This is a genomic window from Pseudomonas sp. 32A, assembly GCF_052682255.1.
The window spans coordinates 1542304-1769401 of the sequence record NZ_JBQYLY010000001.1 but is presented as its reverse complement, the minus strand read 5'-3'; the positions used below and the strand labels follow the sequence as shown (position 1 = coordinate 1769401).

At 59.9% G+C, this 227098-nt stretch carries 202 protein-coding genes, 1 other RNA gene and 5 pseudogenes (2 of these 208 running past the window's edge); 90 read left to right on the top strand and 118 right to left on the bottom strand.

What is annotated here, in order from left to right:
* The 3 genes in view from ACUN0G_RS08095 to ACUN0G_RS08085 are tightly spaced (at most 14 nt apart) and all read right to left on the bottom strand, a layout consistent with a single transcriptional unit that may run on beyond the window.
* A protein-coding gene (locus ACUN0G_RS08095; RefSeq protein WP_445573082.1) for a 5'-nucleotidase crosses the window boundary here: on the bottom strand, positions 1-236 show its beginning. 682 nt of this gene lie to the left of the window's left edge; only the first 236 of its 918 coding nucleotides appear in the window; the start codon lies at positions 234-236; its stop codon lies beyond the left edge, outside the window.
* A gap of 14 nt (positions 237-250) precedes the next feature.
* A complete protein-coding gene (locus tag ACUN0G_RS08090; RefSeq protein ID WP_445573081.1) occupies positions 251-1216 on the bottom strand; it encodes a putative 2-dehydropantoate 2-reductase in 966 nt (321 codons plus the stop codon).
* A complete protein-coding gene (locus ACUN0G_RS08085; RefSeq protein ID WP_167662558.1) occupies positions 1213-1605 on the bottom strand; it encodes a thioredoxin in 393 nt (130 codons plus the stop codon). Before ACUN0G_RS08085 ends, ACUN0G_RS08090 begins: the two co-directional genes overlap by 4 nt.
* Between ACUN0G_RS08085 and ACUN0G_RS08080 the strand changes: the two genes are divergently transcribed.
* On the top strand, positions 1604-2038 hold the full coding sequence (locus tag ACUN0G_RS08080; protein WP_063032096.1) for a PilZ domain-containing protein: 435 nt from the start codon (positions 1604-1606) through the stop codon (positions 2036-2038). The genes ACUN0G_RS08085 and ACUN0G_RS08080 overlap by 2 nt on opposite strands.
* A gap of 133 nt (positions 2039-2171) precedes the next feature.
* Complete coding sequence (locus ACUN0G_RS08075; RefSeq protein WP_017477367.1) at positions 2172-3248, top strand: 3-deoxy-7-phosphoheptulonate synthase; 1077 nt, start codon at positions 2172-2174, stop codon at positions 3246-3248.
* 114 nt (positions 3249-3362) lie between these two features.
* Here ACUN0G_RS08075 and ACUN0G_RS08070 read toward each other — a convergent pair whose 3' ends face one another.
* The gene (locus ACUN0G_RS08070) at positions 3363-3644 is read right to left on the bottom strand and encodes a GNAT family N-acetyltransferase (RefSeq protein ID WP_003189869.1); all 282 of its coding nucleotides are present in this window, start codon (positions 3642-3644) and stop codon (positions 3363-3365) included.
* 626 nt (positions 3645-4270) lie between these two features.
* Here ACUN0G_RS08070 and oprI point away from each other — a divergent pair.
* A complete protein-coding gene (gene oprI / locus ACUN0G_RS08065; protein ID WP_003172710.1) occupies positions 4271-4522 on the top strand; it encodes an outer membrane lipoprotei OprI in 252 nt (83 codons plus the stop codon).
* Positions 4523-4654: 132 nt separating this feature from the next.
* Here oprI and ACUN0G_RS08060 read toward each other — a convergent pair whose 3' ends face one another.
* The 3 genes from ACUN0G_RS08060 to ACUN0G_RS08050 all read right to left on the bottom strand — a co-directional run bounded on the left by ACUN0G_RS08060 (position 4655) and on the right by ACUN0G_RS08050 (position 6653).
* Positions 4655-5623 carry a L,D-transpeptidase family protein gene (locus ACUN0G_RS08060; RefSeq protein ID WP_258344520.1) on the bottom strand — a complete coding sequence of 323 codons (969 nt, stop codon included), beginning with the start codon at positions 5621-5623 and terminating at the stop codon, positions 4655-4657.
* A 72-nt stretch (positions 5624-5695) separates the two neighbouring features.
* The gene (locus ACUN0G_RS08055; protein ID WP_003218723.1) at positions 5696-5989 is read right to left on the bottom strand and encodes a hypothetical protein; all 294 of its coding nucleotides are present in this window, start codon (positions 5987-5989) and stop codon (positions 5696-5698) included.
* Between the two features lie 58 nt (positions 5990-6047).
* Positions 6048-6653, bottom strand: coding sequence for an arylesterase (locus tag ACUN0G_RS08050; protein ID WP_445573080.1), 606 nt, complete (start codon positions 6651-6653; stop codon positions 6048-6050).
* A 10-nt stretch (positions 6654-6663) separates the two neighbouring features.
* Between ACUN0G_RS08050 and ACUN0G_RS08045 the strand changes: the two genes are divergently transcribed.
* Positions 6664-7347 carry an ABC transporter ATP-binding protein gene (locus ACUN0G_RS08045; RefSeq protein WP_010176179.1) on the top strand — a complete coding sequence of 228 codons (684 nt, stop codon included), beginning with the start codon at positions 6664-6666 and terminating at the stop codon, positions 7345-7347.
* Entirely contained in the window at positions 7347-9857 is a 2511-nt protein-coding gene (locus ACUN0G_RS08040) for an ABC transporter permease (protein ID WP_421524706.1), read from the top strand. Before ACUN0G_RS08045 ends, ACUN0G_RS08040 begins: the two co-directional genes overlap by 1 nt.
* 46 nt (positions 9858-9903) lie before the next feature.
* Here ACUN0G_RS08040 and greB read toward each other — a convergent pair whose 3' ends face one another.
* Positions 9904-10377 carry a transcription elongation factor GreB gene (gene greB / locus ACUN0G_RS08035; RefSeq protein ID WP_445573079.1) on the bottom strand — a complete coding sequence of 158 codons (474 nt, stop codon included), beginning with the start codon at positions 10375-10377 and terminating at the stop codon, positions 9904-9906.
* A gap of 149 nt (positions 10378-10526) precedes the next feature.
* On the bottom strand, positions 10527-11738 hold the full coding sequence (locus tag ACUN0G_RS08030) for a hypothetical protein (protein ID WP_445573078.1): 1212 nt from the start codon (positions 11736-11738) through the stop codon (positions 10527-10529).
* A gap of 317 nt (positions 11739-12055) precedes the next feature.
* Between ACUN0G_RS08030 and ACUN0G_RS08025 the strand changes: the two genes are divergently transcribed.
* The 3 genes from ACUN0G_RS08025 to ACUN0G_RS08015 are packed head-to-tail and all read left to right on the top strand — an operon-like array spanning position 12056 to position 15525.
* Positions 12056-12982 (top strand): ABC transporter ATP-binding protein, encoded by a 927-nt coding sequence (locus tag ACUN0G_RS08025; protein ID WP_445573077.1) that lies wholly within the window; start codon positions 12056-12058, stop codon positions 12980-12982.
* Positions 12979-13704: an ABC transporter permease gene (locus ACUN0G_RS08020; RefSeq protein WP_445573076.1), complete on the top strand. Its 726-nt coding sequence runs from the start codon at positions 12979-12981 to the stop codon at positions 13702-13704. Before ACUN0G_RS08025 ends, ACUN0G_RS08020 begins: the two co-directional genes overlap by 4 nt.
* A 15-nt stretch (positions 13705-13719) precedes the next feature.
* Entirely contained in the window at positions 13720-15525 is a 1806-nt protein-coding gene (locus ACUN0G_RS08015; protein WP_445573075.1) for a Gldg family protein, read from the top strand.
* 4 nt (positions 15526-15529) lie between these two features.
* Here ACUN0G_RS08015 and ACUN0G_RS08010 read toward each other — a convergent pair whose 3' ends face one another.
* From ACUN0G_RS08010 to ACUN0G_RS08000, 3 genes are all read right to left on the bottom strand, one after another.
* Positions 15530-15838, bottom strand: a complete 309-nt coding sequence (locus tag ACUN0G_RS08010) for a hypothetical protein (protein ID WP_003218736.1) — start codon at positions 15836-15838, stop codon at positions 15530-15532.
* Positions 15839-16091: 253 nt separating this feature from the next.
* Positions 16092-16526, bottom strand: a complete 435-nt coding sequence (locus ACUN0G_RS08005; protein ID WP_445573074.1) for a DoxX family protein — start codon at positions 16524-16526, stop codon at positions 16092-16094.
* A gap of 103 nt (positions 16527-16629) precedes the next feature.
* Complete coding sequence (locus tag ACUN0G_RS08000; protein WP_258344512.1) at positions 16630-18051, bottom strand: MltF family protein; 1422 nt, start codon at positions 18049-18051, stop codon at positions 16630-16632.
* 238 nt (positions 18052-18289) lie between these two features.
* Between ACUN0G_RS08000 and ACUN0G_RS07995 the strand changes: the two genes are divergently transcribed.
* The 3 genes and pseudogenes from ACUN0G_RS07995 to ACUN0G_RS07985 all read left to right on the top strand — a co-directional run.
* A complete protein-coding gene (locus ACUN0G_RS07995) occupies positions 18290-19096 on the top strand; it encodes a TatD family hydrolase (protein ID WP_258344511.1) in 807 nt (268 codons plus the stop codon).
* A gap of 96 nt (positions 19097-19192) precedes the next feature.
* Complete coding sequence (locus tag ACUN0G_RS07990) at positions 19193-20674, top strand: methyl-accepting chemotaxis protein (RefSeq protein WP_445573073.1); 1482 nt, start codon at positions 19193-19195, stop codon at positions 20672-20674.
* 107 nt (positions 20675-20781) lie between these two features.
* A pseudogene (locus ACUN0G_RS07985) lies at positions 20782-21039 on the top strand (terminase); the annotation flags it as partial.
* A 19-nt stretch (positions 21040-21058) separates the two neighbouring features.
* Here the strand turns inward: ACUN0G_RS07985 and ACUN0G_RS07980 are convergent.
* The 3 genes from ACUN0G_RS07980 to ACUN0G_RS07970 form a co-directional block, all read right to left on the bottom strand.
* A complete protein-coding gene (locus tag ACUN0G_RS07980) occupies positions 21059-21856 on the bottom strand; it encodes an acyl-CoA thioesterase (RefSeq protein WP_445573072.1) in 798 nt (265 codons plus the stop codon).
* Positions 21857-21957: 101 nt separating this feature from the next.
* The gene (locus ACUN0G_RS07975; RefSeq protein WP_445573071.1) at positions 21958-22722 is read right to left on the bottom strand and encodes a CHAD domain-containing protein; all 765 of its coding nucleotides are present in this window, start codon (positions 22720-22722) and stop codon (positions 21958-21960) included.
* An 80-nt stretch (positions 22723-22802) separates the two neighbouring features.
* Entirely contained in the window at positions 22803-23081 is a 279-nt protein-coding gene (locus tag ACUN0G_RS07970) for a hypothetical protein (RefSeq protein WP_003218744.1), read from the bottom strand.
* A 217-nt stretch (positions 23082-23298) separates the two neighbouring features.
* Here ACUN0G_RS07970 and ACUN0G_RS07965 point away from each other — a divergent pair, with 217 nt between their 5' ends.
* On the top strand, positions 23299-24336 hold the full coding sequence (locus ACUN0G_RS07965) for a patatin-like phospholipase family protein (RefSeq protein WP_076017318.1): 1038 nt from the start codon (positions 23299-23301) through the stop codon (positions 24334-24336).
* Positions 24337-24465: 129 nt separating this feature from the next.
* On the opposite strand, the gene ACUN0G_RS07960 is transcribed toward ACUN0G_RS07965, so the two are convergent.
* From ACUN0G_RS07960 to kdpF, 6 genes are all read right to left on the bottom strand, one after another.
* Positions 24466-25161 carry a response regulator gene (locus ACUN0G_RS07960; protein WP_445573070.1) on the bottom strand — a complete coding sequence of 232 codons (696 nt, stop codon included), beginning with the start codon at positions 25159-25161 and terminating at the stop codon, positions 24466-24468.
* Between the two features lie 144 nt (positions 25162-25305).
* Entirely contained in the window at positions 25306-27957 is a 2652-nt protein-coding gene (locus ACUN0G_RS07955) for a DUF4118 domain-containing protein (protein WP_445573069.1), read from the bottom strand.
* A 143-nt stretch (positions 27958-28100) separates the two neighbouring features.
* A complete protein-coding gene (gene kdpC / locus ACUN0G_RS07950) occupies positions 28101-28646 on the bottom strand; it encodes a potassium-transporting ATPase subunit KdpC (protein ID WP_258344499.1) in 546 nt (181 codons plus the stop codon).
* A 67-nt stretch (positions 28647-28713) separates the two neighbouring features.
* Entirely contained in the window at positions 28714-30771 is a 2058-nt protein-coding gene (kdpB, locus tag ACUN0G_RS07945; protein WP_258344498.1) for a potassium-transporting ATPase subunit KdpB, read from the bottom strand.
* A 24-nt stretch (positions 30772-30795) separates the two neighbouring features.
* Positions 30796-32493 (bottom strand): potassium-transporting ATPase subunit KdpA, encoded by a 1698-nt coding sequence (gene kdpA, locus ACUN0G_RS07940; RefSeq protein WP_445573068.1) that lies wholly within the window; start codon positions 32491-32493, stop codon positions 30796-30798.
* Between the two features lie 9 nt (positions 32494-32502).
* The gene (gene kdpF, locus ACUN0G_RS07935; RefSeq protein WP_003218754.1) at positions 32503-32592 is read right to left on the bottom strand and encodes a K(+)-transporting ATPase subunit F; all 90 of its coding nucleotides are present in this window, start codon (positions 32590-32592) and stop codon (positions 32503-32505) included.
* Positions 32593-32903: 311 nt separating this feature from the next.
* Between kdpF and eat the strand changes: the two genes are divergently transcribed.
* From eat to ACUN0G_RS07920, 3 genes are all read left to right on the top strand, one after another.
* Positions 32904-34268, top strand: coding sequence for an ethanolamine permease (gene eat / locus ACUN0G_RS07930; protein ID WP_445573067.1), 1365 nt, complete (start codon positions 32904-32906; stop codon positions 34266-34268).
* Between the two features lie 109 nt (positions 34269-34377).
* Positions 34378-34545, top strand: coding sequence for a DUF2897 family protein (locus ACUN0G_RS07925; protein ID WP_008437727.1), 168 nt, complete (start codon positions 34378-34380; stop codon positions 34543-34545).
* A gap of 99 nt (positions 34546-34644) precedes the next feature.
* Positions 34645-35223, top strand: a complete 579-nt coding sequence (locus tag ACUN0G_RS07920) for a TetR/AcrR family transcriptional regulator (RefSeq protein WP_445573066.1) — start codon at positions 34645-34647, stop codon at positions 35221-35223.
* 27 nt (positions 35224-35250) lie between these two features.
* Here the strand turns inward: ACUN0G_RS07920 and ACUN0G_RS07915 are convergent, their stop codons facing one another.
* From ACUN0G_RS07915 to mtnA, 25 genes are all read right to left on the bottom strand, one after another.
* On the bottom strand, positions 35251-35583 hold the full coding sequence (locus tag ACUN0G_RS07915; RefSeq protein WP_445573065.1) for a ComEA family DNA-binding protein: 333 nt from the start codon (positions 35581-35583) through the stop codon (positions 35251-35253).
* Positions 35584-35694: 111 nt separating this feature from the next.
* Complete coding sequence (locus ACUN0G_RS07910; protein WP_445575531.1) at positions 35695-37689, bottom strand: polysaccharide biosynthesis protein; 1995 nt, start codon at positions 37687-37689, stop codon at positions 35695-35697.
* A 96-nt stretch (positions 37690-37785) separates the two neighbouring features.
* Entirely contained in the window at positions 37786-38805 is a 1020-nt protein-coding gene (locus ACUN0G_RS07905; RefSeq protein ID WP_445573064.1) for an MraY family glycosyltransferase, read from the bottom strand.
* Positions 38802-39767, bottom strand: coding sequence for a UDP-glucose 4-epimerase family protein (locus ACUN0G_RS07900; RefSeq protein WP_445575530.1), 966 nt, complete (start codon positions 39765-39767; stop codon positions 38802-38804). The genes ACUN0G_RS07905 and ACUN0G_RS07900 overlap by 4 nt, the downstream gene beginning before the upstream one ends.
* A gap of 13 nt (positions 39768-39780) precedes the next feature.
* Positions 39781-40704, bottom strand: a complete 924-nt coding sequence (locus ACUN0G_RS07895) for a glycosyltransferase (protein ID WP_445573063.1) — start codon at positions 40702-40704, stop codon at positions 39781-39783.
* A complete protein-coding gene (locus ACUN0G_RS07890; RefSeq protein ID WP_445573062.1) occupies positions 40701-41288 on the bottom strand; it encodes an acyltransferase in 588 nt (195 codons plus the stop codon). Before ACUN0G_RS07890 ends, ACUN0G_RS07895 begins: the two co-directional genes overlap by 4 nt.
* Positions 41289-41303: 15 nt before the next feature.
* Positions 41304-42308: a glycosyltransferase family 2 protein gene (locus ACUN0G_RS07885; RefSeq protein WP_445573061.1), complete on the bottom strand. Its 1005-nt coding sequence runs from the start codon at positions 42306-42308 to the stop codon at positions 41304-41306.
* A 5-nt stretch (positions 42309-42313) separates the two neighbouring features.
* Positions 42314-43339, bottom strand: a complete 1026-nt coding sequence (locus tag ACUN0G_RS07880; RefSeq protein ID WP_445573060.1) for an EpsG family protein — start codon at positions 43337-43339, stop codon at positions 42314-42316.
* Positions 43340-43572: 233 nt separating this feature from the next.
* Positions 43573-44754 (bottom strand): glycosyltransferase family 2 protein, encoded by a 1182-nt coding sequence (locus tag ACUN0G_RS07875; RefSeq protein ID WP_445573059.1) that lies wholly within the window; start codon positions 44752-44754, stop codon positions 43573-43575.
* 5 nt (positions 44755-44759) lie between these two features.
* The gene (locus tag ACUN0G_RS07870; protein ID WP_445573058.1) at positions 44760-45767 is read right to left on the bottom strand and encodes a polysaccharide biosynthesis protein; all 1008 of its coding nucleotides are present in this window, start codon (positions 45765-45767) and stop codon (positions 44760-44762) included.
* A gap of 15 nt (positions 45768-45782) precedes the next feature.
* Entirely contained in the window at positions 45783-47147 is a 1365-nt protein-coding gene (locus ACUN0G_RS07865; RefSeq protein ID WP_445573057.1) for a lipopolysaccharide biosynthesis protein, read from the bottom strand.
* Positions 47144-48280: a DegT/DnrJ/EryC1/StrS family aminotransferase gene (locus ACUN0G_RS07860; RefSeq protein WP_445573056.1), complete on the bottom strand. Its 1137-nt coding sequence runs from the start codon at positions 48278-48280 to the stop codon at positions 47144-47146. The genes ACUN0G_RS07865 and ACUN0G_RS07860 overlap by 4 nt, the downstream gene beginning before the upstream one ends.
* A gap of 14 nt (positions 48281-48294) precedes the next feature.
* Entirely contained in the window at positions 48295-49398 is a 1104-nt protein-coding gene (locus tag ACUN0G_RS07855; RefSeq protein WP_445573055.1) for a DegT/DnrJ/EryC1/StrS family aminotransferase, read from the bottom strand.
* A 3-nt stretch (positions 49399-49401) separates the two neighbouring features.
* The gene (locus tag ACUN0G_RS07850; RefSeq protein WP_445573054.1) at positions 49402-50223 is read right to left on the bottom strand and encodes a GNAT family N-acetyltransferase; all 822 of its coding nucleotides are present in this window, start codon (positions 50221-50223) and stop codon (positions 49402-49404) included.
* Positions 50224-50548: 325 nt separating this feature from the next.
* On the bottom strand, positions 50549-51859 hold the full coding sequence (locus tag ACUN0G_RS07845) for a Wzz/FepE/Etk N-terminal domain-containing protein (protein WP_445573053.1): 1311 nt from the start codon (positions 51857-51859) through the stop codon (positions 50549-50551).
* Between the two features lie 427 nt (positions 51860-52286).
* Positions 52287-52529 carry a LapA family protein gene (locus ACUN0G_RS07840; protein WP_445573052.1) on the bottom strand — a complete coding sequence of 81 codons (243 nt, stop codon included), beginning with the start codon at positions 52527-52529 and terminating at the stop codon, positions 52287-52289.
* A 24-nt stretch (positions 52530-52553) separates the two neighbouring features.
* Positions 52554-52850, bottom strand: coding sequence for an integration host factor subunit beta (gene ihfB, locus ACUN0G_RS07835; RefSeq protein WP_003218804.1), 297 nt, complete (start codon positions 52848-52850; stop codon positions 52554-52556).
* A 339-nt stretch (positions 52851-53189) separates the two neighbouring features.
* Positions 53190-54884 carry a 30S ribosomal protein S1 gene (gene rpsA / locus ACUN0G_RS07830; RefSeq protein ID WP_003218806.1) on the bottom strand — a complete coding sequence of 565 codons (1695 nt, stop codon included), beginning with the start codon at positions 54882-54884 and terminating at the stop codon, positions 53190-53192.
* A 119-nt stretch (positions 54885-55003) separates the two neighbouring features.
* The gene (gene cmk, locus ACUN0G_RS07825; protein WP_003172653.1) at positions 55004-55693 is read right to left on the bottom strand and encodes a (d)CMP kinase; all 690 of its coding nucleotides are present in this window, start codon (positions 55691-55693) and stop codon (positions 55004-55006) included.
* Positions 55690-57900, bottom strand: coding sequence for a bifunctional prephenate dehydrogenase/3-phosphoshikimate 1-carboxyvinyltransferase (locus tag ACUN0G_RS07820; protein WP_445575529.1), 2211 nt, complete (start codon positions 57898-57900; stop codon positions 55690-55692). The genes cmk and ACUN0G_RS07820 overlap by 4 nt, the downstream gene beginning before the upstream one ends.
* Before the next feature lie 28 nt (positions 57901-57928).
* Entirely contained in the window at positions 57929-59041 is a 1113-nt protein-coding gene (hisC, locus tag ACUN0G_RS07815) for a histidinol-phosphate transaminase (RefSeq protein WP_445573051.1), read from the bottom strand.
* 9 nt (positions 59042-59050) lie between these two features.
* Positions 59051-60145, bottom strand: coding sequence for a prephenate dehydratase (gene pheA / locus ACUN0G_RS07810; protein ID WP_017477317.1), 1095 nt, complete (start codon positions 60143-60145; stop codon positions 59051-59053).
* Entirely contained in the window at positions 60145-61230 is a 1086-nt protein-coding gene (gene serC, locus ACUN0G_RS07805; protein ID WP_093200255.1) for a 3-phosphoserine/phosphohydroxythreonine transaminase, read from the bottom strand. The genes pheA and serC overlap by 1 nt, the downstream gene beginning before the upstream one ends.
* Positions 61231-61341: 111 nt before the next feature.
* Positions 61342-64005, bottom strand: coding sequence for a DNA gyrase subunit A (gene gyrA, locus ACUN0G_RS07800; protein WP_017477315.1), 2664 nt, complete (start codon positions 64003-64005; stop codon positions 61342-61344).
* Between the two features lie 301 nt (positions 64006-64306).
* Positions 64307-65383 carry an S-methyl-5-thioribose-1-phosphate isomerase gene (mtnA, locus tag ACUN0G_RS07795; protein ID WP_258344476.1) on the bottom strand — a complete coding sequence of 359 codons (1077 nt, stop codon included), beginning with the start codon at positions 65381-65383 and terminating at the stop codon, positions 64307-64309.
* Positions 65384-65491: 108 nt separating this feature from the next.
* On the opposite strand from mtnA, the pseudogene ACUN0G_RS07790 reads away from it, so the two are divergent.
* The 4 genes and pseudogenes from ACUN0G_RS07790 to ACUN0G_RS07775 all read left to right on the top strand — a co-directional run bounded on the left by ACUN0G_RS07790 (position 65492) and on the right by ACUN0G_RS07775 (position 69189).
* Positions 65492-66822, top strand: a pseudogene (locus tag ACUN0G_RS07790) (TRZ/ATZ family hydrolase).
* Between the two features lie 63 nt (positions 66823-66885).
* Positions 66886-67584: a bifunctional 2-polyprenyl-6-hydroxyphenol methylase/3-demethylubiquinol 3-O-methyltransferase UbiG gene (gene ubiG, locus ACUN0G_RS07785; protein ID WP_017477312.1), complete on the top strand. Its 699-nt coding sequence runs from the start codon at positions 66886-66888 to the stop codon at positions 67582-67584.
* A 4-nt stretch (positions 67585-67588) separates the two neighbouring features.
* Positions 67589-68260 (top strand): N-acetylmuramic acid 6-phosphate phosphatase MupP, encoded by a 672-nt coding sequence (gene mupP, locus ACUN0G_RS07780; RefSeq protein WP_063032175.1) that lies wholly within the window; start codon positions 67589-67591, stop codon positions 68258-68260.
* Positions 68261-68448: 188 nt separating this feature from the next.
* A complete protein-coding gene (locus ACUN0G_RS07775) occupies positions 68449-69189 on the top strand; it encodes a YciK family oxidoreductase (RefSeq protein ID WP_003218829.1) in 741 nt (246 codons plus the stop codon).
* A gap of 140 nt (positions 69190-69329) precedes the next feature.
* Here the strand turns inward: ACUN0G_RS07775 and ACUN0G_RS07770 are convergent, their stop codons facing one another.
* The 6 genes from ACUN0G_RS07770 to ACUN0G_RS07745 are packed head-to-tail and all read right to left on the bottom strand — an operon-like array spanning position 69330 to position 75509.
* A complete protein-coding gene (locus tag ACUN0G_RS07770; RefSeq protein ID WP_445573050.1) occupies positions 69330-70844 on the bottom strand; it encodes an ABC transporter substrate-binding protein in 1515 nt (504 codons plus the stop codon).
* Between the two features lie 51 nt (positions 70845-70895).
* The gene (locus ACUN0G_RS07765) at positions 70896-71867 is read right to left on the bottom strand and encodes an ABC transporter ATP-binding protein (protein WP_445573049.1); all 972 of its coding nucleotides are present in this window, start codon (positions 71865-71867) and stop codon (positions 70896-70898) included.
* Positions 71864-72820, bottom strand: coding sequence for an ABC transporter ATP-binding protein (locus ACUN0G_RS07760; protein WP_445573048.1), 957 nt, complete (start codon positions 72818-72820; stop codon positions 71864-71866). The genes ACUN0G_RS07765 and ACUN0G_RS07760 overlap by 4 nt, the downstream gene beginning before the upstream one ends.
* Complete coding sequence (locus ACUN0G_RS07755; RefSeq protein WP_445573047.1) at positions 72817-73674, bottom strand: ABC transporter permease; 858 nt, start codon at positions 73672-73674, stop codon at positions 72817-72819. The genes ACUN0G_RS07760 and ACUN0G_RS07755 overlap by 4 nt, the downstream gene beginning before the upstream one ends.
* On the bottom strand, positions 73671-74618 hold the full coding sequence (locus tag ACUN0G_RS07750) for an ABC transporter permease (protein WP_445573046.1): 948 nt from the start codon (positions 74616-74618) through the stop codon (positions 73671-73673). Before ACUN0G_RS07750 ends, ACUN0G_RS07755 begins: the two co-directional genes overlap by 4 nt.
* 3 nt (positions 74619-74621) lie before the next feature.
* Positions 74622-75509 (bottom strand): proline iminopeptidase-family hydrolase, encoded by an 888-nt coding sequence (locus tag ACUN0G_RS07745; RefSeq protein WP_017477306.1) that lies wholly within the window; start codon positions 75507-75509, stop codon positions 74622-74624.
* Between the two features lie 182 nt (positions 75510-75691).
* Between ACUN0G_RS07745 and ACUN0G_RS07740 the strand changes: the two genes are divergently transcribed.
* Entirely contained in the window at positions 75692-76456 is a 765-nt protein-coding gene (locus ACUN0G_RS07740; RefSeq protein ID WP_063032184.1) for a LuxR family transcriptional regulator, read from the top strand.
* Positions 76457-76550: 94 nt separating this feature from the next.
* A complete protein-coding gene (locus ACUN0G_RS07735) occupies positions 76551-77483 on the top strand; it encodes a proline iminopeptidase-family hydrolase (protein ID WP_445573045.1) in 933 nt (310 codons plus the stop codon).
* A gap of 113 nt (positions 77484-77596) precedes the next feature.
* Here ACUN0G_RS07735 and ACUN0G_RS07730 read toward each other — a convergent pair whose 3' ends face one another.
* The gene (locus ACUN0G_RS07730) at positions 77597-79108 is read right to left on the bottom strand and encodes a nucleobase:cation symporter-2 family protein (RefSeq protein WP_167662596.1); all 1512 of its coding nucleotides are present in this window, start codon (positions 79106-79108) and stop codon (positions 77597-77599) included.
* A gap of 172 nt (positions 79109-79280) precedes the next feature.
* Between ACUN0G_RS07730 and ACUN0G_RS07725 the strand changes: the two genes are divergently transcribed.
* Together ACUN0G_RS07725 and ACUN0G_RS07720 are read left to right on the top strand one after the other, a co-directional pair.
* Positions 79281-80231 (top strand): LysR family transcriptional regulator, encoded by a 951-nt coding sequence (locus ACUN0G_RS07725; protein WP_445573044.1) that lies wholly within the window; start codon positions 79281-79283, stop codon positions 80229-80231.
* 144 nt (positions 80232-80375) lie between these two features.
* On the top strand, positions 80376-81209 hold the full coding sequence (locus tag ACUN0G_RS07720; protein WP_023659076.1) for a hypothetical protein: 834 nt from the start codon (positions 80376-80378) through the stop codon (positions 81207-81209).
* Here ACUN0G_RS07720 and punC read toward each other — a convergent pair.
* Positions 81206-82399 carry a purine nucleoside transporter PunC gene (gene punC, locus ACUN0G_RS07715; protein ID WP_445573043.1) on the bottom strand — a complete coding sequence of 398 codons (1194 nt, stop codon included), beginning with the start codon at positions 82397-82399 and terminating at the stop codon, positions 81206-81208. The two genes, ACUN0G_RS07720 and punC, sit on opposite strands and share 4 nt — an antisense overlap.
* Positions 82400-82521: 122 nt before the next feature.
* Here punC and punR point away from each other — a divergent pair, with 122 nt between their 5' ends.
* Complete coding sequence (gene punR, locus ACUN0G_RS07710) at positions 82522-83448, top strand: DNA-binding transcriptional activator PunR (RefSeq protein WP_445573042.1); 927 nt, start codon at positions 82522-82524, stop codon at positions 83446-83448.
* Positions 83449-83555: 107 nt separating this feature from the next.
* On the opposite strand, the gene ACUN0G_RS07705 is transcribed toward punR, so the two are convergent.
* Positions 83556-84725 (bottom strand): aspartate aminotransferase family protein, encoded by a 1170-nt coding sequence (locus tag ACUN0G_RS07705; protein ID WP_445573041.1) that lies wholly within the window; start codon positions 84723-84725, stop codon positions 83556-83558.
* A gap of 103 nt (positions 84726-84828) precedes the next feature.
* On the opposite strand from ACUN0G_RS07705, the gene ACUN0G_RS07700 reads away from it, so the two are divergent.
* Entirely contained in the window at positions 84829-85734 is a 906-nt protein-coding gene (locus ACUN0G_RS07700; protein ID WP_421551550.1) for a LysR family transcriptional regulator, read from the top strand.
* Here ACUN0G_RS07700 and ACUN0G_RS07695 read toward each other — a convergent pair.
* Together ACUN0G_RS07695 and fabV are read right to left on the bottom strand one after the other, a co-directional pair.
* Complete coding sequence (locus ACUN0G_RS07695; protein WP_445573040.1) at positions 85731-86354, bottom strand: HAD family hydrolase; 624 nt, start codon at positions 86352-86354, stop codon at positions 85731-85733. The two genes, ACUN0G_RS07700 and ACUN0G_RS07695, sit on opposite strands and share 4 nt — an antisense overlap.
* Before the next feature lie 100 nt (positions 86355-86454).
* Entirely contained in the window at positions 86455-87648 is a 1194-nt protein-coding gene (gene fabV / locus ACUN0G_RS07690; protein ID WP_258344459.1) for an enoyl-ACP reductase FabV, read from the bottom strand.
* A 385-nt stretch (positions 87649-88033) separates the two neighbouring features.
* On the opposite strand from fabV, the gene ACUN0G_RS07685 reads away from it, so the two are divergent.
* Together ACUN0G_RS07685 and ppnN are read left to right on the top strand one after the other, a co-directional pair.
* Entirely contained in the window at positions 88034-88858 is an 825-nt protein-coding gene (locus tag ACUN0G_RS07685; RefSeq protein ID WP_445573039.1) for an aspartyl/asparaginyl beta-hydroxylase domain-containing protein, read from the top strand.
* A 147-nt stretch (positions 88859-89005) separates the two neighbouring features.
* Positions 89006-90379, top strand: a complete 1374-nt coding sequence (gene ppnN / locus ACUN0G_RS07680) for a nucleotide 5'-monophosphate nucleosidase PpnN (protein WP_003218868.1) — start codon at positions 89006-89008, stop codon at positions 90377-90379.
* A 1-nt stretch (position 90380) separates the two neighbouring features.
* On the opposite strand, the gene ACUN0G_RS07675 is transcribed toward ppnN, so the two are convergent.
* On the bottom strand, positions 90381-90773 hold the full coding sequence (locus tag ACUN0G_RS07675) for a RidA family protein (RefSeq protein WP_258344456.1): 393 nt from the start codon (positions 90771-90773) through the stop codon (positions 90381-90383).
* A gap of 217 nt (positions 90774-90990) precedes the next feature.
* Between ACUN0G_RS07675 and ACUN0G_RS07670 the strand changes: the two genes are divergently transcribed.
* A complete protein-coding gene (locus ACUN0G_RS07670) occupies positions 90991-91332 on the top strand; it encodes a hypothetical protein (RefSeq protein ID WP_063034030.1) in 342 nt (113 codons plus the stop codon).
* 15 nt (positions 91333-91347) lie between these two features.
* Here the strand turns inward: ACUN0G_RS07670 and ACUN0G_RS07665 are convergent, their stop codons facing one another.
* Positions 91348-91677 (bottom strand): YXWGXW repeat-containing protein, encoded by a 330-nt coding sequence (locus ACUN0G_RS07665; protein WP_219272469.1) that lies wholly within the window; start codon positions 91675-91677, stop codon positions 91348-91350.
* Between the two features lie 157 nt (positions 91678-91834).
* Positions 91835-92734: a DMT family transporter gene (locus tag ACUN0G_RS07660; RefSeq protein WP_445573038.1), complete on the bottom strand. Its 900-nt coding sequence runs from the start codon at positions 92732-92734 to the stop codon at positions 91835-91837.
* 97 nt (positions 92735-92831) lie between these two features.
* Between ACUN0G_RS07660 and ACUN0G_RS07655 the strand changes: the two genes are divergently transcribed.
* Complete coding sequence (locus ACUN0G_RS07655) at positions 92832-93680, top strand: LysR family transcriptional regulator (RefSeq protein ID WP_445573037.1); 849 nt, start codon at positions 92832-92834, stop codon at positions 93678-93680.
* Here the strand turns inward: ACUN0G_RS07655 and ACUN0G_RS07650 are convergent.
* On the bottom strand, positions 93677-94573 hold the full coding sequence (locus ACUN0G_RS07650) for a LysR family transcriptional regulator (RefSeq protein ID WP_445573036.1): 897 nt from the start codon (positions 94571-94573) through the stop codon (positions 93677-93679). The two genes, ACUN0G_RS07655 and ACUN0G_RS07650, sit on opposite strands and share 4 nt — an antisense overlap.
* A 97-nt stretch (positions 94574-94670) precedes the next feature.
* Here ACUN0G_RS07650 and ACUN0G_RS07645 point away from each other — a divergent pair, with 97 nt between their 5' ends.
* Entirely contained in the window at positions 94671-95324 is a 654-nt protein-coding gene (locus ACUN0G_RS07645; RefSeq protein ID WP_445573035.1) for an NADPH-dependent F420 reductase, read from the top strand.
* Between the two features lie 86 nt (positions 95325-95410).
* Here the strand turns inward: ACUN0G_RS07645 and mqo are convergent, their stop codons facing one another.
* Positions 95411-97057, bottom strand: coding sequence for a malate dehydrogenase (quinone) (gene mqo / locus ACUN0G_RS07640; protein ID WP_017477287.1), 1647 nt, complete (start codon positions 97055-97057; stop codon positions 95411-95413).
* Between the two features lie 277 nt (positions 97058-97334).
* Positions 97335-97961, bottom strand: coding sequence for a TetR/AcrR family transcriptional regulator (locus ACUN0G_RS07635; protein ID WP_445573034.1), 627 nt, complete (start codon positions 97959-97961; stop codon positions 97335-97337).
* Positions 97962-98070: 109 nt separating this feature from the next.
* Here ACUN0G_RS07635 and ACUN0G_RS07630 point away from each other — a divergent pair, with 109 nt between their 5' ends.
* The 3 genes from ACUN0G_RS07630 (at position 98071) to ACUN0G_RS07620 (ending at position 101338) form a co-directional block, all read left to right on the top strand.
* On the top strand, positions 98071-99147 hold the full coding sequence (locus ACUN0G_RS07630) for a sugar phosphate isomerase/epimerase family protein (RefSeq protein WP_445573033.1): 1077 nt from the start codon (positions 98071-98073) through the stop codon (positions 99145-99147).
* An 86-nt stretch (positions 99148-99233) separates the two neighbouring features.
* The gene (locus tag ACUN0G_RS07625) at positions 99234-100034 is read left to right on the top strand and encodes an alpha/beta fold hydrolase (protein WP_445575528.1); all 801 of its coding nucleotides are present in this window, start codon (positions 99234-99236) and stop codon (positions 100032-100034) included.
* A gap of 116 nt (positions 100035-100150) precedes the next feature.
* A complete protein-coding gene (locus tag ACUN0G_RS07620; RefSeq protein ID WP_445573032.1) occupies positions 100151-101338 on the top strand; it encodes an MFS transporter in 1188 nt (395 codons plus the stop codon).
* Positions 101339-101424: 86 nt separating this feature from the next.
* Here the strand turns inward: ACUN0G_RS07620 and ACUN0G_RS07615 are convergent, their stop codons facing one another.
* Positions 101425-101646: a hypothetical protein gene (locus tag ACUN0G_RS07615; protein WP_445573031.1), complete on the bottom strand. Its 222-nt coding sequence runs from the start codon at positions 101644-101646 to the stop codon at positions 101425-101427.
* Between the two features lie 225 nt (positions 101647-101871).
* Here ACUN0G_RS07615 and ACUN0G_RS07610 point away from each other — a divergent pair, with 225 nt between their 5' ends.
* From ACUN0G_RS07610 to tal, 3 genes are all read left to right on the top strand, one after another.
* Entirely contained in the window at positions 101872-102009 is a 138-nt protein-coding gene (locus ACUN0G_RS07610) for a hypothetical protein (protein WP_445573030.1), read from the top strand.
* Positions 102010-102115: 106 nt separating this feature from the next.
* Complete coding sequence (gene dusA / locus ACUN0G_RS07605) at positions 102116-103111, top strand: tRNA dihydrouridine(20/20a) synthase DusA (protein WP_445573029.1); 996 nt, start codon at positions 102116-102118, stop codon at positions 103109-103111.
* Positions 103112-103413: 302 nt separating this feature from the next.
* Positions 103414-104340 carry a transaldolase gene (tal, locus tag ACUN0G_RS07600; RefSeq protein WP_445573028.1) on the top strand — a complete coding sequence of 309 codons (927 nt, stop codon included), beginning with the start codon at positions 103414-103416 and terminating at the stop codon, positions 104338-104340.
* 199 nt (positions 104341-104539) lie between these two features.
* Here the strand turns inward: tal and rssC are convergent, their stop codons facing one another.
* The 3 genes from rssC to ACUN0G_RS07585 form a co-directional block, all read right to left on the bottom strand.
* Positions 104540-105022: an anti-sigma factor antagonist RssC gene (gene rssC, locus ACUN0G_RS07595; protein WP_003218919.1), complete on the bottom strand. Its 483-nt coding sequence runs from the start codon at positions 105020-105022 to the stop codon at positions 104540-104542.
* Positions 105022-106203 (bottom strand): two-component system response regulator RssB, encoded by a 1182-nt coding sequence (gene rssB / locus ACUN0G_RS07590; RefSeq protein WP_445573027.1) that lies wholly within the window; start codon positions 106201-106203, stop codon positions 105022-105024. Before rssB ends, rssC begins: the two co-directional genes overlap by 1 nt.
* 346 nt (positions 106204-106549) lie before the next feature.
* A complete protein-coding gene (locus tag ACUN0G_RS07585; protein ID WP_258344425.1) occupies positions 106550-107239 on the bottom strand; it encodes an MlaA family lipoprotein in 690 nt (229 codons plus the stop codon).
* A gap of 195 nt (positions 107240-107434) precedes the next feature.
* Here ACUN0G_RS07585 and ACUN0G_RS07580 point away from each other — a divergent pair, with 195 nt between their 5' ends.
* Both ACUN0G_RS07580 and ACUN0G_RS07575 read left to right on the top strand, forming a co-directional pair.
* Entirely contained in the window at positions 107435-108046 is a 612-nt protein-coding gene (locus ACUN0G_RS07580; protein ID WP_445573026.1) for an HAD family phosphatase, read from the top strand.
* 110 nt (positions 108047-108156) lie between these two features.
* A complete protein-coding gene (locus tag ACUN0G_RS07575) occupies positions 108157-108423 on the top strand; it encodes a DUF4404 family protein (protein ID WP_445573025.1) in 267 nt (88 codons plus the stop codon).
* A gap of 126 nt (positions 108424-108549) precedes the next feature.
* Here ACUN0G_RS07575 and queF read toward each other — a convergent pair whose 3' ends face one another.
* Together queF and copI are read right to left on the bottom strand one after the other, a co-directional pair.
* Positions 108550-109380, bottom strand: coding sequence for an NADPH-dependent 7-cyano-7-deazaguanine reductase QueF (gene queF / locus ACUN0G_RS07570; protein ID WP_445573024.1), 831 nt, complete (start codon positions 109378-109380; stop codon positions 108550-108552).
* A 57-nt stretch (positions 109381-109437) separates the two neighbouring features.
* A complete protein-coding gene (gene copI, locus ACUN0G_RS07565; RefSeq protein ID WP_445573023.1) occupies positions 109438-109962 on the bottom strand; it encodes a copper-resistant cuproprotein CopI in 525 nt (174 codons plus the stop codon).
* A 156-nt stretch (positions 109963-110118) separates the two neighbouring features.
* Here copI and ACUN0G_RS07560 point away from each other — a divergent pair, with 156 nt between their 5' ends.
* Together ACUN0G_RS07560 and ACUN0G_RS07555 are read left to right on the top strand one after the other, a co-directional pair.
* Positions 110119-110799, top strand: coding sequence for a heavy metal response regulator transcription factor (locus ACUN0G_RS07560; RefSeq protein WP_421523867.1), 681 nt, complete (start codon positions 110119-110121; stop codon positions 110797-110799).
* Positions 110799-112151: a heavy metal sensor histidine kinase gene (locus ACUN0G_RS07555; RefSeq protein WP_445573022.1), complete on the top strand. Its 1353-nt coding sequence runs from the start codon at positions 110799-110801 to the stop codon at positions 112149-112151. The genes ACUN0G_RS07560 and ACUN0G_RS07555 overlap by 1 nt, the downstream gene beginning before the upstream one ends.
* A gap of 115 nt (positions 112152-112266) precedes the next feature.
* On the opposite strand, the gene ACUN0G_RS07550 is transcribed toward ACUN0G_RS07555, so the two are convergent.
* Genes ACUN0G_RS07550 through ACUN0G_RS07540 form a run of 3 tightly spaced genes read right to left on the bottom strand, consistent with a single transcriptional unit; the run spans position 112267 to position 115511 of the window.
* On the bottom strand, positions 112267-113511 hold the full coding sequence (locus tag ACUN0G_RS07550) for a lipoprotein-releasing ABC transporter permease subunit (protein ID WP_258344419.1): 1245 nt from the start codon (positions 113509-113511) through the stop codon (positions 112267-112269).
* Between the two features lie 58 nt (positions 113512-113569).
* Positions 113570-114253: a lipoprotein-releasing ABC transporter ATP-binding protein LolD gene (lolD, locus tag ACUN0G_RS07545; RefSeq protein ID WP_445573021.1), complete on the bottom strand. Its 684-nt coding sequence runs from the start codon at positions 114251-114253 to the stop codon at positions 113570-113572.
* A gap of 7 nt (positions 114254-114260) precedes the next feature.
* Entirely contained in the window at positions 114261-115511 is a 1251-nt protein-coding gene (locus ACUN0G_RS07540) for a lipoprotein-releasing ABC transporter permease subunit (RefSeq protein WP_063032243.1), read from the bottom strand.
* Between the two features lie 94 nt (positions 115512-115605).
* Here ACUN0G_RS07540 and ACUN0G_RS07535 point away from each other — a divergent pair, with 94 nt between their 5' ends.
* Positions 115606-116190 carry a PilZ domain-containing protein gene (locus ACUN0G_RS07535; RefSeq protein ID WP_445573020.1) on the top strand — a complete coding sequence of 195 codons (585 nt, stop codon included), beginning with the start codon at positions 115606-115608 and terminating at the stop codon, positions 116188-116190.
* A gap of 66 nt (positions 116191-116256) precedes the next feature.
* Positions 116257-116979: a glycerophosphodiester phosphodiesterase gene (locus ACUN0G_RS07530; RefSeq protein WP_017477211.1), complete on the top strand. Its 723-nt coding sequence runs from the start codon at positions 116257-116259 to the stop codon at positions 116977-116979.
* A gap of 42 nt (positions 116980-117021) precedes the next feature.
* Here ACUN0G_RS07530 and sthA read toward each other — a convergent pair whose 3' ends face one another.
* Positions 117022-118416 carry a Si-specific NAD(P)(+) transhydrogenase gene (gene sthA / locus ACUN0G_RS07525; RefSeq protein WP_076017245.1) on the bottom strand — a complete coding sequence of 465 codons (1395 nt, stop codon included), beginning with the start codon at positions 118414-118416 and terminating at the stop codon, positions 117022-117024.
* Between the two features lie 235 nt (positions 118417-118651).
* Between sthA and ACUN0G_RS07520 the strand changes: the two genes are divergently transcribed.
* Entirely contained in the window at positions 118652-119194 is a 543-nt protein-coding gene (locus tag ACUN0G_RS07520) for a chalcone isomerase family protein (protein ID WP_421523864.1), read from the top strand.
* 286 nt (positions 119195-119480) lie between these two features.
* Complete coding sequence (locus ACUN0G_RS07515) at positions 119481-120779, top strand: MFS transporter (RefSeq protein WP_201122311.1); 1299 nt, start codon at positions 119481-119483, stop codon at positions 120777-120779.
* Positions 120780-120942: 163 nt separating this feature from the next.
* Here ACUN0G_RS07515 and ACUN0G_RS07510 read toward each other — a convergent pair whose 3' ends face one another.
* Complete coding sequence (locus ACUN0G_RS07510) at positions 120943-122406, bottom strand: glyceraldehyde-3-phosphate dehydrogenase (RefSeq protein ID WP_023659083.1); 1464 nt, start codon at positions 122404-122406, stop codon at positions 120943-120945.
* A 339-nt stretch (positions 122407-122745) separates the two neighbouring features.
* Between ACUN0G_RS07510 and mfd the strand changes: the two genes are divergently transcribed.
* Genes mfd through ACUN0G_RS07495 form a run of 3 tightly spaced genes read left to right on the top strand, consistent with a single transcriptional unit; the run spans position 122746 to position 129476 of the window.
* Entirely contained in the window at positions 122746-126195 is a 3450-nt protein-coding gene (gene mfd / locus ACUN0G_RS07505) for a transcription-repair coupling factor (protein WP_017477206.1), read from the top strand.
* A gap of 11 nt (positions 126196-126206) precedes the next feature.
* A complete protein-coding gene (locus ACUN0G_RS07500; RefSeq protein ID WP_167662621.1) occupies positions 126207-126776 on the top strand; it encodes a CsiV family protein in 570 nt (189 codons plus the stop codon).
* Between the two features lie 9 nt (positions 126777-126785).
* Positions 126786-129476, top strand: a complete 2691-nt coding sequence (locus tag ACUN0G_RS07495) for a DEAD/DEAH box helicase (protein WP_445573019.1) — start codon at positions 126786-126788, stop codon at positions 129474-129476.
* A gap of 93 nt (positions 129477-129569) precedes the next feature.
* Here ACUN0G_RS07495 and nagZ read toward each other — a convergent pair whose 3' ends face one another.
* Positions 129570-130580: a beta-N-acetylhexosaminidase gene (nagZ, locus tag ACUN0G_RS07490; RefSeq protein ID WP_003218962.1), complete on the bottom strand. Its 1011-nt coding sequence runs from the start codon at positions 130578-130580 to the stop codon at positions 129570-129572.
* A 170-nt stretch (positions 130581-130750) separates the two neighbouring features.
* Positions 130751-131458 carry a transcriptional regulator PsrA gene (psrA, locus tag ACUN0G_RS07485; protein WP_003218964.1) on the bottom strand — a complete coding sequence of 236 codons (708 nt, stop codon included), beginning with the start codon at positions 131456-131458 and terminating at the stop codon, positions 130751-130753.
* Positions 131459-131720: 262 nt separating this feature from the next.
* Here psrA and lexA point away from each other — a divergent pair, with 262 nt between their 5' ends.
* Entirely contained in the window at positions 131721-132329 is a 609-nt protein-coding gene (lexA, locus tag ACUN0G_RS07480; RefSeq protein ID WP_003172575.1) for a transcriptional repressor LexA, read from the top strand.
* 10 nt (positions 132330-132339) lie between these two features.
* On the top strand, positions 132340-132813 hold the full coding sequence (sulA, locus tag ACUN0G_RS07475) for an SOS-induced cell division inhibitor SulA (protein WP_258344405.1): 474 nt from the start codon (positions 132340-132342) through the stop codon (positions 132811-132813).
* Positions 132814-132924: 111 nt separating this feature from the next.
* On the opposite strand, the gene ACUN0G_RS07470 is transcribed toward sulA, so the two are convergent.
* The 8 genes and pseudogenes from ACUN0G_RS07470 to ACUN0G_RS07435 form a co-directional block, all read right to left on the bottom strand.
* Positions 132925-133158, bottom strand: a complete 234-nt coding sequence (locus tag ACUN0G_RS07470; protein WP_177084693.1) for a hypothetical protein — start codon at positions 133156-133158, stop codon at positions 132925-132927.
* A gap of 108 nt (positions 133159-133266) precedes the next feature.
* Positions 133267-133788 (bottom strand): DUF6586 family protein, encoded by a 522-nt coding sequence (locus ACUN0G_RS07465; protein WP_445573018.1) that lies wholly within the window; start codon positions 133786-133788, stop codon positions 133267-133269.
* Between the two features lie 40 nt (positions 133789-133828).
* Positions 133829-133906: pseudogene (locus tag ACUN0G_RS07460) on the bottom strand (outer membrane lipoprotein carrier protein LolA); the annotation flags it as partial.
* 47 nt (positions 133907-133953) lie between these two features.
* A pseudogene (topA, locus tag ACUN0G_RS07455) lies at positions 133954-136574 on the bottom strand (type I DNA topoisomerase).
* Positions 136575-136688: 114 nt separating this feature from the next.
* Entirely contained in the window at positions 136689-136925 is a 237-nt protein-coding gene (locus tag ACUN0G_RS07450; RefSeq protein ID WP_178964995.1) for a DUF1653 domain-containing protein, read from the bottom strand.
* 97 nt (positions 136926-137022) lie between these two features.
* Positions 137023-138198 carry an acetyl-CoA C-acyltransferase FadA gene (gene fadA / locus ACUN0G_RS07445; RefSeq protein ID WP_010176360.1) on the bottom strand — a complete coding sequence of 392 codons (1176 nt, stop codon included), beginning with the start codon at positions 138196-138198 and terminating at the stop codon, positions 137023-137025.
* A gap of 29 nt (positions 138199-138227) precedes the next feature.
* Positions 138228-140375 carry a fatty acid oxidation complex subunit alpha FadB gene (gene fadB / locus ACUN0G_RS07440; protein ID WP_063032264.1) on the bottom strand — a complete coding sequence of 716 codons (2148 nt, stop codon included), beginning with the start codon at positions 140373-140375 and terminating at the stop codon, positions 138228-138230.
* Between the two features lie 452 nt (positions 140376-140827).
* Complete coding sequence (locus ACUN0G_RS07435; protein ID WP_258344402.1) at positions 140828-141265, bottom strand: hypothetical protein; 438 nt, start codon at positions 141263-141265, stop codon at positions 140828-140830.
* Positions 141266-141369: 104 nt separating this feature from the next.
* Between ACUN0G_RS07435 and ACUN0G_RS07430 the strand changes: the two genes are divergently transcribed.
* On the top strand, positions 141370-141807 hold the full coding sequence (locus ACUN0G_RS07430) for a universal stress protein (protein ID WP_003218985.1): 438 nt from the start codon (positions 141370-141372) through the stop codon (positions 141805-141807).
* A 198-nt stretch (positions 141808-142005) separates the two neighbouring features.
* Here ACUN0G_RS07430 and ACUN0G_RS07425 read toward each other — a convergent pair whose 3' ends face one another.
* A complete protein-coding gene (locus ACUN0G_RS07425) occupies positions 142006-143925 on the bottom strand; it encodes an ATP-binding cassette domain-containing protein (RefSeq protein ID WP_421523861.1) in 1920 nt (639 codons plus the stop codon).
* Between the two features lie 212 nt (positions 143926-144137).
* Here ACUN0G_RS07425 and ACUN0G_RS07420 point away from each other — a divergent pair, with 212 nt between their 5' ends.
* Entirely contained in the window at positions 144138-146066 is a 1929-nt protein-coding gene (locus tag ACUN0G_RS07420; protein WP_421523860.1) for a transglycosylase SLT domain-containing protein, read from the top strand.
* Between the two features lie 63 nt (positions 146067-146129).
* Here ACUN0G_RS07420 and ACUN0G_RS07415 read toward each other — a convergent pair whose 3' ends face one another.
* A complete protein-coding gene (locus tag ACUN0G_RS07415; protein WP_445573017.1) occupies positions 146130-147899 on the bottom strand; it encodes an ABC transporter transmembrane domain-containing protein in 1770 nt (589 codons plus the stop codon).
* A 255-nt stretch (positions 147900-148154) separates the two neighbouring features.
* On the opposite strand from ACUN0G_RS07415, the gene ACUN0G_RS07410 reads away from it, so the two are divergent.
* On the top strand, positions 148155-148328 hold the full coding sequence (locus ACUN0G_RS07410; protein ID WP_010176367.1) for a PA1571 family protein: 174 nt from the start codon (positions 148155-148157) through the stop codon (positions 148326-148328).
* A 51-nt stretch (positions 148329-148379) separates the two neighbouring features.
* On the opposite strand, the gene pdxB is transcribed toward ACUN0G_RS07410, so the two are convergent.
* Complete coding sequence (gene pdxB / locus ACUN0G_RS07405; protein ID WP_445573016.1) at positions 148380-149522, bottom strand: 4-phosphoerythronate dehydrogenase PdxB; 1143 nt, start codon at positions 149520-149522, stop codon at positions 148380-148382.
* A 190-nt stretch (positions 149523-149712) separates the two neighbouring features.
* Here pdxB and ACUN0G_RS07400 point away from each other — a divergent pair, with 190 nt between their 5' ends.
* Positions 149713-151104: an MATE family efflux transporter gene (locus ACUN0G_RS07400; protein WP_445573015.1), complete on the top strand. Its 1392-nt coding sequence runs from the start codon at positions 149713-149715 to the stop codon at positions 151102-151104.
* Between the two features lie 90 nt (positions 151105-151194).
* Here ACUN0G_RS07400 and tusA read toward each other — a convergent pair whose 3' ends face one another.
* On the bottom strand, positions 151195-151446 hold the full coding sequence (gene tusA / locus ACUN0G_RS07395) for a sulfurtransferase TusA (protein WP_445573014.1): 252 nt from the start codon (positions 151444-151446) through the stop codon (positions 151195-151197).
* 106 nt (positions 151447-151552) lie between these two features.
* Complete coding sequence (rlmM, locus tag ACUN0G_RS07390; protein WP_076017226.1) at positions 151553-152626, bottom strand: 23S rRNA (cytidine(2498)-2'-O)-methyltransferase RlmM; 1074 nt, start codon at positions 152624-152626, stop codon at positions 151553-151555.
* 191 nt (positions 152627-152817) lie between these two features.
* Between rlmM and acnA the strand changes: the two genes are divergently transcribed.
* From acnA to ACUN0G_RS07375, 3 genes are all read left to right on the top strand, one after another.
* Positions 152818-155559 (top strand): aconitate hydratase AcnA, encoded by a 2742-nt coding sequence (acnA, locus tag ACUN0G_RS07385; RefSeq protein ID WP_445573013.1) that lies wholly within the window; start codon positions 152818-152820, stop codon positions 155557-155559.
* Between the two features lie 111 nt (positions 155560-155670).
* Positions 155671-156462: a CPBP family intramembrane glutamic endopeptidase gene (locus ACUN0G_RS07380; protein WP_258344388.1), complete on the top strand. Its 792-nt coding sequence runs from the start codon at positions 155671-155673 to the stop codon at positions 156460-156462.
* A gap of 84 nt (positions 156463-156546) precedes the next feature.
* Positions 156547-158112: a methyl-accepting chemotaxis protein gene (locus ACUN0G_RS07375; RefSeq protein WP_258344386.1), complete on the top strand. Its 1566-nt coding sequence runs from the start codon at positions 156547-156549 to the stop codon at positions 158110-158112.
* 81 nt (positions 158113-158193) lie between these two features.
* Here ACUN0G_RS07375 and ACUN0G_RS07370 read toward each other — a convergent pair whose 3' ends face one another.
* Positions 158194-158883: an alpha/beta family hydrolase gene (locus ACUN0G_RS07370; RefSeq protein ID WP_445573012.1), complete on the bottom strand. Its 690-nt coding sequence runs from the start codon at positions 158881-158883 to the stop codon at positions 158194-158196.
* Positions 158884-158962: 79 nt separating this feature from the next.
* On the opposite strand from ACUN0G_RS07370, the gene ccoN (ACUN0G_RS07365) reads away from it, so the two are divergent.
* From ccoN (ACUN0G_RS07365) to hemN, 16 genes are all read left to right on the top strand, one after another.
* Positions 158963-160387, top strand: coding sequence for a cytochrome-c oxidase, cbb3-type subunit I (gene ccoN, locus ACUN0G_RS07365; protein WP_258344382.1), 1425 nt, complete (start codon positions 158963-158965; stop codon positions 160385-160387).
* Between the two features lie 10 nt (positions 160388-160397).
* A complete protein-coding gene (gene ccoO / locus ACUN0G_RS07360) occupies positions 160398-161006 on the top strand; it encodes a cytochrome-c oxidase, cbb3-type subunit II (RefSeq protein WP_076017220.1) in 609 nt (202 codons plus the stop codon).
* Positions 161007-161009: 3 nt separating this feature from the next.
* Positions 161010-161216, top strand: a complete 207-nt coding sequence (locus ACUN0G_RS07355; RefSeq protein ID WP_445573011.1) for a cbb3-type cytochrome oxidase subunit 3 — start codon at positions 161010-161012, stop codon at positions 161214-161216.
* Positions 161213-162160, top strand: coding sequence for a cytochrome-c oxidase, cbb3-type subunit III (ccoP, locus tag ACUN0G_RS07350; RefSeq protein WP_258344379.1), 948 nt, complete (start codon positions 161213-161215; stop codon positions 162158-162160). Before ACUN0G_RS07355 ends, ccoP (ACUN0G_RS07350) begins: the two co-directional genes overlap by 4 nt.
* 472 nt (positions 162161-162632) lie before the next feature.
* A complete protein-coding gene (gene ccoN / locus ACUN0G_RS07345) occupies positions 162633-164075 on the top strand; it encodes a cytochrome-c oxidase, cbb3-type subunit I (RefSeq protein WP_177026881.1) in 1443 nt (480 codons plus the stop codon).
* Positions 164075-164683, top strand: a complete 609-nt coding sequence (ccoO, locus tag ACUN0G_RS07340) for a cytochrome-c oxidase, cbb3-type subunit II (protein WP_003193167.1) — start codon at positions 164075-164077, stop codon at positions 164681-164683. Before ccoN (ACUN0G_RS07345) ends, ccoO (ACUN0G_RS07340) begins: the two co-directional genes overlap by 1 nt.
* 5 nt (positions 164684-164688) lie before the next feature.
* Positions 164689-164874, top strand: a complete 186-nt coding sequence (locus tag ACUN0G_RS07335; protein ID WP_008437575.1) for a CcoQ/FixQ family Cbb3-type cytochrome c oxidase assembly chaperone — start codon at positions 164689-164691, stop codon at positions 164872-164874.
* Entirely contained in the window at positions 164871-165848 is a 978-nt protein-coding gene (ccoP, locus tag ACUN0G_RS07330) for a cytochrome-c oxidase, cbb3-type subunit III (RefSeq protein WP_076017217.1), read from the top strand. Before ACUN0G_RS07335 ends, ccoP (ACUN0G_RS07330) begins: the two co-directional genes overlap by 4 nt.
* Positions 165849-166018: 170 nt before the next feature.
* The gene (locus tag ACUN0G_RS07325) at positions 166019-166273 is read left to right on the top strand and encodes a type II toxin-antitoxin system Phd/YefM family antitoxin (protein WP_010176379.1); all 255 of its coding nucleotides are present in this window, start codon (positions 166019-166021) and stop codon (positions 166271-166273) included.
* Entirely contained in the window at positions 166273-166683 is a 411-nt protein-coding gene (locus ACUN0G_RS07320; RefSeq protein WP_421523851.1) for a type II toxin-antitoxin system VapC family toxin, read from the top strand. Before ACUN0G_RS07325 ends, ACUN0G_RS07320 begins: the two co-directional genes overlap by 1 nt.
* Positions 166684-166890: 207 nt before the next feature.
* On the top strand, positions 166891-168306 hold the full coding sequence (gene ccoG / locus ACUN0G_RS07315; protein ID WP_445573010.1) for a cytochrome c oxidase accessory protein CcoG: 1416 nt from the start codon (positions 166891-166893) through the stop codon (positions 168304-168306).
* Between the two features lie 16 nt (positions 168307-168322).
* Positions 168323-168862, top strand: a complete 540-nt coding sequence (locus ACUN0G_RS07310; RefSeq protein WP_010176382.1) for a FixH family protein — start codon at positions 168323-168325, stop codon at positions 168860-168862.
* A gap of 135 nt (positions 168863-168997) precedes the next feature.
* Positions 168998-171448 (top strand): heavy metal translocating P-type ATPase, encoded by a 2451-nt coding sequence (locus tag ACUN0G_RS07305; protein ID WP_445573009.1) that lies wholly within the window; start codon positions 168998-169000, stop codon positions 171446-171448.
* A gap of 22 nt (positions 171449-171470) precedes the next feature.
* Positions 171471-171689, top strand: coding sequence for a cbb3-type cytochrome oxidase assembly protein CcoS (ccoS, locus tag ACUN0G_RS07300; protein WP_201142793.1), 219 nt, complete (start codon positions 171471-171473; stop codon positions 171687-171689).
* The gene (locus ACUN0G_RS07295; RefSeq protein WP_445573008.1) at positions 171682-172365 is read left to right on the top strand and encodes a sulfite exporter TauE/SafE family protein; all 684 of its coding nucleotides are present in this window, start codon (positions 171682-171684) and stop codon (positions 172363-172365) included. Before ccoS ends, ACUN0G_RS07295 begins: the two co-directional genes overlap by 8 nt.
* 103 nt (positions 172366-172468) lie before the next feature.
* Positions 172469-173851: an oxygen-independent coproporphyrinogen III oxidase gene (gene hemN / locus ACUN0G_RS07290; protein WP_258344371.1), complete on the top strand. Its 1383-nt coding sequence runs from the start codon at positions 172469-172471 to the stop codon at positions 173849-173851.
* A gap of 7 nt (positions 173852-173858) precedes the next feature.
* On the opposite strand, the gene ACUN0G_RS07285 is transcribed toward hemN, so the two are convergent.
* On the bottom strand, positions 173859-174347 hold the full coding sequence (locus tag ACUN0G_RS07285; protein WP_445573007.1) for a hypothetical protein: 489 nt from the start codon (positions 174345-174347) through the stop codon (positions 173859-173861).
* A gap of 153 nt (positions 174348-174500) precedes the next feature.
* Between ACUN0G_RS07285 and fnr the strand changes: the two genes are divergently transcribed.
* Positions 174501-175235: a fumarate/nitrate reduction transcriptional regulator Fnr gene (gene fnr, locus ACUN0G_RS07280; protein WP_003219044.1), complete on the top strand. Its 735-nt coding sequence runs from the start codon at positions 174501-174503 to the stop codon at positions 175233-175235.
* Between the two features lie 80 nt (positions 175236-175315).
* Positions 175316-175864: an adenine phosphoribosyltransferase gene (locus tag ACUN0G_RS07275; protein ID WP_076017210.1), complete on the top strand. Its 549-nt coding sequence runs from the start codon at positions 175316-175318 to the stop codon at positions 175862-175864.
* Positions 175865-176010: 146 nt separating this feature from the next.
* Here the strand turns inward: ACUN0G_RS07275 and ACUN0G_RS07270 are convergent, their stop codons facing one another.
* From ACUN0G_RS07270 to dnaX, 5 genes are all read right to left on the bottom strand, one after another.
* Positions 176011-177159 (bottom strand): acyl-CoA dehydrogenase family protein, encoded by a 1149-nt coding sequence (locus tag ACUN0G_RS07270; RefSeq protein ID WP_421551521.1) that lies wholly within the window; start codon positions 177157-177159, stop codon positions 176011-176013.
* Positions 177160-177359: 200 nt separating this feature from the next.
* Complete coding sequence (gene recR / locus ACUN0G_RS07265) at positions 177360-177962, bottom strand: recombination mediator RecR (protein ID WP_003219049.1); 603 nt, start codon at positions 177960-177962, stop codon at positions 177360-177362.
* Positions 177963-178027: 65 nt separating this feature from the next.
* Positions 178028-179062 (bottom strand): NADP-dependent oxidoreductase, encoded by a 1035-nt coding sequence (locus ACUN0G_RS07260; RefSeq protein WP_258344367.1) that lies wholly within the window; start codon positions 179060-179062, stop codon positions 178028-178030.
* A 271-nt stretch (positions 179063-179333) separates the two neighbouring features.
* Positions 179334-179672 carry a YbaB/EbfC family nucleoid-associated protein gene (locus ACUN0G_RS07255; protein WP_003193199.1) on the bottom strand — a complete coding sequence of 113 codons (339 nt, stop codon included), beginning with the start codon at positions 179670-179672 and terminating at the stop codon, positions 179334-179336.
* Between the two features lie 43 nt (positions 179673-179715).
* Complete coding sequence (gene dnaX, locus ACUN0G_RS07250) at positions 179716-181770, bottom strand: DNA polymerase III subunit gamma/tau (RefSeq protein ID WP_445573006.1); 2055 nt, start codon at positions 181768-181770, stop codon at positions 179716-179718.
* Positions 181771-181903: 133 nt separating this feature from the next.
* On the opposite strand from dnaX, the gene ACUN0G_RS07245 reads away from it, so the two are divergent.
* On the top strand, positions 181904-182653 hold the full coding sequence (locus ACUN0G_RS07245) for a substrate-binding periplasmic protein (protein WP_445573005.1): 750 nt from the start codon (positions 181904-181906) through the stop codon (positions 182651-182653).
* A gap of 173 nt (positions 182654-182826) precedes the next feature.
* On the opposite strand, the gene ACUN0G_RS07240 is transcribed toward ACUN0G_RS07245, so the two are convergent.
* From ACUN0G_RS07240 to ACUN0G_RS07225, 4 genes and pseudogenes are all read right to left on the bottom strand, one after another.
* The gene (locus ACUN0G_RS07240) at positions 182827-184518 is read right to left on the bottom strand and encodes a putative bifunctional diguanylate cyclase/phosphodiesterase (protein ID WP_258344364.1); all 1692 of its coding nucleotides are present in this window, start codon (positions 184516-184518) and stop codon (positions 182827-182829) included.
* An 18-nt stretch (positions 184519-184536) separates the two neighbouring features.
* Positions 184537-185646 (bottom strand): methyl-accepting chemotaxis protein, encoded by a 1110-nt coding sequence (locus ACUN0G_RS07235; protein ID WP_445575527.1) that lies wholly within the window; start codon positions 185644-185646, stop codon positions 184537-184539.
* A gap of 174 nt (positions 185647-185820) precedes the next feature.
* Positions 185821-186102: pseudogene (locus ACUN0G_RS07230) on the bottom strand (PAS domain-containing protein); the annotation flags it as partial.
* Between the two features lies 1 nt (position 186103).
* Complete coding sequence (locus ACUN0G_RS07225; RefSeq protein ID WP_445573004.1) at positions 186104-186334, bottom strand: hypothetical protein; 231 nt, start codon at positions 186332-186334, stop codon at positions 186104-186106.
* Positions 186335-186562: 228 nt separating this feature from the next.
* Here ACUN0G_RS07225 and ACUN0G_RS07220 point away from each other — a divergent pair, with 228 nt between their 5' ends.
* Together ACUN0G_RS07220 and ACUN0G_RS07215 are read left to right on the top strand one after the other, a co-directional pair.
* Positions 186563-186877 (top strand): helix-turn-helix domain-containing protein, encoded by a 315-nt coding sequence (locus ACUN0G_RS07220; RefSeq protein ID WP_003219061.1) that lies wholly within the window; start codon positions 186563-186565, stop codon positions 186875-186877.
* A gap of 147 nt (positions 186878-187024) precedes the next feature.
* On the top strand, positions 187025-187396 hold the full coding sequence (locus ACUN0G_RS07215) for a VOC family protein (protein ID WP_258344362.1): 372 nt from the start codon (positions 187025-187027) through the stop codon (positions 187394-187396).
* On the opposite strand, the gene ACUN0G_RS07210 is transcribed toward ACUN0G_RS07215, so the two are convergent.
* Positions 187310-188278 carry a DMT family transporter gene (locus tag ACUN0G_RS07210; RefSeq protein ID WP_421523843.1) on the bottom strand — a complete coding sequence of 323 codons (969 nt, stop codon included), beginning with the start codon at positions 188276-188278 and terminating at the stop codon, positions 187310-187312. The two genes, ACUN0G_RS07215 and ACUN0G_RS07210, sit on opposite strands and share 87 nt — an antisense overlap.
* A 97-nt stretch (positions 188279-188375) precedes the next feature.
* Here ACUN0G_RS07210 and ACUN0G_RS07205 point away from each other — a divergent pair, with 97 nt between their 5' ends.
* Together ACUN0G_RS07205 and ACUN0G_RS07200 are read left to right on the top strand one after the other, a co-directional pair.
* The gene (locus tag ACUN0G_RS07205) at positions 188376-189239 is read left to right on the top strand and encodes a LysR family transcriptional regulator (RefSeq protein ID WP_076017202.1); all 864 of its coding nucleotides are present in this window, start codon (positions 188376-188378) and stop codon (positions 189237-189239) included.
* 61 nt (positions 189240-189300) lie between these two features.
* On the top strand, positions 189301-190212 hold the full coding sequence (locus ACUN0G_RS07200; RefSeq protein WP_445573003.1) for a DUF2167 domain-containing protein: 912 nt from the start codon (positions 189301-189303) through the stop codon (positions 190210-190212).
* Positions 190213-190328: 116 nt separating this feature from the next.
* On the opposite strand, the gene ACUN0G_RS07195 is transcribed toward ACUN0G_RS07200, so the two are convergent.
* From ACUN0G_RS07195 to ACUN0G_RS07160, 8 genes are all read right to left on the bottom strand, one after another.
* Complete coding sequence (locus ACUN0G_RS07195) at positions 190329-190940, bottom strand: hypothetical protein (RefSeq protein WP_445573002.1); 612 nt, start codon at positions 190938-190940, stop codon at positions 190329-190331.
* A gap of 1 nt (position 190941) precedes the next feature.
* Complete coding sequence (locus tag ACUN0G_RS07190; protein WP_445573001.1) at positions 190942-191988, bottom strand: N-acetylmuramidase family protein; 1047 nt, start codon at positions 191986-191988, stop codon at positions 190942-190944.
* 311 nt (positions 191989-192299) lie between these two features.
* Positions 192300-192396, bottom strand: an RNA gene (gene ffs, locus ACUN0G_RS07185) — signal recognition particle sRNA small type.
* A 208-nt stretch (positions 192397-192604) separates the two neighbouring features.
* Positions 192605-193768: a zinc-binding metallopeptidase family protein gene (locus ACUN0G_RS07180; RefSeq protein ID WP_445573000.1), complete on the bottom strand. Its 1164-nt coding sequence runs from the start codon at positions 193766-193768 to the stop codon at positions 192605-192607.
* 221 nt (positions 193769-193989) lie between these two features.
* On the bottom strand, positions 193990-196347 hold the full coding sequence (gene ligA, locus ACUN0G_RS07175; protein ID WP_421551514.1) for an NAD-dependent DNA ligase LigA: 2358 nt from the start codon (positions 196345-196347) through the stop codon (positions 193990-193992).
* 87 nt (positions 196348-196434) lie between these two features.
* Positions 196435-197286, bottom strand: coding sequence for a cell division protein ZipA (gene zipA / locus ACUN0G_RS07170; protein WP_076017196.1), 852 nt, complete (start codon positions 197284-197286; stop codon positions 196435-196437).
* A gap of 259 nt (positions 197287-197545) precedes the next feature.
* A complete protein-coding gene (gene smc, locus ACUN0G_RS07165; protein WP_445572999.1) occupies positions 197546-201034 on the bottom strand; it encodes a chromosome segregation protein SMC in 3489 nt (1162 codons plus the stop codon).
* A 2-nt stretch (positions 201035-201036) separates the two neighbouring features.
* Entirely contained in the window at positions 201037-201696 is a 660-nt protein-coding gene (locus ACUN0G_RS07160; protein WP_258344347.1) for a GntR family transcriptional regulator, read from the bottom strand.
* A 280-nt stretch (positions 201697-201976) separates the two neighbouring features.
* Between ACUN0G_RS07160 and xdhA the strand changes: the two genes are divergently transcribed.
* The 4 genes from xdhA to guaD all read left to right on the top strand — a co-directional run bounded on the left by xdhA (position 201977) and on the right by guaD (position 208095).
* Positions 201977-203425 (top strand): xanthine dehydrogenase small subunit, encoded by a 1449-nt coding sequence (gene xdhA / locus ACUN0G_RS07155; RefSeq protein WP_445572998.1) that lies wholly within the window; start codon positions 201977-201979, stop codon positions 203423-203425.
* On the top strand, positions 203418-205817 hold the full coding sequence (xdhB, locus tag ACUN0G_RS07150) for a xanthine dehydrogenase molybdopterin binding subunit (RefSeq protein WP_421551512.1): 2400 nt from the start codon (positions 203418-203420) through the stop codon (positions 205815-205817). The genes xdhA and xdhB overlap by 8 nt, the downstream gene beginning before the upstream one ends.
* Positions 205818-205940: 123 nt before the next feature.
* Positions 205941-206783: a xanthine dehydrogenase accessory protein XdhC gene (xdhC, locus tag ACUN0G_RS07145; protein ID WP_445572997.1), complete on the top strand. Its 843-nt coding sequence runs from the start codon at positions 205941-205943 to the stop codon at positions 206781-206783.
* Positions 206784-206790: 7 nt separating this feature from the next.
* Entirely contained in the window at positions 206791-208095 is a 1305-nt protein-coding gene (gene guaD, locus ACUN0G_RS07140) for a guanine deaminase (protein ID WP_445572996.1), read from the top strand.
* A gap of 123 nt (positions 208096-208218) precedes the next feature.
* Here the strand turns inward: guaD and ACUN0G_RS07135 are convergent, their stop codons facing one another.
* A complete protein-coding gene (locus tag ACUN0G_RS07135) occupies positions 208219-208983 on the bottom strand; it encodes a GntR family transcriptional regulator (RefSeq protein ID WP_017477154.1) in 765 nt (254 codons plus the stop codon).
* A 329-nt stretch (positions 208984-209312) separates the two neighbouring features.
* Between ACUN0G_RS07135 and ACUN0G_RS07130 the strand changes: the two genes are divergently transcribed.
* Positions 209313-210503 carry a benzoate/H(+) symporter BenE family transporter gene (locus ACUN0G_RS07130; protein WP_445572995.1) on the top strand — a complete coding sequence of 397 codons (1191 nt, stop codon included), beginning with the start codon at positions 209313-209315 and terminating at the stop codon, positions 210501-210503.
* A 54-nt stretch (positions 210504-210557) separates the two neighbouring features.
* On the opposite strand, the gene ACUN0G_RS07125 is transcribed toward ACUN0G_RS07130, so the two are convergent.
* Complete coding sequence (locus tag ACUN0G_RS07125) at positions 210558-210902, bottom strand: YggL family protein (RefSeq protein WP_003219101.1); 345 nt, start codon at positions 210900-210902, stop codon at positions 210558-210560.
* A gap of 236 nt (positions 210903-211138) precedes the next feature.
* Here ACUN0G_RS07125 and dacB point away from each other — a divergent pair, with 236 nt between their 5' ends.
* Positions 211139-212599, top strand: a complete 1461-nt coding sequence (gene dacB / locus ACUN0G_RS07120; RefSeq protein ID WP_445572994.1) for a D-alanyl-D-alanine carboxypeptidase/D-alanyl-D-alanine endopeptidase — start codon at positions 211139-211141, stop codon at positions 212597-212599.
* Between the two features lie 177 nt (positions 212600-212776).
* Here the strand turns inward: dacB and ACUN0G_RS07115 are convergent, their stop codons facing one another.
* Positions 212777-215176 (bottom strand): sensor domain-containing diguanylate cyclase, encoded by a 2400-nt coding sequence (locus ACUN0G_RS07115; RefSeq protein ID WP_445572993.1) that lies wholly within the window; start codon positions 215174-215176, stop codon positions 212777-212779.
* 140 nt (positions 215177-215316) lie between these two features.
* Positions 215317-217581 carry a bifunctional 23S rRNA (guanine(2069)-N(7))-methyltransferase RlmK/23S rRNA (guanine(2445)-N(2))-methyltransferase RlmL gene (rlmKL, locus tag ACUN0G_RS07110; RefSeq protein WP_063032336.1) on the bottom strand — a complete coding sequence of 755 codons (2265 nt, stop codon included), beginning with the start codon at positions 217579-217581 and terminating at the stop codon, positions 215317-215319.
* Positions 217582-218113: 532 nt separating this feature from the next.
* Between rlmKL and rmf the strand changes: the two genes are divergently transcribed.
* On the top strand, positions 218114-218329 hold the full coding sequence (gene rmf / locus ACUN0G_RS07105; RefSeq protein ID WP_002553055.1) for a ribosome modulation factor: 216 nt from the start codon (positions 218114-218116) through the stop codon (positions 218327-218329).
* 121 nt (positions 218330-218450) lie between these two features.
* On the opposite strand, the gene ACUN0G_RS07100 is transcribed toward rmf, so the two are convergent.
* The 4 genes from ACUN0G_RS07100 to sctC form a co-directional block, all read right to left on the bottom strand.
* Positions 218451-219476, bottom strand: a complete 1026-nt coding sequence (locus ACUN0G_RS07100) for a quinone-dependent dihydroorotate dehydrogenase (RefSeq protein WP_445572992.1) — start codon at positions 219474-219476, stop codon at positions 218451-218453.
* 86 nt (positions 219477-219562) lie between these two features.
* Positions 219563-220024, bottom strand: a complete 462-nt coding sequence (locus ACUN0G_RS07095) for a transglycosylase SLT domain-containing protein (RefSeq protein WP_445572991.1) — start codon at positions 220022-220024, stop codon at positions 219563-219565.
* Entirely contained in the window at positions 220021-220386 is a 366-nt protein-coding gene (locus ACUN0G_RS07090; protein WP_445572990.1) for a winged helix-turn-helix domain-containing protein, read from the bottom strand. The genes ACUN0G_RS07095 and ACUN0G_RS07090 overlap by 4 nt, the downstream gene beginning before the upstream one ends.
* 174 nt (positions 220387-220560) lie before the next feature.
* Positions 220561-222024 (bottom strand): type III secretion system outer membrane ring subunit SctC, encoded by a 1464-nt coding sequence (sctC, locus tag ACUN0G_RS07085; protein ID WP_445572989.1) that lies wholly within the window; start codon positions 222022-222024, stop codon positions 220561-220563.
* A 237-nt stretch (positions 222025-222261) separates the two neighbouring features.
* On the opposite strand from sctC, the gene ACUN0G_RS07080 reads away from it, so the two are divergent.
* Both ACUN0G_RS07080 and ACUN0G_RS07075 read left to right on the top strand, forming a co-directional pair.
* Complete coding sequence (locus ACUN0G_RS07080) at positions 222262-223461, top strand: CmpA/NrtA family ABC transporter substrate-binding protein (RefSeq protein WP_445572988.1); 1200 nt, start codon at positions 222262-222264, stop codon at positions 223459-223461.
* A gap of 12 nt (positions 223462-223473) precedes the next feature.
* A complete protein-coding gene (locus ACUN0G_RS07075; RefSeq protein WP_258348771.1) occupies positions 223474-224049 on the top strand; it encodes an ANTAR domain-containing response regulator in 576 nt (191 codons plus the stop codon).
* A 55-nt stretch (positions 224050-224104) separates the two neighbouring features.
* Here the strand turns inward: ACUN0G_RS07075 and ACUN0G_RS07070 are convergent, their stop codons facing one another.
* A complete protein-coding gene (locus ACUN0G_RS07070) occupies positions 224105-224566 on the bottom strand; it encodes a hypothetical protein (RefSeq protein ID WP_445572987.1) in 462 nt (153 codons plus the stop codon).
* 534 nt (positions 224567-225100) lie between these two features.
* Between ACUN0G_RS07070 and ACUN0G_RS07065 the strand changes: the two genes are divergently transcribed.
* Both ACUN0G_RS07065 and ACUN0G_RS07060 read left to right on the top strand, forming a co-directional pair.
* Positions 225101-226312, top strand: coding sequence for a nitrate/nitrite transporter (locus tag ACUN0G_RS07065; protein ID WP_093200446.1), 1212 nt, complete (start codon positions 225101-225103; stop codon positions 226310-226312).
* Positions 226312-227098, top strand: partial view of a protein kinase domain-containing protein gene (locus ACUN0G_RS07060; protein WP_445572986.1) — the 5' portion only. It continues 884 nt past the right edge of the window; the window shows 787 of its 1671 coding nt (coding positions 1-787); its start codon is at positions 226312-226314; its stop codon lies off the right edge, out of view. The genes ACUN0G_RS07065 and ACUN0G_RS07060 overlap by 1 nt, the downstream gene beginning before the upstream one ends.

Genomic DNA, 227098 nt, shown 5'->3' with positions numbered 1-227098 from the left:
CGCGACACCAGCACCACCTCGACCCGGGCACGGCCGAGGCTGGCGTTGAGGCTCAGGAGTTTCTTCACCAGCGGGAAGGCGTCGCCGGGCTCGAGGGTTTCATCCTCGTGGTCGATCTGGTACTTGCGATAGGTCTCGACCCCTTGGGCCAGGTAGACCTTGTGGCTTTCGCTCAGGTCGAACAGCGCCCGCGAGGAAATCGCCAGCACCAGTTTGTCGCCCAATCCCTTTGCCATGGTGTTCCCCCCAATCAGCGGTTATGCCGATCCATAAAACTCAAGGTCTGGTACAGCGCCTGCATTCTTGGCAATTCACAACCCGCCGCCTTCGCCGCCGCCAAGGGGCGTGCGTAAATCGCCGCCAGTTCCAGCGGGCGCTTGTGCACGTAATCGTGATACATGCTGGGCAGGTAGTCATCCATGCTTTCAGTCATGGTGAACATCTGCCCGGCGTAACTGGCGGGGATTTCATGCCCGCAGGCGTGGGCGCCCTGCACCACTTCGGCCATCAGCGCCTGGATCAGTTCGCGGCTGGATTCATCCGCCATCATCGCCGTGGTGCCGGTGCCGAACACGACGGAGAGACCGTTGTAAGGTACGTTCCACACCAGTTTATACCAGCGTGCCTGATGCACATTGGCCATGGCCTGGGAGTCGATACCGGCCTGGTGAAACAGCGCGGCGCCTTCTTCGACAATGGCCTGCCGATGAGTATCATCGTTGGCCGCGGGGCCACTGTGGTAACCCAGGTTGACCCGACCCAGCGCCTGATGCTCGACAATCCCGGGACCGGAACGGTGCACGCCGATGTAACACAGGCCACCCAGCAGGTGCAGCGACGGCGGCAGGTGTTCCCGCAGGCTGTCTTCGACATCGAGGCCGTTTTGCAGCAGCACGACCTTGGCGTCCGGGGCGGCAATCTGGGCGATGGTCGGGGCCAGCTCGACATTCCCCGTGGACTTGGTGCCCACCAGCAGCCAGTCGCACGGCGGCATGTCGGCGGCGCGGGCATAGGCCTGCACCGGGTGCAGGTGCAGGGTTCCGTGGAGGGTGCTGTTGAGTTGCAGGCCGCGCTCGCTGACCGCCGCGTACTCGCTGCGCAGCAGGAAATGCACATCGAAACCGGCACGCGCGAGCATCACACCGTAGAAGCCACCAATGGCCCCGGTGCCAATAATCCCGATCCGGGGCGACTGTGTTCTTTCAACTTCGGTCATGGCAATTCCTCTGGTATTCGTTTGAGCGCCTGCTGCACACCCTGAGTCAGGTCGCCGGCGGTCAGACGCGTCAGTGACGCTAATATTCCATGGAATTTCCCGTCGCACACCACAAACAACGCCGGCAGATGAAAGATTTCGTAGCGCTCTACCGCGCCGCCATTGTGGCCTGCGTCCACCCAACAGACCCGGTCCACGGGCAAATCCCAACCGGGCAGTTGCTGATGCAGGAAGCGGCAGCGCGAGCATCCGTCACCGGTGAACACCACCAGCGAGGTGCCGGGAAGCCCCAATAATTGCTGGTCGATATCCAGATCGGTAAGGTGCAGTTCTTTCACTATACTGCTGCCACCGCCGTCAACTGGACGGTGCTCGGAGTCCGTGTGCATGGGTCGTTTCTTTCCTCACCCTGATGATGTCGCTGTCGAATTAACCCAACGTCCCATTTCCGGCATTTCCCGCCAACGGCTGCACACTATCGGCCTGGGCGGCGTCGCATGCAATTACCCACGCGCCTGGCGCCAGGGCACCGCCATCGAGATGCGCATCCCGTCATTGGGCTTCACGGCCCGCTACCCGGGCTATGTAGCGTGGTGCCGCAAGGCTGAAAACGGCTACCGCGTCGGCATCACCTTTACCGACGAGCAAGCCTTGTTCGGGGCACGGATGGGCGAGCAAGTGTGCCAGATCCAACGTTACTGCCGCCTCCACGAAGGCGCCAGGCCAACACCCCGGCAGAGCGAAGCCCTGGCCCGGGAATGGGTCACCCGCCATGCCGGCGAGTTCTCCCATGAGGCTTTTGTGCAGCCAGCGCTGGATTAAAGCGGCCTTTGCCCATTGTCTCGCAGCCTTGTAACGCGCTAAGGTTCGGCTCCCCGCTGCACTTAAATCATGCTGTGCTCCGCCGCACGGGGTTCGCTGGCGGCCGGCACCCGTGACCCTGACGAGTAACACGATGGCTGATTTACCGATCAACGACCTTAACGTCGAATCCAACGAGACCCTGATCACGCCCGATCAGCTCAAGCGCGAAATCCCCCTGAGCGACGCTGCCCTGCAGACCGTCACCAAGGGCCGCGAAGTCATCCGTGAGATTCTCGACGGCACCGACCACCGCCTGTTCGTGGTCATCGGGCCGTGCTCGATCCATGACCTCAAGGCTGCCCACGAATACGCCGAGCGCCTGAAGGTGCTGGCGGCAGAAGTGTCCGACACCTTGTACCTGGTGATGCGCGTCTATTTCGAGAAGCCGCGCACCACCGTCGGCTGGAAAGGCTTGATCAACGACCCGTACCTGGACGACTCCTTCAAGATCCAGGATGGCCTGCACATCGGTCGTCAACTGCTGCTGGACCTCGCGGAAATGGGCCTGCCGACGGCAACCGAAGCCCTGGACCCGATTTCCCCGCAGTACCTGCAAGACCTGATCAGCTGGTCGGCGATTGGTGCACGTACCACCGAATCCCAGACTCACCGGGAAATGGCTTCCGGCCTGTCCTCGGCTGTGGGCTTCAAGAACGGCACCGACGGCGGCCTGACGGTGGCGATCAACGCCCTGCAGTCGGTGTCCAGCCCGCACCGTTTCCTGGGTATCAACCAGGAAGGTGGCGTGTCCATCGTCACCACCAAGGGCAACGCCTACGGTCACGTGGTACTGCGTGGCGGCAACGGCAAGCCCAACTATGATTCGGTCAGCGTGGCCCTGTGCGAACAGGCGCTGAACAAGGCGAAGATCAAGCCGAACATCATGGTCGATTGCAGCCACGCCAACTCCAACAAGGACCCGGCCCTGCAACCGCTGGTGATGGAGAACGTGGCCAACCAGATTCTGGAAGGCAACCAGTCGATCATCGGCCTGATGGTCGAAAGCCACCTGAACTGGGGCTGCCAGGCGATTCCAAAGGATCTGGCCGACCTGCAATACGGCGTGTCGATCACCGATGCCTGCATCGACTGGGCTGCCACCGAGACTACCTTGCGCAGCATGCATGCCAAGCTCAAGGACGTCTTGCCCAAGCGCCAACGCGGCTGAGCAAAGACTGCGGACACAAAAACGCCGGGCTAAACCCGGCGTTTTTTTTGATCGTTCCTACGCTTTGCGTGGGAATGCATCCTGGGATGCGCTGCGTCCCGCCCTACTCAATGCTCAAAGCTTTGCGGCATGGCGCTGGTGGCGCTCCATGTAGCGCTCCACATAGGAGCAGGACGGGATCACCGTATAGCCTGCCTCTTCGGCGAACTTCAACGCTTCCTCGGTGAGCGCGGCAGCAATGCCACGGCCTCGCAAAGCGTTGGGCACGAAGGTGCGATAGATATCCAGGGTCTGCTTCCCAAGGTCCATATAGGTCAGATAGGCACGATGACCGTCCACATTGGTCTCGAACTGATGACCAGCCTGGTCATGGTGGATGGACAACGCCTCGCTCATCACTACTCCTCGCGGGTCTTGGTTTCTGACCCCTACCTTACCGATGTTTTTCCGGCGAAGGAACATCTACGCCACCCGGTGCCGGTTTCGACAACGAGAAAAGCCACCAGTGCCTCGCACTAGCGCTCACAACCAACACAGGGAAATAGTAGGCGCCAATCGCACAATTGCTCAAGACGCGCTCGTCTTCCGTTGCGCTGGCGGACATAGAAAGGGCCAATCGAGCATCCTTAGGTCGATGGCCTGAACATTGCCGGCAGTTGAAGCTTGAGACGAACACGCGCTCTTAAAGTCACCTCAACATGCACAAAAGATACCGAACACCGAAAAGACAATCTGAACAATAGTGTCAGGGACGATATATAAAATGACTTATCTTTACATGGCTTAACACATGCCGGCCGGCCCTTTCAGGCTGGATCCAATCCTCGGCCGAGTGCAAGAATCTGGATATTTTTTATACAGACTCTCAAAAGATTAGCCAAAATAGATTGGCCGCGAGAATTTTTTTTGCTTCTTGCGCTACGTCAGTTTACTTACTACAAGTAATGGGTAGTATGTACGCCGGCTATTAGCTCACTCTGAGAGAGTAGTCATTTAATAGAAAGTCCTTGAAGGGGAACACGATGAACAACGTTCTGAAATTCTCTGCTCTGGCTCTGGCCGCAGTTCTGGCTACCGGTTGCAGCAGCGTCTCCAAAGAAACCGAAGCTCGTCTGACTGCAACTGAAGACGCAGCAGCTCGCTCCCAGGCTCGTGCAGACGAAGCCTATCGTAAAGCTGATGAAGCTCTGGCTGCTGCTCAAAAAGCACAACAGACTGCTGACGAAGCTAACGAGCGCGCTCTGCGCATGCTTGAAAAAGCAAGCCGCAAGTAATAATCCTTCGGGGTTGTTATCAAGCCGGTCCATTCTTGGATCGGCTTTTTTTTGCCCGCCATTTGGCTGGATTCCAGACAATAAAAAACCCGTCACCGCGCGAGGCGATAACGGGTTATGGATCGTGCAGGCTTATTGCTGCAGATCGACCGGCGTACTCGACACCATTGGCGCCCCGCCCGGCACACCAATTTCCGTCGGCAAACCGTCTTCGGCGGCAACCACGTCACGCACCTGGTCCCAGTTGACCCGCAGGTTGTTGGACAGGTCTTCACGCTTGAGCAAAGCGTTGATCACCGCGGTGTGCTTGTCGACTACCGACGGCGTGCCATCGTCGTTCAACGGCGTATGCGCTTCCAGGTAAACCTTGCCCCCGGCTGCGCCGAACTTGTAGGCGTCGTTGATAATCCGCACCGAGGTACCCACCGGCACCATGTCGGCCATTTCCAGCACGTTGTTGTTGAACATGCGGAAGCAACCGTGGCTGGTACGGGTACCGATGCCGAATTTCATGTTGGAGCCGTGGATCAGGTAGCCGGGCGTGCCCAGGGTGAACTTGAACGGCCCCAACGGGTTGTCCGGGCCAGCAGGCACCACGTTCGGCAACGGGTCGCCATTGGCGGCGTGTTCGGCCTTGATCGAGGCTGGCGGGGTCCAGGTCGGGTTCGGGATCTTGCCCGTGATCGTGGTGTGAGCCACCGGTGAACCCCAGCCTTCACGGCCAATCCCCAACGGGAACGTGTACACCACGTTCTGGCCCTTGGGGTAGTAATAGAGCCGGTATTCCGCCAGGTTGATCACGATGCCTTCACGGGGGCCGGGTGGCAGGATGAAGCGCGTCGGCAACACGATCTCGGTACCCGCCCCCGGCAACCAGGCATCGACGCCCGGGTTGGCCGCGACCATCTCCGAATAGCCCAGGTCGTAGGTGGTGCCCAGGTCAGCGAAGGTATCTTCGTACTTGGCTTTGATCACCTGGACCTGGCCAACGATATCTTCACCCGGTGGCGGCAAAGGCAACTGCAACGCTGCAGCGGAACCGGCCGCGCAGAGCGCAGCAAGAGACAGGCAGCAGGTGACGGCGGAAAGGCGCGACAACATCCGGGAATTCCTTCGCAGATCGACGGGTAGTAAAAAATGGATTGTACACGGCTGCCCGGCGGGCACCCATATTCAAAGTTCGAAGCGCAGCTCTGGCCAGATCGGCGGTGTGCCGCGCTTTTGCGACTCGAGGATCGCCCGGCACAGGGGGCACAAACGCTGGTCCTGAAAGATCGAGCGATCCACCGACGACCAGCGCGGCTGGGCGGGCAATAACGTACCGCAGAGGGTACGGTCAATCGACCCGCCCAACTCCAATTGACGCGTCACCAGATGCACCCGGACTTCCTGGCAGGCGAACAGATCCAGCTGTTCGTCAGGCTCGATCAGTTGGTAGGCAAACAGGGACCAGGCAGGACGCGACATCGGGGGCTCCAAATCGGGGGGGCGCCACCTTAGCCGAAAGACCGCTGCTAGAAAAGCGTCATAGCAGTGGTTTTAGCGTTGGCCAGACATTTTCCAGCAACTTGCCCTGCGCGCCAACCGCCGGGTGCAATTGGTCAGCCTGCATCAACTCGGGATGGCCGCCGACGCCTTCAAGGAAAAAGGGTACCAGCGGGACGCTTTTTTCCTTGGCCAGATCCCCGTAAACCTGCGCAAACGCGGTGGTGTATTTCGGGCCGTAGTTAGGCGGCAACTGCATGCCCAACAGCAGCACCTTGGCACCGCGAGCCTTGGACTGGTCGATCATCGATGCAAGATTTTGTTTCAATTGCGCAGGTGGCTGCCCACGCAGGCCGTCATTGCCGCCCAGCTCAATGATCACCAGGTCCGGCTTATGCTCTGCAAGCGCCGCCGGCAGCCGCGCCAGGCCTCCGGCACTGGTGTCACCGCTGATGGAGGCGTTGACCACTTTATCGTCGAAACCTTCGCTCTTGAGCCGTTGTCCCAACAACGCTACCCACCCTTTGCTGGTATCCAGTCCGAAACCGGCACTGATACTATCGCCAACGATCAGGACTGTACCCGCCGCTGCGTTCTGGGCCATGCACATCAAGGCCAGGCCAGCACTCAAAAACCACATTCGCATTGGATTCTCCATGGGCGCAAGCATTCTCACCGCGCGAAACCTTAGCAAAGTGGTTCCCAGCGCGGAAGGTGAACTGACTATCCTGCACGAACTGAGCCTGGAACTGAACAAGGGCGATAGCCTGGCTATCGTCGGCGCCTCCGGTTCCGGCAAATCCACCCTCCTCGGCCTGCTGGCCGGCCTCGACCTGCCGAGCAGTGGCGAAGTCACCCTCGCCGGCCAAGCCCTGAGTACCCTCGACGAAGACCAGCGTGCGCGCATCCGCGCCGAGCACGTGGGCTTTGTGTTCCAGTCCTTCCAGTTGCTCGACAGCCTCAATGCCCTGGAAAACGTGATGCTGCCCCTGGAACTGGACGGCCGCAAGGACGCCCGCGAACGTGCCAGGCACCTGCTGGAGCGCGTCGGCCTGGGCCAGCGCCTCACTCACTCGCCGCGCCAACTCTCGGGTGGCGAACAGCAACGGGTAGCGATTGCCCGGGCGTTTGCCGCCGAACCGGACGTGCTGTTTGCCGACGAACCCACCGGCAACCTCGACAGCCACACTGGCGAGCGTATCAGCGACCTGTTGTTCGAACTCAACAAAGAGAGCGGCACGACCCTGGTGCTGGTGACCCATGACGAGCGCCTGGCCCACCGCTGCCGCCGCCTGATCCGTCTTGAAGCCGGCCTGATGGTCGCGCCCCTGGAGCCTTGATGGCACGCTTGCCCTTGTTGCGCCTGTTCAGCCTTGCCCTTCGCCAGTTGCTGCGCGATGCCCGCGCCGGCGAATTGCGCGTGCTGTTTTTCGCCCTGCTGGTGGCCGTCGCCGCCAGCACCGCCATTGGCTACTTCGGTGCGCGCCTGAACGGCGCCATGATGTTGCGTGCCACGGAATTCCTCGCGGCCGACCTGGTGCTGGAAGGCAGCTCACCCGCCCGTACCGAGCAAATCCAGAGTGGTACCGAGCTGGGCTTGCAGCACGCCAGGGTCGTGGAGTTCTCCAGTGTTATTGCCACCGACAATGGCATCCAGCTCTCCAGCATCAAGGCGGTCAACGACGAGTACCCGTTGCGCGGCGAGCTGAAGAGCGCCGCAGAACCCTTCGCCGAGGAAACCGCCGGGGGTGGTCCCAAGCCCGGTGAAGCCTGGGTGGAAGCGCGACTGCTGACGGCACTGAACCTGAAAATCGGCGACAGCATCGACGTCGGCATGAAGACCCTGCGCCTGGCCCGCGTGCTGACCTACGAGCCGGACCGCGCCGGCAACTTCTATAGCCTGACGCCCAGGGTGATGATCAACCTGGCCGACCTCGACGCCACCGGCGTGGTGCAACCGGGGAGCCGTGTCAGCTATCGCGACCTGTGGCGCGCGCCCCAAGGCGGCACCGTACTGCAAACCTATCGCGACCTGGTCAAGCCCGGCCTGGCTGCCAACCAGCGGCTGCAGGATGCGCGCGACGGCAACCAGCAGATCGGCGGCGCCCTGGGCAAGGCCGAACGTTACTTGAACATGGCCAGCCTGGTGGCGGTGCTGCTCTCCGGCGTGGCCGTGGCGCTCTCGGCCAATCGCTTCGCCAGCCGACGCTTTGATGCCAGTGCCTTATTGCGCTGCCTCGGGCTGTCCCGGCGCGAGACCATGCTGCTGTTCAGCCTGCAATTGACCGTGCTGGGCCTGCTGGCCAGCCTGACCGGCGCCCTGCTCGGCTGGCTCGCACAATTGGGGTTGTTTGCGCTGTTGCATGACCTGCTGCCGGCGGACGTTCCACCCGGCGGGCTGTTGCCGGCGATTGCCGGGATTGGTACCGGGCTGGTCGCCCTCGCCGGTTTCGCCCTGCCGCCACTGGCCGCGCTGGGGCGCGTGCCACCGTTGCGGGTATTGCGGCGCGACCTGCTGCCGATCCCTTCCAGCACCTGGATGGTCTACGGTGCCGCGCTGTTCGCACTTGGCCTGATCATGTGGCGCTTGAGCCTCGACCTGGTACTGACCTTCGCCCTGCTGGGCGGCGGTGTGATTGCCGCACTGGTTCTCGGCGGTCTGCTCCTGCTCCTGTTGCAAAGCCTGCGACGCCTGCTGGCCCGTGCGTCCCTGCCTTGGCGCCTGGGGTTGGGCCAGTTGCTGCGTCATCCCTTGGCGGCGGCGGGCCAGTCCCTGGCATTCGGGCTGATCCTGTTGTCCATGGGCTTGATCGCGCTGCTGCGTGGCGAATTGCTCGACACCTGGCAAAACCAGTTGCCCAAGGACGCCCCCAACTATTTCGCGCTGAACATTCTGCCCGCCGACAAAGACACCTTCGGCGCACGCCTGCTGGAATTGCAGGCACAGTCTGCACCGCTGTATCCGGTAGTGCCGGGCCGATTGATCAGCATCAATGGCGCCCCGGTGCAGGAAATCGTCAGCAAGGACTCCAGCGGCGATCGTGCAGTACAGCGCGACTTGAGCCTGACCTGGGCCGCCGACCTGCCGCCAGGCAACACGCTGACGGCGGGTTCGTGGTGGACGGCGCAACCCACCGACGAGATTCCCGGCGTCTCGGTGGAGGCCAAGGTCGCTGACAGCCTGAAACTCAAGCTCAACGATCACCTGATCTTCACCGTCGGCGGAGAAAACCGTGAAGCGCGGGTTACCAGCCTGCGGGAGATCAACTGGGATAACTTCCAGCCGAACTTCTTCATGATCTTCCAGCCAGGCACCTTGAAGGACCTGCCTACCACCTACCTGACCAGCTTCTACCTGGCACCCGGTCATGACCAGCAGATCGTCGACCTGTCCCGGGCCTTCCCGGCCGTGACCATCCTGCAAGTGGAGGCGCTGCTTGAACAGCTGCGCAGCATCCTCGCCCAGGTCACCCTGGCGGTGGAGTATGTGCTGTTGTTTGTCCTGGCGGCGGGGATGGCGGTGTTGTTCTCCGGGCTCCAGGCAACCCTCGATGAGCGGATTCGCCAAGGTGCCCTGCTGCGGGCGCTGGGAGCAGAGCGCAAGTTACTGGTCAAGGCGCGGCGTATCGAGTTCGGACTGTTGGGCGCGGTCAGCGGCCTGTTGGCGGCGCTGGGTACGGAACTGGTGACACTGGTGCTGTATCGCTACGCGTTCGACCTGGTCTGGCACCCCCATCCGTGGCTATTGCTGCTGCCGGTGATCGGTGCGGTACTGATCGGCGGTGCCGGTGTGTTTGGCACTCGTCGCGCGCTGAATGCCAGCCCGTTGACGGTGCTGCGCGAGGGCTGAAAACGCAAATGGCCCGCACTCTATCAAGAGGGCGGGCCATCCGTTGTTACTTCACATATTCGATGGCGGTGATCCACCAGCACACTTCGCCACTCGGGGTCTGCACGAGTGCCTCGTCATCCACTTCTTTGCGCAGCAACGCACGCGCCATGGGTGAGTCGATGGAGATGTAGTCCATGCGTTCATAGATCTCATCGTAACCTACGATACGAAAGCGCTTGGTCTCGCCCTGTTCGTTTTCGATCTTCACCCAGGCGCCGAAGAACACCTTGCCTTCCTGCTCCGGCATGTACTCCACCACGCGCATGTCTTCCAGACGCTTGCGCAAATAGCGCACCCGGCGATCAATCTCCCGCAGCAGCTTCTTATTGTACTGGTAGTCGGCGTTTTCGCTCCGATCTCCCAGGGAAGCGGCCCACGTGACTTTACGGGTGGTATCAGGACGCTTTTCTCGCCACAGGTAATCAAGCTCCTTTTTCAGGGCTTCATGACCTTCTTTGGTAATCAGCTTGGTGCTCAAAAGCTCTACATCCCCTGGAAGTTTCCAATGTTCAGACCCGCTGCTGCATCCGGCACAACGCATTTAACGCCCGATGCCAGCGGTGGAGGTCGATGATAAATGAACAGAGGAAAGTAGCCAGACCTACCGATGGATTCTGCCCCTCAGCGTCAATCTGCATCTTGCCCAAGCTGCCGGCTTTCAGGCTGGCTGCGTCCGGTCTCAGCCAGCCGTGCAAGCGACTCGTCCAGGGTTTGAAGCGCGCCCCTCAGGTTTTCCCGCAGGACAGGCAACTGAACCAGTGCAGCCGTCAGTTGCTGCTCCTTGTGACTGACCAACCGTTCACGGTTCTGCACCTGGGCTTCCTCGCTCTCCAGGTAGCGTGCACGCTCGTCCATTCGACGCTGCTCTGCCTGGTTTAACACCGAGCACCCCGCCAGATGCTCCTCCCGGGCAGTCAGCGTGCGGGCCAACTGTTCCAGGGAAGCTTCTTTTTCGGCAACTTTCTCGGCACTCCGTTGAATCTCCTGCTCAAGCTCGAGCTTTTCCTGGCGCAGTTCGAGGCGTCGTTGCTCAAGTGCTTCCTCCTGCTTGAGCACGCTGAGCTTTTGCTGCGTCAACTCTTGCGCCACTCGGGAAAGATTGGCCAGCGTATCGTCCACCTCGAACAGGGAGGGCGTTTCCTGCCGGGCAGGCAGCGGCGCCTGGTGGGTGGGTTCAGGCTGTGGCGCTACCGGAGCCTGCGGAGGCACGACGACTACCGGCGCCTCGATGGGCGGCTCGATCAGTGGCTCGGTTATCTCGAACATATCCACGGGTGCCTGTGACACCGGTTCGGGCAACGGCGGCGGGGGCTCGGAAGCGTCCGCGGCCCTCGTAGGAGAAATCATCCTTGAGGAGAAACGAATCGAAGGGACAATCAACGAGTTGCTTTCGATGGCGGGCAAACCGGGCGTCGAGGTTCCCAGGGTAATGACCTTCATCACCAGGGATTTCTTGATCGTCAACGAATGATGATCTTCAGGCCTGGCGGCAGGCAGCTTGCAGCCTTTGAGGTCAACAAAATGATAAGGAATCTGAGCTTCGCCGGTGTTTGCGGACTTGGTACCGGATGCTGCGGCAAGCGTCAGTATTTGCTTGAAGACATGGGTCGCTATTTGCAGGTCTTCCTTGGAATCTATCGCGCCCAGAAAGTACCGATCGGACTTTTTGCGCAACGCTGCGATGTATACCCGTGAACTACCGGGTTCTGTCTCTTCATCCAGGCTATAGGCAAGGAAGTTCGAAGCGATCTGAGCCACTGCAAAACCACACAGCAGTGCGCCGTTGACCGGTGCATCATGCCCGGATTGTTCAAGAACAAGGGTACGTAGAAGCAGCATGACGTTCAGGCTCCATTTCAAATTGGCAGAACAAATACACGCCAAATAAACAACGACAGTAATTAAAACATCAAAAGCCTAACAATTGTTTCAGCGAGCCATCGCTTGACACGTAGGACTTATCTTATTCACGCGCTTCAACGTTTCCAAGGCTGCCTATTGAACGTACCATTTTTTAACAAAACGACCCTGGACACGCGCATAACAAAATATTTCAACTTTTGACTTTTCGAACATTCACAACCTGCCACTCATGCAGGTTATTCGAGGTCTCGGCTTAACCGAGCCTTGCCATAAACATTCAGTAGAAAAGCATAATGATCGAGATAACGAGCCTGACAAAAAGGATGGGCGGGAAAAACATCATCCACGACTTTTCATTCAATGCCCAACCTCAGGAATGCCTGGGATTGTTTGGAAATGACGGTGCGGGAAAAACAACTATCGTCAAAATGATAGCAGGCTCGATTCCCCCCTCTTCAGGCCATGTAAAAGTATTCGGTAACGATATTGTCCTCAATACACTCCAGGCGAAGAAAATCACCGGCTACCAGCCAGAACGATGCCTGAGCCATAGCGTAATGAGCGTAAAGGGCTTCCTCAGCTTTATTGCCGACATGCGCGGATTCCGCGGCGCGGAAAAACGCAAGATGATTGACCGCGCGGCCGCACGGCTTGAACTTTGCCGGATACTCAAATACTCCATCGAAACCCTCCCGGCAGGGTTGAAACGTAAAGTAGCCATCGCTCAGGCAATCCTGCATGAGCCCAGCCTGCTGTTGCTCGATGAGCCAACGGCAGGTCTGAATGCCGACCAGAAACACAAAGTCAGAATGCTCATCAAGTCGCTGACCGACGAAATGACGATCATTGTCGCGTCCCGCACGCCCGAAGCGTTGACCGGGATTTGTAATCGGGCACTGATCATCGCCGACGGTCAATTAGTGGCAGACACTTCCTTGTCCGAACTGCAGCGCAGTTCCCGGCATTACCAGGCAGTCACCCTTGCAGCCGACACGCCGCTGGACCTGCTGGCCCTGGCGGTATTACCCGGGGTTGCCGGCATCGAGGAAGACCGCGAGACGCCCGGCACAGTGACCGTACTCGCCATGCCGGGGCAAACCATTTACCCCCATATCAACGCACTGATCACCCAGCGCCGCTGGAAAATCAATACCCTGACCCTGGAGCCCGGACGCCTGGATGACGTTATCCATCACATGAGCCAGGAGGCTTCGGTTTGAAACTTCTACCGGTCATCATCAAGCGTCAACTGGCCAGTTACTTTTCCGCGCCCATCACTTACCTGAGCACTGCTGTTTTCCTGACCGCCGCCGCTGTATGTGGCTTCTATACAAGTCAGCTACTGGAACAAAACAGCGTTGACTTGCATGGCTTCTTCCAACTGCACCCATGGCTTTATTTGCTGTTGACCCCTGTGCTTTCCACACAACTTTGGGCGGATGAACACACTGCGGGCTCCATGGACTTCCTGAGCACCCTGCCCGTCACGGGTTTCGAGAGGGTGGTCGGGAAGTTTTTGGCGGCCTGGATTGTTTCTGGCGTTGCCTTGATATTGACCTTTCCCATCGTCATCACCGTCAATTACTTTGGAAACCCGGACAATGCCGTCATTGCATCCCAATACTTTGGAAGTTGGCTACTCGCCGGAAGTTATCTATCGGCGGGCAGTTTTATCTGCACACTGACACACCATCGCCTCATCATATTTACGGTCACCCTGTGTTTACTGCTGGTCGCCAGCGGATTGTCTTCCATTCTTGATGCCATTGAACATCAAGCGCCGATCTGGCTCATCGACCGCGTTACGTCACTCAGTCCTTCAACCCGCTTTGACGCCATGGACCAAGGGGTACTGGCGCTTCAAGACAGTTTGTACTTCATCAGCATCATCGTCACCTTTCTCGCCATGACGACCATTGCCCTGAACGTCAGAAACCGTTGAGAAGGACACGTCGCGATGAGAACGCCGTTAAGCGCCAGCCTCACAATCATCACTCTACTGTTACTCTTTCTTGCTTTTAACCTGGTGTGGGCACTGAAACTCCCAACTATACGGCTGGATTTTTCAGAACATAAAATCCATACATTATCCGAACCTGTACGGACACTGCTCGCCTCACTGGAGCGACCGGTTGACCTGTACTTTTTCAACTCAAGCAAACATCCAAAAAAATCCAATGCCGTGAAAAGCTACGCCAAGCGGGTCGAGTGGTTGCTCAAGGAGTATGAAAAAGCGGCAAAGGGCAAAATCAACCTGCACCTCATCGATCCCAAGCCTTTTTCGGAAGACGACTACAAAGCCAGGTTACTGGGGCTTGACGACCAACAAGGATTCTTCGGCCTTGTCGGTACCAGCACGGGTCATGCGCCACATAGCATCCAGGCATTCAGCCTGGACCGGGAGTCGCTGCTGGAATATGAGATCAGCCACCTGCTTCATAAAGTAATCCACCCGGAGCAACCGGTGATAGGCCTGATATCCACGCTGCCAATGGACGGCGAACGGGATGAGCAGAGCGGCGTGAATACGCCTCCCTGGCAGTCATTGCAGGCGCTGCGCCGCCAATTCAACCTTGTTAGCCTGGAGCCAGGCATCGAGAAAATTCCCGAACACATCAAAACCTTGATGGTGGTCCATCCCGGCAAACTGCCTGACCCTACTCTGTACGCAATCGATCAATTCGTATTGGGTGCAGGCAGGTTGATGATGTTTATCGACCCGCTTGCCGGGCTGGATACCAGCGTCGCAGCCCTGGAAAACGTCAGACTGGACGCATTGCTGACTGCCTGGGGCGTCCAGATGCACGCGAATAAGGTAATCGCCGATCATGACCACGCCACTTCAGTGATCATGACCACAGGCCAGCCTGCGGTGCGCCATCCTGCTGCACTGACTTTGCCGCGCCACGCGATGGCACAGGATGACATCAGCAGCTGGAAGCTCCACAGCGTCAATGTCTTGAGCAGCGGAGCGCTGGCCCCCGCCAAGAAGAGCCGCATGACCTTCACCCCGCTGCTGCAAAGCTCCGGGCAAGCGGCCTTGTTTGATGCTGAGCGCTTTGCCCTGCCGGCTCAGTTCGATTCGCTGATTTCCGAGGCTGCCGCCCGTGGTCAGCAACAGGTCATCGCCGCCCGCATTGAGGGGCCTGCCTACTCTGTCTTTCCTGATGGGATCAGCGGGCGTAAAGCCGGCTTGCAAAAGGCTGTGCACATCCATGTCGTGGTAGTCGCGGACACCGATCTGCTCAGCGATCGTGTGGCTGGAATGCTCCACGACAACCACGCGCCGAGTGGCCCCTCGTCAGATAACGCGATGTTTGTCTTGAACACCCTGGATAACCTGACCGGGCCTGACACCCTGATGAATGTTCGCCCCCGCACAGGTGGCGGTCGATCGCTGCAGGTGTTACAGGCAATGCGCGAAGACGCGGCACGGGCCTTCCAGGAAAAGTCCGCCGAACGAACGCAACGCCTGGACCAAACGGAAAAGGAATGGCAATTGCTGAACCCCCGGACGGCCTCGCCGGGCGCCCAAGTCGTAACTTCCAACGCATTGCTGCAAGCGCTCAACAGGGAACGCTTGCGACTGCCCATGGAAATTCAAGCGCTGAAGGTTCAGTCATACGCCGAGGTGCACGCCCTGGAGCGCAAAGTGAAACTGCTCAATATCCTGCCTGTGCCGCTGATACTGTGCCTGATTGCGTGGGGTATTTTCCTGCTGCGCCGCCGTCGCCTGCATCTGTCTCCTACGGCGTTTCACTGAGGGCTCAGCGCCGGGCTATCAGCCCTTGCCGGGCTATCCGGGTCAACTGGCGTATCACTTCGCCCGCGTCGCTGGCACTGGGGGCTTGAATAACGGCCAGGTCAAAGCTGTTGGACGCAAAGCGCGCAAGGGAATCGCCGTCTTCGACAAACTGGATCAAAAAGGCCGAAGGCCGCCCCGTGCGACGTGGCCAACCATCCAGATAACGCAGTAGCGTCGGCTGGTGCTTGCCGCCCAAGAGGATTTTCGGATTGCGTTGGGTAAGGTCCGCGGTGATCGGGGCCAGGCGTATAAGGGGGCGTAATGCATTCATCGTGTCGTGTCTCTGCCTCAAAAGTCTGCGGGCAGGTGAGAGGCAACACCGAACCAGCGCTTTAGCGGAATTTCGAAGCTGGCCCATGGCTCTGGCTTCTGTCGGGACTGTGATCAGTCACCGGTGGCGCCCCGCAATTAGCTGTTTAAATCGGCGCAAGCAACATCCTAGAGAAGCCTGTAGGGCGGTGTCAAGAATCCCGAGCAATGAAAAGGCCCGCACGGGGCGGGCCTTTAAACGGGTTTACGCGGTATCAGTGAGTGATGGCGCGGTCGGCAGACAATTTGCCAGCACCTTCCGACAAGACCGCCAGCGTACCGCCCAGCAACGCCAGGGCGAACTCGTAACCGTTGTTGGCCATGAACAAACCGTTGTGGATGTGCACCGAGAAAATCGCCACCAGGGAAATGATCGACAAGCCCAACGCCGCAGGCCGCGCCAGCAAGCCGATGATCAGCGCCAGCCCGGCGAAGAACTCGGTACCACCCGACAGCACCGCCATCAGGGTACCTGGGGCCAGGCCGATACTTTCCATCCACTGGGCAGTGCCCGCCAGGCCACCCCCGCCAAACCAGCCAAAGAGTTTCTGCGAACCGTGGGCGGCGAAGATGATCCCGACAAAAATCCGCAGGATGGTCAGGCCGTAGCCGGCGCGGGTGGAGAGGATGCGGGTGATCAATGGGCTCATGCTGATAATCCTTTTCGATGTAGGGGTTGGTTGGCCGCTATATTAATCAGTTTAGGCAATGATAAAAGCCGATAAAACGGCTAATAACCATCGATTTAATAGATTATTTCCGTGACGCAACTCGTGGCGCTGCCGGCTCCAACGACTCCCGTTCCCGATCGAACGCCAGGTAATACTTGTTCACGCTATTAACATAGCTGACGCCACCCATTCCCACCTGCTCCATGGCAATGCGCTCCACCTGGAAAAACCATTGGTTTGGGTTAAGCCCCCGCCGCCGCGCTTCGGCGCGCATGCCCTGCACCCGTTCCGGCCCCATGTTGTAGGCCGCCAGCACAAACGCCATGCGCTCGCGTTCGTTGAGCTTGGGGCTTGAGAAAAACTTGCGCCGGATCATCGCCAGGTACCGCGCGCCCGCCTGCACATTGCTGTCCAGGCTCTCGATGTTATTGACCCCAACCCGCTGCGCCGCCGATGGCGTGATCTGCATCAGCCCCGTAGGCCCGCCGCTGCTTCTGGCGCCGGGGTCGAGGGCGGACTCCTTGAACGCCAGCGCGGCCAGGTTCAGCCAATCCATGCCCTGCTCACGGGCATGCTTTTGCAGCACCGGGCGCAGTTTTTCCAGGCGTTGACGGTCGGCACGGGCCAGTGGATACCGCACTTGATACAGACGGCGGTAGATACGCTGAAAGGCTACGTCCTGATCGGACGGGGTGTGGTAGGTCTTGAGGAAACGATCAATGCTGGCCCGCAGCATCGAAGCATCCTGGCGTACAAACCAATACTCTTCGCCCGGCTCGCTGATGGCTACTTGCCGGTCAAACCGCAGCTTGGGCAGGATCTTCGCCCAGCGCTCGGCAATCGGTCGCTCGACAATGGTCAGGTGGAAAATCCCGGCCTGGACCATCTCCAGCACGTCTTCCACCGCCAGGCTGGGGTCGACCCATTCCACCTTCACCGGCGGCAGCTTGTGCAGGGCGAGCTTCTGGTTGACCTGATTGATCGCGTCCGATGCAGCGCTGCCGGTGGTCAAGGCGAGGGTGCGCCCGGACAATTGCTCAAGCTTGGTAAACCGCCGCTCACCCTTGAGCCCTACCAGCCACAACGGCACATCACTGGCAATCGGGTCGCTGGCGGCAATCTTGTGGGCGGCCTTCACATCAAGCAATTCGCCGGGGGCCACCAGGTCGCCCTCGCCACGGGCCAATGCGCCAATCAATTGATCCTTGGCTTTGGGAATAATCTTGAGGTTGATCTCTTCACCGTCACGGGCGTGACCGTTGAGGTATTGCTCGAAAGCGCGCAGGCGGTGGTACTCAACACCGATGGCCTGGCCCTGGACTTCACCGGAACTGTTGCGACTCTGGTTGACCAACACCCGCAAGGTGCGGCTGCTGCGGATCTGCGCGAGGTCCCGGACCTTGCCGGGCTTGGTGACTTCCAGCGGGCCGTCCAGACGCGCAACCGCCGCCATGGGCAGCAGTAACGTCAGGCACAACACCAGCAACGCCGAGGGTCGGATCATCCGCTCTCCGGAAGAAAGAATACTGCCCATTGCCTCGCGAAAAACGAGGCGTTGGGGGACAGAAACAGAGCGCCATGAGCGCAGGCTTTGGGCGCAAGGGTGGCACGGCAGATGGCGACAAACCAAACACGGTGTTACTTGCGACTTTCAAAGACAGCTTTAACTCGTTGTAGTTCTTGGTTTTTCTTATAAATCTACAGCTCTGATATGCTTTCCGACCGCAGGCGGAGGTAGCACCATGCAACTCATTGATATCGGCGTCAACCTGACCAACCCAAGTTTCGACGAAAAGCACCAGGCCGTTCTCGACCGCGCCTACGCCGCCGGGGTGAGCCAATTGGTACTCACCGGCACCAGTGTCGACGGCAGTGAACAGGCCCTGGAACTGTGCGAGCAACTGGACGAAAGCGGCCAACGCCTGTTCGCCACCGCCGGTATCCACCCCCACTCGGCCAGTGACTGGAATGCCGAAAGCGCCAAGCGCCTGCGCGGTCTGCTCAAGGAAAGCCGTGTGCGTGCGGTGGGTGAATGCGGGCTCGACTTCAACCGGGATTTCTCCCCGCGCCCCCAGCAGGAAAAAGTCCTCGAAGAACACCTGGCCCTGGCCGTGGAACTGAAACTCCCGGTTTTTCTCCATGAGCGTGATGCCAATCAACGCCTGCTGGAAATCCTGCGGGACTACCGCGATCACCTGTCGGCTGCCGTGGTGCACTGCTTCACCGGCGAGCAGCGTGCGTTGTTCAGCTACCTCGACCTGGACCTGCACATCGGCATTACCGGCTGGATCTGCGACGAGCGCCGTGGGACGCACCTGCATCCGCTGGTCAGGGAAATACCCCGGGGCCGTCTGATGCTGGAAAGCGATGCGCCCTACCTGCTGCCACGCACCTTGCGACCCAAGCCGAAAAACGGGCGCAACGAACCCGCCTATTTGCCGGAAGTCCTGCGGGAAGTCGCCTTGCACCGCGAAGAATCCGTGGAAGACCTGGCGCAACACAGCACCGCCTGCGCCCGGGCCTTTTTTGGATTGCCTGTGCCGGATTGACGCGGCTCATTGACCCATATCAAAACCCGGCGCCTCGATAGCGGCACAATAATGGCACCTTGCCAATGCTGTTTCCGCTATCAGAGAAAACCTTCCATGGGTGCCTGGCTTAGCAACATCTCACTGAAGTACAAATTCTGGGCCGTGAACGCGGTCGCCTTCATCACCACCCTGTTGCTGGTGCTGTACGCCGTGCAGCTCGAACAACAGGCCCGCAGCCAAGCCTCCCAGGCTTCGGCGCAAGCCCAGGCGCGCTTGCTCAGTGCCTGGCCCGCCGGCCAACCGCTGCCCAAGGGCGAGCACTTGCTGACCTATGCCAAGGGCAAAGCCCCACAAATGGGCGACGAGGATCTGTCAGCCCTGGCCGCCGCCAGTGGCTGGGTGGACTTCAATCACATGCCGTTGTTCGGCGACAACCCGCTGATGGGCGCCGAAGTGATCAGCCGCGCCGACGGCCAGCAGGTCGCCGTCCTGGCCTACGGACCCAGCTTGAGCCAAGTGTTCGAAGAACGTTTCGCCAACTACGCCGTGGCGGTGATGATTCTGATGCTGGCCATGCTCGGCGCCTCACAGCTGCTGATCCGCTTTCTGCTCAGCCAGCTCAACACCTTGAAAGACGTGATGCTGCACGTCGAAAAAACCGGCGACCTTTCGGCCCGCGTTCCCTTGGCCTGCAAGGACGAGGTCGGGCAGATGGCCAGTGCCTTTAACGCGATGCAGGCGGGGTATCAGCGAGTGGTCAACACCGTCGCGCGCACCGCCAAGCAACTGGACGACGGCGCCGCACGCCTGGCCAGCAGCATGAACGAGGTGCAACACGGCATGCTCGGCCAGCAAAGTGAAACCGACCAGGCCGCCACCGCGATCAACGAGATGACCGCCACCGTCTACCATATCGCCCAGCACGCCGGCGCCACCCGCGACCTGTCCCAGACTGCCGACACCCTCGCCGGCAGCGGCCAGGAAGTGGTCAGCCGGGTGCAGCGCTCGATTGCCGGGCTGTCTACCGGCGTGCAGCAGACCGCCGAAATGATCCAGAAGCTGGCCGAGGACAGCCAGAAAATCAACAGTGTGGTCGGGGTGATTCACAGCATCGCCGAACAGACCAACCTGCTGGCTCTCAACGCCGCCATCGAAGCGGCGCGTGCCGGCGAAATGGGTCGAGGGTTTGCCGTGGTCGCCGACGAAGTGCGCAACCTGGCCAAGCGGGTGCAGAGCTCCACTGATGAAATCACTCGTATGGTGTCCGCCCTGCAAGCCGGCACCCGGGACGCGGTGGATTTTATGCAGGAAAGCTCGTTCAAGGCCGACGACTGTGTGCAACAGGCGCAAGAGGCCGGGATCGCCCTCGCTGAAATCACCGGGGCCGTGGCGCAGATGCGCGAGAGCAATACGCAGATTGCCGTGGCGGCCGAACAGCAAAGCCATGTGGCCGAGGAAATGAATCGGGCCGTGGTGAGCATTCGTGACGTCACCGAGAACACCGTGCAACAAACCGTGGACTCGGCCACCACCAGCAATGAGCTGGCGACCCTGGCCGGTGAACTGAGCAAGGCCATCGGACAATTGAAGCTGTAAACCCGAAGGAATGGCTATGGCCTCCATAGCCATCCTTGATTCGCCGCCCCGCCCTGCCCGCCCTACACTCTGTTCAAGATGTTTCAACGGACAGAGGAATCACGATCATGGGCAAACGTCATCCAAATCTCCCCGCCTGGCAATGGCGCACCCACCCGCAGAATCATCAGCATGCAACCAATCAAGTGCTGCAACTGCTTGCGCTGCCACTGTTGGTGATCGGCTTTCTGTTGATGGTCTCCGGGGTGTTCAGCGAGAACCTGGCGAGCGTCGCTATCGGGGTTGTCGGCATTGTGGCCGCGCTGGCATTGCAGCATCACGGTCGCAGCCTGGAGGCACGCACCAGCGATGCCTCCAACGATCAACACCTGTTGGTCTGAGGGCTCAGGCGAACACCACCACCGACTGGCGACTGATAGCAATCAACTGCCCGTCAGGGCTCCACAGCTGCGCAGCCGCATGGCCGTAGCCGTCGCGGGCATGCTCGATGTGGACCCGGTATTGGCACCAGTCCAGGGTGCTGAGGGCTTGCAACGGCTGGACGAATTCGATGGTCCAGGTCAGGGTGCTGCCCGGTGCGGGTTGGGTCAGGTGCGGCAACACCGCAGGTGGCCACGCATCCACCAGCGCGAGGATATGCGCCTCGGTCAGCGGTTCTTCTTTCACATCGCCACGCAAGCGCACCCAGCCGCCCATCTCACGGGACTTATTGCCGGTGAATGGTAGGCCGCCGACGCTCCAGCGCATCGCCAGGTGCCGCATGAATTCCGGTGTCACCCCTTTGACGTAGGGCAGCTCCTGGCACTCATCCCAGTGTTTGAAGGTGGGCGCCGGTTCAGCGGCGACGTCGATCTGCGAGGGCCGCGACGCGCCGAAGCTGGCCTGCACCAGGGTCATCGTTTCACCGTTCTGCACCACACGGCCCAGCAACTGGCTGACGGCCTTGCCTTCGCGCAGCACTTCGACTTCGTAGCGGGCAGGCACATCCGGCGCCACCGGGCCGACAAAGGTAATCGCCAGCGAACGCAAAGGGCGATCCGCAGGGACCTGCGCTCGCAGGGCCTCGTACTCCAACGCCACGACCAGGCCGCCGAAAGTGGCACGGCCCTGTGCCCATTCGGCCGGGATCGAAACGTCCAGCGGATGGCTGCGGGCAGCGTCGAGCAAATCACTAAAGCGCATGGCGATCTCAACTTGAAGTAAGGATTGAGGGATCTTAACCACCCGGCCTGCGCCGCACAGCACCTATTCCAGCCAAAAGTCCGGACAGAAAGGCCGCACCATCACGCGAAGCAGTCAGCGCTCAACTTGTCCAGCACCCGATCCGCCTGCCCTTCCGCCTCGGCCATGGTGCGGTGCCAGCCGGTCACGCACGGCTGCAAATCAGGCTCGTGCCCGGCTTGCGCCAGCCATTGCCAGCAGTCGTGCCAATCGCCAAGGGCGCCTTGGGCTGCCTTGAGACGGGACACAGCTTTAGGCGGCAGCTTGTTCAGTTGGGGATAAGCCTCGGCGGCATAACGCACACGCTTGATCAACAGGCGCAGGCGATGACGGTCATGGTTGGGATCGCGCAGCGCCTCGCCGAGGTTTTTCCATTGCTTGGCCAGGCGTTTTTCAATGCGCGTGCTCAGGCCCTTGAGCAACTTCTGCCGTTGGGAGGCGCGGATAAAACGCGGGAATGCATCAAGGATCAGCAGCAGTTGCGCCAGCTCCGGCCCTTGCGCAACCGAGCGGTAGGTGGTCGGTTGCTGCCGCATACGCCGCTCAGCGGCCTCGTGATGGCCGTGCTGGTGGAGGTAGGCCGCCAACACTTCACGGTCGCGAAACGGTGTGGTCAGTTGGCCGACGGCACTGGCGGCCGCCTCGAGTTGCTCGACACCGGGCAACCCGCGCAATGGTCGCAACAGGCTGCGCAAGCGCCGCACTGTGGTGCGCAGATCATGCAGGGCCTCATCGTCCGTGACGGCGGCAAGGCGCGCCTGGCAGTTCAGTAACCCTACTTCCAGGCCAATGACCTGAGCGACTAGCTGATCGACCAAGGCTGACATCCTTTCCTCCTCAATGATTAAACCTTCGGGCTTGAGGCCGCCGACGCAGCCTCGTTGCACTCGACAGCTGCTACGCGGAGTTAGCGCCCTGCACGGGACTCACGAATGTAGAAGCGGGCCTTCTCGGCCTTGGTCGAACAGCCTTCAAAGGCTTCGAACTGCTGCTGGGTCTTGGCGCCAGTCAACAACGACAGAGCCTTGGAGTAACTCACGGTGCCGGCAAAACCTTCGGCCTTGGCCAGGTCCAGCTCATGCCACGCCGCGTCCAGTTGCGTGCCGCAGCTGTCGCGATAAGCGGTTTTCCCGGCACAACCGGCCAGGGCCAACACGATCACAGGCACACACATCCAGGCTTTCATCAAATGACACCTCAAGAAAAGAAAAAACAGTCACAGCTGTAGACGTTGCCTACACAGAAAAGTGCCTTATCCGACTGCCTGAATCCGCAGCTCCGATTGCCAGAGCATACCCGAGCAGGGTCGCCCGCTCGCGAAAATAATCGGTTGTGGCGGTGATGATTGAAGCGCGCCCCTTGATGGGTGCATTGTGGGCACCTGTTTTGCGAAGGATCAGGTCATGAACAAACGTGTTGCATTGGTGCTGGGCTCCGGTGGCGCCCGGGGCTACGCCCATATCGGCGTGATCGAGGAAATCGAAAAACGCGGCTATGACATCGCCTGCATTGCCGGCTGTTCCATGGGTGCGGTGGTGGGTGGGATCTATGCCGCGGGCAAGCTGGAAGCGTATCGAAACTGGATCGAAAGCCTCGACTACCTGGACGTGCTGCGCCTGGTCGATGTGAGCTTTCGCCTGGGGGCGATTCGTGGCGAGAAGGTGTTTGGGCAGATCCGCAAGATCGTCGGCGAGATCAATATCGAAGACCTGCGCATTCCCTACACCGCCGTGGCCACCGACCTGACCAACCAGCAGGAAATCTGGTTCCAGGAAGGCTGCCTGCACCAGGCCATGCGTGCTTCGGCGGCGATTCCCAGCCTGTTCACCCCGGTGATGCAGGGCAACCGCATGCTGGTGGACGGCGGCCTGCTGAACCCGTTGCCGATCGTGCCAGTGGTGTCCAGCCATTGCGACCTGATCATTGCGGTCAACCTCAACTCCACCAACCAGAAGCACTACACGCTTCCGGTGATCCAGCGTCCGCCGGCGTTCAGGAGCCGCTTCGATAACCTGGTGCGTTCACTGGGTTCGCACTTGCCGTTTCGGCGCAAGCAGGCCGAGCAGTTATTGATGCTGGAACAGGAAGCGCTGCTGGCCCAGGCTGCCGATATCAACCCGTGGCTGGACTCTGCCGAACCCGAGGCGCAACAACCGGCGGCGGCACCGGAAAAGGCCGGGGCGCCCAAGTCGGCGACCGGCTCGTTCATCATCGATAACGTGGGGCCCGCGTCGCTGCTGGATTTGATCAACCAGAGCTTCGAGGTGATGCAGACGTCATTGGCGCAGTACAAGATCGCCGGTTACCCGCCGGATATTCTGATCAACGTGCCGAAGCGGGTGTGCCGGTTTTTCGAGTTTTACAAAGCGCCGGAGTTGATCGCGCTGGGGCGGGAGATCGCCAGCGATACGCTGGATCGTTACGAGAGCGAGCAACACTGAAGTTTTATAAGCAGGGCTTTTGTGGCGAGGGAGCTTGCTCCCGCTGGAGTGCGAAGCGCTCCCAGGATTTTGGGGCTGCTGCGCAGCCCAGCGGGAGCAAGCTCCCTCGCCACAGGTTGAGCTAACGCTTCAGGCCTCGGTGTTCAACAACCGATAGCCCACCCCAGCCTCAGTCACGATAAACCGTGGCTGAGTCGGATCATCCGCCAGTTTCTGGCGCAGATGCCCCACCACAATCCGCAGGTAATGGCTGTCTTCGGTATGGGTCGGGCCCCAGATATCCTTGAGCAGTTGCTGCTGGGTGATCACCCGCCCGGGATGCCGCGCCAGTTGCGCCAGCACCGCGTATTCCTTGCGGGTCAGCGCCACTTCGACACCGTCCAGCAGCACCCGCCGATACGCCAGGTCTACCGTCAGCGGGCCAAACCGCAATGCCGCTTCCTGGGTCTCCCCCGTCGGCGCCTGACGCAACAAGGCCCGCACCCGCGCGAGAAACTCCTGGATGCCAAACGGCTTGGTCACGTAGTCGTTGGCGCCGTTGTCCAGCGCCTCGACCTTTTGCACTTCGCTGGCCCGCACCGACAGCACCAGCACCGGCACCGTGGACCACTCGCGAAACTCGCGCAGCACTTGCTGGCCGTCCATATCCGGCAGGCCGAGGTCGAGTACCAGCAGGTCCGGTTTACTCAAGGCGGCCTGGGCCAGGCCTTCGTTGCCGGTGCCGGCCTCGATCACTTTGTAGCCCTGGGAGGCCAGGCTGATACGCAAAAACTTGCGGATCTGCGGTTCGTCGTCAATGACCAAAATCGTCGCAGTCTGGCTCATGGTGTCCAATCAAAATCCGTGAAGAAACATTTCATTGTAGAAGCGAGCTTGCTCGCGAAAAAACCAAGGGCTGCGCGTTAACTCAGAACACCATCATCATCGTTAACAATCTTCGCGAGCAAGAGCCAAGCGCGCCCATCGATCCTACAGTTCGCTTTCCAGCCCAGGCTGGGTCTGCAATGGCAGGAATAAAGTGATGCAGGTACCGCGACCTTCGATGCCGTCGGCCACGCTGATATGCCCGCCGTGCGCACCGACCATGCCCTGACAGATCGCCAGGCCGAGCCCGGTGCCCTGCCCGCCACGATCACCTCTGGCGGCGGTGTAGAACATGTCGAAAATCTTCGCCCGCTCCTCCTCGGGAATACCCGGGCCTTCATCGGCGACCGCAAAGAACAATTGATTATCCTGCACGCCGGCACTGAGTTGCAGGCGGCCTTGAGGCGGTGAGAAGCGTGCAGCGTTTTCCAGTACGTTGACCAGCGCCTGCTCGATCAAGGCCGCATGCACATACAGCAACGGCAGTTCGGGCGGCACGTCAGTGGTCACTTGCAGCGGCGCCAGCACCGCACGCAAACGGCCAAGGGAACTGCCGACGATATCGCCGGGTGAGACCCAGTCCCGCGCCAGCTTCAGCGCACCGTGGCCCAGGCGAGTCATGTCCAGCAGGTTCTGGATGTAGCGATCCAGGCGCTCGGCCTCATCGCGGGTGCCTTCCAGCAACTCCCGGCGATCTTCCAGGGGAATCGCCTCGCCGAGGGCCAGCAGGCTGTCGATGCTGCCACGCATGGACGTCAGCGGTGTGCGCAAATCGTGAGACACGGAGGCCAGCAAGGCACTGCGCAATTGCTCGGTTTCACCGTGCAGGCGTGCCGCTTCCAGTTCCTGACCGAGCTGCGCACGGGCCAGGGCTTGAGCCAATGGCTGACTCAAGGCCGTGAGCAGGCGACGGCGTTGGCCGCTCAGCTCTAGCCCGGCTTTAGGGCTGACACCGAGCAGGCCCAACGGACCTTCTTCGCTGGACAACGGCCACCACCACCAGCGCCCGAACGGCAAGGTGCCGGTGCCCATGCCGGCCGGCTGATCGTGCTGCCAGGCCCAATCGGCGGCGGCGCGCTCGGCTTCGGTGAAAGTGATCGGGCCGCCGGTCTCGACCTTCCAGTCGCCCTGGCCGTCGCGGTTGAGCAGGCACAGTTGCAGGTCGCTCCAGCCTTCCAGGTGATGCGCGGCCGCACTGATCACCGCTTGGCGATCGGTGGCAGCGGTGAGCTTGCGGGACAAGTCGAGCAGCTCGGTGGTTTCTTCCTGGGTGTCACGCAACGCCTGCAACTGCCGACGCTGGCGGGCGGCCAGGTTGCCGGTGAGCGCGGCCATCAGCAGGAAGAACAACAGCGTCAGCACGTCCTCTTCACGCTGGATGGCGAAGGAGAAATTCGGCGGGATAAACAGAAAGTCGTAGCTCAGGAATGACAGCGCCGCACACGCCAACGCCGGGCCCAAGCTGCTACGCACCGCCACCAGCAATACGGCGGCGAGGAACACCAGCGAGATATTCGGCAACGGCAAGGCACTGGCGACACCCCATGCGACTGCGGCCGCGATCACGGTCGCCACCACCGCCAGGGCATAGTCAAACCACACCAGCCCACGCACATCCGGCAGGCGCGGAGGGGCCGGAACTTCGTCGCTGTCGAGGACGTTGATTTCCAGGCCCCGGGCATTGCGCAGCAGGCGTGCCGCCAAGCCGCCACCAAACAGATTGCGCCGCCAGCGCGGCCGGGACTGCCCCACCAGAATCAAGCTGGCGCGACGCTCGGCGGCGTGCTGGATCAGGGTCTTGGCCACCTCCCCCGCTCGCAGCAACACCACTTCACCGCCAAGACGCTCGGCCAGTTGCTGGGCGTTTTGCAAGCGCAGGCGCGATTGTTCATCCCGTACCCGGCCGTTATCCACATGCACCAGGCTCCACGGCAAATGCCGACGCTGGGCTACGCGGCTGGCATGACGCACCAGGCGTTCGGCCTGGGCATCGCCATCCACGCCCACCAACAACCGGCCACGCACGGCGGGCGCGGCCTGGCCCAGTTGGCGATAACCCTGGGCCAAATCATCGTCGACGTGGGCCGCAGCGGTTTGCATCGCCAGCTCGCGCAGGGCCATGAGGTTGGTCTGGGTGAAGAATGCATCGATGGCGGCGCGAGCCTGTTCCGGCACGTAGACTTTGCCGTCCCGCAGACGCTCCAGCAGCTCGCGGGATGGCAGGTCGATCAGCAGCAGTTCGTCGGCTTCCTGCAAGACCCAGTCGGGCAAGGTCTCGCGCACTTGTACGCCGGTGATGCCGCGCACCTGGTCGTTGAGGCTTTCCAGGTGCTGGACGTTGACCGTGGTGAAAACGTTGATGCCGGCGGCGAGCAATTCCTGAATGTCTTGCCAGCGTTTTTCGTGGCGGCTGCCGGGGGCGTTGCTGTGGGCCAGTTCGTCCACCAGCACCAGTTTGGGCTTGGCGGCGAGCAGGCCGTCGAGGTCCATTTCCTCCAGCATCACGCCGCGGTATTCGGAACGCAGCAGCGGTTGTTGTGGCAAGCCGCTGAGCAAGGCTTCGGTCTCGGCGCGGCCGTGGGTTTCCACCACGCCGGCAATCAGCCGCACGCCCTGGCGCAGCTGGGTGTGGGCGGCCTGGAGCATGGCGTAGGTCTTGCCCACGCCGGGCGCGGCGCCGAGGAAGACTTTGAGCCGGCCACGGCCGTCCCGGGGTAGATCGGCTAACAGGGCATCGGCGCGGCCGGAGTCGCTCATGCGGGCGGTCTTCCTTCAGGTGTTGATGTGGGTTTCTTGAGTCCGCCTTCGCGAGCAAGCCCGCTCCCACATTTGACCGCATTCCAAAGGTGAAACTCAGTCGAATGTGGGAGCGGGCTTGCTCGCGAAAGCGGCGCCACGGCTTACAGTTTTTCCAGGGCCATATTCAACGCCAGCACGTTCACCACCGGCGGCCCCACCAACGGGCTTTCGATGTGCTCGTCCATCAAACGCTCCAGGGTCGCCACCGGCAGATTACGTGCGGCAGCCACCCGGGCCAGTTGATAGGCAATCGCCTGTGGTGGCAAGTGTGGATCAAGACCGCTACCAGAGGTAGTCAGCATTGCTATCGGCACCGGCCCCTGACCGGGTACCAGCAGCTTGTTGGCGTCGTCAAATACGCGGGTAGCCAAGGCCGGGTTGCTTGGGCTGAGGTTGCTGGCGCTGCTGGAAACCGTCGCAAACGCACCGGCAGATGGCCGTGGGTGGAACCAGCCGTCACCGGTGAAATCCTGGGCGATCAGGCTCGAACCGCGAACCTTGCCGCTGGCATCGTGTACCAGGCTGCCGTTGGCTTGATCAGGGAACGCGACTTGCGCCACGCCAGTGACAACCAGGGGATAGGCCACGCCGGTGATCAGGGTCATCAACACCAGCAGGCTCAGGGCCGGGCGGATTATGTTGGACATTTCAAATTCCTCGATTCGGTTATTGCAACCTGCTGGCACCGGTTTGCCGGCGCCTGCAGGCATCGGGTCAAACCAGGTGCAGCGCGGTCAACAGCATGTCGATCGCCTTGATGCCCACGAACGGCACCAGAATCCCGCCCAGGCCGTAGATCAGCAGGTTGCGACGCAGCAACGCGGCCGCACTCGCCGCCTGAACGCGCACACCGCGCAGTGCCAACGGGATCAGTACCACGATGATCAGGGCGTTGAACACGATGGCCGAGAGGATCGCGCTCTGAGGGCTTTGCAGGTGCATCACGTTGAGCACGCCCAGTTGCGGGTAGATCGAGGCGAACAGCGCCGGCAGAATCGCGAAGTACTTGGCCACGTCGTTGGCGATAGAGAACGTCGTCAGCGCACCGCGGGTCACCAGCAATTCCTTGCCGATCTGCACCACGTCCAGCAGCTTGGTCGGGTCGCTGTCGAGGTCGACCATGTTGGCCGCTTCACGGGCAGCCTGGGTGCCGTCGTTCATCGCCATGCCGACGTCCGCCTGGGCCAGCGCCGGCGCGTCGTTGGCGCCGTCGCCGCACATCGCAACCAGGCGGCCGTCGTTCTGTTCGTGACGAATACGCGCCAGCTTTTTCTCTGGAGTCGCTTCGGCAAGCACGTCATCCACGCCGGCTTCAGCGGCAATCGCGGCGGCGGTCAGCGGGTTATCGCCGGTCACCATGACGGTGCGGATCCCCAGCTTGCGCAACTCGGCGAAACGTTCACGAATGCCGGGCTTGACCACGTCCTTGAGGTGAATCGCGCCAAGCAATTTGCCGTCGGCACACACCAGCAACGGCGTGCCGCCGCTCTGGGCAATCTTGTCGATTTCCCGGGACAGCGCCGGTTGCAGGTCGCGGCGTTGCAGGCCGATAAAGGCCAGCAGCGAATCCACGGCGCCTTTGCGGAACACACGGCCCTGGTAGTCGACGCCGGACAGGCGGGTTTCCGCGCTGAACGGGACGCTGGTCAGTTCATCGGTCGATGGCTCGGCTTGCGGGTGCTGGCCACGCAGGTACTCGACGATGGATTTACCTTCGGCCGTGTCGTCCGCCAGCGATGCCAGCAGCGCGCCTTCGGCCAGCTCCTTGCCGCTGACACCGGGCGCGGCGATCACGTTGGTGCAGCGACGGTTACCAAAGGTGATGGTGCCGGTTTTGTCCAGCAACAGCACGTGCACGTCCCCCGCTGCTTCCACCGCGCGACCGGATTTGGCGATCACGTTGAGGCGCACCAGGCGGTCCATACCGGCAATACCGATGGCCGACAACAGGCCGCCGATGGTGGTCGGAATCAGCGTGACCAACAGCGCCACCAGGAACACCAGCGGCAGGTTGCCATTGGCGAAGTGGGCGAACGGCTGCAGGGTCACCACCACCAGCAGGAAGATCAGCGTCAGGCCGATCAGCAGGATATCCAGCGCGACTTCGTTGGGGGTTTTCTGGCGTTTGGCGCCTTCCACCAGGGCGATCATGCGGTCCAGGGTCGACTCGCCCGGGTTGGCGGTGATGCGGATCATCAACCAGTCCGAAACCAGGCGGGTGTTGCCGGTGACGGCCGAGCGGTCGCCGCCGGACTCACGGATAACCGGAGCGGACTCGCCGGTGATCGCCGCTTCATTGACCGCAGCAATCCCTTCGATGACTTCGCCGTCACCCGGGATCATTTCCCCGGCGACCACACGCACCACATCACCTTTGCGCAGGCTGGTGGCCGGTACCACTTTGAAACTGCCGTCGGTTTCCTTGCGACGGGCGCTGAGGCCCTCGCTGCCCGCCTTGAGGCTGTCGGCACGGGCCTTGCCGCGACCTTCAGCCAAGGCTTCGGCGAAGTTGGCGAACAGCACGGTGAACCACAGCCACACGGCGATTTGCACAGCGACGTAGGTCGGTACGGCAACATCCGGCACGAAGCACAGGATGGTGGTGAGGATCGCGGTCAGTTCGACCACCAGCATCACCGGCGAACGTTGCAGCTGGCGCGGGTCGAGCTTGACGAAGGCCTGAACCAGCGCCGGGCGCCACAGGGCCGACATTGCGGTTTTGGCCGGCTCCTGGGTTTTCACGGGAGCCGCGTTTTTTGCAGGCAAGTTCATTTTCATATCCCCTAGGCTCTTCATTTAAAAAGCAGCCATGCTCAAATGTTCAGCGATAGGCCCAAGTGCCAGCGTCGGCAGGAAGGTCAGGCCGCCCACCAGCAAAATGGTCACGGTCAACAGGGTCACGAACAGCGGGCCGTGGGTCGGGAAGCTGTTCTGGCCAATCGGTGCGGTCTTCTTCATCGCCAGGCTGCCGGCCAGGGCCAGTACCGGGAGGATGTAGCCGAAGCGACCCAGCAACATCGACAGGCTCAACATCAGGTTGTGGAACGGGGTGTTGGCACTGAAGCCGCCGAACGCCGAACCGTTGTTGGCACTGGCCGAGGTGTAGGCGTACAGCAACTGGCTGAAACCGTGGGGGCCAGGGTTACTGATGGCACCGGCCGGGCCAGGCAGGCTGGCGGCGATGGCGCCCAGCACCAGGGTACCGACCGGCATCACCAGCAAGGTCACGACCAGCAACTGCACTTCCTTGGCCTGGAGTTTTTTGCCGAGGTATTCCGGTGTACGGCCAATCATCAAGCCGGCGAGGAATACCGCGATCAACACGTTAAGCAACATGCCGTACATGCCGGCACCGACGCCGCCGAAGATCACTTCGCCGACCATCATGTTGACCAGCGAGATCATCCCGCTCAGAGGGTTGAGGCTGTCTTGCATGCCGTTGACCGAACCGTTGGACGCGGCAGTGGTGGCCACCGACCACAACACGGTACCGGTGGTGCCGAAGCGCGCTTCTTTACCTTCCTGCGGCGCGGCCTGTTCAACCGCCGGGTTGTTCAGCGCCGGGTTGGGCTGGTACTCGGCCCACATCGCGGTAGCGCCGCCGATGATGAACAAGGCCAGCATGCAACCGAGGATCGCCCGGCTCTGACGCAGGTCTTTCACGTAGTGACCAAAAGTGAACACCAGCGCCACCGGAATCAGGATGATCGCACCCAATTCAAACAGGTTGGCCCAGGCGGTCGGGTCTTCAAATGGATGCGCCGAGTTGACCCCGAAGAAACCACCGCCGTTGGTGCCCAATTGCTTGATCGCAATCTGGCTGGCGGCCGGGCCCAGTGGGATCACCTGGTCGACGCCCTGCAGGGTCACAGCGTTCACGTAATGAGCGAAGGTTTGTGGCACACCCTGCCACACCAGGAACAACGCGAGCACCAGGCACGACGGCAACAGGCCGTAGAGGGTGGCGCGGGTCATGTCGACCCAGAAGTTGCCCAAGGTCTTGGTGGATTTGCGACCGATCCCACGGCACAACGCGACCAGGACGGCGAGACCGGTGGCCGCACTGACAAAGTTCTGCACGGTGAGGCCGGCCATCTGACTGAGGTAGCTCAGGGACGCTTCACCGCTGTAGGACTGCCAGTTGGTGTTGGTCATGAAACTGATGGCAGTGTTGAACGCCAGGGTCCATTCCTGACCCGGCAATTTCTGCGGGTTCAGCGGCAGATAGTCCTGGAACACAAGGATGCCGAACAGCAGCACGAAGCCAGCAAGGTTGAACGCCAGCAAGGCCAGCGCGTATTTCTGCCAGCTCTGTTCCTGGTCTGCATCGACACCCGAGAGGCGATAGCAAACGCGCTCGACCGGACCGAACACCGGCGTGAGCCAGGTTCGCTGCCCTTCCATTACCTTGTAGTAGAACCGCCCCAGGGCCGGTGCCGGAATCAGCACCAAGGCAAAGAAGGCGATGATCAGCCAATAGTCATAACTGTGCATAGCCTGCTCCTAGTTCCGATCCGCGCGTAACAGCGCAACCAGCAGATAAATGAACAGCGCCACAGCCAACAGCAGTGACACCCCGTCCAGAACGCTCATGGAAGTTTCTCCGTCGTGCGGCGACTGCCGCGTGTAGGAGGATTGTCCGCAGGAGTGGCGTAAAGGAACGAGAGCGACGGTATGGGTGGGGCGTAAAGACGGCGTAAAGAGTGGGTTTATGCGGGGTTTACGGGGGGATTTGTGAGCGTTTGCTGGAGGCCGCGCCCCTATCTGGTGCAGGCCGAGGGAACATTCAAACGCCAAACCGTCCCCTCGGCGACAGTTCGGCGCCTTTACGACATGGCATTGATGAATGGCATGTCCGCTGCAATGCCCTGAAACATTCCAAACCGTTCAGGGAGTGCTACACGATGAACACACAACTCAAACCTACCTTGGGCACCCTGCATTTGTGGGGCATCGCCGTCGGGCTGGTGATTTCCGGGGAATATTTCGGCTGGAGCTACGGCTGGGGCGTGGCAGGAACACTGGGCTTCCTGGTGACCTCATTGATGGTCGCTGCTATGTACACCTGCTTTATATTCAGTTTCACCGAACTGACCACTGCGATTCCCCACGCTGGCGGCCCGTTTGCCTACAGCCGCCGGGCATTTGGTGAGAAAGGCGGACTCATTGCCGGGTTGGCGACGCTGATTGAATTCGTGTTCGCCCCACCCGCTATCGCCCTGGCCATCGGTGCCTACTTGAATGTGCAGTTCCCGGCCCTTGATCCGAAACACGCGGCCGTCGGCGCCTACATTGTATTCATGGGCCTGAACATCCTCGGCGTGAAGCTGGCGGCGACCTTTGAACTGGTGGTATGCGTGCTTGCCGTCGCCGAGTTGCTGGTGTTCATGGGCGTAGTCGCCCCGGCGTTCAGCTTCAGCAACTTCGCCCTGAACGGCTGGGCCGGCTCCGACACCTTCGGCGCGCCGGCGATTGCCGGAATGTTCGCGGCGATACCCTTTGCCATCTGGTTCTTCCTCGCCATCGAAGGCGCCGCCATGGCCGCCGAAGAAGCGAAAGATCCCAAGCGCACCATTCCAAAAGCCTACATCAGCGGCATCCTCACCTTGGTAATCCTGGCGATGGGCGTGATGTTCTTTGCCGGCGGCGTCGGCGACTGGCGCACCCTGTCGAACATCAACGACCCGCTACCTCAAGCGATGAAAACCGTAGTCGGCGACAGCTCGGGCTGGCTGCACATGCTCGTGTGGATCGGCCTGTTCGGCCTGGTGGCCAGCTTCCACGGGATCATCCTCGGTTACTCCCGCCAATTCTTCGCCCTGGCACGCGCGGGCTACTTGCCCTCTTTCCTGGCCAAACTGTCGCGCTTTCAGACGCCCCACCGAGCAATCATTGCCGGCGGCATCGTCGGTATCGCCGCCATCTACAGCGATGGACTGATCAACCTGGGTGGCATGACCCTGACCGCAGCAATGATCACCATGGCCGTGTTCGGCGCCATCGTCATGTACATCATGAGCATGCTCAGCCTGTTCAAACTGCGTAAGACCGAGCCGCTGCTGGAACGCACCTTCCGCGCACCGGGTTATCCCATCGTACCGGGGATCGCGCTGGTACTGGCCGTGGTATGCCTGGTGGCGATGGCCTGGTTCAACGCGCTGATCGGCCTGATCTTCCTGGGCTTCATGGTGTTGGGGTTCGTGTACTTCCAACTGACCGCGCAAGACCGCGCCGATGCGCCGGCAGATGCGATGTTGACCGGGCTTTAAGGTTACCGGGGCAGAACGGGCCTCCAATGAACTACTAAGAAAGCCCGTAACTCAAAGCAGCTATTACCGTGGGGAAATCCCCACGGTTTGCTGCCTCAAGGAGAGCCCTATGCCGTGGTATGCCTGGTTGATATTAGTGGTCGCGATCGGTTCGATCGTCGGTGGTTTGCTGATGCTGCGAGACAGCGCCAACAAGGTTGAATTGACCGATGAACAACGCAAGCGCGTGGCAGAGCGAAATGCCCAAGCGGATGCCAAGGATGCGCAGGATCGTTGAGGCTGAAGCGGCTCCCCGTTGAGCCGCACAATTTTGTAAACACCCGCCTATGCCCCGCCAAGCTTGGTTAATATGGCCTGATGTTTCGGAGGCCTTCCCATGCGCTATTCACAAGACCACAAAGCCCAAACCCACCGGCGCATCATCAAGGAAGCCTCGGTACGCTTTCGCCGTGACGGCATTGGTGCGACCGGTTTGCAGCCACTGATGAAAGCGCTGAACCTGACGCATGGCGGGTTTTATGCGCACTTCAAGTCCAAGGATGAGTTGGTGGAGAAGGCGTTACAGGCGGCGGCTGCAGAGCTGGATGCGCATTGCGCAATGCTATTCAGCCAGGAACGGCCGCTGGAAGCGTTTATCGACAGCTACCTGTCGGAATGGCACCTGACCTCCCCGCATGAAGGATGCCCGCTGACGACGATGTCGTCGGAGATGGGGTTGCGCGGGCAGAACAGCCGCACGACGGATGAAGTGCTCAATGCGCGGCTCAAGCAGGTTGAAGCTGCCCTTGGGATTCCGAATGCCGGGGAGCAGAGCCTGGTGCTGATGTCGACGCTGGTGGGAGCGTTGGTGCTGGCAAGAAGCGTGGAGAGCACCGAGTTGGCGACAAGGATTCTTGATGGGGTGCGGGGGAGCTTGAAGGCGGAGGTTGTTGAGCAAAAGAAAGCCGGTCGATGACCGGCCTCCTCGCCTGTTTTCAGGTGCTTATTTCACCTCAAGCCTGTCGCGGTTCTTTTCCAGAAGCGCCTTGCCGATTCCCTTTACTTCCAGTAACTCATCTATCGCCGTGAAGGGGCCGTTGGTTTCACGGTACGCGATGATTGCCTTGGCTTTGGCTGCGCCGATGCCGAAGAGGTCGCGGCGCAGGGTTTCAGCGTCGGCGGAGTTGAGGCTGACTTTTGTGGATTGCTCGACCTTGGTCATTTGGGTGGTGATGGAGGTTGGGGTCTCGGGTTTGGTGGCGGGTGCGGCTGTGGTGGCTAGCGAGAGGCTGGTGAGGAAGGCGAAGATGAGGGATGAGAAATACGCTTTATGCATTGGTGACGCTCCATGAGATCGATAAGGGAAAAGCAGCTTTTCCGAAGCTGCTTTTCAAACTTAGGCGATGTTTGGGGAGAGTCAAAAATGGGTGAGTTACCGGGTGTGAACTCAGGGTTCCAGACGGCGTTGTTGGTAGATCCAGTCGACGATTTCGCTATCTGGGGCATAACCACTGACAGTTTCACGTAGAAGCTGGCGCACGCGGGTGTAGTCGTCCTGATCCACAGCAGCAAGCAGCTCGGTCAGCTTGACCTTGAGTACATCCCAATCCAAATGATCTTCATTGGCGCTCATGATCATCGGGTGTTGAGTCGCTACCACGTTGTCACCAATCAGCAACTCTTCGTAAAGCTTTTCGCCGGGGCGCAGGCCGGAGAACTCTATGGCGATATCGCCATGGGGATTCTTATCGGAGCGAATACTCAAGCCAGAGAGGTGAATCATCTTCTCTGCCAGCTCGACTATTTTCACCGGCTCGCCCATGTCCAGCACGAATACGTCACCACCCAGGCCCATTGAACCTGCCTGAATCACCAACTGCGCGGCTTCAGGGATGGTCATGAAATAACGTGTGATCTTCGGGTGGGTCACCGTGAGCGGGCCACCTGACTTGATCTGTTTGTGGAATAGCGGAATCACCGATCCCGATGAACCCAGCACATTGCCGAATCGCACCATGGTGAAACGGGTTTTGTTGACCCGTGAGATGTTCGACTTGTCACCGAACAATACCGGTGCCAACTCACGGCTAAGGGCTTGCAGGGTCAACTCGGCCAGGCGCTTGGTACTGCCCATCACATTGGTCGGGCGTACAGCCTTGTCGGTGGAGATCAGCACAAAGTTCGACACACCCCCCTGCAACGCCGCCTGTGCAGTGTTCAAGGTGCCGATGACATTGTTCAATACGCCTTCGGCGATGTTGTGCTCAACCATCGGTACATGCTTGTAGGCTGCGGCATGGTAGACAGTGTCCACGCGCCAGGTTTTCATTACATCCAGCAGTTTGGACTGATTGCGCACCGAGCCCAGGATCGGCAACAGCTTCACCGGCAGCGACTCACGATGGACACGCTGCTCCAGCTCCGAAAGGATGCTGTAGAGGTTGAACTCACTGTGCTCAAATAGCAGCAATGTGGTCGGACGCAAGGCCAGGATCTGCCGGCAGAGCTCGGAACCGATCGAACCACCCGCCCCGGTCACCAGGACGCTTTGCCCCTTGATACAGTGCTCCAGCAACTCGCCTTGCGCAGGCACCGCATCACGCCCAAGCAGGTCGGCGATATCGACTTCCTGGATGTCATCCACCTTGACCCGACCGCTGGCCAGATCCATGAACCCTGGAACACTGCGCACGTGAAGTGGAAAGCCCTCAAGGTAGCCGAGAATTTCCCGACGACGACCGCGATTGGAGGACGGGATGGCCAGCAATATTTCCTGAGCGCCAGTGATGTCTATCATCCGCTGGATGTGTTTGGGTTTAAAGACCTGCAAGCCAGAAATGACACGGTCTGAGATGCTGGTATCGTCGTCGATAAAAGCTACTGGACGCATCACACGTCCCATACGCAGAGCCGCGACCAACTGGTTGCCCGCGGCACCGGCGCCATAAATGGCAACCCGTGGCAGACCATCCTCACGATTCGTGAACGGCACGTGTTGAGCGGCAGCGAACCAGTCCCCGAGGAAGAACTGACGCATGCCCAAACGCAGCCCCCCCACCATGATCAGACTGAGCCACCAGTAATTAAAAATAATGGAACGCGGGACGACAGTCTGATGGTTGCCGTACCAGTACACCAACACACCCAGAATGAGGGAAGAAAGACTCACGGCCTTGATGATTGCTATCAACGCATCATTGCCAAAGTAACGCATCACTGCCCTGTACATCCCAAAACGGACAAACAAGGGAATGGCAACTATTGGCGCAGCGAGGAACAGCCACAGATGGGCCTTCAGAGGGTTGACCATCTCATCAAAGCCAAGCCTTACGACAAATGCCAGCCACAAGGCCGCCCACACGACAAATATGTCGGTAGACACCTGAATAAGCCGTTTCTTACGCCGCGGAAGGCCCAACAGAACCGTCCGTAACCTCCCCATAATCCCTTCGTTCACTCAGACTGCTCCCGCTATTTACTCGCCAACGCTCATTCTACGTTCCTTAGCGAATTTTTCCTGAAAAAAGTCGCAATACACTCAAAAGACCTTCTCAAGTGACCCCGCGTGAAACTTGATAGCCAATGCAACCAGCGGCAGATACGCCAATAATAGGCACACCAGGCCGTCCAGTTGTAACAATACAACCGCCGCAGCCCAAGGTAATAGCCAGAATAGGTTGATAGCCCCCACCGCCAAGGTTATCGGGCGATGCGTGCCAAACTGCCTGGATGCATACTGATAGGCGTGGCTACGATGGGCTTCGTAGACTTTATCACCACGCAGCAGCCGGCGGATCAATGTGTAAGTGGCATCGACGATAAAAACCCCTAACAGGATCAACCATGCCCAAAGCAGTTGCGATGAAGCCCACGCCGCCTGAATTGAAATAATTCCGAGGGCAATCCCAAGGAATCCGCTGCCTGCGTCACCCATGAAAATGCGGGCAGGGGGGAAATTCCAAAACAGGAAACCCGCTACAGCCATCGCGAGAATAAATGGCAACCAAATAAGGTGATCCAACCCGGCTAACCAGTAAAGCAGGCATACGCCTAGGCAGGTACAAATAGCCTCGACACTGGCAATGCCGTCAATCCCGTCCATGAAGTTATATAGATTGAGCATCCACACCAGATAAAACGCCGCCAGAACGTGCCCGATCCAGCCAAAGTCAACACTGAAGCCCATGATTTGAAGGGGCGGCAATCCGCCTAACCAGAAGAGCGCCCAGACCGCCGCGGCAAAATGTCCCAGCAAACGCCAACGTGCAGCAATATGACCATGATCGTCCATAAAGCCGACAATCGCGATCAGCGCACCTGCGCCGCCCAAACCGATAATGATCGCAGCCGGAACAAGTTGCGCATACCCCAGTACCAACAGGGAAAGCAGAAATGCCACCACAATCGCAACACCACCGCCGCGAGGCGTTGGCACCGAGTGTGAACTTCTGGCATTTGGAATATCTATGATGCTTCGAGACAATGCATAACGCCTCAATGCCCAAGTCAATCCGACCGACAATGCAAAAACGACGACAGAAAAATACCCATAGATCATCGTTTTTTAAGCTCCATATAATGTGACGCCGTGACCTTCAGCGCGGCGTCAACCGACAGCGGCGGTTGCCACTGCAACAGATTCCTGGTTTTCGAAATGTCGACCTGCAGCGACCCCAAGAGTCGCTGCGAAATCGCTTTTTTGCCCACCAACTTTGCGGCGCCCTGCAACATATAGCCGGGCATTGGGAAAAGATTGGCACGCTTATTCAATGCCTGTGCCATCTTCTTCAACAGACTGGCAGTTGATAAATCGTCACCATCACTGACCAGAAACGTTTGATTAGCCGCTTTTGGATGAGCAATACAGGTGACTATCAAATCCACCAGGTTATCCAGTGCCACCAGGCTCCGGCGGTTATCAATTGCGGCGAAGGGTAAAGGAATACCTTTGTCCATCCAACGCATCATACTCAAGAAGTTAGCCTTGACGCCCGGCCCATAGACCAGCACAGGGCGGATAATCACAACTTCCATACCGGTCTTCTCAGCCATTGCTCGCAATCCTTGTTCAGCCTCCATCTTGGAAACGCCGTATGGGTCGCGAGGGGATGGCACGTCGTCAGCAGTAAACGGTGAGCCCGGCTGAGTAGCCTCACCGTTTACTTTGATCGAGCTAATAAAAATAAAGCGCCTGACGCCGGCGGCCGCCGCTTGAGCTGCTAAGTGCAAGGTGCCCGAAACATTGACCTTGCGAAACTCTACAAGAGGGTCAGCAGAAGCATCGCTCATTACATGTACACGAGCAGCGCAATGCACAACCACCTCATGACCGGCTAACACGGGCGACCAGTTAAATGTATTATCCAGCGAATCGAACTTTACACGTTCAACACTAGCCGGGATTGATCCCAACGGTTGTCGAAGTGCGGCAGTGCAAGAAAAATTCAGAAAAGCCAATCGTTCTATTAATGCCCGACCCAAAAATCCAGAAGCGCCTGTCACAAATACCTTGGTCATCAACATAGCCCCCGCACTAGTAAATTCCAACAACGATAACCACCGCCAGAAGAACGCGATCTCGAAAACGTCGCCGGGTGCTGTTTATATTTTTTACAAGAAATGAAAAAGGCACTTCGCCACGGCGAACCAACGCGACAGGCAACTGTGGCAAATTGGCCGACAACAAGCTGGAAATCTTGGAAATTTCGTTTCGATACCATCCAGATCTCATCAAAGCCAGACGCGCGGCAAGCGCCTTGATCCCCTTATTTGCGCCCACCTGATTATTGCTATGTTGGCGATAGAGAATCTTGGAGGAAGGATCAATAAACCAGGCTATCTTGTTAGAACGGTACCACGCATAGGCTAACCAATCGTGCAAGGACACTTCATTCGCGACCGACCAGTTCTCCACAAGAAACGCTTTGAAACGGAGGGCTTGCGAAACGCTAAGCACGTAACTGCAACCAGGTCCCGCCGCCTCAAATACAAAATCATACTCGCGTTGTTTTTGGGACTTATCAAGAATCACTTGACGACCATCCGGCCAGAATGCTGTCACATTGCAGGAATAAGCTGAATATTCAGAGTTCGATAGCTTCTCGTGAGCAGTGGATAGCTTGTCATCAATCCAAATATCGTCCTGATCGGAAAATGAAATGTAATCAAAGTTGCTGAAGTCAACATCGCGAATCAGTCGAAAGAAATTCTTCGCAGCACCGCCAAATTTCATACCGTAAGGCAACAACCGAACGCGTTCATCTTGTTTGCTGAGTTCTTCAAACCACCCCTCGGTTCCGTCAGAAGAAACATCAACGCTGACGAAAAGTGTCACATCGACACCGTGCTGATTCAAAATGGAATCCACTTGCTCCTGCAACCACTGGGTGCCATTGTACGCAGCCAGCAACACCGCCACATGCGCACGCTTCGATGAACAACTGCTAACTACCGTCATACATCCACCCAAGCCGAGTTTTCAGCGTTATATACCTTTATCACTTTCGCTGGCGAGCCCACCACAATACTCATGGGTGGAACGTCGCGAGTAACAACAGACATTGCACCGACGATACTGCCTTTCCCAACCGTAACCCCTGGCAATACACACACAAACTCCCCCAACCAAACGTCATCTTCTATAACAACGGGCGCAGCAGCAATTTCGCGGGTAGCCGGGTTCTCGAAAGGCGAAGAATGCCTGCCACTTCCCTTATAGACCCCATGATTATGGTCGCTAATAAAGACTTTACTTGCAATCAGAACCCGATTGCCGATCGTTATTGATTGAACCGCACCGATATGCACATAGTCATTGATCTGTACATCATCGCCCACGCTTAGGCAAATTCCCGGTATTGTAGGGAATGCATCAATCCGACACCCCACGCCTGTCGTAAACTTTTTACCAATTGTCACATGACTACGGCCACGAATATAAAAAGGCCGCCTAACTATTCTCGCTGTTCGATAAAACAACTTTGTATAGATGAGGTCACCCAGCAGCTTTATCCCCCCCCAAACACCATAGACCTTTAGCACTTTAATAACCTTCTCTTAGTAAGGAGAGTATCCACAAAACTTTACCACCTTGGCCACTGCACGCAGCAATAGAGTTGATCGACCAAGCGCCAAAACCACCTTGTGTTTCTGCCCGAGTAACGCGTAAATCTCTGAACGCCTGGCACTCATGATCACCGGGAGCCTGCGGAGTTCAACGACAATGCGTGAATAGTCTACATAAGCTGGCACCCTAAACGCGGCAAGCACCAACGCATGAGCAACCTGCTTGGAGGCATGAGCGGAAAATAATGTTCCGTATTTTTCCCAAACGCCATTTTTCATCAAAAATTGCTTTTCCAGCTCTAACGTCTTTATCAGAGAGGCAAAGAAAACCTCGCCTACTGCACGACTGGTGCTGCCGTCTCTCACCAAGGCATGATAATAGACCTTGGAAACAAAGGCAGTGGTTGACGAGAAAAATGAGATCGCTCGCGAAAAATACATGTCTTCACAAGCTCTAACGGGCGGAAATTCAATACCGTGCGCGTTAATAAACGAACGCCGGTATACCTTATTGACAGGGCTGGACAGCACTGAGTCATCCAGCATGGCCGCGACAAAGATGGCTTCGCCCGACAACTCTGAATACTTGAAACTGTCAATTTTATGAACAATCTGGTTATTCTGATCGATAAAATCCAAACCATAACTAATAAAATCGAGTTGGTCTTCATCGATACGGCGAATCATATCAGAACAAAGGTTTTCATCTATCCAGTCGTCAGCATCCACAAAAACGATATACTCACCCGATGCGACGCTTACACCAAAATTGCGCGCCACACCCTGTCCACTGTTGACTTGAGTCAAAACCCTTACGTTATCGACACCGTCGAAATAACGCTCACAGACATTCAGGGAATTATCCGTCGAACCATCATCCACGATAATAATTTCTATAGGCTCATACGTCTGCGCCACCAAGCTTGCCAAGCAACGCTCAATATAATTTTCGACGTTATACATGGGCACAATAATGGAACATAATGATTGCGGCACTACACTTACTCCCAAAAAAACATATAGGGAACAAAAGGTGAAGCTCCCTCACCAACACTGTCCGAAAAGTTTTTCATCTTCAGTACAAAGGCAATAACTGCTACAGCAACAAGTGTAATTTTAGTGATATTGGAAAGCACAACACGCTGGCCAGATATTGATATTGCAAAATACAAAAACGTTCCAAAACTTATCAATTGCAAAAAGCGTAATCCGGCATAAGAATATTGCGCCAGGCCAAACATGAAAAAGGACAATCCCAATAGAACCAAACAAGCAGGCAAGGTATTCTTGCGAGTTCCAGGATCAAGCATCCATATAGACAACGAGCATGCCGTGACCGCTAATGTCGACAGGCCAGAAAAAATCGACGCGGTGTATATTTCAGAGTAACTTTGCAGCTTCGCCATAAAATACGGATAAGCAGCAGCAAACCCCGTTCCAAACAAAACGCCTGATCCGATTAATACCTTCCATTGCCTACTGTAAAGAACATAGAGTATAAGCCCCAGCACGCCTCCGGAACTCTGAATCAAACTTGCGACCACCACCCATACGATAAACTTTTTTACCTGGAACTCCCTTAAATATTGCTGTGCCCAAAAAACAATAGCAAAAGAAAGACCATACCGTATGCCGTTCATGACCATATCAAAGTAATAGGTCGGCATGATAAAAGCGCAAAAAATAAACAGTGACTGTTTTTTGTCCACCACCCCCAAAACCAAAAATAAAGTTGTAAACGCGCCTAACACAGCCAGTATTGCCCTTGGGTTATCTAAAACACTTGAGAGCAGCAGAATCAACCCTTCAAAAAAAGGCTCAAACGTGTGCGTATATTTCCCAGCTTCAATTATCTTCTGAATTTCCTGCAAGTAGACTGCAGTGTCGACTCCGACATCGCCCCTCAACAGGGCAAGCAAAATCATTGGCATCAAGCCAAAGATGACAAACGTACGAGGCCATCTTATTTGCCCACCCAGCGTACTTACACACGCAAAAAACAAGGTACTTAAAATGTAGAAGGCCATAAAACCTCACGTCGCGGCAAAATTAATTCATAAAAAGCTAAGGTTTGGACTAATAACATTCCACACACTCAAAGCACCTTCATAGCGCACGACAGGCGACAACAACCGACGCTCCACGTTTACACTGCACTCCTTAATCAAACATACCGACCACCCAGCCTTGGCAAAACTTCTCTGTCCAGCGCTAGAGTAATAGACATACCGATAACGCTTATTTAGACCGCCCTACTTTTTTAACGTGGAAGTTGTAGTCTGACGCCGTGTCCCTCAAGAAACTTTTGCAACGCCTTCTTTGCCGAATACGAAGTTGCTTCACCTTTCAAAATCGCTACTTCACTACCCACTGCTTTTCGGCCGCGTAGGCGACTGGCAATCCGCGAAACGACCCAAAGAAACTCGGACCAAACAGAACCGATCAATTGACCGACAATCTTGCCGTAGCCATCTAAAGAAGCCGATTTCCTTAAAGAGGCGAACGTCTCTTTATACGAGCCGGGGAAATACAAAAAGCATTTAACCAACAATCGACCAAAATTTGGCCGAATCCGAACCCGATCAGCCATCTCAACTTGCTCTATGGCCTTTAGAAGCGAGTAAGACCAGACAGTGGGCACAGAGTAGAATTCTGGAACGCGCTCATCCCAAACCAAATTCTTAAAAGGTGCAATATGCGCGTTATCTCTGAGCTTTCCGTAATGCCCGCCCGAACTGCTTTGCCCGGAAGTACTGACACCTGACGCACCTGGAACGATCACCGGGTAATCAATGAGAAAACAATTCGTTGACTCATTGGAAATAAGGTATGAACTATAGATATCGGGGCTGACCCCACCAAATAAATTACCGTACTTTGTTTTGATCCTGCGAGCCAAGTCCGCCGATATCATGCCGGCATACGCACGCGGCATGTCAAAAACGCCACCGCCGAAATTGTCAATGGCGTAGGTCATTGATGCTTTCAGGTCGTGGGAAGTCACTGCACCATTGAACGGCGTGATGTGTACCGTTCCAGAATACATGTCACCACGGGTTGAATGCTTGAAGTCATCCCAATAATACAGCGCAGGGAAACTGAACTTCAAAGAGTCAATATGCTTTTCTTTCGCCCACGCAGCAACTTGCATGACTTCATCGGAGACAAAATCATCATCTCCAATAAAAATCAGATATTCGCCATCGGCAGAGTCCAAGCCAAGATTAAAGTTATCTACCACACTTATGCCTTGTCCGGATCGTACCAACTTTAAACGGGATGCCGAGTACTCGCCCGCAAAATGACTGGAAATATCGTCTACAGGACTTGAGTCACACACGACTACCTGAATATCCTGTGAAATCTCCAGAATAGACCGGATAGATTGCACAGCATATTTGGCCCTGTTATGCGTTGGTATGATCACACTTAATAGAGTCATACCTATTAACCGATACTTTGCTTAATGTAAGCCAACGTCATCAGCAGTTCTTTAATTCTTTCAACGCTCAGTAGTTCTGTATTGTGAGAAGTGTAGTCGTCGATCGCATTTGCCTCAGGATGACCTTCAATAATAAATTTATCATAGTTAAGGTCACGGTTATCCGCAGGGATACGATAGTAACGGCCCATGTCCTTAGCTTTGGCCATCTCCTCACGAGACACCAACGACTCATAGAGCTTTTCACCATGGCGAGTGCCGATGATATTCACTGCGGCATCACTGGCAAACAACTCCTTCAGTGCAGTAGTCAGGTCACCGATAGTGCTCGCGGGCGCCTTCTGAACGAAAATATCGCCCTGTTCACCATGCTCAAATGCATGAAGTACAAGATCAACAGAGTCTTCCAGGCTCATCAAAAAACGAGTCATGTTTGGATCAGTCACGGTGAGCGGTACGCCGGCCTTGATCTTTTCAACGAAAAGAGGGATCACAGAACCACGGGACGCCATCACGTTCCCGTAGCGGGTGGCGCAAAAGACCGGGCCGCCTTCACGGACAGTCCGAGACTTAGCGATCAAAATCTTTTCGCCCATTGCTTTGGAAATACCCATTGCATTAATTGGGTACACTGCTTTATCCGTGCTGAGGAGAACAACGCGTTTAACATTATTATCAATCGCAGCATTCAGAACGTTTTCGGTCCCGGTAACGTTCGTCAGTACTGCTTCCATTGGATAAAATTCACACGAAGGTACCTGCTTCAGGGCTGCGGCGTGAAACACGTAGTCCACGCCTGCCATGGCACGGTTGATACTTTCATAATTCCGTACGTCACCAATATGGAACTTCACTTTAGGATTATTCAAAGCAATACGCATATCTTCTTGCTTCTTTTCGTCCCGACTAAATACGATGATCTCTTTGACATCAGTATTCAGAAACCGATTCAATACGGTATTACCAAACGAACCGGTACCGCCTGTAATCATTAAAACCTTGTTATCAAACATAGTACGACCCACCTATCAAATAAGTATATATAAAGCAGAACCAAAAACTGAAACAGATGCGAGAACCAGGATAAGCACAAACAATGCTGAGCGTATCGCGTACGGTCTTACAGCGGGCAGCCTGGACGCCCTGATCCAAGACAGCACTGTCGAAGCGGTATGGTATCCGGAGTAGATATAGCAAACCGCTTCAATATTTCTTCCTACTGCGGCTACCGTCGCGAGCACTAACGTAATAACAGTCAGCGACGCAGAAATCAGGGCCTGATAACGATAGTCTTTAGCATAAATCAACAAGCTATAGGGTATAAACCCAAACGCACCAATGGCTAAGCCTGGAAGCAGAATTGCAACATAAGTTGCAATTAGGGAGTTATTATCACTTGTACCAACCCAAAGATCGATAATAGGTGTACGAAACCACCACAAGATAAAGGTTGGCAATGCGGTAACGACAAATACAGATACCGCAAATCTGATCACTGTCTTATGTGCGGCATCCGCCTCTCCTCTCGCAGTCTCACGCAAGAAAATTGGCTGAAAATACTGACTAACCGGTCCCGCCAGAATAGAAATAGGCGTCATGCACAACAAGCTAGCCAAGTAGTAAGGCGCTACACTACTGGCGGATGCGAACATTGAGATGATCGGCTTATCCAACTGGGTGACTGCCGCACCCGCAGCGGAAAATAAAACTAGCGCTCCGCCCATTTTGGTGAGCGCTAGCGCGTCCTTCATCGTTGGACGTTTTAGTTCGAGAAGCACACCGCTCTTGCTGGAAAGTGCATTCACAATGAATAAACGTGAAAACCACCAATGGACGGCGGTGACAGCCAACTGTGTAACGATGAATGTTTCCAGCGTAGCCGACACATAATACAATGCAGCGGCAGTTACACATGCACGAAATACAACTCCGACGATTTGTATTGCACTACCTAACGTATAACTGCGGCGCGCAATCAAACTGCAATAGTATAAATTCTGCATGACGAGTAGCCAAAATAAAACTACTGCGCCTATGACGACTAACCAGGAAGCAGAATTGCCGATATAAAAAAACTTCAACGTTACCGCAAGCAGTAGCAAAACCGCGTAAAATCCGGACAGACTTAACTCAGCAGTTCGCAGTTGACCAATAATGGACCCATTGTCATCAGCGGAGGAAACAGAAATTTCTCGCCCTATCAGCGTGGACATTCCAAGGTCCATCATTACCAGAAGCGCTTGAAGCGATAGAATCACCGCTACTACCCCGAACTGCGCACTTCCCAGCAAACGGCTGTATAGCGGCAAAAAAAGGAAGGCCACGATCAAGCCGGAAGACCTTCCGACGTACAGCATTAACATTTTACCAACAATAGAGGTTCGCAAGTTCATGCGTTGTTATCAACTTTCATATCAACCACTTCTTTCAGAGCATTGGCAATATAGAGCACATCAGCCTCTTCCAACCACCACCCACACGGAATGCCAATAACATGGTCTTGTAAATAATCTGTATTGGGTAAGGGGCAGCGTTTACCATCAAACCCACTATAAATATCATTGCGCTGATGTACACCAGAGGCCATCACCCCGCGCTTTTTTAACTCACTGATTACGTGCTCTTTTTCTTCAACGAATACTAAAAGGACCCAATAGGCGGGTTTGTCTGATTCGCGTACGGGAACAGGCTTCAGACGCGGAATATCTGCTAGGAGCGTCTGCAGCAGGCCAGCATTCCTAAGAGTAATATTCCGCCTGGCCATAAGCGTTTCGAATTGCGCGCAGCCCAACGCAGAACAGAGATTATTTAGAGTTATCCCCCAGCCTATCTCAGGAATATCGGACAACGGGTTAATTTCCCCCGACGCAGCTCTGAAGTGATCAAAGTTGATACCAAAACGCCTTAAATGACGGGCCTTGGTCGCCATCAGCTCGCTGCGGCAGGCTAATGCTCCACCTTCAGTCGTATTGATCTGCCGATTAGGATAAAACGAGTAAATAGCAAAATCGCCGTTTGTGCCTACGGTAAGCCCATCTTGCTCCGCCAGAAGAGCATTATCGCAATCCTCTATGAGCACAAGATTGTATTTTTTGCATAAATCACTGATTTCTTTCGCGGGCCCTGGGTATCCCGCTACGTGATACAAAATCACGGCTTTGGTCTTATCAGTAATTTTCGATTCCAGATCCGCCAAGTCCACAATTACATTCCCAGGGGCCACATCGACCCAAACGGGGGTGGCTTTGATTTGGGCGATTGCTGAGTTGGTGGACAAACAAGCGAATGCAGTCGTGAGCACCTCGTCGCCTTGTGTCACCCCCGCCAGATGCAGAGCGAGAAACAGAGCACTCGTCATGTCTACTGTGGAGACTACGTAGGGCATCCCGACAATGCTCTTTAGGCCCGTCTCAAACTTTGCAACCCACTCTCCACCGGCGATTCTGCCAGAGCGCAGTATATCCAAAGCTACAGCCTCCATTTCGGGAAGACCGACCACACCGTACAGAGGCAATACCTTAGACATCGTGACTTCTCTCTTCAACCGCGCTTAAGAACGTCGACAATACGCTCACGATCCTCAACAGACACCCACCACCCACACGGAATATGGATCAAGCGCTTGTAAAAATCGTCAAGACCGGGCATAGCACCTGCGAAAGGCCTGAATACAGAATGAAAGTGATTTGGACGATGGAGCTTGGAAGCCATCACCCCGCTGGCAGCTAACAGCTTTTCAACTTCAGACGAATCATCCGATAGAAGTGTATACAACCAGTAAGCAGGGTTCACCGCTGACTGTACTGGGGCTGGACACAAACCTGGGATCTCTTTCAAGGCATCGTCAAAAAAACGCCCGTTGTCTTGGTGCTTTTTCAATAGAGGTGAAATTGTTTCAATCTGCTTTAAACCAATCACTGCAGCGACGTTGTGCATATTGTATTTATAACCAACAGTCGTGATATCAACTTCAGTGCGCGGCACACCTTTTGCCAAACCAAACCAACGGAGCTTACGGGCATCGCCCATTTGGCTAGGGTCTTTCATCATAAGCATACCGCCATCAATGGTGGTCATATGCTTAATCGCTTGAAAAGAAAAAATAGCGTAATCGCCGACTGTGCCGATCGGTAGCCCGTTATATTCAGCCCCCAACGCATGAGCGCAGTCTTCAATCAGCGAAAGGTTGTGACGGTCGGCAATTTCTCTCAGCTCTTTTAAACGGGCAGGATAGCCCGCGTAATGAACAACGCAGATGGCCTTCGTTTTGGAGGTCACAGCAGCTTCTACTGCATTGGGGCAAAGATTGCCCGTGTCACGTTCAACATCCGCAAATACTGGGGTCGCCCCCATCTGCAAAATAGTGGTGTTAGTTGGTTCAGCAGTCATGGAAGTCGTTATGACTTCGTCACCGGCTTTAACGCCCGACAAAATCATTGACAAGTGAAGTGCCGCAGTACCACTGCTGGTGGCCAAGACATTTTTCAGTTTGAACGTTTCGGCAAAAACGTCTTCAAACCGATAAACATACTCCCCCTCGGAAATCATGCCACTGTATAGCACCGACTCCAAGGCAGGCATCAGAATCTCGCGCTGCGGCATCGCAACTTTCACTAGAGGAATCGGTGAGTTTACATTTGACATTTTTCAGATCCGATCAAGAAATTTAATTTTGGGTAGTTCAACAGGAGCAGCGGAGCCTAAATATCTAACCATCCTAATGGCCGCTGGACTTAAATCAAATTCAAGGCCCTGTTCTTCCAACTCGGATATTAAAGAATCCTCTTCACCAACGTTGAGAGAACAGCGATCCGACATGGATGCCCTGATCAAATCGACAACATCTTTTTCCTTCCCAAACCAGTCCGCTATGCTCAGTCCTCCCCCCGCTACGAGCACGATGATTCCCGCGTTATCGCTTGAGATCATCAGCCCGCCGGTCGCAAAAGGAGGAAGGCCACGCTCAGCCTCGCCGGCATATGATGAGTCGGGCCAGTCGCGCGTCGTATACTCTAACCTGCTGCGTTGCTCTTGCATCACCTGAATATGGCCGAAGCGGTCTCGCTCATCGGTGATAAACCCTTGACCGGAATAAACCTCCGGCTTTTGCGTCCACAGGATCAATGCAGCCAGATTTTGGTGCTCGCCAAATTCTATGGCGCTGCTCATTAAGCTCGAAGCCAAGCCTTTTCCACGGGATTTTTCATCCACACAGACTAAACCTATGAGCCCAACAGAAACGCCTTTGCTGACATCCAGGGTTCTAATGACTAACGCAGCAATTGTCTCATCAGAGACTGATGAGTCCTTGATTTCGACACAAGAGACCTTTTCGACGCACGACATCCAAGGGAAATGGGTGAGCAGGTCGATTCCCCGCCCTCTGGAGGAAAAAAAAACCTCCCAAAACAGTCGACGAGCACTCTCCGGAACCCCCGAAGAAATAACTGGCTTGAACGTAGGGTCCATCCGATGTGACTCCATTTATTAAGGCGGCACAAGAAAAAATGACAAAATTCTGACTCGAGATTTTACCGTTTTTATCGTTGCTTCGCACTCAAAAGCCCCAGGGACAGGAAAGGCCACCCAGACTTCACTGTTGGTTGAGCGAGACGCTAGGCCTCTCACGCAAAAATCCAAGTGCATCGATTGCTCATAGGATGCTCTCCTATCTCCTGAGTTCCCACATGAAGGCAACGAAAACGCTCTCCTCCAGCCCCCTAAGGAAGAATAGAAAGCACTCGCAGGAGAACCTGGATCAGCCGTAAAGACGAGCATATAGCCGCCAAAGGAATCACTTAGCCTGGGGACTTTCCATCCTCATGGGAAGACTCACCACCGCTGGGCGACTGGCCGCCCAGCCACGCGCAAGCGCGATGACCCCACCGAGAAGCCCGCCCGCAATCAGGCCAAATAGAATGATCAGCATTTTTTTCGGTTTCACCGGCTGCAATGGCTCCAGGGCCTGCCGATCAATAACGACAAGTTTGAGATTGTCCAAGTTGACATTAAGGTTCTTCAACCGGACGATTTCGGCACGTAACGGTTCTATGCCCGCAAGAAAAATATCTTCATTTTTACGCTGATTCAGCACTTCAATTTGCCGATTTGACTTGAGCAATTGCAACTCTTTTGCTATTTGCGAGATACGGCCTTCAGTGAAATCGTCTGACTTGCGTGCCATCAACGCTGCGCGTTCAGCCTTCAGTGCATCCACCCCCATAAAGTAAAGGGGGATTTGCTGATTGTTTATTTCTGTTCGCATAACACTAACGTTCGAACCCGCCGAGTCACTCAAAGAGGTAGGCGTGGTGGGCTTAACAATTCCCAACGAACGCGCAATACCAATAGCCTCATCCAACTGGGCTACACGGTAAGTGCGCTGGGTCTTCAACTGCTCACGAAGGGCTTTTAGCTCATCCATCAACTGAGAACGACGCAAAACGTCAACCTCTTGCAAAGAAGCAATTTTGCTCTGCTTATCATTGAAATAACCTGAGCGTGCCGCCTCCAACTTGCCTTGCAGCTCGCTGAGTCGATTTCTCACAATCACATCAATGTCCGCGGCAACTTGCTTGCGCTCGACGGCAACGGCATAGGCTACAAAGCCATTAAGAATAGAAACACCATCAACGCCTTCAGGGTAATTCATCTCAAGTTTTAGAAATGAACTTAAGGCGTCGGTATTTTTTGTGTCCGATGAGGAAAGATTGATGGAGTTCCGATTAAACTCTTCGAAACTTTGCTCCAAGCTCCGCCCTGGACGTACAAAGGCCTTGAATAACTGTTGATTTTCACGAAAGAACCCGAGCCTTGTCTCATAAGACTCCAGCGAAGTTCCTACCTTTAAAAGCGCAGCACTGGGAGGAAGCGTATAAACCTCTGACCGGTTCAGCGCATCCAGCTCGTTGATCGCAACAGGGCGCAAGACGCTACTTACCTGATACACCGGAGTGGCCGTGAAGGCATAGATGCCAGCCAGCAAGCCAGTGCCAGCCGCCATGATCATGATGAGTTTTTTTTGCCGCCAAATCGCTTGAAATAGCGCGACGATATCGATTTCGTCGGACGGTGGTACGGGTGGAGCGCGGAAACTACTACTCACAACAAAGACCTGCCTTCAAAGAGAAACTGCTGGCTCGTTATGCAGACTTAATTGTGTGGGTTCTTTTATTCTGTTTATCTAGCCGCTAAGCCCCAGCGTCTCTGCCAAGTTTTTAGCGCACAATTGCCCGTTTCGAGAACTGATCTCAGTTTGCCAGCTATCCGACACATTACAAGTCTTGACATATCCGTAGGAATACTCCTACGACACTAGGGGGAAACCCTCACTAGCTTCGCTCGAGGAGAACAAAAAAGAGAAAAAATGTGAAAGGGCGAGACAACATTGAATGTAACATCCGCACAGCTTCCTACAGCGACCGCATCAACACGGCACCATGCATCGAGCGAGACTAAATTTAAATAAAATTATCTGACGAACGGTACCCAGTACTCTCATAGGCCTTTGCAAAGCAAGCTGGGAAACGCGACTAGACCCTTCCTGCGGCAACAGCCTTATGACGGCGATGGAGAAACAACGCCCCCAATAGCGGCCCGATCAACATTCCAACAATCAAAGCAACCACAATAAATACCGACGCCGGTGCCTGCCCAGTGGCAAATCCCAGGAATGAAAGGGACACGTTCTGCTGATTCTCCAGCACAAATGCCACCACCACCAAAGCAACAACCAATACAGCCACTACTGCCGCAACGCGCTTAACCCCACGCATAACCCTCTCCTACCCCAAAAACACTCAGACGCCTTCTTCCTCGTCTTCGTTCACCCGGTCACGCAATTCCTTGCCCGGCTTGAAGTGAGGCACGAACTTGCCATCGAGGCTGACGGATTGGCCAGTCTTCGGGTTACGCCCCACACGCGGCGCCCGGTAATGCAGCGAAAAGCTACCAAACCCACGAATCTCAATCCGATCGCCGGTAGCCAGACATTGGGACATCTGCTCAAGCATGGTCTTGATGGCCAACTCGACATCTTTGGATGAGAGCAGCCCTTGATGGGTGACAATTCGTTCGATCAACTCCGACTTCGTCATATTTTTCCCTTCTTTTTCAAGCAGCTAGGAAAAGCGCTTCAAAGGTTTTAGCATGACCGGAGGAATTTGAACAGCCCATGTATTGACTTATATTCAAAGACTTGGGGTGTAACTCGAAAAGCGTTGGCATTGCGCACTACGACAGCCAGCTCTCGCTCAGCCTCGCTGGAGCCACTTCAGCGCATTCACTGTCAGATACAGCCTACGAGGTCGAATAGACTGCCAGCGAGACGACAGCGCCTCAGCCGCTTAACGCCAAGGCGACGTTGCGCACGACACCAAATCCCAGGCACAAAAAAGGGCGACCGAAGTCGCCCTTTTTCTATGGTCTGACAGAACTTAGTTCTGTTTTTCCATTTGTGCACGCAGCAGGTCGCCCAGAGTGGTAGGACCAGCAGAAGGCTCAGAGGTCGCTGGCTTGTCGCGCAGGCTCTGGATGGCTTCTTTCTCTTCAGCATCGTCTTTCGACTTGATGGAGAGCTGGATTACGCGGCTCTTGCGGTCAACGCTGATGATCTTGGCTTCTACTTCTTCGCCTTCTTTCAGAACGTTGCGCGCGTCTTCAACGCGGTCACGGCTGATTTCGGAGGCTTTCAGAGTCGCTTCGATATCGTCGGCCAGAGTGATGATGGCGCCTTTAGCGTCAACTTCCTTCACGATGCCTTTAACGATTGCGCCTTTGTCGTTCTCTTGAACGTACTCGGAGAACGGATCGCTTTCCAGTTGCTTGATACCCAGGGAGATGCGCTCGCGCTCTGGGTCAACCGACAGGATAACGGTGTCCAGCTCGTCGCCCTTCTTGAAACGACGAACAGCTTCTTCGCCAACTTCGTTCCAGGAGATGTCGGACAGGTGAACCAGGCCGTCGATGCCGCCGTCCAGACCAATGAAGATACCGAAATCGGTGATCGACTTGATGGTGCCGGAGATTTTATCGCCCTTGTTGAACTGGCCAGAGAAATCTTCCCATGGGTTAGATTTGCACTGCTTGATGCCGAGGGAGATACGACGACGCTCTTCGTCGATGTCCAGAACCATAACTTCCACTTCGTCGCCGACTTGTACGACTTTCGAAGGGTGGATGTTTTTGTTGGTCCAGTCCATTTCGGAAACGTGTACCAGGCCTTCCACGCCTTCTTCCAGCTCTGCGAAGCAGCCGTAGTCGGTCAGGTTGGTAACACGCGCGGTGACGCGGGTGCTTTCTGGGTAACGAGCCTTGATAGCGACCCATGGATCTTCGCCCAGCTGCTTCAAGCCCAGGGAGACACGGTTGCGCTCACGATCGTACTTCAGAACCTTGACATCGATCTCGTCGCCAACGTTGACGATTTCCGATGGATGCTTGATACGCTTCCAAGCCATGTCGGTAATGTGCAGCAGGCCATCGACGCCACCCAGATCGACGAATGCGCCGTAATCGGTGAGGTTCTTGACGATACCTTTGACTTGTTGGCCTTCCTGCAGGGATTCCAGCAGAGCTTCACGCTCGGCGGAGTTCTCTGCTTCCAGGACGCTGCGACGGGAAACGACAACGTTGTTGCGCTTCTGGTCGAGCTTGATGACCTTGAATTCGAGTTCTTTGCCTTCCAGGTGCGTGGTGTCGCGCACAGGACGAACGTCGACCAAAGAACCTGGCAGGAACGCACGGATGCCGTTAACGTCGACAGTGAAGCCGCCTTTAACCTTACCGTTGATAACGCCCTTGACCACTTCTTCAGCTGCGAAGGCTGCTTCGAGAACAATCCAGCATTCAGCGCGCTTGGCTTTTTCACGGGACAGCTTGGTTTCACCGAAACCGTCTTCAACCGAGTCCAGAGCAACGTGAACTTCGTCACCGACATTGATAGTCAGGTCACCGGCATCGTTGTAGAACTGTTCCAGCGGGATCAGAGCTTCAGACTTCAGACCAGCGTGAACGGTTACCCAGCGAGCTTGGTAATCGATATCAACGATAACACCGGTGATGATGGAGCCTGCCTGAAGGTTCAGGGTTTTTAGGCTTTCTTCAAAGAGTTCCGCAAAGCTTTCGCTCATTTTAATTCCTGTTGATAAGGGCGAAGAATACGCCCATCTCCACACCCCAGACGGTGTGGGTCAGTTTCAATTAAAAGAAGCACCACAGGACTATGACTGGTCCCCTGCGGCCTTCTTGGTCACCCGGCGATATCGCGAATGGCGATTTCACTCAAGATGCGTTCCAGCACCTGCTCGATGGACAACTCCGTGGAATCCAGCTGTATGGCGTCAGCCGCCGGCTTGAGCGGGGCTACCGCACGCTGGGTATCACGCTCATCGCGTGCACGGATCTCATCTAGCAGACTCGACAGACTAACACCATCGACTTTGCCCTTCAACTGCAAGTAACGGCGGCGGGCCCGCTCCTCGGCACTGGCAGTCAGGAAAATCTTCAGCGGCGCCTCAGGAAACACCACCGTGCCCATGTCGCGGCCATCGGCCACCAGACCCGGCGGCTCCTGAAAAGCCCGCTGACGCTGCAGCAACGCGTCGCGCACCGCCGGCAATGCGGCGACCTGGGAAGCCCAGGAACCGACCTGCTCGTTACGCAGGTCATCGGTCACATCGTCCCCTTCCAGGATGATGCGCTGAGGATGACCTTCCGTCGCCCCGACGAACTGCACGTCGAGGTGCGCAGCCAGCAGCTTCAGCGATTCTTCGTTGGTCAGGTCGACGCCATGGTTGCGTGCGGCAAAGGCCAGCAAGCGGTACAGCGCCCCGGAGTCCAGCAGGCACCAGCCCAGGCGCTTGGCCAGGATGCCGGCGATCGTGCCTTTGCCCGAGCCACTTGGCCCGTCGATGGTAATCACCGGTGCTTTGATATTCACAATTGAGCCTCTTGGGCAACACGGATGCCGACTTGGGCACACAGTGTAAGAAAATTCGGAAAAGACGTAGCCACGTTGGCACAGTCATGGATACGAATCGGCGCAGCCGCTCGCAGGGAGGCCACGCTGAAGGCCATGGCAATCCGGTGATCACCATGGGCATGCACTTCGCCGCCGCCCATCACGCCACCGTCGATGATAATCCCATCAGGTGTCGGTTCACACTTCACGCCCAGGGCGAGCAGACCGTCGGCCATGACCTGGATCCGGTCGGACTCCTTGACCCGCAACTCCTGCGCCCCGCGCAATACCGTTCGGCCTTCGGCGCATGCCGCCGCCACGAACAGCACCGGAAATTCATCGATCGCCAGCGGAACCAACGCCTCGGGAATCTCGATCCCCTTCAAAGGCGCCGCGCGAACACGCAAATCAGCAACCGGCTCGCCACCTACTTCCCGCTGGTTTTCCAGGGTGATATCCGCGCCCATCAGCCGCAGGATATCGATCACCCCGGTACGGGTCGGATTGATGCCCACATGCTCAAGCAAAAGCTCGGAGCCTTCGGCAATCGACGCCGCCACCAGGAAGAACGCCGAAGAGGAAATATCCCCGGGCACTTCGATATGGGTTGCGGTCAGCGCGTGACCGGACTCGACCGAAGCCGTAGCGCCCGCCACCTCCACCGGATAACCAAACCCACGCAACATCCGCTCGGTATGGTCACGGGTCGGCGCCGGTTCGGTAATCGAGGTTTTACCCTCGGCGTACAACCCAGCCAGCAACAGGCAGGATTTAACCTGAGCACTGGCCATCGGCAATGCGTAGGTCAGCCCCTTAAGTGCCTGGCCACCGCGAATGGTCAGCGGCGGGCGCCCTTCCGGTCCGGTCTCGATTATCGCGCCCATTTCGCGCAATGGCTTGGCCACGCGATTCATCGGACGCTTGGACAGCGAGGCATCACCCGTCAACACACTGTCAAAGCTCTGAGCCGCCAGCAAACCGGACAACAGCCGCATGGAGGTGCCGGAGTTGCCGAGATAGATCGGACCCGGCGCCGACTTCAACCCATGCAGACCAACCCCGTGAATGGTGACGCGCCCATGGTGCGGCCCCTCAATCACTACGCCCATGTCGCGAAACGCCTGCAAGGTCGCCAGGGCATCTTCCCCCTCCAGGAAACCCTCTACCTCGGTGACACCGTCCGCCAGAGAGCCGAGCATGATCGAGCGATGGGAGATCGATTTATCCCCAGGCATTCGAATCTGCCCGCTCAAGCGACCACCGGGACTGCCGAGAAACACCAAGTCATCCGCGCTTGCAGCCGCATCCATATAAGCCCGACGCGCCAGAATCTTGCTGAAATGCTCCCGCGCCACCCGCGCACGAGTGAACACGCCCAACAACTGATGCCCGTCGCCCGCATCCACCGCGTCGCGCAAGGCGTCGAGGTCGCTGCGGAAGGTATCCAGAGTACGCAATACTGCATCGCGGTTAGCGAGGAAGATGTCGTGCCACATCACCGGGTCGCTACCGGCGATCCGGGTAAAATCACGGAAACCGCCGGCGGCGTAACGGAAAATCTCGAGGTTCTCGTTGCGCTTGGCCAACGAGTCCACCAGGCCAAACGCCAGCAAATGCGGCAGATGGCTGGTCGCCGCCAACACTTCATCGTGGCGCTCGACCTGCATATGCTCGACATCCGCCCCCAGCTCGCGCCAAAGCCGATCCACCACGGCCAATGCCGCAGGATCGGTTTCATCCAGCGGCGTCAGAATCACTTTATGACGACGGAACAGCTGCGCATTGGACGCCTCAACGCCGCTCTGCTCAGAACCGGCAATCGGATGCCCAGGCACAAACCGCGCAGGCATGCCACCAAAGGCCAACCGCGCCGCACGCACCACATTGCCCTTGGCACTGCCGACGTCGGTCAGGATCGCCTGACCCAGATCCATGCCGGCCAACAGCGCCAGCAACTTCTCCATGGCCAGGATCGGCACCGCCAACTGAATGACATCCGCACCCTGACAGGCAACGGCGAGGTCCGCCTCACAGCGATCCACCACGCCCAACTCCACCGCCAGCTTGCGCGACTGCGGGTCCAGGTCCACACCGACCACTTCGCCACACAGGCCGCTTTCCCGCAGGCCCTTGGCGAAGGAGCCGCCGATCAATCCCAGACCGACCACCACCAGGCGACCGATCATAGGCACAGCAGGTTGCAATGCAGTGACATCAACCACGAGCCAGAACCTTGGCCAGCGCCTCGAGGAAGCGGCTGTTTTCAGCAGGCAGACCGATGGTGATGCGCAGGTGGTTCGGCATGCCGTAATTGGCCACCGGACGCACGATCACGCCTTCACGCAACAGGCCCTGGAACACGGGAGCGGCCACTTGACCCAGGTCGACACAAATGAAGTTGCCCTTGGAGGGAATCCAGCCCAGGCCCAGCTCACGGAAGCCATCCTGCAACTGCAGCATGCCGCTTTCGTTGAGGCGACGACCTTCTTCCAGGTACTCAGCGTCCTGCACCGCGGCGCAAGCCGCCGCCAGCGCGAGGCTGTTGACGTTGAATGGCTGGCGAACGCGGTTCAGCACATCGGCCACCACCGGGGTGGACAGGCCATAGCCGACCCGCAGCGACGCCAGGCCGTAAGCCTTGGAGAACGTACGCGAGACCAGCAGGTTCGGATACGCCGCGAGGAAATCAAGGCCGTCCGGCAGGTCGCTGCCTTCGGCGTACTCGATGTAAGCCTCATCCAGCACCACCAGCACGTGCTCCGGTACGTCTTGCAGGAAATTGTCCAGCACTTCGGCGCTGAACCAGGTACCGGTCGGGTTGTTCGGGTTGGCGATAAATACGACGCGGGTCTGCTCGTTGATGGCCGCCAGCATAGCCGGCAGGTCATGCCCCCAATCCTTCGCAGGGATCACGCGAGCTTCAGCGCCCACGGCCTGGGTCACGATCGGATAGACCGCAAACGCATGCTCGCTGAACACGGCGTTCAGGCCCGGCGCCAGATAGGCACGCCCGACCAGCTCAAGAATGTCGTTGGAGCCATTACCCAAGGTCACCTGATTCAGCTCAACGCGGCATTTTTCCGCCAACAAGGACTTGAGCTCAAAACCATTCCCATCCGGATAACGCGTCAGCTCAGCCAGCGCATCACGAATCGCAGCCAATACCTTGGGGCTTGGGCCCATCGGGTTTTCGTTACTGGCCAGCTTTACGATCTTCGACGGATCAAGGTTCAACTCACGCGCCAGCTCGTCCACAGGCTTGCCCGGAACGTAAGGCGACAGTTGTTGCACGCCCGGCTGCGCCAGGGCGAGGAAGTTGCCACTCATGTTAAAGCCTCACAAAACCGCTTTCGGGTAAGAGCCCAGCACCTTGAGTGCCACGGCTTCCTGACTGATTTTCTCGAGCACACCCTTGACCAGTGGGTCGCGGTGATGGCCGACGAAGTCGATAAAGAACACATAAGTCCATTTACCGCTGCGCGAAGGACGCGTCTCGATTCGCGTCAGGTCAATCCCGTTGTCGTGGAACGGCACCAGCAGCTCATGCAGCGCGCCAGGCTTGTTGCTCATGGAGACGATGATCGACGTCTTGTCGTCGCCGGTCGGCGGCACTTCCTGGCTGCCGATCATCAGGAAGCGCGTGGAGTTATCCGGGCGGTCCTCGATTTTCTCGGCCAGGCGCGTCAGGCCATACAGGCCAGCGGCCATATCACCGGCAATCGCCGCCGAATTCCACTCACCCTTGACCCGCTTCGCCGCTTCGGCGTTGCTGGACACCGCCACACGCTCAACATTCGGGTAGTGCGCGTCCAGCCACTTGCGGCACTGGGCCAGGGACTGGGCGTGGGAATAGATGCGGCTGATGCTGTCGGTCTTGGTGCTTTCGCCCACCAACAGGTGGTGGTGGATACGCAGCTCAACTTCGCCGCAGATCACCATGTCGTGCTCAAGGAAGCTATCGAGGGTGTGGTTGACGGCACCTTCGGTAGAGTTTTCCACCGGCACCACGCCAAAATTCACCGCCCCGGCGGCCACTTCACGGAACACTTCGTCGATCGCAGCCATCGGCTTGCTGATCACCGCGTGGCCAAAGTGCTTCATCGCCGCGGCCTGGGTGAAGGTGCCTTCAGGGCCCAGGTAAGCCACTTTCAGCGGCTGTTCCAGCGCCAGGCACGAAGACATGATTTCACGGAACAACCGCGCCATCTCTTCGTTGCCCAACGGGCCCTTGTTGCGCTCCATCACGCGCTTGAGTACCTGGGCTTCACGCTCCGGCCGGTAGAACACCGGCACTTCGCCTTCAGCCAGGGACGCCATTTTCACCCGTGCAACTTCCTGGGCGCACCGCGCGCGCTCACTGATCAGCTCCAGGACTTTCTCGTCCAGGCTATCAATGCGTACGCGCAGGGCCTTGAGTTCTTGCTCAGACATTAGCCGTGTTCCTTTTCGAACTCTGCCATGTAAGCCACCAGCGCCTTGACGGCGTGGATATCGACAGCGTTATAGATGGAGGCGCGCATGCCACCTACCGAACGGTGGCCCTTGAGGTTCAACAGGCCGCGCTCGTCGGCGCCGGCCAGGAATGGCTTGTCCAGGCGGTCGTCAGCCAGACGGAACGGCACGTTCATCCACGAGCGATCGGTCAGGTTGATCGGGTTGCTGTACAGGCCACTACTGTCGATGAAGTCGTACAAGGTACGTTTCTTCTCTTCGTTGAGCTTGCCCATGGCAGCCACACCGCCCTGCTCTTTCAGCCATTCGAACACCAGGCCCGACAGGTACCAGGCGAAGGCCGGCGGGGTGTTGTACATCGAGCCGTTATCGGCCGCGACCTTGTAGTTGAGCATGGTCGGGCACAGCGAGCGCGCACGCCCCAGCAGGTCTTCACGGATGATGTTGACCAGGATGCCGCTCGGGCCGATGTTCTTCTGCGCACCGGCGTAGATCATGCCGTACTTGGACACATCGATAGGACGCGAAAGGATGTCCGACGACATGTCGCATACCAGCGGAACATCACCCACTTCCGGCACCCAGTCGAATTCCAGGCCGCCAATGGTTTCGTTCGCTACGTAGTGGACATAGGCCGCGTCTTTCGAGAGCTTCCACTCGTTCTGACCGGGGATGGCGAAGTAGTCGTAAGGCTTGGCAGTGCCCGCCACATTGACGTGACCGTAACGGGACGCCTCTTCAATAGCCTTCTGCCCCCAGATACCGGTATCGATATAGTCGGCAGTGCCACTTTCCGGCAGCAGGTTCAGCGGGATCTGAGCAAACTGCTGGCTCGCGCCACCCTGCAGGAACAACACTTTGTAGTCAGACGGGATGTCCAGCAAGTCGCGCATATCCTGCTCGGCCTTGGTGGCAATGGACACGAACTCATCGCTGCGATGGCTCATTTCCATCACGGAGAGGCCTTTTCCATGCCAGTCGAGGAGTTCACCCTGCGCGCGCTGCAGGACTGCTTCAGGAAGCGCCGCGGGACCGGCACAGAAGTTATAGGCTCTCTTGCTCACATCCAATCTCACTCTGATCTGGTGGGGTGGTGCAATAATTCGGGGTTTCAACATTTTCAAAAGGGACAAACAACAAGGGGGCGAATCTTCATCCGCCCCCTGTGTGTCCGCTTATTCCTGCGGTTCTTCTTCGTCTGCGGCAGCGTCGAGTGTTGGCTCGTCGACGCCGTCATCGGCATCGCCGATCACTTGCCCCTCGAGTGCAATCCCCTCTTCACCTTCCAGCTCTTCGCCTTCCACTTCCGATGGCTCCTGGACACGCTCGAGGCCGACCAGTTTTTCGTCCTTGGCCAGCTTGATTAAGGTCACGCCCTGGGTGTTACGCCCCAGGCTCGACACTTCATCAACCCGGGTACGCACCAGGGTGCCCTGGTCGGAAATCAGCATGATTTCCTCGCCGTCGAGCACCTGGACCGCGCCGACCAGACGGCCATTGCGGTCGTTGCTGACCATGGCGATAACGCCCTGGCCACCACGTTTGTACTCCGGGAACTCGCTGATAGCGGTGCGCTTGCCATAACCACGCTCGGAAGCAGTGAGGATCTCGCTGCCTTCTTCCGGGATCAGCATCGAAATCAGCTTCTGCCCTTCCGGCAGACGCATACCGCGCACACCGCGGGCGGTACGGCCCATGGCGCGAACGTCGGATTCCTTGAAGCGCGTGACCTTGCCGCCATCGGAGAACAGCATGACTTCACGCTCGCCGTCGGTGATGGCTGCGCTGATCAACACGTCGCCTTCGTCCAGTTCGAGGGCGATCAGGCCCACGCTGCGTTGACGGCTGAAGGATTCCAGCGGGGTCTTCTTCACGGTGCCCTTGGCGGTGGCCATGAAGATGAAGTGACCTTCGGTGTACTCGTCCACCGGCAGCATGGTGGTGATGTATTCATCACTGTCCAGCGGCAGCAGATTGACCAACGGACGACCACGGGCGGCGCGGGACGCTTCCGGGATTTCGTAGGTTTTCAGCCAGTACACCTTGCCCTTGCTGGAGAACAGCAGCAGCGTGGTGTGGCTGTTGGCGACCAGCAGGTGAGCGATGTAGTCCTCATCCTTGACGCCGGTAGCCGATTTGCCTTTACCGCCACGACGCTGAGCCTGGTACGCAGCCAACGGCTGGGTCTTGGCATAGCCACCGTGGGAGATGGTCACGACGCGATCTTCTTCCGGGATCATGTCACCCAGGGTCAGGTCGAGACGGGCATCGAGAATCTCGGTGCGGCGCACGTCGCCGTATTCGGCGCGGATCACTTCCAGTTCTTCGCGGATCACTTCCATCAGGCGCACGGCGCTGTTGAGGATGCGGATCAGCTCGCCGATCTGGTTGAGAATCTCCTGGTACTCGGCCAGCAGTTTCTCGTGTTCCAGGCCGGTCAGACGGTGCAGACGCAGTTCCAGGATGGCCTGGGCCTGTTCCGGGGACAGGAAATACTTGCCGTCGCGCAGGCCGTATTGTGGGTCCAGGGTCTCCGGACGGCACGAATCGGCACCGGCACGTTCAACCATCGCCACTACGGCGCTGGATTCCCAAGGCATCTTGATCAGGGCTTCTTTAGCTTCCGACGGGGTCGGCGAGGCCTTGATCAGGGCGATGACCGGGTCGATGTTCGACAACGCAACCGCCTGGCCTTCCAGGATGTGGCCGCGTTCACGGGCCTTGCGCAGTTCGAACACGGTACGGCGGGTCACCACTTCGCGGCGGTGACGCACGAAGGCTTCCAGCAGATCCTTGAGGTTCAGGATGCGCGGGCGGCCGTCGATCAGCGCAACCACGTTGATACCGAATACGCTTTGCAGCTGGGTCTGGGCGTAGAGGTTGTTGAGGATCACCTCAGGCACTTCGCCACGACGCAGCTCGATCACCACGCGCATACCGTCTTTGTCAGACTCGTCGCGCAGTTCGGTGATGCCTTCTAGTTTCTTCTCTTTAACCAGCTCGGCGATCTTCTCGATCAGACGCGCCTTGTTCAGCTGGTAAGGCAGTTCGGTGATGACGATCTGCTGACGGCCACCGACCTTGTCGATGTCTTCGATGATCGAGCGGGCGCGCATGTAAATGCGGCCACGACCGGTACGGTAGGCTTCGATGATGCCGGCACGACCGTTGATGATCGCGGCCGTCGGGAAGTCCGGGCCGGGGATGTACTGCATCAGCTCATCGACGGTCAGCTCGGGGTTGTCGATGAGGGCCAGGCAACCGTCGATCACTTCACCGAGGTTGTGTGGCGGGATGTTGGTGGCCATGCCCACGGCGATACCGCTGGAGCCGTTGACCAACAGGTTGGGAATACGGGTCGGCATGACCGCCGGGATCATTTCAGTGCCGTCGTAGTTCGGCACCCAGTCCACGGTTTCTTTGTGCAGGTCAGCCAGCAGCTCGTGCGCCAGCTTGGTCATGCGCACTTCGGTGTATCGCATGGCCGCAGCGTTGTCGCCGTCGACCGAACCGAAGTTGCCCTGGCCGTCTACCAGCAGGTAGCGCAGGGAAAACGGCTGGGCCATCCGAACGATGGTGTCGTACACCGCAGTGTCGCCGTGAGGGTGATACTTACCGATCACGTCACCGACAACACGGGCAGATTTCTTGTACGGCTTGTTCCAGTCGTTACCCAGCTCGCTCATCGCGAACAGCACACGCCTGTGCACGGGCTTCAAGCCATCGCGCGCATCAGGCAGTGCCCGACCGACAATTACGCTCATCGCGTAGTCGAGGTAGGACTGTTTCAGCTCGTCTTCGATATTGACCGGGAGGATTTCTTTGGCCAGTTCGCCCATGAGAAGCCTGATTCCTTTTTCGGGTGAAACCTCGTCACATCCTATGGGACGAACGAAGCTCGCCGCTGCTGGCATGATGCCTGGCAACGACTTACGACAAATCAACGAGTTATGACACGGATCTGCGCATTAAAGGTTACCCCTTGGGGTGACCCTGGAAACCGCCGGATGTTATCACAATCGCCGCCACGCACCTATCCCCCTGATGCGCATGGAGCATAGTAAGTTGACGGATGACAGGCTTGACGGCGACGAGAGGGGCTTAGAACTGAATCCAGGATGTTTTTGGGGGCGAATTGCCTTAATGCAGGCGTTTACGACACATCAATTGCGCCATCTTCGCCGTGTCCGGGCGTTCGACGATGCCTTTTTCCGTGACGATCACATCAATCAGGTCCGCCGGCGTTACATCAAACACCGGATTGAAGGCGTCTACATCGGCAGCGAAGCGGGTGCCGCCGACTTCCAGCAGCTCCCGGGCGTCGCGTTCTTCAAGCGGCACGTCATCACCACTGGCCGCCATCAGGTCGATGGTGGAACTGGCTGCCACCACCATGAAGCGCACGCCATGGTGCATGGCGCACACCGCCAGCTGATAGGTGCCGATCTTGCTGACCACATCGCCATTGGCCGCAATGCAGTCGGCACCGACGATCACCCAGGTCACGCCCTTGGTCTTGAGAATATGCGCACCCGCCGAATCGGCATTCACGGTGACGGGGATGCCCTCATTGGCCAACTCCCAGGCCGTCAGCCGCGAGCCTTGCAGCCAGGGCCGGGTTTCGTTGGCGTAGACCCGCTCCACCATGCCTTCCAGAAACGCCCCGCGAATCACGCCGAGGGCCGTACCTACGCCGCCCGTGGCCAGCGCCCCTGCGTTGCCATGGGTCAGGATCGCCTGGACGTTACCCTGGTGCTTGCGGATCAACTCAACACCCAGCTGCGCCATGGTCAGGTTGGCTTCGCGATCACTTTGGTGAATGGCCACCGCCTCGGCCTCCAGTACCGCCAGCGGGTCGGCGTGTTTCTTGAGGCGATCGAGGCAGTCGCGCATGCGCTTCATCGCCCAGAAAAGATTCGATGCCGTCGGACGGGAATCCGCCAGCAGCGCGTAGTCCTCTTCCCAGGCGGCCTGCCAGTCATCGCCCTCGGCGACGTGAGCACGGGCGGCCAGCACCAGGCCATACGCCGCACTGATGCCAATGGCCGGCGCACCGCGCACCACCATCGTGCGAATGGCCTCGGCCACCTCGGCAGCGCTGGTGCAGGCGACCCAGGTTTCTGCAGACGGCAAAATACGCTGATCGAGCAGGTACAGTGCGCCATCACGCCAGTCGATGGCCTTCACTTTCTCCGCAGCCAACAGTCGATCGCGCATCCCTCACCCCGCACTCATGAACAAAAGCCGCCGATTATAGCGATCCGCCAGCCAGGACGCTCGGGTATACTTCGCCGTTCTTTATAGATGCCTGGGAAACTGCCCTCGATGACACCGACTGCCGCCCCGCTCGACTTATTGCTGCTGCCCACCTGGCTGGTACCTGTCGAGCCTGCCGGCGTAGTGCTCAAGGAGCACGGCCTGGGCATTCGTGACGGACGCATTGCGTTTATCGGCCCACGCGCCGCGGCCCTGAAGCTCGCCGCGACTGAAGTGCGCGAACTGCCGGGCATGCTGCTCAGCCCCGGCCTGATCAACGCCCACGGCCACGCGGCCATGACGCTGTTTCGCGGCCTGGCCGACGACCTGCCGCTGATGACCTGGCTGGAAAACCACATCTGGCCCGCCGAGGCCAAGTGGGTCGACGAAGCCTTCGTGCGCGACGGCACCGACCTGGCGATCGCCGAGCAGATAAAAGGTGGCATCACGTGTTTCTCGGACATGTACTTCTTCCCGAAAGTCGCCAGCGAACGCGTGCACAACGCGGGCATCCGTGCGCAAATCGCCATCCCGATCCTGGATTTCCCGATTCCCGGTGCCGCTGACGCCGACGAGGCGATTCGCCAGGGCGTCGAGCTGTTCGGCGACCTCAAGCATCACCCACGGATCAAAATCACCTTCGGCCCCCACGCGCCGTACACCGTCAGCGATGAAAACCTGGAAAAAATCCGCATGATCGCCGAGGAGCTGGACGCCTCGATCCACATGCACGTGCATGAAACCGCCTTCGAAGTGCAGCAGTCCGTTGAACAGCGCGGTGAACGCCCGCTGGCACGACTGGGCCGCCTGGGCTTGCTGGGGCCGCGCTTCCAGGCCGTTCACATGACCCAAATCAGCGATGACGACCTGGCTTTACTGGTAGAAAGTAACACCAGCGTGATCCACTGCCCGGAATCCAACCTGAAACTGGCCAGCGGCTTCTGCCCGGTGGAACGCCTGTGGCAAGCCGGCGTCATGTGGCAGTAGGCACCGACGGTGCCGCCAGTAACAATGACCTCGACCTGCTGGGCGAAACCCGCACCGCCGCGTTGCTGGCCAAGGCCGTCGCCGGCTCGGCCACCGCCCTGGATGCCCACCGCGCCCTGCGCATGGCCACCCTCAACGGCGCCCGGGCCATGGGCCTGGAAAGTGAAATCGGCTCGCTGGAAGTCGGCAAGGCTGCGGATATCGTGGCCTTCGACCTGTCGGGCCTGGCGCAACAACCGATCTACGATCCGGTCTCACAGCTTATATATGCCACCGGACGCGATTGTGTGAAACACCTTTGGGTCGGCGGCAAGCAATTGCTCGACGACCGGCAACTGACCCGCCTGGATGAACAACAGGTGTGCGCCACGGCCATCGCCTGGGGCCAGCGCATCAGCGGACACAGCGAATAACGCCGGCCCTGGCAGCACATGCCAGGGCCAGCAAAACGTTTTATCAGATTTAGAGGATTCCCCATGAGCAACGTCGACCACGCTGAAATCGCCAAATTCGAAGCCCTCGCCCATCGCTGGTGGGACCGCGAAAGCGAGTTCAAACCTCTGCACGACATCAACCCGCTGCGGGTCAACTGGATTGACGAACGCGTCAACCTGGCCGGCAAGAAGGTGCTGGATGTGGGTTGCGGCGGCGGGATTCTCAGCGAATCCATGGCCCAGCGCGGCGCCACCGTGATGGGTATCGACATGGGCGAAGCGCCATTGGCCGTGGCCCAGTTGCATCAGCTGGAATCCGGCGTGAGCGTTGAATACCGCCAAATCACCGCCGAAGAGCTGGCCGAAGAGATGCCCGGGCAGTTCGACGTGGTCACCTGCCTGGAAATGCTCGAGCACGTGCCGGACCCATCCTCGGTGATCCGCGCCTGCTTCCGCATGGTCAAGCCCGGTGGCCAGGTGTTCTTTTCCACCATCAACCGCAATCCGAAGGCTTACCTGTTCGCGATTATCGGTGCCGAATACATCATGAAGCTGCTGCCTCGCGGCACCCATGACTTCAAGAAATTCATCCGCCCTTCCGAGCTGGGTGCCTGGAGCCGCCAGGCCGGGCTGACCGTCAAGGACATCATCGGCCTGACCTACAACCCGCTGACCAAGCACTACAAGCTGGCCAGCGACGTTGACGTCAACTACATGATCCAGACCCTGCGCGAGGAGTAAGCCTGTGAAGTTGCGAGCGGTTCTTTTCGACATGGACGGTACCCTGCTGGACACCGCGCCGGACTTTATCGCCATCTGCCAGGCCATGCGGGCTGACCGCGGCCTGGCACCGATGAACGACCAGCACATCCGCGATGAAATCTCCGGCGGCGCGCGGGCGATGGTTGCCGTGACCTTTTCCATGGACCCCGAGTCCCCAGGCTTTGAAGAGCTGCGCCAGGAATTCCTGGAGCGTTACCTCAAGGGCTGCGCGATTCACAGCAAGCTGTTCGAGGGCATGGAAGAGCTGCTGGTGGATATCGAGAAATCCAAGCTGATCTGGGGCGTGGTCACCAACAAGCCACTGCGCTTTGCCGAACCGATCATGCAGCAACTGGGCCTGGCGGAACGCTCGGCGCTGCTGATCTGCCCGGACCACGTGAAGAACAGCAAGCCGGACCCGGAGCCGTTGATCCTGGCGTGCAAGATGCTCGACCTGGACCCGGCCAGCGTGCTGTTTGTAGGTGATGACCTGCGGGACATCGAATCGGGCCGCGACGCCGGCACCCGCACCGCGGCGGTCACCTACGGCTATATCCACCCGGACGACAACCCACGCAACTGGGGTGCCGACGTGGTGGTGGATCACCCGCTGGAATTGCGCAAAGTGCTGGACAGCGCGCTGTGCAGCTGCTGATCGGGACTGCCTGAGGTTGATGCAACGTTGTGGCGAGGGAGCTTGCTCCCGTTGGGTTGCGAAGCAGCCCCGCTTTTCGCGACTGCTGCGCAGTCGAACGGGAGCAAGCGCCCTCGCCACAGAAGCCTTAGCCAGCCTTAGCCGCAATCAATCACATGGATTTTCTGTGAACTTTGTCGAGGTTGTTTATGTTTGATTACTCCGCACGTCCAGAACTGCTCAAGGGCCGGGTCATCCTGGTCACCGGCGCCGGTCGCGGAATCGGTGCCGCAGCGGCAAAGACCTATGCCGCCCACGGTGCCACCGTGCTGTTGCTGGGCAAGACCGAAGCCAACCTGGCCCAGGTGTATGACGAAATCGAAGCCGCTGGCCAGCCACAGCCGGTGGTGATCCCGTTCAACCTGGAGACCGCCCTGCCCCATCAATACGATGAGCTGGCAGCGATGATCGAAAAGGAATTCGGCCACCTCGACGGCCTGCTGCACAACGCCTCGATCATCGGCCCGCGCACACCCATCGAGCAGTTGTCCGGTGAGAATTTCATGCGGGTGATGCACGTGAACGTCAACGCGATGTTCATGCTGACCAGCACGCTATTACCGCTGCTCAAGCTGTCCCAGGATGCGTCGGTGGTGTTCACTTCCAGCAGCGTGGGCCGCAAGGGCCGGGCTTATTGGGGGGCGTACGGGGTGTCGAAGTTTGCCACCGAAGGCCTGATGCAAACCCTGGCGGACGAGCTGGACAACGTCGCACCGGTGCGTGCCAACAGCATCAACCCGGGCGCCACCCGCACCAGCATGCGGGCCCAGGCGTATCCAGGGGAGAACCCGACCGATAACCCGACACCGGAAGAAATCATGCCGGTGTACCTGTACCTGATGGGGCCGGACAGTACGGGCATCAATGGGCAGGCGTTTGACGCGCAGTAACTATCGGGAACACAGCAGAACCTAATGTGGGAGCGGGCTTGCTCGCGAAGGCGGTGGATCAGTCAATATCTCTGTTGACTGACACTCCGCCTTCGCGAGCAAGCCCGCTCCCACATTTGTATTGCGGTGTTCTCTAGAACTTAGTTCTTCACCACTTCCTCAAGGGTGAAGCGCCCCAGCGGGTTTTGCAGGAAGTTGCTCACGTTCTTGCGTGAGATGTTGATGTACGGGCTGTAGTACAGGTCGATCCAGTTCACATCCTGTTTCGCCATTTTCTGCAGGTCGACATACATCTGCTCACGCTTGACCGGATCCGCCTCGATCCGCGCGGCCGCCACCAGGTCCTTGACCTTGTCGTTCTTGTAGCGAGTCATGTAGTTCTGGTTGGTGTCGTGGCCCAGCACGAAGGTGGTCTTCTGGTCCGGGTCGAGGATGTCGTTGGTCCAGTACATCACCGAAATATCGTATTCGCCGTCCACCAGCATCTGCCAGCTTTGGGTCGGGTCGACCTTTTGCAGGTTGGCCGTCACGCCGACCTTGGCCAACTGATCCTTGATCATCACCGCAATCTGCTCGTCGGCTTCGTTGCCGGCATTGACCACATAGTTGAGCTTCAAGTCCTGGGCACCGGCCGCAGCCAGCAGATTCTTGGCTTCGGTCGGGTCATACGGGCGTTGCAGGTTGTTGGCGTAGTGGTACAGCGAGCCTTTGGGGATGTAGGAATAGGCCACGGTGCCTTGGCCGAAAGTGGCAGTTTTCACCAACGATTGTTTATCGATGGCCATGTCCAGCGCCTGACGCACTTCCGGCTTGGCCAGCAGGCCGTGGGCATGGTTGATCAACAGGTGATCTTCACGGGTCGACGGGTCGGAGTGGACCACCACGTTCTTGTCTTTTTTCAGCTCTTCAACCCGGGAAAACGGGACGAAGATCGCCGTGTCCAGTTCGTTGTTCTGCACCATGCGCATGCGCGTGTTGTCGTCGGTGACCGACACCCACTCCACGCCATCCAGGCTCACATTACTGGCCTGCCAGAAGTTCGGATTCTTCTTCAGGATCACCCGATCGCCCTTGCGCCACTCGTCCACGGTAAACGCGCCGGAGGTCACCGGGTTTTCCGAGTAGGCGTCTTCGCCCATCTTGGTCATGGCTTTTTCCGACAGGATCGACACCGTCGGCGAAGCCAGTTGCGAGAGGAAGGCGACCGCCGGGGTTTTCAAGGTCACGACCAGCGTCTGCGGATCAGCAGCCTTGGCGGTGTTGATCAGGCTGAACGGGTCGCTCCACAGCGAGGCCTTGTTGTCGCGAATGCGCAACAGGCTGAAGGCGGCGTCGTCAGCAGTGATCGGCGAGCCATCCGAGAACTTCGCGGCCCGCAGTTTGAAGGTGTACGTCAGGCCGTCCTTGGAAATGTCCCAGCTTTCGGCCAGCCCTGGTTCCATCTTGGTGCCCAGGTTGTCCACGCGCACCAGGGTGTCGTAGACGTTGGCGAATACCCAGGTGTCGCGGTTCTGCGCGCTTTTGATCGGGTCAAACGTGGTGCTGTCTTCGCGGCAACCGATGGTGAGCACGCCGGCCGCGTGGGCGATACCGGCGGTCAGCGACCACGCGGTGAGTGTGGCGGCGGCGAGCAACTTCAAGTGACGGGATTGCATGTCATAACTCCTTGTCTATAACGGCTGTTGTTCATGATCGGCAGGAAGGGTTCAAAGCAAAGGTTCTTCAAGCACGCAACTGTACCGATGCGTTTGCACAACGTGAGTCGGCGGCAATACCTCGGCACACACGGCTCGTGCATGTCGGCAACGCGGGTGAAAGGCGCAACCATCAGGCAGCTTCAGCGGGCTCGGCGGCTCGCCCGGCAACGGTTCGCTGGGCAACGGGCGGTACGGATCAATCTCCGGGATCGCCTGGATCAACGCTGCGGTGTAGGGATGGCGCGGCGTGGTGAACACCGCCTCCACCGGACCTTCCTCAACGATTTTCCCCAGGTACATCACTGCCACCCGGTCGCACAGGCGGCGGACGATGGCCAGGTCGTGGGCGATAAACAGGATCGCCAGGTTCATGCGCTGTTGCAGTTCCAGCAGCAGGTTGATGATCTGGCCCTGAATCGACACATCCAGGGCGGCCACGCATTCGTCGGCGATGATCAGCCGTGGCTCCACTGCCAGCGCCCGGGCGATGCCGACGCGCTGGCACTGGCCGCCGCTGAGAGAGCCGGGCTTGCGGCTGGCGAGTTCGGGGCGCAGGCCTACGAGGTCGAGTAATTCGTCGACCCGGCGTGGAATGTTTTCTGACGCCACCTTGCGCTGCACCCGCAGGACTTCGGCGATGGTTTCGCCGACGGTAAGACGCGGGTTCAGGGCCGCGTAGGGATCCTGGAAGATCATCGCCGTCTCGTGCCGCAAACGCGCGATGTCGACAGGCCCGGCGTGGGCCATGTCGATACCGTCGAACACCACCTGCCCGGCGCTGATGGGGTTGAGGTGCAGGATCGCTCGTCCGAGGGTGCTTTTACCGCTGCCGGACTCGCCCACCAAACCGAGTGTTTCGCCGGCCGCCAGGGTCAACGACACCCCATTGACCGCCCTCACCCACTGTTTATTCAGGCCAAACAGGCCACTGCCGGCGGCGGCAAAACGCACTTCAAGGTCATTCACCTGTAATAACGTCATGGGCGAACTCCCAGGGGATAGTGGCATGCAACCCGCACACCTTCCGGCAACAGCTCGGTGCACAAGGTGCCGACTTGCGGGCAACGCGGGTGGAACCGACAGCCCTTGGGCAAGGCATCGAGCAGCGGCGGCTGCCCGGCGATGGTGCGCAACAAGGCGTGGCCGCTGCTGGTGGCGGGCTGGCATTCGATCAGGCCGGCGGTGTACGGGTGTTGCGGGTGCGCCAGCAGCTCGTATTTGCTGCCGTGCTCGCACAGGCGCCCGGCGTACATCACGGCGATGGAGTCACAGGTTTGCGCCACCACGCCCAGGTCGTGGGTGATCATGATGATCGACAGGCCGCGCTGGTCCCGCAGGTCCAGCAGCAGTCGCAGAATCTGGGCCTGCACGGTCACGTCGAGGGCGGTGGTCGGCTCATCGGCGATCAGCACCTTTGGGTTGCAGCCCAAGGCCACGGCGATCATCGCCCGCTGGCGCATGCCGCCGGAAAACTCGTGAGGATAGTTGTCGATTCGCGCCTGGGGATCGGGAATACCAACCTGGCGCAGCACCTCGATAGCCTGCAAGCGCGCGTCTTTTTTCGACGCGCCCTGGTGCAGGCGGATGCCCTCGGCGATCTGCTCGCCAATGCGCATCAGCGGGTCGAGGTGGCTGCTGGGGTTCTGGAAAATCATCCCCAATTGCCCTCCACGAACCGCACGCATACCCGCGTCATCCAGTGCCAGAAGGTCCTTGCCCGCCAGGCGTACCGAACCGCCCTGCACCCGCAGGCTCGGGGACGGCAGCAAACGCATCAGCCCGCGACAGGCCATGGTCTTGCCCGAACCGCTTTCGCCCACCAGACCGAGGATTTCACCTTCGGCCAGGTCGAAGGACACCCGGTCCACCAGGGTCACATCGCGCCCGGTGTTGTTGGCGATCACACTCAGGTCCTGCACTTGCAGAAGACTCATGAGCGATCCCCCAGCACTTGCGCCACGCCATCGGCCAACAGGCTGAATCCCATGGCCAGGGTCACGATGGCCAGGCCCGGAAAGGTACAAATCCACCAGGCAGTGGTGATAAACGCCTGGCCTTCGGCAACCATGGTGCCCCACTCGGCGGTCGGCGGCTGTACGCCCAGGCCCAGGTAGCTGACGGCTGCACCGTTGAGCAGCACCAGCACCGCGTCAGACATCGAGAACACAATCGAGCCGAACATCGCGTTAGGCAACAAATGCCGAAACAGAATGCGCCCATGGCCAAAGCCCAGGCTTTTGGCGGCCAGGGCGAAGTCGCTCTCCTTGAGCACCAGGATCTGTGAGCGGATCAGCCGCGCGTAGGACACCCAGCCCACCAGCGCCATGGCGATATAGAAGCTTTTCAAGCCCGGGCCGAGAATGGCCATGATCGCCAGCATCAGCACCAGGAACGGAAAGGCGAGGATGACGTCGATCACCCGCATGCAGAAGCTGTCGAAACGCCCGCCGATATAACCGGACACCGCACCCACAAAGGTGCCGATCAGGAACGGAAAGATCACGCCGACCACCGCCAGTTGCAGGTCGATGCGCGCGCCCCAGATCACCCTCGAAAGAATGTCTCTACCGTAGTTGTCCGTGCCAAATGGATGGGCGAGGCTGGGGCCCAGCAAACTGATGTCGGTGTTTTGCGCAATTGGATCGAACGGTGCGACCCACGGGGCGAACAGCGCCAGCGCCAGCCATGTCAGCAGAATCAACAGTCCCCAGGCCGCCGTCAGCCGGCCATTGCGAAAACCAAAGCGCAGGCGCAAGCGCCACGGGGCAATCAATGGGCGGCCGCTCATTGCATCTTCACTCGTGGGTCCAGCGCGACCGTCACCACATCGGCAACAAAGTTGACCAGCACGGTGGCACAGGCCAGCACCATCGCCACGCCCTGCACCACCATGTAGTCGCGGGTGAAAATCCCGCGCACCAGCAACTGGCCGATACCGGGAATCGCGAACAGGCTTTCGATCACCACCGTGCCGCTGATCAGCCAGCCAATGTTCACCGCCAGCAGGTTGACCGCCGGCACCAGGGAGTTGGGCAGCACATGGCGACGAAACACCGCCGCCTCCGACAAACCGCGCGCCCGGGCGGCAGTCACGTGATCGGCCTGCAACTCCATCAGCATGCTCGCCCGCAGATTGCGCACCAGCACCGCCGACAGCGCCAGGGCGATGGTCAGGCACGGCAGAATCATGTGGTGCGCCTTGTCCAGCCAGGTACGCCCATACCCGGAGACCGGGAACAGGCCCCATTGCACGCTGAGCAACAGGATCAGCATCAGGCCCAGCCAGAACGCCGGCATGCCCAGGCCGACCGTGGTGAACAGCCGGATCAGGTTATCCGCCCAGCCGCCTTTATTACGTGCGGCCACGGTGGCCATCGGCACGGCGATCAACAGCGCCAGCAGCACGCTGCCGAGTACCAGGAACAGGGTCGGCTCGATACGGGTGACGATCAGTTTCAGCGCGTCGACCTTGTACAGCAGGGACTGGCCGAGGTCGCCCTTGAGCAGGTTTTTCAGGAAGTAGAAATATTGCAGCCACAGCGGCTGGTCGAGGCCGTACTGGGCGCGGATCTTCAGCAAGGCGTCCGGGGTGCTGCGCGAACCCAGCAGCGCCCGCGCCGGGTCGCCGGGAATCGAGCGCACCAATACAAAGGTGATCAGGCTGATGCCAAACAGCACCGGCAGCAATTGCAGCGGCCGGGACAGCACAAAACGGTAGCGCGCCAGGTTCATCCGTCAGCCTCGGTGACGAGCAAGGAAGTCCAGCAGCACCGGGAAGTAAGCCTGGGGCTCTTCGTAAAACGGCATATGGCTGCTGTTGGGGAACACGTGCAATTCAGCGTGCCTGGCCGCGCTTTTCATGCGCATGGCGCAGGCCGGGGTCAGCTCGTCGTGCTGGCCGGTGGTGATCAGTATCGGCATCTTGAACTCGGCCATCTCGGGGATGCGGTTCCAGTCCTTGAGGTTGCCGATGTAGAGGAATTCGTTGGGGCCCTGCATGGTTTCGTAGGGGCCCATGTTCCAGTCGCCGAGGGAGCGCTGGACCGGTGCCGGCCACTCGTCCAGGCGGCAGACGTGGCGGTAGTTGAGCAAGGTGATGGCGGCCTGGTACTGCGGATGGTCGAGGGTGCCCATGGCTTCGTGGCGTTGCATCATCGCCACGGTCTCGCTGCCAAGGGCGCCGCGCAGGCGCTCCAGTTCCAGGGACAGGTGCGGAATGTCGCCGACGGTGTTTTCCAGGATCAGGCTTTTCAGCGCGTCGGGGTAGTGAATGGCGTATTCGATGCCCAGCCATCCGCCCCAGGAATGTCCCAGCAGGTGCACGCGCCCCAGGCCCAAGGCCTGGCGCACCGTCTCGACTTCTTCGACATAACGGCTGATTTCCCACAGCGAAACATCGGTCGGTCTGGCTGATGCGCCGGTGCCAAGCTGGTCGAATGCAACCACTCGCAGGCCGTTGTCCTTGAGCCAGCCATGGGCGTCGCGCAAGTAGTCGCAAGGCAGCCCCGGGCCGCCATTGAGGCACAGCAGCACTTCATCGCCTTCGCCAAAGCTGTAGGCCACGAGGTTGTGGCCATCGACTTGCACGTTGTACTGCTGGTCGGGGGCAATTTCACGCCACATGCATACATTCCTTGTTGTGTGTCGGCCCTGGGGATAATGGCCGTTTAAAGGCCAACACTACCGAGGATGCCGCGCGTCCATAACCTGGTAATTCTTATAGGTTTGGTCTGGCAGTCCTTCGCCGGGGCGTGGCATTCTACTTGCAGCAAGACGAGATTCAAACGAATTCGGGAGCAGAACGGATGCTGGCCAGGTTAACTGCCTTTAATGACCGTCTCATCCCCGGCAGGAGCCTGGATGAGCAGATGGACAACACCCTCGTATTGGCCCAGGACCTGGGTTTTGATGCGCTGGTCTACGACTACACCCCCGTGCCCATTGACCATAATGGTGCACTGATCACCCCTTCTGTGCTGCAACTGCGCAATACGCCACCCGACTGGTACAGCTTGTGGTGCAGCTCCGGTTTTTATCAGATCGATCCGGTGCAACACCTCGCGCTGTCGACGGTTTCACCGTTTGTCTGGTCCTACGAGGCCAAGGCCGACACCGCGCTGCAAAAGATCATCGACCCCTGCCACGCCCCCGTTTCCAGCTACCTGCACGACCGGCAGATGACCTGCGGCGTCAGCGTGCCGATCCATTTGCCCCGTGGCGGCTTCGCCTCCCTGACCGGCCTGCGCACCGGCAAGGCCAGCACGGTGCTGGAGGATGCTCGCCAGACCCTGTCGGATTTCAACCTGATTACCCATGCCTTGCAGGAAGCGGCCTACCCGCTGTTCAGCAAGGAACTGCGCTCGTACCCGCACATCCGCCTGACCAAACGCGAGCGCGAATGCCTGAAATGGGCCGCCGACGGCCTGACCGCCGCCGAAATCGCCACGCAATTGAGCCGCTCCCTGGCCGTTGTCACCCTGCACCTGGCGTCGGCCATGCATAAGCTGGGGGCCAAGAACCGGGTACAAGCGGTCGTGCGCGCCACCCATTACCGCTTGCTGGAAGACTGATCCGAAGGCAAAACCTAGCTGTTTTGCTAGTTACTTAAACTTTCTGTGCCGACTATCGTGTGCCTGATCACTTTTTCTCAGGGCAGGGCACGAAATGGAATTCATCGACACCATCCGCGAGGGCTATGCGGCTTTTCGCGACTACCAGACCTGGTATCGGGTCACCGGCGACCTGGACAGCGGCCTCACGCCACTGGTTATCCTCCATGGCGGCCCGGGCTGCACCCATGATTATGTCGACGCCTACAAGGACGTGGCTGCCAGTGGCCACGCGGTCATTCACTACGACCAACTGGGCAACGGGCGCTCCACGCATCTGCCCGACAAAGACCCTTCCTTCTGGACCGTCAGCTTGTTCCTGGAAGAACTGGACAACCTGCTGGACCACCTGCAGATCAGCAACAACTACGCGATCCTGGGGCAATCCTGGGGCGGCATGCTCGGCAGCGAACACGCCATCCTGCAACCCAAGGGCCTGCGCGCGTTTATCCCGGCCAACTCGCCAACCTGCATGCGGACCTGGGTCGCCGAGGCCAACCGCCTGCGCAAGTTACTGCCTGAAGGCGTACACGAAACCCTGCTCAAGCACGAACAGGCCGGCACCTATCAAGACCCTGAGTACCTGGCGGCTTCGCGGATTTTCTATGACCAGCACGTGTGCCGGGTCAATCCATGGCCCGAAGAAGTCGCCCGCACCTTCGCCCAGGTGGATTCGGACCCGACGGTGTACCACGCCATGAGCGGGCCGACGGAATTCCATGTAATTGGCAGCTTGAAAGACTGGAACGTGATCGGCCGGCTGTCGAAGGTCAATGTGCCGACCCTGGTGATTTCCGGCCGGCATGACGAGGCCACGCCGCTGGTGGTCAAGCCGTTCCTGGATGAGATTGCCGACGTGCGCTGGGCACTGTTCGAAGACTCCAGCCATATGCCCCATGTTGAAGAACGACAGGCGTGCATGGGCACAGTGGTGCAGTTTTTGGATCAGGCCTGCTCTGTTCCCCACAAAGCACTCAAAACTGGCTAACCAACCGTAGCAGCTGTCGAGCCTTGGCGAGGCTGCGTAGCGGTGTGTCAGATACACCGCCAACGCAGCCTCGCCAAGGCTCGACAGCTGCTACGCAAAGATCGTCTGCTTCTTCAGACCTCGCTGGTCTGCGCCCTGCCCTGCACCACCGCTTTCTTCGGCACGTCTGCCAGCAACGGAATCTCCTTGCCCTCAGCATCAAACAACTTGCCGCCGCTGAAGTAATCCCCGTCCCGCAACGCCGCCACATCCTGGAAGCACAGGCTGCGCTCAGTCCCCGCAACAAACACCGACTGCTGATCCGAGTTGCCGGTGGTGAAGTGGTTGAACGCCAGGTTCAACAGGATCGCCATGATCGCCGACGAGCTGATCCCCGAATGGAAAATGGTCGCGAACCAGCTCGGGAAGTGATCGTAGAAGCTCGGTGCCGCAATCGGGATCATGCCAAAACCGATGGAAGTGGCGACGATGATCAGGTTCATGTTGTTGCGGTAATCCACCTTGGACAAGGTCCGAATACCACTGGCAGCCACGGTGCCGAACAGCACGATCCCGGCCCCGCCCAGCACTGAAGTCGGTACCGCCGCAATCACCCGGCCCATAAATGGCAGCAGGCCGAGGATCACCAGGAATATCCCGCCGGTGGCGACCACATAACGACTCTTGACCCCGGTCACCGCCACGAGCCCGACGTTCTGAGCGAACGCGCTCTGGGTGAACGAGCCGAAGATCGGCGCAAACATGCTCGACAGCATATCCGCGCGCAGGCCATTGCCGAGGCGCTTGGAGTCGACCTTGGTGTCGATGATTTCACCCACCGCGAGAATGTCCGCCGAGGTTTCCACCAGGGTCACCATGACCACGATGCACATGGAAATGATCGCCGCCAGATGGAAGGTTGGCATGCCGAAATGGAATGGCGTGGGAAAGCCGAACATCGGGCCCTGGGTCACGCTGGAAAAGTCAGCCATGCCGAGGAACACCGCAATCACCGTACCGATCACCATCGCCAGCAGGATCGACAGCCGCGAGATGGTCGCGCTGCCGATCTTGCTCAGCAGCAACACCAGCACCAGGGTCAGCGCCGCCAGGCCGATGTTCGGCATGCTGCCGAAATCCGCCGCGCGGCTGTTGCCGCCCATGGCCCAGCGGGCGGCGACGGGCATCAGGGTCAGGCCGATGGTGGTGATCACAATCCCGGTGACCAGCGGCGGGAAGAATTTGGTTATTCGCGAGAACACCGGGGTGATCAGCAAGCCGATCAAGGACGCGGCCATCACCGCCCCGAGTATCGCCGGGATGCCGCCCGCACCGTCGCTGCCGACGATCGCCACCATGGTCGCCACCCCGGCAAAGGACACGCCTTGCACCAGCGGCAACTGGCAGCCGAAGAACGGCAAACCCAGGGTTTGCAGGAGCGTGGCCAAGCCGCCGGCAAACAGCGAGGCGGCGATCAGCAGGCCGATATCGGCCGGGGACAACCCGGCCGCCTGGCCGACGATCAACGGTACGGCCACGATGCCGCCGTACATGGTGAGCACATGCTGCAGGCCGTAAGCCATGTTGGCCGCGACGCCGAGATTCTCGTCTTCTGGCCGCTGTGGTGACGCCTTCGGGATAGTCATGGTGAGGGGTTCTCTGTTTTTGTTGTGCACTCACTGTATGCAATAGAAAGATTGGATGTCCATAGAGTTGTATACAATCAGTTTCACAAAGAGACCGTCAACGGTGTTACAAAAATCCATTCAGCCGCCCTGCCCCGTGGCTCGAAGCACTGCGCACAAGGACTTGAAAAAAATGCTCAACCGCAAGCTGCGCATTCACGCCCCGGCGATTTACTACTTCGACATGGTTCGCCGTTGCCATTCGATCCGCGAAGCCGCACGCCGCCTGAATGTGGCGTCTTCGGCGGTGAACCGGCAGATCCTCAAGCTGGAAGACGAAGTGGGCGCGGCGCTGTTCGAGCGCCTCCCCGGCGGGCTGCGCCTGACGGCGGCCGGCGAGATCCTGACCCGTCACGTGAGTGTTCTGTTGCAGGATGTGGAGCGCGTGCGCGGCGAACTGGATGGCTTGAACGGCGTGCAGACCGGCCATGTGGAAATCGCCACGGTGGAAGGCGCCACCGTGGAACTGCTGCCCGCCGCCCTCAAGCGCATGCGTGAGCGCTACCCGAAAGTGACCGTTGGCGTCACGGTGCAAGGTTCGCAGTCGATTCCCGGCGCGGTGGTCAACGGCCAGGCTGACCTGGGGCTGGCCTTTGCCTTACCGCGCAGCAGCGAAACCATCCAGGTGTGTGTCGGCCATTTCCGCCTGGGTGCGCTGATGGCGCCGGGGCATCCATTGGCTGGCGAGGCCAGCGTGAGTTATGCACGTTGTTGCGAGCACGGGGTGATCCAGGCCAAGAGCGAACTCTCGGTTCATCACCTGATCGCGCCGCTGCACAAGCGTGCGGCGGCGGCGAACAAGCCGCTGCTGCAAAGCAACTCCATGGAACTGGCCCGGCAACTGGCGCGCCAGCAACTGGGCATCGCGTTCCAGACGCGCATCGGCGTGGAGGCTGATTTGGCCCGCGGCGAACTCTTGCACATCCCACTCAGCGACCAGGGCGGGATCTTCAGCGACCTCGGCTTATACGCCCGCAAAGACCGGGACTTGCCGATGGCGGTGCAAACCATGGCCCATCTGCTCAGTGAAGAAATCAACTTGCGCGAACATCAGGAAACGCCCTCGGCGCCACGTATTTCCTGATTCTCAGGCCAGCTTCAGTGCTGCCGTTTCGGCATCGGCCCAGGCGAGATTCTGTTCTTTGGAACCCACAACGGATGTGCCGATACTGCGCGCGGCGACCCTTGCGCGGTCGCCATGAGCCAAAACGCCAAAGGAATTAAAACAATGAAAAAGGCACTGCACGGCGCAACCGTATTACTCACCCTGTTCGGCGGCGGGGAGGCTGTCGCGCTGGAATGGATGAACAACAGCGTAGGATTTCGCTACGGGCAACAGTTCACCAATCCGAACAACCCGGATGAATTCAGCAAGCGCATCTACAGCTTCACCCACGCCAGCGGCTACCAGTACGGCAGCAACTACCTGAACCTCGATGTGTTCCTGTCCGACAGCCGCGACCCACGCAAGGGCACCGACCACGGCGGCAGCGAAGTGTATGCCGTGTACCGGCATCAACTGTATGCCTCACGGGTATTCGATGTACCGCTCGGCACCGGGGTGATCAAGGATTACGCGCTGACCTTCGGCTTTGATGCCAACCGCAACAATAACCTGGCCTCGGCGAAAAAACGCGCACTGGTGATTGGCCCGACCTTGAAGTTCAACACCGTCGGCGTGCTGGACCTGAGCCTGATGTACTACAAGGAAAGGAACCATTCCGGCATCCCCGGTGCGAAAGAACCCGACCACACCTTCGACGATACCTACATGCTCAACCTGACCTGGATGCGGCCTTTCGAGATCGGCAACCACGGGGCGAAGTTTCAGGGGTTTATCAATCACGTCGGGGAAAAGGGCGAGGACTTCCATGGCCGCGATACGGCGCCGGAAACCCTGATGCGCACCGCGCTGATGGTGGCGGTGCGCCCGGGAAAGAGCGTCAAGCCGAACCTGTATCTGGGGGTGGGTTACGAGTATTGGCATAACAAGTTCGGCGTGGACGGCGGCCGGGGCAGCCGCACATCAACGCCGACGGTGAACATGGAAGTGACGTTCTAGCGGGCGCGCACCAGGTCGGCATCCGCATCGTCAACCTTCGGCCGCGCCAGCCAGTAGCCCAACACGGCCAATGGCGCGGTCGCCAGCATCACGATCGCGGTGATCAACAGCGGCTGGTCGATCATCGACGATACGATCAGGCTCCCGAGAAAGCACAGGCCCAACTGCAAGGTGTTCTGCAAGGCGGCCGCTTTGCCGGAATTTTCTGCGAACGGCATCAGCGCATTCGCCACCACGATCGGATAGCTGGCGCCATTGACCAGCGCCATCAGGCAGAACGGAATCAGCAAGGTGGCGAGCGTCGGCACAGTCAAGGTCGCGACCAGGTACAACGCGACCATGCTGACGCAGTACGCCAGCAGCAACCACGGCAACAAGGTCTTGCCCTGGAACCGCTGCAACGCGCTGCGGCAACTGTAGCCACCAATCAGGAACGACAGCGTCGGCAGCACGTAGCTCAAGCCGATGTCATTGGGGCTGTAGCCCATGCCGCCGAGGATGAACGGCGAGGCGGTGAGCCAGGCGAAGAAGCTGGCCGAGCACGCGGCGAAGATCATCACATTGCCGGTGAACACCCGCGACTTGAGCAGTTGCCCATAGCCGAGCCGGGAAGGTTCGGCGTCGGTTGTCAGGCGTTTCGGCAGCGGCCGGAGAAACAACGTAGGCAGCAGCAGGAGCAGCGAGACCACCAACAACACACCGAAGATCGCCTGCCAGCCCCAGTGATTCAACATCAGCGCTCCCAGCAATGGCGCGAGGGCCGGCGACAGTGACATCAGCGGCATGATGCCGGCGAACACCCGATGGGCCTTGTCCGCCGGGTAGCGGTCGATCACCAGCGCCTGCCAACTGACAGCGGCGGAACACACGCCAATCGCCTGGACAAAACGCAAGGCCAACAGTTGCGGCGCGGTCTCGACCCAGAACATGCCCAGGCAACCGAGCACAAACAGGGAAAGACCGGTGAGCAGGACCGGCTTGCGCCCGAGCCGATCGGACAGCGGCCCCCACAGCAACTGCCCTACGGCAAAGCCGGCGAGGAAAATACTCAGGCTTGCGCCCACCGCGCCGGGGGAAATCTGCAGTTGCTCGCCCATGGCGCCAAACGCCGGCAAGTACATATCCATGGCCAGATAGCCGAGCATGCTCAGCCCCGCCAGGTACCAGGTGAATCCAAAAGAATTTTTCATTGAAGCCTTGTATAAACTGCCATCAAACTATTTGCTGACTGGCGCCTATTATGAAGCTGAGCATTTCCCTGTGAAGCGATAATAATTGAACACTCTTATCAATATTTTTGAAGGCAAATCCCATGTGGTCTGAATATTCCCTGGATGTGGTGGATGCGGTGGCCCGCCACGGCAGCTTCAGCGCCGCCGTCCAGGAACTGCACCGCGTGCCGTCGGCCATCAGCTACACGGTGCGGCAAATCGAAGAATGGCTGGCGGTGCCGCTGTTTGTCCGACGTCATCGGGACGTGGAGCTGACACCCGCCGGTAAATTGTTCGTCGACGAGACCCGGGGCGTCATGAAAAAAATGCTCGGCACCCGTCGACTGTGCCAGCAAGTGGCCAATGGCTGGAGTGGCCAGTTGAAGGTCGCGGTGGACTCCATCGTCAAACAGCAGCGCTGTCGGCAACTGGTGCTGGATTTCTATCGCCAGTTCCCGGAGGTGGAATTGCTGATGGAATACGAGGTGTACAACGGCGTGTGGGATGCCCTGGCCGACGACCGCACAGACATCGTGATCGGCGCCACCAGCGCGGTGCCGGTGGCCAGTCAATTCACGTTTCGCGACATGGGCCTGCTGAACTGGCTGTGCGTGGTCAGCAGCCGGCATCCGCTGGCGTCCATAGAGGGCCTGCTCAGCGATGACCAGTTACGGCCCTTCGCCTCCCTGTGCATGACCGACACCTCACGCAACCTGCCCAAGCGCGACACCTGGACCCTGGATAACCAGCGCCGGTTGGTGGTGCCGCACTGGGCTTCGGCGATTGATTGCCTGCGGGACGGCCTGTGCGTCGGCATGGCGCCGGCGCACCTGGTGCAGCCATGGATCGACCGCGGCGAACTGAGCGCCCTGCAACTGTCCCGGCCCTTCCCCGCCAGCCCGTCGTGCGTGGCGTGGGCGCAGAACAAACTGTCGCCGGCCATGGCGTGGTTGCTGGATTACCTGGGGGACACCGAGACCCTCAACCAGGAATGGCTGAACGGCCCCGTAGCAGCTGTCGAGCACTAGCGAGGCTGCGTCGGCAGCACCACCGTCTTCGAGGTTGATCCGAGACCGAGGTGGGGCCGACGCAGCCTCGCTGGGGCTCGACAGCTGCTACGGGGGGGCGGGGAGATCTAGTCCAGGAGCCGGGAAAGTGCGCGCACGATCATTTCCACTTCCTTGGCATCGAGGGTCAGCGGCGGCAGCAGGCGAATGATCTTGCCCCGCGTGACGTTGATCAGCAGGCCGTGCTCTTGCGCCGCGCGCTGGGCCAAGTCGCGGTGAGGCGCTGCCAGTTCGATGCCGATCATCAGCCCTTGCCCGCGAATCGCCAGCACCCGGGGATGCTCACTCAATTCCACCCGCAGGCGCGCCAGCAGCCGCTCGCCCTGTTGCGCCGCGTTGTCCAGCAGGCCTTGTTCTTCGATAATTTCCAGCACTGTACAACCCACGCGGCAGGCCAGCGGGTTGCCGCCAAAGGTGCTGCCGTGGCTGCCGGGGGTGAACAACTGGGCAACGGAGGCCCGGGCCAGGCACGCGCCAATCGGCACGCCGTTGCCCAGGCCTTTGGCCAAAGTCATCACGTCCGGCACGATGCCTTCATGCTGGAAGGCAAACCAGCGACCGGTGCGGCCAATCCCCGTCTGGATCTCATCAAGCATCAACAACCAGCCCTGCCGGGTGCAGTGCTCGCGCAAGGCTTTCAGATAACCCGACGGCGCGACTTGCACGCCGCTTTCACCCTGGATCGGCTCCAGTAGCACCGCGACAATCCGCGCACCAAACTTCTGGGTCACGGCTTCCAGCGCTTTCAAGTCTCCGAAGCCGACCTTGATAAAATCCCCTGGCAATTGTTGAAACCCGAGCCGCACGGAAGGCCCGTCACTGGCGGACATGGTACCCAGGGTGCGCCCGTGAAAGGCATTCTCCATCACCACCACCAGCGGCTGTTCGATGCCCTTTTTCCAACCATGCAACCGGGCCAGCTTCAGTGCCGTCTCGTTGGCTTCGGCACCGGAGTTGTTGAAGAACGCCTGGTCCAGCCCGGAAAGTTGGGTCAGTCGTTGGGCCAGCCGCTGCTGCCAGTCGATGCTGTAGAGGTTGGAGGTGTGCAGCAGCAAGCCGGCCTGTTCACTGATGGCCGTTACCAGGCGCGGGTGGGAGTGACCGACATTGGTCACCGCCACACCCGCCACGGCGTCCAGGTATTCGCGACCCTGCTGGTCCCACAGGCGCGTGCCAAGGCCACGGGTAAAGCTCAGGGGCAACGGTTGATAAGTGGTCATCAGGCAGGCGGCGGTCATGGCATCAGGCTCCAGTGCATCGTAGTGATGGCGCCAGTATCGTTAGCCACCCGAGCTGGATAAACTGCGCAACACTGCGATCACTTTAAATCAGGGCTTGATAATGGATCTGTTCCAGGCGATGACGGTGTACGTGAAAGTGGTGGAAGCCGGCAGCATGACGGCGGCGGCGCAGGCGTGCGGCATGTCCACCACCATGGTCGGCAATCACCTGCGCGCGCTGGAACAACGCCTGGGCGTCAGCCTGCTCAAGCGCACCACGCGCAAACAAAGCCTGACCGAGTTTGGCGGGATTTATTACCAGCGTTGCCTGGAGGTGCTGGGCCTGGTGGCCGACTCCGAGCAGATGGCGGAACAAGCCAATAGCGATGTGCCCAAGGGCCTGCTGCGGATCACCGCACCACCGGCTTTTGGCACCGAGCGCCTGGCACCCGCACTCAGCGAATTTTCCCAGCGCTATCCACAGATCAAACTGTACGTGGTGCTGAGCAACCAGCGGATGGACATGGTCGACAGCGGCTTCGACGTGGCCATCCGCTTGGGCGACCTGGACGCTCCAAGCCTGATTGCGCGCCCCATGCAGGATTACACCATCACCCTCTGCGCCTCTGCGGAGTACCTGGCGCGCCGTGGCACACCTCAACGCCCCGATGATCTGCAGCACCATGACTGCCTGGCGTTCGCCTACCCGGCGACCGACGATTGGCGCGACGCCGACAAGTTGTGGCGAATGCGCGGTGCAGAGGGCGAAGTGGAAATTCCGGTTTCCGGCTCATTGACCATCAACAGTTCGCAGGCCTTGCGCCAGGCTGCCCTGGAAGGCATGGGCATCGTGATGTTGCCTGACGCCCTGGTCGAGCCCGACCTGCGGGCCGGGAAACTGGTGGCATTACTGACGGACTACCAACTGCCCAGCCGGCCAATGCACGTGCTCTACGCCCAGGACCGCTATCGCCTGCCCAAGCTGCGGGCCTTTGTGGATTTCGTCATGGAGAAGTGGGCGCGCTAGAGGCTCACCCCCAGTTCGATCAAGCGCTCACGGGTCTGCGCGGCAGATACGTGGTGAATTCCCTGCCAACCAAGCGCAGTGGCCGCCTCGATATTGCCGGCTACGTCGTCAATAAACACCACTTCACCCGGCTGGATATCCGGCAGATGGGCACGCACCTGAGCCAGGCTGGCGTGGTAGATCGCGGGATCGGGCTTGATCAGTTTGATTTCGCCGGACACCACGATGTCGCGAAAATACTGCAGGAACGGGTAGTTGGCCCGGGCATAGGGAAAGGTTTCGGCGGACCAGTTGGTGAGGCCGAACAGCGGCATCTTCGCCTCATGCAAGGCTTCGAGGATCGCCACACCCTCCGGCAATGCGCCCCGCAGCATCTCGTGCCAGCGGTCGTAATACGCCTGGATCAAGGGTTCGTGCTGCGGATGCTCGGTAATCAGCGTGCGGGTCGCCTCGGCCAGGCTGCGCCCGGCGTCCTGCTCGGTGTTCCAGGCCTGGGTGCAGACCGTGTCCAGGAACTGCTGCCGCTCATGGTCGTCGGCAATCAGCTGGCGGTAGAGATGATGCGGGTTCCAGTCGAACAGGACACCGCCGAAATCAAAAACGACTGCACGAATCGTCATGAAGATCCTCCGTTAGCGTAGGTGTGATAACGGCCGCAGTCTGGCATGACGCGCATAAAAAAGCGGCCCCTGGAGGCCGCTTTCTCATTACCCGAAGCGCTTAAGCCTGAACCAGGCCCTTGATCTTCACGGTCGGATTGACGTCAGCGTCGTAGTCCACGCCGTCGATCTCGAAACCGAACAGGCGCAGGAACTCCGCCTTGTAGCCGGCAAAATCGCTGATCTCGTTGACGTTGTCATCGGAGACCTGATTCCACAGGGCCGCTACCGCGTCCTGAACCTTCGGCTCAAGTTCCGCGAGGTCGGCACGCAGGCGGCCATCGGCGTCGAGCTTGGGCTCTTTGCCATACAGGCTGTCCTTGAACAGGCCGTAGACCTGCTCGATGCACCCTTCGTGGGTGCCCTGCTCTTTCATCACTTTAAACAGCAGCGACAGGTACAGCGGCATGATCGGAATCGCCGAACTGGCCTGGGTCACCACGGCCTTGAGTACCGACACGCGGGCGTCGCCCTTCAGTGCAGCCAGGTTTTCGCGCAGGGTCAGGACTTTCTTGTCGAGGTCCTTCTTGGCTTCGCCGATGGAACCGTTCCAGTAGATATCCTGGGTCAGCTTCTCGCCGAGGTAGGTGAACGCGGTGGTCTTGGCGCCTTCGGCCAACACGTCGGCGTCACGCAGGGCGTCGATCCACAGCTGCCAGTCTTCGCCGCCCATGACCTTCACGGTGCCGTCGATTTCTTCCTGGGTAGCCGGCTCAAGGGTGGTGTCGACCACGATGCCCTTGTCGGTGTTGATGCCGCGCAGGGTCACGGCCTTGCCGATCGGTTTCAGGGTGGAGTTGTGCACCACGCCTTGCGGGTCGGTACGGCGTGGCGCAGCCAGGCTGTAGACCACCAGGTCGATCTTGCCCAGGTCTTTCTTGATGGTTTCGATGGTCAGGCGCTTGATCTCGTCGGAGAACGCATCGCCGTTGATGCTCTTGGCATACAGGCCTTTTTCCAGCGCAAACTTCTCGAAGGCGGCGCTGTTGTACCAGCCGGCAGAGCTGAGCTTGCCTTCTTCGCCTTCTTTCTCAAAAAACACGCCCAGGGTGTCGGCGCCGCAGCCAAAGGCAGCGCTGATGCGCGCGGCCAGGCCGTAGCCGGTGGAAGCCCCGAGGACCAGCACCTTTTTCGGGCCGCCTTCAATGGCACCGTGTTCGGTCACGTAGTCGATCTGCTCTTTGACATTCGCTTCACAGCCAACCGGGTGAGCGGTCACACAGATAAAGCCACGAACCCGCGGTTTGATGATCATAAAATTTCTGCCTCTTCCAAGGTGCCGAAGGCCAATGGTGGCCATTACAGCGTCAATCGTACCGGTCTATGACGCCCGGAAAACCGAAGCGTCACGATAGTCGCAAATCTTCTGTTCACAAAATGCTATCCGCAACACCGCCGACCTGGCCATCCGCCGAGGTATTTTAGGGGAACAACGGTAAAAATCTGTGCAGCGACTTCACAAATTTCCAGCATTTAAAACGCCACGTGAGGGCGATAACACCCTATCATGACCATATTATTTCGATATGTTTCAGCCTGGGCATGATGCCCCACGGGTTGACTGATTCCTTTGCCTGGCCTGCCAGTCAATCGCGGACGGTTTTGAAGCAATCGAAAACCGCCCGATGGAGCCCGGTTTCATGAGTAAGAGCGTCATCCGCAAACGCCTGGTATCCGCCGCTTGGGTCCTTGGCGTATTGCTGTTCATTTATTGCTTCCCGAAGACCACTCTGGTTTTTCTGCTGCTGGTGGTTTTCTGTGGGCTGTATGACTTCCTGCGCAATGGCCTGTACGACGGTGAGACCATCAAGAAGTATTTCATCGGCAACGGGCGCAATACCTGGCTGCTGGCACCGTTCAACACGCTGTTCGATTTGTTGAGCCAGCGTAATCGCCACGTTTATAAAATGAACGACCTGCCGCCGGCCTGGCGCGAAGACCTGCAAAAGGTGATCGACGACGCCATGGCCAACAAGGACGAGATCATCCAGTACCTGGATGAGCGCATGGCCGAGAAAAAACGCGGCATGCTGTTTTTCCAATGGTACGGCCGTCCGATCGAGACCACCCTGGATATCCCGCAACTGCGGGAAAAACTGCCCTACGTGAAAACCATCGGCGTGTCGGTGTTCAACGAAAACCGTTCAACCTCGTTTCACTTCGGCCCGCTGCGCATGATGTTCCGCGTGCTCTACAACATGGCACCGGCGCCCCATCACGACGGCGTGTACATCCAGGTCGGCAAGCACAAGCACTACTGGCACGATGACCCGCTGTTTATCTTCGACGACACGCTGATGCACGCTTCCTTCAACAAGAACGATGCCAAGCGCTACTGCCTGTTCATCGATATCGTGCGGCCAACCCTGATACCGTCCTTGCTTAACGGCCTGATCGCGGCTTTTGCCGGAGCCGTCTTTACCTTGCGGCGGTTTTTCTACAAAAACTGGAAGCTGATTCAGTAACTTCTGCGGCATGATGGTGCGCGACGGTGTTTGCGCTCGGCTCCAGTGCCGGGGAAAATGCCAGTCCAATGCGACCGAACACGGCGCGCACTATCCTCAAGCCACTGGCCATGCATGGTCCGGTGGCCGTGCTTTCAGGGAATCAGAATGCCCCAAAGACAAGTCATCAATGCCTCCGTAAGCCCTAAAGGCAGCCTTGAAACGCTGTCGCAACGTGAAGTCCAGCAACTGAGCGAAGCCGGTACCGGCAGCATCTATACCCTCTTCCGTCAATGCGCCCTGGCCATCCTCAACACCGGCGCGCACATCGACAACGCCAAGACCATCCTCGACGCTTATAAAGACTTCGAAGTGCGCATCCACCAGCAGGACCGCGGCGTGCGCCTGGAACTGCTGAACGCTCCGGCCGACGCTTTCGTCGATGGCGAAATGATCGCCAGTACCCGGGAAATGCTGTTCAGCGCCCTGCGCGACATCGTCTACACCGAAAACGAATTGGACAGCCAGCGCATCGACCTGAGCAGCTCCCAGGGCATCACCGACTACGTGTTCCACCTGCTGCGCAACGCCCGTACCCTGCGCCCGGGCGTCGAGCCGAAGATCGTGGTGTGCTGGGGCGGGCACTCGATCAATACCGAAGAATACAAATACACCAAGAAGGTCGGCCACGAGCTGGGCCTGCGCAGCCTCGACGTGTGCACCGGCTGCGGCCCCGGCGTGATGAAAGGCCCGATGAAGGGCGCGACCATTTCCCACGCCAAGCAACGCATTACCGGCGGGCGCTACCTGGGCCTGACCGAGCCCGGGATCATCGCCGCCGAGGCGCCGAACCCGATCGTGAATGAGCTGGTGATTTTGCCGGACATCGAAAAGCGCCTGGAAGCCTTCGTGCGCGTCGGCCACGGCATCATCATCTTCCCGGGGGGCGCCGGCACTGCCGAAGAGTTCCTGTACCTGCTGGGCATCCTGATGCACCCGGACAACCGCGATGTGCCGTTCCCGGTGATCCTTACCGGGCCGAAACACGCCGCGCCGTACCTGCAACAGCTGCACGCGTTTGTCGGCGCAACCCTCGGCGAAGCGGCACAAGCCCACTACCAGATCATCATCGACGACCCGGCTGAAGTGGCACGGCAGATGACCGTCGGCTTGAAAGCGGTCAAACAGTTCCGCCGCGAGCGCAACGACGCGTTCCACTTCAACTGGCTGCTGAAGATCGACGAAGGCTTCCAGCGCCCGTTCGACCCGACCCACGCCAACATGGCCAGCCTGCAACTGAGCCACGCCCTGCCGCCCCACGAACTGGCGGCCAACCTGCGCCGGGCGTTCTCCGGGATCGTGGCGGGCAACGTCAAGGACAAGGGCATCCGCCTGATCGAGCAGAACGGGCCGTATGAGATTCATGGCGACCCGGCAATCATGAAGCCGCTGGACGAGTTGCTGAAGGCGTTTGTGGAACAGCACCGGATGAAACTGCCGGGCGGTGCGGCGTATGTACCGTGCTACCGCGTGGTGCAGTGAGTCAGCGCTGAACCGCTACGCACTTGATCTCCAGCAGCAAGCCTGGATTGGCCAGTTCTGATACGCCAATGACCGTCCAGGCGCACAACCCTCGCGGGAACAGGCGGTTTTTCACTTCACGGAAAACCGCCATGTGTTCGCTCAGGTTCACGTGGTAGGTGGTCATGTCGACCACGTCTTCGAAGGTACACCCGCCCTCCTCCAATACCAGCCGCAGGCTCTCCCAGGCTGCGATGAACTGCGCCTCGGGATCGGTGATGACTTCCAGGTTTTCCGTGCGGCCGACCTGCCCTGCGCAGTACAGGGTCTTGCCGACTTTTACGGCCGGGACGTAGCCGGCGCGTTCGACGATGGGGTGCATGGAGGCGGGGATGATGAGGTGGCGGTCGGTCATATGTTGTATCTCTTTGAGCAGCAGTATTCGATGCCGGGAAGAAAGCGGTTGGGCTATCTTTTTACTGCCTGGCGCTACTCAGTGCATCCAAAAGTTTGCCCAAGGCACCTGGTCAATGAACAACAAACCTATGGCCTATCCACGTCATATGCATGACGACTGACCCAAATCTGGAAGAACCAACGTGCGCAAACTTCCGCTACTTTTCCTGACGCTGATGCCCTCCCTCGCCCTCGCCGAAGCTATCACCTGGCCCGACCTGCCCGACACCTGCTTCGTCAGCGGCCGATCCGCTACCAGCCAGGATGTGGACACCGGTTGTGCGGCGTTTCTGATCAATGTGAAGGGCAAGGCGGCAGGCACGCCGATCAAGCTGGATATCCCGCAGTACGCCATGCATGTCGACGAAGGCACCGGCAAGGAAACACCAGTGATCCTCATCCAGGCGGAAGAGAATGGCGATGTTAAAGCTGTAGGTTACAAGGAGCTTGGCACCGGCCAGTTGGGCGCGGCGCTGCTCAGGGAAGTTCGGCTTCTGGGTACGAAGAAGCCGATTTAAGCCATTGGAAATCGGTCAGCGAACCCAACCGCCGCCTTGCCAGTGATAGCCGTCATTGCGCTGTACCCAGTGCGGATGCACATAGCGATAGCCCGGGCGCTCCGGCTCCCAGTGACCATGCACCGCCACATAGCGCCCACCTTCCCAACGCCAGTAGCCACGCGACCACACATAACCTGGCCGCCCTTCGGGCTCAACCTCAATGACCTGCACCGGCGGCGGTTGCGGCGCGACGACTTCTACATATTCACGCTGCACCGGTCGTCGATCATGCACGACCCGCTCCTCTACACACCCGGAAGCCGCGACGACCAGAGCCGCCAATGCCGCATAACGTAACAACATACAGAATCCTCGGGCGTCACCGCCCAGCGTTTACACCAGAAAAAATGCCCCCTTGTTCCAGCCGCGCTCCTGCTTGGCTATAAGACTTTTTAACAGGTGCAAACTGTCAGCTTGCTGAACCCACGGGCGGACGGCAGGTAAAGAAAAACTGACCTTTTCAGGATGTACACGCTGCGACCGGTTGCTTCAAACGCACCAAAATCAGCCCCGCCACCACCACCGCGATTCCTACATACGTCGATGCATAAATCACATCGCCAAACATCAGTGCAGCCCACACCAGTGTCACCGGTGGTTCCAGGTACACCAATGCCGCCACATGGGTGGCGGTCATGACCCGCAGCAACATCCACAAACTCAGGTACGCCACAAAGGTTGAAAACACCGTCAGCCAAATGATGGAAACCCACACACCGGGAGCCCGGGGAATGCTCAGCGTGTCTGTGTACAGCACTGCCGCCGCAAATCCGATCAAGGTCAGCAATGACTGAATAAACAGCGCCAGGCTGAGGTTACCGGACTCAATCTGAGCCGACCGGCGTTCGTACAGCGTGGCCACGGTCAGACCGAGCGCCGACACCAGGGGCAGTAAATACATGACCAACCCGACTTCGACCCCGCTGTTGCGGTACTGACCCGCGATCACAATCGACACGCCGGTAAAACCGATCATCAACCCCAGCCATTGCCAGCCACCACTGCGCTCGGCCACGCTGCCCGATGACAGCGCTGCCGTCATCAACGGCTGCAATGCCGCGATGATCGCCGCTATCCCCGGCGGCAAGCCGTTCTGGATCGCCACGTAGACACAGGTCAAATACAGAAACTGCGAGAGGAAACCAATCACCACGTGATGGCGGACCTGCGCCCAGGAAATTTTCAGCAGCCGCACGTTCAAAAACAGCGCCAGGCACAACGACACCAGTAAAAAACGCCAGAACAGCACATTGAAAATGCCGTCACTCTGGGTTGCCAACTTCGCGCCGATAAAGCCCGAACTCCAAGACAGCACGAACACCATCTGTAACAGCAGCAGCCCTAAGGTCGATCGTTTCATTGAGCCTCCGGTTCGCTTGATTGACCGAAAGGCTAAGTGCCGCGCATGATTCTGTATATTTGAATAAGCTGCACCACTAATCCTGAAAAGTGAAACCATGAGCAAACAACTGAACATTGATCTATTGCGTACCTTCCACGCCGTTGCCCGCTTTCAGCGATTCAACGAAGCGGCCAATCACGTGCACCGCAGTGCTTCGACGGTGACCACGCAAATCAAAAAGCTCGAAGATCAGGTCGGCCAACGCCTGTTCAGCCGCAGCAACCAAGGGGTTGAGCTGACCATGTACGGCAAGAAACTTTTGGGCGAAACCGCCGAGTTTCTCAAGAGCCACGACCGCTTGCTGGCCTCGCTCACGCCGCAACGCATGCAGGGCAAAATCCGCCTGGGTCTACCTGATTCATATGCCCCGGACTTCATGCAGGACTTTCTGCCCCGCCTGGTCGCCGACAACCCACTGTTGGAGCTGGAGGTAGAAGCGCGCTCGAGTGGCGAACTGCTGACGTTGTTCAGCAGCAAGCAGTTGGACCTGGCCCTGATTGTCAGCGCCCAGCCCTTGGAGCAAGGCGAGCGCCTGGGGGAAATCCAGCCGCTATGGGTCGCCGCCGAACACTTCAGCTATCCACCGCAGGCGCCGCTGCCGATTGCCGTGCAACTCTCGGGTTGCCCCTATCGCGCCGCAGCGATTCGGGCTTTGAAAGAGCACGGCACTTACTATCGGGTGCTGCTGGAAAGCGCGAGTTCGCCGGCCGTTGAAGCCTGCATCCGCAGTGGCATGGCGGTGGGGTTGGTGGAAGAGAGCCGGATGGGTAAAGGATTGACGCGCCAGATTGCTGGAGTTGAACTGCCGCCGCTGCCGCTGCATCACCTGTACCTGCTTGGCGACAGCAGCAACCTGTTGGCACTGCACCTGTATGAGCAGGTCAAAGCCGGCTTCAGCGTCTAGGGCGGGCCGAAACGCAGCAGCACCGCATCGACAAATCGCCGCAGCTTGGCGGTGCGCTGGCGGTTCGCCGTGTAGAGCAAATGCATCTGCCGGCTTGGCGCTTCAAACTCTGGCAGCAAGCGCACCAGTTCGCCACGCTTCAGGGCCGAGCGTAAAAAATCTTCTGGCCCCAGGACAATCCCAAAACCATCCAGCGCCGCAGTCATCAACGCCCGGCTTTCATTCACATGCAGGCGGCTGGCGACCTGGGCCTTGTGCAGGATGGAGTCTTGGTAGAACGACCATTCGCGATCAGCCGGGCGTGACCAGTAGGCGTATCCCAGGCACTCGTGGTGTTCAAGGTCTGCGGGCGTGAGTGGCGTGCCTCGCTCGGCCAGGTACTTCGGCGACGCGCAGACCACCAGGCGGTAAGGCTGCAGCGGCCTGGCGGTAAGGCTGCTGTTCGCCAGCGGGCCGATGCGAATCGCCACCTCGTAGCCCTCCTCCACCAGGTCGACAAATCGGTCGGTCAGGTGCAGGTCGATTTCGACCTCGGGGTTGTCCCGTAAAAATTCGGTCACCAGTGGCATCAGGCTGTAAGAGCCAAAGGTCACGGGCGCGCTGACCTTGAGCTTGCCCCGTGGCGTGTCGTTCATGATCTGCGCGAGGGAGTCCGCCGCCTCTGCTTCCGTCAGGATATGTTTGCAACGCTCGTAGTACGCGCTTCCCAGTTCCGTCAGGCTTTGCCGGCGCGTGGTGCGGTTGAGCAAGCGTGCGCCCAGGCGCTGCTCCAGGGCCGCCACATGCTTGGCCACCATCTGTGGCGACATTTCCAGGCGCTCGGCGGCCCGGGCGTAGGACCCCAGCTCGGCAGCCATCACAAAGGCACTCATGCTTGAAAGGCGATCCATCATTCACCACTCCCAGTAACAACACTCAGACCAGAACGGCCATTTATCCTCATCCAGTAGCCAATCATCATAACGGCTCCCTCAACCAAGGAGCACCGACATGAAAATTGGCATCATCGGAGCAGGCTTTATCGGACGCGCTGTTGCGCAATTGGCGTTGGCCGCCGGCCATGAAGTGATGTTGAGCAACTCCCGTGGCCCGCAGTCCATGAGCAGCGTGCTGAGTGGCATTCGTGGGGTTCAAGTGGGCACCGCGCAAGAGGCGGCGCAATTTGGCGAATTAGTGCTGCTGGCCATCCCGTTCGAGCATTACCGCAGCGTGCCGGCGCAGTGGCTGGAAGGCAAAACCGTGATGGATGCCAACAACTACTACCCGAATCGCGACGGCCATATTCCCGTGCTCGACCGTTTCGAAACCACCACCAGCCGGTTGGTGGCCGAGCACCTGTCGCAGTCGAAGGTGGTGAAAGTGTTCAATGCCATCCTGGCGCCGGACCTGACCCAGGACGCCCGCACCCGCGGTGCGCCGGACCGGCGTGCGCTCCCGGTCGCAGCGGACGACCCGGCAGCCAAGGCGCAAGTCATCGCCCTGCTGGACGAGATCGGCTTCGACGCCGTAGATGCCGGTGGGCTGGATGAGAGCTGGCGGTTTGAACGCGCCAAGCCGGCGTACTGCATACCTCTGGATAAAGCGGGACTGAAGGCAGCGTTGGCAGCTGCAGAGCGCCAGGTCGAGTTGCCCGCGCGCTGGTAACACCTGCAAAAAGCCCGCTGACCGTTACCGGTTCAGCGGGCTTTTTTTACATCGGGTTGATCCTGAATCAGGACCTCGCCAACGTCTTACAAAGCGATGTCAGAAGCTGGCTTGCTCGGCTCAGCCGCAGGCTTGGCAGCCTCGGTGGCTTTTGGAGCAGTCAGTTGCGGAATCGCTGGCGGAGGCGTCAGCTGCAGAATGTTGGCGGTGTAAGCCCATTCTTTAGCCACAGCTTCCGGGCTGTCGTTCAGCTTGGTGCCGTAGCTAGGCACGATCTGGTGCAGCTTTTCCTGCCAGGCCGGGGAAGCAACCTGTTCCTTGAACACTTTCTGCAGCACGGTCAGCATGATCGGAGCCGCGGTGGATGCGCCTGGCGATGCACCCAACAGGCCTGCAATGGTGTTGTCAGCCGAGCTGACCACTTCGGTACCGAGTTTCAGGACGCCGCCCTGCTCTTCGTCACGCTTGATGATCTGCACACGCTGACCGGCTTGCCACAGGCGCCAGTCTTCTTTCTTGGCGTTCGGGAAGTACTCTTGCAGCGCCTTGAAGCGGTCGTCATCCGACAGCATCAGTTGGCCGGCGAGGTACTCGACCAGTGGGTATTCGCGGATACCGACTTTGGTCATTGGCCAGATGTTGTGGGTGGTGGTGCTGGTCAGCAGGTCCAGGTACGAGCCTTCTTTCAGGAACTTGGTCGAGAAGGTCGCGAATGGGCCAAACAGAATCACGCGCTTGCCATCCAGCACGCGGGTGTCCAGGTGCGGAACCGACATCGGCGGTGCGCCAACCGAAGCTTTACCGTAGGCCTTGGCCAGGTGCTGCTCGGCAATCGTTGCGTTATCGGTCACCAGGAACGAACCGCCAACAGGGAAGCCCGCGTATTCCTTGGCTTCAGGAATGCCCGACTTCTGCAGCAGGTGCAGTGCACCGCCGCCCGCGCCGATGAACACGAACTTGGCGTCGGTTTCAGTCTTGGTGCCGTCTTTCAGGTTCTTGTAGCTGACGCGCCACGAACCGTCGGCGTTCTTGGTGATGTCCTGCACTTCGCTCGACAGTTTCAGGTCGAACTTCGGCGTGGTTTGCAGGTGAGCGACGAACTGGCGGGTGATCTCGCCGAAGTTCACGTCCGTACCGATCGGGGTCCAGGTGGCCGCGATTTTCTGGTTCGGGTCACGCCCTTCCATCATCAGCGGGACCCACTTCTTGATCTGAACCGGGTCTTCGGAGTACTGCATGCCGGCGAACAGCGGGCTCGCTTGCAGCGCCTCGTAACGCTTCTTCAGGAACTTGATGTTGTCATCGCCCCACACGAAGCTCATGTGCGGAGTGGAGTTGATGAACGAACGCGGATTCTTCAGGACGCCCTGCTGAACCTGCCAGGACCAGAACTGACGGGAGATCTGGAACGCTTCGTTGATCTCGACCGCTTTCGGGATTTCAACGTTGCCGTTCTTGTCTTCCGGGGTGTAGTTCAGCTCAGCCAAAGCCGAGTGACCGGTACCGGCGTTGTTCCAGCCGTTGGAGCTTTCTTCGGCCACGCCATCGAGGCGCTCGACCATCTCCATCGACCAATCCGGTTGCAGCTCATTGAGCCACACACCCAGGGTTGCACTCATGATGCCGCCGCCGATCAGCAGCACATCGACTTTCTTTGCCTCTTCCGCGTGAACGGAAGTGATCCCCATCGACAAAGCCAGCCCCAGCAGGGCAGTGTTTACTTTTTTAAACATCAGTAGCACCTATGATAAAACGCCATCCGCCCCACCGCCCCTGATCATGGGCAACCCTCAATCACGCTGCGCCAGGCAACGCACCGCGGGGTTTGCACATTCATTCGGGGACCGCAGGGTGGGCACACAAGGCCGACGTATCGACCTCACTTTTATGTCCCTTCTGCGCTGACTTCTTATCATTATTGGCTTCAGCTACCTGGGCGACAGCCAACCGCCGGGACGTATACGGATGTACGTACCCGATAGAGACTAGACCAAGATGGCGCGCAGAATATCACGCTCGGACGAGAACGGGCGTCTGTTCTAGACTCGGTGGTTCTGCGGGCAGCAGGCTTAACGCCAGGTCGACCGACTGACGCAGGCGATCGACAGGCACACCATCCCGCGCCTGAATCGAAATACCGTGCAGGAAGGTCGCATAAAAATCGCCCATGGCCTGCACATCTGCGTCCTCGCCAAGCTCCTGGCAGGCCTTGGCTTGCTGCAGCCTGGCGATGATTGAATCGGTGCGTTGCCTGCGGTGTTCACGCAACCATTGCTGAATATCGTCGCCGTCCGGGCTGGTACTGGTTGCGGCACTGACGACCAGACAACCATTGGGCCGACCGGGTTGCGTGTAGGTGGTGATGGCATCGTCCAACATACGCCTGATCGCCTCTCTCACACCCGTTATCTGCAGTGCACGGCCAGCAAAACCTCCTTCATCTTGTTCATACAAGGCCACGGCCTCGCGGAACAACGCTTCTTTACTGCCAAAAGCGGCATAGATCCTCGCCGAGGCAATCCCCAGGGCCGCGACCAACGCAGACATGCTCGTGCCCTCGTAACCTTGCTCCCAGAATAGCCACATGGCGCGTTCCAGAGCGGCTTCCCTATCAAATTCGCGCGGACGTCCGGCCATTAATCAGTTACCTGTCGGTGTAATTTCGTCACTTTAACGCATATCGGGTTGACGTTAACAAACCTGCGCCCCTATTCTTTGTCGACCGACAAACAATTGGAGCATTTCGATGCGTACTCTTAAAGGCCCCAGCTTGCATCTGGCGCAATTCAGCCATGACGAACCGCCGTTCAACAGCCTGGACAGCATCGCTGGGTGGGCCAAAGCGAAGGGATTCAAAGCGCTGCAGATTCCCGCATGGGATACCCGCTTCTTCGACGTAGAACTGGCAGCCCGCAGCCAGAGCTACTGCGATGAGATCAATGACAAGCTCGCTGGCTACGGTTTGCAGGTCAGCGAACTGACCAGCCACATCTTCGGCCAGTTGGTCGCCGTGCATCCTGCCTACGACGCGATGTGGGACGCGTCCATCCCTGCGCCTTTGCGGGGTAACCCCAAGGCACGCACGGCGTGGGCCATCGAACGCATGCAGATGAGCATCATCGCCTCCCAACGGCTGGGGCTCGCAGACCTGGGCACGTTTTCCGGCTCTCTTGCCTGGCCCTATTTATTCCCCTTCCCCCAACGCCCGGAAGGGCTGATCGACGCGGCATTCGACGAGTTGGCCCGACGCTGGCGACCACTTTTGGATTTGGCTGAAGAAAACGGCGTCAACCTGTGCTACGAAATCCACCCCAGTGAGGACCTGCACGACGGCACCAGCTTCGAGCGTTTCTATGAGCGCGTAGGTCAGCATTCGCGCTGCAAAATCCTGTTCGACCCTAGCCACTTTGTCCTGCAGCAGTTGGATTACCTGAGCTACCTGGACATTTACCAATCTTTCATCCGCATGTTTCACGTCAAGGATGCCGAGTTCAACGCCACTGGCCGCCAAGGCATCTACGGCGGCTACAGCCCATGGGCCGAGCGCGCTGGACGCTTCCGCTCACTGGGGGATGGGCAGGTGGATTTCAAAGGCATCTTTTCCAAGCTTGCCCAATACGATTACCCAGGCTGGGCGACGCTGGAATGGGAGTGCTGCCTGAAAAACCAGGAGGACGGCGCTCGGGAAGGCGTTGATTTCATCAACCGCCACATCATCGGCGTCACCGAGCGCATCTTCGACGACTTCGCCGGAGCACCGGTAAACCCGCAGCAAATCCAGGCCATGCTCGGCCTGACTCAACCGCTTGAGGCACGCCCATGAACGCAGCGAAGGCTACATCCCTGAGTACCGCCGACGGGTTCACTCATCATTACGTGCGGGTTGATGGCAGGAAGCTCCACTGCGTGATGGCAGGCAGCGGCGCCCCCGTGTTGCTGATACCGGGCTGGCCACAAACCTGGTACGCCTTCCGACATGTCATGCAAGCCTTGGCTGATAAGGGCTTCAAGGCTATCGCCGTGGACCCGCCAGGACTGGGCAATTCAGATCAGCCTGAAAAGGGCTACGACACCGGCAATATTGCCGGTGTACTGCACCGGGCCTTGCTGGCGCTTGATATCACGCGTTACCACGTCGTGGGGCACGACGTCGGGATGTGGGTGGGTTATGCGCTGGCAAGTGACCAGCCACAGGCCGTGCGTACCCTCACCCTCACCGAAGCCGTCATACCTGGCCTTGCCCCACCGCCCCCGATATTCGTCGCACCGCAACAGAACATCTTTCTCTGGCACTTTCTATTCAATCAAGTCCAGGACCTGCCCGAAGCGCTGATTACCGGGCGTGAAGAAACCTACCTCAACTTCATGTTTGATCGTTGGGCCTTTCACCGCGATGCCGTCGCCTCCGACGTCTACATCCGCGCCTATTCATCCCCTGGTGGGCTGCGCGCAGGGTTTGATTATTACCGCGCGATTCCCGAAACCATCCGACAAAACCAATGCCGAGCAACTCGCCTTTTGGAAATGCCGGTGTTAGCCATCGGCGCCGAACACGCCACCAACGACGCTCCGCTGCTGACGCTGGAGGGGCGCGCATCTGACCTGCGCGGGGCGATCATTGCTGACTGCGGGCATTTCGTGATGGAAGAAGCGCCGCAAGTGTTTTGCGGGCATTTGCTGGACTTCCTGGAGGAGCACACCTCGGGATGAAGGCTTTCGCCAAAGAGATGGAACGCTCGCGCAAAAGGGCGTTCTAGACACCCTAGCCGCTGCTTGCGTAGCATCGGCGGCTCTCCACCGTGTCATCCATCCAAACAGAGCGATCCATGTCTATCCACCAAACACCCGGGCACGTGTTGCCCGCGCGCAGCGCCGCCAAAATGGAAGCTGCCATGGCCGTGGGCGCGTTCGCTATCGGCACCGGCGAATTCGCCATCATGGGCCTGATGCCCGACATCGCCCACAACCTCAACCTCAGCGAGCCGCAAGTGGGCCACGCCATCAGCGCCTACGCGTTGGGTGTGATGGTCGGCGCCCCGCTGCTGGCGATCCTCGGCGCCAAGTTGCTGCGCAAACACATGCTCCTGCTGCTGATGGGACTGTATGCCCTCGGCAACCTGGCCACGGCCTTTACCCCGACCTTCGGCTCGCTGGTGGCTTTCCGCTTTATCAGCGGCCTGCCCCACGGCGCCTACTTCGGCATCGCCGCGGTGGTCGCCTCCAGCATGGTGCCCAACGACAAACGTGCAGGCGCCGTCGCGCGAGTGATGATGGGCCTGACCCTGGCCATGCTGCTCGGCAACCCCATCGCCACCTTCCTCGGTCAACACCTGGGCTGGCGCTCGGCGTTTGCACTGGTCAGCGCCATCGCCCTGTGCACCATCGCGCTGGTCTGGCAATTCGTACCGGATCGCCATGACGAACCCCGCAGCGATCCACGCAAAGAACTGCGCGCCTTCACCAAACCGCAGGTATGGATGGCGCTGTCGATTGGCGCTATTGGGTTTGCCGGGATGTTCTGCGTGTTCAGCTACCTGGCGCCGACCATGCTCGAAGTGACCAAAGTCTCGCCGCAGTGGATTCCCTTCGGTCTGGCCGCGTTTGGCGTCGGCGGCATCATCGGAAACATCGCCGGCGGCAAGCTGTTCGATCGCCTGCAATTTCGCGCAGTGGGCTGGATTATGGTGTGGTCGATGGCCGTGCTGATTTTCTTCACCTTCGCCGCGAGTTCGCTGTGGGGCGTACTGCTGGGTATTGGCCTGGTCGGCACCATGATCGCCATGGCCGCGCCGCTGCAAATCCGCTTGATGGACATTGCGCATGAGGCACCGAGCCTGGCGGCGGCGTCCAACCACGCGGCGTTTAACCTGGCGAACGCGCTGGGGCCGTGGCTGGGTGGGATGGCGATTACGGCGGGATATGGGTGGACTAGCACGGGCTACATTGGCGCGGCTACGGCGCTGGTGGGCCTGGGCATCTACCTGATCGCCCGACGTATGAAAGGCGGTCACTAAGCCCTCCCACGATCCAATGTGGGAGCGGGCTTGCTCGCGAAAGCGGTGGGTCAGTCACTGAGTAAATGACTGCCCCACCCGCTCAGTCAGTCATCATGCATCAACCCCGAACCATATTCCCCGTAACTGCTCCCAAGCGCACTGCCCCCAAAATTCATCTTGGCGGCCTTGCTGGGGCTATGGTCCCCAAACGCCTGGCATCCCCCTGAAAAACAAGGGTCGCTACTCACGTCCGACGACCCCGTCGAACAAGCGGCCAACAGCAACGTGCCAGCGATCATCAAGACTTTGACGAGATAGGAGATCATTTTTCAGTTCCCTTTGGGCTATGGGCTGAGCGTAGGCCTCAATGCCGGTGGGAATTATGAAACTTTGCCGTGGGACAGGATCGGTTCAGGTTGATATCGTTTTGGCGACGAATTATCCCGGCACATATTCTGATTGGCGATATCAACAGTTAGCCCCTACATATTAAAGCCGACCAGGCATCAATTCAGATGAACCTGCGGCCTACGTAGAGGGAAGCTCAAGTAATGGCTAAAGACGAAAAAACCAGTGAAAGCGTCGCTTCAAAAGCAGCCAAGCTGCTGGCGGATCCCACCACTCCGCCGGATGTGAAATCTGTGGCGGCTTCGGCGCTGACTCAGACGCCCGACAAAAAGAAGAAATAAGCTGAAAACCGTGCCAGGGTGGCTGGAGCTCTGGCACTGGCCACCACGGCACCACGCCCATTCCTGTTAAACTGTCCGCCCTTCGCCTTATCCATCTCAGATCCTAATGTCCTCACCTATAGCACCAACGCCATCGTTCTCCCGTCGCTTCTCCGTTGCTCCGATGATGGACTGGACGGACAGACACTGCCGCTTCTTCCTGCGCCTCCTCTCCCAAAACGCCCTCCTCTACACCGAGATGGTCACCACCGGCGCAATCCTCCACGGCGACCACGAACGCTTCCTGCGCCATAACGAGGCGGAGCACCCACTCGCCCTGCAGTTGGGCGGTAGTGTCCCCGCCGACCTGGCCGCCTGCGCCCGCATGGCCCAGGACGCCGGTTACGACGAGGTGAACCTCAATGTCGGCTGCCCCAGCGACCGGGTGCAAAACAACATGATCGGCGCGATCCTGATGGCACACCCTGCGCTGGTGGCGGATTGCGTAAAGGCGATGCAGGACGCGGTCTCAATCCCGGTAACGGTAAAGCACCGCATCGGCATCAACGGCCGGGACAGTTACGCCGAGCTGTGCGATTTCGTCGGCCAGGTGAAGGACGCGGGCTGCACCAGTTTCACCGTGCATGCGCGAATCGCCATTCTGGAAGGGCTGTCACCCAAGGAAAATCGGGATATCCCGCCATTGCGCTACGACGTTGCCGCCCAGTTGAAGCAAGATTTCCCTGAACTGGAGATCATCCTCAACGGCGGCATCAAGACCCTCGAACAGTGTCAGGAACATCTACAGACGTTCGACGGCGTGATGCTGGGCCGCGAGGCTTATCACAATCCGTATTTGCTGGCCGAGGTGGATCAGCAGCTGTTTGGCAGCACTGCACCTGTGATCACCCGCGCCGAGGCGTTGGCGCAGTTGCGTCCTTATATAGCCGAACACCTGGCGACAGGCGGCTCAATGCACCACATCACGCGCCACGTGCTGGGGCTGGGGACGGGTTTTCCGGGGGCGCGGAAGTTTCGGCAGTTGTTGTCGGTGGATATTCATAAGGCCAGTGATCCGTTGGCGTTGCTGGATAAGGCCGGGGAGTTGCTGGAGGGGCGGTGAGTTGGGTGTCAGTGGGTTTATTGGGTGGCTGACACGACGCCTTCGCGAGCAAGCCCGCTCCAACATTTGGATGGGGGGACGTCAGGAAGATGGGGGAAGGCTGCTCCCACCGTTTGACCGGGTGGTCATCGGGCAGTTGGGTTGAACCTGCCGGCTGTTTTGGCCTCCTATTCAGCATTGGCCGGTGATTCAAACGGCTGTTTTCAGGTTGTTGCCCTCGCAAACGATCGAATGCATTTGCGCCCTTGAGCGGCTGTCAGCGCTCGGGTAATGTCATCAGACCCACAGGACAGAGCACGCCCATGACTTCCAAGCTGGAACAACTCAAGCAATTCACCACTGTAGTAGCCGATACCGGCGATTTTTCTACCCTCGCCAAGCTCAAGCCGCAAGATGCCACTACTAACCCTTCCCTGCTGCTCAAGGCCGCGTCGATCCCAGGCTATGCCAAGCTGCTGGATGAGAGCGTTGCCGACTGCAACGGCGACGTAGGCCTGGCGAGCGACCGTTTTGCGGTAGCCGTCGGCCAGGAAATCCTGAAAGTGGTGCCGGGCCGTATTTCCACCGAGGTGGATGCCCGTCTGTCGTTCGACACTGACGCTGTACTCAAGCGTGCGCATCGCCTGATCGACCTGTACGACAAGGCTGGCGTTGGCCGCGACCGTGTGCTGATCAAGATCGCGTCCACCTGGGAAGGCATCCGCGCCGCCGAGCAGCTGGAAAAGGAAGGCATCCAGACCAACCTGACGCTGCTGTTCTCTTTCGCTCAGGCCGTGGCTTGCGCTGAAGCCGGCGTGTTCCTGATTTCGCCGTTCGTAGGCCGTATCTACGACTGGTACAAGAAGGCCAACGGCAACGACTACACCGGTTCCGAGGATCCGGGCGTGCAGTCGGTGACGCGCATCTACAACTACTACAAGGCCAATGACTACAAGACCGTGGTAATGGGTGCGAGCTTCCGTAACCTGAGCCAGATCGAAGAGTTGGCCGGTTGCGACCGCCTGACCATCAGCCCGGACTTGCTGGAAAAACTGGCTGCCGACAATGGCAAGCTGGAGCGCAAGCTGGCGCCAGGCCATGCCGGTGAGGCGCGTGTGCACCTGACCGAAGCGCAGTTCCGTTGGGAATCCAACGAAGACGCGATGGCTACCGAGAAGCTGGCCGAGGGCATTCGTCAGTTCGCCCGCGACCAGGAAAAACTCGAAGCGCTGTTGGCCGCCAAGCTCTAAAAACGGCGGCAACAAAAAGGGCGGCACCTGTGAGGGTGCCGCCCTTTTTTTGTATTAGCCGATTTCGAGCCGAACTCAGTTAAAAATGTGGGAGGGGGCTTGCTCCCGAATACAGGGCGTCAGTCGCTACATTCACTACTGACCCGCCGCTTTCGGGAGCAAGCCCCCTCCCACACTTTGACAGTGTTTCATCTGGAAATTAGTGCCGCTCCAGCGCATTCACCAGGTCGTGAAACGCCTCGCGGTTGGAGTCGTTCAAGCCCATCAGGATCTTGTGGGCTTCCAGCACCTTGACCCGTACCACTTCCTCGGACTGGTCCTGGGACGGCAGGTCGGTCAGGCATTCCGGGCACGGGATCGGGCGGTCAACGATGTTGAACACTTGATCGAAGCCCATGGACTGCAACAGACGGGTGATGTCTTCGTGGGTGGTGACGACAGTCGGCAGCAGTCCGACCTTCTGCCGAGACAGAATGGACAACTTGGCCAACAGCCCAAGGGTGGTGCTATCGATGCTGCGGGTTTCGGTCAGATCGATCACGATCGCCGAGAAATTCAAGGCTGTGAAAATCCGCTCAATCGTCGCATCCAGCGCCGAACACAAGGTCAGGCGCACTTCACCGACAAACTTCAGGACAAACGTCCCGTCTTGCTCGGCGAATTGGATTCTTCCGGTACTCATCAAAGATTCCTGCTCAACACCAATAGGGCGATATCATCCGGCATCTCCCCTAGCGTGGCCAATCCAAAAACCTGCCGCAGGCCATCCAGGCTGCCGCCCGCCGACCTAACCCGTTGGGGTAAGGCGGCTTCTTTCTCTTTGAGTGTAGGCTCTGACAAAAGGTCCAGGATACCGTCGGACATCAGCGTCAGGCTGAACGTCGGCGGCAATTCCAGGATGTGGTCTTCGTAGGTGGCTTCATTGAACAAGCCAACCGGCAAACCACGCCCTTCCAGGTAGCGCACACTGTCTGGAGTGTATAAAACCGGCAATGGCAGGTGACCGCCAATGCTGTAGGTCAAAAGACCTGTTTCTTCATCAATCACGCCGCCGACCATCGTCACGTGCTTGCCCAGCTTGCAGCTGATCAGGCCCCGGTTGATGTGGCCCAGCACTTGCGAAGGGGTGAACTCCGGCAAGGTGCCATTGCGCTTGGATTCGAACAACAGCCGTGTGGTCATGAACTTCAACAGCACGGTCACGAACGCCGAGGAGGCGCCGTGGCCGGAAACGTCGGCCAGGTAGAACGCGACACGCCGCTCATCAACGCGGAAGTAGTCGACGAAATCACCCGACAGGTACAGCGACGGGATGATCTGGTGGGCGAACTTGAACTCGTCGATGCTCCACGGGCTCACCGGCAGCATGTTCATCTGCACCTGGCGACCGGCGTTCTGGTCCTCCTGGAGCAGGTTCAGGCTGGCTTCGAGTTCGCGGTTGGCGGTTTCGAGCTTTTCACGGTAACGCTGGTTTTCCAGCAGCAACCGTGCACGATCCAGGGCACGGCGTACCGAGTGCTCCAGTACGGCCAAATCTTCCAGGGGCTTGATCAGGTAGTCGGCGGCGCCTAGGCGCAGGGCCTCGACGGCATCATTCATCACACCGGCACCGGACACAACAATCACCGGCGTCTGCGGGGAAAGGTCAGTCACCTGGCGGATCAGCTCGAGGCCGCCCACTTGCGGCATGCGCAGGTCGCAGATCACAAGGTCGGGCTTGTCGCGCTCGAATACCTGGAGACCCTGGAGGCCGTTGCTGGCCTGCAGGACGCTGAAGCCACTGTCTTCCAAATAGGCCGCGAGACTCGCGCGCACTACTTCGTCGTCATCGATTATCAGCAGCGTGGCACTGGTTTTCTGCATGTGGGCAAACGGCGCCAGAATTAGGTTGGCGTAGGCAGCTCGACAATGGCCGGGCGTACTACTGGATTCGCTTTCTAGCCTCTCTGTCCTACAAAGTGCAGGGATATTGCCCATGCACAAAGGTAAAGCAGAGGTGCCCTTCTAAGGCGCAGACGGTACTCCCATCCGCCAGGGGTTTCAAGCTCACGGCGATGGTCGCCGGGCGTCTTTACATCGCAAATCACCGGTAGTTATAAGAACGCATAAAACCGCGACTTAAAGTAAGCACGTAACCCACGGATAAACCTTGAATGCCGCCCACAAAAAAGGCGACCCGAGGGCCGCCTTCCTGATTCAAGCCTGAAGCTTAAAAATCGTCTACAACCTTGCCATCCTTGACCTTGAACTCGCGGTTCTGCAGGTAAGCATTGCGGATGAAGGTGTATTTGTCGCCGCTGATCAGCTTCTCGGAGGACAGCAGGCTGGCACGCGTGTCGACGATATTCAGGCCGAAGGTGCTGTTGCGCCAGCCGATATCGTTCATGTAGCGGTATGGCTGGGTGTAGCTGTCCACGTATTTGGACGGCGCGTCACGCAGGGTGCTTGGGCCCAGCAGTGGCAGCATCACGTAAGGACCGCTGTCGACGCCCCAGTGGCCGAGAGTCTGGCCGAAGTCTTCATCGTTGCGTTGCAGCCCCATTTTGGTGCCGACATCAATGAAACCCAGCACGCCGAACGTGGTGTTCATCAGCAGGCGGGCCGTGTCGACGCCAGCCGCGTGCGGCTTGAGTTGCAGCACGTCGTTGGCAAAGTTGCCGACGTCGCCGATGTTGCGGAAGAAGTTGTGCACGCCGTCCTGCACGAACTGCGGGGTCACGAACTGATAGCCTTGGGCCAAAGGCTTGAGGGCATAGGTGTCAACGGTGTCGTTGAAGGTGAAGATCGGGCGGTTGATGCTTTCCCATGGATCGTCTTCCGAGGCCGCCTGGGCCACGAAAGGCACCAGCAAAATACTGGCACATACGGATAGCTGAGCTAGACATTGGCTCCAGCGCATAGCTTGAACTCCTTGAATGGTCTGTCATGGGCGCTATGCCCTGAATGAGGCCGTCAGTATATGACGGAAGTGTCAGATTAGGCAGCCTTGCAGAAATGTCATTCAACAAATGCACAAAATTCCTACAATTGCTGAGGGTGTAACTTGCTTGTCATCCGCGTTCGATAGCGTTACTGCTATTTCAGGGACGTCGAAATGCCACACGCCGAAGTTGTTACTGCCAGCGCCCCGTCCTTGACGGCCGTACTGTTCGGGCTGAGTGGCTGTCTGGTAGATTTTGGTTCCCAGGCCCGTGCCGACTCCGCGCCTTCAAGCGATGCGCATGCCACTGTCGGCGCCCTGAAGATCCTGCGCAGCCTCGAAGAACAGCGCGTCTCTTGCGCATGGCTGGACGAGCTACCCCTTTCGGTTTCCACACCTCTGGCTGCCGGGCTGCCTCGCTGGATCAAGGCCACCAAGCCCTCCTCCACCCGCTGGCCCGCGCCCCACGCCTGCTGGCAGGCACTGATGGAGCTAAATATCGAGCGCCTGGAAGGCTGCGTCCTGGTCAGTGGCGAACCGCGCCTGCTGCAATCGGGGCTCAACGCCGGCCTGTGGACCATCGGCCTGGCGTCCTGCGGCTCGCTGTGCGGGCTTTCCCCGGAGCAATGGCAGGCGCTCAGCGAGAAGGAACGCGAGCATAAGCGCGCCAAAGCCACCGTCGCGCTCTATGGCCTGGGCGTGCATTCGGTAATCGACCACCTTGGCGAACTGCACACCTGCCTGGCCGACATCAGCCTGCGCCAGCTCAAGGGCGAGAAGCCCTGATCGAGATCATGCACAGTCGGCGCCAGTGGATTAATCTACAGGTCAGCCCATAGACCTTTCCCGGCGTGCCGCGGTCTATGCCAGTGCCTATCGATAAAAGGAAGAACGCCATGCCTGCCCGCGAACAACTGCAAGAACAGGTCAAAATTCTGCGCGAGCAATTGGATCAGAATCCAGAAATGCCCCAAGAAAAGCGCGAAGAGCTGCGAGATTTGATTGCTGAACTGGAAGTTCAGGAGCCACTGGAAGGTGCCATTCAGGATCCAAGCATCGCCGACGGTGTGAACCTGGCGGTAGAACGCTTCGAAATCGACCACCCAGGTATTGCCATGACCCTGCGCAGCATTGTGCAAACCCTGGGTAATATCGGGATTTAATAGCCGGACACCTATCAAATGTGGGAGCGGGCTTGCTCGCGAATGCGGTCCGTCAGCTGATACATAAGCTGGCTGATACACCGCTTTCGCGAGCAAGCCCGCTCCCACATTTGTTTTGTGTGAAGGCTACTGACGAGCCAGGCGCAGGTTTTGGAACTGCTGCTCTTCAGTACTGCGATACGGGTTGATATCCAGCCCGCCGCGACGCACATACCGCGCATACACCGTCAGTTTCTCCGGCTTGAGCAAGCGCTGCAGATCGAGAAAGATCCGCTCCACGCACTGCTCATGGAAGTCCGAATGCTGGCGGAAGCTCACCAGGTATTCCAGCAGGCTGGCATGATCCAGCGCCGCGCCCCGGTACTCCACCGCCACACTGCCCCAGTCAGGCTGACTGGTCACCGGGCAGTTGGACTTGAGCAGATGGCTGTGGACGCTCTCCTCCACCACGCGCGAATCGTCGCAGCGCAGCAGCTCAGGGCGCGGGTGCTCGTAGTTGCTGACGGTAATGTCCAGGTCATCAATGCACATACCCGGCAACGCGACCACGCCTTCAGCTTCAACCTCGCCCAGGCTGCGGATACGCACGCCAACCGGCTTGCCGGCAGCGGCACTCAGGTCGGTGCGCAAGGTGGCCTCAAGGCTTTGCACATCGACAAACGCGGTCTGGTTCAGCGAATTGAGGTACAGCTTGAACGACTTCGACTCGATGATGTTCGGCGAGTCGGCCGGGATACTGAATTCACCGATGGCCACCACGGGCTTGCCGGAGGGCAGCAGCCAGGACAGTTCGAAGCAGTTCCAGAAATCCACGCCTCTATACGGCAGGGTCTCGGCGCTCAGGCCCAACTCGGCCCACTTGGCGGCGCGAGGGATCGGGAACAGCAACGACGGGGTGTAGGTGGAGATGTATTCACTGGACTTGCCCAGCGGCGAATGTTCGGCTGCGGGATGCATGGCGGAAACCTGGCTAAATAAACGCGGCTATTCTACCCGCCTTTGCACCCCAGTTGCTTACTGGCTGACCGTCAGCTTGCCGACCATGCCCGCCTGATAGTGGCCGGGGATGTTGCAGGCAAACTCCAGGCCGGTGGCTTGAGTGAAGGTCCAGGTCAGTTCGGCAGTCTTGCCCGGTTCTACCAACACACTGTTGGGGTCGTCGTGTTTCATGCCGCCCATGTCGCCGTGGCCCATCGCACTGTGGTCCATTTTGCCCATGCCGGTGGCCGTCAGCATGCCGCTGGCCTGCATCTTGAGCATTTCTTGCTGATGCGCGGCGTGCATCGCTGCGTCGCCAATATTGAACTCGTGGAGCAACTGGCCTTTGTTGACCAGCACAAAGCGCACGGTCTCACCGGCTTTTACATCAATAGCCTTGGGCGAAAAGGAAATGTCCTGCAGTACCACTTCCACGGTGCGCGTGGCCTTGGCAGCCGGTGCAGCCTCACCGAAAGCGAAGGTTTCAGCCGGGGATGCCAGCACCGGAAGACTCAGCGTCATCAGGCAGCCAGCCAACAGCCAGGATTTACGCAAAAACATGGTCACACTCCAAAGGTTCGGAATCAGTCTGTGGGACACTTTACGAACGCGCCGCTGCCAGCCAGCTGACGGCCAGATTACAACTTTGTCAGCTTGAGCCTGCCGCCGGACCTGCGCTGTATAAAGTCTGTGTTCCCGTAAAACCATGAGCCGCCCATGAAACTGCTGATCGTCGAAGACCAACCGAAAACCGGCCACTACCTGCGCCAGGGCCTGGCCGAGGCCGGGTTCAACACCGAACTGGTGGCCGACGGCACCACCGGCCAGCACCTGGCGCTGACCGGTGACTACGACCTGTTGATCCTCGATGTGATGCTGCCAGGTCGCGATGGCTGGCAGATCCTCCAGGCTGTACGCAACGCTGGGCTCGACATGCCGGTACTGTTCCTTACCGCGCGAGATGCCGTGGAAGACAGGGTGCATGGCCTGGAACTGGGCGCCGACGATTACCTGGTCAAGCCCTTCGCCTTCTCCGAACTGCTGGCCCGGGTGCGCAGCCTGTTGCGCCGTGGCAGCAGCCCGCCTCAGGAAACCAGCCTGCAACTGGCCGACCTGCGCATGGACCTGATCCGCCGCCGGGTAGAACGCGACGGCCAACGCATCGACCTCACGGCCAAGGAGTTTTCCCTGCTGGAACTGCTGCTGCGCCGCCAGGGCGAAGTACTGCCCAAGTCGCTGATTGCCTCTCAGGTGTGGGACATGAACTTCGACAGCGACACCAACATCATCGAAGTCGCGATCCGCCGCCTGCGCCTGAAGGTCGACGATAACTTCCCCAACAAGTTAATCCATACCGTGCGCGGCATGGGCTATGTGCTTGAGGAGCGGTTCGGTTGATGAAACGGATTTCCCTGGCCAGCCGCCTGGCACTGCTATTTGCTGGCTGTACCGCCGTGGTTTCATTGCTGGCTGGCGTGCTGTTCAACCATGCCAGCGAGGCGCACTTTATCGAGTTGGACCAGCAACTGCTCGACGGCAAGCTGATAGCGCTGCGCAGCACATTGCAAGGTGCCGACACGCCCGAACGATTTGCCTTACGAGAAACAAAGCTGCGAGAGGAACTCAATCGCCAGCCCGACCTGGCCCTGCGCATCGCCGCCGGCGATCAGCGTTGGTTCGACGGCGCCCCCGGCGTCGCCTTGCCCCAGGGACCTGGCCTGCACAGCGTGCAGAACGCCGGCACCGATTACCGCGTGTACAACGCGCCGCTGATTCCTGGAAACGCTGACTCGCCACGACTAACGCTGATGCTCGACATCACCCACCACCAACATTTCCTGCAACGCATGCAGCATCTGATCTGGTTGACCGTCGGCCTTTCCGCCCTGGCCACTGCCCTGCTCGGCGCCTGGGCCGCCCGTAGCGGGTTGCGGCCACTGCGGCGCATGAGCGAAGTCGCCAGCGGCGTGTCTGCCCACTCCCTGACCCAGCGCTTGCCCCAGGAACAAATGCCCGTCGAACTGGCGGAACTGGCCCAGTCCTTCAACGCGATGCTCGGGCGCCTGGACGATGCCTTCCAGCGACTCTCGGCATTCTCTGCCGACATCGCCCATGAACTGCGCACGCCACTGTCGAATTTGCTGACACAGACTCAGGTCATCCTCACGCAGCCCCGGGCGCTCGAAGACTACCGCGAGGCCCTGCACAGCAACCTCGAGGAGCTGCAGTGGATGGCCCAGTTGGTCAACGACATGTTGTACCTGGCCAAGGCGGACCATGGACTGCTGGCGCCCAAGCGCGAAACCCTGGTGCTGGCGAACGAAGTGGATGCATTGCTGGAATTTTTCGCGCCGCTGGCGGAGGACGTCCAGGTGCGGTTGATTCGGGAAGGTGCCGCCAACACTTCAGGTGACCGCAGCATGTTGCGCCGGGCGATTTCCAATCTGCTGGATAACGCGTTGCGGTTCACCCCGCCGGGAGGCGACGTCAGTGTGCGGATTGTCGAGGGTATGCAAGGCGTGACGTTGAGCGTGGAAAACACCGGGGAAGGTATTCCAGAGGCGTTGTTGCCAAGGTTGTTTGACCGGTTTTATCGGGCAGATCCGGCGCGCCATGAAGGGAGCAGCGAGCATGCGGGGCTGGGGCTGGCGATTACCCAGTCGATTGTGCGAGCCCATGGAGGGCGGATTTTCTGTGAGTCGGGGGCGGGGTGGACGCGGTTTGTGATGGAGTTGCCGCGGGAGTATTGATGCAAGCTGCACCGGCCTCATCGCGGGCAAGCCCGGCTCCCACATTAGACTGAGTTGTCCTGGCGAACGCGGTCAAATGTGGGAGCTGGCTTGCCTGCGATAGCGATCTTAAGAGTTATGAATACCTGAGGGCATGCGCCGGCTCAATCTTCGCCGCCCGATACGCCGGATAAATCGTCGCCAAAAAGCTCAACACAAACCCTGCCGAGCAAATCAGCAACACATCCCCGCCCTGCAATTCCGAAGGCAGGTTGCTGACGAAATACACGTCCGAACTGAAGATGTGCTGCCCGGTGACCCGCTCCAGCCAACCCACCAGTTCACTGACGTTCAGCGCGGCAATCACGCCGAGAATGCCGCCGATCAAGGTACCGACGATCCCGATTACCGTGCCCTGCACCATGAAGATCGCCATGATCTGCCGTGGCGTGGCGCCAATGGTGCGCAGGATTGCAATGTCGGCGCCCTTGTCGTTCACCACCATGATCAAGGTCGCGATGATGTTGAACGCCGCCACCGCGACGATCATCAGCAACAGCAGGCCGATCATGGTCTTTTCCATCTTCATCGCGCTGAACAGGCTGCCCTGGGTGTGGGTCCAGTCGTCGGCCTTGTAGTCGGCGCCGAGGCTGGCGGCGATATCCGCCGAGACCTTGGGCGCGGCATACAAGTCTTTCACCGCCAGGCGCACGCTTTGCACCTGGTTCGGCTCCCAATGCTGAATCTCGGCGGCGTCGGCCATGTGGATCAAGGCCATGGAGCCATCCAGCTCAGCGCCTACCTTGAACACACCGACCACGTTCAACCGCTGCATGCGCGGGGTGATACCACCGGGCGCGCTGCTGATTTCCGGCACGATCAGGGTCAGCTTGTCGCCGACGTTCAGGCGGAAACGCCGGGCGGTGATCTCACCGATGACCACACCGAACTCGCCCGGTTTAAGGTCTTCAAGATGACCCTGAACGATATGCTGGGCCACAATCGACACCTTGCCTTCCTGGGCCGGGTCGACGCCGCTGATCTCGATCGGCTGCATCGCGCCTTTGTAGGAAAGCATGCCGTCCATCTGCGTGAACGGTACCGCAGCCGTGACTTCAGGATTCTTCATCGCGGCATCCGCCACCGGCTTCCAGTCGCTGATCGGCTTCACGCCAACGATGGTCGCGTGGGGCACCATGCCAAGGATGCGTGAACTCATTTCCCGCTGGAAACCGTTCATTACCGACAACACCACGATCATCGCCAGCACGCCCAGGGCGAGGCCGATCATCGAGGTCATCGAGATAAACGAAACAAAACGGTTGCGGCGCTTGGCGCGGGTATAGCGCGTGCCGATGAAAATCGATAACGGTCTGAACATTCGCGGGCACCGTTGAAAAAATAGAAAACCCGGCGCCGGGCGCCGGGCTTGAAACAGGTCAGATGGCGACCAGATGACCTTCCTGCAGGTGCAGCACACGGTCCATCTGGCGGGCCATGCTCATGTCATGGGTCACCACCAGGAACGCGGTGCGCATCTGGGTGCTCAGTTCCAGCATCAAGTCCTTGATGCCCTGGGCGGTGTGGGAGTCGAGGTTGCCGGTGGGCTCGTCGAGCATCACCAGGCCCGGGTTGTTGACCAGGGCACGGGCAATCGCCACACGCTGGCGCTCGCCGCCGGACAACTCAGCCGGTTTGTGCTCCAGGCGATGGCCCAGGCCGACCCGCTCCAGCAACGCCTTGGCACGCTGGCGCGCCTCGGGAATCGCGGTCTTGCCGATCAACAGCGGCATGCAGACGTTTTCCAGGGCGGTGAACTCGGGCAGCAAGTGGTGGAACTGGTACACAAAACCCAGCGAACGGTTGCGCAACTGGCCACGGGCCTTCTCGCCCAGGGCCGACAATTCTTCGCCAGCCAGCCAGACGCTGCCCTGGGACGGCGTATCAAGGCCGCCCAACAGGTTCAGCAAGGTACTTTTACCGGAACCGGAACTGCCGACGATCGCCACGCGCTCGCCCGGGTGCAGTTCCAGTTGCAGGTTGGACAGCACCACCACGGATTCCGGGCCTTCCTCGTAGGATTTGCCCAGGTTGCGGCAGCTCAGGATTGCTTTTTCAATCATGCCCGATTCACTCATAACGTAAAGCCTGCGCCGGCTGGGTACGTGCCGCGCGCCAGGCTGGATACAGGGTGGCAAGGAAACTCAGGACCAACGCGGCGGCGCCGACCATCAGCACGTCCTGGCTCTGCACCTGGGACGGCAAGTAGTCGATGAAGTAAACGTCGGAGTTCAAGAATTTGTGGCCGATCAACACTTCCAGCCCGGCGATGGCGGCACTCACGTTCAGCGCGGCGAGAATCCCCACCGCCGTACCGATCAAGGTACCGACCACGCCGATCACCGTGCCCTGGACCATGAAGATCGCCATGATCTGCCCCGGCGTGGCGCCAAGGGTGCGCAGGATCGCGATATCGCCCTTCTTGTCATTCACCACCATCACCAGCGTGGAAATGATGTTGAAGGCGGCGACGGCGACGATCAGCAGCAACAGCAGGCCGATCATGGCTTTTTCCATGCGGATGGCCTGGTACAGGTTGCCGTGGGTGCGGGTCCAGTCGCGGGCGTAGTACTGGTTTTCACCCAGGTGCTGGGCGATTTCCCACGAGGTACGCGGCGCGTCGAACAGGTCGTTGAACTTGAGGCGCAGGCCCTGCACTTGATCCGGCTTCCAGCGATGCAGGCGGGCCAGGTCGGTCAGGTTGGTGAGGCCCAGGTAGCCGTCGATCTCACCGGCGCCGACATGGAAGATGCCGACCACGGTAAAGCGCTTCATACGCGGAAACATGCCGGCCGGGGTCACGGTGACTTCCGGCGCGACGAAGGTCAGCTTGTCGCCGATGCCCACGCCGAGCTTGGCCGCAGCCTTGTCGCCGATAGCGATGCCAAAGCTGCCGGGCGACAAGTCGTCCAGTTTGCCCTGTTGCATGAAGTTATCGATGATCGAGACGTTGCGTTCCTGCGCCGGGTCGATGGCATTGAGCAGGACTTTCTGCACCTTGCCGTCGTTGGTCAACAGGCCCTGCATCTGGGTGAAGGGCGCAACCGCCAGCACTTTGGGGTTCTGCTTGACCTTGGCGGCCAGGCTTTGCCAGTCGCTGATGGGCTCACCCGACTCGATGGTCGCGTGGGGCACCATGCCCAGCACGCGGGTGCGCATCTCATGATCGAAGCCGTTCATCACCGACAGCACCACGATCATCACGACAACGCCAAGGGCGAGCCCGATCATCGAGGTCAAGGAAATGAACGACACAAAATGATTGCGACGTTTTGCACGGGTATAACGCGTGCCAATAAATACGAAGAGAGGTCTGAACATGTCGGGGCTTGTTCGGAGGAAAAGAAGACGTCCTTGTGGCGGGGTCAGGTAAGCAGCTTTACACTCAGACCATCACCGCTGCCTTGGGTTCGCCATGTCGACATTAGATGAAGAAGATCGCCGCGAATACTACCGTATCGAGGACATGATCGCACTGGAAATTACCCCGCTGTCGGGCCCGGAAGCGCTGAGCAAGGAAGTGTTGCTGGATGATTCGCCGCTGTTCAATCTGCTCAGCGAGTTGCACCTGAGTGAATTCGAATCCCAGCACCTGCTGCGCCAGATCGGCGAACGGGACCGAACCCTGGCCGCCTTCCTCAAAGTGCAGAACAAACGCATGGATTTGCTCAGCCAGATCATGGCGCAAAGCCTACTGGGCGAGATCGGTACGCCGCAACCCGTGGTCATCTCCGAAGGCGGCATCGAGTTCCTGAACCCCACGGCGATCCAGCCCGACAGCCACCTGGCGGTCAAGCTGGTGCTGATGCCGCAAGCCCTCGGCCTGTTGCTGCGGGCCAAGGTCACCCATTGCGACGCCAAGCCCGGCGGCTTCGAAATAGGCACGGAATTCGAAGCCATGACCGATGCCCAACGCCAGTTGCTGGCGCGCTATATCCTGCAGAAACAGGCCCAGGAACGGCGTCTGGCGCGGGAAAAAAGCGACGAATCCGACACCTGAATACGAACACTGAATGGCGCGTCGCGTCATCCATCCAGCCAGCAATCCTGGCGTAAAGGAGCAACTGTGACCCTGATTTATGGCCACCGCGGTGCCAAAGGCGAAGCACCGGAAAACACCCTGACCAGCTTCCAGGAATGCCTCAAGCACGGCGTGCGCCGTTGCGAACTGGATTTGCACCTGTCCATGGACGGCGAGCTGATGGTCATTCACGACCCGACGCTCAAGCGCACCACCGACCGGCGCGGCAAGGTCGTCGAGTATTCGGCCGCCGACCTGGTGAAGATGGACGCGCGCAAAGGCGGCCCGGGCTGGGTCAACCCCTGCCCGATCCCACGCCTGGAAGAGTTGTTCGAAAAATGCGATTTCGACCACTGGCAACTGGAAGTCAAAAGCGCATCGCGCACCCGCGCGGCAACCACCGTGCTGGCGATCCGGGAAATGGCTCAGCGTTTCGGGCTGATGGACAAGGTCACCGTGACCTCAAGCTCGCGGGAAGTGTTGAAAGCAGCGCTGGACCTCACTCCGGACCTGTCCCGCGGACTGGTAGCCGAATACGCCTGGCTCGACCCGTTGAAGGTCGCGGCCAACTATGGCTGTGAGATTCTGGCGTTGAACTGGACGTTGTGCACCCCTGAACGTCTGGAAAAAGCCCAGCGCCAGGGTTTGCACGTGTCCGTGTGGACGGTCAACGAACCCGCGCTGATGCGCAGGCTCGCCGACTTCGGCGTAGATAGCCTGATTACAGACTTTCCCGGTTTGGCCACTGCCACCCTCGGGAATTACTGAAATCGGTCTCCCCGGCCGGCTCAGGCCACCGGCCGGAGCCGCTCAAAAAAGCCGGTTGAGGCCGTCGTAGGCCGCTACCCGATAGGCTTCAGCCATGGTCGGGTAGTTGAACGTGGTGTTGACGAAATACTTGAGGGTATTTTGCTCACCCGGCTGGTTCATGATCGCCTGGCCGATGTGCACGATCTCCGACGCTTGATAGCCGAAGCAATGCACGCCGAGCACTTCCAGCGTCTCGCGGTGGAACAGAATCTTCAGCATGCCCTGGGGCTCACCGGCGATCTGCGCACGCGCCATGCTCTTGAAGAACGCCTTGCCGACTTCATAAGGCACCTTGGCCTTGGTCAGTTCATGCTCGTTCTTGCCGATGGAGCTGATCTCGGGAATCGTGTAGATCCCGGTCGGCACGTCGTTGACGTAGCGCCAGCTGCCGTTGTCGACAATGCTGCCAGCGGCCGAGCGGCCCTGGTCATGGGCGGCACTGGCCAGGCTTGGCCAGCCGATCACGTCACCGGCACCGTAGATGTTGGTCACGCAGGTGCGGTAGTTCTCGTCGACTTCGATCTGGCCACGGCTGTTGACCTTCACACCGATGTTTTCCATGCCCAGCTTGTCGGTGTTGCCGGTACGGCCGTTGCACCACAGCAAGGCGTCGGCCTTGATCTTCTTGCCGGATTTCAGGTGCAGGATCACGCCGTTGTCCAGGCCTTCGACCCGCTCGTACTCTTCGTTGTGGCGCACAGTGATGTTGTTGTTGCTGAAGTGGTAACTCAACGCCTGGGAAATTTCCGAGTCGAGGAAGCTCAGCAACTGGTCGCGGTTATCCACCAGCTCGACCAATACACCCAGGCCGCTGAAGATCGAGGCGTATTCACAGCCGATCACGCCGGCGCCATAGATGATCAGTTTGCGCGGGGTATGACCCAGGCTGAGGATGGTGTCGCTATCGTAGATACGCGGGTGGTGGAAATCGATATCCGCCGGGCGATACGGACGCGACCCGGTGGCAATGATGATGTGCTTGGCTACCAGCTTCTCGACCACGCCGTTGGCGCAGACCACTTCGACGGTTTGCTCGTCGGCGAAGCTGCCGGTGCCGAAGAACAGGTCGACGCGGTTACGGGCATAGAAGCCGGTACGCGATGCAACCTGCTTGGAAATGACTTTTTCAGCGCTCTTGAGCACGTCCGGGAACGAGAACCAGCGCGGCTCACCAATGGCCCGGAACATCGGGTTGGTGTTGAACTGCATGATCTGGCGCACCGAGTGACGCAAGGCCTTGGACGGGATGGTACCCAGGTGGGTGCAGTTACCGCCGACCTGGCGACGGCTATCGACCATCGCCACCTTGCGCCCTGCTTTGGCGGCGTTCATCGCCGCACCTTCTCCAGCTGGGCCGGAACCCAGTACCACTACGTCGTAGTTGTAGACAGCCATGCGTACTCCTCAGAACAGGCCAGGACGCACGGTTGGGCGCCTGGCTAAATCATGCCGCGGCCAGCGGTCATGAAGGATCAATGTGGCTCAAGTGTGTGAGCCGGGGCACAGTCTATAGAAGGCTCAACGCCGCGCACATTAACCCTTGGTCGCGTCGTAGGCCAGTTTTGCCTTTACTACACAGCGTTCGTTATTGAATTAACCTGTAGGCACGCACCTTTCAGGACGGGCCATTATGCGACATGTGATTGTTTGTTTATTGCTGATGTTTTCGGTCCCCGTGCTAGCGAATGAGGCTGAGCGTCTCAAACAAGCCGATTTTCCGGCGCAATCTCATCAACTGGTGCTGAAAAACCAGGCCGTCCTGACCTATCTGTGGGCAGATGTGTATGCAGCCGCACTGTTCGCCCAAGCTGACTTGAGCGCCAAACAGGCCCTGGACCGGCAAAAAGACCTGCGCCTGGAGCTGTATTACTTTCGCGATATCGACCGCAACGATGTCATCAAGGCCGCCACCGCCACCCTTGAACGCCAGCAAACGCCCGCCGCCCTCGCCCGCCTGAAACCTGAACTGGAGCAATTGCACAAAAGCTTTCGCGACATCCGCAGCGGCGACCGTTACGCGCTGGACTTCCAGCCTCAGCGCGGCCTGAACCTGGAAATCAACGGCAGCGTGGTATTCAGCAGCCACAATGACGAATTGGCCAAGGCTTACCTGGGAATCTGGCTGGCACCAAAAGGCTTGTCCGACAGCCTGCGAAACACCCTCCTCAACTGATCGCAAAAACCCTGTGGGGGCTGGCTTGCTCGCGAGTGCGGTGTATCAGCGGCTCATCAGCTGACTGACACACCGTTTTCGCGAGCAAGCCCGCTCCCACATTGGATTTTCATCACCCGGAGGCCTGCGGCAATTTGCCAGCTTGCTATCGGTTTTTTGTTGCCTGTGGTGGCTTATACACATATCGTTACAAAACTGTTCAGCGCCAGCCTCGTGCCAGAGCTTCAACAGCAAGGACGGTTGCGACCAGGGATTACTAACAAGATAGCCAAAATGAGTGCATGACATGTCCACTACAACGGGCAAGGGCAAGGCGATCTTTCGCGTTGTCAGCGGTAACTTCCTTGAGATGTTCGACTTCATGGTCTACGGCTTTTACGCCACGGCCATTGCCAAGACATTTTTCCCCACCGACAGCGCTTTCGCGTCCCTGATGCTGTCCCTGGCGACTTTTGGTGCGGGGTTCCTGATGCGTCCGCTGGGCGCGATTTTCCTCGGTGCCTACATTGACCGTCACGGCCGTAAAAAGGGCCTGGTCATCACCCTGGCGCTGATGGCCGCCGGCACCATCCTGATTGCCTGCGTTCCCGGGTACGCGACCTTGGGCGTCGCGGCGCCGTTGCTGGTGCTGTTCGGCCGCTTGTTGCAAGGTTTCTCCGCCGGTGTCGAACTGGGCGGCGTATCGGTGTACCTGGCGGAAATCGCCACTCCAGGCCGCAAAGGCTTCTTCGTCAGCTGGCAGTCCGCCAGCCAGCAAGCCGCCGTGGTATTCGCCGGTCTGTTGGGTGTGGGCCTGAACCACTGGCTCAGCCCGGAAGAAATGGGTGACTGGGGCTGGCGCGTGCCGTTCCTGATCGGCTGCCTGATCGTGCCGGTGATCTTCGTGATTCGTCGCTCCCTGGAAGAAACCCCGGAATTCCAGGCGCGTAAACACCGCCCTACCCTGCAGGAAATCGTCCGTTCGATCGGCCAGAACTTCGGCATCGTGATCGCCGGCATGGCGCTGGTGGTGATGACCACCGTGTCGTTCTACCTGATCACCGCCTACACCCCGACCTTCGGCAAGGCCGAATTGCACCTGTCGGATTTCGACGCGTTGCTGGTAACCGTGTGCGTCGGCATCTCCAACTTCATCTGGCTGCCGGTGATGGGTGCGGTGTCCGACAAGATCGGGCGTAAACCCTTGCTGCTGGGGGCGACTATTCTGGCGATCCTCACCGCTTATCCAGCGCTGTCCTGGCTGGTGGCCAACCCAAGCTTCAGCCATCTGTTGATCGTGCTGCTCTGGCTGTCGTTCCTGTATGGCTCGTACAACGGCGCGATGGTTGTAGCACTGACCGAAATCATGCCGGTAGAAGTGCGCACCACCGGTTTCTCCCTGGCCTACAGCCTGGCGACGGCGACCTTTGGCGGCTTTACTCCGGCGGCCTGCACCTACCTGATCCACGTGCTGGACAACAAGGCGGCACCGGGCATCTGGCTGAGCGGCGCGGCAGTGCTGGGCTTGATCGCCACATTGATCCTGTTCAAGGGCAACCGGCATGAACTGCGTACCGCGCAGGCTTCGATAGTCGGCGGCGCTTGATAGGCCGCTTTCGCGAGCAAGCCCGCTCCCACATTTGAAATGTATTCACAAATCAAAATGTGGGAGCTGGCTTGCCTGCGATGAGGCCGGTGCAAGCAACTCAAAAACAACAGACATAAAAAAGCCCCGAACCAGTCGGGGCTTTTTCATTTACCGCTGATGCTTAGCGCGGGAATGCTGGCGGGTTAACCCCGGCCATGTCTTCCATCACACGAACCACCTGGCAGCTGTAACCGAACTCGTTGTCGTACCAGACGTACAGAACAACGCGGTTATCCTGGGTAATGGTCGCTTCAGCGTCCACCACACCGGCGTGGCGCGAACCAACGAAGTCGGTGGACACCACTTCCTGCGAGTTGACGAAGTCGATTTGCTTATGCAGATCGGAGTGCAGCGCCATGTAGCGCAGGTACTCGTTCATCTCTTCACGGGTGGCGGCTTTCTCAAGGTTCAGGTTGAGAATGGCCATCGACACGTTCGGCGTCGGCACACGGATCGCGTTACCGGTCAGCTTGCCGGCCAACTCAGGCAGGGCCTTGGCAGCAGCGGTGGCAGCACCGGTCTCGGTGATTACCATGTTCAGCGCGGCGCTACGGCCACGGCGATCGCCCTTGTGGAAGTTGTCGATCAGGTTCTGGTCGTTGGTGTACGAGTGAACCGTTTCAACGTGACCGTTAACGATGCCGAACTTGTCGTTCACGGCTTTCAGCACCGGCACGATGGCGTTGGTGGTGCAGGAAGCGGCGGACACGATCTTGTCGTCAGCGGTGATTTCACCGTGGTTGATGCCGTGCACGATGTTCTTCAGCTTGCCCTTGCCAGGCGCCGTCAGGACAACGCGGTCGATACCCGGGCACGCCAGGTGCTGGCCCAGGCCCTCGGCATCACGCCACACACCGGTGTTGTCCACCAGCAGTGCGTCCTTGATGCCGTACTGGGTGTAATCCACCTCAGACGGGTTCTTCGCGTAGATCACCTGGATCAGGTTACCGTTGGCGGTGATGGTGTTGTTTTCTTCGTCGATGACGATGGTGCCGTTGAACGGACCGTGTACCGAGTCGCGACGCAGCAGGCTGGCGCGTTTGGTCAGGTCGTTTTCTGCACCTTTACGCACCACGATGGCACGCAGACGCAGGCCGTCGCCGCCACCGGTTTTTTCGATCAGGATGCGCGCCAGCAGGCGGCCGATACGACCGAAGCCGTACAGCACAACGTCGGTGCCTTTGCGGGCAGCAGCGTTTTGCTGGCCAACCACGTCGGCCATTTCTTCACGCACGAACTGCTCGGCGGTACGGCCAGCGCCTTCCTTGCGGAATTTGTAGGCCAGCTTGCCCAGGTCTACCGAGGCCGCGCCGAGCTTGAGCTCGCTCATGGCTTTAAGCAGGGGGAATGTTTCGTGGACGGAGAGTTCGCTGTCGTCGGCGGAACGATGGCGAGCAAAGCGATGAGCCTTGAGAATCGCGATGACTGATTGGTTGATCAGGCTGCGGCCATAGATCGAGCTCACCACGTTGTTATTGCGGTAGAGCTGACCGATAAGCGGAATCATCGCTTCAGCGAGTGCTTCACGGTCGATCCATTCACCAAGACACTGGTCGGGCTTCTGAGTCACGGGAACCTTCCACATGTAGGGGCAGAAAAAAGGGGCTACATTATGCCGCCCGACTGCCCTCGGAGCAATGCGCGACCCGCAACAAAACCCCTTGCAAAAAAATATCGCCCCGCTGGAGCCCAGTAAATACGTGGCTTCCAGCGCACCCCCTTCTGGGCCATTGTGACAAAGTGTCCGTAACCCTCCGAAACATACACCGATTTCGGCACTACATAATGAGTCAAAAGGCACCTTTGTTTGTCTTAGCCACTACATTTCCTACAAACCGTAATAGGCTCAGTCAGCAACTGACAGGCGGCACTCCGGGCCGTTACAATTACCGACTTTGTCGCAACGCTTGGAGCTCAACCTTCCGTGCCCGTTCTGCGTCTACCGCTTCTCCCTGCCGCGGCAGGTAAACAGCACTGGGGCAATCTGCCCGGTGCCGCCCTCAGCCTGGCCATTGCCGAGGCTGCCAGCGCTGCCAAGCGCTTTACCCTGCTGCTCACCGCCGACAGCCAAAGTGCCGAGCGGCTGGAACAGGAGCTGAGTTTCTTCGCCCCCGATTTGCCGGTATTGCATTTTCCGGACTGGGAAACCCTGCCCTACGATCTGTTCTCGCCGCACCAGGACATTATTTCCCAGCGCATCGCCAGCCTGTACCGCTTGCCGGAACTGGCCCACGGCGTGCTGGTGGTGCCGATCACCACGGCCCTGCATCGCCTGGCGCCGACCAAGTTTCTGCTGGGCAGCAGCCTGGTGCTGGATATCGGCCAGAAGCTCGACGTGGAACAGATGCGCACCCGGCTTGAGGCCAGTGGCTATCGCTGCGTCGACACGGTGTACGAGCACGGTGAGTTCGCGGTGCGTGGCGCGCTGATCGACCTGTTCCCGATGGGCAGCAAACTGCCTTACCGGATCGACCTGTTCGACGACGAAATCGAAACCCTGCGTACTTTCGATCCGGAAAACCAGCGCTCCATCGACAAGGTCGACTCGGTCAAGCTGCTGCCGGCCCGGGAGTTTCCGCTGCAAAAAGATGCGGTCACGCGCTTCAAGGCGCGTTTCCGCGAGCGCTTTGACGTGGACTTCCGCCGCTGCCCGATCTTCCAGGACTTGAGCAGCGGGATTACCCCCGCCGGTATCGAGTACTACCTGCCGCTGTTCTTCGACGAAACCTCGACCCTCTTCGATTACCTGCCCCAGGACACCCAAGTGTTCTCGCTGCCGGGCATCGAACAGGCGGCGGAGAACTTCTGGAATGACGTACGCAACCGTTATGAAGAACGCCGCGTCGACCCGTCCCGTCCTTTATTACCACCGGCCGAACTGTTCCTGCCGGTGGAAGACTGCTTTGCCCGCCTGAAAAACTGGCCGCGCGTAGTCGCCAGCCAACAGGACGTGGACGCCGGCGCCGGCCGCGAGCGCTTCCCAGCGCAAGCACTGCCGAACCTGGCGATTGAAGCCAAGGCCAACCAGCCACTGGAAGCGCTGTCGAATTTCCTCGGTGACTTTCCCGGCCGCGTGCTGTTTACCGCCGAGTCCGCCGGGCGCCGCGAGGTGCTGCTGGAGTTGCTGGAACGCCTGAAGCTGCGGCCGAAAACCGTCGATAGCTGGCCGGACTTTGTCGCGAGCAAGGATCGCCTGGCGATCACCATCGCGCCGCTGGACGAAGGCTTGCTGCTGGACGACCCGGCCCTGGCACTGATTGCCGAGAGCCCGCTGTTCGGTCAGCGGGTGATGCAGCGTCGCCGTCGCGAAAAACGCGCCGACGCCAACAATGATGCAGTGATCAAGAACCTCACCGAACTGCGCGAAGGCGCGCCGGTGGTGCATATCGACCACGGTGTGGGCCGTTACCTGGGCCTGCAGACCCTGGAGATCGATAACCAGGTGGCTGAATTCCTCACCATGGAATACGCCGAGGGCGCCAAGCTCTACGTGCCCGTGGCCAACCTGCACCTGATCGCCCGCTACACCGGCAGCGACGACGCCCTCGCGCCGTTGCACCGCCTCGGCTCCGAGACCTGGCAGAAAGCCAAGCGCAAGGCCGCCGAACAGGTACGCGACGTGGCTGCCGAGCTGCTCGATATCTATGCCCGCCGCGCCGCCCGTGAAGGTTATGCCTTTGCCGACCCGAAAGCCGACTACGCCACCTTCAGCGCGGGCTTCGCCTTCGAAGAAACCCCGGACCAGCAAACCACCATCGACGCCGTGCGCGCCGACATGCTGGCGCCCAAGCCGATGGACCGCCTGGTGTGCGGCGACGTGGGCTTCGGCAAGACCGAAGTGGCGATGCGCGCGGCCTTTATCGCGGTGCATGGTGGCCGCCAAGTGGCGATCCTCGTGCCGACCACCCTGCTCGCGCAGCAGCACTACAACAGCTTCCGCGACCGCTTTGCCGACTGGCCGGTGACCGTGGAAGTGATGAGCCGCTTCAAGTCGGCCAAGGAAGTGAACGCAGCCATCGCCGACCTGGCAGAAGGCAAGATCGACATTGTCATCGGCACTCACAAGCTGCTGTCGGATGACGTGAAGATCAAGAACCTCGGGCTGGTGATCATCGACGAAGAACACCGCTTCGGTGTTCGTCAGAAGGAACAGCTCAAGGCCCTGCGCAGTGAAGTCGACATCCTGACCCTCACCGCCACGCCGATCCCGCGCACGCTGAACATGGCAGTGTCGGGCATGCGTGACCTGTCGATCATCGCCACGCCGCCGGCGCGGCGTTTGTCGGTGCGCACCTTCGTCATGGAGCAGAACAAAAGCACGGTCAAGGAAGCCCTGCTGCGTGAGTTGCTGCGTGGCGGCCAGGTGTACTACCTGCACAACGATGTGAAAACCATCGAGAAATGCGCCGCCGACCTCGCCGAACTGGTACCGGAAGCGCGGATCGCCATCGGCCACGGGCAGATGCGCGAACGCGAACTCGAACAGGTGATGAGCGACTTCTACCACAAGCGCTTCAACGTGCTGATCGCCTCGACCATCATCGAGACCGGCATCGACGTGCCGAGCGCCAACACCATCATCATCGAGCGCGCCGACAAGTTCGGCCTGGCCCAGCTGCACCAGCTGCGCGGCCGGGTTGGGCGCAGTCACCACCAGGCGTACGCCTATTTGCTGACGCCGCCGCGCCAGCAGATCACTTCCGACGCCGAGAAGCGCCTGGAAGCGATAGCCAACACCCAGGACCTTGGCGCCGGCTTTGTGCTGGCCACCAACGACCTGGAAATCCGTGGTGCCGGTGAACTGCTGGGGGATGGCCAGAGCGGGCAGATCCAGGCCGTGGGTTTCACCCTTTACATGGAAATGCTCGAGCGGGCAGTAAAAGCCATCCGCAAGGGCGAGCAACCGAACCTCGACCAACCGCTGGGTGGCGGCCCGGAAATCAACCTGCGCTTGCCGGCATTGATTCCCGAAGACTACCTGCCGGATGTACATGCGCGGCTGATCCTGTACAAGCGCATCGCCTCGGCCACCGACGAAGACGGTCTCAAGGACCTGCAAGTGGAGATGATCGACCGTTTCGGCCTGTTGCCGGAACCGACCAAGAACCTGGTACGCCTGACCCTGCTCAAATTGCAGGCCGAGCAACTGGGCATCAAGAAGGTCGACGCCGGGCCGCAAGGTGGGCGTATCGAGTTCGAAGCGCAGACGCCGGTGGACCCACTGGTGCTGATCAAGCTGATTCAGGGCCAGCCCAATCGCTACAAGTTCGAAGGGGCTACGCTGTTCAAATTCATGGTGCCGATGGAACGCGCCGAAGAACGCTTTAATACACTGGAGGCGCTGTTTGAGCGCCTCATCCCGAAATCTGCTTGAAGGACGCCCCAATGCGCCTGTTCCGCATTTTGAGCTTGTTGTTGGTGGTCGTTGCGCCTTCGGCGTTTGCCGACAGCCCGTACCTGGTGGAGATGATCCTGGTGCGCCAGAACGCCGAGCCGGTGATCAATAGTCGTGCGGCGCCGGAAGACTGGGACGCGGGCGCCCCTCGCCTGCCGGCCGACAAAATGAGCCCGCCGCGGCTGGGCAACATCGTCGACAAGCTCAGTGCCGACAATAACTACACCGTGTTGCTGCACCGGGCCTGGGATCAGAACCTCGGTGAACAACCGGTGAAGCTGGCCATCAGCGACGGCCAGGAACAGTTCGGCCAGTTCCCCATCGAAGGTACCCTGAGCCTGCAGCTCGGGCGCTTTACCGATATCGACGCCGACTTCTGGGTCAACCAGTTCGACGCCAACGGCAGTGTCATTGCCAGCGAACACCTCAGCCAGCAAGACGTGCGCACCAAGAACAACCAGCTCAACTACCTGGACGGCGGCCACCTCGCCCTGCTGATCAAGATCACTTCGCTGACCGCCAAGCCGCCCAGCGCACCACCGCCCGACGTCCAGGACTGATCCAGCACCATGCCCCTGACGTCGTCGTTGACCAAACCCCTGGCCCCTTCGTGGGCCAATCGCTTTAAAGAGCAAAGCCTTGAGCGCGGCCGACGCTACGCCCTGGAAAACCGTGTGCGCATCGTCGAGTCCGGCGACAGCACCATCATTGCCAGTTGCGAAGGCTCGGGCGGCAACGTCTACCGCCAGACCATCTCGCTGCGCGAATCCGCCAAGGGCACGTTGATCCTGGTGGACAACCGCTGCACCTGCCCCGTGCACACCAACTGCAAACACATCGCGGCGGTGCTGCTCAAGGTCCAGGAAACCCTGGCCTACCCGGCGGCGGCCCAGGATGCCGAGTTGCTGGAGAAGCTCCAGGCGGTGCTGGATAACCGCGTGGTATTGCCGCAAGTGGTGATGGAAGACGTACAACCGGTGCCGCGCCTATGGCTGGCGAGTATCGAATTCAGCGCCTTCGAACCGCGCAACGGCAAGATGCAGCGTTATATCCAGCACCGCGCGGCGTTGTCCTTCAACTATCTGGGCAACTACGTCAGCGGCCAGAAGAACGCCGACATTATCGTGCGTCAGGAACAGCAGAGCCTGCGGATCAAGCGCCACCCCGAGGTAGAGCAGCAGTTCCGCGAACAACTGCGCCTGCTGGGCTTCAAGATCGCCACGCGCCAGAGCAAGGCCCTGCCGGAAAGCGCCGGTGAGCTGTTCGAGATGGTCAACGACAGCGCGTGGCTGAACTTCACCCTGAATGCCTCGCCGAACCTGCGCGCCCAGGGCTGGGAACTACAGATCGATGAAGATTTCGGCTTCGACCTGAGCGCCGTCGACGACTGGTACGCCAGCGTCGACGAAGTGCCGGAGCGTGACTGGTTCGACCTGGAACTGGGGATCATCGTCAACGGCGAACGCCTGAGTCTGCTGCCGATCCTGCTGAACCTGATGCGCTCCCACACCGAGATCCTCAACCCGGAAAAACTCGCCCGGCGCCGCGATGACGAACTGATCCTGGTGAACATTCCCGGCCTGCCCAACGGCCACGGCCCGCTGCAAGTGGCACTGCCTTACGGCCGGCTGAAACCGGTGCTGGCGACCCTGGGCGAGTTCTATCTGCAAGAGCCCGGCACCACCGCACTGCGCCTGGCCAAGGCCGATGCCATTCGCCTGAACCCGCTGGAAGACTTGCCGCTGCAATGGGAAGGCGGCGAAAAGATCCGCAACTTCGCCCAGCGATTGCGGGACATCAAGGATTTCAGCTGCGAGGCGCCTGAAGGCTTGAACGCGACGTTGCGACCTTACCAACTGGAAGGCCTGAGCTGGATGCAGTCGCTGCGCCAGCTCGACGTCGGCGGGATTCTTGCGGACGACATGGGCCTGGGCAAAACCCTGCAAACCCTGGCGCATATTCTCAGCGAGAAAATCGCCGGGCGCCTCGACCGGCCGTGCATGGTGGTGATGCCCACCAGCCTGATCCCGAACTGGCTCGACGAAGCGGCACACTTCACACCGCAGCTCAAAGTATTGGCGTTGTACGGCGCCGGGCGTAAGAAACATTTCCCTCAGTTGCAGGACTACGACCTGCTGCTGACCACCTACGCCCTGCTGCCCAAGGACATCGAGCAACTGGCTGCCCTACCCTTGCACGTGCTGATCCTCGACGAAGCGCAGTACATCAAGAACCCCAACAGCAAGGCCGCCCAAGCGGCCCGCGAGCTGAACGCCCGCCAACGCCTGTGCCTCAGCGGTACACCGCTGGAAAACCACTTGGGCGAGCTGTGGTCGCTGTTCCACTTCCTGCTGCCAGGCTGGTTGGGAGATGTGAAGAGCTTCAACCGCGATTACCGCGTGCCAATCGAAAAACGCGGCAGCGATGTGCGATTGCAGCACCTTAATGGTCGGATCAAGCCGTTCCTGTTGCGCCGTACCAAGGAGCAGGTGGCGACGGAGTTGCCGCCCAAGACCGAGATCATTCATTGGGTCGACCTCAACGAAGCCCAGCGCGACGTGTACGAGACCATGCGCCTGGCGATGGACAAGAAAGTCCGCGACGAGATCACCCGCAAAGGCGTGGCCCGCAGCCAGATCATCATCCTGGAAGCGCTGCTCAAGTTGCGCCAAGTGTGCTGTGATTTACGCCTGGTCAATGATGCGACATTGCCGGCGAAGGGCAGCAGCTCGGGCAAGCTCGACAGCTTGATGGAGATGCTCGAAGAGTTGTTTGCCGAAGGCCGCAGGATTTTGCTGTTTTCCCAGTTCACCTCGATGCTGAGCCTGATCGAAGCAGAGCTGAAGAAACGTGGCGTTGCCTATGCGCTGTTGACCGGGCAAACCCGGGATCGGCGCACGCCGGTGAAAGACTTCCAGAGCGGCAAGCTGCAGATATTCCTGATCAGCCTGAAGGCCGGTGGCGTCGGGCTTAACCTGACGGAAGCCGACACGGTGATTCACTACGACCCGTGGTGGAACCCGGCCACGGAAAACCAGGCGACCGACCGTGCGTATCGTATTGGCCAGGAGAAGCCGGTGTTCGTCTACAAGATGATTGCCCGGGGCACCGTGGAAGAGAAGATCCAGCATTTGCAGAAGGAAAAGTCTGATCTGGCGGCGGGCGTTCTGGATGGGCGGACGACGGGGGATTGGAAGCTGGGGAATGAGGATATCGAGGCGTTGTTTGCGCCGTTGCCGCACAAGCAGGAAAAGCGCTGACATTAAGATCGCCATCGCGGGCAAGCCCGCTCCCACATTTGGAATGCATTTCCCTGTGGGAGCTGGCTCGCCTGCGATGGACGCGACGCGGTCTTAATCAATCAATTGAGCATCTCGCAGCGCACCCAACGCCGCCAGCCAACGCGGATCCTGCTTGTACTCGGTCGAAGCCACCGCTTGGCCCCGCATCCGCGCGATACGCGCCGATGGTGTGACCTTCATGCGCTGGGCAGCACTCAGGGCCAATTCAGCGGCCGCGCGGTCGTTGCACACCAACCCCATGTCGCAACCGGCAGTCAACGCAGCCTCGATACGGCTCGCAGCATCACCGACCACATGGGCACCCGCCATCGACAGGTCGTCACTGAAGATCACCCCGTCGAACTGCAACTCACCGCGCAGGATGTCCTGCAGCCAGCGCCGGGAAAAGCCGGCTGGTTGCGCGTCGACCTGTGGATAAATCACGTGGGCCGGCATGACGGCCGCCAACTGCTTGCTCAGGCGTGCGAAAGGCACCAGGTCATTGGCGCGAATCTGCTCCAGGCTGCGCTCGTCATTGGGAATGGCGACGTGGGAATCGGCTTCAGCCCAGCCGTGACCGGGGAAGTGTTTGCCGGTGGCCGCCATGCCGGCGCTGTTCATCCCGCGGATAAAGGCACCGGCAAGCACGGCGGCACGCTCGGGGTCGCCTTCGAATGCGCGCGTGCCCACGACTGCGCTGCGCTGGTAATCGAGGTCCAGCACCGGCGCGAAGCTCAGGTCCAGGCCGACTGCCAGCACTTCTGTCGCCATGATCCAGCCGCACTGCTCGGCCAGTTGCTCGGCATTCGGGTTGTCGGCCAAGGCGCGCATCGCCGGCAGGCGGACGAACCCCTGGCGCAAGCGCTGAACGCGGCCGCCTTCCTGATCGACCGCCAGCAGCAGGTCCGGGCGCACGGCGCGAATCGCGGCGCTCAACTCACGCACCTGGCGCGGGTGCTCGATGTTGCGCGCAAAAATGATCAGGCCGCCCACCTCGGGCTGGCGCAACAAGTGGCGATCTTCAGCCGTCAGCCAGGTACCGGCGACGTCCACCATCAAAGAGCCTTGCAGGGCTTGGGTCATAAAGCTTCCTTAAATAACGCGCGCAGCCCGGAGCCCTCACGAGATCGCATCGCCAGGATTGAACCTGGAAACGGACGCTCAGCGGGAGCAACGGGCTGTGGGTAAATAGCTGAAATCGGCATGGGCGGCTAGCTTAGCGGATGCAAGCGGCCGCGCACACCCGGACGGGGTTAAACCTTGGCCGGTACCGGTACCGACTTGCTGCGGGGACGCAACTGGGCGGCGGCCATGGCCTGGTCGGTAACGCCGGTTTCGGCACGCATGCCGGCAGCGAGAAACGGCACCATCAGGCGCATCACCTGCTCGATGGAGGTGTTCACGCCAAAGTCGGTCTCGGCAATCGCACGCAGGGCCTTGATCCCGGACATGCTGAACGCCGCGGCACCGAGCATGAAGTGCACGCGCCAGAACAGCTCGATCGGCGGAATACGCGGTGCGGCTTCGTTGACCAGCAACATATAGCGGCGGAACACCTTGCCGTACATGTCTTCCAGGTAGCGACGCAGGTGACCCTGGCTCTGGCTGAATGCCAGGCCCAACAGGCGCATGAAGATCGACAGGTCGTTGCCGCTGCGAGGCTGGACCACCAGGGCTTGTTCTACGAGGATTTCCAGCAGGTCTTCCAGGCTTGGCTTGTTTTCAGGCTTGGCCTGGCGACGCTCCAGCTCACGGTCGAGGCTGATACAGAAAGGCCCCAGGAACCGAGAGAACACGGCCTGGATCAGCGCCTTCTTGGAGCCGAAGTGATAGTTCACTGCTGCCAGGTTGACCCCGGCCTTGCTGGTGATCAGCCGCAATGAGGTTTCAGCAAATCCTTTTTCCGCGAACAACTGCTCGGCAGCATCGAGAATGCGTTCAACGGTTTCCGACTGGGCCATGGCTACTCCGCCTGACAAACACTTGTTTGAAACATACGTTTCAAGCTGTGTCTTGTCAAGCCTGCAGGTCGCTTTGCGGCTGGTCGGTCACCGATTTCATGGCCATTTAATCACATTCGCCAAGGTCTGTAGGCAGTGCTGTTTACAGCCTGTAGGACGTATGACAAACGACCGTCCAGCGGAGTGACTGAAAACGGTGATTGCCAAGCGCAGTCCACTGTATATAATCCCAGTCACTGTATAAAAAGACAGAGCGATCAACATGCTAAAACTGACGCCACGCCAAGCTGAGATTCTGGCTTTTATCAAGCGCTGCCTCGATGACAACGGCTACCCGCCGACCCGAGCGGAAATTGCGCTGGAACTGGGATTCAAGTCGCCCAACGCTGCTGAAGAACACCTCAAGGCCCTCGCCCGCAAAGGTGCGATCGAGATGACCCCGGGTGCCTCACGGGGCATTCGTATCCCTGGCTTCGAAGCCAAGGCCGACGAGTCGACACTGCCGATTATCGGGCGGGTCGCAGCCGGTGCGCCGATCCTGGCGCAACAGCACGTCGAGGAATCCTGCAATATCAACCCGACGTTCTTCCATCCCCGTGCCGACTACCTGTTGCGAGTCCACGGCATGAGCATGAAGGACGTGGGTATTTTCGACGGCGACCTGCTGGCCGTCCATACCACACGTGAAGCCCGCAATGGCCAGATCGTCGTCGCCCGTATTGGCGATGAAGTGACGGTCAAACGCTTCAAGCGCGAAGGCAGCAAGGTCTGGCTACTGGCCGAGAACCCTGAGTTTGCGCCGATTGAAGTGAACCTGAAGGATCAGGACCTGGTGATTGAAGGCTTGAGCGTCGGCGTTATTCGCCGCTAACGGAGGCATCATGCAGTTCCTACAGACCCCACAACACACTCAGCTGTCGCTGTTTGAGGCCTTTATGGCCCAGCCCCTTGCGCCCATCCTCAAGGAAACGGTCGAAGCGCCCTGGAGCGCCGAACCTGAGGCGTTCAGTGAACTGTCGTTGCGCGGTGCTGCCGGGAGCTGCCTGAGCCTGCTGGCGCCGATCCTTCGCGAATTGAGCGAGGAACAGGATGCACGCTGGCTGACGCTGATCGCCCCACCGTCCAGCCTGACCCAGGCCTGGCTGCGGGACGCAGGCCTGAACCGCGAACGCATTCTGTTGCTGCAACCCCGCGGAGCCCAAAGTGCCCAGCAGTTGACCTGCGAAGCCTTGCGCCTGGGCCGTAGCCATACGGTGGTCAGTTGGCTGAACCCACTGACCACAGCGGCCAGGCAACAACTGATCAGCGCCGCACGTACGGGCGATGCACAGAGCTTGAACATTCGGTTGGGATAAAACGATGCGCGGATAATTGACGGTTATCAGTGTCCGCCATGACGCAAGGCTTCTTCAGGATTGAGAAGCCGATCTGCACGATTGAACCTTACAAAAAGCCGACAAACGGACTCAGTGAAGAATCCGCGAACCGTCTTCTTTCTCCGGCTCGCCTTCAGCCAGGCGCCCTGCCATTTGCACACCGACGCTCAGCATGGCTTTTGCCACTTCCACGTGCTGGCCTTGCAGGAACGCTTTTGCGTCTTCGGAAAAATCCAAAATAACCAGAGAACCCTCGTCCTCAGCCCGGCGCAGCTCGATTCGGCCGTCGGGCAATTCAACAATTTCCAGAAAGGACGTTGGCATAAAAGTCTGTTCTCCACGAAAGGCCGGCATTATATCAGTCATCAGCGCGGCCTCGCTCAGGATCTGGACAGCTTTCTTTACGGCTTGATGAATGGTGCCCGACTTAACTCAGCACTCGTTCAATCCATCCCGAAACCGAATGGCCAGTTTCTTCAACTCCTGCCTCCAGCTTTCCAGCTCCTCTCGGCTTAATGGCTCAGGCCCTTCATCGTCCAGGCTCACGGCCACGATCAGCGGCTGGGTCACATCGCCTTTGGGGGTGTGTTTCACCCGTGGAGGCTGAAACATATCGGCGTGGGCTACCAGCAATCGGGCCAGCCAGCTGTCCGGGCTCTGCGCCATCTCAACCAACTCGGCCAACTCAGGGATGGCCATGGTCTCCAGCACGTCACGGTTGATGATCATCTCTGCACGCGGTGAGCCGGCCTGAGGCAAGCGATAGAACCCGGCAATTTCATGGCACAAGCCAAGCAAGGCGCCATAGAGGTGGAACAGCGCCGCTTCACGCCCGGCCTGTACCAGCGCGATAGCGTTCATCTCCTTTCCTTCCTCGGCACGGCCAAGGGCTTCCAGGGACAAACCCGCGAAGTAAATTTTCTGGTTGGTACGGGTATAGAGTTCGTTGGCCATGAAGGCAGTCTCCACAACGAATAAGGCGTGATGCTGGCTGTGTAGGAGCGAGCTTGCTCGCGAAAAACCTGAGAGCACCGTGGGGTGTCAGGTTTCCCGCGTTATCGTTAACGACCATCGCGAGCGAGCTCGCTCCTACATAGAGCCATAGCCTTCACAGGCGAATCAAGCGCCCTGGCGCTTGTCCTCGACCTTCCACTTGCCACCGTCGTAGAACGCCTTCCAGCCGGTAGGCTTGCCTTCCACTTCGGTCTGCACGTACTGCTCCTTGGTCTTGCGGCTGTAGCGGATTACGGACGGGCGACCGTCCGGGTCCTTCTTCGGCGCTTCACAGAGGAAGTGGTACTTCGGATCGATCTCGTCCTTGTGGGGCACGATCTCGATCACCAGCGGAGCACGGGTTTCGCGGTTTTTCGGGAACTGGCTGGCAGCCAGGAACAGCCCCGAAGCGCCATCACGCAGGATGTAGGTGTCGTTGACCTTCTCGCACTTGAGTTCAGGCATCTTCACCGGGTCCATCTTCGGCGGCGCCGCGTCACCACTTTTCAGCAGTTTGCGGGTGTTCTTGCACGTCGGGTTGGTGCAACCGAAGAACTTGCCGAAACGGCCGTCTTGAGCTGCATCTCGCTGCCGCACTTGTCGCATTCCAGGCTCGGACCTTCGTAGCCCTTGATGCGGTAAGTGCCTTCTTCGATCTCATAGCCGTTGCAATCCGGGTTGTTACCGCAGATGTGCAGCTTGTGCTTCTCGTCCAGCAGGTAGGCGTCCATCGCCGTGCTGCAGATCGGGCAACGGTGCTTGCCACGCAATACCAGCGACTCGGACTCACCCTCGTCATCGGCCGCGATTTCATCGCCTGGCACCAGGTTGACGGTGGCCTTGCAGCGCTCTTTTGGCGGCAGACTGTAACCCGAGCAACCGAGGAACACACCGGTGGACGCCGTACGAATCTGCATCGGGCGACCGCAGGTGAGGCACGGAATGTCCGTCATCACCGGCTGATTGGCACGCATGCCGTTCTCGGCACTTTCAGCCACTTCGAGTTTCTTCTTGAAGTCGCCGTAGAACTCGTCGAGCACGTTTTTCCAGTCGCGTTCGCCCTGGGCCACGTCATCGAGGTTCTCTTCCATGCCGGCGGTGAAGCCGTAGTCCATCAGGTTGGAGAAGCTCTCGGACAGACGCTCGGTGACGATGTCGCCCATCTTTTCCGAGTAGAAGCGACGGTTGTGCAAGGCGACGTAGCCGCGGTCCTGGATGGTGGAAATGATCGCCGCATAGGTCGAAGGACGACCGATACCGCGTTTTTCCATCTCCTTGACCAGGCTGGCTTCCGAATAACGCGCCGGCGGCTTGGTGAAGTGCTGGGACGGGTCGAGCTTGATCAGCTTCAACACATCGCCCTGAGCCATGTCCGGCAGCACATCGTCGTCGCCCGGCTTGGCGATTTGCGGCATTACGCGGGTATAACCGTCGAACTTGAGGATACGGCCCTTGGCACGCAGCTCGAAGTCACCAGCACCCACGCTGACAGTCGTCGACAGGTATTGCGCCGGCAGCATCTGGCAGGCCAGGAACTGGCGCCAGATCAGCTCATAGAGGCGCTCAGCGTCGCGCTCCATGCCGCTCAGCTTGCTTGGCTCGGTGTTGGCGTCGGAGGGACGAATCGCTTCGTGAGCCTCTTGTGCGCCTTCCTTGCTGCTATAGACGTTCGGCTTCTCCGGCAGGTACTTCTTGCCGAACTCGCTTTCAATATAAGTGCGCGCCATCGCCACCGCGTCTTGCGACAGGTTGGTGGAGTCGGTACGCATATACGTGATGTAGCCCGCTTCATACAGACGCTGGGCCATCATCATGGTCTTCTTCACCCCGAAGCCCAGGCGGTTGCTCGCAGCCTGTTGCAGGGTGGACGTGATGAACGGCGCCGACGGTTTGCTGCTGGTGGGCTTGTCTTCACGTTTGACGATGCTGTAGCTGGAAGCCTTGAGCTTCTCCAGCGCGGCCATGGCCTGGGCTTCGTTGAGCGGCTTGAAGGCCTCGCCTTTCTCGCGGGCCACTTCAAAGCGCACGTTGTTGCCCTTGGCGGTGCCCAGGTCAGCGTGCACTTCCCAGTATTCTTCGGGGTTGAACGCACGAATCTCGCGTTCACGCTCCACCACCAGCTTTACCGCAACCGATTGCACACGGCCGGCGGACAGGCCACGGGCGATCTTCGCCCACAGCAGCGGCGAGACCATGTAACCCACGACGCGGTCGAGGAAGCGACGGGCCTGCTGGGCATTGACGCGGTCAATGTCCAGTTCGCCCGGCTTGGAGAAGGCTTCCTGGATCGCCTTCTTGGTAATTTCGTTGAACACCACGCGCTTGTAGCGGCTGTCGTCACCACCGATGGCTTCCCGCAGGTGCCAGGCAATAGCCTCCCCTTCGCGGTCCAAGTCGGTTGCGAGATAGATGGTGTCAGCATCTTTGGCGAGCCGGCGCAGCTCTTCGATGACCTTTTCCTTGCCCGGGAGGATCTCGTACTTGGCTTTCCAGCCATGATCGGGATCGACACCCATGCGCGAGACCAGCTGCTTGCGCGCTTTCTCTTTAGGCGTGAGCACCGGACCTTCGCCCGCAGCCGCCTTGCCGCGCTTGGCGGCAGGCTCCTTGCTGGCGCTAGCCGAACCGCTGGTGGGCAGGTCTCGGATATGGCCGATACTCGACTTCACCACGTACTCGTTACCCAAGTACTTGTTGATGGTCTTGGCCTTAGCCGGGGATTCCACAATGACCAGCGATTTGCCCATGGATCGGAAAATTCCTGAATTCGAGAAGTGAAAGGCGGTTGGCGCCTGACGCGGCAACGCTATATATAGTGGCAACAAGGTGAGGTCAAGCGCAGCATTCTGCGCGGCCTGCCTTTATTGCGCGGAAAAAAGGCTGGCTTCGGCCTGGATCAAAGCAAAGCGCGGGACCTGTTCGCCGTCAACTTCGACGGTCTCCAGGAACATGCTCAAGGGACGCACCCAAAAGCCGTAATCGCCATACAGTGCTTGGTAAAACACCACTTCCTCTTCGGTCTCGGAATGCCGCGCCACATTAAAAACGCGGTACTGCGGACCTTTATAATGTTGGTAGAGCCCTGGTTCGACTTTCATGCTCTGGCCCTCTTACAAAATTTGTTAAAAAAAAATATAAAAAATTCCAAAAAACAAAAACCGGGGCACTGGGCCCCGGCTTCCGTCAACGAAACGTTTAGATACGTTCGAAGACGGTGGAGATGCCTTGGCCGAGGCCAATGCACATGGTCGCAACCCCAAGGTTGCCGCCATTTTGCTTCATCACGTTCAGCAACGTGCCGGAGATACGAGCGCCGGAACACCCAAACGGGTGACCCAAGGCAATCGCGCCGCCGTGCAGGTTAACCTTCTCGTTCATCTTGTCGAGTACTTTCAAATCTTTCAGCACTGGCAGGGCCTGTGCGGCGAAAGCTTCGTTGAGCTCGAAGAAGTCGATGTCGGAGATAGTCAGGCCTGCGCGCTTCAATGCTTTTTGTGTGGCCGGTACTGGACCATAGCCCATGATTGCCGGGTCCACACCTGCGACTGCCATCGAACGGATCACGGCCATCGGCTGGATGCCCAGGTCCTGGGCTCGCTGGGCCGACATCACGATCATGCACGAAGCACCGTCAGTGATCTGCGACGAAGTACCGGCTGTCACGGTGCCGCCCTTTGGATTGAAGGCCGGCTTCAAGGCCGCCAGGCTTTCCAGGGTGGTGTCCGGACGAATGGTTTCGTCGTAGTCGAACAGTTTCAGGAAACCGTTCTCGTCGTAGCCGTTCATCGGGATGATTTCATCCTTGAACTTGCCTTCCAGGGTGGCCTTGTGGGCCAACTGGTGGGAACGCAGGCCGAATGCATCCTGGGCTTCGCGAGTAATGCCGTGCATTTTGCCGAGCATTTCAGCGGTGAGACCCATCATGCCCGAGGCTTTCGCCGCGTACAGGGACATGTGCGGGTTCGGATCGACACCGTGCATCATGCTGACGTGGCCCATGTGCTCCACGCCGCCGACCACGAACACATCACCGTTACCGGTCATGATCGCTTGGGCAGCGGTGTGCAGCGCGCTCATGGACGAGCCACACAGGCGGCTGACGGTCTGGCCGGCAGCGGTGTGCGGGATCTGCGTCATCAAGGAAGCCATGCGGGCGATGTTCCAGCCCTGCTCCAGGGTCTGGTTGACGCAGCCCCAGATCACGTCTTCGACTTCGTTGGGGTCGACCTTGACGTTGCGTTCCAGCAATTTGCTGATCAGGTGCGCCGACATGTCTTCAGCGCGGGTGTTGCGGTGCATGCCGCCCTTGGAGCGGCCCATCGGCGTACGACCGAAGTCGACAATCACGACGTCTCTTGGATTCAAGCTCATAAATATTCTCGCTCTAGTCGTCTGGGCACTTAACCGAAGAAGCTCTGGCCGTTCTTGGCCATCTCACGCAGCTTCGCAGTCGGGTGGTACAGCGGGCCCAGATCAGCGTATTGATCAGCCAGGGCAACGAACTCGGCCACACCGATGGAATCGATGTAACGCAGCGCACCACCACGGAATGGAGGGAAACCAATACCGTAGACCAGGCCCATGTCGGCCTCGGCTGCGGTTTCAACGATGCCGTCTTCCAGGCAGCGTACGGTTTCCAGGCACAGGGCGATCATCATCCAGTTGACGATGTCCTCGTCGGACACTTCACGCTGTTCGTAGATGACCGGCGCGAGTACTTCGTGAACCGACGGGTCGGCCACTTTCTTCTGCTTGCCCTTCTTGTCGGTCTCGTAAGCGTAGAAACCCTTGCCGTTCTTCTGGCCCAGGCGCTTGGCTTCGTAGAGCGCGTCGATCGCCGAGCGGCGGTCGTCTTTCATACGATCCGGGAAGCCTTCAGCCATCACGTCACGACCGTGGTGGCCGGTGTCGATGCCGACCACGTCCATCAGGTACGCCGGGCCCATTGGCCAGCCGAATTTTTCCATGACTTTGTCGATGCGCACGAAGTCCACACCGGCGCTGACCAGCTTGGCGAAGCCGCCGAAGTACGGGAACAGCACGCGGTTGACCAGGAAGCCCGGGCAATCGTTGACGACGATCGGGTTCTTGCCCATTTTCTTGGCGTAGGCAACGGTGGTGGCAACGGCCAGTTCGCTGGACTTCTCGCCACGGATCACTTCCACCAGCGGCATCATGTGCACCGGGTTGAAGAAGTGCATGCCGACGAAGTTTTCCGGACGCTTGAGGGCCTTGGCCAGCAAGGTGATGGAAATGGTCGAGGTGTTGGAAGCCAGGATGGTGTCTTCTTTAACCTGGGCTTCAACTTCAGCCAGTACCGCCTGCTTGACCTTCGGGTTCTCGACAACCGCTTCGACCACCAGGTCGACGTGGCCGAAATCGCCGTAGGACAGCGTAGGACGAATACCGTTAAGCACTTCAGCCATTTTCGCTGCAGTCATGCGGCCTTTATCAACGCGACCCACCAGCAGTTTCGCGGCTTCTGCCAGACCCTGCTCGATACCGTGCTCGTTGATGTCTTTCATCAGGATCGGCGTGCCTTTGGACGCCGACTGATAGGCGATACCGCCGCCCATGATACCGGCGCCGAGTACGGCAGCCTGTTTCACATCGCGGGCGATTTCGTCGTAGGCCTTGGCCTTTTTCTTCAGTTCCTGGTCGTTCAGGAACAGACCGATCAAGCTCTGCGCCGCAGAGGTCTTGGCCAGTTTGACGAAACCAGCGGCTTCGATCTCCAGGGCCTTGTCGCGACCGAAGTTCGCGGCCTTCTGGATGGTCTTGATCGCTTCAACCGGCGCCGGGTAGTTCGGGCCGGCCTGGCCAGCCACGAAACCTTTGGCGGTTTCGAACGACATCATTTGTTCGATGGCGTTGAGCTTGAGTTTTTCGAGCTTTGGCTGACGCTTGGCCTTGTAGTCAAATTCGCCGCTGATGGCGCCTTTGATCAGGTTCAGTGCGGCTTCTGCCAGCTTGTCGGGAGCCACCACAGCATCCACGGCGCCGACTTTCAGCGCATCTTCAGCACGGTTTTCCTTGCCGGCGGCAATCCACTCGATGGCGTTGTCGGCACCGATGATGCGCGGCAGGCGCACGGTACCGCCGAAGCCTGGGTAGATGCCCAGCTTCACTTCCGGCAGGCCGATTTTTGCGGTGGCCGACATCACGCGGAAGTCGGCGGCCAGGCACATTTCCAGACCGCCGCCCAAGGCGATGCCATTGATCGCGGCAACGGTCGGCACGTTGAGGTCTTCGAAATCGCTGAAAATCTTGTTGGCTTCGAGGTTGCCAGCCACAAGCTCGGCATCGGGCAGCTTGAAGTTGTCGACGAATTCGGTGATGTCAGCGCCGACGATGAACACGTCCTTGCCGCTGGAGACGATCACGCCCTTGACCGATGCATCTGCTTTGATGGTGTCTACGGCCTGACGCAATTCATTCAGGGTTAGACGGTTGAACTTGTTGACGGACTCACCCTTGAGGTCGAATTTCAATTCGACGATGCCACTTTCAAGAGCCTTAACCGTGATGGCTTTACCTTCGTAAATCATCAACTGATCTCCACGATATGGAAGCTGAACAGTACACGTCGGACGCAGGATTCAGCGTAGACACTGACGTTACCGTCGATGCTAACGCCAAGTTGCCAGGCACACCCGCCAACGCGATAGTCGGGATTCTGTACGAACGGTCTGAAAGACAAACGCTCAATTCATACGCCCGTTTGATTTGGGTACGTCACCTTCAGCCAAATCCGACGAATTGTCAATCGCTCGAAAGGGCCGCAAAAACGCGACTTTTCAGTCATTTCAGAACCCGGGGCAGCCGGCATCGCCCCGCCAATGTTTAATCATTCGCGAAATCAATAATGTGAATTTTGATTTAAAGGGCTGTACAGGACGAAATATGCGGCTAGGCTAGCGGCACGTAAAACGAATTACCGGCCTGCCTGGCCAACTCCAGCCCGATGATACTTTCGGGCTTTTTAATGCCCGCAGGAATCTCAGGCCAGCGCCTTGAGCACCGCGTCAATGTCCTGCAACACGCTCAACTCGCCCTTCTCGCCCCAGTACAGGGTGATCATTTGCTTGTCGGCTTCGACTTTGTAGACGTTCGCAGGCAGCGTCGCAAAATGCGGCAACAACTTTTCATCAACGCAGGTTTCCTGCCACTGATTGACCCACACACCCGGTTCCAACTGCCAGTAACTCCAGGTCACCCGCTTGTTACCACGTCGTGGCCGGTGATACTGCGCACACGGGCTGGGCGGCTCGTGCTTGAGCCAGTGCGGCCATTCCTGAGGTGTCAGTTGCATGGTCAAACCAATGCGCCGTGCCTCCATGCGTAACGCCATGCGCCCGCTTGAATGGCGCGAAGGACGCAGCCACGCCAGGGGGCTTAAAACCAGCGCAAGGATTGACACCACTATCCAGACCGTCATATGTGTACTCCCGAATTTCTTGAAGAGCGGATTTGACCTGACGCAACCCCATCCGCTTGAAACCAGCCATACTGAACTTATCGCTTTCCTTTGGAGAAACCCTCATGCCCTACGAACATATTCTGGTCGCCGTGGACCTGACCGAAGAATGCGACCCCGTGATCAAGCGGGCCGTAGGCCTTGCAGGTGACTCGGTGAAACTGTCCCTGGTGCATATCGTCGAACCGATGGCCATGGCCTTTGGTGGCGACGTGCCGATGGACCTTTCCCAGCTGCAACAGCAGCAGTTCGACCAGGCCAAGGAGCGTCTTGATCGTCTGATCAACAAGTACCCTGCCCTGAAAAAAGACCAGAGCCACCTGACCTACGGCCAGCCGCGCCAGGAAATCCACCACCTGGCCAAGGAACAAGGTTGCGACCTGATCGTGGTCGGCAGCCACGGCCGTCACGGCCTGGCCTTGCTGCTGGGCTCCACCGCCAATGACGTGCTGCACGGCGCACCTTGCGATGTGCTGGCAGTGAAACTGGTAAAGAGCTCGTAAGACCAACGGCAATCTAATGTGGGAGCGGGCTTGTGTGTGAGCGGGCTTGCTCGCGAAAGCAGTGGATCAGTCGACAAATATATGGACTGACACACCGCATTCGCGAGCAAGCCCGCTCCCACATTTGAACCGCGTTTCATACAAAAAACCCGGTGCTCATACAAATGAGCGCCGGGTTTTTTATTGCGCTTGAATCACTCAGGCATCCAGCTCGGCCCAGCGCTCAACCAGGGCTTCCAGCTCGCTGTTCAACTGTTCGAGGGACGCAATCACCTTGGCGGTTTCGGCAGCAGGACGCAGATAGAAACCCGCGTCAGCCATTTCAGCTTCAACGGCAGCGATCTGCTGTTCCTTGGCATCGATATCACCCGGCAGTGCTTCCAGCTCACGTTGCAGCTTGTAGCTGAGCTTCTTCTTGGCGGCGGGCGCTTCTTGCGCTGGAGCAGGAGCGGCAGCAGCCGGAGCTACCACGGCCGACGTCAGGTCAGCCTTGCCGGATTTGCTCTCGGTCACGCCCAGCAGGCGCGGCGAGCCGCCCTGACGCAGCCAGTCCTGATAACCACCGACGTATTCACGTACCTTGCCTTCACCTTCGAAGACCAGGGTGCTGGTGACCACGTTGTCGAGGAATGCCCGGTCGTGACTGACCATCAGCACGGTGCCGTTGAAGGTCAGCAAGACCTCTTCCAGCAGTTCCAGGGTTTCAACGTCGAGGTCGTTGGTCGGTTCGTCGAGCACCAGCAGGTTGGCTGGCTTGCTGAACAGCTTGGCCAGCAGCAGACGCGCACGCTCACCACCAGACAAGGCTTTCACCGGTGTACGTGCACGCTGCGGGCTGAACAGGAAGTCGCCCAGGTAGCTCAACACGTGGCGGCTCTGGCCGTCGATGTCGATAAAATCGCGACCTTCGGCGACGTTGTCGATCACGGTTTTTTCCAGGTCCAACTGGTGGCGCAACTGGTCGAAGTAGGCCACGTCGATGCGGGTGCCCTCTTCCACGGTGCCGCTGGTCGGTTGCAAGCCGTTGAGCATCAGCTTGAGCAAGGTGGTCTTGCCGGTACCGTTGGCGCCGAGCAGGCCGATACGGTCGCCGCGCTGCAGGACCATGGAAAAGTCCTTGATCAGGAACGGGCCGTCCGGGTGATGGAAGCTGACGTTTTCCAGGACCATCACTTGCTTGCCGGACTTGTCGGCGGTATCCAGCTGAATGTTGGCCTTGCCGGTGCGCTCGCGACGCTCGCTGCGCTCAACGCGCAAGGCTTTCAGGGCGCGTACGCGGCCTTCGTTACGGGTGCGGCGGGCCTTGATACCCTGGCGGATCCAGACTTCTTCCTGAGCCAGCTTTTTGTCAAACAGCGCATTGGCGGTTTCTTCGGCGGACAGTGCAGCTTCTTTATGCACCAGGAAGCTGGCGTAGTCGCCATTCCAGTCGATCAGGCCGCCACGATCCAGTTCGAGGATGCGTGTGGCGAGGTTTTGCAGGAAAGAACGATCGTGCGTGATGAACAGCACGGCGCCCTGGAAATCCTTGAGGGCTTCTTCAAGCCAGGCGATTGCGCCAATGTCCAGGTGGTTGGTCGGTTCGTCGAGCAGCAGCAGGTCCGGTTCGGAAACCAGGGCCTGGGCCAGCAGGACGCGGCGACGCCAGCCGCCGGACAATTCGGCGAGGGTCTTGTCGGCCGGCAGCTGCAGGCGGCTCAGGGTGCTGTCGACCAATTGCTGCAAGCGCCAGCCGTCGCGGGCTTCGAGGTCTTGCTGGACGTGCATCAACTTGTCCAGGTCTTCTTCGGTGACGCAGTTCTGTGCCAGGTGATGGTATTCGGCGAGCAGTGCGCCCACGCCATCGAGGCCTTCGGCAACCACGTCGAACACTGTCCGTCCGTCGGCCACCGGCAATTCTTGCGGCAATTCGCCAATCTTGAGGCCCGGGGCGCGCCAGACAGAGCCGTCATCGGGCTTCTGGTCGCCTTTTACCAGCTTCATCATGCTGGACTTGCCGGTGCCGTTGCGGCCGATGATGCACACCCGCTCACCACGGGCGATCTGCCAGGACACCTTGTCCAACAACGGCATAGCGCCGAAAGCAAGGGACACATCGCTGAATTTGAGCAGGGTCATACGCTTCTCCAAAAACTGGGCGCGCATTCTACCTGACTTAGGGCGCGAGGCGGCCGGCATTTTCGCCGTTGACATGTTCTGTCGGACATTTCAGATGAACTTGAACGAAGCGACCGGCAAAGCTTTCACCGGCTGCGGGCAAAAGGCTAAGCTAGGGGCAATCAGTGTCGGCGACGTCGGCACTAGTCCAGATTCCTCTGCACGGACGTCTCATGCGCAGTCGCCTTTTCAGCTTTTTATCTTGTCTGCTTCTTTCTGCCACCGCCGTTCAATCCGCCCAGGCCGTGGACCTCACCACCCAACGTCAATATTACGATGAAGCCAAACGAGCCCTCGCCAAAGGCGACAGCGGCCCGTATTTCCAGTACAGCCAGGCCCTGGCCGACTACCCGTTGACGCCATACCTGGCCTACGACGAACTGACCGCGCGCCTGAAAACCGCGAGCAACGAGGAAATCGAACAATTCCTCGCCAAGAACGGCGACCTGCCCCAGGCCAACTGGATGAAGCTTCGCTGGTTACGCTGGCTGGCCGACCGTGGCGACTGGCAAACCTTTGAAAAGTACTACGACGCCAAACTCAATTTCGTCGAACTGGACTGCCTGCACGGCCAGTTCCAGCTGACCCATAACCAAAAAGCCGAAGGTTATAAAACCACCGAGAAGCTGTGGCTGACCGGTAAATCCCAGCCTGCTGCCTGTGATGCCACCTTTGGCCAGTGGGCCGCCGACGGCCAACTGACCGAACAGAAAATCTGGGACCGCGCCAAACTCGCCGCCGAAGCCCGCAACTACCCGCTGGCCAACAGCCTGGTAAAAACCCTGCCGACCCTCGGCGCCCAAGGCCGCCTGATGGTGGACGTGGCGCAAAAACCCGACATGCTCAGCGACCCGTCGCGCTTCCTGCCGGCCAACGAGGCCATGTCCGACGCCGTCGGCCTGGGCCTTCGCCGCCTTGCGCGCCAGGACCCGGACAAGGCCATGGCCCTGCTCGACGGTTATGCCAGCAGCATGCACTTCTCTCGTGACGAAAAAGTGTCGATCGCCCGGGAAATCGGCCTGACCCTCGCGCGCCGCTACGACCCCCGCGCCCTCGACGTGATGACCAAATACGATCCGGAACTGCGGGACAACACCGTCTCCGAATGGCGCCTGCGCCTGCTGTTGCGCCTGGCCCGTTGGGAAGACGCCTACCAGTTGACCCGCAAGCTGCCCCAGGATCTGGCCACCACCAACCGCTGGCGCTACTGGCAGGCCCGCAGCCTGGAACTGGCAGAGCCGAAAAACCCGCAAGCCCTGGTGATGTACAAGGGCCTGGCCAAGGAACGTGACTTTTACGGCTTCCTGGCAGCGGATCGCTCGCAGTCGCCGTACCAACTGAACAACAAGCCGCTGCTGATGAGCCAGGCGCTGATGAACAAGGTGCGTAACACCCCGGGCGTACGCCGCGCCCTGGAGTTCTACGCCCGCGGCCAGATCGTTGATGGCCGTCGCGAGTGGTACCACGTCAGCCGGCACTTCAACCGCGACGAGATGGTCGCCCAGGCCAAGCTGGCCTACGACATGAAGTGGTACTTCCCGGCGATCCGCACCATCAGCCAGGCCCAGTACTGGGACGACCTGGATATCCGCTTCCCGATGGCCCACCGCGACACCCTGGTGCGTGAAGCCAAGGTCCGTGGCGTGCATTCAAGCTGGGTGTTTGCGATCACCCGCCAGGAAAGCGCCTTCATGGACGACGCCCGCTCCGGCGTCGGCGCCACCGGCCTGATGCAACTGATGCCCGGCACCGCCAAAGAGACCGCACGCAAATTCAGTATCCCGCTGGCCTCGCAACAGCAGGTGCTCGACCCGGACAAAAACATCCAGCTCGGCGCGGCGTACCTGAGCCAGGTTCATGCCCAGTTCAACGGCAACCGCGTGCTCGCCACCGCCGCCTACAACGCCGGCCCAGGCCGTGTGCGCCAATGGCTGCGCGGCGCCGATCACCTGAGTTTCGATGTGTGGGTGGAAAGCATCCCGTTCGACGAAACCCGTCAGTACGTGCAGAACGTGCTGTCTTATTCGGTGATCTACGGGCAGAAGCTCAATGCGCCACAGCCGCTGGTGGATTGGCATGAGCGGTATTTTGATGATCAGTAAGTAACGCTGCCCCATAAAAAATGCCCGCATTGAGAGATGCGGGCATTTTTTATGGGCGCTGAATCAGTGGGCGTTGGATTCACCATCACTGAACTGCAACGCCGCCAGCCGTGCATACAGCGGATTGCTGGCGATCAGTTGCTGATGCGTCCCCACCGCCACCAGCTTGCCCTGGTCCATCACGGCAATCCGGTCCGCGTTCTTCACCGTGGCCAACCGGTGGGCGATCACCAGGGTGGTACGCCCTTCCATCAACTGTGGCAGCGCTTGCTGGATCAGGTGTTCGCTCTGGGCATCCAGTGCGCTGGTGGCTTCGTCCAGCAGCAGGATGGGTGCGTCCACCAGCAGCGCCCGGGCGATGGCCAGGCGTTGACGCTGGCCGCCGGAAAGGCCCATGCCGCCATCGCCCAGGTGGGTCTGGTAGCCGTCGGGCATTTGCAGGATGAAATCGTGGGCGTGGGCGATGCGCGCCGCTTCTTCGACCTGGCCAAAGGTGGCCGACGGATTGCCGTAGCGGATGTTCTCTTCGACCGTACCAAAGAACAGCGCCGGGCTCTGGGACACCAGGGCGAAACAGCGGCGCAGGTCCAGCGGGTCCAGCTCGGTCAGCGGCTGACCTTCAAGCAGGATGCGGCCTTGCTGAGGATCGTAGAAACGCAGCAGCAGATCGAAGATCGTCGATTTTCCCGCGCCCGACGGGCCGACCAGGGCCAGGGTTTCACCGGCATTGATGCTCAGGCTCAAGCCGTCGATGGCAAAACGATCCGGGCGCGACGGATAGGAGAAGCGCAGATCCTGGATTTCCAGGCGGCCGCTGACCCGCTCCGGCAGCTTGATCACGTTTGCCTCGGGCGCCTTGATCTCATTACTCGATTGCAGCAATTCCCCAATCCGCTCTGCCGCACCGGCCGCCCGCTGCAACTCACCCAACACTTCACTCAAAGTGCCGACGGCACTGCCGACGATCAGGCTGTAGAACACGAACGCAGCCAGTTCACCACCGGAAATCCGCCCGCTGATCACGTCCATGCCGCCGACCCAGAGCATCACGCCCACCGCGCCCAGTACCAGCATGATCACCAGGGTAATCAGCCACGAACGCTGCAGGATGCGTTTGCGCGCGGTGGTGAATGCCTCTTCCACCGTCACCGCAAAGCGCCGCTCGTCCTGCACCTGGTGGTTGTAGGCCTGCACCGTCTTGATCTGGCCGAGGGTCTCGGACACATAGCTGCCCACGTCGGCGATGCGGTCCTGACTCAGGCGCGACAGGCTGCGCACCCGGCGGCCGAAGATCAAGATCGGCGCCAGCACCAGTGGCAACGCTATTACCACGATGCTGGTGAGTTTGGGGTTGGTGACGAACAACAGCACGATCCCGCCGATCACCATCAGGGCGTTGCGCAGGAACAGCGACAGCGAGGAGCCGATCACCGATTGCAGCAAGGTGGTGTCGGTGGTCAACCGGGACTGGATTTCCGAACTGCGGTTGTTTTCATAGAAGCCCGGGTGCAGGTAGATCAAATGGTTGAACACCTGCCGCCGGATGTCGGCCACCACCCGCTCGCCGATCCACGACACCAGGTAAAACCGCGTAAAGGTGCCCACCGCGAGGCCCAGTACCAGAATCATGAACAGGCCGATGGACTGGTTGAGCAGGTGCGGCGACTGGGTCATGAAGCCCTGGTCCACCAGCAGGCGAATACCCTGCCCCATGGACAAGGTGATGCCAGCGGTGACGATTAACGCCAACAAGGCCCCCAGGGCCTGCCAGCGGTAGGGAGCGACGAAGCGGCTGGCCAGGCGAATCGCGCGGCGTTGACGGGCTGAGAGCATGGAGGGTTTCACCTGAGGGTGGGAGACGGGAACCTACAGAGCTACATGGGGGGAACTTGAGCGAATCACAATGAGTCAGGTTAATTATGCTTACCGAACCTAGGCCCTAGAGGCTATCGGTCTAAGGCCCGGCTGGAAATTTGTATCGGTTTCTGCTGGACTGGGCATTCGATCTGCTGACCGTGAAAGGAGTTGTAACAACGCGGTCACGCGGTGATTTTAAAATAGGTACACAACCTGATGAGGAGACAGGCCATGTCCTTGCAAAACAGCAGCAATGCCAAGATTGAAGTGATCCGCCAGCCGCAGCAGTTGCCTTGCTCGTACATCGACGCTCAAGGCCGCGAAGTGCAAATCACCGAAGAGATGATCCAGAGCGCCTGCGCCGAACTGGAACAGAAATTGGTCAAGCCTGCCAAGCGAGGCTGAATCGCCCACGCTCTTTTAAACCCGGCCTTGATGGCCGGGTTTTTTATGCCTTCAGATTGGCTGCGCGCCCAATGCCGACACGATGTTAGACAAGGCCGCAGAGTCGCCGTTGATTCGCACCTTCAAACCCTCAATTTCGCGCCGCGGCGGGTAGTGCTTGCGCAGTTGGTCGAACGCCTTGCGCTGCTCATCCACGGTACCTACAAGGCTGCGGCGAAAATCCGCGTCATCACGGCGCGGGTCGTACACCCCACGGCACAGGGCCGCCAGCGCCCAGGCCGGGTCGGTATTGGCGTTGAGGGTGACCTCGGCCAACCAAGGCTCCGGCAGCAAGTCGTTGAGTTGAATCGTCGCCTCCTGACCAAGATACCGGCACAGCGCCTGGTAGATCTGCGCGGTGCCGCGCTGCCTGCCGTCCAGGCTGTAGCCGGCGATATGCGGGGTGGCCAGCACACACAAGTCGGCCAGGTCGACGTCCACCTGGGGCTCGCCTTCCCACACATCCAGCACCGCCTGCAGGTCTTCGCGCTCCAGCAGCACGTCCCTGAGGGCGGCATTGTCCACCACCGGGCCGCGGCTGGCGTTGATCAGCCAGGCGCCGGGCTTGAGTTGGTTGAGGCGCTCGCGATCGAACAAGTGCCAGGTAGACCCGTTGCCGGATTTGTTCAGCGGCGTATGCAAGCTGATCACATCACACTGCTCGACAATCTGCTGCAGGCTGACGTAGTCACCGTCCTCGGCGATCTGCCGGGGCGGGTCGCACACCAGCACCTTCCAGCCCAACGCCTTGAGCACCTTGACCAGGCGCCCGCCGACTTCACCGGCGCCCACCACGCCATAGGTGCGTTGGGCCAGGTCGGCGCCTTCGATCTCGGCCAGGGTCAGCAGGCTGCCCAGCACATAGTCGACCACGCCACGGGCGTTGCAGCCAGGAGCGCTGGACCACTGGATGCCGGCGCGCTGGAAGTAATCAAGGTCGAGGTGATCAGTGCCGATGGTGCAGGTGCCGACAAACCGCACCGGCGTGCCTTCGAGCAAGGCACGGGTGACGTTGGTCACCGAACGCACCAGCAGCACATCGGCCTGTTCGATAGTCGCGCGGTCGATGGACCGGCCTGGAACCCGGCGAATCTCGCCGAATCCTTGGAAGAATGCATCGAGCAGCGGGATATTTTCGTCGGCAACAATCAGCATGGCAGGCTCCTTTCGCGGATCAGCAGTGTACAGCGGTTTTCCTTGTGGTGAGGGAGCAAGCTCCCTCACCACACAACGCAACATTTGCGCTGGGATGTGTTTACAAATCCACAACACAGGTTTTTTCCTGACCAACACGTCAAAGCGTAGAATGCGCCGTCCTGCGCTTCCCCTTATCGGACATCTGTACGTGAACACTGCCACCACCGCCCTCTCCCGCCCCGCCCGCGTCAGCCTTGAAGTGCGCAACCTGCTGGCCCTGGCCCTGCCGATCATGATCGGGCAACTGGCGACCACCGCCATGGGCTTTGTCGATGCCGTGATGGCTGGGCGTGTGAGTTCCCGGGACCTGGCGGCGGTCGCCCTGGGCAACTCCATCTGGATCCCGGTGTACCTGCTGATGACCGGCACGCTGCTGGCCACCACGCCGAAAGTCGCCCAACGCTTTGGCGCCGGCACCCACGGCGAAATCGGCCCGCTGGTGCGCCAGTCGATGTGGCTGGCGCTGGTGGTGGGGATTACCGCGCTGCTGTTGCTGATCAGCGCCGAACCGATCCTGCATGTGATGAAGGTCGATCCCGAGCTGATCAAGCCGTGCATGGGCTACCTGCACGGCATCGCCTCGGGCATGCCGGCCATTGCGCTGTATTACGTGTTGCGCTGCTTCAGCGACGGCCTGGGCCGAACGCGGCCGAGCATGGTCATGGGCCTGTGCGGGCTGGCGCTGAATATTCCGCTGAACTATGTGTTTATCTACGGCCACTTCGGCGTGCCGGCCATGGGCGGCATCGGTTGTGGCTGGGCCACGGCGATCGTGATGTGGGTGATGATGCTCGGCCTGGCCGCCTGGACCCGCTGGGCGCCGGTGTATCAGAGCAGCGAGCTGTTCAAGCGCTTTGACTGGCCGCAATGGCCGGTGATCAAGCGCGTGCTGAGCATTGGTTTGCCGATCGGGATCGCGGTGTTTGCCGAGTCGAGCATCTTCGCGGTGATCGCGCTGCTGATCGGCAGCCTCGGCGCCACCGTGGTAGCCGGGCACCAGATCGCGCTGAACTTCAGCTCGCTGGTGTTCATGATCCCCTACTCCCTGAGCATGGCCGTCACCGTGCGCGTCGGTCAGGCCCTGGGCCGTGGCGAACCTCGTGAGGCGCGCTTCGCGGCAGGTGTCGGCATGGGCACGGCGCTGGTGTATGCCTGCCTGTCCTGCAGCCTGATGCTGCTGTTTCGCGAACAGATCGCCACCCTCTACACCCAGGACCCGCTGGTGATCCAGGTGGCGGCGATGCTGATTGTGTTTGCGGCGCTGTTTCAGTTCTCGGACGCGATCCAGGTCACGGCCGCCGGCGCGTTGCGCGGTTACCAGGACACACGGGTGACCATGGTGCTGACGCTCTTTGCGTATTGGGGTGTGGGCTTGCCGGTGGGCTACGCGCTGGGGCTGACCGAGTGGCTGGGCCAGGCGCGCGGCCCGAGCGGCTTGTGGCAGGGGCTGATCGTGGGCCTGAGCTGTGCGGCGGCGATGCTGGTGATCCGCCTGATGCGCAGTGCACGCAAGCGGATTCGCCACGAAAAAAAACTGTAGGAGCGAGCTTGCTCGCGAAAAACCCTGGAGCGCCGCGTTAAGCCTGGCAGCCCGCGTTATCGTTAACGACCTTCGCGAGCAAGCTCGCGCCTACAGGGACTTCTTGCGGATCCAGTACAGGTAAGTGCCCGCGTGTTCCTGCTGGCCCACCAGTTCATGGTCGAGAAACACGCAGAACTTGGGGATATCGCGACGGGTCGACGGATCGGTCGCGATCACCTTGAGCAAGCCGCCGGGTGCCAGGTCGCGGATGTGCTGGTGCAGCATCATCACCGGTTCGGGGCAGTTGAGGCCGGTGGCATCGAGGGTGGCGTCGATGGGTAAATCAGGGGTCGGGCTCATGGTTTACTCCTAAACAGGCCGGCATTTTAGCGGTAATGCGGGGCGCCAGGTAGTCAGCGGCGCCCTCAAGGTTTTCGCGAGCGAGCTCGCTCCTACAGGAGGCGGGTTACCGGGACTTTGGCTTCTTCACATCCAGCCGACGTAGATGGCAGGTCACTTCTTCACGGTCGTGGTACAGCTGCTTGCAGCCAATCTCCACCCGAATGCCCCGCTCCTTGAAGCCTTCCGCGATGCGTTCAAGCAGGCGCTTCACTTCGGCATAACGCTGCTTCATCGGCAACTTCAGGTTGACCACCGCCTCGCGGCAATGCCCCTCGCCGATCCAGGTTTCCAGCAGGGCCGCATTGCGCGCCGGTTTCTCGACGATGTCGCACACCATCCAGTCCACCGGCTGCTTGGGCGTGTAGATGAAGCCGTCGGCCATCAAGTGCTGCACCAGGCCGGTGTCCATCAGGCTTTCGGCCATCGGGCCGTTGTCGATGGCGGTCACCAGCATGCCACGGTTGACCAGTTGCCAGGTCCAGCCACCAGGCGCTGCGCCGAGGTCGACACCGGTCATGTCGCTGTGCAGGCGCTCGTCCCACTGATCACGGGGGATAAAGTGGTGCCAGGCTTCTTCCAGCTTCAAGGTCGAGCGGCTTGGCGCGTCCCGCGGGAATTTCAGGCGCGGAATGCCCATCGGCCACATCGCCGAGTTGTTCGACTCGGCCAGGCCCATGAACACTTCGCGGCCACTTTTGAAGGTCAGCAACAGGCGCGGCTTGCTGGCGTCTTCCACCAGCTTGCCGGCAGCCATCAGCGCCTTGCGCAGGTGCACTTCGAATTTCTTGCAGAAGTTCGACAGCTCCTTGCCATCGTTGGTGTCGACCATTTCCAGCCACAGGCTGCCGCACACCGGGAAATCCCGCAGGTGCGCGAGGATCACGCTGATGCGGTCGGTTTCCGGCAAATCGATGAACACCCCGCGCGCCCACTGCCTTGGGAAGATCAGCTCGGCAAAGCGTTGGCCGCGCATCAGGCGCTGGGCGCCGTCTTCTTCAGTGCACACAAATTCGGCGCAGGCGCTGCCGGTCTTGGCCTTGGCATAGCCCGAAACGTTCAGGCGAGCGGCGTGTTCCGCGATCTCGGAACAGACTTCGCCTTCAAAACCCGGGCGGCAGTGCATAAAAAGGGTGTTCATCAACTCTCCTGGATCACGGGCTTGCTATAGCGCAATGCCTGTCATGAAAACGCGCGCATGATAGCCGAGTTCGGAACCTTGGACTTATTGATAGAGTCCAGTAATTAGCCAGCTACTTAAAACAGGGCTAATTTAGAAGCTCTGTTCGTCCCGTCAGGTCCGTAGCCGTGCGGACCATAAGGAGTCATGTAATGTCATCCCTTGATAGCCTGAGAACCCTTAAAACCTTACAGATTGACGACAAGACCTATCACTACTTCAGCCTGCCCGAAGCCGCCAAGAGCCTGGGTGATCTGGATAAACTGCCAATGTCCCTCAAGGTGCTGCTGGAAAACCTGCTGCGCTGGGAGGACGAAAAGACCGTCACCGGCGCCGACCTCAAGGCCATTGCCGCCTGGCTCAAGGAGCGCCGCTCCGACCGCGAGATCCAATACCGCCCCGCCCGTGTGCTGATGCAGGACTTTACCGGCGTGCCCGCCGTGGTCGACCTGGCCGCCATGCGCGCTGCCGTGGCCAAGGCCGGCGGTGACCCGCAACGCATCAACCCGCTGTCACCGGTGGATTTGGTGATCGACCACTCGGTGATGGTCGACAAGTTCGCCACCACCGGCGCCTTTCAAGAAAACGTCGACATCGAAATGCAGCGCAACGGCGAACGCTACGCCTTCCTGCGCTGGGGCCAGAGCGCCTTCGACAACTTCAGCGTGGTACCGCCAGGCACCGGCATCTGCCACCAGGTCAACCTGGAATACCTCGGCCGCACCGTGTGGACCAAGGATGAAGACGGCCGCACCTACGCCTTCCCCGACACATTGGTAGGCACCGACTCCCACACCACCATGATCAACGGCCTTGGCGTACTGGGCTGGGGCGTGGGCGGGATCGAAGCAGAGGCCGCGATGCTCGGGCAGCCGGTGTCGATGCTGATCCCGGAAGTGATCGGCTTCAAGCTCACCGGCAAGCTGAAAGAAGGCATCACCGCCACCGACCTGGTGCTGACCGTCACCCAGATGTTGCGTAAAAAAGGCGTGGTCGGGAAATTCGTCGAATTCTATGGTGATGGCCTGGCTGACCTGCCCCTGGCAGACCGTGCCACCATCGCCAACATGGCCCCGGAGTACGGCGCCACTTGCGGCTTCTTCCCGGTGGATGACGTGACTCTGGACTACCTGCGCCTGTCGGGCCGTCCTACCGAAACCGTCAAACTGGTAGAGGCGTACACCAAGGCCCAGGGCCTGTGGCGCAACGCCGGTCAAGAGCCCATCTTCACTGACAGCCTGGCGCTGGACATGGGCAGCGTCGAAGCCAGCCTCGCGGGGCCAAAACGCCCGCAAGACCGTGTTTCCCTGCCGAACGTCGGCCAAGCCTTCAGCGACTTCCTCGACCTGCAATTCAAACCCACCAACAAGGAAGAAGGCCGCCTGGAAAGCGAAGGCGGCGGCGGTGTTGCGGTGGGCAACGCCGACCTGATCGGTGAAGCCGACTACGACTTCGAAGGCCAGACCTACCGCCTGAAGAACGGCGCGGTGGTAATCGCGGCGATTACCTCCTGCACCAACACCTCCAACCCCAGCGTGATGATGGCGGCGGGCCTGGTGGCGAAAAAGGCGGTAGAGAAAGGATTGAAGAGCAAGCCCTGGGTGAAAACGTCCCTGGCACCCGGCTCCAAGGTGGTCACCGACTACTACAAAGCGGCGGGGCTGACCCAATACCTCGACAAGCTGGGGTTCGACCTGGTGGGTTATGGCTGCACCACCTGCATCGGCAACTCCGGGCCGCTGCCCGAGCCGATCGAAAAAGCCATCCAGAAAGCCGACCTGGCGGTAGCCTCGGTGCTTTCAGGCAACCGTAACTTCGAAGGTCGGGTGCACCCATTGGTGAAAACCAACTGGCTGGCCTCCCCGCCCCTCGTCGTGGCCTACGCCTTGGCCGGCACCGTGCGCATGGACATCAGCAGCGAACCACTGGGCACCGGCTCTGACGGTAAACCGGTGTACCTGCGGGACATCTGGCCCAGCAGCAAGGAAATTGCCGACGCCGTCGCCCAAGTCAGCACCGGGATGTTCCACAAGGAATACGCCGAGGTGTTTGCCGGCGACGAACAGTGGCAAGCCATTGAAGTGCCGCAGGCCGCGACCTACGTGTGGCAGAAAGATTCCACCTACATCCAGCATCCACCCTTCTTCGACGACATTGGCGGCCCGCTGCCGGTGATCGAAGACGTCAAGGGCGCCAACGTGCTGGCACTGTTGGGGGATTCGGTGACCACCGACCACATCTCCCCCGCCGGTAACATCAAGACCGACAGCCCGGCCGGCAAATACCTGCGCGAGCAAGGTGTCGAACCGCGGGACTTCAACTCCTACGGCTCGCGTCGCGGCAACCACGAAGTGATGATGCGCGGCACCTTCGCCAACATCCGCATCCGCAACGAAATGCTCGGCGGTGAGGAAGGCGGCAACACGATCTACATCCCTACCGGCGAGAAAATGCCGATCTACGACGCGGCCATGAAGTACCAGGCCTCGGGTACTCCGCTGGTGGTGATCGCCGGTCAGGAGTACGGCACCGGCTCAAGCCGTGACTGGGCCGCCAAGGGCACCAACCTGTTGGGGGTCAAGGCGGTGATCGCCGAGAGCTTCGAGCGGATTCACCGCTCCAACCTGGTGGGCATGGGCGTGCTGCCGCTGCAGTTCAAGCTGGACCAGAACCGCAAGGCACTCAAGCTGACCGGCAAGGAGAAGATCGACATCCTCGGGCTGACCCACGCCGAGATCGAGCCGCGCATGAACCTGACGCTGGTGATCACCCGTGAAGACGGCAGCAGCGAGAAGGTCGAAGTGCTGTGCCGCATCGATACGCTGAATGAGGTGGAATACTTCAAGGCGGGCGGGATCCTGCACTACGTGTTGCGGCAGCTGATTGCCTCGTAACTGACACGAGCTACACAAAACACCGCCTTCCCAGGCGGTGTTTTCATTTTTACCGTCGGTGACGCTCGTTATACTGCCGCCCTCAGATTTCGATAGTCACAAGGATTCCCCATGCTTGCTCTGCCATGGCTGTACCTGGCGCTTCTTTCCATCGGCTATGTACTCGCCTTGAGCTACGGGCAATTGGGCTTGATGGCGGCGTTGTCCGTCGCCATGTTGCTGTTGGCCGGGTTTGCCGTGCGCCAGCAGCGAAATCCTTGGGTGCGCTATCTCGGCCACGGCCTGTTTATCGTGCTGGCGCTGGGGCTGGCGATGCATTGGCTGCCGGGCTTCTACAACGGTCGCGGGATCGCCCCACAGCGCTTTACCGCCGACGCCGTGCCGTTTTCGATGTACCTGAACCAGGACAAACCACTGATCGGCTTCTGGCTACTGCTCGCCTGCCCGTGGATTGTGGCGCGCCGGTCATTGCGCTTGTCGATCTATGCCACGGCGCTGGCATTGACCCTGACGGCGATTGCCGCACTGGGCGGTGCTGCGTTGCTGGGCGTCATCAGTTGGGCGCCGAAGTGGCCGGAACAGGCGTGGCTGTGGGTGTTGAACAACCTGCTGCTGGTAACCCTGGTGGAGGAAGCGCTGTTTCGCGGTTACATCCAGGGCGGCCTGAGCCGGCGCTTCAAGCAGTTGCCCTATGGTGAAAACCTCGCGCTGTTGCTGGCCGCGCTGTTGTTCGGCCTGGTCCACCTGGGCGCAGGCTGGCAGTGGACCCTGCTGGCGACCATCGCCGGCCTGGGCTACGGCCTGGCGTATCGCTTTGGTGGGCTGGGCGCGGCGATCGTCACGCACTTCGGCTTGAACCTGCTGCATTTCGGGTTGTTTACCTATCCGATGCTGGCGGGCTGAGGCTGAGCCGATTGTTGCAAAAATAAGTTAAATAAAACCCCGTAGCGGCCGACAACCCATCAAAGCCTTGCGGATTGAACAATCATGCGTAATAACCAACCCGTTACCCAGCGCGAACGTACCTTCCCCGCTCAGCAACGGTTGATCTCCACCACGGATGCCAAAGGCGTGATCACCTACTGCAACGACGCCTTTGTCGAGATCAGTGGGTTTTCCCATGACGAACTGTTGCGTGCCCCGCACAATCTGGTTCGTCATCCGGATGTGCCGGCGGCAGTGTTCGCACATATGTGGTCGACGCTCAAACAAGGCTTGCCATGGATGGGCATCGTCAAGAACCGCTGCAAGAGCGGTGATCACTATTGGGTCAACGCCTATGTGACACCGGTCTTCGATGGCAACCAGGTGATCGGCTACGAGTCGGTGCGGGTCAAGCCCACCGCCGAGCAGATCCGCCGTGCCGAGGCGCTTTACCAGCGTATCAACCAGGGCAAGCCGGCCATCCCGCGCCGCGACAAGTGGCTGCCGGTGTTGCAGGACTGGCTGCCGTTTATCCTGGTCAGCCAACTGAGCTTCCTGATCGGTGTGTGGCTCGACTCCCATTGGGGCTTTGCCCTGGCCGCCGCACTGTCAGTGCCGCTGGGCCTGTTGGGCCTGAGCTGGCAACAGCGCGGGCTCAAGCGTTTGCTGCGCCTGGCCGAGCAGACCACGTCCGACCCGCTGATTGCACAGATGTACACCGACAGCCGCGGCGCCCAGGCGCGTCTGGAGATGTCGATTCTCAGCCAGGAGGCGCGCCTGAAGACGTGTCTTACCCGTTTGCAGGACACGGCTGAACACCTCAACGCCCAGGCGGCGCAGTCCAATACCCTGGCGCATAACAGCTCCAGCGGTCTTGAACGCCAACGCGTGGAAACCGAACAGGTGGCCACCGCGGTCAACCAGATGGCCGCGACGACTCAGGAAGTCGCCAGCCATGTGCAACGCACCGCCGATGCCACCCAGGAAGCCAATCGCCTGACCGGGCGCGGCCGTGATATCGCCGGCGAAACCCGCGAGGCGATTCAGCGCCTGTCGGTGGCGGTCGGGGAAACCGGTGTGACCGTGACCCAACTGGCCAAGGACAGCGATGAGATCGGCGGCGTGGTGGATGTGATCAAAGGCATCGCCGACCAGACCAACCTGCTGGCGCTGAACGCGGCCATCGAAGCGGCCCGTGCCGGCGAGATGGGCCGGGGCTTTGCGGTGGTGGCGGATGAAGTGCGGCAATTGGCCCAGCGTACCAGCGAGTCCACCGGGCAGATTCACGCGCTGATCGCCAAGCTGCAACAGACCGCCAATGCCGCTGTACAGACCATGGACGCCGGGCATCGCCAGGCGGAGGAAGGTGTGGCGCGGGTGATGGAGGCGGACCAGGCGCTGATCGGGATCAGTGAAGCGGTAGCGCATATCACCGACATGACGGCGCAGATTGCGGCGGCGACCGAGGAGCAGAGCTCGGTGGCGGAAGAGATCAGCCGTAATATCAGCACCATTGCACTGTTGGCGGATCAGACGTCGGAACAAGCGTTGAACTCGGCGCAGTTGAGTGAAGAGCTGACGCATACCGCCAATACTCAGTATTCGCTGGTAGAACGCTTTAACCGGTAAACCGCTTTCGCGAGCAAGCCCGCTCCCACATTTGGAATGCATTTCAAATGTGGGAGCGGGCTTGCTCGCGAAAGGGCCCTATCAGGCGCCGAGAAACCCGGCCACCTTCACCGCCGCAGCCTCCAGATGCTGCTCATGACTAAACCCCGAAGCCTTCAACGGCTTCAAATCATGATCCCCCGCCACCAGCCACATCACCTCGATACTCGGCGACAACACATACCCTTCCACCGCCGCCCGGTTGCCCAGCGCATCCCGCTCGCCCTGCACAATCAACGTCGGCGTCTTCAGCCCGGCCAGATGCTCGGTCCGGGGTTTCTCCGGCTTGCCCACCGCATAAAACGGATAACCCAGGCACACCAGCGCATCCGCGCCCAATTCATCCGCCAGTAAACTGGCCATCCGCCCGCCCATGGACTTGCCGCCCACCGCCAGTTTCCCAGCGACATGACGTCGCACCTCGGCATACACCTCACGCCAGCACTCCAGCAGTTTCGGGGCTGGATTGGGTGGGCGTTTGCCCCCGTCCACACGGCGCTGGGCCATGTAGGGAAACTCGAAGCGCAACACGTTCACGCCATGCCCGGCAAGGCGTGCAGCCATGTCGTTCATGAAGCCCGAGTCCATCGGCGCACCCGCGCCGTGGGCCAGGATCAACGTCGCGGGCGTACCCGCGATAGACCCTGTGGCGACATCCCACAACCAGCCGCGTTCCCGCACACACTGCGCCCATTGATCCCCGTCAATACTGGCCTTGTGCTCTTTGCCCATGCTTGCCTCGCTTTTTAGTCTGCCTATAACTCCAGCCCAAGTGCCGCATTTGCTTGGGTTGAACCGTGGATGGGGAACCATGAACACTACTTTAAGTACCGCCTATAACTACAAGGTGGTCCGCCAATTCGCCATTATGACGGTGGTGTGGGGCATCGTCGGCATGGGGCTCGGGGTTTTTCTCGCTGCCCAGTTGGTATGGCCCGAACTCAACTTCAATTTGCCCTGGACCAGTTTCGGCCGTTTGCGCCCGCTGCACACCAACGCGGTGATCTTTGCCTTCGGCGGTTGCGCGCTGTTTGCCAGCTCTTTCTACTCAGTGCAACGCACCTGCCAGACCCAGCTGTTCGCCCCCAGGATCGCGCAGTTCTGCTTCTGGGGCTGGCAGCTGGTCATCGTGCTGGCCGCAATCACCTTGCCGCTGGGCTACACCAGCTCCAAGGAATACGCCGAGCTGGAATGGCCGATCGACATCCTGATCACCATCGTCTGGGTGGCCTACGCCGTTGTGTTCTTTGGCACGGTGATGAAGCGCAACACCAAGCACATCTACGTCGGTAACTGGTTCTTCGGTGCGTTCATCATCACCGTGGCCATTCTGCACATCGTCAACAACCTGGAAATCCCGGTCAGCCTGACCAAGTCCTACTCGCTGTACGGCGGTGCGACGGATGCCATGGTGCAGTGGTGGTATGGGCATAACGCGGTAGGCTTTTTCCTCACCGCCGGCTTCCTGGGGATGATGTACTACTTCGTGCCGAAACAGGCCGAACGCCCGGTGTATTCCTATCGCTTGTCCATCGTGCACTTCTGGGCACTGATCACCCTGTACATCTGGGCCGGCCCGCACCACTTGCACTACACCGCGCTGCCGGACTGGGCACAGTCCCTGGGCATGGTGATGTCGCTGGTGCTGCTGGCGCCAAGCTGGGGCGGGATGATCAACGGCATGATGACCTTGTCGGGCGCCTGGCATAAGTTGCGCAGCGACCCGATCCTGCGCTTCCTTGTCGTGTCTCTCGCGTTCTACGGCATGTCGACCTTCGAAGGGCCGATGATGGCCATCAAGACGGTCAACGCCCTCTCCCACTACACCGACTGGACCATCGGCCACGTTCATGCCGGCGCCCTCGGTTGGGTAGCGATGATCTCCATTGGCGCGCTGTACCACATGATCCCGAAAATCTTCGGTCGCGAGCAGATGTACAGCCTCGGCCTGATCAACGCGCACTTCTGGCTGGCCACCATCGGCACCGTGCTCTACATCGCTTCGATGTGGGTCAACGGCATTGCCCAGGGCCTGATGTGGCGTGCGGTCAACGAAGACGGCACCTTGACCTACTCCTTCGTCGAAACCCTGGTGGCCAGCCACCCAGGCTTCATCGTGCGGCTGGTGGGCGGGGCGATCTTCCTCAGCGGCATGTTCCTGATGGCTTACAACACTTGGCGCACCGTGCGTTCGGCACAACCCGCCGAAGTCGCCGCTGCGGCGCAGATGGCCTGAGGAGTCGATGATGAAACACGAAACCATTGAAAAGAACGTCGGCCTGTTGATGCTGCTGATGGTGCTCGCCGTGAGCATCGGCGGCCTGACCCAGATCGTGCCGTTGTTCTTCCAGGACGTGACCAACAAGCCGGTGGAAGGCATGAAGCCCTACACCGCGCTGCAACTGGAAGGCCGCGACATCTACATCCGCGAAGGTTGCGTTCAGTGCCACTCGCAGATGATCCGCCCGTTCCGCGCCGAAACCGAGCGTTACGGCCACTACTCGGTGGCCGGTGAAAGTGTGTGGGATCACCCGTTCCTGTGGGGCTCCAAGCGTACCGGGCCGGACCTGGCCCGCGTCGGCGCGCGTTACTCGGACGACTGGCACCGCGCGCACTTGTACAACCCGCGCAACGTGGTGCCGGAATCGAAGATGCCAGCATACCCATGGCTGGTCACCGCTGCGGTGGACAGCAGCCACACCGAGACCAAGCTCAAAGTGATGCGCACCCTCGGCGTGCCGTACACCGACGATGACATCGCCGGCGCCGTGGCCTCCCTCAAGGGCAAGACCGAGATGGACGCGCTGGTTTCGTACCTGCAAGTGCTCGGCACTGCCATCAAGAGCAAGAGGTGAGCCATGGGATTTGATTTCGATGCTGGAACCATCCGCGGGCTTGGCACGCTGGTCGTGGCCATCGCCTTCATCGGCTTGTCGCTGTGGGTGTTCAACTCCCGGCGCAATTCGGAGTTCGCCGAAGCCTGCCTGCTGCCGTTTGCCGATGAACCGATACCGCCAACCCCCGACGCTCAAGAAGAGCCTGCAACAAGGAGCAACCGGCCATGACTACCTTCTGGAGTACATGGATCTGTGTACTGACCCTCGGCAGCCTCATCGGGCTGACCTGGCTGTTGATCGGCACCCGCAAGGGCGAGACCAAGGGCAGCGTGGACCAGACCATGGGCCACGCCTTCGACGGGATCGAGGAGTACGACAACCCGCTGCCGCAATGGTGGTTCATGCTGTTCGCCGGCACCCTGGTGTTTGCCGTCGGCTACCTGATCCTCTACCCGGGCCTGGGCAACTGGAAGGGCGTGCTGCCGGGCTATGAAGACGGCTGGACCCAGACCAAGGAATGGGACAAGGAGATGGCCAAGGCCGACGCCAAGTTCGGGCCGATCTTCGCCAAATTCGCAGCCATGCCCGTGGAAGAAGTGGCCAAGGACCCGCAGGCGCTGAAAATGGGCGGTCGCCTGTTTGCCTCCAACTGCGCGGTGTGCCACGGCTCGGACGCCAAGGGCGCCTACGGTTTCCCGAACCTGGCGGACAACATCTGGCGCTGGGGCGGTTCAGCCGACGCAATCAAGATGACCATCATGAATGGCCGTCATGCAGCGATGCCGGCCTGGGGTGAAGTGCTGGGTGAAGACGGGGTGAAAAACGTCGCAGCCTACGTGCGCCATGAACTGGCGGGCCTGCCGTTGCCGGCGGACAGCACCGCTGATGTCGCTGCGGGCCAAGCGGCGTTCAGCACCACCTGTGTCGCCTGCCACGGTCCGCAAGGTCATGGTGTGGAAGCCATGGGTGCGCCGAACCTGACGCAACCCAGCGGCTTTATCTACGGCACCAGCCTGGCGCAGTTGCAGCAGACCATTCGCCACGGCCGCCAAGGCCAGATGCCGGCGCAGGAAGTGCTGCAAGGCAATGACAAGGTGCATTTGCTCGCGGCCTACGTCTATAGCCTGTCCCATAACGCCGATGGCGCAACGCCTGACAGCCAACCCGAGTAATCGCGCACTACCCAAAAGCCGCGCCTGATTCAGGCGCGGCTTTTTTGCGACCCATTGTCGCACCCTTCCGATCAGCGACTTTCCCCTCCTGCCATTCGGGTCTACGCTTGTTGCACAGTGGACTGGCATTGGCCGGTCGACGGCCGACTTGCACTCGATGGGTTGAAACATTTCTGCTCGATGACAGGCGCAAAGGCTGGTACTTACCGGCTGTCGTGCCACTGACCACTCGTCACCCGAGCTGCTTGTTTACACACACTCAGTTACAAGTACCTTCGACCCGTTTAAAATCCTGTCCAAGTCGTCAACTTTTAACCCTGAATTTTGTCCTTACGCCAAACATGGAAAGGGCGCAGAATCTGGTTTGGAACGCATTGACGCAGGTCACCTTGCGTTGCAATGGAATCTTGCTTTCTCCATACTTGCGACCGATTTTTATCCTATAAAAAAACCTAAACCGTGGAACCTTAGAATGAGCACAGCAATCAGTCCGACTGCTTATAACTATAAGGTAGTCCGCCAGTTCGCCATCATGACGGTGGTCTGGGGGATCCTTGGCATGGGGCTCGGTGTCTTCATCGCCTCGCAACTGGTTTGGCCAGAGTTGAATTTTGGCCTGCCATGGACGACGTTTGGACGCCTGCGCCCGCTGCACACCAACCTGGTGATTTTCGCCTTCGGTGGATGTGCACTGTTTGCCACTTCTTACTACGTCGTGCAGCGAACCTGCCAAACGCGACTGATTTCCGATGCATTGGCTGCCTTTACCTTCTGGGGCTGGCAAGCGGTCATCGTTGGCGCGATCATCACCCTGCCGCTGGGCTACACCACCACCAAGGAATACGCCGAGCTGGAATGGCCGATCGCCATTTTGCTGGCGATTGTCTGGGTGACCTACGCGGTGGTGTTCTTCGGCACCATCGTCAAGCGCAAGACCAAGCACATCTACGTCGGCAACTGGTTCTACGGGGCGTTTATCCTGGTGACGGCGATGCTGCACATCGTCAACCATGCTTCCTTGCCGGTGAGCTTCTTCAAGTCCTACTCGGCCTACGCCGGGGCGACGGACGCAATGATCCAGTGGTGGTACGGCCACAACGCCGTAGGCTTCTTCCTCACCACCGGCTTCCTGGGGATGATGTACTACTTCGTGCCGAAACAGGCCGAGCGTCCGATCTACTCCTATCGCCTGTCCATCGTGCATTTCTGGGCGCTGATCACCCTGTACATCTGGGCCGGTCCGCACCACCTGCACTACACCGCGTTGCCGGACTGGGCCCAGTCCCTGGGCATGGCGATGTCGATCATCCTGCTGGCCCCCAGCTGGGGCGGCATGATCAACGGCATGATGACCCTGTCGGGTGCCTGGCATAAATTGCGCACTGACCCGATCCTGCGGTTCCTCGTGGTCTCCCTGGCGTTCTACGGCATGTCGACCTTCGAAGGCCCGATGATGGCCATCAAGACCGTCAACTCGCTGTCCCACTACACCGACTGGACCATCGGCCACGTACACGCCGGCGCTCTCGGTTGGGTAGCGATGATTTCCATCGGTGCGCTGTACCACATGATCCCGAAACTGTTCGGCCGTGCGCAGATGCACAGCGTCAGCCTGATCAACACGCACTTCTGGCTGGCCACCATCGGTACCGTGCTCTACATCGCCTCGATGTGGGTCAACGGCATCACCCAGGGCCTGATGTGGCGTGCGATCAACGACGACGGCACCCTTACTTACTCCTTCGTCGAAGGGCTGCAAGCCAGCCATCCGGGTTACATCGTGCGCGCCCTCGGCGGTGCGATCTTTGCCAGCGGCATGTTCTTCATGGCCTACAACGTCTGGCGCACCGTGCGTGCCTCCGACCCTAAAGAAGCCGAAGCCGCCAGCCAGATCGCCGTTGTGGGAGCTCACTGATGAAGCATGAAGTAGTCGAGAAGAATATCGGCCTGCTGGCCTTCTTCATGGTCATCGCCGTGAGTATCGGCGGCCTGACCCAGATCGTTCCGCTGTTTTTCCAGGACGTGACCAACAAGCCGGTGGAAGGCATGAAGCCGCGCACCGCCCTTGAACTGGAAGGCCGCGACGTCTACATCGCCAACGGCTGTGTCGGCTGCCACTCGCAGATGATCCGTCCGTTCCGCGCCGAAACCGAACGCTACGGCCACTACTCGGTAGCCGGTGAAAGCGTGTGGGACCACCCGTTCCTGTGGGGTTCCAAGCGTACCGGCCCGGACCTGGCCCGGGTCGGCGGTCGTTACTCCGATGACTGGCAACGTGCGCACTTGTACAACCCGCGCAACGTCGTGCCCGAGTCGAAAATGCCGGCGTACCCGTTCCTGGTCGAAAACAAACTCGACGGCAAGGACACCGCCAAGAAGATGGAAGTCTTGCGCACCCTCGGCGTGCCCTACACCGACGAAGACATCGCCGGCGCGGCAGCTGCCGTGAAGGGCAAGACCGAAATGGACGCACTGGTGGCCTACTTGCAAGGCCTTGGCACCATCATCAAAAGCAAACGGTGATCGAGATGGATATCGGGATGATTCGAGGCCTGGGCACCGTTGTCGTGATGGTGGCCTTTATCGGCCTGGCCTTGTGGGTGTTCAGCCCCAAGCGCAAGTCGGAGTTTGAAGACGCGACGTTGCTGCCCTTCGCGGATGATCCCGAAGCCATCAAGCACGTCGTAGAAGCGTCTAGGAGTAACAAAGAATGACTACGTTCTGGAGTCTGTACGTCACAGTCCTCAGTCTGGGTACCATTTTCGCCCTGACCTGGCTGCTGCTGTCGACCCGCAAGGGCCAGCGCGCCGAGCAAACCGATGAAACCGTTGGCCACTCGTTCGACGGCATCGAGGAGTACGACAACCCGCTGCCGAAATGGTGGTTCATGCTGTTTGTCGGCACCATCATCTTCGCCCTCGGTTACCTGGCGCTGTACCCTGGCCTGGGCAACTGGAAAGGCCTGCTGCCGGGCTACAACTACCTCGACAACGACAAGCAAACCCCCTTCGCCAACGGCCAGACCGGCTGGACCGGCGTGCACGAATGGGAAAAGGAAATGGCCAAGTCGGACGCCCGGTTCGGGCCGATCTTCGCCAAGTTCGCTGCCATGCCGATTGAAGAAGTGGCCAAGGACCCGCAAGCCTTGAAGATGGGTGGCCGCCTGTTCGCCTCCAACTGCTCGGTGTGTCACGGTTCCGACGCCAAGGGCGCGTATGGCTTCCCCAACCTGACCGACGCCGACTGGCGCTGGGGCGGTGAGCCGGCCACCATCAAGGAAACCATCATGAAAGGCCGCCACGCGGTGATGCCGGCCTGGGCCGAAGTCATTGGCGAGCAAGGCGTGGCCGACGTGGCCGGCTTTGTGGTGACCAACCTCGATGGCCGCAAACTGCCGGAAGGCGCCAAGGCGGACGTGGCCAACGGCGAGAAACTCTTCGCCGCCAACTGCGTGGCGTGCCACGGTCCCGCCGGTAAAGGTACCCCCGCCATGGGCGCACCTGACCTGACCCACCCGGGCGCGTTCATCTACGGCTCGAGCTTCGCGCAACTGCAGCAGACCATCCGTTATGGCCGTCAGGGCCAGATGCCTGCGCAGGAGCAGTTGCAGGGGAACGACAAGGTGCATTTGCTGGCGGCGTATGTTTACAGCCTGTCCCATGGGGACAAGCCGGCGGACGCCGAGTAAGGCAAAACGGTTTAAAAAACGGCCCCGCCAGCGAAAGTTGGCGGGGCCGTTTTGATTTCAATGCAAAAAATCCGACGCCACCTAGCAACGTATCTACATTTTGAGATTGATCAAGCAAAACAGCAGTAGTAACGTATCTACATTCGCACCCCATGAGGAGGCTAGCCCCCATGACCATCACCACGATTTCCAGCCGTGAATTCAATCAAGACACAAGCGGTGCCAAAAAAGCTGCCCGCCAAGGCCCGGTTTTTATCACTGATCGGGGCAAGCCTGCCCATGTACTGCTAAGCATTGAGGACTACCAAAAACTGACAGGCCTCAATGCCGACATCGTTGACCTGTTGGTGATGCCAGAAGCGGCAGATATCGAGTTCGAAACCGAACGCGCCGTGATCATTCATCGACCCGTGGACTTCTCTTGATGTATCTACTCGACACCAATGTCATCTCAGAACTGCGCAAACCCCAGGCCGATGCCAACGTCATCGCCTGGGCCAAAAGTGTCATCGCACCACGGATGTATATTTCAGCCATTACCTTGAAGGAACTGGAAACAGGGGTCCTGCGAATGGAGCGGCGCGATCCCGCTCAGGGTAAGGTTTTGCGCACATGGCTCAAGCGTCATGTAATGCCGGCGTTTGATGCCAGAATCCTGCCGATTGATGCAGCCGTTGCCCTGCGCTGTGCCAGCTTGCATGTGCCAGACCAAGCAAACGAATGTGACTCGCTGATCGCGGCGACGGCGCTGGTCCATGGGCTGACAGTGGTCACCCGCAACATCAGTGACTTTCAATCCAGCGGCGTCGCGCTGATCAATCCATGGGACGAATGACCGGTAAGGCTGCAAAAACCGTCCATACTTCACAAGTCAATTGATCCAGATCACGTACACCATCAATTGATTTCCCCCAACGCGACCAAAGGTCGCACCCGTCAAAGGGTATCTGGGGCGTATCATTAGGCCACTGCAACACCCCTATTTTGACCCCGGTTGGCACGTACTGGCCGAGGCAAATCTCCACTGCCGTGGGATGCAATGATGAGCAACCAGATTCCGGTACATGACGTTACCCCGCCTGCCAAAAAATCAAGCAACACTGTCGATCTCTACGCATCACGGGAGAAAATCTACACCCGCGCCTTCACCGGTTTGTTCCGCAATTTGCGGATGCTCGGTGGCGCCGGTTTGTTCCTGCTCTACTTCGGCACCGTGTGGCTGAACTGGGGTGGCCACCAGGCCGTGTGGTGGAACCTGCCGGAGCGTAAGTTCTTCATTTTTGGCGCGACCTTCTGGCCCCAGGATTTCATCCTGCTGTCAGGCATCCTGATCGTCGCGGCGTTTGGCCTGTTCTTCATCACCGTGTATGCCGGCCGCGTCTGGTGCGGCTACACCTGCCCGCAAAGCGTGTGGACCTGGGTCTTCATGTGGTGCGAAAAAGTCACCGAAGGCGACCGCAACCAGCGCATCAAGCTGGACAAGGCGCCGATGAGCGCCAACAAGTTCTTGCGCAAATTCAGCAAGCACAGCCTGTGGCTGATCATCGGCTTCGTCACCGGCATGACCTTCGTCGGCTACTTTTCGCCGATCCGTGAACTGGTGTTCGACTTCTTCACCGGCCAGGCCGATGGCTGGTCGTATTTCTGGGTAGGTTTCTTCACCCTTGCCACCTACGGAAACGCCGGTTGGCTGCGCGAGCAAGTGTGCATCTACATGTGCCCATATGCGCGCTTCCAGAGTGTGATGTTCGACAAGGACACCCTGATTGTTTCCTACGACCCACGCCGTGGCGAAACCCGGGGCCCGCGCAAAAAAGGTATCGACTACAAGGCCGAGGGCCTGGGGGATTGCATCGATTGCACGATGTGCGTGCAGGTGTGCCCCACCGGCATCGACATCCGTGACGGCCTGCAGATCGAATGCATCGGCTGCGCGGCCTGTATCGACGCCTGCGACAACATCATGGACAAGATGGAATACCCCCGCGGCCTGATCAGCTACACCACCGAGCACAACCTGTCGGGACAGAAAACCCATAAGCTGCGCCCGCGCCTGATCGGTTATGCCCTGGTGCTGCTGGCGATGATGGGCCTGTTGGCGGGCGCATTCTTCATGCGTTCGCTGGTGGGTTTCGACGTCAGCAAGGACCGTGTGCTGTACCGCGAAAACGCCGAAGGCCGGATCGAAAACGTCTACAGCCTGAAGATCATGAACAAGGACCAGCGCGACCACACTTACGTGCTGGAAGCCGCAGGCCTGCCGGACCTGAAGCTGCAAGGCCGGCGCGAGATCAAGGTGGCTGCCGGGGAAATCTTCAGCATGCCGGTGGAGCTGTCGAGCGCGCCGGAACAACTGCCGTCGAGCACCAACGAGGTGAAATTCATCCTCAAGGATGCCGATGACGACAGCGTCCACATTGAAGCCAAGAGCCGATTCATCGGCCCACAAATTCGCTAAACAAGAGAGCCGAACAATGCCCGCAGCAACTGCCGCAAGCCCCTGGTACAAGCACCTCTGGCCCTGGATCATCATTGGGATCCTGGCCTGCTCGGTGACGCTGACCTTGTCCATGGTGACCATCGCGGTGAACAACCCCGACAACCTGGTCAACGACAACTACTACGAGGCCGGCAAAGGCATCAACCGCTCACTGGACCGCGAGTTACTGGCCCAGACCCTGCAACTGCGCGCCAAGGTGCACCTGGACGAGCTGACCGGCGAAGTCGAGTTGCACCTGACCGGTAACAGCGGGCCCGGCACTCTGGAACTGAACCTGATTTCGCCGACCCAGCCGGAGAAGGATCGCAAGATCATCCTGACCCGCAGCGACAGCGAGCCTGGCCGCTACATCGGCCAGGTGACCGACAAGGTCGAAGGCCGCCGCTTCGTCGAATTGCTGGGTGTGGAAGGCGACAGGACCTGGCGCATGTTTGAAGAAGAACAGGTCAGCCATGACAAGGACTTGCTGCTGGGTGACGAACCGCTGCAGGGTGCTGAAGACCTGAAAAAATAGAGCGGCACCTGTTTGATCGTTCCCACGCTCTGCGTGGGCATGCATTCCGTGACGCTGTGCGTCACAAGAGCGGACGCGGAGCGTCCAACGAAACGTTCCCACGCAGAGCATGGGAACGATCATCGGAACTGAGCCATGACCACCCCAATCCCCTGCTACCACTGCGCCCTGCCCGTGCCGCCCGGCAGGCGGTTCACTGCGGTGATCCTCGGCGAGTCCCGCGAGCTGTGTTGCCCGGGCTGCCAGGCGGTGGCCGAGGCGATTGTCGCCGGTGGCCTGGAAAGCTATTACCAGCACCGCAGCGAAGCCTCGGCCAACCCCGAGGCGCTGCCGGTGCAACTGGTGGACGAGCTGGCGCTGTATGACCGTGCGGATGTGCAAAAGCCCTTCGTGCGCCACGACGGTGATCTGTCGGAAGCCACCCTGTTGATGGAAGGCATCAGTTGCGCCGCCTGTGGCTGGCTGATCGAAAAACACCTGCGCAACCTGCCCGCCGTGGCCGAAGCGCGGCTGAACCTGTCCAACCACCGCCTGCACGTGCGTTGGGCGGATGGGCAGCTGCCACTGAGCCAACTGCTCGGCGAGTTGCGCCATATCGGCTACGCCGCCCACCCGTACCAAGCTGATCGCGCCGCCGAACAACTGGCCAGCGAAAACCGCCTGGCGCTGCGTCAATTGGGCGTGGCCGGACTGCTGTGGTTCCAGGCGATGATGGCGACGATGGCCACCTGGCCGGAATTCAATATCGACCTGAGCCCGGAGCTGCACGTAATCCTGCGCTGGGTCGCGATGTTTCTTACAACGCCCATCGTCTTCTACAGCTGCGCGCCGTTCTTCAAAGGTGCGATGCGCGACCTGCGCACCCGCCACCTGACCATGGATGTCTCGGTATCGCTGGCAATCGGCGGTGCGTACCTGGCCGGGATCTGGACCGCCATCACCGGCACCGGCGAACTGTATTTCGATGCCGTCGGCATGTTTGCCCTGTTCCTGTTGGCCGGACGCTACCTGGAGCGCCGCGCCCGGGAACGTACGGCGGCAGCGACCGCGCAGTTGGTGAACCTGTTGCCGGCTTCGTGCCTGCGCATGAGTGCCGATGGGCAAAGTGAACGGATCCTGCTCAGCGAACTGGCCTTGGGCGACCGGGTGCTGGTGCATCCGGGCGCGGTGCTGCCGGCAGATGGCATCATCCTCGACGGCCAGTCGAGCATCGACGAATCCCTGCTGACCGGCGAGTACCTGCCGCAGCCGCGCCAGGTCGGCGATGCGGTGACCGCCGGCACCCTCAACGTCGAAGGCGCGCTGACCGTCGAAGTCCGCGCCCTGGGCCACGACACGCGCCTGTCGGCCATCGTGCGCCTGCTGGAACGGGCCCAGGCGGAAAAACCCCGGCTGGCGGAAATCGCCGACCGCGCCGCCCAATGGTTCCTGTTGTGTTCGTTGATCGCCGCTGCTGTGATCGGCCTGGTGTGGTGGGAGCTGGATGCGTCACGGGCGTTCTGGATTGTCCTGGCGATGCTGGTTGCAACCTGCCCTTGTGCCCTGTCCCTGGCGACGCCAACCGCCCTGACGGCAGCCACCGGCACCCTGCACAAACTCGGCCTGTTGTTGACCCGGGGCCACGTGCTGGAAGGCCTGAACCAGATCGACACAGTGATTTTCGACAAGACCGGCACCCTCACCGAAGGCCGTCTGGCCTTGCGTGCCATCCGTCCGTTGAGCGTGCTGGGCAGCGATGAATGCCTGAGCCTTGCCGCCGCGCTGGAGCAACGCTCGGAACACCCGATTGCCCGCGCATTCGGCCGCGCCCCCCTGGCGGCAGATGAGGTGCTCAGCACACCGGGACTGGGGCTGGAAGGCATTGTCGGTAAACGCCGGTTGCGCATTGGCCAGCCGGGTTTTGTCTGCGAATTGAGCGGCTGCGCCCTTCCCGCCTCGCCAACGGAAGCCGGGCAATGGTTACTGCTGGGGGACACCGACGGCGCCCTGGCCTGGTTTGTCCTGGATGATCGCCTGCGCAGTGACGCCCCCGCCTTGCTCGCCGCCTGCAAGGCCCGCGGCTGGCGCACCTTACTGCTATCGGGCGACAGCTCGCCAATGGTCGCCAGCGTCGCCCTTGAGCTGGGCATCGATGAGGCCCACGGCGGCCTGCGCCCTGACGACAAGCTGCAAATGCTGCAACAGTTGCACAAGGAAGGCCGCAAGGTGCTGATGCTGGGTGACGGCGTCAACGACGTGCCGGTGCTGGCCGCCGCCGATATCAGCGTGGCCATGGGTTCGGCCACCGACCTGGCCAAGACCAGTGCCGACGCGGTACTGCTGTCGAACCGACTCGACGCTCTGGTACAAGCCTTTACCCTGGCCCGGCGCACCCGTCGGGTAATCATTGAAAACCTGCTGTGGGCCGGGCTGTACAATGGCCTGATGTTGCCGTTTGCCGCCCTCGGCTGGATCACCCCGATCTGGGCGGCGATTGGCATGTCCCTCAGTTCGTTGACCGTGGTGCTCAACGCCCTGCGCCTGACTCGCCTGCCGAGCACGCCAGCCGTGAGCGCCGCCCCCGTAACCCGCCCGCTGCCGGCTTGAGCCGCGCGGGCATGGAGTGCAGATGCCAGCTCTTTACGTGATGATCCCGGCGGCGCTGTTGATCGTGGCCATCGCCATTTACATCTTCTTCTGGGCGGTGGACAGCGGCCAGTATGACGACCTCGATGGCCCGGCCCACAGCGTGCTGTTCGACGACCAGGACCCGAATCACCTGGCCGCCATCGACGAAGCCAACGGCCCTGAGCAACCGCCCAAGCCCAAAGACCCGCCCCATGCTTGAACTGGCGCCCCTGCTGGTCTCGGCGGTGATCCTCGGCCTGCTGGGCGGCGGCCATTGCCTGGGCATGTGCGGCGGCCTGATGGGCGCGCTGACCCTGGCGATTCCCAAGGAGCAACGCAGTCGGCGCTTTCGCCTGCTGCTGGCTTACAACCTGGGACGCATCCTCAGCTACGCCACCGCCGGCCTGTTGATCGGCCTGGCGGGCTGGGCCGTGGCCAACAGCCCGGTGGCGATGTTCATGCGCATCCTCGCCGGGCTGTTGCTGATCTGCATGGGCTTGTACCTGGCCGGGTGGTGGAGCGGCCTGACCCGTATCGAAAGCCTCGGGCGCGGCCTGTGGCGCCATATCCAGCCGATTGCCAACCGTTTGCTGCCGGTGTCCAGCCTGCCCCGGGCGTTACTGCTGGGCGCGCTCTGGGGCTGGCTGCCGTGCGGGTTGGTCTACAGCACCCTGCTGTGGGCGGCCAGCCAGGGCAATGCGCTGGACAGTGCAGTGCTGATGCTCGCCTTCGGCCTCGGCACCTGGCCGGTGCTGCTGGCCACTGGGCTGGCGGCCGAGCGTGTCACCGCGCTGTTGCGCAAACGAAGCGTGCGGATGACGGGAGGCCTGTTGGTCATCCTGTTCGGTATCTGGACCTTGCCCGGGCCGCACCAGCACTGGCTAATGGGCCATTAAAAGGCCATGTGGCATAGCGCCGCTCCCCGTTGATGCAAATCAAGATGGCCTCTGCACCCAGCCCCTAGACTCGGCCCACTAGCCTATCCGGGGGAACGCCCGCATGCTCGACGCCATTCGTTGGGACACTGATCTGATTCACCGCTACGACTTGGCGGGGCCACGCTACACCTCGTACCCCACCGCTGTACAATTCGACAGCCAGGTCGGCACCTTCGACCTGCTCCACGCCCTGCGTGACAGTCGCAAGGCCACACGGCCATTGTCGCTGTATGTGCATGTGCCGTTTTGCGCCAACATTTGCTACTACTGCGCCTGCAACAAGGTCATCACCAAGGACCGCGGCCGGGCCCACGCCTATCTGCAACGCCTGGAGCAGGAAATCCAGCTGGTGGCCTGCCACCTCGACCCCAAACAGCCGGTGGAGCAGTTGCACTTTGGCGGCGGCACCCCGACCTTTCTCAGCCATGACGAGCTGCGCCAGGTCATGGGCCGGCTGCGTCAGCACTTCAACCTGCTGGACGATGATTCCGGCGACTACGGGATCGAAATCGACCCACGGGAAGCCGACTGGGCGACCATGGGCCTGCTGCGTGAGCTGGGGTTCAACCGCGTCAGCATCGGCGTGCAGGATCTGGACCCCGAAGTGCAGCGTGCGGTGAACCGCTTGCAAAGCCTGGAAGAAACCCGCGCAGTGATCGATGCGGCGCGCACCCTGCAGTTTCGTTCGATCAATATCGACCTGATCTACGGCTTGCCCAAACAGACGCCGCTGAATTTCGCACGCACCGTGGAAGAAGTCATCAGCCTGCAACCGGACCGGCTCTCGGTATTCAACTACGCACACCTACCGGAACGTTTCATGCCCCAGCGACGGATCAACACCGCAGACCTGCCAACTCCGGCGGAAAAGCTGCTGATGCTGCAAACCACCATCGAACAATTGACCCAGGCCGGCTACCGCTACATCGGCATGGACCACTTTGCCCTGCCGGACGACGAACTGGCCGTTGCTCAGGAGGAAGGCAGGCTGCAACGCAACTTCCAGGGCTACACCACCCACGGGCATTGCGACTTGATCGGGCTTGGGGTGTCGGCGATCAGCCAGATTGGCGACCTGTACTGCCAGAACAGCAGTGACCTGAACCACTACCAGAACGCGCTGGCCGGATCGCAACTGGCTACCAGCCGTGGGCTGTTGTGCACCACGGATGACCGGTTACGGCGGGAAGTGATTCAGCAGTTGATCTGCAATTTCAGCCTGGCATTCGAGAAGATCGAACAGGCCTTCAACATCGATTTTCGTGGTTACTTCGATGAGCTGTGGCCACAACTGGAGGCGATGGCCGAGGACGGGCTGATCGAACTTGACCCCCAGGGCATCCGCGTATTGCCGGCTGGGCGCCTGCTGGTGCGCTCGGTGTGCATGGTGTTCGATGCTTACCTCGAACACCAGAATCGGCAACGTTTCTCCCGGGTCATCTGATCGCGTGTTACTTCGCCATCAGGCTCATGGCTTCCATCTGAGCCTGAGGCGGCTCGTCTTTCAGGACTTTGGCCAATTGCGTCTGGGCTGTCATCAAGCCGGCCTGAATGGCCGCCACTTCGCCCTGCAGGCCTGCCACTTTGGCCTGGCGCGCCTCCGGGCTCATGGACGTGTCGGCCATGGCGGTAGAGAGCTCAGCCATCTTTTCGGCCAGCTGCTTTCTCAGCTCGCGGATCATTTTCAACAGCTGCTTGGCGCTGTCGCTCAGGCTGCTCTCATCAATATCGCTATTGGAGGATTTCTCAGCCGAGGCCATGCCCATCCCCGCACCGGAAATAGTGACTTTCACGCCTTCAGTGGCGCTGGGCTCGGCGGGCTTGGTATCAGAGGCTGGCGCGTTGGCGGCGGCTTCTTTTTCCTTGGCTGCATCGGCAGCCTTCCAAATCGACACCGCAGGCACGTTGATAATCGGGTTCTGAACAGTGCTGACTGACATGATCTGAGCTCCAGCTCATAGAGATACGTCCATGTATCGGCGCCGATACATAAACCTTTATACCGCTGCTGCTTTTATGTACATGCTGGTCGGATCGTCCCCCAGTGCGGTACCCTTACGTCTTATGTGTGTTTTCCCACAAGGATTTAAGAAATGTCCGAGCCAGTTAAACTGCGCGCTCATAGCCAGGCCCATTGCAAGGATTGCAGCCTGGCTCCCCTCTGCCTGCCACTTTCGTTGAATTTGGAAGACATGGAAGCGCTGGACGAAATCGTTAAACGCGGGCGCCCACTGAAAAAAGGCGAGTTTCTGTTTCGCCAGGGCGACAAGTTTGATTCCGTTTATGCAGTACGTTCTGGCGCGTTGAAAACCTTCAGCCTGAGCGATGGCGGCGAAGAGCAGATCACCGGTTTCCACCTGCCGAGTGAACTTGTCGGGCTGTCGGGCATGGACACCGAGATTCATCCGGTGTCGGCCCAGGCCCTGGAAACCACCTCGGTGTGTGAAATTCCGTTCGAGCGCCTGGATGAACTGGCCCTGCAGTTGCCGCAATTGCGTCGCCAATTGATGCGCGTGATGAGCCGGGAAATCCGCGACGACCAGCAGATGATGCTGCTCTTGTCGAAGAAAACCGCCGACGAGCGGATCGCTACCTTCCTGGTCAACCTTTCCGCGCGGTTCCGTGCGCGGGGCTTCTCGGCCAATCAGTTCCGCCTGAGCATGTCGCGCAATGAAATCGGCAACTATCTGGGCCTGGCCGTGGAAACCGTGTCCCGGGTGTTCACCCGCTTCCAGCAGAACGAGCTGATTGCCGCTGAAGGCAAGGAAGTGCATATCCTTGACCCGATCCAGCTCTGCGCTCTCGCTGGCGGGTCGCTCGACGGTTGATCCAGACGCTTGCGGCCGAGCCATTCGGCTGGGCCGCAGGTATACTTCGAGTCCGTTTTCCTCCCTAGGACTCCTCGACGATGGTCTTCGATTCGTTCGACATCAAATCCCTGATTCGCCCAGTCATCGACTTCCCCAAGCCTGGGGTGATCTTTCGCGATATTACGCCGCTGTTCCAGTCGCCCAAGGCCTTGCGCCTGGTGGCCGATACCTTTGTGCACCGCTACGTCGAAGCCGACTTCACCCACATTGGTGCGATGGATGCCCGCGGTTTTTTGATCGGCTCGATCATTGCCTATCAGTTGAACAAACCGCTGATCCTGTTCCGCAAGCAAGGCAAATTGCCGGCTGACGTGCTGGCCGAGGGTTACCAGACCGAGTACGGCGAAGCCTTCCTGGAAGTGCACGCCGACAGCCTGTGTGAAGGTGATTCGGTGCTGATGTTCGATGACTTGATTGCCACTGGCGGCACGCTGATCGCGGCAGCCAACCTGGCCCGGCGCATGGGCGCACGGATTTTCGAAGCGGCGGCGATCATCGACCTGCCGGAGCTGGGTGGTTCCCAGCGCCTGGAAGACATGGGCATTCCGACGTTCTGCCTGACGCAGTTTGCACTGACAGACCAATAACCCGGGATTTGTGTGGCGAGGGAGCTAGTGTGGCGGGGAGCTTGCTCCCGCTGGAGTGCGCAGCGCTCCCAAAGATCTTGGGGCCGCTACGCAGCCCAGCGGGAGCAAGCTCCCTCGCCACAGCTCCCTCGCCACAAAAGCGCTTTCTACAAGCCCATCTGCTTGCTGATGATTTCGTTCATCACTTCCCGAGTCCCGCCACCGATGGACAGGATGCGGTTGTCGCGATACAGCCGCTCCACCAGGTTGCCGCGCATGTACCCCTGGCCGCCGAGGATCTGCACGGCATCATAGGTCACGCGGTCGGCGGTATCGGTGGCGAGGTTCTTGGCCATGGAAATCTCCTTGATCACACTCTTGCCTGCGGCCATCTTGGCGGCCTGGCGGTAGGTGAACTCCCGGGAGACTTCCACCGCCGTGGCCATTTCCGCCAAGCGATGCTTGAGCACCTGGAACTTGCCAATGGGTTTGCCGAAGGCCTCGCGCTGGGCCGCCCACTTGAGGCTTTCTTCCAGGGCCATCTGCGCAGTCATGTTGGCCATCAAGGCCAGGGCCAGCCGCTCGCTCTGGAAGTTGCCCATGATGCAGGCGAAGCCCATGTTCTCGGCGCCGATCAGATTGCCTACGGGTACGCGGCAATCATCGAAGAACAATTCGGCAGTGTCCGACGCCCACCAGCCCATTTTCTTCAGCGGTGTACCGGTGGTGAAACCAGGCGTGCCCTTTTCGATCAACAACAGGCTGATGCCGGCAAAGCCCGGCCCCCCGGTACGTACCGCGACGGTGTAGAAGTCGGCGCGCTGGCCGCTGGTGATAAAGGTTTTGCTGCCGCTGACCCGATAATGGTCGCCGTCGCGCACGGCACGGGTTTGCAGGCTGGCGACATCGGAGCCGCCTCCGGGCTCGGTGACCGCCAGGGCGGCGATCTTCTCGCCGGACAACACCTGCGGCGCGACACGATCACGCACTTCAGGCCGGGCCCATTTGACGATGGGTGGCAAGCCGATATCCAGCGAGCCCAACCCCGCCACCACACCGCCGGAGCCGCAACGCATCAGCTCCTCGCTGGCTGCCACCTTGGCGAACAGATCACCTTCGTGGCTGCCGCCGAGGGCTTCGGGGTAACCGATCCCCAGGATCCCCGCCGCGCCGGCCTTGAGGTACAGCTCCCGGGGGAAGCTCTCGGCTTCCTCCCACTGCTCGATGCCCGGCAACATCTCGCGTTCGACGAAACGGCGCACGCTATCGCGGACCAATTGGTGGCTGGGGTCGAAGTATTCCTGATAGGCAGACATCGGCAAGCTCCACGGGACTGTGGAGCGAACTTACCAAGCGCTTGCTTGGTTATCAAGCAAGAGGAAAGGCTCGTGAACGCCACAAAACAAATGTGGGAGCGGGCTTGCTCGCGAATGCGGTGGTTCAGTCAATACATCAGGCGACTGATACACCGCATTCGCGAGCAAGCCCGCTCCCACATTTTGTTCTGCGGTGGTTGTTACAGGGCGATCGGCTTACGTCCGGCAAACGAATGCGCCAAGGTCCCGCCATCCACCAGTTCCAGCTCGCCACCCAACGGCACGCCGTGGGCGATGCGCGAGGTGATCAGGCCTTTGTTGGTCAGCAACTGCGCGATGTAATGGGCCGTCGCTTCGCCTTCCACCGTCGGGTTGGTGGCCAGGATCACCTCGACGAAGGTGCCCTGCTCCTCGATCCGCGTCACCAGTTGCGGAATACCGATCGCTTCCGGCCCCAGGCCGTCCAGCGGCGACAGGTGGCCCTTGAGCACAAAGTAGCGCCCGCGGTAACCGGTCTGCTCCACCGCGTATACGTCCATCGGCCCTTCAACCACGCACAGCAGTGTGTCGTCGCGACGCGGGTCGGCGCATTGCGGACAGAGCTCTTCCTCGGTCAGGGTGCGGCACTGGCGGCAGTGGCCTACCCCTTCCATGGCCTGGCTCAACGCCTGGGCCAGTCGGGAGCCGCCGCTGCGATCACGCTCCAGCAGTTGCAGCGCCATGCGCTGGGCGGTTTTCTGACCCACGCCTGGCAAAGTGCGCAGGGCGTCGATCAGTTGACGAATCAGGGGGCTGAAGCTCATGGGGAAAGGTCCGACAAAACAACGAGACGCGGTTTATACCCGCGCCCCGGATTAGCGTCAAATGCTCAATCTTGCGCGACGTGCACCACCAACTTGCCGAAGTTGCGCCCCTCCAGCAAACCGATAAAGGCTTCTGGTGCCTGCTCCAGGCCTTCCACCACGTCTTCGCGGAACTTGATCTTGCCGTCCCGCACCCACGGCGCCATGGCGCTGAGGAATTCCGGCTGACGGTCGCCGTAGTCGTCGAACACGATAAAGCCCTGAATGCGCACGCGCTTGGTCAGCAAGGTGCGCTGCAGCGCCGGCAGGCGGTCGGGGCCGCTGGGGGCTTCGTGGGCGTTGTAGCCGGCGATCAGGCCACACAACGGGATTCGGGCCTTGGCATTCAGCAGCGGCACCACCGCGTCGAACACCTTGCCACCAACGTTTTCAAAGTAGATGTCGATGCCCTCGGGACACGCCTGGGCAAGTTCCTCGGCAAAGTTGTCGCTCTTGTGATCGACGCAGGCATCAAAGCCCAGCTCATCCACCACATAGCGGCACTTGTCGGCGCCACCCGCCACGCCGACCACCCTCAGGCCCTTGATCTTCGCCACCTGGCCGACCACCGAGCCCACCGCGCCGGAAGCCGCCGCCACCACCAGGGTTTCCCCGGACTTGGGTTGGCCGATATCCATAAGGCCCATATAAGCGGTCATGCCGGGCATACCCAGCACACCCAGCGCCATGGACGGACTGGCCAGGCCCTTGGGCACCGGCACCAGGTTGCGGCCATCGGAGATGCTGTGGCTCTGCCAGCCGGTGGAACCGACCACCAGGTCACCCACTTCGAACTTGGGGTTGCGGGACTGTTCGATACGGCTGACAGCGCCACCGGTCATCACCTCGTCGATTTCCACCGGCGCGGCGTAGGACGGCGCATCACTCATGCGCCCGCGCATGTAGGGATCGAGCGACAGGTAAAGGGTTTTCAGCAGGACCTGGCCGTCGGCCAGTTCCGGCAGCGCGACGCGCTCCAGGCGAAAGTTTTCCGGCACCGGTGCGCCGTGGGGGCGTGAGACCAGCACAATGCGCTGGTTGAGGGTCAATGCTTCGGACATCAGCGAGGCTCCTTCTATCGGTGATTGAATTCAACGGTATAGGGTGCAGACCCCAACACAGGGCCCAGGGTTCGACAAAACTCTCGCAGTAGCCGTTGTCGAGCGCCAGCGAGGCTACGTTAGCCGCACCGCTGCCTTCACGCCAGACGTGGGACCGAGTCGCTGCCGACGCAGCCTCGCTGGCGCTCGACAGCTGCTACGGGTATGGAAAATAGACGGCCAAAAAAATGCCAGGCACGGGGCCTGGCATTTTCGGTGCTGCGCTTGCCGATCAGAACGGCAGCTTCATACCCGGTGGCAGTTGCATGCCAGCGGTCACGCCGGACATTTTGTCCTGGCTGTTGGCTTCGATCTTGCGCACGGCGTCGTTGACGGCCGCTGCAAACAGCGCCTCGAGCATTTCCAGGTCGTCTTCGCCCACGCCCGGCAATACGCTTGGGTCGATGCTCACGCGCTTGATGTCGTGACGACCGGTCATCACCACACTGACCATATCGCCACCGGCTTTACCGGTGACTTCGGCGTTGGCCAGTTCTTCCTGCATCTTGGCCATTTTTTCCTGCATCTGCTGTGCCTGCTTCATCAGGCCGGCCATGCCACCTTTCATCATGGGAATCACCTCAAAAGTACGTGGATCAATGATTGGCCCCGGCTTATGACGCCTGAACCGGGGCTTCTACAGGTTCAATAGTATCGTGCCGCACCACCGCGCCAAACTGCTCCATCATCTGCTGGATCAGCGGATCACCGTGGATCGACTCTTCAGCCTCGCGCTGGCGGTTGACCCGGCGGCGGGACGCCGCCTGGGCCGGGGTTTCCTGCTCGGGCTTGATCAGCTCGATGCTGATGGTCAGTGTGCGGCCGTGGAACTGGTTCAGGGCATCGTTGAGCCGGCGTTGCTGGGTCGCGTTGAACAGGGCGCTGTGGGCCGGGTCCAGGTGCAACAACCAATGGTCGCCATCCACGGCAATCAGTGTGCAGTTGGCGGCGATGCTGCCGGTCATGCCGGAGATCGGCAGTTTCGGAAACAGCTCCAGCCATTGCAACGCCAGGCCGGTGGCCGGCATCGCGGCGGGTTCAGGTTCAGGCTCCGGGGCAGGCTCGGCGGTGTGTTCGCTGGCCAGGTCGTCCAGGTAGCTGTAGGCCGAATCGATGTCCGGCTCGATATAGTCTTCGTCCAGCGGCGGCTCGTCGTCGAGGTCGGTGCCCGGGGTGGCGGCGTCCACTTGCGCGACAGTCGGTTCCGGCACCGGTGCGGAAACCCACTCGGGGGCGTCCGGTACTACGCTGTCCGGGGTCGGCGCGGGCATGGGTGTCAGTTCAGGCTGCTCGCTGGTGGTTTCCAGCACCGGCTCGACGGCAGGCTGCAGCTCGACCTCGGCTTCTACCGGGTCATTCCACGGCAGGTCGACTTCAGGCACGGGCGCAGGCTCGACCACCGGCTCAGGCACGACCACAGGCGCCACCGGCTCGGCGACAACCGGGGCCGGCGCGGGAGCAACAGGCGCAGGCGGCGCAACCACTGGCGCGACAACAGCCGGGCCAGCCACTGGTTTGGCGGAATCAACTGTGGCCTGGCTGATCCCCACTGGCTTTAGCGGCTGTCTCGGTGCATCCGCCGTGTCGGCGGGCCTGAAGGCCAGCATCCGCAGCAGGACCATTTCGAAGCCGCCACGCGGGTCGGGTGCCAGCGGTAAGTCACGCCGGCCAATCAGGCCCATCTGGTAGTAGAACTGCACGTCTTCGGCGGGCAACGCCTGGGCCAGGGCCAACACCCGGTCACGGTCGCCGTGGCCATTGTCGACACCTTCAGGCAGGGCCTGGGCGATGGCGACGCGGTGCAGCACATTAAGGATTTCCGAGAGCACACCATTCCAGTCCGGGCCTTGCTCGGACAGGTGACGCACGGCCTCGAGCAACGCCTTGGCGTCGCCTTCGATCAGCGCGTGCAGCACATCGAACACCTGGCCGTGGTCGAGAGTGCCGAGCATCGCCCGTACGTCGGCGGCCATGACCTTGCCTTCACCGAAGGCGATGGCCTGGTCGGTGAGGCTCATAGCGTCGCGCATCGAGCCGTCGGCGGCGCGGCCCAGCAACCACAGGGCGTCGTCTTCGAACGGTACGTTCTCGACGCCCAGCACGTGGGTCAAATGCTCGACCACACGCTCCGGGGTCATGTTTTTCAGGGAGAACTGCAGGCACCGCGACAGAATCGTTGCAGGAAGTTTCTGCGGGTCGGTGGTGGCCAGGATGAATTTGACGTAGGGCGGCGGCTCTTCCAGGGTTTTCAACAGGGCGTTGAAGGAGTGGCTGGACAGCATGTGCACTTCGTCGATCAGGTAGACCTTGAAGCGGCCACGGCTGGGCGCGTACTGCACGTTGTCGAGCAGCTCGCGGGTGTCTTCGACCTTGGTGCGGCTTGCGGCGTCGATCTCGATCAGGTCGACGAAGCGCCCTTCGTCGATTTCCCGGCACACCGAGCAGGTACCGCACGGCGTCGAGGTGATGCCGGTTTCACAGTTCAGGCACTTGGCGATGATGCGGGCAATGGTGGTCTTGCCCACACCGCGGGTACCGGTGAACAGGTAGGCGTGGTGCAGCCGTTGGCTGTCCAAGGCATTGATCAGAGCCTTGAGCACATGGGTCTGGCCGACCATTTCGCGGAACGAGCGCGGACGCCATTTACGTGCAAGAACCTGATAACTCATCGAAAACCGTCGCAACTGGGAAGCGGAAGCGGGTAATGCTAGCGGAGCAAGGGGGAAATTGCATCCGGCACGCTCGTCTAATCTGACTAAGCTGGTCTAACCAAGCCTGTAAAAGGCTGAACCCGGAGAGCTTATGCGCGCAGTCCTGGGCGCCTTGTGGATGATTGCCACGGTCAGCGTGGCGGCGCCCGCACCTCTGCGTTTCTCCATTTCCGACAGCTGGACCATGCCCATGGTGCAACTCGACCAGGGCCAGCCGACCCAAGGGATTTTGTATGACCTGATGTTGAGCCTGGCCACTCAGGTCGGCCGCCCTGCGAAATTCCATGTGCTGCCCCGTGCACGCATCGATACCGCCATGGAGCGCGGAGATGTGGATGTGCGCTGCTATGTGACGCCGGCATGGCTGAACAACCTGTCCGGTGATTACACCTGGAGCATTCCATTGCTGGTGCAACGCAATGTGCTGGTCACCGCGCACGTGCCGCCGCTGTCGGTGGTGCTGGACAGCCTTGCCCCGCAACATATCGGCACGGTAATCGGCTATAGCTACCCGACCCTGGAGGCACGCTTCGCCAGCGGCCAGTTCAGCCGAGAAGACAGCCGCAGTGAAGAGCAGGTGCTGCAAAAGCTGGTGGCCGGACGTTTCAAGTATGCGGTGAGCAACGAATGGATCCTCGACCGCTTCAATCAGCAGTTACCGCCCACAGAACGCCTGCACACGGTGGCCGTGATCGAGGAGCAAAGCCTGGGTTGTTATGTGCGTAACGACCCGCAGGTGCCGGGGCAGCAGATCTTGCGCACGTTGCTGCGGATGAAGATGTCCGGGGAGATTGATGAAATCATCAATCTGTATACCGGGAACAGCGCACCCTCCCCTTAAGATCACCTGCTTTACCTTGTGGCGAGGGAGCTTGCTGTGGCGAGGGAGCTTGCTCCCGCTGGGCTGCGTAGCGGCCCCAAGATCTTTGGGAGCGCTGCGCACTCCAGCGGGAGCAAGCTCCCTCGCCACAGCAAGCTCCCTCACCACAGCAAGCTCCCTCGCCACAGTAAACATCACTCAAGCTTTTGCCACTGCGCCGGCGGCCTGAACCCTTCCACCCAACCTGGCACCTCCCCCGCCGGCATCGGCCGGGCAATGAAATAGCCCTGGGCCACTTCGCAGCCCATGCGCATCAATAGCTGCCCGTGCTCCAGGGTTTCCAGGCCTTCGGCAATCACTTCGCGGCCAAACGCACGGGCCAGGCCGATCACCGCCTTGGTCAACGCCAGGTCGTCCTTGTCGTGCAGGATGTCGCGCACAAACGACTTATCGATCTTGATGGTCTGGGTCGGCAGCCGCTTGAGGTAACTCAGGGAAGAATAGCCAGTGCCAAAATCATCCAGGGAGAACTGCACGCCCAGGGCCTGGCAGGCTTGCAGGTGGTGGGTGACGCGCTGGATATTATCGATGGCCACCGACTCGGCGATTTCCAGGTCCAGCCGGTGCGGCTCCACCTCCGACCATTGCTCCAGCAACTCTTCCAGCCGCTCGACAAAATCCTCGCGCTGGAAATGCCGCGCTGCGATGTTCACGCTCACCGACCACCAGTGCCCATGCGCCTGCCAGCGGTGCATCTGCCCCAACACCTGGTCGATCACCCATTCGCCGATGTCGACAATCAGGTCGGTCTGCTCGATCAGCGGCAGGAAATCCCCCGGCGTCACCAACCCGCGCTCGGGGTGCTGCCAGCGTAACAACGCCTCGAACCCCACCACCGTGCCGCAGCGCAGATTGACCTTGGGCTGGTAATGCAGGCACAACTGGCCCGCCGCCAACGCCTGGCGAATCTGCTCCACGGTTTGGTGACTGGCCTTCACCTCCTGCTCCAGGGACACATCAAACAATTGGTAACGGTTACGTCCGCTCTGCTTGGCCACATACATCGCCTGGTCAGCATGGCGCAGCAAGGTGTCGGCGTCTTCGTCATCCAAGGGGAACAGGGTGACGCCAATGCTGGCGAACACGTTCAGCTCGGCCCCCTGGATCGAGTACGGCTCGGAGATCGCCTTGAGGATGCGCAGCAAGGCGGCGTTAAGCTCGTCGATATCACGCACGTAACGCAGGATCAGCACAAACTCATCACCCGCCAGCCGGGCGACCACATCTTCGCCGCGAATGATCTCCCGCAGGCGCGTGGCCACCTCCACCAACAACAGATCGCCACAGGCATGCCCATAACCATCGTTGACCGCCTTGAAGCCATCCAGATCGAGCATGCACAGCGCCAGCGGAATATTTTCGCTGCGGGAGAACTCCAGGGACTGGTTGAGCAGCTCGGACAGATAGGCGCGGTTGGGCAAGCCGGTCAGCACGTCATGGCCGACCCGCCATTGCAGGGTGTGCAACAACTGGCGTTTTTCGCTCACATCAAAGCGGATCGACACGTACTTCTGCACCCGCCCGGTCTTTTCATCGACCAGTGGCACCATGGTGCTGTCCACCCAATACAGGGTTCCATCCTTGGCCCGGTTGCAGATTTCCCCACGCCACACCCGGCCTTCGCTGATGGCCTGCCACATGCCCTGGAAGAACGCGGCAGGGTGCAGGCCAGAACTCAGGATCCGATGGTTTTGCCCCAGTAACTCGTCACGCCCGTAACCGGACATAGCGCAGAACTGGTCATTGACGTAAGTGATGCAACCCGCCAGGTCTGTCTCGGAGAAAATGGCGGCTGCATCCACGGCCCTGCGGTATTTCTCGTCCATGAGTCAGGCTCACTGTGGCTAGCGGTTGAACCGCTCGACCAGGGCGCGCAACCCGGAAGAGATGCTTTCGAGTTCCCTGCCACGGGTGACTGCAGCGTTGGCATTGCCCGCTGTCTTTTGCACCGTGGCGGCGACGTTATTGATCTGTTGTGAAACTTCCTCGGCGACGTGGGATTGTTCCTGGGAGGCGGCAGCCATTTGCTGGCTCATGCCGGTAATCCGTTCCACTGCGTGGCGAATGCCTTGCAACGCCTGCTGGGCCTCAAGTACCTGCTGCACGCCCTGCTCGGCTTCGTGAATGCCCAGGCTTGCGATCTCGACCGCCTCATCGGCGCCGGCCCGCAGGTTCTGGATAATGCCCTGGATCTGCTGGGTCGACTCGCGAGTCTTGCCCGCCAATGCGCGCACCTCATCGGCCACCACGGCAAAACCGCGGCCCTGTTCACCGGCGCGGGCCGCTTCAATGGCCGCGTTGAGCGCCAGCAGGTTGGTCTGGTCGGCGATCGCCTGAATCATGCTCGCGGCCACCTGAATTTGCTGGGTCTGCCCGGCCAGGTTGCCCACCGCCTGGTTGATCTGGGTGACGGTGCCGGCCAGCAACTGGATCGCCTCGCGCGACGTGCCGGCCACCTGGCTGCCCTGCTCGGCGAGGGTGTTGGCGGTGTGGGCTTCACTGGCGGTTTGTTGAACGTGCACTGCCACTTCGGCGATGGACGCGGCCATTTCGGTCATGGCGGCGGCAGTCATGTCGGTCTCGGCACGCTGCTCCAGCAGCGCCGACTCGGTGGTGCTCGACAGCACGCTGGAATGGGCGGCCGCTTCGGCCATCTGATTGGCCAGATCGCTGAGGCGCGTAAGGGCAGTCTTCAGTCGTGCTTCTTCGCTGATCAGGATCATTTCCAACTGCGCGGTCGGCCCCAGCGCATCGCTGTAGGTCATGGCGCTGATAGAGTCGGAAAAGGTATTGGGCGTGTTCTGCACAATCCGCTTGAGCTGTAGCCCCAAGCGTTGATGGGCCCAGATACCTACACCGAGAAACAGGCCAACGGTCACCGCCTGCCCCCACACACCCGGAAGCCATTGAAAGGCGGCGACGCTGGCGGCGGCAGCCACCAATGGCAAAGCCATGGCCTGGGCCATGGATGCCAGGCGCCGCACTGGCGCGACCGCCGCACCACCAGCCTGCAAACGTGCATACAGCGCTTCGGCGCGCCGTACCTGTTCGCGGGTGGGCTTGACCCGCACCGACTCGTAGCCCGTCACCCGCCCGTCTTCGAGAATCGGCGTCACGTAGGCGCTGACCCAATAGTAGTTGCCGTTCTTGCAGCGGTTCTTCACCACGCCCATCCAGCTCTGCCCGGCCTTGAGGTAGCTCCACATCAGTTCGAATACGGCGGGCGGCATGTCCGGGTGGCGCACCAGGTTATGGGTGCTGCCGATCAGCTCGGCCTGAGTAAAACCGCTCATGGCGGCAAACTCGGCGTTGCAGTAGGTAATGTGGCTGTTGACGTCAGTCGCGGAAATTAGCCGTTGCTGCTCCCCAAAAGTCTGTTCAACAGCAGTGACCGGCAAGTTGAGACGCACGTTAAAGCTCCATGGACAGCATTCGATCGCTCTCTGGACTACCGGGCAGGCAGGACAGGCGGATTCGTATTTCCAGTCGGGCTGCGCCGTCGATCGGCTGGTTGGCCGCAAACGGGCGCAAACCCACGATTTTGCACAGCAATTCATCATCCATTGAGTGATGATCAACTAGGCTTGAATTCGGGTATCCAGCACGTGAGGCGCAATGAAGCGTGGCACTGACGAGCGACATTTCAGTCCCTGCCAAGAGTCCGTTTTATGGGCACATTTATGAGAGGAAGGAGAAAGCAATGATTTCCTGTTTCATAAACCTGCCTTCTGAAACGAGACCACCAAATACTTGTCCTAGATGCCGATTCTACGAATTACATCACACTTTGCAAGAAAAGGTGATGGTATATGCGGTTGTCTAATTTTAAGATTTATCGTTAAGTTCTTGATTCTAAATGGGAATTGAGCGATGCACATTTCAAGTTTGGGTCCGGCCATCAGACGTTACCGCAAGGTCGCAGGGCTTACTCAGGCTGAACTAGGTGAAAAAACCGGTTTTGACCCTAAAACCATCAGCCGCTTCGAAACCGGCACCTATACACCCAGCGTCGAGGCTCTGTTCTTGTTCGCAGAGGCGCTGGGAGTGAAGCTGAAAGTCTTTTTCGCAGACCTGGTCGACGAAGAGGAACAGCGCGCTTATCTGTTCGGTGTCATTCATAAAGCCACCCCGAAGGATCTGGGAAAGCTGATCGCAGCGGTAGACCAGGCCTTGTCCAAGCCTTAGAGCTCGCAACACCAGTGCACGCAATAAAAAGAGCAGACAGCGAGACTGTCTGCTCTTTGCTTGATGACTCCTGACATGAACTGACAGGACAGCCCCTTAGACTAGGGGCTGAGCCGCGGCATTGCTGCGCACTATCAGGAAGTCATCATGAATAGCCTTGCCCATTACGTTTTGTTGTACGTCGACAGCCCGGCCACCAGCGCCAACCTCTATAGCCGCCTGCTGGACAACGCACCTGTAGAGCTCGGGCCGACCTTCGCACTGTTCATCCTCGACAACGGGGTAAAACTCGGCCTGTGGTCGCGCCATACCGTGGAACCGGCTGCCCAGGCCACCGTCGGCGGCAGCGAGGTGGGATTCTGCGTCGCCGATATAGCAGCGGTCGATGCGCTGCACGGGCGCTGGGAGCAACTGGGGTTGAGCATCATCCAGTCACCGGTCGAGGCGGATTTCGGCTACACCTTTGTCGCCCAGGACCCCGACGGTCACCGCCTGCGGGTGTTCACCGTGAACCCGTAACGGCTTGCGGCGCCAGCGTCCTTCCAGGCTGATGGCGCCGACACTGGCCAGCACAATCAGGCCACCCAGCACCACGCGCATCGAAACCTGCTCGCCCAGCAGCGAGGCGGCCATCACCATCGCCACCGGCGGCACCAGGTACAGCGCCACTGAAGCGCGGCTGACTTCGACATGCCGCAACACGTAAGCCCAGGCCAGGTACGCCAGGGCGCTGGGGAACACGCCGAGCAACAACACCGCCCAATTCGCTTGGGCTGATGACTGCGCCACCACTGCCGGTAAATCCGGCAAATACACACACAGCAGCAAGGTGCCCGACCACACGGTGTAGCACACCGTGGTCAGCGGGCTGTAGCGCCGGGAATAGTGTTTCTGGAGGGTGAAGTAAAGGCTCCACGACAGCGCCGCCACCAGGATCATCAAGCCACGGGGGTCAATCTCCCCCAGGCCATGCTCGCCCCAGATCACCACCAGCACCCCGCTCAAACCCAGTAGCACGCAACCCCAGCGCCAGCCGGTCACCCGCTCCTTCAAGCCGAAGAACGCCACCAGCACCGTAAACAGTGGAACCGACTGCGCCAGCACACTGGAAGCGGCAGCCGTGACAAATTGCTGGCCAAAATTGATCGTGAGATGGTGCAGGAAAATCCCGAAGAACCCCAGCACCAGCAGCCACGGCAGGTCCCGCAACCGCGGCCGCTCGATCTTCGCCATCAGCGCCACACCGGCCATCAACACCGAAGCAATCAGAAAACGCCCCAAGGCCAATTGGCCCGGACTGTAACTGTGCAAGGCCATATGCACGCCAATCGGCGAATACGCCCAACAGAGGATGACGCTGGCAGTGACTAGCGTAAGCTTTACGGGTGACGGGGCATTCATGAACGGCGTCCTGCAGTGGGAATGCCGTCAGTCTTGGCCCCGGCACGACGCAGGACAATTAACCGTTTCTGACTTCTGTAATCACTGGAACTGAGCGATGGAACTGGCCCAACTGAAAATGGTGAAAGCCGTGGCGCAAACCGGCAGCGTGGCCCAAGCCGCCCTGCAACTGCACTGCGTGCCGTCCAACATCACCACACGCATCAAGCAACTGGAAAGCGAGTTGGGCACCCCGCTGTTCATTCGTGCCGGGCGCGGGTTGGCGATCAGTGCGGCCGGGGAAGTGTTTCTCGACTACTGCGAGCGCATCCTGGCGCTGGTGGAAGAGTCCAAGCGCGCCGTCGACAGCAATGCCATTCCACGCGGCAAGCTGCGCATCGGCGCGGTGGAGTCGAGTGCCAGTGGCCGCCTGCCGCCGTTGCTGGCTGAATACCATCGGCGCTATCCACAGGTGGAATTGGAATTGGTGACCGGCGCCTGGGCGCAGCTGCTGGATGACCTGCAACATCACCGCATCGATGCCGCGCTGGTGGCCGCCGGCGGCAAACGCCCGAAGCTCGAACACAGCGTGGTCTACAGCGAGCGCCTGGTGCTGATCACCAGCGCCTCCAGCGCGCCTATCGAGGATGCCCGGGACCTGGCCGGCCGTACCTTGCTGGTCTGGCCGCCCGGCTGCCCCTACCGCGCCGCCCTGGAAAACTGGCTCAAGCCCCACGACATCAAGCCGGCCATCGCGAGCTATGCCAGTTGGGGCACGATCATTGGCTGCGTCAGCGCGGGGATCGGCGTGGCGCTGGCGCCGGAAGGCATCCTGGCGCGCTACGAGCAGGCCAATCAATTGACGTCCTACCGCTTCGACGAATTGGCCGCCGTGGATAACCTGCTGTTCTGGCACAAAGACACCCAACGCCACCTGGCACGGGACGCCTTTGCAGGGCTGCTGCGGGAGACATTCAGCTAACCCGTTACAGCATGTTTCAGTTATCCTCGCGCGAAATTAATTCAAATTGTAAGGGACTACCATGAATTACTTCCGCCTATTGCTGGCGGCGGCCGCCCTGAGCCTGCCCGTCGCGCCCGCCTTTGCTGCCGCCGAGCCTGCCCCCGTTGAAGCCGCTGCACCCGCCGAAGCGCCCGAAACCGCCGAACACTTTCTCGGTTCCCTGAAGCAGAAGACCGGTACCGTCACGCTGCCCGGCGGCATCGCAACCCTCAAGCTCAACGACGAGTTCTACTACCTCGACCCCACCGACACCGAGCGCCTGCTGACCGATGGCTGGGGCAATCCGCCGGGCTTCAAGACCCTGGGCATGATCGTGCCAAAAGCCGTCAGCCCATTATCGGAGCGCGGCTGGGGCGTGATCGTCAGCTACAAGGCCGACGGGCATATTTCTGACGAAGACGCTGCGAAAATCGACTACACCGAACTGCTCAAGCAAATGCAGGAAGAAGACGTCGAAGACAACAAAGAACGCCAGAAACAAGGCTACGCAGGCCTGCACCTGCTGGGCTGGGCCGAGCCGCCGCACTACGACGACACCACCCACAAGATGTACTGGGCCCGCGAACTGAAAGCCGACGACGCCAAGCAAACCACCCTCAACTACAGCATCCGCGTACTGGGCCGTGAAGGCGTGCTGGAACTCAACGCCGTCGCCGCCATGTCCGACCTGGCCACTATCAAGCAGGAGTTGCCCAAGGTCCTGGCCTTTACCAACTTCACCGATGGCAACCTGTACACCGACTTCAACCCGAAGACCGACAAACTCGCGACCTACGGCCTTGCCGCACTGGTTGCCGGCGGGATCGCGGCCAAGGCCGGGCTGTTTGCCAAGATCGGCATCTTCCTGCTGGCGGCGAAGAAATTCCTGGTGATCGGCGTCGTGGCGCTGTTCGCCGTTATCCGCAAGCTGTTCAACCGCAACAAGGCCTGAGTACTGAGAGAAGTAAGGCGGGACGCGGAGCGCCCCAGGCTGCATTCCCACGCAGAGCGAGGGAACGATCAAAAAAGCCGCGGCGTGCCTGGCACACCGCGGCGCGGGGAACAGCTTCAGCCTTTAGGGGCCAGCCTGGCGTACTGGTCCTGGCTGATCCAGCCCTTGGAAGAGCGGCCTTCGCCATTGATGAACTCGACCTGGGCCCAGCCATCCTTGAAGGCTAGCACCGCAACCACATCGTCCTTGACCACGTAGGCACGATGACTGGCCTTGGCGTCCGGAGTCTTCTGCAGGAAGGCCTTGTCGGCCGATACGGTCACCAGGCCAATCCACTTCTTGGCAGCGGTCTGGGTCAGGTCCAGGCCGGTGGCGATTTCCGGCATCAGCACGCTGATGCAGCCGGGATGTTCGCGGCCCTTCTCCACCGTCAGCGTCACACCGTCCGAGGAAACCGCAACGGTTCCCGGGTAAGCCGCATCCAGCCACGTGGACACCGACGCCTTCGCGCCGTCGACCTTGCCCTGCAGGAAGAACGTGCACGTGCGGGTCACGCCCTCGCCCATCGCTTCAGCATAAAAACCTTCCACCTGATGCTCAGGTGTCACGGCCAGCATCAGTCCTTCGTACTTGCCCGAGTGCAGCGCAGCGGCAAACGCCGGCGTTCCCGCAGCAACACAAACGAAAGAGGCAACCAGCAATCGGGACAGGCAACGTTTGAACGGCATTCTATTTTTTCCCTTCAAGTGCTTCGTAGGCTTTTTTGATTCGATGGTCATAGTCGCCATAATCCTTGCCGTTATAGTTCAGCGCCATGGCGGCGTAATCCTTGTTCTTCATGGCCTTGACCAGCGCCGGGCTCTGACTGCAAAAACCGAGGAAGCCCTTGAGTTGATGCCCGGCATTAATCTTCATGGCCACGACAAACTCAAACACCGTTTTATAACCACATGCCGTGAAGTTGGACCCCATTATCTGAAACATACCCCAGGAGGCCGACTTCAAAGCCGCTTCCTGATCCAGCGCAAAGGCCGTGGCCATGGTTTCCCAGGCCTTGGTCTGGTCCTTGTTATTGGCCTTCCACTGAGGGCCGGCTTTTTTCACGTAGGGGTACGACAACAGCGGGTGGGTCTGATCGTATTTATGGTGGGTGTACTTGCGAAAGTGGTGCCCTTCAAAAGCGATCACGGGCAACTTGGCCGGCCCGAACCCGGAGCGCCCGCCCGACTCCACCGTGGCGAACGCCTTGATGATATTGACCGAAATCCCGCTGCCCAACTGCGTGGCGGCGTTCTGGAAGTCGGTGTCCGTCAGCGTCGTGCCGCCGTCGCACGTGGCCTGGAGCATCATCTGCCGGTTGCGCCGCTCGGCCTCGATCATCGCCCGCATGCGATCCAGGTAATGGTTGACCGTGGCCTGGACCATGTCGGAACTGGTGTTGCCGAACACATTCAGGAAGGTCGGAATACGCAGGGCCGGATTCGGCTTGACCGGCACCTTCACCGCCTCTTCGATCAGGCTATTGAAGGTGCGCCCGGTGGGGTCGATAACCCCGTCGGGATGGGCGTACTTGAGGTAGCGGAACTGATACTGGCTGATGCACTGCACCAACTGGCCGTCGCACTTGCCGTTTTCGGCCAAGGGGAAACCCAACTTGGGAATGATCAAGTTGAACAGATACTGGATGCATTGAACGTCGGCGGGCAAGTTGCGGGCTTTGCCGGGGGCACCGACGGAGGCGCTGATGAGCGTGGGCAACCCTTGCAGGCTTTTCATGACCGACATCCTTGTTAGTTAGGGTGAATGAGCAATAAAGCGCCATCACTTTAATATCATCCATGCACTGTCGACATATTTTGAAATATGTGACTGGCGCAAACTAGCAAGGTGGTTTTGGGTTGTCCAGAGTGGAAGCTTGAAGTTGTGAAAGAGCCCTCACAGTCTTTTGCCGGTAACGATTACTTTCGGGCTTGTGAGCACTGAGCTGAAGGACGAACAGCAGAAATCGCTTCGCAGATGACGATTGTCAGCGAAGGGCTTCATAAAAGTATTTTTTTGAATCAAGGAAGGTGGCGTTATGGAGGCAACCCCACCAGCCACACCCCGGCACACAATGTTCCCGCTGTGGCTGCTGCCTTCCGGCTCTGACCAGGTTCACGGGTAATCGTTGCGGGGGGACCGATGGGGTCACCATAACGACGCTCGCCTCTCGGCAAGCCGCGTCATTGTACCGATCTCATCGGAAGTTACAACCGTTCGCGCGGGATTAAAAATATCTGATGGTTCAAGTACTTGCCTGCTGGAGTGAGCGTGCCCGCGAAGAACGCAAAGACGCTGCGTTCATTCAGGACAGACGCGTTATCGTTGACGACCTTCGCGAGCAAGCTTGCTCCTACAAAAGCACGACCTCATCTGCCCGGCCGCCCTCTTGCTGGATCACCAGGTGAATGAAGTGCAGCTTGGCAATCACCGCCGGCGGCAGGACGAACGGATAGAAATCCGGCTGGCCCATGCTGCGGGACAGTTCGTTGAGCATGCCGGCCAGTTCGATCCATGCGTTGACGAATGACAAGAACGCCGTACCACCGGGATGTTCAGGGTCGTAGAGGGTGCTCAGGGGGAATGGCTGGTAGTCCAGGTCCATCTCCCGGGCACTCATGCCGAAACCCAGCGCGGTGTCGACGGCGTCCATCATGTGCAGGTAATGCGCCCAGGTTTCCGCCCAGTCTTCCCACGGGTGCATGGTGGCGTAGGCGCTGACGCAAGTTTGCTGCCAGTCCGCGCGCGGGCCGTTCTGGTAGTGCTGTTCGAGGGCGTCGGCGTAGCTGGCGCGCTCGTCGCCGAACAGGCTGCGGAACGGTTCCAGCCAGTGGCTGTTGGCGATCAGGCGGTCCCAGTAGTAGTGGCCGACCTCATGGCGGAAGTGACCGAGCAAGGTGCGGTAAGGCTCGCGCATCTGTACGCGAATTTTCTCACGGTGGGCGTCATCGGCTTCCTTGATATCGAGGGTGATCAGGCCGTTGGCGTGGCCGGTGGTGGGCGCGTTGCCTTCCAGGTCGATGCCGACGAAATCAAACGCAAGGCCGGTGTCTTCATCGGCCGTCTTGGGAATCACCTGCAAGCCCAAGCTGATGAGTTGAGCCACCAGGCGGCGCTTGGCGGTTTCGACCTTGCGCCAGCGTTCGGGGTTTTCAGGGATCGACAGATCAGGAATGGTGCGGTTCAGGCTGCACGCCACGCACAAGGTCTGGCCATTGTCGGCGGGCAGCAACCAGTTGCAGGCGGCTGGCGTGTCGAGGTTGGCGCAGCGGCGAAAGGCACCGGCTTCAGGGTCGGCGTCCAGCAGCCAGGTATCGGCATACGGGACGGGCTGCAGGGATGACAGGCGACTCTGCTCCGGCTGATAGCCCAGCAGCGCCGAACAGGCCAGGCACTGACTGTTGCGAAAGAACAGGGACTGCCCACAGCGACACTGCCAGACCTTGCTGTTGCGCGAGGTCTCGGCCATGAACGGTGCGGCAATACGCGAACTGAGTTGCTCGAAGAAGCGGTACATGGCGATCTCTCCCAGGGCTGCCCAAGACTAGATCATGGTTACGAGCTGATCGTTCCAGTTTTTTATTGGCGGCTTATTACTTGTGGCGAGGGGGCTTGTCCCCCGTTGGGCTGCAAAGCAGCCCCAGTAAGGTCAACCGGTTCTTTCAGCTAGAACTCGATAGCGGGTTCTGGGGCCGCTGCGCAGCCCAACGGGGGACAAGCCCCCTCACCACAAAAGCATCAGACCGTGATGTTGTGCTTGGCCAAAAACGCCACGAACGCCTCTTCATCCAGCACTTTCAAGCCCAGCTCAGTGGCCTTGGCCAACTTCGAACCGGCACCCGGCCCGGCCACCACGCAGTGGGTTTTCGCCGACACCGAGCCCGCCACCTTGGCGCCAAGGCTTTCAAGTTTTTCCTTGGCGACATCGCGACTCATCAGTTCCAGGGAGCCGGTGAGCACCCAGGTGTGACCCGCCTCGGGCAAGCCTTCGACGACCTTCTTCTCGCTCTGCCAGTGCATGCCGAAGTCCTTGAGCTGTTGCTCGATGGCCAGCGCACGATTGGCGTTTTCTTCGATGTCGAAGAAATCCCGGACGGCCTTGGCCTGCTTCTCCGGCAACGCCTGGCGCATGTCGAGCCAGTCGGCCTTGATCACGCCTTCAAGGGAGCCAAACTTGTCCGCCAGCTTCTGCGCAGCGCCCGGCCCTACAGACGGTACGTGCAGCTTGTCGAGCAAGCCGCCCAACGTGGTGCTGGCCGCAAACTCGGCGCTCAGGTCGCCCTGCTCCTGCAACTCCAGGCCGCACTCGTCCTTGGAGATCAAGGCACCGATCACATCCTGGTTATGACTGTCTTCAAAGAAACTGTGAATCTCGTGGGCCACTTCCAGGCCGACATCCGGCAAGTACGTCAGCACTTCCGGCAACGCCTGCTGCACGCGCTCCAGGGACGCCAGCGAGCGCGCCAGCACCTTGGCGGTCTCCTCACCCACATCGGGAATGCCGAGGGCATAGATAAACCGTGCGAGGGTCGGCGTCTTGCTGTTTTCGATGGCGGTGATCAGCTTCTTGCTGGAGACGTCGGCGAAACCTTCCAGGTCGATGATCTGATCGTACTTGAGCTTGTAGAGGTCAGCCGGCGAACCGATGAGTTTTTCATCCACCAGTTGCTCGATGGTCTTGTCGCCCAGGCCATCGATGTCCATGGCGCGGCGCGAGACGAAATGAATGATCGCCTGCTTGAGCTGCGCACCACAGGCCAGGCGCCCGACGCAGCGATACACCGCGCCTTCGCTGACGGTTTCCTTGCCCTTGCTGCGCTTGACCAGTTGCGTGCGCTCAACATGGGAGCCGCACACCGGGCAGCTCTCGGGGATCTGCACCGCGCGGGCGTTTTCCGGGCGACGCTCGGTGACTACCGACACCACCTGGGGAATCACGTCACCGGCACGGCGGATGATCACGGTGTCGCCGATCATCAGGCCCAGGCGCGCCACTTCGTCCATGTTGTGCAAGGTGGCGTTGGACACGGTCACACCCGCGACCTTGACCGGTTTCAAGCGTGCCACGGGCGTCACAGCGCCGGTGCGACCCACCTGGAATTCAACGTCCAGCAGTTCGGTCAGTTCTTCCATCGCCGGGAATTTATGGGCAATCGCCCAACGCGGTTCTCGGGCGCGGAATCCCAATTCCCGTTGGTAGGCAATGCTGTTGACCTTGAACACCACACCGTCGATTTCATAGGGCAAAGCGTTGCGTCGCTCACCGATATCGCGGTAGTAGTCGAGGCAATCCTGAATCCCTTTTGCCAGCTTCAGCTCATGGCTGATGGGCATGCCCCACTTCTTCAGCTGTTGCAGATTGCCAATGTGGGTGTCGCTGATATCCGTGGTCACGCCGTAGCAGCAGAATTCCAGCGGACGGCTGGCGGTAATCTTCGAATCCAGCTGACGCAGGCTACCCGCCGCCGCGTTGCGCGGGTTGGCGAAGGTCTTGCCGCCGACTTCCAGTTGCGTGGCATTCAGCCGCTCGAAGCCGGCCTTGGACATGAACACTTCGCCGCGTACTTCGAGGGTCGCCGGCCAGCCGGTGCCGTGCAGTTTCAAAGGAATATTGCGCACGGTGCGCACGTTGACGCTGATGTCTTCACCGGTGGTGCCATCGCCGCGCGTGGCGCCACGTACCAGTTCACCGTCCTGATACAGCAGGCTGACCGCCAGGCCATCGAGCTTTGGCTCGCAGCTGTACTCCACCGCCGCGCCGCCGCCAAACAGGTCGCCCACCGGCAAGTCCAGGCCTTCAGTGACCCGGCGATCAAATTCAAGCATGGTGCTTTCATCGAAGGCATTACCTAGGCTGAGCATCGGGATTTCGTGGCGTACCTGAGTGAACGCAGACAATGCCGCGCTGCCGACCCGCTGCGTCGGTGAATCACGGGTTACCAGGTCCGGGTGCTCGGCTTCCAGGGCCTTGAGCTCGTGGAACAGCCGGTCGTACTCGGCGTCCGGGATGCTCGGCTCGTCGAGAACGTGGTAACGGTAATTGTGCTGATCCAGTTCAGCGCGCAGTTCGAGGATGCGGGTGTGGGCGGCGGTCATGGGTGTTCTCTCATAAAGCAAAAGAGCAGCCGAAGCTGCTCAATATGTTAGTGCATGGATTCTACAGGCAACGCGTAAGCTTGGACCTTAGCGCTTCTGTGTCAGGGCGCGACGCTCGAACTCGACGATGCGCTGACGGTAGTGCTCGATGGTCTGGGCGGTCAGGACGCTGCGTTGATCGTCCTTGAGTTCGCCGTTGAGCTCCTGGGACAGCTTGCGGGCTGCGGCCACCATGACGTCGAACGCTTGTTTCGGGTGACGCGGGCCTGGCAAACCCAGGAAGAAGCTTACTGCCGGGGTGCTGAAATGGTCGATGTCGTCCAGATCGAAGATGCCCGGCTTGACCGCATTGGCCATGGAGAACAGGACTTCGCCGTTACCGGCCATGCTTTCGTGGCGGTGAAAAATATCCATCTCACCGAAACGCAGGCCGCTTTCCAGAATATTTTGCAGCAGGGCCGGGCCTTTGAAGCCGGCGGCGTCGCGGCAGATCACACTGATCACCAGCACCTCTTCGGCAGCCGGTTGATCCTTGACGGATTCTTTATGGGCGCTCTTGGTCGGGGACTCGTCCGGGAAGTCGTCGTCACGACTGCTGAAGCTCGGACCTTCTTCCAGGTCCAGGTTCAGGTCACCCTGGGATGGCTCGCTGGCCGCGCTGCGCTTGCCGCGCTTGGGCTCGCGGGCTTCGCGCACCGGTGCGCTCATCGACGGCAGATCATGCTCGTCCAGTTGCGGCTCTTTATGGTTATCCAGGACACGTGGAGGCCCCAGCAGCTCGGCGCTGCCGTCGTCGTCCGGCAAATTGGACAGGTTGCGGTCCAGGCGAAATTTCAACTTGCCCTTGCCGCCACGCATCCGGCGCCAGCCATCAAAAAGAATACCGGCAATGACAATAATGCCGATGACGATCAGCCACTCGCGCAGACCGATTTCCATGTAATCCCGTGCCTCTAATAAAAAATGCTGAAAAATAAGGGGTTTAGCACCGTGCAAACCGCTTTAAAACGTGGCGCCAACTCTATGTTCTGAATGACGTTTTGCCCACGCATACGAAAATTTGACATTAAACTAGCACGACCAAAGATAACTTTACACCGTCTGTCAAAATGCCTTGAACAAATATGTCCATTTGCCACTTTTCCCAGACCGGTAAATCACCTTACGTCGTGCTGAAAATCCTCCTGCGAAGTGCGCCTCAGGATTCCACCAGCGCCATCGCCTCTTCGACATCCACCGCCACCAATCGCGAACAGCCCGGCTCATGCATCGTCACGCCCATCAACTGATCGGCCATTTCCATGGCGATCTTGTTGTGGGTGATATAGATGAACTGCACCGTCTGGGACATCTCTTTAACCAGTCGGGCATACCGTCCAACGTTAGCGTCATCCAGCGGAGCGTCAACTTCGTCGAGCATGCAGAACGGTGCCGGGTTCAACTTGAAGATCGCAAATACCAGGGCCAATGCCGTCAGTGCCTTCTCGCCACCAGACAGCAAATGGATGGTGCTGTTCTTCTTGCCCGGAGGCCGCGCCATGATCGTTACCCCTGTATCGAGTAGATCTTCGCCCGTCAGTTCCAAGTAAGCGCTGCCACCACCGAAAACTTTCGGGAATAACGCCTGTAAACCGCCATTAATCTGATCAAAGGTATCTTTGAAGCGATTACGGGTTTCCTTGTCGATCTTGCGGATCACGTTTTCCAGGGTGTCCAGGGCTTCCACCAGATCGGCGTTCTGCGCGTCCAGATAGCGCTTGCGCTCAGATTGCTGCTGGTACTCGTCGATGGCCGCGAGGTTGATCGCGCCGAGTCGTTGAATGCGTGCGGCAATCCGTTCAAGTTCTTCTTCGGCTTCTTTCTCGTTGGCCTCGGCGGTCAGGGTATTGAGCACGCCGTGCAGGTCGTAGCCGTCTTCCAGCAACTGGTCTTGCAGGGTTTTGCGGCGCACCGTCAGGGCCTGCCATTCCATGCGCTGCTGTTCGAGCTGGCCACGGATCAGTTGCGACTGCTGCTCGGCCTGGGTCCGGCGTTTTTCCGCGTCCCGCAGTTCGCGGTCGGCGTCCTCCAGGGCAATCTGTGCGGTCTTGAGTTCTTCGTCGACGGTCATGCGCTTGTCGAGCAACTCTTCAAGCTTCAGGCGCAGCTCTTCCAGCGGGGCTTCGCCCTCCTCCAGGTTGAGGCTCAGTTGCTCGCGCTTTTCGGTCAGGCGTTCGGACTGCATTTCAAGACGCTCGAGGGCCTGACGTGTGGAGTCGTGTTGCGCCCGCAGGGAGCCAAGGCGCACGGCCAGTTGATGAGCGTGGTCCTTGTGCTGGCGGGCTTCCTGACGCACTCGGTCGAGGCGTTCACGCAAGCTGTCGCGCTGGGCCAGCAGCAACTCGCGCTGCTCGGTGTCCAGGGCCATGCTGTCGAGGGCTTCCTGCAGTTGCAGGCGTGCTTCGCCGACTTGTTCGTGTTCAAGGGCGCGTTGCTCACCCATCTCGGCCACTTCTTCGTCGAGCCGGGTGCGGCGCAAGGTCAGTTGTTCGACCTTGGCCTTGCTCGCCGAGAGCTGGGCTTTCAATTCGCCTTGCTGGCGCGCTTCGTCCTGCAACAGCCGGCGCAGGTGTTCGCGGCCGGTCTCTTGCTGGCGCTGGGTGGCGCGCAGGGTTTGCAGCTGATTTTCCAGGGATTCGAGTGTGGCTTCGCGCTCTTCGCGCTCGGCGGTCAGGTTGACGATTTCCTGGCCACGGGCCAGAACGCCGCTTTCCGCTTCGCTGGCGCGACGCACCCGCAAAAAGTGCCGGCCCACCCAAAAACCGTCACGGCTGATCAGGCTTTGCCCGGTCGCCAATTGGCCGCGCAGGGCCAGGGCCTGCTCAAGGCTGTCCACCGGCTTGACCTGACCGAGCCAGGGCGACAGATCAATCGCCGCCTCGACTTTGTCCAGCAAGCTGCCCGGCATGCGTGTGCCGTCTGCCGCCGGGCTGAGCAAACGCAGGTCGCCCTGGGCGAAACCCGCCAGGTCGAAACCGCCAAAATCATCCACCAACACCGCTTGCAGGTCCGCACCGAGCACGGTTTCCACCGCCAGCTCCCAACCGGCTTCGACCTTCAAGCCTTCGGCCAGGCGCGGGCGCTCGGCCAGGTGTTGATCGCGCAGCCATTCGGCTGTGCCGGTGCCCGGGTCGAGCGCCGCTTGCTGCAAGGCTTCCAGGGAGGCCAACCGGCCGTTGAGCCGCTGCAAATCGCCCTGGGCCTGCTGCTGTACCTGGGTCGCCTGCTGCAGTTGCTGACGCAATTGTTCCAGACGCTCCACTTGCTGTTCTTCGCTGGCTTCCAGCTCTTCCAGGGTCATTTCGCTTTCGGCGAGTTTCTCGCTCAGCTCGAGGATCGCCGCGTCTTCCGGGTCGGCCGCGAGCAGCACGCGCTCTTCCACCAAACGCCGCTGACGCTCGGCCAGGCGCTCCATGCTGGTTTCCAGTTGCTGGATGCGCGACTGCTGCACCTCAGCCTGGCGGCGCGGCTCGGCGGATTGCAGGTTGAAGGTGTCCCACTGCTCCTGCCAGGCGTGCATGGTGGTTTCGGATTCTTCCAGGGCCGCAGCGGCTTCCTCGGCGGCAGCGCTGGTGACTTCCTGCTCGGGGGTGAGCATGTCCAGCTCCTCCCCGAGGGTCAGCAGCAAGGTACGGTCGTGGCCCAGGTGCGATTCGGTTTCCAGGCGCGCGCGTTCGGCTTCTTTCAAGTCGTCCTGCAACTGGCGCAAACGCTGCTGGCCGTGCTGGATGCTCTGCTCGACCCGGGCGATGTCGCCGCCCACCGAATAGAAGCGCCCCTGCACCAGATTGAAGCGCTCGGACAGGTCATGGTGACCGTCCCGCAGGCGCTCGATGCTGGCGTCGGCATTGCGCTGCTCGGCCACCAAGGCTTCGAAGCTGATTTCCTGGGTGCCGATGATCGCTTCGCGCTGGCCTACCTGGTCGTTCAACGCCTGCCAGCGCAGGGCCGACAGTTGCGCCTTGAGCTGACGCTCCTCGCCCTTGTATTCCTGATACTTCTCGGCCGCCTGGGCCTGGCGGTGCAGGCGCTCCAACTGGCGCTCCAGCTCTTCACGCAGGTCAGTCAGGCGGGCGAGGTTTTCATGGGTGCGACGGATACGGTTTTCGGTCTCGCGCCGGCGTTCCTTGTACTTGGAGATGCCGGCCGCTTCTTCGATAAAGTTACGCAGGTCTTCGGGCTTGGCTTCGATCAGCTTGGAGATCATGCCCTGCTCGATGATCGAGTAGCTGCGCGGGCCCAGGCCGGTGCCGAGGAAGATGTCGGTAATGTCCCGCCGGCGGCACTTGGTGCCGTTGAGGAAATAGCTGTTCTGGCTATCGCGGGTCACTTTGCGGCGGATGGAAATTTCCGCGTAGGCCGCGTACTCGCCCACCAGGGTGCCGTCGGAGTTGTCGAACACCAGCTCGATACTGGCCTGGCTCACCGGCTTGCGGCTGGTGGAGCCGTTGAAGATGACGTCGGTCATCGACTCGCCACGCAGGTTTTTCGCGGAGCTCTCGCCCATCACCCAGCGTACGGCGTCGATGATGTTCGACTTGCCGCAGCCATTGGGCCCGACCACTGCCGCCATATTACTGGGGAAGTTCACCGTGGTCGGGTCGACGAAGGATTTGAACCCCGCCAGTTTGATGCACTTGAGCCGCACGCTTAGGCTTCCGCCAACGCAGCAATGACCAGCGAGCAACTGCGCTCGCCATAGGCCGAGAGTACCTGGCGAATCTGTGGCAGGTCACGGGCCAGCACGGCGGCGAGCAATTGCTCGAACAGCACCAGGTACTCGCTCATGGATGCCTTGCGTTGATCCAGTGCCAGGTAATAGGCACGGTTCATCGCCGGCTGCAGGTTCTCGACGGTTTCCTGCAAATACGGGTTGTTGGCGAACGGATAGGCGGCACGCATCACATTGAAGCTTTCTTCGACGAAGGCGCGGATGTCCTGGCGTTCGAAGCTGGCGATCAGGCGCTGCTGGATTTGCACGAACGGCGCCATGTCGGCCTGGGTCTGCCAGCCGGCGGCGACCGCATTGCCCAGCAGGATGTACAGCTCGCCCATCAGCGTGCACAGGCTCTGCACCTTGTGGGCCGTCAGCTCGGTGACATGGGCGCCTCGGCGCGGCAGGATCGCGATCAGATGCCGACGCTCAAGGATCAGCAAGGCTTCGCGCACGGAGCCACGGCTGACATTGAGCGCCAGTGTGACCTTCTGCTCCTGGATCCGCTCCCCAGGCTTGAGGTCGCCACGAATGATACGTTCGGCGAGGTGGTGAGCGATTTGCTCGGCAAGACTATCCGGCGCCTTGAACGTCATGTTTTCCCTTCAAAATCTTCTATCGGTACGAGCGCGGCAGTGTAGCGCACTTGCCCATTGATGGCGTACGGCCCACAAGCACGAATTTGGCATGAAATAAGCAGCCGTTAAAGTCCAGAAGCCCCCAAAAACGGCGGTTCCAGAGAACTGGACCATAATTAAGGATGTTGAGATCGCATTTTCTTGACCCTTAGGTCAGAAAATCGTTGACCGAAAAGTCAGACATGACTAGATTCGGCGCAAAGCGGTTAACAACAATAATGAGTCTGCGAGGCCTTCCGTGATCCAGTTTTTACTAAACCAGGAGCTCCGTAGCGAGCACGCCCTGGACCCGAACCTGACCGTGCTCAACTATTTGCGTGAGCACCTGGGCAAATCCGGCACCAAGGAAGGCTGCGCCAGCGGCGACTGTGGCGCCTGCACCGTGGTGGTCGGCGAGTTGCACACCGACGATCAGGGCGCCGAGCAGATTCGCTATCGCAGCCTCAATTCGTGCCTGACGTTTGTCTCGTCCCTGCACGGCAAGCAACTGATCAGCGTCGAAGACCTCAAGCACCAGGGCCAGCTCCACAGCGTGCAACAAGCCATGGTGGAGTGCCACGGCTCGCAATGCGGCTTCTGCACCCCGGGCTTTGTGATGTCGCTGTTCGCCCTGCAAAAGAACAGCGATGCACCCGACAGCCAGAAAGCTCACGAAGCCCTGGCCGGCAACCTCTGCCGCTGCACCGGTTATCGCCCGATTCTCGCCGCCGCCGAACAGGCCTGCTGCAACAAGCCCCAGGACCAGTTCGACAGTCGCCAGGCCGAAACCATCGCCCGCCTGAAAGCCATCGCCCCGACGCAAACCGGCGAGTTGAACAGCGGCGACAAACGCTGCCTGGTGCCGTTGACCGTCGCCGACCTGGCGGACCTTTACGACGCTTATCCACAAGCCCGGCTGTTGGCCGGTGGCACCGACCTGGCGCTGGAAGTCACTCAGTTCCACCGCACGCTGCCGGTGATGATCTACGTCGGCAATATCGAAGAAATGAAACGCATCGAAAGCTTCGACGACCGCCTGGAAATCGGCGCCGCCACCTCACTCTCCGACTGCTACAGCGCACTCAACAACGAATACCCGGACTTCGGTGAATTGCTCCACCGCTTCGCCTCGTTGCAGATCCGCAACCAGGGCACCCTGGGCGGCAATATCGGCAACGCGTCGCCCATCGGTGATTCGCCGCCACTGCTGATCGCCCTCGGTGCGCAGATCGTGCTGTGCAAAGGCAACACCCGCCGCACCCTGGCGTTGGAAGATTACTTTATCGACTACCGCGTCACTGCCCGCCAGGACAGCGAATTCATCGAAAAAATCATCGTGCCCAAAGGCGTCCCGCTGTTCCGTGCCTATAAGGTTTCCAAACGTCTGGACGATGACATTTCCGCCGTCTGCGCCGCCTTCAACCTGAAGATTGATAACGGCGTGATCGCCGATGCCCGCGTGGCGTTCGGTGGCATGGCCGCTACCCCAAAACGCGCGAAAAGCTGCGAAGCCGTGCTGAACGGCGCCACCTGGAACTCCGCCACCGTGGAAAAAGCCTGCGCCGCACTGGCCGAAGACTTCACCCCGCTGTCGGACTTCCGCGCCAGCAAGGAATACCGCCTGCTCAGCGCACAAAACCTGCTGCGCAAATACTTCATCGAACTGCAAACGCCGCACATCGAGACTCGGGTGACCGCTTATGTCTAACCATCATGCCGTGGAAAAATCCCAAGCCGAACTCGCTGAACTGTTCGCCAAGGACCTCACCAGCGGCGTCGGTCGCAGCGTCAAGCACGACAGCGCCGCCAAACACGTCTCGGGCGAGGCGCAGTACATCGATGACCGTCTGGAGTTTCCGAACCAGTTGCACCTGTACGCACGCATGTCGGACCGCGCCCACGCAAAAATCCTCAGCATCGACACCGCGCCCTGCTACGCCTTTGAGGGTGTGCGCATCGTCATCACCCACGAAGACGTGCCGGGCCTGAAAGACATCGGCCCGCTGATGCCCGGCGACCCGTTGCTGGCCATCGACACCGTGCAGTTCGTCGGCCAGGTGGTGCTGGCCGTTGCCGCCCGCGACTTGGAAACCGCGCGCAAAGCCGCCATGGCTGCCGTGATCGAATACGAAGACCTGGAGCCGGTGCTGGACGTGGTCGAGGCCTTTCGCAAAAAACACTTCGTGCTGGACAGCCACACCCATCAACGCGGTGATTCGGCGGGGGCGCTGGCGACCGCCAAAAACCGTATCCAGGGCACCCTGCACATCGGCGGCCAGGAACACTTCTATCTGGAAACTCAGATCTCTTCAGTGATGCCCACTGAAGACGGCGGCATGATTGTGTATTGCTCCACGCAAAACCCCACCGAAGTGCAGAAGCTGGTGGCCGAAGTACTCGACGTGTCGATGAACAAAATCGTGGTCGACATGCGCCGCATGGGCGGTGGTTTTGGCGGCAAGGAAACCCAGGCCGCCAGCCCGGCATGCCTGTGCGCCGTGGTCGCACGCCTCACCGGCCAGCCAACCAAGATGCGCCTGCCACGGGTCGAAGACATGCTGATGACCGGCAAGCGCCACCCGTTCTATATCGAATACGACGTGGGCTTCGACGACAGCGGCCGGCTGCACGGTATCAACCTGGATCTGGCGGGCAACTGCGGCTGCTCGCCGGACCTGTCGAACTCGATTGTCGACCGCGCAATGTTCCACTCCGACAACTCGTATTACCTGGGCGACGCCACCGTCAACGGCCACCGCTGCAAGACCAACACCGCCTCCAACACCGCTTACCGTGGCTTCGGCGGCCCCCAAGGCATGGTCGCCATCGAAGAGGTCATGGACGCGATTGCCCGGCACCTGGCCCTCGACCCGCTGGCCGTGCGCAAGGCCAACTACTACGGCAAGACCGAGCGCAACGTCACCCACTACTACCAGACGGTCGAGCACAACATGCTCGAAGAGATGACCGCCGAACTGGAACAAAGCAGCCAGTATTTCGAGCGCCGCGAAGCGATCCGTCGCTATAACGCCAACAGCCCGATCCTGAAAAAAGGCCTGGCGCTGACGCCGGTGAAATTCGGGATTTCCTTCACCGCCAGTTTCCTCAACCAGGCCGGTGCGCTGATCCACATCTACACCGACGGCAGCATCCACCTGAACCACGGCGGCACCGAAATGGGCCAAGGGTTGAACATCAAGGTCGCGCAGGTGGTGGCCGAGATCTTCCAGGTCGAAATCGACCGCGTACAAATCACCGCCACCAACACCGACAAGGTGCCGAACACCTCACCGACGGCGGCTTCCAGTGGCGCCGACTTGAACGGCAAGGCCGCGCAGAATGCCGCCGAAACCATCAAGCAGCGCCTGGTGGAATTTGCCGCGCGCAAGTATGAAGTCAGCGAGGCCGACGTTGAATTCCACAACGGGCATGTGCGGGTCCGCGATCACATCCTGACCTTTGAAGCGTTGATCCAGCAGGCGTATTTCGCCCAGGTGTCGCTGTCGAGCACCGGCTTCTACAAGACCCCGAAAATCTTCTACGACCGCAGCCAGGCGCGTGGCCGACCGTTCTACTACTTCGCGTTCGGCGCGGCTTGCTGCGAAGTGATCGTCGACACGCTGACCGGCGAATACAAAATGCTGCGCACCGACATCCTGCACGATGTGGGCGCCTCGCTGAACCCTGCCATCGACATCGGCCAGGTGGAAGGCGGCTTCATCCAGGGTATGGGCTGGCTGACCATGGAAGAGCTGGTCTGGAATAACAAAGGCAAGCTGATGACCAACGGCCCGGCCAGCTACAAGATCCCGGCGGTCGCCGACATGCCGCTGGACCTGCGGGTGAAGCTGGTGGAAAACCGCAAGAACCCGGAAGACACGGTGTTCCATTCCAAGGCCGTGGGCGAGCCGCCATTCATGCTCGGTATTGCCTCGTGGTGTGCGATCAAGGATGCCGTGGCGAGCCTGGGTGACTATCGTCATCAGCCGAAGATTGATGCACCGGCGACCCCGGAGCGGGTGTTGTGGGGGTGTGAGCAGATGCGCCAGTTGACCGCCGCAAACGCTGTGGAAACGGAAACCGAGTTGGCTTCGCTCTAGACCGAGGCGCTGCCATCGCGGGCAAGCCCGGCTCCCACATTCTGATGTGTGAACCCGATCAAATGTGGGAGCTGGCTTGCCTACGACAGCGGTCGAACTGACAACAGAGATGTTGAGGTAAACATGAACAACTGGATCAGCGCCCTCGCCGACCTGCAGAACCAGGGTGAACCCTGCGTGCTGGTGACCATCATCGAAGAGCTCGGCTCCACGCCGCGCAATGCCGGCTCGAAGATGGTCATCAGTGCCGCCCAGACGTTCGACACCATCGGTGGCGGGCACCTGGAATACAAGGCGATGCAGATCGCCCGGGACATGCTTGTACGCGGCCAGCAGAACACCCACCTGGAGCGCTTCAGCCTCGGCGCCAGCCTGGGGCAGTGCTGTGGCGGCGTGACGGTGTTGTTGTTTGAACCGATGGGCCAGGTGCAGGCGCACATCGCGGTGTTCGGCGCCGGCCATGTGGGCCGTGCGCTGGTGCCGTTGCTGGCCAGCCTGCCATGCCGGGTGCGCTGGATCGATTCCCGGGAACAGGAATTCCCGGAACACATCCCCCAAGGCGTGCGTAAAATCGTCAGCGAAGAGCCGGTGGATGAAATTGACCACTTGCCTGTGGGCAGTTACTGCATCGTCATGACCCACAACCATGCACTGGACCTGGAGCTGACCGCCGCCCTGCTCAAGCGCAATGACTTTACCTACTTCGGCCTGATCGGTTCGAAGACCAAGCGCGTCAAGTTTGAACACCGCCTGCGGGATCGCGGTTTCGACACCGCGCAACTGCAACGCATGCATTGCCCGATGGGGTTGACTGAGGTCAAAGGCAAACTGCCTGTGGAAATTGCCATCTCCATCGCCGGCGAAATCATCGCCACCTATAACGCCAATTTCGGCCAGCACACTGCGAGCGCCGAACCCATTGCCAAACTGCTGCCGGTATCCCGCCGCAGCCAAGCGACTAACTGAGACGACCATGCCTTTGACACGCAAAGCCTACCGTGCCGCCATTTTGCACAGCATCGCCGACCCTGCCGAAGTAGGGATCGAAGCCTCCTACGAGTATTTCGAAGACGGCCTGCTGGTGATCGACAACGGCCAGATCAGCGCCCTGGGTCACGCCAGCGAATTGCTCGCTACCCTGCCCGCCGACATCGAAGTCACCCATTACCAGGACGCGCTGATCACCCCCGGCCTGATCGACACCCACATTCACCTGCCGCAAACCGGCATGGTCGGTGCCTATGGCGAGCAGTTGCTGGACTGGCTCAATACCTACACCTTCCCGTGTGAAAGCCAGTTCGCCGACAAGGCCCACGCCGAAGAAGTCGCGGACATTTTCATCAAGGAACTGCTGCGCAACGGCACCACCACCGCCCTGGTATTCGGCAGCGTGCACCCGCAGTCGGTGAACGCGTTTTTTGAAGCGGCCGAGAAGCTCGACCTGCGGATGATCGCCGGCAAGGTGATGATGGACCGCAACGCGCCGGACTATTTGACCGACACCGCCGAGTCCGGCTACCAGGAAAGCAAGGCGCTGATCGAGCGCTGGCACGGCAAGGGCCGTTTGCACTACGCGGTGACGCCACGTTTCGCACCGACCAGTACGCCTGAACAACTGACCCTCGCCGGGCAGTTGCTGGGGGAATACCCGGACCTGTACATGCAGACTCACATCAGTGAAAACCTGCAGGAAGTGGAATGGGTGAAAGAACTGTTCCCGGAGCGCAAGGGCTACCTCGACGTGTACGACCATTACAAACTGCTGGGTGAACGCTCGGTGTTCGCCCACGGTGTGCACCTGTGCGATGACGAGTGCGCGCGGTTGGCAGAAGCCGGTTCGGCAGTCGCGTTCTGCCCGACGTCGAACTTCTTCCTGGGCAGCGGGTTGTTCAACCTGCCGATGGCCGAGAAGCACAAGCTGAATGTAGGCCTGGGTACGGATGTCGGCGGTGGCACCAGCTTCTCGCTGCTGCAGACACTGAACGAAGCGTACAAGGTGATGCAGCTGCAAGGGGCGCGATTGAGCCCGTTCAAGTCGTTGTACCTGGCGACCCTGGGCGGTGCGCGGGCACTGCGGTTGGAAGACAAGATCGGCACATTGCAGCCGGGCACTGATGCCGACTTCCTGGTCCTGGATTACAACGCCACCCCGCTGCTCAGCTATCGCCTGAAGCAGGCCAATAACATTGCCGAGACGTTGTTTGTATTGATGACGCTGGGGGATGACCGGGCGGTGTTGCAGACGTACGCGGCGGGGCAGCTCGTGCACCAACGCTGATTTAACAAGCACCACAAAACAAATGTGGGAGCTGGCTTGCCTGCGATGCAGACACCTCGGTGTATCAGTGATACCGAGGTGATGCTATCGCAGGCAAGCCAGCTCCCACATGTTTGATCGGGTTTACAACTTTACAGACGAGCGCCCCGGCTTCTTGGTCTGCAACAAATGCGAGAACACTGCATGCAGATCGTCAGAAGCGCTTTCCTCATCGAGGTTGAGCTTGCTGTCGATGTGATCCATGTGATGCATCATCAGGTTCACCGCCAGACCCGCATCCCGCGCTTCGATTGCGTCGATCAGTTGGGTGTGCTCATCGTAGGAGCAGTGCGAGCGGTTGCCGCTTTCGTACTGGGCGATGATCAAGGAAGTCTGGGACACCAGGCTGCGCTGGAAGCTGATCAGCGGGGCGTTCTTCGCCGCTTCGGCCAGTTTCAAGTGGAACTCGCCGGAAAGCCGGATGCCTGCGCCGCGATCGCCCCGGGAGAAGCTGTCGCGCTCGTCGTTGACCATCTGCCGCAGCTCGGCCAGTTGCTCGGCCGTGGCATGCTGTACCGCCAACTCAGTGATCGCACGCTCCACCAGACGCCGGGCGAGGAACACCTGGCGGGCTTCCTCGACACTCGGGCTGGCCACTACCGCGCCGCGATTGGGCCGCAGCAGTACCACGCCTTCATGGGCCAGGCGCGACAGTGCGCGGCGGATGATGGTGCGGCTGACGCCAAAGATTTCGCCCAGCGCTTCTTCACTCAATTTGGTACCGGGCGCCAGGCGTTGCTCGAGGATCGCCTCGAAGATATGCGCGTAGACGATATCGTCCTGGGTTCCACTGCGACCGGCCTTACCGGCTCGCGGTTGTTTCTTGAGGGGCTGCAACTGTTCGTTCATGGGCACTCGGGTCGGGAGAACGGCGGCGAATTGACGTTGACTGTAATACGGCACAGAGGGTCGCTGGCAAGTATCGCGTAAAATCAGCGCACATTGTACACAACCCGTTGCGCCAACACACTGTACGGCTGTTTGCGGCGCCGGCTGTATTGCAATGAATCGTTACGTTTGAGTTTAGGCTTGATTCCGCACTTTCTCCTTTGTAGGAGCGAGCTTGCTCGCGAAAAACGTATAAGCACCGCATTCAGTCAGGATGCCAGCGTCATCGTTAACGACCTTCGCGAGCAAGCTCGCTCCTACAGACAGCCCGGTAAAAGGAACACCGCCCCATGTCCGACGCCCCCCAAGCGCGATTACGCCCACTGGCCGACACTTCGCCTTCGGCCATCGTCGCCGGTTTCATCGCCATGATGACCGGCTACACCAGTTCCCTGGTGCTGATGTTTCAAGCTGGCCAAGCTGCCGGCCTGACCACGGCGCAAATTTCCTCGTGGATCTGGGCGATTTCCATCGGCATGGCGGTGTGCAGCATTGGCCTGTCCCTGCGCTATCGCACGCCGATCACCATCGCCTGGTCCACCCCGGGGGCGGCGTTGTTGATCACCAGCCTGGGCGGTGTGAGTTACGGCGAAGCCATCGGCGCCTACATCACCTGTGCGGTGCTGGTGACGATCTGCGGGTTGACCGGCAGCTTCGAAAAACTCGTCAGGCGCATCCCGGCGTCCCTGGCGGCGGCCTTGCTGGCGGGCATTCTGTTCAAGATCGGCAGCGAGATTTTCGTCGCCGCACAGCAACGCACCGGATTGGTGCTGGGGATGTTCTTCACTTACCTGGTCATCAAGCGCCTGTCGCCGCGTTATGCCGTGCTCGCGGCATTGCTGATCGGCACGGCGCTGTCCGGGCTGATGGGGCTGCTGGATTTCAGCGGTTTCCACCTGGAAGTGGCAACGCCGGTGTGGACCACGCCGCATTTCTCTCTGGCGGCGACCATCAGCATCGGCATCCCGCTGTTCGTGGTGGCCATGACCTCGCAAAACATGCCGGGGGTCGCTGTGCTGCGGGCCGACGGCTATAACGTGCCGGCCTCACCCCTGATCACCACCACCGGCCTGGCTTCGCTGGTGCTGGCGCCGTTTGGCTCCCATGGCATCAACCTGGCAGCCATCAGCGCGGCGATCTGCACCGGGCCCCATGCCCATGAGGATCGCAACAAACGCTACACCGCCGCGGTCTGGTGCGGGATTTTCTACGGGATTGCCGGGGTGTTTGGCGCGACATTGGCGGCGTTGTTCGCCGCGTTGCCCAAGGAGCTGGTGCTGTCGATCGCGGCACTGGCGTTGTTTGGCTCGATCATCAATGGCCTGAGTATCGCCATGAATGAGCCCAAGGAACGCGAAGCAGCGTTGATTACCTTTATGGTCACAGCGTCGGGGTTGACGTTGTTTTCCATCGGTTCAGCGTTCTGGGGGATTGTCGCGGGGGTGTTGACGCTGGTGATTCTGAACTGGCGCAAGGCCTGATTTTTTATACCCAGTAACGAAAAAGCGACCCGGGCGGGTCGCTTTTTCATGACATCAGACTGCCGGGTTGATCGGCTTTTCTGGATGCCAAGCGTCCAACAGGGCGCTGACTTCAACGCGGGTCAGCTCTGGACGAGCCTTCAGCCACGCTTCAACAGCGGCACGCTGTTCTTCGTTGACCGAACCACGGGTGGCTTTGCAAACCAGACCGAAGTCATCACCGCCGACGTAGTCCAGGCCGTTGCCGTCCATTGCTTCAGTCAGGAATGCTTCGAGGAAAGCGTCAACCGCTTCATCGTCCAAACCTTCTTTGAAGTCCAGGTTCAGTTCGAAACCCAGCTCTTGAAATTCATCAACGCACAGTTTTTTGCGCAGACGCCGGGAACGGTTAGTCGCCATTGGAACAATCCTCTTAAGTAATAACGGGCGGCACTTTAGCAGTTTAAGCAGGCCTTTGCCCGATTCTCTGGGACAGGCGGCACAGTGCCAGTAAAAAAAACCGCCAATTGCAGCTATCGTTCAGGCACAAGTGCGACTGCCTTGGGGCATAATGCCGACACTTTCATGACCATTGAGGGATTTTTCGTACATACCCCTCACCTTTTTTACCCCTCAGCAGTAGGGTTTTAATTCTTATGATCAAATCTTTGCGTCCATTGTTACTGGCCGGTTTTCTTCTCCCCCTGGCCTTTTCCGTTACCGCTGCCCCGATCAACACTTCCTTGCCACCCAAGGTCCAGGAAGCCCTCCAGAAAGCCAAGCTGCAAAATAACGCGCTGTCCCTGGTGATGATTCCCCTCAATGGCCCGGGCACACCCACCGTGTTCAACGCCGACGTGTCGGTCAACCCGGCCTCCACCATGAAGCTGGTCACCACCTACGCGGCCCTGGAAATGCTCGGCCCCAACCATCAGTGGAAAACCGAGTTCTACACCGACGGCACCCTCAGCGGCGGCATCCTGAACGGTAACCTGTACCTCAAGGGCGGCGGCGACCCCAAGCTGAACATGGAAAAACTCTGGCTGCTGATGCGCGACCTGCGGGCCAATGGCGTGCAGCAAGTGACCGGTGACCTGGTATTGGACCGTGGCTTCTTCATCCCGCCGCAACTGCCGGAGTTCAATGACGACGGCAACGACGAGAACAAGCCGTTCCTGGTCAAGCCCGACGCCCTGATGGTCAACCTCAAGGCGCTGCGCTTCGTCACCCGCAATGATTCGGGCAAGGTGCTGGTATCGGTAGAGCCGCCGATTGCGAGCATTCGCATCGACAATCAGGTCAAGGTCTCCAACGCCAAGCAGTGCACCGGGGACGTGCGCTACAGCCCGATGACCGCCGCCGATGGCAGCGTCACCGTGACCGTCAGCGGCCAGTTGGCGGATGGCTGCAGCTCGCAGACGTATCTGTCACTGCTGGACCACGCCACCTACACCGCCGGCGCCGTTCGGGCGATCTGGAAAGAACTGGGCGGCAGCATCCAGGGCCGCGACATCCAGGCGCCGGTACCGAAGAACGCCAAGGTGCTGGCCCGTGCGTTCTCGCCGGACCTGGCGGAAATCATCCGCGACGTCAACAAATACAGTAACAACACCATGGCCCAGCAGCTGTTCCTGAGCCTGGGCGCGCAGTACCGCACCGATGCCGACGGCGATGACGCCAAGGCGGCCCAGCGCGTGGTGCGCCAGTGGCTGGCGAAAAAGGGCATCACTGCACCACACCTGGTGATGGAAAACGGTTCCGGTTTGTCCCGTGCCGAGCGGGTCAGCGCCCGCGAAATGGCAACCATGCTGCAAGCAGCATGGCGAAGCCCGTATTCAGCGGAATTTATCAGCTCGTTGCCGATTGCCGGTACCGACGGCACCATGCGTAAACGTCTGAAGACCACGGCCATACGCGGCGAAGCCCACGTCAAGACCGGCACTCTGAACACCGTGCGCGCAATTGCCGGGTTCAGCCGCGACAACAATGGCAATACCTGGGCGGTGGTGGCGATTCTCAACGATACAAAACCGTGGGGTGCCTCTTCGGTGCTGGACCAGGTGCTGCTGGACCTGTATCGCCAGCCGAAACTGGCAGCGGCGGCCCCGGTGCTCTAACGACAACAAAGATCAAATGTGGGAGCTGTCGAGCTTTAGCGAGGCTGCGATAGGATCACCGCGGTGTACCTGGTGCACCGCGGCGCCTGCATCGCAGCCTCGCTAAAGCTCGACAGCTCCCACGTTCCGATATCTGTCTTCAGGAAAGCTCGACAACTCCCACACTCCGATCTGGCTTCAGGCAAGCACCCGCTCTGCCTCAACCCTATCCCTGCCCGCCTGCTTCGCCGCGTACACCCCTGAATCCGCCCGCAGCAACAAGCCATCAACGCCCTCTTCGACTCGCCAGCTGGCGATCCCGAAACTGGCAGTCACGACACCCACATCCTCCATAGGCTCACTGCGCAACGCCTGCCACAACTCCAGGGCAACACTGAACGCCTGGCTGCCGTCGGTATTGGGGCACAGCACCACGAACTCTTCGCCCCCCAGCCGGCAAAACACATCCGTACGCCGCAATCGTTGGCTGATGCGCCGGCACAATTCCTTGAGCACTTCATCGCCGACCGCGTGGCCGTGCTGGTCGTTGATGCGCTTGAAGTGGTCGATGTCGAACATGATCACCGACAACGCTCCAGAAGCGCGCTTGACTCGAATCATCTCGGCCTTCAGCCGGTCCTGGAAGTAGCGTCGGTTATGAATGCCGGTCAGGGAATCGGTAATCGACAGCGCCCGCAGCTCTTCCTCGACCCGCTTGAGATCGGAAATATCCGACACATAGCCATGCCATAACGTACCGCCGCCGGGGAGTTCTTCCGGCGTTGCTTCACCGCGAATCCAGCGCAGCCCACGCTGGGGCAATTGCACCCGGTACTCTTCACGCCAATGGCTCAGTTGCAGGGTGGACAGACGAATGGAATCCCGTACCCGCTCGACGTCCAGCGGATGAACGCGCTCGAAGACCTTTCGTGCATCCTGCTGCAACACCCCCGGCTCGATCTCGTAGATATCGCGAATGCCGTCGCTGGCATAGATGAAACGCGAGTCGCCATTCGGTTCCAGGATGAACTGGAAAATACCGCCGGGCACATGGGCACTGAGTTTCTTCAGCAGGCGGTCCCGCGCGGCCAGTGCCTCATAGGCACGCTTTTGTTCAGTGACATCCAGGCAGATCGCCAGGTGCCCGACCCACAGGCCATGCTCATCCAGCAACACGGTGGCGAGCATGTTCACCGTCAGGTGGCTGCCGTCCTTGCGCACCAGCGTCCACTCACGGGTCTCGTGCACCGCATCGGCGCCGTCCACCAGCATCGCCTGGCCTGGCGCAATGCGTTTGCCCAGCGCCGCGCTCAACTGCACGGCACGGGCTTCCAGCTCGGGCGCCAGGTGCAGGCTTTCGAGGGTCAGATGGCCCAGCACCTCGTCCGACTCAAAGCCCAGCATTCGCTCGGCGCCGGCGTTGAAGGTGGTAATCACACCGCGCAGGTCAGTGGCGATGATCGCCACTTGGGTCGCCGCATTCAGCACGCTGCGCAGTTGGCCGTGGGTGCCTCGCAGTTCCTGTTCACGCTGACGCAATTGGGCCGTGCGCTGCTCCACCAGTTTCAAAGCGCGCTGGCGCTGGCTGACCAACACGTAGAGCAGCGCACTGAGCAGCAGGCTCAGCAGGCTGCCCATGACCAGGATAGTGATCTGCGAAGAATGATTGCCCTGCTGGAACACCAGGCTGGGGCGCAGGCTCAAGGCGTAGACGTGGTCGCCAAGCGTCAGCCGGCGTACAGCCATCAGGTCGCTGTCCGCCACGGCGTTGCTGGATTCGTAGAGCACGCGCTTTTCTGCGTCGGAAGTATCGACGATCTGCGTCACTAGGTTGTCCCGGTCCGCCTTGGGCAAACCGTCAGCCACCAGTTGGCGCATGCTGATCACCGCCATTACGTAACCGTAAGGTTCGCTGACGGGTGCTTGTGGGATTGGTGTCCGACTGACGGGTGCCACCAACAGCACGCCCATGGCGTAGGCCGGCTCCACGCCCACCAGTTGCATGGGCTGGGACACTGCCATTTTCCCCGACTGTTGCGCACGCTCCACCGTCGAGCGCCGCAGTGGCTGGGCCAACAGGTCAAAACCCAGCGGCGAGCCAAGCAGGCTCTGGGTCTGGCTGTACAGCACCGGCACATATTCATCGTGCTGAGCAGCCGGGGCCAGTTCGCCCGCCGCGTTCAATTCGCGAATGGCAAAACTCGCGCCACGCTCAGCGGTAATTTCTTGTTCAAACGCACTGCGCTGGTCACGCAGAACCCGAGGGGCCCAGGCATAAGCACGGGTACGCAACAGCAAAGGCTGGGCAAAACCGTCGAACTCGTTGCGGGAGACCGAATTGGAATTGGCGAAGAACCGCCGCAGGCTGCCCAGGCGTTGTTCCTGGTCCTCAAAGCGCTCCTGGAGGCGGCTGTAGCGCTCGTTGACCAGCAACTGGAAGCGTTGGCGCACCTGCTGTTGATAGAGATCGGAGGCCGCCCAGGCGACGATGATCGTCAGCGCACTCCCGGCCAGAAACACCACCACCGCCACCAGCCACGCCGATACCTGCTCACTGATAAAGCCTAGGATTTTCGGGCGGACGGCATGCAGCGGCATAGACAAGACTCGGAACGCCAGCGTGCAGGTGCGCCACTTTGGCAAGGCCTTAAGTTATAGCCACAGGACTTGCGTTTGACCAGCGCAAAAAAAACCGCAAGGCCGGAATGATCCGGGCTTGCGGCTTCAGAACGCAGTGATCAGCGAGCGGTGATTTTCCACGCCCGATGGATCTTGGCGTTGCGCGCAAAATCCGGGTCGATGGTCTTGTCACTGATCTCCTCGACGGCGTAGCGCTCGACGAGGTTGTCTTCCAACTGGAACTTGCGGAAGTTGTTCGAGAAGTACAACACGCCACCCGGCGCCAGGCGTGCCATGGCCAGGTCGAGCAACTGCACGTGGTCACGTTGCACGTCGAATATGCCTTCCATGCGCTTGGAGTTGGAGAAGGTTGGCGGGTCGATGAAGATCATGTCGAACTCATCGCGACTGGCTTCCAGCCAGGCCATCACGTCGCCCTGCTCCAGGCGGTTCTTGTCGGAGAAACCGTTGAGGGAGAAGTTGCGGCGCGCCCAGTCCAGGTAGGTCTTCGACAGGTCGACGCTGGTGGTGCTGCGCGCGCCACCCTTGGCGGCATGCACACTGGCGGTGGCGGTGTAGCAATACAGGTTTAGGAAGCGCTTGCCGGCCGCCTCTTTCTGGATGCGCATGCGCATTGGGCGGTGGTCGAGGAACAGGCCGGTGTCCAGGTAATCGGTCAGGTTGACCAACAACTTGACGCCGCCTTCGCTGACCTCGGTGAACTTGCCCTGGGCACTCTGGCGCTCGTACTGCTTGGTGCCGCTCTGGCGTTCGCGACGCTTGACCACCACGCGGTTCTTGTCGATGCCCAGCGCCTGGGGAATGGCTGCCAGGGCATCGAACATGCGTGCCGAGGCTTTTTCCGGGTCGATCGACTTCGGCGCCACGTATTCCTGGACGTGAACCCAGTCGTGGTACAGGTCGATGGCCATGGAGTATTCCGGCATGTCGGCATCGTACACACGGTAGCAATCGACGCCCTCGCGCTTGGCCCACTTGCCCAGCAGCTTCAGGTTCTTTTGCAGGCGGTTGGCAAACATCTGCCCGCCTTCGCTCAAACGCGCCTGCTCGACCACCGGGGCCGGGGCGGGTTTGATCGGGTTACCGTTCTTGTTGTACTGGCGCTCTTGCGGCTCGGTCGGCGCCTGGTCGTAGGCCGCTTGCTCGCGCTCGGCCTGGCGCTGTTCCGGGGTGCGACGCTCGCCGGTGACGAACTGGTCCGGGGTGACCTTGATCAACAGCAATTTGCACGGCAAGGCGCCGTTCCAGAACGAATACTGTTTATGGCTGCGGATACCCATGCGCTTGCCCAAGTCCGGAGCGCCGGTGAACACCGCCGCTTCCCAGCCCAGGCACGCCTGGCGCAGACGCTCGCCGAGGTTCTGGTAGAGGTACAACAGGCTGGCTTCATCACCCAGACGCTCGCCGTAAGGCGGGTTGCAGATCACCAGGCCTTTCTGGTTCTGGTCCGGACGCGGCTCGAAGGTGCCGACTTCGCCCTGGTAGATCTTGATCCAGTGGCTCAGGCCGGCGCGTTCGATGTTGTTACGCGCGGGTTGGATCAGGCGTGGGTCGGCTTCGTAACCCCGAACCCACAGCGGCGGCTTGGCCATGCCGATGGCCGCGCGTTCGCTGGCCTCTGTATGAAGTTTCTTCCACAGCGCCGGAACGTGACCGAGCCAGGCGGTGAAGCCCCACAGCTCACGGTTCAGGTTGGGGGCCATGTCGGCGGCAATCATCGCGCCTTCCACCAGGAAGGTACCGACGCCGCACATCGGGTCCGTCAGCGCGCCGCCTTCGGCAGCAATACGCGGCCAGCCGGAGCGAATCAGGATCGCCGCCGCCAGGTTCTCTTTCAACGGTGCAGCGCCCTGCTGCAGGCGATAGCCGCGCTGGTGCAGGCTGTGGCCGGACAGGTCGAGGGAGAGGATCGCTTCGCCACGGTCCAGGCGCAGGTGAATGCGCAGGTCCGGGTTGATCTTGTCGATGGACGGACGTTCGCCGGTCGGGGTGCGCAGTTTGTCGACAATCGCATCCTTGACCTTCAGCGCGCCGAAGTGGGTGTTGTCGATGCCCGAACCGTGGCCGCTGAATTCAACGGCCAGGGTGCCGTCGGCGAGCATGTGGTCTTCCCACTCGATGTCCAGCACGCCGTGGTAGAGGTCTTCGGCGTCTTTCATCGGGAAGCGCTTGAGCACCAGCAACACGCGGTTGGCCAGGCGCGACCAGAGGCACAGGCGGTAGGCGGTCTCCATGTCGGCCATGCCGCGCACGGCCGAGGTGTGCTCGCGGGCTTCCTCAAGGCCAAGCCCGACGGCTTCCTCGATCAGCAGGCCTTCGAGGCCCTTGGGGCAAGTGAGGAAGAGTTCAAAACGGTCCGACATGGGGCATTCCAGGCTTTTCAGCAATAAGTGAACGGGCGACGCATCGCGCGTTCGGTTTTCAATCAAGCGCTTTTCTTGAAGAGCGCTCGTGTGGCACGGATGCGCCGTTCCACCTCGGCTACAGGCCTTTTGGGCCTTTATCGACGGGGCAGTTCAAGTATTTGAAGCAACAAAAAGAAATATTCCGACCCTTCGTCGAATAATAACCGACTGCAACGGGTGGGCATTCTCACTAAAGGATTAAACCCATCCTCTTTGAAGGGCACATCATAGCTGGGTTTGCCCAAGAAAAGGGGCGAAAAGCCATCCCAGCTTATGGCCATAGCATCATTATCGTTACGTGCTTATGACAAAACGATCATTGAATCCATGTGACCTATTGGTTAGAACTCAACACAGGTTGGCGCCGTAACGACGCCGACACATTGGCTCGCCACGCCGGCAGCGAGCCCACCAACGGCAGAAAAACTCTGCCCGGCCTCGGACGAGGCCGAAGGATATCAAGACAGTCAACAAGTGAGGGAAACACCCTATGAGAAGACTTAAGCGTGATCCGTTGGAAAGAGCATTTTTACGCGGATATCAATATGGCGTTCATGGCAAATCCCGTGAGCTTTGCCCATTTACTCTACCGTCGGTACGCCAAGCCTGGATCAACGGCTGGCGAGAAGGACGCGGCGACAACTGGGACGGTATGACTGGCACTGCGGGAATCCACAGACTCAACGAACTTCACGCCGTCGGCTAATCAAGGGCATTTAATTCCGACACCAGCACGAATACGCAACCACTTAACCACGCACGCCCCATCCGGGCGGCGGGCTTCGGCCCAGGGGCTCCTTCGAGGAGCCCTTTTTAATGGGCCTCGATTAAGCTTTTGGCAACGCCGCGATCGCATCCACCGACTGGCGAATCAACGCCGGGCCCTTGTAGATAAAACCGGAATACAACTGCACCAGGCTCGCGCCAGCGGCGATCTTCTCGGCCGCGTGCTTGCCCTCGGTGATGCCGCCCACGGCGATGATAGGCAAGCGCCCTGCCAACTCAGCCGCGAGCACCTTGACGATGTGGGTGCTCTGGTCGCGCACCGGCGCACCGGACAGGCCACCCGCCTCGTCACCAAAGGCCAGGCCTTCGACGCCAACGCGGCTCAGGGTGGTGTTGGTGGCGATCACTGCATCCATTCCCGAGTCCACCAGGGCCTGGGCCACCAGTACGGTCTCGTCGTCGCTCATGTCCGGAGCAATCTTGATCGCCAGCGGCACACGCCTGCCATGGCGCACAGCCAGGTCTTCCTGACGCTGGCGCAAGGCTTCGAGCAGTTGCTTGAGGGAGTCGCCAAACTGCAGGCTGCGCAGGCCCGGGGTGTTCGGCGAGCTGACGTTGACGGTGACGTAGCTGGCGTGGGCATAGACCTTGTCCAGGCAAATCAGGTAGTCATCCACCGCACGCTCCACCGGGGTGTCGAAGTTCTTGCCGATGTTGATCCCCAGGATGCCTGTGTACTTCGCCGCCTGAACCCGCGACAGCAAGTTATCCACACCCAGGTTGTTGAAGCCCATGCGATTGATGATCGCCTCGGCTTCCGGCAGGCGGAAGATCCGCGGCTTCGGGTTGCCCGGCTGCGGTCGTGGGGTCACGGTGCCGATTTCGACAAAGCCAAAACCCAACTGCGCAAATCCGTCGATGGCCGCGCCGTTCTTGTCCAGGCCGGCAGCCAGGCCCACCGGGTTGGGGAAATCGAGCCCCATCACCGACACCGGCATTTTCGCCGGGGCCTTGCACACCAGACCATTGAGCCCCAGGCGGCCACCGGCACCGATCAAATCCAGGGACAGATCGTGGGAGGTTTCCGGAGAGAGTTTGAACAACAGCTGGCGGGCCAGGGTATACATGGGCGGGATTGACTCGGATGGCGGCGAAAGGTGGCGGCGATTATAGCCGGGGTGAAGGGCTGCATGCGAGGCGCGCTGTCCAATCGTCAGTTGCGGTACGCCATCAGTTCCTCGTAGCGAGCCCAGATTTTTTGCGCATAGCGAAGGCGCAGGGCCTCGCGCTGAGGCCCGGGGCCGCCGCCCACATTGTAGGAACCGATCGCCGTCCAGTTGTAGCCGAACTGTTTGACAAAGTCGGCAAGGATCGACGCCCCGACCTCCACTGACAGGCAAGGCTCATCCAGCAAGCGTTGCTCGGTAATGCCCAGCTTGAGCAGGCGCGGCAGGTGAATGCTGTTGATCTGCATCAGCCCGATATCACGGGTGCCATTGCTGTTGGCGTAATTCATGGCCTCGGCGCGATAACCCGACTCCACCGCGGCGATGGCTTGCAGCAGCTCCGGTTCGATGTCATAGCGGCTGGCGGCCTCGGCCCAGCAATACGCCCGGGCTTCATTACTGAAGCCGAGTACGAGCAGCAGCACTCCCTTGCGCCAGACGCGTCTCATGCCTGGCTTCGACCGCAGGTAGAACAGACATGGCGCGCAACCGTGACGGCACAGGTCACTCGGTACCCTTTGCCGTACACCGTCTTGATCAGCCCCCTACCGTCCTTCAAAATTTTACGCAGCGAACAGATGCAACGGGTCAGGGACTCTTCGGTAGCCTCGTTATGGGGCCATGCCTGTTCCAGCAAGTGATCCTTGGTCACCAACACGCCGGCCGACGCCAGCAGCACGCGCAGCACCTGCCCCTCCTTGGGCGGTAGTTGAATATCCGAATCTTCTCCGGTCAGCCTGCCGTCGCCATGCAATGTCCAGCGATCAAAGACCATGGGGGCGGCCAGTGCCCCGTTATTCACCACGGCCATTCGTACCTCTGCACCCAACTCACCCTCATTTCCAACACTGGTTATCCCGAAAAATCGCGACTATAAAAAGCTCACCCTCGGTATAGGAGAGGCAAAAGCCCCCATGCACTGTATTTTTCCAGACAGACTACGTAGGACTTTTCGGCACCACCCCGCACAGAAACAACGGCGGTTTTATCCCGTACCCGGGCGGGTAAATGCACGTTTCACCTGCTCATACTGGGAGGGTGTCAGCGGCGGTGCCTGCCCCGGCTCTGCACGGGTATGCACAGCATTCCCAAGTGCCGCCGCCTGAATGACAAACAGCCGCACACTGTTAGCCATAGGTCCGTAGTAACGTCCGGACAAGGCCGACCCGGCATCACGCTGAAAATCCCCCACCAGCAGCCGCCTGCCCGGCGCCACACGCACCACGCTGCTGATTCCCACGCGCTCCACCGCTGCCGAGCGCTTGCCGCGATTGCCGGCCCTGCCCAACTGGCGGCCATCCTCAATGGTGAGCAACATCTCGATTTCGCCCGCCTCGGCAAAGCGCGGTAAAACACTGACCTGGGTGCCATAAACCACGGGTTGCCACTTATCGCTGTCCTCACCTGGCCGGGGCAGATAGAACGTCTGGTTATCATTGAACACCGCCGGCACATTCTCCTGGGTAAGAATCACCGGCAACGCCGTGACCTTTGCGCGCCGGCGCGGCTCCAGTGCCGTGATCCGCTTCATGAAGGCGTCGTCATCGACGGGCGCCATGACCCGGGTTGCGGAAGGCTCGCCGGAGCCTTCATGCCTGGCCACGCCCAGCTTCTTGAGCTCATCGCGGTCCACATCCACCAACCACAATGAAACCTCCACTGCGCGCTTCGGCACATCCAGTTCCGCCACCAGGCTTTCGATAAAGCTCACCTGCTCAGGCTTGCCTTTGATCAACAGGCTGTTGGTGTCCGGGTAGGCCAGCACCGAAATATCGGTATCACCCAGTAATCCGGATTGCCCCTGGGGGACACTCTCCTGTTCGACAGCCAGCAGTTTTTCGATCATGGATGCCATGCCCGGCACCGTGATGGTTCTGTCGCCCATCTCGTACTCGCGGTCTGCAACGTGGGTGTTGAGTACCTGCACCACCCCGATCCGCTGCGGCCCCATGCGCAGTTCCGCACGCTGGCGGTCCATCAGTTGCGCCAGGCGCAACACATGGTCGACATAGTTCGGCGGCCCGGACACATAGAACATCCGCGCCCCACTCGCCCGCAGCGGGTAGCGCGCCTCATCGAGCCCCGAGCGGCGCATGAACCCGCGCAGGATATCCACTGAAATGTGCCGCAAGGTCACCACCGAGCTTTTCGCCTCGTCGGCGTCATAGAGGTAAAGCACCTGGCCGTCGCTGTACCAGATCAAGCCCCGCTGCCGGGCGACGGACTCCAGCAGCGGTTGCGCCGAATCGAAATCGAACGCTCCGCTGATGCGCTTGCGCGCCGCCGCCTGACTGACAACGATCGGTTGCCCCAGCGGCAATGACAGCGCGGTAAAAAAAGTGTGCAGGCTCTCATCACGAGCCTGGTACGGCTCCCCGAACGCGCAGGGGCTGCCCAACAACACGAGGCAGAAAAGCAGCGTCGAAAAACGGGGAAGGTGGATGAACATGCCTGCATGGTCCGGGCTGAAAGAGCGGCCATACTGCGAGGCAGGCCAGTTTCAATCCTGATGGAAAGCTGACGCCCCGCCCATCCTGCGCGCGTCGTGGCATGTGCCTTGCTTTGCCTTGTCTATCGCGGCCCGCGCCAACGGCGGAACGGGCTCAAGGACACAGACGTCGTTACCCCGGGCCCCTCCTGTGTGTGGCCCGACGGAGCGGCGTTTTTTTATGAAAGGTACGTATTGATGAGTGATCCCCTGGCTTGGGTCAACGGCAGCGATGCCCCGGAAAAGAGCAGCCTCAACCTGGGATTCATGGCCCTGAGCGATTGCGCCTCGGTGGTGGTCGCCGCCACCCAGGGCTTCGCGCAGCCCTATGGCCTGACGTTGAACCTCAAGCGTCAGTCGTCATGGGCCAGCCTGCGGGACAACCTGGTCAGCGGCGAACTGGACGCCGCCCACAGCCTGTACGGCCTGATCTACGCCGTGCACTTGGGCATCGGCGGCGTGGCGCCCACCGACATGGCGGTGCTGATGGGCCTGAACCAGAATGGCCAGAGCATCAACCTGTCCCGTGGTCTGCAACAGTTGGGGGTGACCAGTCCTGAGGCACTGGATCGTCGCGTGCACCAAAGCCGAACAAAACTCACCTTCGCCCAGACCTTTCCCACAGGCACTCACGCCATGTGGCTGTATTACTGGCTGGCGAGTCAGGGCATCCATCCGCTGCAGGACGTGGACAGTGTGGTGGTGCCACCGCCACAAATGGTTGCTCACCTGCAAGCCGGGCGTATCGATGGGTTCTGCGTTGGCGAGCCCTGGTGCGCCAGCGCAGTGAAGCAAAATCAAGGCTTCACCCTGGCGACAACCCAGGCGATCTGGCCGGACCATCCGGAGAAGGTCCTCGGTTGCACCCAGGCGTTTGTCGAGCAATACCCCAACACCGCCCGGGTACTGGTGATGGCCATTCTGCAAGCCAGCCGATTTATCGAGGAAAGTGTCGAGAACCGCCGCTCCACCGCGCAACTGCTGAGCGCCCCGCAATACCTCGACGCGCCGCTGGACTGCATCGAACCGCGGCTGCTGGGCAACTACGACGATGGCCTCGGCAACCACTGGCAAGATCCCCACGCGCTGCGCTTTTATGGCCACGGCGAGGTCAACCTGCCCTACCTGTCCGATGGCATGTGGTTCATGACCCAGTTCCGCCGCTGGGGGTTGCTGCGGGAAGACCCGGACTACCTCGGTACTGCCCGCCGCGTGCAGCAACTGGATATCTATCGCCAGGCGGCCAGCGCCGTGGGGGTGCCTGCCGGTGGCGAGGCCATGCGCAGCAGCCAGCTGATCGACGGCAAGGTCTGGGACGGTTCGGACCCGGCCGGGTATGCCCACAGCTTTCGCCTGCACGCCATGGCCGACGTTTCCAGTCGCCAGGCCTTGCGCTGACAGGAGGATCTTATATTGCGAATCCTGTTGATCAACGACACGCCGCGCAAGGTTGGGCGGCTCAAGGCCGCGTTGACCGAGGCCGGGTTTGAAGTAATCGATGAGTCGGGGCTGACGATTGACCTGCCGGCGCGGGTTGAGGCGGTGCGCCCGGATGTGATTTTGATCGATACCGAGTCGCCGGGGCGTGATGTGATGGAACAGGTGGTACTGGTCAGCCGCGACCAGCCGCGGCCGATTGTGATGTTTACCGATGAGCATGATCCTGGGGTGATGCGTCAGGCGATCAAGTCTGGGGTCAGTGCCTACATTGTGGAGGGGATTCAGGCGCAGCGGTTGCAGCCGATTCTGGATGTGGCGATGGCACGGTTTGAGAGTGACCAGGCCCTGCGCGCGCAGTTGCAGGCGCGGGATCAGCAGTTGGCGGAGCGTAAGCGGATTGAAACGGCCAAGGGGCTGTTGATGAAAATGAAGGGGTGTAATGAGGACGAGGCCTACACGCTGATGCGGCGTCAGGCGATGAGTCGGCAGCAGAAGCTGATTCAGGTGGCGGAGCAGATTATTGCGATGAGTGAGTTGTTGGGGTGAGGGGGGTCGGGGTGTATATCCGTTGTTTAGGTAACGGCCGCCTAGGGTTCCGCTCTTACAGCGGCTCACTTTTGAACAGCGCAAAAGTAAGCAAAACGCTCTTGCCCCACCACTCGGCACCTCGCTTAGGCTCGGTGTGCCCGCACTCCGGCATTACTCCGCGGGCCGCCGCGACGGGGCGTCCCTGCCCCGTCGCGGCTAAACCGGCGTCCTGCCGGTTTACCCGCTCCGTACTGCCTGCGTTCGGCCAGCGTGGTTTAACGGGGCGCTTAAGATCAAAAGCAAAAGCAAGAGCACAGCGGCCTACCGGCCGGCTTGAGTGTTGAAGAGCAAAAGCCAAATCAAAATCTAAAGCGGGCACGGTCCAAATGTGGGAGCGGGCTTGCTCGCGAAGGTCGTTAACGATGACGCGGGCATTCTGGATAAACGCGGCGCTCTCAGGTTTTTCGCGAGCAAGCCCGCTCCCACAGAAAAGCAGATCTGTTTTCGCTCTGGTCTTTGCTTTTGCTTTTAACACTCAAGCCGGCCGGTAGGCCGCTGTGCTCTTGCTTTTGATTTTGATCTGCGGGCCCCGTCAACCACGATGGCCGCAAGCAGGCACGGTGGAGCGGGTAAATCGGCAGGGAAGCCGATTTAGCCGCGCCGGGCCATGGATGGCCCGTCGCGGCGGCCCGCGGAACCGGGCCGGAGTGCGGGCATGCCGAGCCTAAGCGAGGCACCGAGTGGTGGGGCAAAGACCTTTTGGTTACTTTTGGGGCGTTTGCCAAAAGTGACCCGCTGTAAGAGCGGAACCCTAAGTGGCCGTTACCGCAGCAACGGATATGTACACAAAACCCAATGCCTGTTGGCCCACCTCTTGCTAAAGAATCCCCACAGGTAGCCAACGGCGGTTGCCCCCTCCACGACAAAGACGTCGCACACCCGGTTTGCCCTCGCGAACCCGGTGGCGGCGTTTTTTCGTTTTGGCCCCATAGCCCGGGGCCGGTGGGGCGGCCACAGCCGTTCCATCACCAGGCCTTCTCATAAGACCCCTTTACCGCTGAGGTGCGTGATGAAATCAAGCTTCTGGAAATCCGGCCACACCCCAACCCTGTTCGCCGCGTTCCTGTATTTCGACCTGAGTTTCATGGTCTGGTACCTGTTAGGCCCACTGGCGGTGCAAATCGCCGCCGACCTGCACCTCACCACCCAACAACGCGGCCTGGTGGTCGCCACGCCGATCCTCGCCGGCGCAGTGCTGCGCTTCCTGATGGGCATGCTCGCCGACAAGCTCTCCCCCAAGACCGCCGGCCTGATTGGCCAGGTGATCGTCATCTGCGCCCTCTTCGGCGCCTGGAAACTCGGGATTCACAGTTACGAACAAGCCCTGCTGCTGGGCATGTTCCTCGGCATGGCCGGCGCCTCGTTCGCCGTCGCGCTGCCCCTGGCGTCCCAGTGGTACCCCGCCGAGCATCAGGGCAAGGCCATGGGCATCGCCGGCGCCGGCAACTCCGGTACGGTATTCGCAGCCTTGTTGGCCCCCGTACTGGCCGCCGCGTTCGGCTGGAGCAATGTGTTCGGCTTTGCGCTGATCCCACTGATCCTGACCCTGATCGTCTTCGCCTGGCTCGCCCGCAATGCCCCACAACGGCCCAAAGCCAAGTCCATGGCCGACTACTTCAAGGCCCTGGGCGACCGCGACAGCTGGTGGTTCATGTTCTTCTACAGTGTGACCTTCGGCGGTTTTATCGGCCTGGCCAGCGCCCTGCCCGGCTACTTCAACGACCAATACGGCTTGAGCCCGGTCACAGCCGGTTACTACACCGCCGCCTGTGTGTTCGGCGGTAGCCTGATGCGGCCTTTGGGCGGCGCCCTGGCCGACCGTTTCGGCGGGATTCGCACCCTGCTCGGCATGTACGGCGTGGCCGCGATCTGCATCGCGGCGGTGGGTTTCAACCTGCCAAGTTCCTACGCCGCCCTGGCGCTTTTCGTCTGCACCATGCTCGGTTTGGGTGCGGGTAACGGCGCCGTGTTCCAGCTGGTGCCCCAGCGTTTTCATCGGGAGATTGGTGTGATGACCGGCCTCATCGGAATGGCCGGCGGCATCGGCGGTTTCGCCCTGGCGGCGGGCATGGGTGCAATCAAGCAAAGCACCGGCAGCTATCAACTGGCACTGTGGTTGTTCGCCAGCCTGGGCGTGCTGGCGTGGTTCGGCCTGTACGGCGTCAAGCGTCGCTGGAGAACCACCTGGGGCTCGGCAGCGGTGACGGCTGCCCGGGTCTGATGAGCCTGCAACTGAGCTTCGCCCAAGCCAGCGCCACCGGCCCTCGGCAGGAAAACCAGGACGCCTTGCGCCTGGTCACGCCAGCCCCGGAGCTGGCCGCCAGCAAAGGCTACCTGTGCGCCATCGCCGACGGCGTCAGCCAATGCGCCGATGGCGGACTGGCTGCTCGTTCGACCTTGCAGGCCCTGGCCCTGGACTACTACGCCACGCCGCAAACCTGGGGCGTGGCCCAGGCCCTGGAACGCTTGCTGGTGGCACAGAACCGCTGGCTGCAAGCCAACGGCGGCGGCCAGCCGTTGCTGACTACCCTGAGCGCCCTGGTGTTTCGCGGCCAGCGTTTCACCCTGGCCCATGTGGGTGATTGCCGGGTGTATCGCTGGCTCGATGGCGAGTTGCAGCGCCTGAGCGAAGAGCACGTGTGGGAGCAACCGGGCATGCAACATGTGCTCAAGCGCGCCATGGGCCTGGATCAACATCTGGTACTGGATTTCCTCGACGGCGAGTTGCGGGCCGGCGAGTGTTTTCTGCTGCTCAGCGACGGTGTGTGGGCGACCCTGGATGACACCCGCATCAGCGCAATCCTGCGGGAACAGTCGGACCTGAACCTGGCGGTAAACACCTTGGTCAGCTCTGCGCACCTCGCGGGCAGTCAGGACAATGCCAGCGCCCTGCTGGTGCGCGTCGACCAGCTCGGCGCTGCTACTTTGGGTGATGCACTGGTGCAATTGCAGCAATGGCCGCTGCCGCCGCCCCTGAAAGTCGGGCAGCGCTTCGAAGGCTGGCAGG

What these genes read in the sequence shown, in the direction of transcription:
- ACUN0G_RS08090 (WP_445573081.1), bottom strand. Translation starts at nt 1,216, where the DNA reads ATGACCGAAGTTGAAAGAACACAGTCGCCCCGGATCGGGATTATTGGC.
- ACUN0G_RS08080 (WP_063032096.1), top strand. Translation starts at nt 1,604, where the DNA reads ATGGGTCGTTTCTTTCCTCACCCTGATGATGTCGCTGTCGAATTAACC.
- ACUN0G_RS08085 (WP_167662558.1), bottom strand. Translation starts at nt 1,605, where the DNA reads ATGCACACGGACTCCGAGCACCGTCCAGTTGACGGCGGTGGCAGCAGT.
- ACUN0G_RS08075 (WP_017477367.1), top strand. Translation starts at nt 2,172, where the DNA reads ATGGCTGATTTACCGATCAACGACCTTAACGTCGAATCCAACGAGACC.
- ACUN0G_RS08070 (WP_003189869.1), bottom strand. Translation starts at nt 3,644, where the DNA reads ATGAGCGAGGCGTTGTCCATCCACCATGACCAGGCTGGTCATCAGTTC.
- oprI (WP_003172710.1), top strand. Translation starts at nt 4,271, where the DNA reads ATGAACAACGTTCTGAAATTCTCTGCTCTGGCTCTGGCCGCAGTTCTG.
- ACUN0G_RS08060 (WP_258344520.1), bottom strand. Translation starts at nt 5,623, where the DNA reads ATGTTGTCGCGCCTTTCCGCCGTCACCTGCTGCCTGTCTCTTGCTGCG.
- ACUN0G_RS08055 (WP_003218723.1), bottom strand. Translation starts at nt 5,989, where the DNA reads ATGTCGCGTCCTGCCTGGTCCCTGTTTGCCTACCAACTGATCGAGCCT.
- ACUN0G_RS08050 (WP_445573080.1), bottom strand. Translation starts at nt 6,653, where the DNA reads ATGCGAATGTGGTTTTTGAGTGCTGGCCTGGCCTTGATGTGCATGGCC.
- ACUN0G_RS08045 (WP_010176179.1), top strand. Translation starts at nt 6,664, where the DNA reads ATGGGCGCAAGCATTCTCACCGCGCGAAACCTTAGCAAAGTGGTTCCC.
- ACUN0G_RS08040 (WP_421524706.1), top strand. Translation starts at nt 7,347, where the DNA reads ATGGCACGCTTGCCCTTGTTGCGCCTGTTCAGCCTTGCCCTTCGCCAG.
- ACUN0G_RS08030 (WP_445573078.1), bottom strand. Translation starts at nt 11,738, where the DNA reads ATGCTGCTTCTACGTACCCTTGTTCTTGAACAATCCGGGCATGATGCA.
- ACUN0G_RS08025 (WP_445573077.1), top strand. Translation starts at nt 12,056, where the DNA reads ATGATCGAGATAACGAGCCTGACAAAAAGGATGGGCGGGAAAAACATC.
- ACUN0G_RS08015 (WP_445573075.1), top strand. Translation starts at nt 13,720, where the DNA reads ATGAGAACGCCGTTAAGCGCCAGCCTCACAATCATCACTCTACTGTTA.
- ACUN0G_RS08010 (WP_003218736.1), bottom strand. Translation starts at nt 15,838, where the DNA reads ATGAATGCATTACGCCCCCTTATACGCCTGGCCCCGATCACCGCGGAC.
- ACUN0G_RS08005 (WP_445573074.1), bottom strand. Translation starts at nt 16,526, where the DNA reads ATGAGCCCATTGATCACCCGCATCCTCTCCACCCGCGCCGGCTACGGC.
- ACUN0G_RS08000 (WP_258344512.1), bottom strand. Translation starts at nt 18,051, where the DNA reads ATGATCCGACCCTCGGCGTTGCTGGTGTTGTGCCTGACGTTACTGCTG.
- ACUN0G_RS07995 (WP_258344511.1), top strand. Translation starts at nt 18,290, where the DNA reads ATGCAACTCATTGATATCGGCGTCAACCTGACCAACCCAAGTTTCGAC.
- ACUN0G_RS07990 (WP_445573073.1), top strand. Translation starts at nt 19,193, where the DNA reads ATGGGTGCCTGGCTTAGCAACATCTCACTGAAGTACAAATTCTGGGCC.
- ACUN0G_RS07980 (WP_445573072.1), bottom strand. Translation starts at nt 21,856, where the DNA reads ATGCGCTTTAGTGATTTGCTCGACGCTGCCCGCAGCCATCCGCTGGAC.
- ACUN0G_RS07975 (WP_445573071.1), bottom strand. Translation starts at nt 22,722, where the DNA reads ATGTCAGCCTTGGTCGATCAGCTAGTCGCTCAGGTCATTGGCCTGGAA.
- ACUN0G_RS07970 (WP_003218744.1), bottom strand. Translation starts at nt 23,081, where the DNA reads ATGAAAGCCTGGATGTGTGTGCCTGTGATCGTGTTGGCCCTGGCCGGT.
- ACUN0G_RS07965 (WP_076017318.1), top strand. Translation starts at nt 23,299, where the DNA reads ATGAACAAACGTGTTGCATTGGTGCTGGGCTCCGGTGGCGCCCGGGGC.
- ACUN0G_RS07960 (WP_445573070.1), bottom strand. Translation starts at nt 25,161, where the DNA reads ATGAGCCAGACTGCGACGATTTTGGTCATTGACGACGAACCGCAGATC.
- ACUN0G_RS07955 (WP_445573069.1), bottom strand. Translation starts at nt 27,957, where the DNA reads ATGAGCGACTCCGGCCGCGCCGATGCCCTGTTAGCCGATCTACCCCGG.
- kdpC (WP_258344499.1), bottom strand. Translation starts at nt 28,646, where the DNA reads ATGTCCAACATAATCCGCCCGGCCCTGAGCCTGCTGGTGTTGATGACC.
- kdpB (WP_258344498.1), bottom strand. Translation starts at nt 30,771, where the DNA reads ATGAACTTGCCTGCAAAAAACGCGGCTCCCGTGAAAACCCAGGAGCCG.
- kdpA (WP_445573068.1), bottom strand. Translation starts at nt 32,493, where the DNA reads ATGCACAGTTATGACTATTGGCTGATCATCGCCTTCTTTGCCTTGGTG.
- kdpF (WP_003218754.1), bottom strand. Translation starts at nt 32,592, where the DNA reads ATGAGCGTTCTGGACGGGGTGTCACTGCTGTTGGCTGTGGCGCTGTTC.
- eat (WP_445573067.1), top strand. Translation starts at nt 32,904, where the DNA reads ATGAACACACAACTCAAACCTACCTTGGGCACCCTGCATTTGTGGGGC.
- ACUN0G_RS07925 (WP_008437727.1), top strand. Translation starts at nt 34,378, where the DNA reads ATGCCGTGGTATGCCTGGTTGATATTAGTGGTCGCGATCGGTTCGATC.
- ACUN0G_RS07920 (WP_445573066.1), top strand. Translation starts at nt 34,645, where the DNA reads ATGCGCTATTCACAAGACCACAAAGCCCAAACCCACCGGCGCATCATC.
- ACUN0G_RS07915 (WP_445573065.1), bottom strand. Translation starts at nt 35,583, where the DNA reads ATGCATAAAGCGTATTTCTCATCCCTCATCTTCGCCTTCCTCACCAGC.
- ACUN0G_RS07910 (WP_445575531.1), bottom strand. Translation starts at nt 37,689, where the DNA reads ATGGGGAGGTTACGGACGGTTCTGTTGGGCCTTCCGCGGCGTAAGAAA.
- ACUN0G_RS07905 (WP_445573064.1), bottom strand. Translation starts at nt 38,805, where the DNA reads ATGATCTATGGGTATTTTTCTGTCGTCGTTTTTGCATTGTCGGTCGGA.
- ACUN0G_RS07895 (WP_445573063.1), bottom strand. Translation starts at nt 40,704, where the DNA reads ATGACGGTAGTTAGCAGTTGTTCATCGAAGCGTGCGCATGTGGCGGTG.
- ACUN0G_RS07880 (WP_445573060.1), bottom strand. Translation starts at nt 43,339, where the DNA reads ATGGCCTTCTACATTTTAAGTACCTTGTTTTTTGCGTGTGTAAGTACG.
- ACUN0G_RS07875 (WP_445573059.1), bottom strand. Translation starts at nt 44,754, where the DNA reads ATGACTCTATTAAGTGTGATCATACCAACGCATAACAGGGCCAAATAT.
- ACUN0G_RS07870 (WP_445573058.1), bottom strand. Translation starts at nt 45,767, where the DNA reads ATGTTTGATAACAAGGTTTTAATGATTACAGGCGGTACCGGTTCGTTT.
- ACUN0G_RS07865 (WP_445573057.1), bottom strand. Translation starts at nt 47,147, where the DNA reads ATGAACTTGCGAACCTCTATTGTTGGTAAAATGTTAATGCTGTACGTC.
- ACUN0G_RS07860 (WP_445573056.1), bottom strand. Translation starts at nt 48,280, where the DNA reads ATGTCTAAGGTATTGCCTCTGTACGGTGTGGTCGGTCTTCCCGAAATG.
- ACUN0G_RS07855 (WP_445573055.1), bottom strand. Translation starts at nt 49,398, where the DNA reads ATGTCAAATGTAAACTCACCGATTCCTCTAGTGAAAGTTGCGATGCCG.
- ACUN0G_RS07850 (WP_445573054.1), bottom strand. Translation starts at nt 50,223, where the DNA reads ATGGACCCTACGTTCAAGCCAGTTATTTCTTCGGGGGTTCCGGAGAGT.
- ACUN0G_RS07840 (WP_445573052.1), bottom strand. Translation starts at nt 52,529, where the DNA reads ATGCGTGGGGTTAAGCGCGTTGCGGCAGTAGTGGCTGTATTGGTTGTT.
- ihfB (WP_003218804.1), bottom strand. Translation starts at nt 52,850, where the DNA reads ATGACGAAGTCGGAGTTGATCGAACGAATTGTCACCCATCAAGGGCTG.
- rpsA (WP_003218806.1), bottom strand. Translation starts at nt 54,884, where the DNA reads ATGAGCGAAAGCTTTGCGGAACTCTTTGAAGAAAGCCTAAAAACCCTG.
- ACUN0G_RS07820 (WP_445575529.1), bottom strand. Translation starts at nt 57,900, where the DNA reads ATGATCGGTCGCCTGGTGGTGGTCGGTCTGGGATTGATCGGCGGCTCC.
- hisC (WP_445573051.1), bottom strand. Translation starts at nt 59,041, where the DNA reads ATGAGTGGCAACTTCCTCGCCCTGGCGCAGCCGGGCGTGCAACAACTG.
- pheA (WP_017477317.1), bottom strand. Translation starts at nt 60,145, where the DNA reads ATGTCTGAGCAAGAACTCAAGGCCCTGCGCGTACGCATTGATAGCCTG.
- gyrA (WP_017477315.1), bottom strand. Translation starts at nt 64,005, where the DNA reads ATGGGCGAACTGGCCAAAGAAATCCTCCCGGTCAATATCGAAGACGAG.
- mtnA (WP_258344476.1), bottom strand. Translation starts at nt 65,383, where the DNA reads ATGCGCGATCGACTGTTGGCTGCGGAGAAAGTGAAGGCCATCGACTGG.
- ubiG (WP_017477312.1), top strand. Translation starts at nt 66,886, where the DNA reads ATGAGCAACGTCGACCACGCTGAAATCGCCAAATTCGAAGCCCTCGCC.
- ACUN0G_RS07775 (WP_003218829.1), top strand. Translation starts at nt 68,449, where the DNA reads ATGTTTGATTACTCCGCACGTCCAGAACTGCTCAAGGGCCGGGTCATC.
- ACUN0G_RS07770 (WP_445573050.1), bottom strand. Translation starts at nt 70,844, where the DNA reads ATGCAATCCCGTCACTTGAAGTTGCTCGCCGCCGCCACACTCACCGCG.
- ACUN0G_RS07765 (WP_445573049.1), bottom strand. Translation starts at nt 71,867, where the DNA reads ATGACGTTATTACAGGTGAATGACCTTGAAGTGCGTTTTGCCGCCGCC.
- ACUN0G_RS07760 (WP_445573048.1), bottom strand. Translation starts at nt 72,820, where the DNA reads ATGAGTCTTCTGCAAGTGCAGGACCTGAGTGTGATCGCCAACAACACC.
- ACUN0G_RS07755 (WP_445573047.1), bottom strand. Translation starts at nt 73,674, where the DNA reads ATGAGCGGCCGCCCATTGATTGCCCCGTGGCGCTTGCGCCTGCGCTTT.
- ACUN0G_RS07750 (WP_445573046.1), bottom strand. Translation starts at nt 74,618, where the DNA reads ATGAACCTGGCGCGCTACCGTTTTGTGCTGTCCCGGCCGCTGCAATTG.
- ACUN0G_RS07745 (WP_017477306.1), bottom strand. Translation starts at nt 75,509, where the DNA reads ATGTGGCGTGAAATTGCCCCCGACCAGCAGTACAACGTGCAAGTCGAT.
- ACUN0G_RS07740 (WP_063032184.1), top strand. Translation starts at nt 75,692, where the DNA reads ATGCTGGCCAGGTTAACTGCCTTTAATGACCGTCTCATCCCCGGCAGG.
- ACUN0G_RS07735 (WP_445573045.1), top strand. Translation starts at nt 76,551, where the DNA reads ATGGAATTCATCGACACCATCCGCGAGGGCTATGCGGCTTTTCGCGAC.
- ACUN0G_RS07730 (WP_167662596.1), bottom strand. Translation starts at nt 79,108, where the DNA reads ATGACTATCCCGAAGGCGTCACCACAGCGGCCAGAAGACGAGAATCTC.
- ACUN0G_RS07725 (WP_445573044.1), top strand. Translation starts at nt 79,281, where the DNA reads ATGCTCAACCGCAAGCTGCGCATTCACGCCCCGGCGATTTACTACTTC.
- ACUN0G_RS07720 (WP_023659076.1), top strand. Translation starts at nt 80,376, where the DNA reads ATGAAAAAGGCACTGCACGGCGCAACCGTATTACTCACCCTGTTCGGC.
- punC (WP_445573043.1), bottom strand. Translation starts at nt 82,399, where the DNA reads ATGAAAAATTCTTTTGGATTCACCTGGTACCTGGCGGGGCTGAGCATG.
- punR (WP_445573042.1), top strand. Translation starts at nt 82,522, where the DNA reads ATGTGGTCTGAATATTCCCTGGATGTGGTGGATGCGGTGGCCCGCCAC.
- ACUN0G_RS07705 (WP_445573041.1), bottom strand. Translation starts at nt 84,725, where the DNA reads ATGACCGCCGCCTGCCTGATGACCACTTATCAACCGTTGCCCCTGAGC.
- ACUN0G_RS07700 (WP_421551550.1), top strand. Translation starts at nt 84,829, where the DNA reads ATGGATCTGTTCCAGGCGATGACGGTGTACGTGAAAGTGGTGGAAGCC.
- ACUN0G_RS07695 (WP_445573040.1), bottom strand. Translation starts at nt 86,354, where the DNA reads ATGACGATTCGTGCAGTCGTTTTTGATTTCGGCGGTGTCCTGTTCGAC.
- fabV (WP_258344459.1), bottom strand. Translation starts at nt 87,648, where the DNA reads ATGATCATCAAACCGCGGGTTCGTGGCTTTATCTGTGTGACCGCTCAC.
- ACUN0G_RS07685 (WP_445573039.1), top strand. Translation starts at nt 88,034, where the DNA reads ATGAGTAAGAGCGTCATCCGCAAACGCCTGGTATCCGCCGCTTGGGTC.
- ppnN (WP_003218868.1), top strand. Translation starts at nt 89,006, where the DNA reads ATGCCCCAAAGACAAGTCATCAATGCCTCCGTAAGCCCTAAAGGCAGC.
- ACUN0G_RS07675 (WP_258344456.1), bottom strand. Translation starts at nt 90,773, where the DNA reads ATGACCGACCGCCACCTCATCATCCCCGCCTCCATGCACCCCATCGTC.
- ACUN0G_RS07670 (WP_063034030.1), top strand. Translation starts at nt 90,991, where the DNA reads ATGCCCTCCCTCGCCCTCGCCGAAGCTATCACCTGGCCCGACCTGCCC.
- ACUN0G_RS07665 (WP_219272469.1), bottom strand. Translation starts at nt 91,677, where the DNA reads ATGTTGTTACGTTATGCGGCATTGGCGGCTCTGGTCGTCGCGGCTTCC.
- ACUN0G_RS07660 (WP_445573038.1), bottom strand. Translation starts at nt 92,734, where the DNA reads ATGAAACGATCGACCTTAGGGCTGCTGCTGTTACAGATGGTGTTCGTG.
- ACUN0G_RS07655 (WP_445573037.1), top strand. Translation starts at nt 92,832, where the DNA reads ATGAGCAAACAACTGAACATTGATCTATTGCGTACCTTCCACGCCGTT.
- ACUN0G_RS07650 (WP_445573036.1), bottom strand. Translation starts at nt 94,573, where the DNA reads ATGATGGATCGCCTTTCAAGCATGAGTGCCTTTGTGATGGCTGCCGAG.
- ACUN0G_RS07645 (WP_445573035.1), top strand. Translation starts at nt 94,671, where the DNA reads ATGAAAATTGGCATCATCGGAGCAGGCTTTATCGGACGCGCTGTTGCG.
- mqo (WP_017477287.1), bottom strand. Translation starts at nt 97,057, where the DNA reads ATGTTTAAAAAAGTAAACACTGCCCTGCTGGGGCTGGCTTTGTCGATG.
- ACUN0G_RS07635 (WP_445573034.1), bottom strand. Translation starts at nt 97,961, where the DNA reads ATGGCCGGACGTCCGCGCGAATTTGATAGGGAAGCCGCTCTGGAACGC.
- ACUN0G_RS07630 (WP_445573033.1), top strand. Translation starts at nt 98,071, where the DNA reads ATGCGTACTCTTAAAGGCCCCAGCTTGCATCTGGCGCAATTCAGCCAT.
- ACUN0G_RS07625 (WP_445575528.1), top strand. Translation starts at nt 99,234, where the DNA reads ATGGCAGGCAGCGGCGCCCCCGTGTTGCTGATACCGGGCTGGCCACAA.
- ACUN0G_RS07620 (WP_445573032.1), top strand. Translation starts at nt 100,151, where the DNA reads ATGTCTATCCACCAAACACCCGGGCACGTGTTGCCCGCGCGCAGCGCC.
- ACUN0G_RS07615 (WP_445573031.1), bottom strand. Translation starts at nt 101,646, where the DNA reads ATGATCTCCTATCTCGTCAAAGTCTTGATGATCGCTGGCACGTTGCTG.
- ACUN0G_RS07610 (WP_445573030.1), top strand. Translation starts at nt 101,872, where the DNA reads ATGGCTAAAGACGAAAAAACCAGTGAAAGCGTCGCTTCAAAAGCAGCC.
- dusA (WP_445573029.1), top strand. Translation starts at nt 102,116, where the DNA reads ATGTCCTCACCTATAGCACCAACGCCATCGTTCTCCCGTCGCTTCTCC.
- tal (WP_445573028.1), top strand. Translation starts at nt 103,414, where the DNA reads ATGACTTCCAAGCTGGAACAACTCAAGCAATTCACCACTGTAGTAGCC.
- rssC (WP_003218919.1), bottom strand. Translation starts at nt 105,022, where the DNA reads ATGAGTACCGGAAGAATCCAATTCGCCGAGCAAGACGGGACGTTTGTC.
- rssB (WP_445573027.1), bottom strand. Translation starts at nt 106,203, where the DNA reads ATGCAGAAAACCAGTGCCACGCTGCTGATAATCGATGACGACGAAGTA.
- ACUN0G_RS07585 (WP_258344425.1), bottom strand. Translation starts at nt 107,239, where the DNA reads ATGCGCTGGAGCCAATGTCTAGCTCAGCTATCCGTATGTGCCAGTATT.
- ACUN0G_RS07580 (WP_445573026.1), top strand. Translation starts at nt 107,435, where the DNA reads ATGCCACACGCCGAAGTTGTTACTGCCAGCGCCCCGTCCTTGACGGCC.
- ACUN0G_RS07575 (WP_445573025.1), top strand. Translation starts at nt 108,157, where the DNA reads ATGCCTGCCCGCGAACAACTGCAAGAACAGGTCAAAATTCTGCGCGAG.
- queF (WP_445573024.1), bottom strand. Translation starts at nt 109,380, where the DNA reads ATGCATCCCGCAGCCGAACATTCGCCGCTGGGCAAGTCCAGTGAATAC.
- copI (WP_445573023.1), bottom strand. Translation starts at nt 109,962, where the DNA reads ATGTTTTTGCGTAAATCCTGGCTGTTGGCTGGCTGCCTGATGACGCTG.
- ACUN0G_RS07560 (WP_421523867.1), top strand. Translation starts at nt 110,119, where the DNA reads ATGAAACTGCTGATCGTCGAAGACCAACCGAAAACCGGCCACTACCTG.
- ACUN0G_RS07555 (WP_445573022.1), top strand. Translation starts at nt 110,799, where the DNA reads ATGAAACGGATTTCCCTGGCCAGCCGCCTGGCACTGCTATTTGCTGGC.
- ACUN0G_RS07550 (WP_258344419.1), bottom strand. Translation starts at nt 113,511, where the DNA reads ATGTTCAGACCGTTATCGATTTTCATCGGCACGCGCTATACCCGCGCC.
- lolD (WP_445573021.1), bottom strand. Translation starts at nt 114,253, where the DNA reads ATGATTGAAAAAGCAATCCTGAGCTGCCGCAACCTGGGCAAATCCTAC.
- ACUN0G_RS07540 (WP_063032243.1), bottom strand. Translation starts at nt 115,511, where the DNA reads ATGTTCAGACCTCTCTTCGTATTTATTGGCACGCGTTATACCCGTGCA.
- ACUN0G_RS07535 (WP_445573020.1), top strand. Translation starts at nt 115,606, where the DNA reads ATGTCGACATTAGATGAAGAAGATCGCCGCGAATACTACCGTATCGAG.
- sthA (WP_076017245.1), bottom strand. Translation starts at nt 118,416, where the DNA reads ATGGCTGTCTACAACTACGACGTAGTGGTACTGGGTTCCGGCCCAGCT.
- ACUN0G_RS07520 (WP_421523864.1), top strand. Translation starts at nt 118,652, where the DNA reads ATGCGACATGTGATTGTTTGTTTATTGCTGATGTTTTCGGTCCCCGTG.
- ACUN0G_RS07515 (WP_201122311.1), top strand. Translation starts at nt 119,481, where the DNA reads ATGTCCACTACAACGGGCAAGGGCAAGGCGATCTTTCGCGTTGTCAGC.
- ACUN0G_RS07510 (WP_023659083.1), bottom strand. Translation starts at nt 122,406, where the DNA reads ATGTGGAAGGTTCCCGTGACTCAGAAGCCCGACCAGTGTCTTGGTGAA.
- ACUN0G_RS07500 (WP_167662621.1), top strand. Translation starts at nt 126,207, where the DNA reads ATGCGCCTGTTCCGCATTTTGAGCTTGTTGTTGGTGGTCGTTGCGCCT.
- ACUN0G_RS07495 (WP_445573019.1), top strand. Translation starts at nt 126,786, where the DNA reads ATGCCCCTGACGTCGTCGTTGACCAAACCCCTGGCCCCTTCGTGGGCC.
- nagZ (WP_003218962.1), bottom strand. Translation starts at nt 130,580, where the DNA reads ATGACCCAAGCCCTGCAAGGCTCTTTGATGGTGGACGTCGCCGGTACC.
- psrA (WP_003218964.1), bottom strand. Translation starts at nt 131,458, where the DNA reads ATGGCCCAGTCGGAAACCGTTGAACGCATTCTCGATGCTGCCGAGCAG.
- lexA (WP_003172575.1), top strand. Translation starts at nt 131,721, where the DNA reads ATGCTAAAACTGACGCCACGCCAAGCTGAGATTCTGGCTTTTATCAAG.
- sulA (WP_258344405.1), top strand. Translation starts at nt 132,340, where the DNA reads ATGCAGTTCCTACAGACCCCACAACACACTCAGCTGTCGCTGTTTGAG.
- ACUN0G_RS07470 (WP_177084693.1), bottom strand. Translation starts at nt 133,158, where the DNA reads ATGCCAACGTCCTTTCTGGAAATTGTTGAATTGCCCGACGGCCGAATC.
- ACUN0G_RS07465 (WP_445573018.1), bottom strand. Translation starts at nt 133,788, where the DNA reads ATGGCCAACGAACTCTATACCCGTACCAACCAGAAAATTTACTTCGCG.
- ACUN0G_RS07450 (WP_178964995.1), bottom strand. Translation starts at nt 136,925, where the DNA reads ATGAAAGTCGAACCAGGGCTCTACCAACATTATAAAGGTCCGCAGTAC.
- fadA (WP_010176360.1), bottom strand. Translation starts at nt 138,198, where the DNA reads ATGAGCTTGAATCCAAGAGACGTCGTGATTGTCGACTTCGGTCGTACG.
- fadB (WP_063032264.1), bottom strand. Translation starts at nt 140,375, where the DNA reads ATGATTTACGAAGGTAAAGCCATCACGGTTAAGGCTCTTGAAAGTGGC.
- ACUN0G_RS07435 (WP_258344402.1), bottom strand. Translation starts at nt 141,265, where the DNA reads ATGACGGTCTGGATAGTGGTGTCAATCCTTGCGCTGGTTTTAAGCCCC.
- ACUN0G_RS07430 (WP_003218985.1), top strand. Translation starts at nt 141,370, where the DNA reads ATGCCCTACGAACATATTCTGGTCGCCGTGGACCTGACCGAAGAATGC.
- ACUN0G_RS07425 (WP_421523861.1), bottom strand. Translation starts at nt 143,925, where the DNA reads ATGACCCTGCTCAAATTCAGCGATGTGTCCCTTGCTTTCGGCGCTATG.
- ACUN0G_RS07420 (WP_421523860.1), top strand. Translation starts at nt 144,138, where the DNA reads ATGCGCAGTCGCCTTTTCAGCTTTTTATCTTGTCTGCTTCTTTCTGCC.
- ACUN0G_RS07415 (WP_445573017.1), bottom strand. Translation starts at nt 147,899, where the DNA reads ATGCTCTCAGCCCGTCAACGCCGCGCGATTCGCCTGGCCAGCCGCTTC.
- ACUN0G_RS07410 (WP_010176367.1), top strand. Translation starts at nt 148,155, where the DNA reads ATGTCCTTGCAAAACAGCAGCAATGCCAAGATTGAAGTGATCCGCCAG.
- pdxB (WP_445573016.1), bottom strand. Translation starts at nt 149,522, where the DNA reads ATGCTGATTGTTGCCGACGAAAATATCCCGCTGCTCGATGCATTCTTC.
- tusA (WP_445573014.1), bottom strand. Translation starts at nt 151,446, where the DNA reads ATGAGCCCGACCCCTGATTTACCCATCGACGCCACCCTCGATGCCACC.
- rlmM (WP_076017226.1), bottom strand. Translation starts at nt 152,626, where the DNA reads ATGAACACCCTTTTTATGCACTGCCGCCCGGGTTTTGAAGGCGAAGTC.
- acnA (WP_445573013.1), top strand. Translation starts at nt 152,818, where the DNA reads ATGTCATCCCTTGATAGCCTGAGAACCCTTAAAACCTTACAGATTGAC.
- ACUN0G_RS07380 (WP_258344388.1), top strand. Translation starts at nt 155,671, where the DNA reads ATGCTTGCTCTGCCATGGCTGTACCTGGCGCTTCTTTCCATCGGCTAT.
- ACUN0G_RS07375 (WP_258344386.1), top strand. Translation starts at nt 156,547, where the DNA reads ATGCGTAATAACCAACCCGTTACCCAGCGCGAACGTACCTTCCCCGCT.
- ACUN0G_RS07370 (WP_445573012.1), bottom strand. Translation starts at nt 158,883, where the DNA reads ATGGGCAAAGAGCACAAGGCCAGTATTGACGGGGATCAATGGGCGCAG.
- ccoN (WP_258344382.1), top strand. Translation starts at nt 158,963, where the DNA reads ATGAACACTACTTTAAGTACCGCCTATAACTACAAGGTGGTCCGCCAA.
- ccoO (WP_076017220.1), top strand. Translation starts at nt 160,398, where the DNA reads ATGAAACACGAAACCATTGAAAAGAACGTCGGCCTGTTGATGCTGCTG.
- ACUN0G_RS07355 (WP_445573011.1), top strand. Translation starts at nt 161,010, where the DNA reads ATGGGATTTGATTTCGATGCTGGAACCATCCGCGGGCTTGGCACGCTG.
- ccoP (WP_258344379.1), top strand. Translation starts at nt 161,213, where the DNA reads ATGACTACCTTCTGGAGTACATGGATCTGTGTACTGACCCTCGGCAGC.
- ccoN (WP_177026881.1), top strand. Translation starts at nt 162,633, where the DNA reads ATGAGCACAGCAATCAGTCCGACTGCTTATAACTATAAGGTAGTCCGC.
- ccoO (WP_003193167.1), top strand. Translation starts at nt 164,075, where the DNA reads ATGAAGCATGAAGTAGTCGAGAAGAATATCGGCCTGCTGGCCTTCTTC.
- ACUN0G_RS07335 (WP_008437575.1), top strand. Translation starts at nt 164,689, where the DNA reads ATGGATATCGGGATGATTCGAGGCCTGGGCACCGTTGTCGTGATGGTG.
- ccoP (WP_076017217.1), top strand. Translation starts at nt 164,871, where the DNA reads ATGACTACGTTCTGGAGTCTGTACGTCACAGTCCTCAGTCTGGGTACC.
- ACUN0G_RS07325 (WP_010176379.1), top strand. Translation starts at nt 166,019, where the DNA reads ATGACCATCACCACGATTTCCAGCCGTGAATTCAATCAAGACACAAGC.
- ACUN0G_RS07320 (WP_421523851.1), top strand. Translation starts at nt 166,273, where the DNA reads ATGTATCTACTCGACACCAATGTCATCTCAGAACTGCGCAAACCCCAG.
- ccoG (WP_445573010.1), top strand. Translation starts at nt 166,891, where the DNA reads ATGAGCAACCAGATTCCGGTACATGACGTTACCCCGCCTGCCAAAAAA.
- ACUN0G_RS07310 (WP_010176382.1), top strand. Translation starts at nt 168,323, where the DNA reads ATGCCCGCAGCAACTGCCGCAAGCCCCTGGTACAAGCACCTCTGGCCC.
- ACUN0G_RS07305 (WP_445573009.1), top strand. Translation starts at nt 168,998, where the DNA reads ATGACCACCCCAATCCCCTGCTACCACTGCGCCCTGCCCGTGCCGCCC.
- ccoS (WP_201142793.1), top strand. Translation starts at nt 171,471, where the DNA reads ATGCCAGCTCTTTACGTGATGATCCCGGCGGCGCTGTTGATCGTGGCC.
- ACUN0G_RS07295 (WP_445573008.1), top strand. Translation starts at nt 171,682, where the DNA reads ATGCTTGAACTGGCGCCCCTGCTGGTCTCGGCGGTGATCCTCGGCCTG.
- hemN (WP_258344371.1), top strand. Translation starts at nt 172,469, where the DNA reads ATGCTCGACGCCATTCGTTGGGACACTGATCTGATTCACCGCTACGAC.
- ACUN0G_RS07285 (WP_445573007.1), bottom strand. Translation starts at nt 174,347, where the DNA reads ATGTCAGTCAGCACTGTTCAGAACCCGATTATCAACGTGCCTGCGGTG.
- fnr (WP_003219044.1), top strand. Translation starts at nt 174,501, where the DNA reads ATGTCCGAGCCAGTTAAACTGCGCGCTCATAGCCAGGCCCATTGCAAG.
- ACUN0G_RS07275 (WP_076017210.1), top strand. Translation starts at nt 175,316, where the DNA reads ATGGTCTTCGATTCGTTCGACATCAAATCCCTGATTCGCCCAGTCATC.
- ACUN0G_RS07270 (WP_421551521.1), bottom strand. Translation starts at nt 177,159, where the DNA reads ATGTCTGCCTATCAGGAATACTTCGACCCCAGCCACCAATTGGTCCGC.
- recR (WP_003219049.1), bottom strand. Translation starts at nt 177,962, where the DNA reads ATGAGCTTCAGCCCCCTGATTCGTCAACTGATCGACGCCCTGCGCACT.
- ACUN0G_RS07260 (WP_258344367.1), bottom strand. Translation starts at nt 179,062, where the DNA reads ATGTCCGAAGCATTGACCCTCAACCAGCGCATTGTGCTGGTCTCACGC.
- ACUN0G_RS07255 (WP_003193199.1), bottom strand. Translation starts at nt 179,672, where the DNA reads ATGATGAAAGGTGGCATGGCCGGCCTGATGAAGCAGGCACAGCAGATG.
- dnaX (WP_445573006.1), bottom strand. Translation starts at nt 181,770, where the DNA reads ATGAGTTATCAGGTTCTTGCACGTAAATGGCGTCCGCGCTCGTTCCGC.
- ACUN0G_RS07245 (WP_445573005.1), top strand. Translation starts at nt 181,904, where the DNA reads ATGCGCGCAGTCCTGGGCGCCTTGTGGATGATTGCCACGGTCAGCGTG.
- ACUN0G_RS07240 (WP_258344364.1), bottom strand. Translation starts at nt 184,518, where the DNA reads ATGGACGAGAAATACCGCAGGGCCGTGGATGCAGCCGCCATTTTCTCC.
- ACUN0G_RS07235 (WP_445575527.1), bottom strand. Translation starts at nt 185,646, where the DNA reads ATGGCTTTGCCATTGGTGGCTGCCGCCGCCAGCGTCGCCGCCTTTCAA.
- ACUN0G_RS07225 (WP_445573004.1), bottom strand. Translation starts at nt 186,334, where the DNA reads ATGTCGCTCGTCAGTGCCACGCTTCATTGCGCCTCACGTGCTGGATAC.
- ACUN0G_RS07220 (WP_003219061.1), top strand. Translation starts at nt 186,563, where the DNA reads ATGCACATTTCAAGTTTGGGTCCGGCCATCAGACGTTACCGCAAGGTC.
- ACUN0G_RS07215 (WP_258344362.1), top strand. Translation starts at nt 187,025, where the DNA reads ATGAATAGCCTTGCCCATTACGTTTTGTTGTACGTCGACAGCCCGGCC.
- ACUN0G_RS07210 (WP_421523843.1), bottom strand. Translation starts at nt 188,278, where the DNA reads ATGAATGCCCCGTCACCCGTAAAGCTTACGCTAGTCACTGCCAGCGTC.
- ACUN0G_RS07205 (WP_076017202.1), top strand. Translation starts at nt 188,376, where the DNA reads ATGGAACTGGCCCAACTGAAAATGGTGAAAGCCGTGGCGCAAACCGGC.
- ACUN0G_RS07200 (WP_445573003.1), top strand. Translation starts at nt 189,301, where the DNA reads ATGAATTACTTCCGCCTATTGCTGGCGGCGGCCGCCCTGAGCCTGCCC.
- ACUN0G_RS07195 (WP_445573002.1), bottom strand. Translation starts at nt 190,940, where the DNA reads ATGCCGTTCAAACGTTGCCTGTCCCGATTGCTGGTTGCCTCTTTCGTT.
- ACUN0G_RS07190 (WP_445573001.1), bottom strand. Translation starts at nt 191,988, where the DNA reads ATGAAAAGCCTGCAAGGGTTGCCCACGCTCATCAGCGCCTCCGTCGGT.
- ACUN0G_RS07180 (WP_445573000.1), bottom strand. Translation starts at nt 193,768, where the DNA reads ATGTACCGCTTCTTCGAGCAACTCAGTTCGCGTATTGCCGCACCGTTC.
- ligA (WP_421551514.1), bottom strand. Translation starts at nt 196,347, where the DNA reads ATGACCGCCGCCCACACCCGCATCCTCGAACTGCGCGCTGAACTGGAT.
- zipA (WP_076017196.1), bottom strand. Translation starts at nt 197,286, where the DNA reads ATGGAAATCGGTCTGCGCGAGTGGCTGATCGTCATCGGCATTATTGTC.
- ACUN0G_RS07160 (WP_258344347.1), bottom strand. Translation starts at nt 201,696, where the DNA reads ATGACGTTCAAGGCGCCGGATAGTCTTGCCGAGCAAATCGCTCACCAC.
- xdhB (WP_421551512.1), top strand. Translation starts at nt 203,418, where the DNA reads ATGTCTAACCATCATGCCGTGGAAAAATCCCAAGCCGAACTCGCTGAA.
- xdhC (WP_445572997.1), top strand. Translation starts at nt 205,941, where the DNA reads ATGAACAACTGGATCAGCGCCCTCGCCGACCTGCAGAACCAGGGTGAA.
- guaD (WP_445572996.1), top strand. Translation starts at nt 206,791, where the DNA reads ATGCCTTTGACACGCAAAGCCTACCGTGCCGCCATTTTGCACAGCATC.
- ACUN0G_RS07135 (WP_017477154.1), bottom strand. Translation starts at nt 208,983, where the DNA reads ATGAACGAACAGTTGCAGCCCCTCAAGAAACAACCGCGAGCCGGTAAG.
- ACUN0G_RS07130 (WP_445572995.1), top strand. Translation starts at nt 209,313, where the DNA reads ATGTCCGACGCCCCCCAAGCGCGATTACGCCCACTGGCCGACACTTCG.
- ACUN0G_RS07125 (WP_003219101.1), bottom strand. Translation starts at nt 210,902, where the DNA reads ATGGCGACTAACCGTTCCCGGCGTCTGCGCAAAAAACTGTGCGTTGAT.
- dacB (WP_445572994.1), top strand. Translation starts at nt 211,139, where the DNA reads ATGATCAAATCTTTGCGTCCATTGTTACTGGCCGGTTTTCTTCTCCCC.
- ACUN0G_RS07115 (WP_445572993.1), bottom strand. Translation starts at nt 215,176, where the DNA reads ATGCCGCTGCATGCCGTCCGCCCGAAAATCCTAGGCTTTATCAGTGAG.
- rlmKL (WP_063032336.1), bottom strand. Translation starts at nt 217,581, where the DNA reads ATGTCGGACCGTTTTGAACTCTTCCTCACTTGCCCCAAGGGCCTCGAA.
- rmf (WP_002553055.1), top strand. Translation starts at nt 218,114, where the DNA reads ATGAGAAGACTTAAGCGTGATCCGTTGGAAAGAGCATTTTTACGCGGA.
- ACUN0G_RS07100 (WP_445572992.1), bottom strand. Translation starts at nt 219,476, where the DNA reads ATGTATACCCTGGCCCGCCAGCTGTTGTTCAAACTCTCTCCGGAAACC.
- ACUN0G_RS07095 (WP_445572991.1), bottom strand. Translation starts at nt 220,024, where the DNA reads ATGAGACGCGTCTGGCGCAAGGGAGTGCTGCTGCTCGTACTCGGCTTC.
- ACUN0G_RS07090 (WP_445572990.1), bottom strand. Translation starts at nt 220,386, where the DNA reads ATGGCCGTGGTGAATAACGGGGCACTGGCCGCCCCCATGGTCTTTGAT.
- sctC (WP_445572989.1), bottom strand. Translation starts at nt 222,024, where the DNA reads ATGTTCATCCACCTTCCCCGTTTTTCGACGCTGCTTTTCTGCCTCGTG.
- ACUN0G_RS07080 (WP_445572988.1), top strand. Translation starts at nt 222,262, where the DNA reads ATGAGTGATCCCCTGGCTTGGGTCAACGGCAGCGATGCCCCGGAAAAG.
- ACUN0G_RS07065 (WP_093200446.1), top strand. Translation starts at nt 225,101, where the DNA reads ATGAAATCAAGCTTCTGGAAATCCGGCCACACCCCAACCCTGTTCGCC.